The organism is Carnobacterium sp. FSL E2-0243 (assembly GCF_038003605.1).
Lineage (GTDB): Bacteria > Bacillota > Bacilli > Lactobacillales > Carnobacteriaceae > Carnobacterium > Carnobacterium maltaromaticum.
In genome coordinates this window covers 980,414-1,211,099 of the sequence record NZ_JBBOPM010000001.1, presented here as the reverse complement: position 1 = coordinate 1,211,099, position 230,686 = coordinate 980,414, and the positions used below count along the sequence as shown (strand labels likewise).

The window sequence follows — 230,686 nt, the reverse complement described above, 5'->3', positions numbered from 1 at the left end:
TAGTAGTAGAATCATGTCCATTTAGCCAAACTTCCTTCACATCAAAATAATCCATAACTAAATCACCATGACCAATATGATCTGAGTCATTGTGGGTAAAAATCAGCAAATCAATTTTCCCACCTACCCCAATATAGGTATTTAGATACTCAATAATGCGTTTATTTTTATCATCGTAACGACCTGTATCAATTAAAATCGTCGTTCCATCTTCACTTTGAATCAATGTTGCATCCCCTTGACCAACATCTAAAAAACGAAAAGTTAAATTTTCTGTTTGTTCCGGAGTTATTTTAGCATCTGTTTTTGTTTTTTTCTGAGTATTAGAATTAAATACACTGTCAATCTGCTCTGAGATATCTTTGGTTAAATCCGTTAGTAAGTTTTCATTTTGACCAACCATTTTACCAATAAAAAAACAAAATAACATGACACTAAAAATAACTAAATATCTTTGATTTAGTTGCTTTTGTTTTGTGCGTTTCTTTCTCTTCTTTTGTGCCACATCATCACTCCTTAATAAAAAGTTTGGTGAGCCGATTAGGCCTGGCAGAAAAATAGGAAATTCCAGGAAAAGTGGCTCTTTACTTTTTAGGGAATTTATCTTTTTTCCGAAGGACTGGCTCACAAGAACTAGCCGAATAAAAAGTTTGGTGAGCCGATTAGGCCTGGCAGAAAAATAGGAAATTCCAGGAAAAGTGGCTCTTTACTTTTTGGTGAATTTATCTTTTTTCTGAAGGACTGGCTCACAAAAACTAGCCGAATAAATGTTTAAAATTTATCTAGCCAACACATAAAAAAGACCAAGGCGACTAAGCCTCAGCCCCTCTACTTATACTCTAGTTTCAATCAGTTTGTACCAATAAAATAAGACATAAAGAGTGCCGCAATATTAAAATAAATTAAAACACTCGTTAAATCACTCAATGTTGTTATAAATGGTCCGCTGGCTACAGCCGGATCGAAGCCTAAGCGATCCATCAAAATTGGAATCAAACTGCCGGCTAAATTTGCTACAGTAATTGCACATAGCATCGCCATTCCAATTACAAAACCTAAGATAAAGTTGTGTTTCCATATCCCTACCACAAAAAAGATTGTTACTCCTGTAACCAATCCTGTAACTAAACCAGTCATAATTTCACTTAAAATCATTTTACCAAAGTTCGTTTGCCCATCTTCTTTAGTTGCTAATTTACGAACAGCAACGGCTAAAGATTGAGTCCCTGCATTTCCTGCAGTTCCTGTAATTAATGAAATAAAAACGGCTAAAATACTTGCATCACTAACCATCACTTCATAGCGACTAATTAGAGAAGCTGTACTCATACCTAAAAATAATAGCGTAATTAACCAAGGCAAACGTTTTGAAGCAGCGATAAAAGGATTTTCAGTTGTTTCATCAACATCAACCCCGGCTAAACCTGAATAATCACTTGTTGCCTCATCATCAATAACATCAATAATATCATCAACGGTAATAATTCCCAATAAATGATCCCCATCGTCAACAACGGGCACAGCTAAAAAGTCATAATCCCGAATCGTTTTTGCAACGTCATTTTGATCATCATCTACTGTAACAAAAACAGGTCGTTCACTCATTAAGTCGGAAATTAAGGCATCATCTTCATTAATAATCAAATCACGTAAAGAAATAACGCCAACCAATGTATCATCTGTATCGACAACATATACATAATAAATTGTCTCTGCTTCGGGTGCCTTGCTCTTTAAAATAGCCATGGCTGAACGAACCGTCTGATTCGCTACAATTGAAACGAATTCAGTCGTCATAATCGCCCCAGCAGTTTCATCTTTATAATGCAGAAGTTCTTTAATTTCATTGGCACTTTCTTCATCCATTAAAGCCAAATACTCTTTTATTTGTTGTTTTTCTAGCTGTTTTAAAATATCAACAGCATTATCGGCGTACATCGCGCCTAACATATCAGCTGCATATTGAAGATCCATCTCTTCTAAATAGATTTCAACAGATTCTTCATCTTCTTCAATAATCTCAAACATGTCACCCATCTCATTTGGAGACAAGAAATGGTACATTTTTTGACGCTCTTCTTTTGTTAAACCTAGATAAAATTGTCCCTGTTCATAGGTATGGGTTGCTAGAAATTCTTCTCGAAATTCAGTTATATTTCCTTGATTCAAGAGTTCTTTTAGTAACTCCATTTGTTTTTCGATTTCTAATTGCGCTTCATTCAATTGATTATCCCCTTTCCCTCACGGCTAGCTATACTAGTTCTTTTTCAGCATCTAACCACTGACGTATATCTGTTGGATAAGGAGCCTTAATATGCATATTTTCTTGAGTAAAAGGATGCACAAATTCTAGTTCTTGGCAATGTAAAGCTTGACGCTTAATCCACTGATTATGACTACCTCCATACAAATCATCTCCTATTAAAGGATGACCTAAATGTGCAAAATGAACCCTAATTTGGTGCGTTCGCCCAGTATGCAAACGAATATCCACTAAAGTTGCTAATGGAAATCTATTTTTTATCCAGAATTCTGTTAACGCATATTTTCCTTCTGGTTTGACCATACGAGTAATAATAGAATCTGGAGTACGACCGATTGGGAGCTCGATTTTTTGATGTTCTGAACCTGAAATAGAGCCAGTAACTAAAGCTACGTAGCGTTTCGTTAGTTTATTTTCTCGTAAAAGGACATCCATAAGTGCATGAGCAAAACCATGCTTAGCAAAAAGCATCAACCCAGTCGTGTCACGGTCTAATCGAGTGACAATATGCACTACTTGATCCGCATAATTTTGACGACAATAATATCCTTTTACACGATTAGCCATTGTTTGTTCAGGATACAATTGAGACGGAATAGATACAACACCAGCGGGTTTATTAACAATTAAAAGATGCTGATCTTCGTAAACAATTTCAATTGGATTTTCCACAGGAACTGTTGTCTCGTAGCCTTTTTCATCTGGAACAGTAATCGTCACCTGATCACCAAAAGCTAAATAGTGAATAGCATTCTGAATTTGACCATTTACCTCAATTTTTCCACCTTGAAATTTAACTTTTGCCAATAAGCCTCGCGAAACGCCTTTTGTTCTTAAAAATTGTTTGACTTGATGTGACTCTGTTTCTTGATAAATCCAACTAAACTCCATGATTTTTCTTCGCTCCAATAAATGCATCTTCCACACGACTCCAAAAATGCGTATGACGATAACGCGCAAAATGGATCCGTTCTTTGGCAATGCGGTAATTAATTTCAATGATATTTTTTTCTGCTGAGGTTAACTGATCAATAGTTAAAATAAAGCCTTCTTCAGTAGCTGGTTTTAATTTAATCCACTCATCTCGAGCGACAATCAAAGGTGAACTTAACGTTCGAAAAACACGGTTATTAATTGAGGCGATTTCAGTCAACTGAATCGCCTCAAGTCGAGGATGAATGACAGCCCCACCTACCGATTTATTATACGCTGTTGAACCTGTTGGAGTTGAAACACAAATCCCATCTCCTCGAAACCGTTCAAACAACTCATCTTTAATGTAGACATCACAAACCATAGTTCCACCAACCCGCTTTAAGGTAGATTCGTTTAATGCGACAAACCGTGCTTTTTCAGGTTGGTTTTGGTAGCAAACCTCAACATCTAATAAAGGATAACTAACACTTTCACCTTCATCAGTGACCAAACTGGCAACTAACTCTTCCAACTCATAATCGCGCCAATCTGTATAAAAACCTAAATGTCCTGTATGAACGCCAACAAATCGGACTTCGTCTAACAAGTGGGCGTAGCGATGAAAAGCAGACAAGAGCGTACCATCGCCTCCAATTGTAATTACAACATTTGGTTTTTTTTCATCAATAACTAACTGATTTTTTTGACAAAGCTTGCGCAACTCCTCAGCTAAAGTAACTGATTTTTTATTATTATTGTAAATAATTGCTATTTTCACAGTCACTCTCTCCTTTGTGAATAAAAATTTCATTGCGTTCACTTAGATTTACTCTGTTAATTTTTTCTTAGCTTGAGGATTTTTTATTTTTAGGATCTTGGTAGCCTTTATTATGAGAAAAAAGTTGTTGAGCTTCTTGAATTTCTACTCTGATTTTTGACATTTCTTCATCCAACTGAAAAGCAGCTTCAGCAGCTCGTTGTAATCTAATATTAATATCTTCAGGAAACTCTCCTTGATACTTATAATTTAATGAGTGTTCAATCGTTGCCCAAAAATTCATTGATAACGTTCTAATTTGAATTTCCATGAGAATTTTTTTCTCACCATGAATCAATTGAACAGGGTATTCTAAAACAATATGATACGAACGGTATCCACTTTCCTTATTGTTTGTAATGTAATCACGTTCTTCGACAATTCTAAAATCGTGCCTACTTCTCAACAAAGCTACAACAGCATGAATATCATCTACAAATTGACACATAATTCTTAATCCAGCAATATCTTGCATATCTTGCTCAACTCGATTAATCGGAATCGAGCGCAATTGAGCTTTAGCTAGAATACTATCTTTAGGTTTTACACGACCGGTCACAAATTCAATAGGACTGTGTTGACTTTCTTGCCTAAATTGCTTACGGATGCCTTTAAGTTTAATTTTTAGTTCATCTACAGCTTGTGTATATGGTGCAAAAAAATCATCCCAATTTTCAATCATTATGCATACCTTCTTTATTTATCTTTTGAAAATCATTACTCACTCATACATTGAATAAGCATACAGAACTATTTTAACATACGTAGCCAAGAAAATGCAGATAGAAATCCGATTATTCGAGAAAATTATGGTAAGATGAGAAGAACAAGAAAGTGAGGGTCTATTATAATGAGTGAAGAAATTGAAATTGAATTTAAAAATCTTTTAACTGAAAAAGAGTATCAAACACTTTTATACTCTTTTAACGCCACTGAAAATGAATTATTTACGCAAATAAACAGTTATTTTGATACTCCTGATTGGGATTTAAAAAAATTACATGCTGGCTTGCGAATCCGTCTATTGCCTGATTCTGCTGAGTTGACATTAAAAACCCCTTTTGAAAATCACTTACTAGAAACAACTGATTCTCTATCTTTAATGGAAGCAGAAAAATTGATTTCTGATGGAAAAATCAAAGCAGACGGTGCTGTGGGAGCTAAATTAAAATCGTTAAACATTTCCCCAGAGCGACTTCGCTTATTAGGCACATTAAAAACGACTCGCTTTGAAAGACAAACATCTCAAGGTCTTTTCGTGCTAGATAAAAGTTATTATGGCAATGAAGTTGATTATGAATTAGAATTTGAGGTTCCTGATTATTCAATTGGAAAAATTCATTTTGACAATTTTCTAGAAAAACATCAGATCCCTCTTCGTCCCGCTAAGAACAAAATAGCACGAATGATTGACGCCACTTTCAAGAAATAAAGCTCCATTTATCTCAATAAAAATAGAATTGTGGCAAATTTGTTACAAGTAATAATTAGCGTTTATCAATGTCAAGGCTTTTTAATACTTTTTTTTCTCTTTTTTTGATAAAGTAAGAGTGTCAAAAGAATTAACCATTAAATTTAACTTACTTTTTACAAAAAATATATAACTAAGGTGAAGATAACTATGTTGGCAAAACCAAATGATACTACTCATTCAAACTCAAATTTTAAAAGAATTATTGAAATTTACCTTTTTGTTAACCCAATTGGCTCTAAATGTTACACTTCAGAGAAAGAAGTCCTTTCTTTTGTTGAGGGACTTGAACAAAAGGTTCATTTTCGCTTTATTCCATTTCATAATTTTCAAACTGTAACTAAGTATATGCAATTTCACAACCTTCCAGAAAAAAATCTCGCTTTTCGGAATCAAATTTGCACGTCCACTTACCAGGCTTCATTGGCATATAAAGCTGCTTTGATGCAAGGGAAGAAAAAAGGTCGAGCTTATTTAATGCAATTGCAGTCTGAACTAATCGAAGATAATTCACTTTTTTCAGAAAAATTGTTAATTCAAGTTGCTGAAAAAGTAAACTTAGATGTTGAAATGTTTATTGAGGACAAAAATTCTGATTTTGCTAAGGCTTCTTATGAAGAAGATCAACGAATTGCTCGTGAAATGCAAATTGAGAGTAATCCTTCTATGGTTGTTTTTGATAACCAAAACGATGATTACGGCTTATTAGTTGAAGACTGTATCTCTGTTGATTTACTAAAAAAATTATGTAATCCTAAATCATCTTTAAAAGAAAACCATAAAAAAATGTTTATTCAAACAGAACATACTCCTTTGCAAAAAAAAAATCTACGTGTACTTTAAAATAAAATCGACTGAAGACAATTGTCTTCAGTCGATTTTATTTTAGTACAAAGTTACTACTCAAAAAGATATCTTTTTTATACTTTCAACTCTGCAATCAAAGCTTCAAATTCATTTAAACGTGCCTCAAAAACATGCATGGCATCGGTAATATAAGCCTTTTCGGTCATATCAACACCGGCTTTTTTCATGACTTCAATTGGGAAATTACTACTTCCTGATTTTAAATAGTCTAAATAATGCTCTAAGGCATGTTCTTCACCAGCTAAAATTTTAGCCGCTAATGCTGATGCTGCCGAAAATCCAGTTGCATATTGATAAACATAGTAATTGTAGTAAAAATGCGGAATTCTAGTCCATTCAATCGCGATTTCAGGATCTTCAACTACGTCAGGTCCGTAGTAACGAGCATTTAATTTCCCGTAATAATCAGACATAAATTCTGTTGTTAAAGGAATTCCTGCTGCAGCTTTTTCATGAATAAAATGTTCAAATTCGGCAAATTGTGTTTGACGGAAAATGGTTCCTTTAAAACCATCTAAATAATGATTTAATACATAGGCTCTAATTTTAGGATCCGTTTGTGTTTCAAGTAAATATTCAGTCAATAGGTTTTCATTCGTCGTTGATGCAATTTCAGCTAAGAAGATTGAATAATCTCCGTAAACGTACGGTTGATTTTTCCGTGTATAATAACTATGAACACTATGTCCCATCTCGTGAACTAGGGTAAACAATTGATTTAGCGTATCATTCCAGTTCATTAAAATATAAGGATTTGTTTCATAAGCACCTGATGAATATGCACCACTGCGTTTCCCACTATTTTCAACTACATCGACCCATCGATTTTCAAATGCCTCTTCAACAATACTTAAATATTCTTCGCCTAAAGGTGCCAAGGCTTTTAATGTTTCTGCTTTAGCTTCTTCATAAGTGTAACTAACTGTTGCTTCACCAGTTATAGGCGTATACAAATCATACATGTGCAACTCTTCAACATCTAGCAGTTCTTTCCGTAATGCTACATAACGATGTAACAATGGTAAGTTTTCTGTCACTACCTCTAATAATGTATCATAAACAGCTTCTGGGATATGGTTTGCAGCTAGAGCTTTAGCTCTTGCTGATGAATAGTGATGTACATCTGCGTTATAGTTATGATATTTTACATGAGCTGATAATGTGCTTGCAAACGTATTTTTTAATCCCTCATAAGTTTTATACAAATTTTTAAAAGCAGCCTCACGCACTTCACGATTAGTACTTTCCATTAATTGTCCATATACACCGTGGGTTAATTGAATATCATTTCCTTCTTCATCCTTAATAACAGGAAATTGAATATCTGCATTATTTAAGACGCTAAAAGTTCGACTTGATGCTCCAAAAATTTCTCCTGCACCAGCCAAGAGTGCTTCTTCATTTGCTGAAAGAATATGAGCTCTTGAACTTGTCATTTGATCAATAAAGTGACGATAGATGTCGAGTTTTTTATTTTCTTCGAAAAATTTAGCAAGCGTTTCTTCTGGAATTTCTAAAACTTCTGGTTCAAACCAAGAAATTGCCTCACTAGATTTTGTTGCTAAATTATTCGCACGATCATACATTGCTTGATACTCTGAATTTGTCGTATCTTGATCATTTTTTAAATGCGCGTAGACATAGATGGTTTCAAGTTGATTGGAAATATCTAACAAATAATCGATTCCTTTTAATAAATCTTCTGAACTTTGACCGATTTTACCTTTAACCGAATCAACTTTTGTTAATTTTTCTTCCAACTCTTGATAGCTTTGATTAAATTCAGCATCTGATTTAAAAATAACTTCTAAATCCCAAGTTAGCTCTTCAGGTACTTCTGCTCTCGTAGGTAATTTTTTTGTTTCTGCCATTTTTAATCCTCCTTAAATTTTCATCACTTTCTAATCTTAACATAGATTGATTAAAAAAAAAGAAATTTTGTTTTTAATTAAGATAAAATAAAAAAACTGCAAATAATTAGTTAAAGAATGCTTTAATGTTTGCTATATTTCTCAATTTTGATACTCCTTAAAAGCCGTCATTTTTTCATTTTCATTTTTATAAAAATAAGGCTTTTTTAAAATAAGCCATTGCTGATTTCCTACTTTTTCAATTAATCCAAACGTCTTCAATGTAGATAGATAAGCCTTACATATAGATATAATCGTTTCAGTTGAAATTTGAGCCAGTTGATGAAGTTCAATTTTTTGTTCGTTTATTAGTTTAAGAAGAAAATCTTTATACTGTGATTCTAAAAAAACAGCCCCTTCACCTTTAAGAGCTAGCCATTCAATAATTAAGTACCGCCAATAGTATGAACTGGTTTTTATTCCACTATTTTTATAAAATGGAAAATAAATCTCTTTCGGAATAGTCACAAGGGATTCGCCTTGTTCATATAAATAATGTTGAAATTTTTTCATCTCAGTTGTGCCATAAAATCGGTTCTGATTTAGATGAAAATGACAATAAAGTAAATGTTGTGCTCCTTTTTCATTTGTATTTAATTGTTGCCCTTTTTTTAAATTGTTTAAAATTCCTATTAGTTTACTGACGGAATTTTTAGGTTTAAGCAAACTAAAATAGATAATTTGATAGCTTAATTTTTTAGCTGGTTCTTCTTCCATAATATGAACCAAACAGAGGAGTTCTTTTTTTAGCACATCTAAATAATACAATTGAAAGCCTAAATCTTGGCGATAATTAAAAAAAGCACGCTGACTCGCTGTAAAACTTTTTTTAGGAAAAAAAGCGTTTCCTAGAATCCAGTATACAGTATAGCCTGCATTATTATATCCTTTTGTTCTTTCTTTCAAACGCTTGATAGATAAAGGACTACATTGAAATTCAATCGCACAAGGTTGATCTGATGACAACCAAATAACCAAATCTGGACGTTGTTTTAAAGAAGGAATGTACGCTTCCAATTGACAAGGAATTCCTTGCTGAATAAACCAGTTATATAACACTCTTTTACCAATTAAGTGTTCTTCTGTTTCTCCTTCTGAAAAAACTTGACACTTTTCACTTTGTAAATGAGCAAAATGTGGAAGTTTTATTTCTCCTTTTTTTAAACAAACGCTTCCCTTACAAACTGGACAAAGATAATGTACTTTATTTTCTTTTCCTTCTTCATGTGCTAAAACATGTTTATTTTGATTGTTTAAAGCAATTAGCATAAAAAAAACTCCTCTCTTAGCACTTATTAGTATTCGTAAAAAGCGCTTTTTTTTGCTGAAAAACTGATTTATTTGATAAAAAACTGAAATAATCTACTAAGTAGTTTATTTCAGTCTTTATTCCGATTCTCAGTATGTATTTAAAAATGGTGCTAAACTAGAAAAACTAGCTTAACACCATTCTTATTTTAAAGATTTCTATACTATTTAAAGTAATGTCTTGTTAATTCTAATGCACTTTTTTCCATGATTAATTTACCATATTCCCCTAATACATCTGCCGTGATTTGGGTTTCTTCTGTAAATTCCAAAGCAATAGCAATCTCATCTTCAACACTTGTTTCTGTCATCTCTTCTACAAAAAATACAAGTTGTAAAAAGTATGATCCCTGATATGAATAAAGATTCGAAACAGCATTGTCAAGATACATCATATTAGCCAGTGAAATCATATCTTCAAATTGATTTAATTTTAAAATCACTTCCGAAGTCAATAACTCTGGGTCTTGTAAATAAGAATCAATTTCATCTAGCTCGTTTGAACTATTCAAAATTTGCTTTTTAACAAATTCGGTAAAATCTTCTGGGGTTGAATTTTCAGGTAGCTCAGATAAGTCAAATTGCTCATTTAAACCGCCGCCTTTACTTATGAACAATTCTAAGCCATTGCCATTAGGTAATACCTGAAAAGTAATTGCATCAGATTCATGGAATTGTTCGTCCACATCAACTTCCTCTAATATACTATAAAAAAAGCTTTCTATTTGCTTATGGTTTCCCAGTAAATCTAGAAAAGTTATGCCACGTTCTTCCAAATCAGCATTTTCAATTAACACACGAATTGTGTTCTCATTAATATGCTCCATTTCCATGATCCTACACCTCATTTCTTCTTCCAACCTACAATTAGTTAGAATCTATATACCACTATTTTAAAGCAAATAAGCAAAAAGTAAAGCTAAATGCTACAATTCATTCAAAAGTTCAGCTATTAACAATCTTATCATTAAAAATAGATTAAATTTACCATTCATTTTTTCCGAGGAGTTGGCTAATAAATAAAAAAACTCTTTTTGACCATTTTAGCCAAAAAGAGTATCTACATTATTTTTTAGGTTAGTAACTAACTAATAGTTGTGCTTGTTGTAACTCTAACGCACGAACTTCTCTTGGTAAGAAACGGCGAATTTCATCTTCGTTATATCCTACTTGCAATCTTTTTTCATCTAGCATAATTGGTCTGCGTAATAAACCAGGATTTTTTTGAACTAGATCAAATAAATCTTGTAATGGCATATCTTCTAAGTCAACTTCGAGTTCTTGGAATACTTTTGAACGGGTTGAAATGATTTCTTCTGTGCCATCTTCTGTCATACGCAAAATCGCTTTGATTTCAGGAATGTTTAAAGGTTCTGAGAAAATGTTACGCTCTTTGTAAGGGATGTTATGCTCCTCTAACCATGCACGTGCTTTTCTACAAGAAGTACAACTTGGTGAAGTATATAATGTGACCATATTTTATTCGCTCCTTTGTCTCGGTTTGTTTCCGAGAGTATATTTTTGCTAATGTGTATTGCTTGTCTACATCTACCATTATAAATCATCTAATAATAAATATCTACCCTTTTCGACATATTTCTGTCACTTTTTCGACATTTCTTGTTAAAACATTTATAAATCAAGCCTTTTGTTCACAATTTTTTTCAAAAAAAGACTTTATTTGATGGTTTTCGTCTTATTTTATGAATAACTGTAATTATTATCATTTGACATTCACTCTATTTTAAAAATAAAAGTCGTCATTCAAAAAAACTAATTAAAAGTAAGTAACTCTTTTATTTAGTTTAGCACTTTTCAAGAAATTATGCTAGAACAATTTTATTTTTATATCAAAAAAAACGATTGAAAAATGTAATTTCCAATCGTTTTACTAGTTTAATAAATTTTAGTACACATAAATATATTTACTTGGCTCAATCCTATTAATTTTTAAAGGAATGAATAGGTGCGGGAATTCTCCCACCACGTTCAATAAATGCGGCTGAAGATTTAGCATTAACTGGCATAACAGGTGCTCTCCCCAATAAACCACCAAATTCTACTAAATCACCAACTTTTGTACCAAAAGCAGGTATCACCCTAACTGCAGTTGTTTTGTTATTAATCACACCAATTGCTGCTTCATCAGCAATCATGGCAGCTAGCGTTGTGGCTGGAGTATCACCTGGAACGGCAATCATATCTAAACCAACAGAACAAATTGCTGTCATTGCTTCTAACTTTTCTAAATTCAGTACGCCTGCTTGGACTGCTGCAATCATACCCGCGTCTTCAGAGACTGGAATAAATGCACCCGATAAACCACCCACATGCTCACAAGCCATGACACCACCTTTTTTAACGGCATCATTTAATAAAGCTAGTGCTGCTGTCGTTCCGTGTGTTCCGACCATTTCCAAACCCATCTCTTCTAAAATATAAGCAACGGAATCTCCAATAGCTGGAGTGGGAGCTAAGGACAAATCAACAATTCCAAATGGAATCCCTAAACGTTCAGATGCCACTCGCCCAACCAATTGACCCATTCGTGTAATTTTGAAAGCTGTTTTTTTAACTGTTTCTGCTACAACATCTAAGGGCTGACCTTTAACTTTTTCAATTGCTCGTTTAACAACCCCTGGACCACTAATCCCAACATTAATTACACAGTCAGCTTCTCCAACTCCATGAAATGCGCCAGCCATAAAAGGATTGTCTTCAACAGCATTGGCAAAAATAACTAATTTAGCGCAACCTAAACCACTAGTTTCAGCCGTCAATTCAGCTGTTTTCTTAACTACTTCGCCCATGTCACGAACAGCATCCATATTAATTCCAGCCCTAGTTGAGCCTACATTAACAGATGCACAAACACTTTCTGTATTGGCTAGCGCTTCTGGGATTGACTGTATCAGAATTTGATCGCCCTTTGTATATCCTTTTTGAACCAATGCAGAGAAACCACCAATAAAATTCACTCCGACAGCTTTTGCCGCTGCATCAAGGGTTTTAGCAAAAGCGACATAATCTTTATCAGCAGAGGCTCCAGCAACAATTGCAATCGGTGTAACTGAAATACGCTTATTAATGATTGGAATACCATATTCAGATTCGATCTGCTCTCCAACTTTAACTAAATCCTTAGCCATAGTTGTAATTTTCGTATAAATTTTTTCCCTAGCTACTTCACCATCTGAGTCTGCACAATCCAACAAGGAAATTCCCATTGTAATCGTCCGGATATCTAAATTTTCTTCATCAATCATGCGAATTGTTTCGCTAATTTGTTCACTTTTCATTCGCTGTTCCACCTCCTTTTAATTTTATAAACTGTGCATTGTTGAAAATAGTTCTTCACGTTGAATGCTAATTTTTACTTTTAATTTATCGCCTGTTGCTTTTAGAGTTTCTTTAACTTGATCAAATTCAGTGGTTGTTTCACTAAGATCACACATCATCATCATAGTAAAATTTCCTTCCATAATGGTTTGTGAAACATCCAAAATATTAATAGTCAATGCTGCTAGTTCCTTGCTCACTCCGGCAATAATCCCAACATTATCTTTTCCAATTACTGTTAATACTGCTTTCATATTCTTCTATTCCTCCTAGAATTAGTTGTTTTTATTTTTTCTAGTATAGCACATTACCTTAGAATTTAATTAAGGTTTTATGAAAAAAAACTAATTTTTTCGTTAATAGCATGTTTTTTATTTTACTAAACATCCTTTGTCTTAGAATAAAAAAACCTTCAGAAGTTAATCTGAAGGTTGACTAGTCCGATTATTTAGGTAATCAATTAAAACTTCGCGTGGGAGATAGCCTGTAATTTTTTCGATAGGTTCTCCATTTTTAAATAAAACCATTGTTGGAATACTCATAATTTGGTAGGCTTCGGCTATTTGTTTATTTTGATTGACATTAAGTTTAGCCATTTTAATTTGATCGTCAGAAAAAAGTGGCGCAACACTTGTCAAAACAGCCGACAAACGTTGACAACCACTACACCATTCTCCCCAAAAATCAACTAATGTTAGACCATTTGAGATTTCTGTCTGAAAATTATCTTGAGTTAGATTAGTGATCATGATGGCACTCCTCACCAGGGTTGCGCTTTAGTGAAAAAGTTGTCGGTACATAATCAAGACCGCCTTTTATAAACGGATGACAACGTAATATACGTGATGTTCCCATAATTGTCCCTTTAATAATGCCATGCTTTTCGATTGCTGTCAGTGCATAAGTCGAACAAGTTGGATAATACCGGCATCTAGGAGGCAACATCGGTGAAATAAACTTTTGATAGAAGCGAATTGGTGCAAGCCATATTTTTTTTAACATTTCAATTGTCTCCTTTAAATAAAAAGTTTGTTGAGCCGATTAGCTCTGGCAGAAAAATAGGAAAATTTGATGTGGCGTTTTTTGCCACCTCGAAATTTCATCTTTTTTCCGAAGGGTTGGCTCATAAGAACTAGCCTTGATAAAAAGTTTGTTGAGCCGGTTAGGCCTGGCAGAAAAATAAGGAAATTTCATGTGGCGCTTTTTGCTATTTTACCATTTATCTTTTTCTCGAAGAACTAGCTTTTCAATACCTTAGTTTTTAAAATTAAATCCACCGTTTTCTCTCTCTTTCTATTATACGCTTTAACTATTAAATTTCTATTTAATTTTGAACTTAGCTTTAATTTAGGATACTTACGAGCTTTTGTGAAAATAGGCTTATTTTAATCATCCTCATCACCTAATTCCATAATCGAACTTTCACGATAATTGACAAAACGTCGTAATTGAATCGCTAAATTCACAGATATATCCCCGTTCTCATATAATTTTTGAATATCGCCACGTTCAGCATTTAAAGCTTTTAATCGTAATTCTTGTAGTTGTTCCTCGTACTCTGCTTGATAGTCTTCTCCAAAACGCTTGATTCGTTCGATTTTATTTCGATATTCAACTATCAGGTGATAAGCAATGGTTTTATCTATCGGAATTTCTTTTTGTTGATTTTGCTTCATATGAGCAGACAATGTTCGAATAGCCAACTTAGCTGTTTCTCTTTCTAAATTTAGCTTTTCTTGATGTTCTTGTCTATAAACTTCTCTTTTATTTATTGGCAAATTCTCTTTAATTAATTGACGATAAACTCTTTTTCCAACGACTACCAATCGATTAAAGCGTGCCACCCATAAATTTCTCAACCCGCGTTTCCGACGATTAAGTTGTTGAATATACAGATGTCCAGTTTTAGTTGAAACAGATTGATTAATAATCATTTTTTCTGTTTGCATTATTTCTGCATTGATTCCAATAATACGAATGTCTGCTTCATCCTTTAAGAATTGAACAATCGTTTCTTTACTATTATATTCCATTTGCATCCGTCTAATCAAATGGTCGTACTCGTGTAATAAATCATAGGCAGCCATCCGATTTTGGGGCTGACTTTCTTGTTCAATAATACTGATTGCTGTATTCATAATACGAATACGTGCTTTGGCTTCCTCAAAATCTGTGACTTCATCACCATCCGTTATCGGCTCCAAAAAATCAACAAAATCATCACCTGATGTTTCAAATCGCCGTTTCGATTTAGTTAACAAAGGCAAAGAAATAGTTGCTGCAACTAGCGTAAATACAATCACACCTGAAGCTATAAAGAGAATAGAGGATCTTCCTGGAAAAGCAAAACCAGTATTTAAAAGATAAGGAATTGAGAGTATACCTGCCATTGTCACAGCACCACGTACTCCAGTTAACCCTGACATTAGTGCGATTTTAAAACTTGGTACTGTTTCTCGTTTAAATTTACCAAAGGAATAATCAAACCACATATAGCTATAGGTCCATAATACTCGGATAATTAAAATAATGAACCATAGTAAAATAACATAACCAAACAGTTGATAGTTATTTCCATTGATTGAATTTTCCAATGCTGTTCCCATTGCAAAAGGGAGTTCAATTCCCAAGATTAAAAACATAATTCCATTTAATAAATAAATAATCACATCCCAGGTTCTTTCAGTAACAATTTGAACCTCAGCCATTCGGCTTTCATTTGCTTTGCGATGATTATTCGCAACAACACCAGCAGCTACAACAGCTATTACTCCAGATGCATGTAACCACTCTTCAACAATAATAAAAATTAAGAAGGGAATCAAAATTTGAATTAGGGTATGGAGAATAACATCTTTAATCCCTTGAATACTTAGCCATTCTTTTAAACCAATAATCAGCCAAGCTAATAGAATTCCCATAAGCAACCCCATTATTGCCATATAAAAAAAATCAGAAATCGCAGCTGTCAAAGAAAAATAACCTGTGACAGTTGCTGCAATTGCATACTTAAATGCAATTAATCCGCTAGCATCATTTACTAAACTTTCCCCCCTTACCAGACGTAAGACACCTACTGGTAGCTTTACTTGTTGGGCAATCCCATTTACCGCTACAGGATCTGTCGGAGATAGAATAGCCGCTAATGCAAAGGCTGCAGCCAGTGGAATTTTTCCATTCATCACCCAGTACATCGTAAATCCACCGATAACCGTCGTGAGAAAAACCAGTAAAATAGAATTTGCTAAAATAGGAATTCGTAACTTCCATAAATCTTTTTTTGGATAATGACGCCCATCGTTATATAACAACGGAGCCACAAATAAAAGCATGAACCACTCAGTATCTAGTTCAATTTTGACATTAAAAACCAATGCAACAAGCAAGCCCAAACCAACTTGAAGCAACGCTGTTGGAATGGCAATTAAGTAATGGCTCAATATATTTGAGGCAATTACTAAAGCAATCAAAATAAGTGTTCCTTCGAGTACTGGAAACATTTGCCTCACTACCTTTCACTAGCGCTCTTCTAACAAATAATAAAGCTTAAAACTAGTATACGAATTTTTCCTTTATTCAACAACTAATAGAACTTACCAATGCCTAATTTTACTCAATTTAACTATACTAAATGCAACTTATTTTTTATACTTGACCCTAAAGCATACTTTAATGTTAAACTTATGTTATTCGATACTGAATCGGCTCAATAAACTTTTTATCAAGGCTAGTTTTTTTGGGCCAACTCTTCGAGAAAAAGATAAATGGGAAAAATAACAAAAAGCGTCATCTCTCCCATTTCCTATTTTCTTGCCAGAGCTAATCGGCTCAACAAACTTTTTATGGGGGTGCATTATAATGGGAAAAAGGATTAAGGCAACTGCAACTGAGGTTGGAATCAGTCAAGAGGCTCTTCGCTACTATGAGAAGAAAGGTATCATCAAACCTGAACGTTTAGCAAACGGATACCGTTCTTATACTCCTGAACAAATAACTGAATTAAAATATGTTTCTGTGATGAAATATGCTCACTTTTCATTAACTGAAATTGCAACTATGACAAGTTTATTTTCCAAACCTCCTACACCTGAATGTAATCAAACATCTAAAAAAATACTCAGCGAAAAAATAGAATATCTTGAAGATACTATTAAACACTACCAAGAAATCGTCCAGCTTTTATCTAGTTTGCCTAGTAGTGATGATTCTGCTTCTTACTTACAAAAGAAACCTGAAATAGATCAATTTATTGAAACTATTTTCGAACAAATTAAACAAACTGAAGGAATTGACTTTTAATGAAAACACTTGAAAAAAAAGATTTTTGGCAACTAACTGATATGCCTGTTCTCTTTCCGATAAACTGTTTTTTAATTGCTGAAAACCAAGAATTAACTTTAATTGATACAGGGCTTAATCGCAGCGCAAAAGGGATTCTTAACACTATTAATAACATAGGCTTGCCTCTAACAAAAATCATTCTAACTCACGCTCATATAGATCATGTTGGAAGTCTTACTAAAATCAACGCAGCTTTTCCCGATGCAGAAATTTTAATTGGAAAACAAGAATGGTCTATTTTACAAGAGCAACTAAATCCATCTAACTCTCATACCTATTCAAACTATCCTTACTTAACACCTTTAGCTGTGGAACCAACTGGATTTTTAGAAGATGGTGATAGGATTAACAGTCTATTAATTATTGAAACTCCTGGTCATACATTGGGATCTATTTCAATTTTTGATCAGCGTCATGGATATTTAGTTGTCGGAGATTTACTTCAAACTCGAGGTGGTCCTGCAATTGCTGGGGATATTCGTCCACTATTCCCTTTTCCAGGAAAAGCTACTTGGGAACCAAAAATAGCTATTCAATCAACTGAAAAAATACTAACTTTTCAACCAAGTCTAATCGCTTGCGGGCATGGTGACTGGCTTACTGATCCAAATCAAAAGTTGTCTTCTTTAGTGACTCGAGCTAAAAAAAAGCTTAATTAATTTACTTCTAAAAAAATGTATCTAGTTGCTCATGTGAAGCTAGATATTTTTTTATATTCAATCTAATTTCGATAACTAGGTTGAAGAATGTATAAAATCATGTTAAACTATTTTCATAACTAATAAAGCAGGTGAAAATTAAATTGAATACGATGGAAAAAGAATTAGAATTATGGGGTCAGGGACTTGAGAAATTCCAACTACCACGATGGAATCTCCTACCGGATATTGATTTATATATGGATCAAGTTCTAACCATGATTGAAAAATATCTATCACCCTTAATGATTCACGAAGATCAAAAAATTATTACAGCAGCGATGATTAATAACTATGTAAAACTAGGTTTAATTCCTGCACCTGTAAAAAAAAGATATACGCGAAAACATATTGCTTTTTTAATTGCAATTTCTATTTTAAAACAAGTTTTTACTATCCAAGAAATCAAGGATGGTATCTTATTTCAAGCTTCTGTTGTAGGTATTAATGAAGCTTTCAATCTATTTTGTGATGAACAAGAGAAATCATTATATGTGGTTGCAGCCCAAGTGACGGGTACAAAAAGCATCCCAATTTTAGAGGAGCAAATACCAATTGATTTTCTAGCAGTAAAACTAGCTACTCTTTCTTTTGCAACAAAATTAATTACAGAAAAAACAATTGCATTAGGTAAAGAAAAAATTTCAACTAAAAAAGAGGCGGAGGAATAATTAATGACAACAGATAAAATAGCATTACTTGTTGATTCTTGTACAGATGTTCCAGATGATATGATTGAAAAATATGGAATGTTTGTGATTCCCTTAAAAATTATTTATAAAGATCGGGTTTATACAGATAAGGTTGATATTAATGCTGAAAAAGTTTATGCGCACTTAGACACAGAAATTCCAACAACTTCTTTACCTGATGGGCAAGAAATTACAACTATTTTTGATAAAATAAAAAATGAAGGCTACACAAAAGTTGTTGTAGTCACCATTTCAAGTGGTTTAAGTGGAACAAATAACCTTGTACGTTTGATTGCTGAAGACTATTCAGGTTTAGATGTTTTTGTTGTAGATACTAAAAACATTGGAATTGGCAGTGGGATGCAAGGTATTCAAGCAGGACAATTAATTGCTTCTGGGGCAGATTGGAACACCATTAAAACAACTTTAACTGCGAATGTTGCTAAATCTAAGGTCTTCTTTTGTGTAGATACTCTTTTATATCTGCAAAAAGGTGGACGAATTGGATTAGTTTCTTCTATTTTAGGTAGCGCCCTTAATCTACGTCCGATTATTTCTTGTAATGAAGATGGCGTTTATTATACAGTTGCTAAAGTTCGTGGCCGCAAAAAAAATCTTGAAAAAGCTGTTGAACTAGCAACTAAATTTATCGGTTCTCACCAACGATTCAATTTAGCTATTGTTGATGGTGCCGCAAAAGAAGAAGCAAAAGAAATCACAGCGAAATTAAAACAATTATTCCCACAAGCTGAAGCAATTTTTGAAGGACCAGTTGGACCCGCTTTAGGCGTTCATACTGGACCTGGCTTGATTGGCATCGGAATTCAATTACTTGACTAAATAAAAATCTCGATAAAAGCAACTTTCTGCTTTTATCGAGATTTTTTATTATTAAGCCCCACAACATTTTTTATATTTCTTACCACTACCACATGGACAAGGTTGATTACGCCCAATTTTAGTAGATAGAACGGGTTGTTGTTTCACAGGAGGTGCAGGCCTTCTATTTGTCATTCTTCTAACAGGTGCTTTAGCAGTCGGAGCTTCTGGTTGACTTGTTTTGATGACAGCTTCCATCTCTGCTTTCTTAGCTGGTGACCAATTAACTGGATTGGCAGCACGCTCAATCATTTCTGGTGCGACCTTTTTCACTCTTTTTAACAAGGTTGGCGCATTTTTTATTTTATTGGTCATTTCCAAAAATGTGAAATATGCTTCTAAAACTTGTTCAATTTGTTTAAAATCATCTGCCGCTAAAATAAATTCAGCTGGGAAATAATCAACTAAGACCTCTTCCAATGAACCAGCAGTCCATTTTTTAGCATCTCTCGAAAATTCTGTATACTGAACTTTTGCAAATGTATAAATGATACTACCACTGATTTCTTTCGTTGCATCTAGTAATTGAGCATACTCTTTTGTTTGCTCAAATTCTGTTTGCCAATCTAGTATCGGTTGCATAACTTTTTCTAATTTTTCTTTTGAAACCTCACTCATTTTAATACCCCTTTTAATAATAGGTAATTTTAACGAACTAAAACTACACCAAATTTTCCACAGATACTTATCATAACATATAAATTTATGCATTTTAAGTTTTTCTTGTAGATATAATGAAATCCTTATCTAGCATGTTTAACTGACTATCGTTTTTCTTAAATTTAAGTGGGTAGTAAATAGACTTGTAATCATACAAAATGGTATAATACCTATAACCATAAAATGCTAGTATTGGATAGGCTTGAAAAAAGAGTTCAATCGAGCTGGTAAAGAGGTAAAGGAGTGCTTGAAATGAATATCGGTTTATTTACCGACACGTATTTGCCACAAGTTAGTGGTGTAGCAACATCAATTAAAACCTTAAAAGATGAATTAGAACAGCAAGGACACAATGTCACTATTTTCACTACAACAGATCCCAACGCAGATAAAAATGAAGAAAATATTATTCGCTTAGCTAGCATTCCTTTCTTTTCATTTAAAGATCGTAGAATTGCAATTAGCGGCTCTCATAGCGCTGTAAAAAAAGCAAAAGAATTAAATTTAGACTTAATTCATACTCAAACAGAATTTAGCTTAGGGTTAACAGGTAAACAAGTTGCTAACCATTTAAAAATCCCTTGTATTCATACCTACCATACAATGTATGAAGATTACTTACATTATATTGCTAAAGGCAAAATTGTTAAGCCTTACCATGTAAAAATTTTAGCTAGATATTTTTGTAATCAAACGAATGGTTTAATTGCTCCTAGTGAGCGTGTTTTAAAACAATTGCGTGATTACGATGTCGTTCGACCAATCGAAATTATTCCAACAGGTGTCGTACTAGAGGATTTCAACTTGACTACAAAAGTTAATATTAGGCAAGAATTAGGGATTTCGACCGATACACCTGTTTTACTTTCGTTAAGTAGACTTTCGCAAGAAAAAAATATTACAGCCCTTTTACTAGCTATGCCTGAACTACTTCAAGCCAAGCCAAATTTACAACTAGTGATTGTTGGAAAAGGACCACAATGCTCTGAATTGAAAGCCTTAGCTACTCGTTTAGACATTACAGATCATGTCATTTTTGTTGGTGAAAAAAAACGCCAAGAAGTTCCTGCTTATTATGCTATGGCTGACTTATTCGTTAGTGCATCTGAATCTGAATCGCAAGGACTAACCTATATTGAATCTTTAGCTTGTGGAACAAATATTATTGCCAAACAAAATGAGTATACAGAAAGTTTAATCGGCAATGGGGATTTCGGAAAATTATTTGTTCAGGATGAAGATTTAGCTAGTACCATTTTAGCTGAACTTGATAAACCCAAAGATTTAGCAGATTTAGAAAAAAAACGGACTCAACTGCTTTACGATATTTCTTCTGAAGCTTTTGGAAAACATGTATTTGAATTTTATCAAACAGTTATAGCAGAATATCAATACAAAGCACCTCGTGGGTTAAAAATTGTAAAATTTTATAGATAATTAAATTGAATTTGCCCTTATTTTCTTTGCTACTCAATGAGTAGTGAAGTTCTTTTTATAGTTGAAGACACTCGCTCTTCAAAAAAGTATAGTATATAGATAATAAAGTGAGGGATAATTTATGTCAGTCATGCGTCTAAACCAATTGTATTTATTTACTTCTGGTTTACTTTTACTCTTAGTAGGTTCGATCATCATCGCAGAAAATGTGAGTCTTTTCTTACCTTTTAAATTTTTCATAGTGGGGATTCTACTATTTGATGGTCTATCACATGTTACGCAATTTATTCAGAAAAAAAAATCGGGAAAAGAAACTTTATTAAATACTAGTTTTGATTTGATACTAGCTGCTATTTTCTTCTTTTCAGACATCCCGTTTTATTTATTGGCTGTTGCTTTCGGAGGCTATATTGCACTAAAAGGAGCAGCCCTTTTAGTCAATTATCAAACATACAGAGACAACCAATTACCTAATCGTTTAAATCTGCTTTTAGGTGGTTTGAGTCAAGTAATTATTGGTATTCTTTTGTTTTTCTCGCCACGGTTGACTCTTAATCAGATATTAATTATTATTGGCCTTTATTTTATTTTTTATGGTATTTCTAATTTATTCTTTACGATTCAAGCCTTCATATCACCCGAAACAAAGAATCGCTTAAAACGAAAAATTCGTTTTACCTTACCCGTTTTTATTGAAGCTTTTATTCCCAGAGCTGTTTTAAAAGAAACAAATGCCCTTTTAAAACCAGAATCAATTGCCTCAAAAACAAATGAAATGACTTCCTCTAAGAAAGAAGCAACTGTAGTCCCTGATTTAGAAATTTTTATTCATGTAACTGAAAAAAGTTTTGGATCAATCGGTCATATGGATTTATGTTTTGAAGGTGAAATTATTTCTTACGGAAATTATGATGAGGATTCTTATCGTCTCTTTGACACGCGAGGCGAAGGTGTTTTAATCTCGACGAACAAAGAAAGTTACATTCCATTTTGTATCGAACATAATAAAAAAACGCTTTTCGGTTTCGGAATCCAGCTAAATGAGCAGCAGCGTGCTGGCATTCGCCAAGAAATAAAAAAACTGAAAGAAGACTGCTATTCTTGGAAATCTCATTTAGAATTAGCGGAAAAAGAAAATCCTAACAGTATTGTCGAAAACGAATATCTTGATTATGCAAGCTGTCTCTACAAAGCAACACATTGCCAGCTGTATAAATTTAAAAAAGGCCCTTTTAAACATTATTTTGTTTTAACAACAAATTGCGTTTTGCTTGCTGATACAATTCTAGGACCATCAGGCATTGATTTATTAACTATAAATGGTATTTTAACACCAGGAACTTACCTCGATTTTTTAAATCATGAATTTAAACGCAAAAATAGCAATGTGATCACTTATCAAGTCTATAATTAAATCAAAAAACACCTTCACAGCTATCTAGACTGTGAAGGTGTTTTTTAAGTTAGTTGATACAAATCGCTAGGAATATCAGCTAATAATGGAGAAATTGCGCCATAACTTGTCACAATTAAACGATGCATTGCTCGTGAACAAATCGTATATAATAGCGTTCTTTCAGACTCTAATTGATAGTTATTCGCAGAAGCATCTAAGACAATAACAGTATCAAATTCCAATCCTTTAGCTAGATACGAAGGTAAGATAATCAAACCATCTGCTAATTTTTGATTTTCTTTACTAATTAAAGTCAAATCAAAATAATCTTTTAAAGCTGCATATGCCTCTTCACACTCTTTTTTTGTCTTGCCGATAATTGCTGTTAAAGTCGAGACTTCATTTGTTTTTTTCAAAACCTGAGTAATTTCAGCTATTATCTCTTTATAAGAGGATCGTACAACAATTTGTGGCAATTCTCCTTTTCGATCAAAAGCTTCTATCATTTGAGAGTCCAATAAAATTCCTTTGGTGAAATTTGTAATATCAGCTGTTGAACGGTAGGTTTTAGTTAAATCAATTTGGCTAATTTTATCTTCGTCAAACAAAGGTTTAATACTATCTAATAGCGTTTTTTCTTTTTGTTTATTCTTAAAGATTGCTTGGTTTAAATCCCCCAACATTGTGAAGCGACTATTAGGAAATAAGGATTTCAGATAACGAATTTGTTGTGCTGAGTAATCTTGAATTTCATCAATAAAAACAAACTTAATCGTGCGCATCGTTTCCTTGCCTACAATCAAATCTTGTAAATACAAATAAGGAACCGTATCTTCCATCATTATTTGTTTTCGATTAAGTTGTTTAATAACAAAGGCTTCCTCAGCTTGCCATTCTGCTAAGCTTACACCATAATTTTCAATCTTAATTAATTTAGGAACCACTTTTAAGAAATTTGCGTACTGTGCTTTATAGTGGAAATAGCTTTTTTTATTTAAAGCTTTACGAACTTTTTTAAATTGTTTCGTAACAACTTTATTCGCTAAAAACTCTTTTTCTTCTTTAAAACTAGTAAATTTTTGATTATTCATTAAAGCTTTATACTCTTCTTCGCTTAATAATTCTAAATAGTCTTCAACCCAATCTTTTTTGCTCTCTTTTTTTATAATTGGTTTCAAACGCTTTAAAAGTTCTTCCGTTGTATAAGTAAAGCGTTGTGCCAATGTATAATGCTCAGGGAAAGAATAAAAGATAGTACTAATTTCTTTTTTTGAAAATAATACTTCTTGTTTAAGCTTCACTTCTTTAAAAATCATACCGCCTTTAGAGACATATTCAGCATACCGATCCAAAGCCTTGAAAAAAATTGGCTCTTCTTTTAAATTCATAATAGCTTGACGTTTTTGGTTCTTTTTGTTTTCAAATTGCTCAAATAAACTTTCTACTTTCAAACCAGAAATACGTGATTGAGCAAAATCTAAAAATGTAGTTTGAATCATATTTTTTTCACCCAACTCTGGCAATACGTTGGAAATGTAATGATTAAATAATTTATTAGGTGAAAAAATCAACATTTGATTAGAATCTAACCCATTTCTAAAATGGTACAATAGATAAGCAATTCGTTGTAAAATAGCAGAAGTTTTACCACTTCCAGCTGCTCCTTGAACAAATAACAATTGGCTAGTTGTATCACGGATAATTTTATTTTGTTCTTGCTGGATAGTAGAAACAATACTTTTCATTTGTGTATTTGATTGATTCCCTAAAATATCTTGCAACATTTCATCGCCAATCGTTTCACTTGTGTCAAACATGGCTTCAATTTCTGCAGCTTTGATTAAAAATTGACGTTTTAAAGAAACATCAACCGTTTGAACCCCATCAGGCGTTAAATAATTCACAGCGCCTAGTGCACCATCATAATAGGCACTTGAAATTGGAGCACGCCAATCATACACCAAAAATTGATCATCATCACTCATAAACGAAGCAATCCCAATATAAATCTCTTCAATTGGTTCTTCACCTTCACGAATATCAATTCTTGCAAAATAAGGTGCATCTTTCAATTTACTAATAGCTTTTAGTTGTTTTTCAACATGTTTATAGTTTAATTCTCGTTCCTGCAATAGTAATTCTTGTTGGCGAATACTGACTTCTGTTTCAATTACATCATCTGGTTCGCTAACATTAACTGTCACATCTTTCCAAAAATTCGAACGAATTGCTTGAGCTTCTTCCCGAACATTTTCCACAGAGCTAGTCAAAATGGCCTCACGTTTAACCATTTGAGCGACTGTCCAGTCTACTCTCTCTTGTTCATAGTTAAACTCATCGGTATTCTTTTCCATTCAAAAACCCCCATGTTTTTAATAGTTGACAACTCACATAAAATTAGCTATAATTAAAGTATAGAGTATGTATATACTTATTATAACTATAATTTAAAATAAATATCAACTTCCCCATTGTATCACTTTATGGGAGTTTTTACTAGCCTTTCATCTACTTTTAACCTTTAGGTTGAGTGAGATGGATTTTTTTTTGCGTTAAAAATAGAGAAGATTCATAATCGAAACTTCTCTATTTTAATTGACTTAGATCTCCATAACTAATTGTACCTAGATTCTTATCTCAAAAATCAGCAAGTTTAATGATTGACTTTCTGACTTGTTCACTCTTCTAGATATATTCCTTTTCCAAAATCATTTATGCAACTGACTGATTTAACATTTATAAAACGAGTTTGAATAATCTGTTTTAATTTTTCATGACTTAATTCACTTGGTAAAATTAATGTTTTATGAATTTCAACTTCTTCTTTTATATTTAAAGAAACTTTTCTTTCTGCTATAAATCGAACATCATAGATCATTTTCTGCTCTAATTGTGCTTTATTACTGCTTTGCATTTCTATCCTCCTCTTTATCTAAAAAAGACTAAGAAATTCTTAGCCTTTCACATACTTATTTTTTATTTTTTTCTGAACGTTTAGTAGATATTTCTCCAGCTATTGGACGTTTTTTATTGGGTCTATTCGTTGGTGCTTTTTTTCGTTTTCTTTTTTGGGCTTGGCGTTTACGTCGTTCGGCTTCAGCTTTTTTCTTTTTCTTGCGATAGAATATAATACATAAAATCACAACTACTAACAAAACACCAATTACAATTCCGCCAACAATCCAGTACATGCTATAATCTTTTTCCAAATCTGCTGCTTTAGCATTTAATTTTTGAGCCGTTTCACGATCCACTGTGAAGTCTTTATTCCATGACCATTCTTTATCTGGATTTTCAGCTTTTGCCACAACTGACATCGTATAGTCTCCTGCTTGGTATGCTTTATTATCCATACTAACACCAAAATCAAATGTTGAATTTGGTGCCATCCTTAAACCTTGTTTTGTTGCCTCATATAATACTTCTTTGCTCCCTTTTTTTGTTACTTTTGCCACTACTTCTAGGCCGTCAATAATTCCAGGTTCCGTATTGGATAAATTGGCCTTAACAGTATTAACACCCATAACTTGACTAGGAAAAGCTTTGTTCATTTTCATCTCTGGTACAATAACAGTTTCATTTTCAACTAGAACAACACCAAAATTATAACGAATAATATTTTTAATTTGCATGCCACCTTCAGATTCTTTTTTTGTGTCATCAGCTTGATTCAATCGAATATTGATTCCGCCAATAATCAAACCATCAAATTCCTCTGCAGGCATTTTAACTTTTATCATGACTGATTTATCACTCTTCGGATCAATAGTAACATTTTTTTCAGTTGAAGCTAATTTTGAAAATGGATACTTTAAACTAGCATCAAACTTTTTTTGACCATCAGGATAATCAATAATTCCATTGTCATTTGTTATTCCCGCTGCTAAGCTAACTTCAACTTTTTGTACTGTATCTGAGGTATTACTCAATACTACTTCTAAATCTTGTTCTTGATTAGGTGTCATTTTCAAATAAAAATAAGACGCCTCTTTATTAAACTGATTTTCTGGTAGTACAACTCTAGCAGAAACAGGTACAGAATCATTATCCGCAGCCTCTACCTTTAGTAAGGAATAACTACTTATAAAACTCGTAATTAAACAGATTATAAAATAAAATTTTGCTCTTTTCATCTTGCATTCGCTCCTTCAGATAAGTAACTATTCTATTTAATGTATTAAGAAAAATCAGATTTTTCTACTAAGATCTGCATTAAACCTCTTTTATGCAAACTAAGTATATTCTTCTAACCTAAACACTCAAAAATTCGGGCAATCCAAATCGCCCGAATTTATTTATCAAGTGACTAGATTTATGTTGTAAGTAACTAATTAAATGACATCTGCTAGCGTCCAAATTAAGTTAGCTTCATACGTTTCACCGTCAACTTTTATATCACTAGCTGGAACATGTAAACTAATTCCAGTATTTTCTTGGTCTGCTGTATAGGTTGCATCTTTTGTATAACTTGCATTAAAAACAGAAGATGTAATAGTTGAATTTGTATTTTGATTGGCTTTTACATTTAAAATATCAATTCCTGATGTTCCATCTGTATTAATCTTAACTGCAGTTGTTCCAAAACCAGCTACTCGATCTAATGTTGTGTTTGGAGTTAATTCATCATAGACATTATTTGTAATTTTTTCTTGGTTTAATGTAATGTGCGTATTTGTTAATTTAGGACTATCCGTTTTAACTGTTGGGCTGAAAATAGTTCCGACAACACTCAATTTCCATTTTGCTGTCATACTTCCACGAGCATCTGCGACTTGAACAAAGTTCGGAATGTAATTAGCTACACCGTCTTTTTTATATCCTTCAACAATAGCGTTGTACTCTTTACTTGCTGTTGAAATTTTTTGATTTCCAAAATGAATATTCGGCACATGATTAATTCTTAATGAACCAGTAGTATGTCCGCCTTCATCTGGCTCAATAACTTCAGATGGTGTACCTGGTCTAATAATTTCACCAATAGTATTAGGGTCCTTATCTTCTTCAAAAATCACATCAGATTTGGTTGGAACTGATGCTGCAGATGCTAAATTTGTCCCTCCTACTAGTGATAAAACAATACTTGCTAATCCAACTAAGGCAACTTTATTTTTGGTCATTTTATTTCCTCCTCTTAGATCAAAAGCTCGTTGAGCCATTTAACTCCGTCAAGAAAATAGAAAAATTGATAGGATATTTTTTGCCATCTTGAATTTTTTTCTCAAGGAGTTGGCTCAAAAGAGCAAACCTGATAGAATATGAACGAGGCTTGATTATTGCCCATAGACTCGTTCATTTCTTACTTATTTTCACTAAACTACATTAACTACACTTTGATTTTGATACTTAGTTTCCGCCACCTTGGAATTTAACTTTCCCATAATTTGCAATTTGGAAATCGCTAACTGCTGAAGCACTTGTTGATTGAACTTCACCATTTGTATTTTTAGTAATACTTGTATTAAACAATCTTAAGTCACCAAATGCAGTTTCTGGAGCACGACTATAATCCCCGCCAGTTTTTGTCCAAGTTAGAACTTCACTTAAGTTGACCCCTTTAATTTCAGTTTTTGAGCTATTAAACAATGGTGCATTGGCTAATTTGTTTGTTACTTCAAAATTAGTAGCTGCATTTAAATTAAAATCTACATAGTTATAGACACTCTCAATAACGCCGTGCTTAGCATTACCCGTTACAATTAATTCAGCACCTTCATCTAAATTGATATTTGTACCGTATTGTTGTATTTTCATAGTCGCATAGCTTCCGCCGCCACGTCCATTAAAGTTAAGTGATGAACCACCAGAGATGTTCAATGAAGGTTCTTCAGGGAAATCAGCTCGTGGAATAAATTGGAAAGCCACACCTGCTGCATCTACATTAAATGCAACTCCATTCCCAACATTTACTTGGTATACCTTGTCGTAGAATACTGGGTAGTAATAATTTTTGTCATCATTAGGTGAGATTTTCACATTAATGGTTGCATTGTCTTCAATTGTAACTTTACCTGTTGCTTTTCCTTTAATTAAAGCTCCGTTAAAGTAAAAGGCAGAAAATTGACCTTTACTAGCAGATGTTCCATTATAAACAGTGCCTTTTTTGAAAACTAAATCATGAACCCAAGCATTTTCAGCGCCTGTATCAATTTTATTTGTTCCTTCAAAAACCAATGTTCCTTCTGATAGGTGTACAAAACGAGCGCCTGTATAGGTAACTCCTTTTGCATTTACATCCCAACCATAACTTGAAGGTCCATTACCTGATCCACCAGTAAAGAAACGCCCACTACCAGCATCCCCTGTAATTGTTGCATTTTGAACAGCAAAAACATTTGTGCCTTTCGTGTTTTGTTTGCCGTAGATTGAATAGATATTTGAATCAATTACAACACCGGTATCAGCACTACCATCGATAACAACATCTCTATTAGGAATATTTGTAATATTTCCTGTAAATTTGATACTTTTCGTTACTTTAATAGCCGTAACTTTTACATCTAATAATGCAGCTTTAAATTCAGCAATTGTGCTAACGTTTGTATAATTTACTGGTGCAGCAAATGTAACGGCAGCACTCATTGGTTCAGGAGCAACTGGTGCGGTAGCATCAACTGTAGCTGGTGCTTCCTCCTTGGCAATAATGACTCCATCTGCTTGATTTGTCTCCGTAGCAATAACAGTTGATACTCCTGTTGCTAACGATAAAGCGATTGTACATAACCCAACTAATGCAAATTTGTTTTTTTTCATTTTTTCCCATCCTTTAATTTAGTTTTATTTTTTTATTTCATTGTTCCTATATAGCGCTAGATATTGTCCAGACTAAATCTGCTTGATAAACTTTTCCGACGTTAACAGAATCTGACTGTGGTTTTACCAAAGTAATTCCTGAGTTTTTCCCGATTGGAGCATCTGTTTCATTTGCTGGATCTTGTGGAGCAACATAATTTGTGCTCTCTGTATAAGCTGAATTAAAGACAATTGAAGATTTTGACCCGTTTGTTGATTTTCCAGCTTTTGTTTTTAAAATTTCTACACTATTAGTACCATCCGTTGGAATCTCAATGGCTGATCCAGAAAAACCTGTAATCCGATCTGAAGTAGATGCTGGGACTACATAATCAAAAACATTATTGGTTAGTTTTTGTTCTTTTAGTACAATTTTTGTATTATCAAGTTTATCCGTTGCACTAGCTGTAAGCACTGTTGATGAAACTGTGACTGCCCATTCTGCTTCAATACCTCGTTCGTCTGTTACTTGTAAAAAATTAGGAATATATTGAGTTTCAGTAACGGCTCCACTAGTGTACGTGTAACTCTCATTATTCGCTTGGAAGGTTTGATTCCCAGCACGATAAATGACTTTACCAAAATTAATGTGGGGTGCATGCTCAATTCTCAACGTCCCTGTAGTATGTCCACCCTCTGTTTCAATTTCTGTGTCCTCTGTATCTGGCTTGACTACAGGACCGGTTGGATTCGTTGGTGCTTTAAATTCTACTTTTCCTTTTGTTGGTACACTTTCATTAACGGCAGCATTAGCTGTTGCGGCTAAGCCAGACAGTCCAACAGTTGAAACTAATGCGATAACTGCTACTTTAGTTAATTTCATTTTATTTTCTCCTTTTATTTTAATAGACTTTAAATTGAATCACTTAAAGTCCAAGTCAAATCACTTTCATAGGCTTTATCAACAACAATATTATCCCCATTTGCTTTATCTAAAATAATTCCAGCATTTTTTTCTCCAACAACATAGGATGAAGCGTCTGTATAGTCAGAATTAAAGACTACCGAAGTTTTCGAACCATTTGTTGATTTTCCTGCTTTTGTTTGCATAACTAAAACAGAATCCGTTCCATTTGTTGGAATAGTTAATTCTGTTCCAGTAAATCCAGATACAAGTGTTTCTGCACTAACTACAGGAGTTGCATAGTCTGTCACCGTATTAAAGAATTTTTGTTGCTTCACTACGATTTTAGTATTCACTAATTCTGGAACCGTTGCAGGTCCGCCACCAGCGACTTTTTCTTTAAAGGTTGTTCCTGAAACAGTAACTTTCCAAGTACCTGTGTCATCACCACGCTCATCAGTTACTTGAACAAACTGAGGAATTGCTTGATCTCCAGCTACACCGTCCTTTGTATAGTTCTCAAGAATTGCTTGATGTTTTGTATTCCCAGTTTTAAAAGTAACTGTACCAAATTTAATATCTGGAACATGTTGCAATCTCAAAGGACCGGTTGTATTGCCTCCGCCTTCTGGAACAATAATATTTTCTGGTTTGTCTTCTGTATCTGGCTTAACTACTTCACCAACTTCATTTTCTCCAACTTTTTCAAATTGGACAGATCCCTTAGTATCAGCTGTTTTATCTAAAGCTGATGCTGCTGGTACAAAAGTAACTAAAATTAACCCACTTAATAATGCTGTTGCTAAAATTTGTTTTTTCATTTTTCAAAATCCTCCTAATAAATTATATGCTATCTGAAATAGTCCAGTTTAAATCTGTTACATAAGGTGTAGCCGTATTATCTTTAATAACTTGGCCAGCTGGAATGGTTAATTGGACAGCAGGATTGCGTCCCTCTTTAGTTGCATCAACAGTTCCTTCAGTACCTGTACCATCCTTACCTTTACCTGAAGTTTTTTCTGTAGAACTTCCCATTGGCATTGTCCAAATCCCATATCCTTGTCCTACTGCTGCACTTAATAAATCATGTGCTTGATTATCACTAATCACAATTGGAGTTGCTGAAACTGTTGGAAATACTGTAGAATCTTTAATCTCACTACCAGAATTCACACTAAAATTTTTCAATGTTATTTTAGTATTTTCTATTTTGTCTGTTCCAGAAGTAAAGGTTCCATTCGTTTTAACAGAAACTTTGAAGCCTTTATTTCCACCGCGCGCATCTGTAACTTGCAAATAGTTAGGAACATCCGATTCTTCTGTTTCACCAAATTTTACTCCTCTTGCAAATAATGCATAATAATTTTGTTTCGTTGCTACAATTTTATTATTTGTGCCAAAATGAAAGAATGGAGTCACATCTAAGCGTAGCGCACCAGTTGTTGGCGTTGGCGGATCAACTGGGACAAAAGGTTCTAACGGATCAGGTTTTTCTGGATCTAAAGGATCGGTTGTTCCTGATTCATCTTTCTCAAAGCCAACATCCCCTTGAGTAGTCACCGATTTATCAACCGCAAAAGCTGGTAGTGCTGATGAAAACAGTGTTAATGCACTCACTGCTGAGATTAATCCGATTTTTCGTACTTGTTTTAATTTCATTTTTCTTCCTCCTAGTATAAAATCTGGTTTATTTTAACTGTTCAATCTAATTGCTTGGATTGAATCATTCAGTTACTAAATTGAATCGCTTAGGGTCCAAGTTAAGCTAGTTGTATAATGACCTTTTTCTTTAACGGAATCTTTTGGAACAGTTAAAGAAATGCTTCTTTCACCTTCAGTATCGTCTTGTCCGAAATTAACACTCCAGCTCCCCATACCGGTTCCATTTTCAGCAGCCATGACTAACACATTTTGATTATCATTTAATAGGACTGCATCCTTTGTAAATCCAGTCGGTGTTGCAGTAATTTCATCCAAAGAGACGATAGAAGTATTGTTAAACGCTAATTTTGCACCATTTAATTCTGCTCCATCCGCATTTTTTAACTGTCCATTTTGTTTAACAGTTAATCGCCAACCAGTATTCAATCCCCTATTATCTGTTAATTCCACAAAATTAGGTCGTTTAAAACGTTGTTTTGAAGAATCAGCGTACTTGATGGTATCCAAAGACGCGTAAAAAATAGTTTCTGAATCTGCTAAATCATAAGAACCAAATTGTATATCAGAAACATAATTTAAGCTTAATGGTCCTGCAGTAGGTGGTTTAAATGGTTCTAGAGGTTTATCTGGATTAAGCGGGTCTACCGGAGGAGTAATATCTGTATTTTTCCGGAAACCTACATCACCTTCAGTTTTCATCTGACCACCATCAACCGCTTCAACTTGTCTTGGAGACAGTAAGAGGAGTAACAGTAATCCAAAAAGACTAAATTTTGTTGCATTTAAATTTTTGATATTCATTTTCCGACTTTTTATTAAACGATATAAAGCTATAACGACCATTAAAAGACCAAATAAAAACCACTGATAATAGCTTTTACTTTCACCAGTTTGTGGTAAATAATTGTCCCCTGTAGAAGTGTCACTATTTGGTACTTCTACATCTATTTTGTCTCCACCTGTATCTGGTAATTTTATTTTAGTACCTTCACCTGTAAACTCTATTCCAACTGTAGATTCCATCTCACTTGCCATTGCTTGCTTTCCAGCTGAGCCACTCAAGAACCCTACCAGTGCTAACAACCCCAGAAATAGAACACCTTTTGAAAGAAGAGAGTTAAATTTAATTGACATTATTTTAATTCCTCCTTTTATTAAGGTCCTACACTTAAAGTCCAAGTAATTTCACCACTATAGCTACCTGATACATTCATACCTGCACGTTGCTTTAAAAATAAACCTTTTCCTTCATTATTTTTCCAAACAATTTGTTGACTCGTTAACGAACTAGCGTTTTTTATGATTGGTTGGGCAGCACCTTTGCTTAAAGGCAAGGAATTACCTGCTTGATCCACAAAAAATAGATTGCCATTTAATAGTCGATCACCATTTTTAAATTCTTTTGATACTTCTGCATTAATCGACCATGGCGCATTTGCAATTCCACGACTATCCGTAATGTTCACTACAAAATCGGCTTTTGGATCATGAATAACAGTTCCAGTACTGATTAAATCATTGGTTTTAAAATCAACTTGATCTGTAGCTGAGAAATCAAGGATTCCCTCCGTTACATCTAATGAAATTAATTGATTTGGCAAATCTACTGCTTCATTACGTGAATTTAATCCACTCATGTGTACAAGTGTTTCCAACGGTGATTTCATCACTGCTTCAACCATGACATTAGCGGTATAATTAAAACGAATTCGGCTATCCATTTCAGTAAATTGATATTGAGGATCAGTTGTTTCAAAAATAATTTGATTCCCTATTTTTTCAAACTTTGTTAATCCGCCATTCGTCAACTCAACATCTGGTTTCCCAGGACGAACAATTGTCACACTAGTTGACAACACAATAGAGTCCAAACCTTCTGGTAGATCTACAACGATTTTTTGATTTTTCCAAACAGTATATGCATTTTTCAACGAGCTTTGAATCGTAAATCGAACTGCATTACCAGGTTTAACATTTTTATTTTCTTCCCAATCTCCACCTGTTATTTTCTTTTCTACTTTAGGTTCAAAAGTAATCATTGGATCGCTATAGTCAAGCACAGCCAAATTAGCCGAACTAGAGCTAGTTACAGGATCTTGATTGCTATCTTCCCCTGTTGCCTCCGTTGTTGATGTGTAACTTTGGCCAAGTGCTGCATCTAGAACTTTTGTATCGAATTTTAAATACATCGCTTCTGTTGCTGTAACTGAGTTTGTTAACTTCGCAGTAATTTTCCGTCCGTCAATTGTAATAGTTGCAGGGATTTCACTTGTTCCATCACTTAACTTGACACTAGAAACAGTAGGAAGTTCAACACCTTCTGGCACTGTTATTGAAATAATAGCTTTATTCCAAATTGAGCCTTCAACTGCCTTCGTAATTTTTCCTTGGAAAGTTAGTTCATCTTGAATATGCGCTGTTTGATTTGTTGAAAAATCTAAACTTTGTGTGTTATTTTTGATCATTTCCTGAATTTGAACATCAGGAATTGGATCCCCATTTTCAATTAAAATTTTCACTTTTATTTTAGCTTCTACGCCTTGGGCTGTTTCAATCACAACCCAAACATCAGCCTCGCCTTTTTTAGAAGTATCAGGCGTATTATAAAAACCCGTAATTTTAATTGGTTCGTCATTCGGTGAACCAGTATCTGTTCTTAAAGTTCCTGGAACAATAAAATCAACTGGATCTAGCTTGTCCCAATCTGCTCCAATCGCAACTTTTTTCCCATCTAATGGATCAGCATCTGGTATTCCGCGATAAAGCATATACGAAATTGCTTTATCTTTAGTAGGATCAGTTTCAACTTCTGCCGTTTGGGTAACCGTTCCTAATAAAACATTCCCGGTATTAAACGTATTTTTTGCTGTTAAAGGAACTTGAATATAACTTGTATCTAAATCATATTGTTTTTCTCGATGTCCAACTTTATTCTTATATTCATTAAGATCAAATTTTTCATTCGGTAGAGCCTCAACTAAAATCCGATACATTTTATTGTTAAATGCATCATCTAATGGATTCACAGCTTTTAAAATCAGTTTATTCTTATTACTTCCATCATAACTAGCCGTAAATTGATCCGTAATTTCAGTATTATCCAAAACATTCTGAACCTTAACTGTACTTAAATCAAAATCATATTCGACTGGAAGTTCAGAACTGATCTGAAAGTCAGTTGAATAATAGGCACTCTTTTGAGCTGGAATATTTTGTAAGATTTGATACTTCATTCTCATTGGATTATCTGTTGTTCTTTCACCAATCACTTCTGGCTTAGATGGATAAATCCGCGCTAAAGGCGTTTGATTATACATTAATATCATTCCATTAGCAGTAGAAGTCTCACTCGTATTTCCTTGTGCAGTCATACCAATTGGATAATCTGCAATATTGTCAAACAACGTTGTTAAATAGGTATCTTCCGTCGCAACACTACCTGCATCACCAAAAAACCGATCAAAACCAGCTTGAATTGGTTCTGTTTTATAGGTAACTGTCGACGGTTTTGCTGCTGCATCCGACGCAAAAATAGAGGACATGTGCTTAGCATCATTTCGAATATCGGTTTGTTTGAATTTATTTTGTCGTTGAAAATTCCACATTCCCGAGATATCATTTAACTTAGTTCCTGTTTGATTGTCATAAAATTCATAATGGTAACTATAATAATCATCATTACTAGAGTTTTTTAGTGTTCCAACTGCCATGAAATAATCACCATATTTAGTTGAACTATAAGATTCCGGATAATTTATACCTCGATCTTCGTAAGTGACCGTTGCCACACCAAACTCAGCTGACTCCGACAGGCCATTTTCATTTGGGTTTTGATTGTTAAAATTCTTCCTTCGAACCCGCACTTCATCCACGACAACTCTTACATCAATCCAATTCCCTTTATAAATACCTACTTTTGTAGCAAGTATATATCTTGGAGCTGTTGGGTTCGTTAATTTTGAGCTATCTTCAAAAACATACCCTCTTAAAGAGCCTTTATACTTATTGTCTGTGTTATCATAAATTCCTTCACCCACAGCTGTATAAGTTGTGCCTTCAGAGAGTTGCATGACAAAAGAATTTTTCCCAGGTATCACATAAGGAGCCGTTGATGTTGATTCTGTTTTTGGGATGACCTTAATTCCTGGATATTGATGAATATCTGTATATCCAGTTGCTATAAAGGGCGTAATTTGATTCAGTAATAAATCATTATCCAGTAAAGACTCTGATTCATCTGTTCCCTGTTTAGCAAAATCAATTTGATTCTCGATCACAGCTAAATCAATTACATTTGATTGCTCACCAGATAATTCAGCATTTAATTGATAATTACCAACCTTATTCCCTATAATAGAAAGTTGGATGTTCACTTCATCTTTTGTCTCTATAAGCGAAACTTCAATTTGCTGTTTTTCAGCATTCCATGCAATCGATTTCACCCCTTTTTCGTCATTTAACTCTTTCGTCTTAGACTCTGAAAAAGTGATGCCCTCTGGTAACTTAACCGAAAGAATATTATCCGTTTTACTTTCATCTCTAAATTCCCGTTTAATCGTCAAAACAGCAGCGGTTCCCAAAGTCAGTTCTTTTTTGTCAGCTACCAATTTTACTCCTGAATCTGCCTCCACCCGACCACCAGAGCTACTAATGAATTGATTGACAGCACCAATACCCAGACCTATGGATAAAAAAATCGCAATAGTCAACACTAGTATTCTCTTTTTATAACGTATCATTATACCTCCTCCTTAATGTAGCTCCACACCTACTTATTATAAAAAGTGACTCCTTCTTCTATAATGAATAAGTTGTTTAGCGAGAATAAAATAAATAGACCGATTCTGCCTTCTCATAAAACAACTACCCACTGGTTAAAGAAAGCTCACAAACCCTATTCTAGACTATAGACACTCATTTTTTTTTTTTTTAAATTCATATTTTTCATAAAATAACTAAAACAGTTAAAATTATACTTTTTAATTTTAGATTACTAGTACTCTTTTATTTAATTCCTAAAAGGCGTATTCAAATAAAATGAAATGAAATCTTAAATAAAAAAACCAACCATTAAATGGCTGGAAAATGAGTATACTTTACTAGTTTCTTATGCATCTTATCAAATGATATTTTTTTGATGACCTTGTTTACTTCAGCTAAATCATTTTCATCAGGCTCTTCGCCCCAAATAATCATAGGCGTATTTAATTGGCTGATTCCTGCATAAAGGCGATCAGAAACAATTAAATCAACATTGTTGTAATCCTCAGAAAATTCTAGATGTTCCTCATTTGATCGATTGATTAAGTTTTGTAAATACGCTAATTTTTTGTTCCCGTAGACTGAAATTAAGTGAACTTTAATGCTATTTTTTTGACTATCAATGTTAATGAATTTACGTGCAATCATTTTATATCTAGGTAATAAACGTTCTTTATTTATAAAAATTTTCTTGTATTTTTTATTTTCAATTAGTTTTTGGTAGAAAAAATCCATTAGTGAGTCATAAAAATCATTGGTTTCATCTTTTATGTGACTAACCTCTAAATAGTCATTAAAAAAAACCGAAATATTCCCTTTAAAAAAGGCTATCTCCGCATGTAAATGAATCAAATTAGCATAAATTGCTCCGTATTCAGCAGCAGATAAAGATACCTCAAAAAAATCACTGCAAACTTTTAACCAATGATTGGTTGCTCCAAAAATTTCACCATTACGATTTTGTGAAAAAATTAACGTTTCACTAATCTGAGGATCATCCATTTCAAAATAATCATTCGAATACATAACAACATATAAAAATTGAATTTCGTTTAGTAAATCTGATTCACTTATAGTAGGAAATAACTGCTTAAACTCTTCTAATAAAGCATTTTTAAAATAAGTAAATGCACTATTGTCATCAATAATTGAATTGTATAGACCCACCTGTTCAATAGTATGCCCGAGGTTAATTCGAGTCGTTATAACGCCTAACCAAAATGCAATTGATTCTTGCTCTGAAATATATAAAGTAGTTGTTTTTCGTAATCCTTCAATTCGTTTTATTATTTCACAAAACTGGTTCTTATCAATTTTTTGAAAAGGCCACTCCATACCCCAATGTGTACTCCAATAGAAATGATAAAAGAAGTAACGAATCTGTTTTTCTTCTCCTTCAAAAGAAGCCATATTATTCGCTTTAAATTCAATTGAATAGTGTTCTAATAATGGTTTAATTTCATTTAATCGGCCATATAATGTACTGTAACTAATATAATTCGCACTAGAAAAAGTAGCAATATCAATAAATTCTTCATTAAAAATTGCATCACATGCTTTGAATATAAAGGACTCCTTTAAATAATACAGATTGATTGTTTCCAAAGAAAAACTGGCTTTTTTTTTGAGAGATAATGTTCGATCATTATTCGTGACTAGGGTAATACTATTTTGCCAAGGTGCTAACTCAATCTTTAATGATTGAACCATTTTAGTAATTGTTTTACTATTATGACCTAATTTTTGTTCTAATTCTTTAATTGAAAACCCACGCTTTTCAGAATCAAGCAAAGACAACAAATACATCTTTCTTAAAGAAATTCTTTCTAAAAATACATTCAAATGGTATCAACCCTTCCTTTCTATAGTAAACCATTTAGCAGTTAAGTTATGCTCTTAACTCCATTTATTTATTCCAGGCCTACAAATAGTATACCTAATACCAATCTCATTTCTTTTTAAATATTTTCTGTTTTTTGAACAAAAAATTAAAAGGATTATTTCAATAGAAAATATTTTCTAAAAAAAATAAATAACATTAAAATATTACGAAAAATGTATTTCTACTTTATTTTGAAACTATCGTTAGACATTACAATAACAACTATTTTCAAATTTCTTAATTTTATAAAAAAGAAATAGTTTATTTTAGCTTTAATTAGGTTATTAAGCAATCATATGAGATAACTTTTAAAAAAAATGGTAAAAATAACAGCTTCAAAAAATTTAAAAAAAGGGACTATGCTAAGAATTTTTTGAAAATGAATACTTTTCATCCATTCAGAGCTATAAACTAAACTTTAATAATTAGAAACAATACTAAACTAACAACAAAAAAAATGGTATACTTATAAGGCTCAAGCTATACTCTTGTATAGCCAAAGTTTCTTAGTTTTTTATTCGGCTAAGAGCCTGCTGAAGGAGATGTTGTATGAGTAAAAAAAATAGATATTTTTTAGGTATTGTTTTAGCTATTGGTGTGGGTATCTTTATTTGGGAATTTCGCAAATTATCTTTTACCGAAGTTTGGAGAGAGCTTCAACAGCTAAATTGGGGTTGGATTTTAGTTGCTTTTCTCTCAATGTTAGTATATTGGGGATTCAAAGCGAAAATAATACAAAGTTTACTGCGTAGACGTTATAAAAGTTATAAATTTAGCAATGCCTATCGTGTATCCTTAATTGAAGATTTTTTCAACGCAATTACACCATTTTCTACTGGTGGACAACCAGCACAATTAGTAGCATTAAATAAAACTGGTGTCGATATTGGTGTTGGAAGCTCTGTATTATTGATGAAATTTGTAGTTTATCAAGGTATGATTGTTGTTGTTTTTGGTATTTGTGTTCTATTTGGCTATCAAGCATTAAGTAGTCAAATTAGTCAGCTAGCTGGGTTAATTATATTTGGCTTATTAATTCATATAGTCGTAATAATTGTTCTGCTATTGATTACATTTAAAGCAAACTGGCTAAAATCAATTATTCATTGGATTTTAAAAGGCCTAAAAAGATTTAAAGATCAAGAAACAATTGCCCGTTGGGAAGAAGGATTAGTTGAAAAAATAGATGCTTTTTATGAAGAAAGTGTTTATATTCGTAATGAGAAAAAACTTCTACTTGAAATCAGTCTACTAACTCTAATTCAATTATTTTTCTATTTTATTGTCCCTTACTTTATATTACTCAGTTTAGGTGTCAGTCATATTAGTATTCTAACAATTATTAGTTTACATGCCTTTATTGTTCTGATTGTCTCTATGTTTCCAATTCCTGGGGGTGCCGGGGGTGCTGAGTATAGTTTTACTTTACTTTTTGGTGGTTTCATTGCAAATCAGGAAAAACTAGTGATTGCTCTGATCTTATGGCGTATTTTCACTTATTATCTAGGTATTTTCTTAGGTGCATTTGCTTTGAAATTTAAAAAAAGTGAACCTTTAGAAAAAGATTAAAAAAAGCGATTTGGTTAAATTAACCAAATCGCTTTTTTTTTGACTTTTTAAGTCATGTGAGTTCCTTTATCTACATAAATAATTTCTCCAACAATTCCTCGAGACATATCACTCATTAGGAATGCTGCTGTATTTCCAACTTCTTCAGTTGTAACTTGCTTACCTGAAGGTGTTCTGGCTGCTTGCTCATCTAACAAAGCGTTGAAGCCTTTAATACCTGAAGCTGCTAGTGTTTTAATTGCTCCTGATGAAATAGCATTCACACGGATGTCTTGTTTTGCTAAATCTAAAGCCAAGTAACGGACAGCTGCTTCTAATGAAGCTTTTGCCAAGCCCATAATATTATAATTGGCGATTGCGCGCTCAGAACCAATATAAGTCATTGTAATAATGCTTCCACCTGGATTCATGATTTTACTTGCGTAACGAGAAACTAATAATAAAGAATAAGAGCTAATATCGTGAGCAATTGCAAAACCTTCTCTAGTAGAATCAAAAACATTTCCACCAAGTTCTTCTTTACGAGCAAATGCAATTGAATGGACCAAACCATCTATCGTACCATATGTTTTATGAATTTGATTGAAAGCCTCTTCAACTTGTTCATCAGTAGCTACATCACATTCAACGAGGTTTGCTTCTGTTCCCACTAGTTTCTCAAGCTGTTTTTTCACACGATCATTTTGGTACGTATAAATAACAGTCGCTCCACAATCATTCATTGCTTTAGCACAACCCCAAGCGATACTCGCTTTATTTACAACACCCATAATGACAATTTTTTTATCTTTTAACAATGTATTCAAAACTATTCACATCCTTTTTATTTATAGCCATTATAACACATAAATTTAACTTCTTGCTAAAAAAAATGATTACTTTGTGAATTTATCATTGTAGATAAACGTTGTATACAAAGAAACACAACACCCTTTCTATTATTTTTTCACTATCTATCCCTAACTATTTCTCATTTTATTTTCAGGTTATACTAAAAAACTACTTAAGCTTTTGCTTAAGTAGTTTGTGATTTATTTTAAAGAGTTTTGCAATAGATTGGATAGTTCACTATATTGTTTTAATTTTTGATAATTTTTTTCTGGTAGCTTTACCTTTGTTCTGCGAAAATTTATTTTAACTAGCCTTAGCTCCTCATAACGCTTCTTATAAATAAAATCTTCAATCACTTCAATATGATCCAATACCTCTTCACTATAATCCTTTTGAGGATGTTGACTCTTGTAACGCATCCAATAAAAATCAATTAACTTTACCCTGTTTTTTAATTCTTCAAACTGACGATACTCCAATGTTCTGTAATCTTTTTGCATTTTCTTCCCCCTATATAAAAAGTTCGTTGAGCCGGTTTAACTCCATCAAAAGCTCGTTGAGTTCGCTCAGGCTCGACTGAAGAATAGGGAAATTTGATGTGACGTTTTTTGTCACCTCGAAATTTCATCTTTCTTCCGAGAGGCTAACTCATAGAAGCTGGCCTTGGCAAGAAAATAGGAAAAATTGATAGGACGCTTTTGTCCTCTCGAATTTTTATTTTTTTCTCGAGGAGGTGGCTCATAAGAACTAAGCTAAATAGAAAAATTTAAAAATAGTTAAAATAGTTGCTTTTATTAACAATTAAATCGAACCTAAACATAGATAGATAAATACTCCTCTTCGACTAAATTAATCTTTAAATAGTTCATTTAATAGCCAAAAACATTTAACTAAAAACGTTATTTTTTAAACTAAAAAACTTTTTATAAATTCTTCACAAGTAAGTATAACACAAAAAACTAACTAAAAACATGGTTTTAAATATTTAACAAAATAAAAAAAGGAAAACAAAATCTTCTCACTCGTTTTCCCTTCGTTATTTAATTAAGCATTTTTCGTTTTTTTACTAATACCCTGAATCAACAAAATAACCAAAGCTAATGGTAATAAAAACTTAAATCCTACAATTAAAGCCAAGCCCAAAAACTTAATAGCAATCCCCAATACTACAAAAAAACCAATTATAGATAAAATTGTCATTACAACCGAACGTGTCTCTCTCATCTCAATCTCTCCTCGTATAATTATCTGATAAAGCTAGTTTACCATTCAAGGATACCAACGTCATGGGGCTTTAGCCCTAAGGCTATTTCGGACTATCTGCTGAATTTAAGCTACCTTTTAGATAGATTTTCATTAATAAATATTGGTACACTACCCCTTATACCCAGCAAACTTTCCCTGAGAAGATTAGATTAAAAAACTCAGCTCTCTAATTTAGTCATATCCGTATTATTTTTGCGAACTAGTTTTAATCTAAATAGTATGAAATACAAATAAATCCATATTATATAGTATCTTTTATGAGAAAATCAGCCTAAAAAAAACACCACTAAGACTAAAAAGTCCTCGTGGTGTTTTTTTATAATTATACTAAAAACCTATTATTCTTGGATATGTTCCAATGTTTTTAAGAAAATATCTTTAACGTGATCATCGGATAGAGAATAAAAAATGTTTTTTCCTTCTCTTTTCGATTTAACTACATTAGCTGTTTTTAAAGTTTTTAATTGATGAGATACAGCCGATTGTGACATATTTAAAGCCACTGCTAAATCATTGACACACATCTCATTTTCCTCTAAAATCCAAATAATTTTAATCCGAGTTCCATCTCCTAAAACTTTGATAAAATCAGATAATTTTGCAACGATATCTGCTTCTGGTAACTTATTCATAACACGCTGAACAATTTCAGGTTGAACGATCTTATTGCTTTCTTCCATGCTTGATCTCCCCTGTCTTTTAATAATTGATTTAGTTTAACAAGCTAAAAAGCTCTTCCTATTTATTATAAAGGAATTCTACCTTAGGTCAATAACTATCCCATAAATTTATCTGACTAGAACAGCTAATAAAGAGCAAATAAATGTATTTTATAGTATACTGTTCTTAAGTTATTTAATCTGAAAAGGTGGTTTTCAAATGAATCCAAGTCAAGATAAAATCGAATCAATCGATGCCTATATTTCACAATTTCCGCTAGACATTCAATTAATCTTAAAAAAACTTAGAAAAGTCATAAAAGAAGCTGCTCCAGAAAGTAGTGAAAAAATAAGTTATCAAATGCCTACCTTTGTCTTAAATGGCAACTTAGTTCATTTTGCTGCTCAGAAAAAACATATTGGCTTTTATCCTACACCAAGTGCGATTATAGCCTTTGAGGAAGCTTTAAAAGACTATAAAACGTCAAAAGGTGCCATTCAATTTCCATTTGATAAACCCATCCCCTATGAGCTTGTTCGTGAAATCGTTCTTTTTCGTGTTGCTGAAAATAAATTAAAATAGATAGTATAAGGGCAATTCCTATAATCAGATGGAATTGCCTTTATATTTAGGTGAAATAAATTAATTAGCTTAAGCAATCTAAACGATCTCCTCTTGTAGTAATTCAACTAAGCGCTGATAATCCCAGATTCTTTCGGTTGGATTCGCTTTAGCAGCATAATCTGAAGCATAGACTGCGTGAGTTGCTACATGAACAGTTGCAGCCGCGTGACCTGCTGATCTTGCCGCATAACAACAATTATCCTCTACTGCATCTCGCGCAGCTGCATGTGCTGCAAAAGCTGCTGCTCTAGCTTCACTTACCGTACATTTACCTTTAATCCAATTTCGATTTGCTCGAATAGCCTCGCTAGGCCGACTATCCTCTTGATAATTCTCATTAAAAATAGGCAAAACTCTCTCTGCACATTCTGCTGCCCAAATAGCTAATAATTGATGATCTGCATTTTTTGCAAGCTTGTGAATTTCTTGCTTGATAGCACGATCGTTTTTTTGCTCCATTTGCTCTCCCCCATAACTATTCAAAGATCAACTCACTATCAGTATACCAATACGAAGTCGTTTCATCCATACTGGGGGATTTCCCATCAAAGAATAGCATGATTTTATTATAAAAATATCTCTTGAAAAGGTGGGATTTCTGACCTAAAACAGGTATAATGAACTTGTGTAATTAAATAATAAAACGCTGATACAAGAGAGGAGCAAGAAAATGACGAAAAAAAGTATTTTTAGAGATGACTTTCTATGGGGTGGTGCAACCGCTGCCAACCAATTTGAAGGCGCTTATTTAGAAGATGGTAAAGGTTTAACCATTGCCGATGTTTCGCCAGGTGGAAAAGAACGTAGAGCTTTACTAGCTTCTGAAGATTATCCCTTAGAAATCGATGAAACTAAATACAGCTACCCGAATCACTTAGGAATTGATTTTTATCATCGCTACAAAGAAGATATTGCTCTATTTGCTGAAATGGGTTTTAAAACTTTTCGCATGTCAATTTCTTGGGCACGTATTTTCCCAAATGGCGACGACGCGACGCCAAATGAAGCGGGTTTAGCTTATTATGAAAACGTAATTGATGAGTGTCTCAAATACAATATTGAGCCAACCATTACTATTTCACATTATGAAACACCTTTAAACTTAGTAAAAGCTTATGGCGGTTGGAAAAACCGTGAACTGATTACTTTATTTGAAAAATATGCACGAACTATCTTAGAACGTTTCCACAGCAAAGTAAAATATTGGATGACATTTAACGAAATTAATACTGGTGTAATGGGCTCTTTCTTTACTTTAGCCATGCGCAATGAATCCTTACAAAATAATTTCCAAGCTTTGCATAATCAATTTGTGGCTAGCGCTAAAGCTGTAAAAATTGCTCACGAACTCAATCCTGATCTTCAAGTTGGCTGTATGAGCATTTATGCAACTATGTATAGCATTGATTCAAACCCAGATACTGTGATGTCAACCGTTGAAAAAAATCGCATGTTTAACTATTTCTGTAATGATGTTCAAGTTCGTGGCACCTATCCAAGTTATGCGCTAAAATTCTTCGAACAAAACAATATCACGCTAGATATCGCAGAAGGTGATTTAGAAGTGATTAAAAATCATACCGTAGATTATCTTTCATTTAGTTACTATATGTCTGCTACAAACTCTATCGAACCACAAGATGCTACTACCGAAGGAAATTTCTTTGGTGGAGTCAAAAATCCATTCTTAGAAGCTAGTGAATGGGGCTGGGAAATTGATCCAGTCGGTTTGCGGATTGCATTATGTGACTTATACGGTCGCTATGGAGTTCCACTTTATATTTCTGAAAATGGCTTAGGAGCTGTCGATCAACCAGATGCAGATTTTTATGTTGCTGACGACTATCGAATTGCTTATTTACAAAAACATATCTCAGAAATGGAAAAAGCTGTTGAACTTGATGGAGTTGATTTATTTGCTTACACACCATGGGGCTGTATTGATTTAGTTAGTGCTTCTACTGGTGAAATGGCAAAACGTTACGGTTTTATTTATGTCGATTTAGATGATAATGGTCAAGGAACTTTAAACCGTTACAAGAAAAAATCTTTTGACTGGTACAAACAAGTCATTGCTTCAAATGGCATGGATTTAAGTTCAAATAACTAGTAAGAATGATGCGCTAAAAGCCTGATTTTCCGCTTTTAGCGCATTTTAATTTGATAAAAGAAAGGAAAGAAAATGACTGAATTAGATACTATCCAAAAACTAGCACACCCGATAACAAAAGATTCCTTAGTTACTGATTTCAAGAACTTAGGTATAAAAAAAGGAGATATTCTAACTGTTCATTCCTCTCTAAGTTCAATAGGCTGGGTTTCAGGTGGAGCTATTGCTGTAATTTTAGCTCTATTTGAGGTTCTTGGTGAAAATGGCACCTTGATTATGCCCGCTCATTCTGGCGATTTATCTGACCCTTCAGGATGGGGCAATCCACCAGTACCAGAAAGTTGGTGGCAAACGATTCGTGATACTATGCCTGGTTATCATCCCAAATATACACCAACACGGAGTATGGGAGCTATTGCTGAAGCATTTCGTTCTTTTCCTGAGGTTTATCGTAGTAGCCATCCACAAGTTTCTTTTAGCGGATGGGGACAATATGCGGCGGATATATTAGCGAATCACTCTTTAAACTATGGATTAGGTGAGTGCTCTCCTTTAGGGAAAATTTATCAATTTTCTGATGCAAAAATCTTACTTCTAGGCGTAAATTATGAAAATAATACTTCGTTTCATTTAGCTGAATATCGTCAATCAGATGTAAAACCGATTAAATATGGTGCTCCTATTCTTGAAAATGACAAAACAATTTGGACCGAATATACTGATATTGAATTATTTACTGACAATTTTCTAACAATTGGTACAGATTTTGAAGCAGAAAACAAGTGCATTAACGGAACGGTCGGCAATAGCAAAGTAAAATTATTCAATCAAAAAAAAGCCGTTGATTTTGCTGAATCATGGCTAAAAAATCATTCTCAAAAATAATAAAAAACAGCTTATCTTAGCTGTTTTTTTACTTTAAGATTTCATAGGATTTTTTATACTTTTGTTGCTTAGCAAAATAACTACTAGCCTGTTTTTTTACCTTTTGAATAAAACTATCATCATTAGATAGATGAATTACTTTCAGTAATTGGGTAATTTGTTCAACATATGCTTTCTCATTGCCAGCATGTATAGCACACAAAGCCGAACCAAATTGGATAAAGTAATCCATTTCTTGTGGCCTTGCTTCTAGCCCATTTAAAGTCGCCAACAACAATTCAGCTTTTTCTAGCTCACCTTTTTCTGAAAATAAAACAAATAACTCAGCTATTGGTAAATATTCATTCTTTAAAATAGGACGATTGGATTGAAGTTTTGCAATTAAACTAAAATAAAATGCATCTAAATAGGTTTCTTTTTCAGACTCAGCTTTCATTTCCTGCAAAGTGCAGACTAAACGATAATGAATAATTAAACGAAATTCAGCTTCCATTTCTGGGTAGTCCTCTAAACTAATTAAAGCCGCTTCTAGACTTGTTACCGCATGGTCATAAAACTGAATAAAATAATAAACAAAACCTTTAAAATAGAGTAATTGAATCTTATTACCTTGCTGATTAAGTGGAAGTTTTTTAGTTTTATCTAATGCAGAATCAATTAATTTTAAAGCACTCTCATATTGACTTAAACAAATATAATTCAACGCAATATAACCTTCGACCATTACATTCACCTTTGCATCTGAATGTTCTAAAGCTAAGTATTTTTGATAGCTATTTATTGACTCTAAATAGCTGGTTGCTAAATTTAAGCGCAAGCCTTCATAGAAATAATAGTACCGTTGTAACTCAATAGGTAAAAAACTCTTATCAATCAATTTGGCAAAAGAATGAATAAACAACTCACGAATTTCTTGGGCTTCGTTAAATTGCCAAGACTTTAGTTGATAAATACAGACTAATAAGTAATAACTTATTTCAGCTATGGGGCTTTCCATTTGAATAGAATAGTTATGCTCTATCTCATCTAATTTTTGCTTAGCTTCTAGCATTTGATTGCGCACCAAACAATTAAAAAGATCAATAAAAAGTGTTTCCAAGTCTGAATTTCCAACCTCTTCAAAAACTAGCTGTTGATGAGAAACATTTAAACGATCCGCTAAAAATAATAATGTCTCAAGGCTAGGAATCTTCTTACACGTTTCAATATTGGATAAATAAGAAATCGAAATAATCCCAGTTGCCAATTTTTTAGTTGATAGCTTTTTTTGCTTGCGTAAATTAGCAATCCGCACACCTAAAAGCTGAGTCATACTTTCACCTCTTTTATTCTGGATAATGTAACAGTATTATTATATCATATTCGTTATCCAAAGATAAAAGACTAATTTTTCATTTCATCAATCAATAATCTGAAGTCATCGTCAAATGTAATTCAACAGGTTGATCTGAATTATTTTGATAAACATGTGGGAGATTAGCTGCAAAGCGTATCGTATCAGATTTTTTTAATAAATAAGTGGTTCCCCCGACGATTAAAGTTAATTCACCTTCTAACACCGTAATCACTTCTTTCGAGCCATTTGGATGCGATTCTGGTGTATACATGCTTGTTGGAGCTAACCTTGCTCTAAATGTCTCACTTTTATTTAAGTTAGTCACTAATGGAGCAAGTGCCCACTGATTATCATCTGAAAAAATAGTGAAATTTTCATCTCCTCGTAAAAGAACAACCTCTTCACTTTCTAAAAGTTCCATCAATGTCACACCAAGTCCATTGGCAATTTTCCATAAGACCCCAATGGTTGGATTCGTTTTTCCTTGTTCTATTTTATTAATCGTTAATTTACTCACACCTGTTTGATCTGCCAAACCCTCTAAGCTAAGTTTATTGGCTTTTCTTAAACGCTTAAGATTCCCCGCTAAAGATAGAACCATTTGGTCATTTTCATTTAATTGGTTTGTCATCAAAACACCTCTTTAAATATATTATACTATACTTTTCAGATTAAATCACATATTATAATTGACTTATTTCATTTTATAAAGTAAGATGACAAAGTTGAAAAATTTTTTATGAAAAGAGGAACTATTTATGCGTGCAATTTTAGTTGGAATCTTAGCTTCGTTCTTTTTTTCTGCTACTTTTATCATTAATCGTGTGATGAGTACAGGAGGAACTAGTTGGGCTTGGACAGCTTCATTACGCTTTTTATTTGCAATTCCGTTTCTACTACTACTGGTTATTGGTCGTAAAGGTCTAAAAGAACTACTAGCTGAAATGCAAAAGAACATTGGAACTTGGCTACTTTGGGGTACCTGTGGTGGCGTTGGTTTTTATTCCCTATTGAGTTTTGCTTCAGCATATAGCCCTTCTTGGTTAACATCTGGAACTTGGCAAATTACGATTTTAGCTGGAGCCTTACTATCACCATTATTTTATGTATCGATTCATACAAACGGCAGTACAAAAAAAATCAGACAAAAAATTCCTTTTAAAAGCTTAGGATTCTCATTAATTATTCTCCTAGGCGTCATTTTAATGCAAGTTAAAGAGGCCAATCAATTAACTTTTTCAGACTTTTTATTTGGATTTATTCCTGTCGTTGTCGCCGCTTTTTTATACCCATTAGGCAATCGTAAAATGATGGAAGTTTGTCAGGGAAAACTTGATACTTTTCAAAGAACATTAGGAATGGCTTTAAGCAGTATTCCTGTAGCATTGCTTTTAGCGTTATTCGGCTACCAACAAACTGGACTTCCAACAGCTCCACAATTTTTACAGATTTTATTATTAGCTATTTTCTCAGGAGTAATCGCAACAATATTATTTTTTGTCGCCACAGATTTGGCTAAAAGTAATATGGCCCTTTTAGCTGCTGTTGAATCCACACAAGCTGGAGCAATGATTTTCACTATATTAGGGGAGGTTATCATTTTAAATGGCCCCTTTCCACAAGGACTATCCTTGATTGGAATGATTTTAGTTATTTTAGGTATGTTGATCACCAGTATCGCAAATCGAAGATAGTTTTTAAAAGTAATAAAGCACAGGCTACTACTTTATCGTATGTAGGCTTGGCTTTATTTTTTGAGTCTATAGGAGTTTAAATTAAAAATTTACGCTTTAATTCCTATCTTAGGAATACTAGTTTTATAGTACTTAGATTAAAACCGCTACCCTTCAAAAGCTACCTCTATCATACCTTAAAACAGGAAAATCTATCGGTCTCCCCGCTATTTCACCCTATCTATTACCAACAGACAAATTAAAACAACACAAAAAAACCTCTTTGTGACATTACATAGAATGTTCAAAAAGGAGAAATCTTTGACCTATTTAATTTTCAGATTAACCTTTACGCTTCCAACACACATCACAAACGGTTCCTTTGCGTGGATCTGTTACAGGTTCGCCACATTCAACACATCGCTTAGTACCTCTAGCAATAACTGTGTTTTCTTTCAAATTCTTGGCATCTTTTTTTCTTTGTTTATTTGAACTCATCCCTACAACTCCATTTCATTTCTAATCATAACAAATCATCCTCTCCATTAATAGTAAAATAGCTACATTTTATTAAAACCCTCCTATTTTTATGCAACAAAAAAAGCTGTAAAATAACTTTCACAGCTTCGATTGCTCCATTTTTATTTTATTTTAGTGAACCATGGTTGGGCTGTTTCTTTTAGAACTGTCATTAGTTCCTGACTGTTTTTCTTACCTTCAGTTTTCAACCATTCTCTAGCCGCCTCTTCCCCCATTTTTGCATAAGGGGCTACACCATTTTTCCAAGTAGCTCGTCCACATAATACGCCATTAAAATTTGATCCTGCATGCTTTGCAAATACTAATGTTTCTTGAAATAATTCCGCACTAACTCCGGCACTTAAAAAGATAAAAGGTAAATGTGTTGCTGCACTTTGTTCTCTAAAATAAGCAGCGGCTTCTTCCTGTGTATAAACAGGCGCTTCATCTTGCGCTCCATAACCTTCAACAAAACTCATATTAACTGGAACTTCCATCTTCAAAACATCCACACAGTAATTTTCTTTAGAAAACTCTTTCATCATTTCAATGACTTTGTGGGGCTTAATCTTTGCATATTCAGCACTGGTAACATCTGAATTATCAGCATCATATGAGACTAACTCTAAGAAGAAAGGTATATCTTCAGCTAAACATTCAGCTCCAACTCTTTCCATGAAAACATGTTTTAACTGGTTAATTTTCGGGTCCTCATCTACATCATAGTACAATAGAAATTTAATTGCATCGGCGCCATTTTCTTTTAAACGCTTTACAGACCACTCTGGCAATAAATCAGGTAAGCGGCCAACTTCATTTGCATCGTAACCTGTTTTTTCATAAGCTAATAATAATCCAGCATCGCTATCTCGCACTTTAGCAGCAGGTAAACCGTATTCTGGATCTAATAAAATGGCTGTAGCATAAGGCGTTAGTTCCTCTGAAACTAGCTCTTTAAATTGAATAATCCCTGCATCACCTAATTCTTTTGGGCTATCCTTTTCAATCATTTTCTTTAATGAACCACGTTGATCAATAGCTAAAGCTCCAATGATTCCATTTGAATCTGATAATCGTTCCAAGGCTTCACGCTTGTTTTTAGATAGTACTTTCATTTAAATAAACTCCTTTACATTTGTTTAATAGTTTTCAACTTTTATTTTTTTATAATAATCATCAAAATAAGCTAAATCAATCCAGCCTGTTTTATTTTCTAGTGTATTCAGTATTCCTGCTGTCATTGCTGTTTTTAAGGTATCTTCTACCGATTTATTTTCAGCCAGAGCAACTGCCAATCCAGCAACTGTTGCATCACCTGAACCAACTGGATTGACAACGTCAATTTTAGGAATCTTTACTTGATAAAATTGTTCCTTATATTTTACGAAGGCCCCATCTTTCCCCAATGAAACAACAATCCAATCAATTCCTTGATAGCGCTCCTGTTGTAAAATCGCTTTTAGCTGAGTGTAATCCTTCTCAGAAAATAGCTGGCCTTCTAGTTGGCTCAATTCAGTTAAATTAGGTTTAATCAACAACGGTTTTGCCTGATTTTGCAGCACAGTTTCTAAAGTAGAACCAGAACAATCCATCACAATTGGGACACCTTTTTTATTTGCAATATCTAGCATCTGTTGATAAAAACTAGCAGATAAGCCCTTTGGTAAACTCCCTGAAATCGTAACAAGCTTCACTTTTTCTAATAACTCAGTGAATTTGTTCAAAAAAACTTCACCTTCTGCCTCCGTTAAGGTAGGACCTGCTTCTAAAATCTCAGTTTGTTGACCTGCATGTAACAAAGCAATGCAATTTCGCGACTCTTTTTCAATCTTCAAAAAATCATGTTGAATCTTACTTTTAGTTAACTCTTGTGTAATAAAGGTTCCAAGCGTTCCACCAATTATTCCTGTTGCTAAGACATTTCCTTGCAATAATTTGATCACTCGCGCAACATTTAATCCTTTTCCACCAGCGGTTTTACTTATTTCATCACAACGATTGACATCATTTAATTGAAAATCACTTAGCTGATAAGAAATATCAACTGAAGGATTCATTGTTACTGCTAAAATCATTTATGCTCTTCCTTTCAAATCATCGCTCTGATAGCGCAACTCCCCCGCTAAATAAGTCGCTTCTAATTCTAATGTTTTTGATAATACAATAAAATCAGCAGGAGCGTCAGGCACTATTTTCCCACATTTATCCGCGATACCAACACTTTCAGCAGGAATAGCACTAGCCATTCGAATCGCCTCTAGCGGTGTTGCAATTTCCCAGTCTACAACATTTTTTATGGCATCTTTCAACTGGAGCACACTGCCAGCTAAACTACCATTTTTTAAACGAGCTGCACCTTGCTTAACTTCTACTGGAAATTCTCCTAGCGTATAAGAACCATCAGGCATGCTACCCGCTCGCATACAATCAGTGATTAAGACCACTTCTTCTCGACTTCGAACATCCATTAAGATTTTCGCAGCCACCGGATGAACATGTTGTCCATCACAAATTAATTCATTAAATACACCTTTTAGTGTTAGCGCTGCTCCAACCATTCCTGGCTCTCGATGGTTTAACGGGCTCATCCCATTATAGGTGTGCACAAAAATTGACGCCCCGTGGTCAACTGCATTTTTAGCCTCTTCGTAACTGGCATCACTATGCGCTAATGCTACTTTAATCCCTTTACTAGTCGCATATTGAATAAATTCAGCACTACCTTTTCGTTCAGGAGCAAGTGCAATTTTCTTGATTAGCCCACCTGATAATTTTTGCCATTTTTCTAATTTTTCAATTAAAGGATCTGAAAAATAAGCTGTATTTTGAGCACCTTTATGTTTTTCTGTAAAAAAGGGACCTTCCAAAAAAATCCCTTGAATTCTAGCACCAGCAACTTCCCTGTGGTGTTTTCCAATTGTTTCTACGACTTTATCCAATCGCTCTGTTGAATCAGTTAATGTCGTTGGTAAAAATGAAGTCACCCCACAAGCAAGGAGCCCCGTTGAAATAGCCTTAATTCCAGCAAAATCATTATCCATAACATCATGCCCAAGTAAGCCATGAATATGTGTATCCACTAATCCAGGAGCAATCCAACTTGTTGCATAATCAAGTAACTGATATTCCCCTTTAGGCAACTCTTTAGAAAATTCACCAAATTTACTTTCATTTATCTTTAGATAACCCGATCCAGTCATGCCACTGGCTAAAAAGAATTTTTCTGCATAAATTACTTTATCCATTTGTCTCATCCCTTAATTTTCACTAATTAATTCTTAAAATAAACCAATAAAACTACCTAAAACACCAACAATTACAGTAATGCCGATTAATAATAAAGGCGATTTGCCTTTTTTTAACATCCAATAACAAAAGAATGTATAAAGTAAAGGCAATAATTTTGGCATAATTTGATCAATGACACCTTCTTGTAAATTAACTTTGATTTCGCCCGCGTGAATCGTTAAGCCTAAATTAAAATTAATATAGGTTGCAACCAATGCACCAATGACCGTTAACCCAACGATTGATGCAGCTCTCGAAATCTTTTTAGTCCCCTCTTTTAAAGAAGCAATCGCTTTTGTTCCAGTGTTATAACCGTAGTGCATTAAGAAAAACAGTAAGCCAAAATGAACCACATTAAAAACGACTAAAAATAAAATAGGTCCAACGGGATTTCCATCACTTGATAAAGCCGCCCCAATTCCAGCGGTAATCGGCAATAAAGTGAGCCAGAATAAAGCATCTCCAATTCCACCTAAGGGACCCATCATCGCGACCTTAATCCCACGAATCGTATCACGTTTTTCTTTATTTTCTTCCATCGCTAAAATAATGCCTTGAATAAAGGTAACTAAAAAAGGATGGGTATTAAAAAATTGCATATGATCGAGCAACGAAGAGGATAAATCTTCTTCATTTTTATGAATTTTCTTTAACCCAGGAATCAGACTGTAGGTCCAGCCCCCACCTTGCATCCGCTCATAGTTAAACGAAGCTTGCAACAATAGCGAACGCCAAACCATTTTATTTAAATCTTTTTTGGTAATCACCTTAGTGACAGTTGGGTCTTTGTAGTCATTACTAATTAAATCAACCTTTTCGATGCTTTCATTAGATGCCATTGCTATAGTCCTCCTCTTCATCATTCAATACCTTAATTTTGTGGTTGCCACTTTCTCCATCTGATTTATTGCCGATAAAATAATCATAGGCTGCAAACGAAATCCCGATAATCGCAATAGCTAAAATTGGAAGTTTACCATATGCTGCAGCTACGAAGCCGATTGCAAAAAATGGAGCATATGTCCATTTGAACATGATTTTCAGTAGCATAGCAAATCCGACAGCCGGCATGATTCCTCCGGCAACACCTAAACCACCAATGAGCCATGTTGGTAAAAGTTCCACAATTTTTCCAGCTTGATCTGCACCAAAGTAAATAGGTAAAAAAGAAATAATGAAGTAGAAAACAAAGAGAATAAGTGGTCCCATATAGGTTAGACGATCAATAGACTTCGTGTCTGCCTTAGCTGCATAGTCATCCATTTTATGCATGACTGGAGAATATGCTGTGAACAATAATGTCACACAACCTTGTGCTGCAACTGCAAATGGTACAGCAATTCCAACAGCAACCTTAGGATCTTGTTTCGTTAAAATAGCAAAAGCGGTTCCAATTATTCCACCAATAACAACATTTGGCGGTTGAGCACCAGCAAGGGGAACCATACCAGCCCAAACCAATTCCAGTGTAGCACCAGCCATTAAACCTGTTTTAAAATCACCTAGAATAAGTCCAACAACCGCTCCAGTTACTAAAGGTCTATGAATATGTGTCAATCCATTAAATAAATCAATTCCAGCAATTCCTGCCCAAATACCAATTAACAATGCCTGTGTTAGCATTTTTTTTCCTCCTCGGATAAAAAGTTTGTTGAGCCGTTTAGCTCTGACAAAAAGATAGAAGAATACGCACAAAGTATCTTTTTACTTTGGGGGAATTTTTTCTTCTTTTCGAAGAGTTGGCTCATAAGAACTGGCCTAAATAAAAAGTTTATTGAGCCGTTTAGGCCTGGCAGAAAAATAGGGAAATTTGATGTGGCGCTTCTTGCCACTTCGAAATTTCGTCTTTTTTCCGAAGGACTGGCTCATAAGAACTAGCCTAATAAAAAGTTTGTTGAGCCGGTTAGGCCTGGCAGAAAAATAGGGAAATTTGATGTGGCGCTTCTTGCCACCTCGAAATTTCATCTTTTTTCCGAAGGACTGGCTCATAAGAACTAGCCTCAATAAAAAGTTTGTTGAGCCCGTTAGCTCTGACAAGAAAATAGAAAAAATTGATAGGACGTTTTTTTGTCCTCTCGAATTTTTATCTTTTTCTCGAAGAGTTGGCTCATAAGAACTGGCCTCAATAAAAAGTTTAAAATGTCGCTTCTTTCAGTAAATTCATTAAATCTTGACCTCTCTCACTAGGGATTCCTTTAACTTCCATTTTGACACCTAACTGATTTAATTTTCTAAATGTTTCTACATCATTTTTATCAACTGAAACCGTCGAAGACAATTGTTGTTTCCCTTCTGAAAAATGTAGATTTCCAATATTTAAGAACTCAATCGGAACCCCGCCTTCAACTAAAGTCAATGCATCTTCTGGTGTTTTAACTACAAGTAAAATTTTTTGATGCGGCGCAGCTTTACCAATAATTCGAATTGTTTTTTCTAGGGTAAAGAAACGAATCTGAACCGTTTCTGGTAAAACCATATCCATTAAATTTTGCTGAACCGAATCTGTAGCTACTTCATCATTTGCTACTACAACTAAATTTGCACCTAACGTGTTGGTCCATGTCATCCCAACTTGCCCATGAACAAGTCGATTATCAATTCTAGTTAATAAAATATTTGGTTTAGTCATTTTTTCTCCTCCTTAACTTTATATAGTTAATCTACTTGATAAGGATAAATCTCTACACCTTTGACCACACGATTAACGGTTCCAGTTGGTGAAGGTGTATCTGGTTGATTGCCAACTTTAATTGCAGATAGAACAGCAATTGTTTGAGCAAAAATAATATAGGGCAAGACTAGATAAGCATCTGGTATATCCTTGCCATTTCCTAAAAAAGTAAAATTATTCCCACCAAAATTGGTTTCTCCAGCAACAGACAAACCACTAACATAACAAGCAATTTGATCTTGCTTTAATTCATTTAAAATATCGAGATCATATTGTCTTGTATAAGGGTCATTTGAGGTGAAAACAAAAACTAGTGTTTGCTCATTAACAAATGATTTTGGACCATGGCGAAATCCCAATGATGAATCAAATACCGTAGCAATCTGGCCAGCTGTCAATTCAAGAATCTTCAATTGCGCTTCACGAGTCATACCTGCTAAGCTTCCTGACCCTAAATAAATGACCCGATTAAAATCTAAATCAATTATTTTTTGAATTTCAGTAGAACGTTGTAAGACATCTTCTCCCATGACTTTAAGCTGTTCAATCCATTTAGCTTTTTGGGAAAATGAAGTTAAATCGAAAACCAGTAAAGCTGTTAAAGTCATACATGAGTAGCTACCCGTCATAGCAAAGCCTTTATCATTCGCTTTTTCAGGCATCAATAAAAGTAAATTTTTTGCATCTCCTTCTGCCTGATTGGCTAATTTCCCATCAAAAGCACATGTAATCGTTACTTGATAAAAATCTTTTACTAGCTGTTTCCCTAATGATACTGCGGCAAGACTTTCTGGACTATTGCCACTTCTAGCAAAGGAAACTAATAATGTTGGTATTTCATTAGCAAAAAAAGACTCTGGGTTAGACACTAAATCTGTTGTTGGAATACTCATTAAATCCCATTTTTTTCCATTTAACTGCCCTTTTAAATAAGGCAAGACAGTATCTCCTACATAAGCTGATGTTCCTGCTCCAGTAAAAATAACACGTATTTGTTGAAACTGATTACTTAAATCAGTTAGAAAACGATTGATTTCATTCTCTTTACTTCGATAATTTTCAAAAGCTTCTTGCCATAGTTCAGGTTGTTGCTTAATTTCATTGGCTGTAATCACAGCACCTAATTGTGTTAGTTCCTCAGTTGTCAGTTCATACATTTGGCTCAGCTCCTTTTCATCATTAAATGCCAAAACTATCTTCTCTTATCGGTTCAGTTTCTTTAATTTTAAATGTTTTCAATCCTTCAGCACCAGATTTTAATGCCTGAGAGACAAATTCTGTTAAACTGAGGTCTCGCTTAAAAGAACTTTCAAGCAATAATGGCAAATTTGTTCCAGACACAATTTTAACGCTTTCATTTTCAGTTGATAATAAAACAGCTTGATTAAAAGGGGTTCCACCAGGTATATCTGTAAAAATCACAACACCATTACCGTTTTCTGTTTTAGCAATTTGAACTAAAAGCTGTTCTTTTAACTCTTCGGAACTCATTCCAGCACTAAAATCAACGGTTGCAAAATCCTCTTGTTCACCAGCAATTAGTTTAATGGCGGAATACATACCAGACGCAAAATTACCATGCCCACATAAGATCATTCCAATCATTCCATTCGCTCCTTTCTAGTCATTTATTTAACAAGAAAAACAACTGGTTACTACTGGTAACTACCAGTTAACTAAAATATACTGTTCTTAGATTAAAAAGTCAAGTAAAATTTATAAATAATCACTTATAAGCTCAAAAATAAAAAGTTTGCTTACTCCTACTAGGCTAGAAGTAAACAAACTTTTTATTTTTCATTGTTGAATATGACGAACTTTGTATACAAATTGATCGCTGCGAGCCGTACTTAACGTAAATTCAATCACAATATTAGCTTTATTGTAACTTGTTCTTTTTAGCCTTAAACACGCTCCATCATCTTCACTTTCTAATAAGAGTGCCTCTTTATCCGTTAATAAACTAGCCGAAAATTCTTCATCTGCGACCTTAACCAATTCATTGTAATCTTCTTTAAAAATCTCATACAAGGGTTTCTTAGCAATTCGACTTTCTTCTAATCCTTGAAACTCTTTGACTGGAATATAACTCGTTTCAACCATCATTGGAATACCATCTGCTAACCGTAAACGTTTCAATCGATAGACTTCCGTTCCTAAATCAACGCCCATTTTATCGCTGATATACTGATTGCTTAATACAATTTTAAAAAAAAGGACTTTTGTTTGAGGCGCTTTTCCACTTTCGCGCATTTGGTCAGTGAAGCTATAGTTATCCATTAAATTTTGCTTTCCTTGACTTAACGCCGCTACAAAGGTTCCCTTGCCATGACGTTTATAAATATAGCCCATATTTTCTAATTCAGATAAAGCTAATCTTACTGTCGTACGGCTAACATCATATTTTTGGCAAATTTCTCTTTCGGACATCATTTTTTCATTCGTTTTTAGCTTTGTATTAATTTCATTGACTAAAATATCGACCAATTGATCGTATAGTGGTACTGAACTATTTTTATTTATCATGACTATCGCTCCTATAGTTTAATCGTGTAGCTCCTAAAACTGGTAACTACCACTTTTAGTTAATATAAACTTTCTAATGGAACAAGTCAAGAGATAGATAAAAATGACACTAGATTAATTAAATAAATGCAACAACTTAACTGTCTGTTTCACACTTTTTTCTAGATTTTCAGAAGCATTCTTTAACGCATTTTCTAAAGTAGAAACAGATTGAACAATTGGAATAATTTCAGAAATACCGGCTTGATAAGCTTCAGTCATATCCCCCTTAATCGATCCAACAAAGGCAATCACAGGGATATTGTTCTTTTTTGCTAATTTAGCAATTGCTACCGGAACTTTGCCATATAAACTTTGTTGATCAATCTGGCCTTCGCCAGTAATCACCAAATCAGCTATCTTAATTTTAGCTGCTAACTCATTTTCAGCAGCGATTAAAGTAAAGCCTGGGATTACTTTAGCGTTCAGAAAGTGACGTAGTGCAAAGCCCATACCACCTGCCGCACCATCCCCTAAACTAGAGATAGAATTACCTGTGGCTATTTTAAGAAAATTGGCCATTGCTTGATCATAACTTGCTAATTCAGAAGACCTTAATCCTTTTTGTTCCCCAAAAATAGCAACCGCACCTTCAGAACCAGTTAGGGGATTGCTGACATCTGAAGCCACAGTAATCTCAATCGTTTTCAAACGTTGGTCCATTTTATTCCTATCAATTCGTTTAATTTTTGCTAAATCATTACCTATACCTGCTAATTCTAGCCCATTTTCATCAAAAAATTCGACACCCAAAGCTTTTAAAATTCCAATCCCACCATCAATAGTTCCACTTCCACCTAAACCAATCACAATTGATTTTGCCCCTTTATCCATTGCTGACAAAATCAACTGACCTGTTCCAAAACTACTTGTTTGACTAGGATGATTGTGTTTTCTATTTTGGATAAGTCCAAGTCCAGAACTAGCAGCAACTTCAATAACAGCTTCCTTTTTCCCCGGATACCAGCCATAAAAACTTTTGCAGATTTCACCCAGAGGGTCTAGCGTTTCCACTTCAATCCATTCGCCCTCTTGATTGGTTAAATAGGCTTCAACGGTCCCTTCACCGCCATCTGCAATTGCTACTTGCTCAACTTCATAACCAGCTGCTTTAAATACAGTTGCCACAATCTGATTTGCTTCACTACTTGTTAAAGAACCTTTCATTGAATCAATCGCAATCACTACTTTCAATTGAGTTTCCACCCTTCAACTTGATTCACTTGCTCCTCTAAGTGTACTAAAGTTCTAGAACTTTATCTATTAAGACATTCTGAAACAAGTAACGAGGAAAAATGAATTTCAACCTATAAAAAAATCTAGCCAATAAAGGACTATCAATCCTTTTTGACTAGATTTTTTGTTTGATATTTATTTCAGTGAATGAACAAACTCAGCAGATTTAATACCTGCTTGACGTCCAAAAATGATAATTTCAGCGACTGAATTACCGCCAATTCGATTCTCGCCGTGCAATCCACCAGTTAATTCACCAGCTGCATAAAGACCTTTAATCGATGTACCTTCTTTGGTTAGTACCTCTGTTTCAGGATTTACTTTAATGCCTCCCATTGTATAATGAATACCTGGAGCAATTTTAATTGCGTAATAAGGACCTTTTGATAAATCATGTTCCATCCCCGTTGTGCGATTAAAAGCAGTATCTGATTTAGCAGCTACATCTTCATTCCACTTAGCCACAGTCGCTTCTAACGCTGTATCCGGTACGTTAATTTCTTTTGCTAACTCAGCTAATGTTTGACCTTCAACAACAAAGCCTAATTTTTCATATTGTTCAATAGCTTTCGCTCTTTCTTTGACTCCTGAATCAAAAATTAAATAAGCAAATTTATCTGGTGTTTGATTAACTGCACTTGAAACAGCGTCACGTGTGTCTAGTTCATTAACAAAACGTTCGCCAGTTGAAGAAACTAAAATTGCGCCTTCACCACGAACAACCTCACCAATTAAATAAGATTTTTCTTGTTGAACTGTTGGGTGAATTTGAATTTCTTTCATATCAACTGTATATCCACCAAGTTTTTCTATCATTTTAATGCCATCACCTGTACTACCAATCTGATTGGTTGTCACATAGTCTTTAAGTTCTGGATTGGTTTCAGAAATCATTTCCATATTTGCACCAAATCCACCAGTTGTCACTACAACCGCATCTGCCTTGATTGTTTTATCTTCCTTATGATCAAATTGTACTTTCACACCATTTACTTGATCATCTTTCTCCGTAATTTCTTTCACATCTGCATTTACAAAGACTGGAATATCTTTTTCTTGAACATTTTTTATTAAACCATTAACCAAATATTGTCCAACAGCTGAACCATCTTCTGGTCGATGTGTCCGTTTTTCTTTCATCCCACCAGTAATCGTAAGATTGTTTAAACGAATCCCCATAGAGTCTAACCAATCAATGGCATCCGCTGAATGATCTACGAAAAAGCGCAACATTTCTGGGTCATTCGTTCCATGACCACCTGCTAAAGTCTCTTCATAAAATAAGTCATTACTATCAGAAATGCCTTCTTCTTTTTGAAATTTAGTCTCAGATGCATTCATTCCAGAAGAAGATTTTAGTGTATTTCCACCAACGACAGCCATTTTTTCAAAAATAACTGGATTCAAACCTTTTTCTTTTGCTTCAAGTGCTGCTGACATTCCAGCACCACCAGAACCAACGATCACGATATCATAAGAATCTTTTAATTCTGCTAATGGTGTATAACTACTACCTTCTGATGCACCTGTTGTGACTTCAGAAGATTCATTTTTACTTGACTCTTTTTTTGCATTTTCTTCTTTAGCATTTTCTTTTGTGCCACAACCAACAATAATTAATGCCAATGCCATCATTAAAAATAAAACTTTCAACCCTTTTTTTCTCATAACTACCTCCATTTATTTATGCTCTTCATTTCGTTCAACAAACTATCTCCATACCTTTGTTAAACAATGAGCAATACACTGTAATAATAACAGAAACGCGTATTGTCTGCAATAAAAAAATAGAACTTAAGAATTGCTTCTTAAGTTCTATTTTTGAATATCTTATTTTGAGGGTAATAATAAACGTAAACCATTCAAGATAACAATTAAAGTACTTCCTTCATGAGCAATGACTCCGATTGTGATATCCATTTTCCCTAGAACATTCAATGTAACAAGGATAGCCACAATCAACATTGAGAAAATAATATTTTGCCAAACAACCCGATCAAGACGTTTAGAAACTTTATGTGCATAACTAAACTTAGTTAAATCATTTTGCATTAAGACCGCATCTGCCACATCAATGGCAATATCAGTTCCATCTCCCATAGCCACACCTATATCTGCTGTTACAAGGGCAGGAGCATCATTAACTCCATCACCTAGCATTGCCACTGTACCATAACGAGCTTGTTGATCTTTAATTACTTGAGCTTTATTTTCTGGTAAGACATTACCAATGACCTCATCAATTCCTAATTGGCGACCAACTGCTTGGCCTGTCACTTCTGAATCTCCAGTAATCATCGTTGTATGAATATTTTGTGATTTCAAATAACTAATCACTTCAATTGCATTTGCATTGGGAACATCCATCATCGCAATCAAGCCTATAACTTGATTATCTTTAGCAAAATAAACGACCGTTTTGCCATCTATGGAGTATTGTTCATTATGATTTTCAATTTTTGAACTAACATTTTTGAAAACAGTTGGTTTTCCAATTTGGTAAACAGCACCATTATACTGAGCCACAAGACCTTTTCCAATTTCATTTTCAACTTCAAGCTCTATGCTTTCTTTTGCCTCGAATTTTCCTAAAATTGCATTAGCTAAAGGATGATTAGCTGTTTTTTCCATTGCAACAATTAAATCAATATAGTTTTGTTCAGTCGTAGCTTCATCGATTTCATCAAAATAAAAATCAGTTACAGAAGGTTTCCCTTTAGTTAATGTTCCTGTTTTATCAAATGCTACAGCCTTAATTCCTGCTAAGTTAGCCAGATAAGATCCTCCTTTGAATAAGACCCCACGTTTAGCTAAGTTAGAAATACCAGATAATGTTGCTGGTACAGCACTTGCTGCCAAAGCACAAGGAGATGCAGATATTAAGAATACCATTCCTCTATAAAAGCTTTCATTCCAAGTCCAACTAAAAATACTTGGTCCTAAAAGAATAAAAATTGGGACAATAATTAAAACGGCAGTGACATAGTAAGGTTCAATTTTTTGAATTTTAGTTGCTGTTTTAGATAGATTTGATTGGGATTGATTGACCAATTGTAAAATTTTAGCAAACAATGTATCACTGCTATCTTTGGTCACTTCCATTGTAAAAGTACCATTTCCATTAATTGTACTACCAAAAACTTCATCACCGACTGTCTTTTCTCTAGGAATACTTTCTCCATTAATAGACGATTCATCAATTGATGTCACGCCTGATAAAATCACACCATCAGTCGCAATTTGATCTCCATTTAAAACTTGTAATTTATCTCCAATTTTTAGAACCGAAACATCAACAACTTTAACGCTACCGTCTGCTTCAATTAAACGGGCTTCAGTCGGATTCATTTTAAGCAAATTAGTTATTTCTCTTTTACTACGTCCTTCTGCATATTCTTCCATAAAATGAGCAGCTGCAAAAATAATAATTAAAAGTGCACCTTCTTCATAATTGCCAATAATAGTAGCTCCAATTGCTGCTACTGTCATTAATATATGCACATTAGGTGAAAATTTTCTTTTTCTTTTTGTGGCTTCAATTGTATCTGTAATACCTTCTAACATAATATGGTAGCCCGATAATAGCATGGCACTAATAAAAAGAATAGTTTGTAACAAACTACTATCGGTTAAAAATAATGCAACTATAAAAGCTGTTAATCCAGCAAAAAATAAAACGACTGCTGATTTACTATCTCCATGACTATGATTATGTCCTCCACCATTTTCATGCTCGTGTTCATGATTGTGTACCTTTTCTTTGCTCGCTTCCATATTCTCTCATCCTCTCGTTCGTGCTCATTTTTTATTTAATATAGTAAAGTTAGAATTTTAGTGGAACAAACAATCGGGCTTTCTTCGATTGTATATATGAGTGCTTGTTCATCTGATAAACCTATTATACATGAACGAACACTCATGTGTCAACACTATTATTTTATTTAAAAAAAGACTTTATTTACACAACAAAATCACTAAAAAAATAGGCTAAATACTCACTATCGGAGCATTTAACCTATTTTAATTAGCCTTAATTAGACGAGTAAATAAACATGATCGAAGGTAATTTGAACTTGATAATCACCAATTTTACGAGTTACAGCTAGTTGAATTTTTTGAGTTAATTCTTGATCATCCAATCCAAAGCCTTTTGGAATCACGATATCAAAATGCATAATCCCAGCTTCATTTTTTTCTTTTTCAATTTGCAAATCATGCATTTTCAAAGTATCATCAATACCATTAATAATTTCTTTCAAAAGCAAATGAATTCGATTTTGTTCCTGATCATGAATACTAACTGGATCAACGTGGCAAACTAATTCAATTCCAAGTTCTTTTTTAAATTCTCGTTCAATTAAATCTGTTTTTTCATGCGCTTTTCTTAAATTCCAAGTATCATCAATTTCGATATGAACTGAAGCAAAGGTTTTATTAGGACCATAATTATGAATCAATAAATCATGATAGCCAATAATATTATCGACTGCAGATAAACGTTCTTTTATTTGATTGATCTCTTCTTCAGCAGGTCGCATTCCCATTAATTCATTAACAAAGCCCATAATCATTTTGTACCCACTATAAATAATATAGATAGCAATAGCTAAACCAACGTACCCATCAATTTTTAAACCCGTTAAGCCTTCAACCATTGCTGAAACTAAAACAGTTACCGTTGTAAATACATCATTTAAACTATCCTTAGCTGAAGCAACTAAAGCATCTGAATCAATCTTCTTTGCTACTTTTTGATAAAAAAGCCCTTGCCAAATTTTTATTCCAATTGAAACTAATAAAATAATTAAAACTAACCAAGTAACCGTCACACTTTGTGGATTTCGAATGCGCTCAATAGATGTTATTAAAAACTGAAAACCAACAAATGTAATCAGTATTGATACCAACATTCCACTAATATATTCAAAACGCTCATGACCATAAGGGTGTTCCGCGTCGGCTGGTTTCCCAGAAATATAAAAGCCAACTAATGTTAAGATTGATGAAATTGTATCGGATAAATTATTGATGGCATCTGCCATAATAGACACACTACCAGAAAGTAAACCAATTACAAATTTAGCTAAAAATAGGACTAAATTAGATAAAAGACCAATTCTTCCAGCAAATGCACCTAACTTAGATCGCAAAGCTTCCTTTGATCCTGTATGTTTTCGTTCAAAACGATTGATTAAATAAGTAATCATACCAGCAACTCCTCCTTAGCTAAACAAAAAGTGTATTTATCCATCCTAATTTATTTAGATAGAAAAGTCTAGCAAAAATCAGCATTATTACTAAGTTATCATTTTTTAGAAAGCTCTACAAATCAAGCTATAGTTCCCATATCCTATTTTTAGGAGTCCCTTTATTTTGTTTAAGCGTCTCCTATTACTTCCATAAAAAATCTATATTCATCTGTTAATCTTTTTGATAATTCTTTAGCAATTCTACAGGTGTGATTCCAATATTCTTCTTAATTTCTTTAATTAAATGCGGTTGATCATAGTAGCCTAAACAATCAATATCCGCTGGTTTTCTATTCGAACCGCCTATATCTAATAAAATTTCCAAAGACCGCTGAAACCGAATGACACTTAAAATCATCTTTGGCGTTAATCCATAATGTTTTAAAAATAAACGTTGGGTCTGCCGCGTGCTCTTAGCCATATTAACTGCCAACTCATTCACAGTTATGACACTATCCGCTTCAAATAGTTCATCAAATAATTGGATAAAGTCCCCAGGTTTTTGTTCCCCACTTAGTTCCTCTATCAGTTTTTTTAAAACTGATTTTCCAGCTGTTGGATCTAATTGAAAAAAATCATCATAATTCACTGTTGGATCAACTATTGATAATGGTAAAAAATTATCCATGGCTTCAGTTGCTGGAATTCCCGTTAATTGATAAAAAGCACCAGGCTTAAGCCGTGCTCCAATAAAATTAGCCGGATTGATAATCTCATAATGAAAATCTGTTTGACTCATACCGGAAAAACCTATTTGTTGTGTTTGATAATCTACAATTAAATCAATACAACCATCTGGGATTATGATATTATTTGCAACTTCTTTTGAATCAGAAATCGATTTTGTTTCCCAAAAACAAATAACAAAGTCTTCAAATTCTGGGATTATTTCTTCTTCAAATGAAACATGTTCTTTAAAAATCGGACTTAATATATAAGGAATTTGAATTGGATAATACATTCTTCACACCACTCTTTTTAGTTAACTGCACTTATTTCTATAGATAAGCATATCATATTTATCTTATTTTGTAAGGATTAAACAAGACGTGCTACGATAAAATAAGTATTCTTTATGTATGCTATAATACCTATAGTAAATTATTTAATGTGGGAGGACTTAACCATTGGAGCATTTTAAAAATAATAGGAGCATTATAGATTATCTCAATTCTTTTGAATCAAGCACCCTAAATTGTCAACAATTAACGTTAACTCAAGATGAGTACATTATTACAAGATACGAAAAATCGGAGTATCTTTATTTATTAACAAATGGTCTCGCTTCTGTCGAAATTCTCGAAGATAGCAATAACTATATTTCAGCCTTTATTTTTGAAAATGATTTTTTTGGTTTGGACAGTTTTTCTAGTTTTCCAACTAAAAATCATGCTATCAAGGTAATCAGTTCCAGTGCAGAAATAGTCAAAATAAAAAAAGACTTCTTGCTCAATGCTCTCAATCAAAAACCTGAACTCTATAAATTGTTATTAACTAATTTTGCTGATATTTTTCAACGGCATTATTATTTTTTCAACTTTTTAAGCTTACCACCGGTTGAACGAGTGAAAACTACTCTTCTCTATTTAAGTGATTTTATTAGTGAACCGACTGAGGCTAGTCATCTGGAAATCCCCAAAGAAATCACGCAACAAATAGTAGCTCGATTTTGTCGCACCTCTCAATCAAGAGTTTCAATTTGCTTAAGAAAATTACATGAAAAAGGTTTTCTACTAACAAAAACAGCACCTTTTATTATTAACTAATAGATAAAACAAGAGAGGTATAAGCACTCTCTTGTTCATTTTAAACCTAAAGTACTTACTCGTTAATAAAATCTAATATCTTATTAGTAAACTCATCTACATTATCTAAGTTTCTTGATGCTGCTGAAAATGCCTCAACATCATCCGGTTGGTGGACCCATTCGCCAGATTCAGCTGTTAAGAAAACTCCCACGCGCTTATCCTCTTTATATTTAGTGATAATCGGCAAAACATTTTCAGGTGGCTCACTAGACTGAATTGTCGTAAAAATCACGACCTTATCCCATTCACTAAGTTCATCCGTAATCTCTTCAATTGGTTGAATTTCAAGATAGACATCCTTTTTCTTTATATCATTCGTAATTTTCTTCATCACTTCATTTTTAAATGTACGATCCTGCGTAAAAACGACTACTTTGGGAACTTCTTTATTTGCTAATTTTTCATTAATAATTGAGGTTTCAACTGTACCTTGAATACGAGATAACCGGTAATAAGCTAGACCTCCTCCCGCTATAACTAAGGCCCCTAGCAAAACAATTAAAATAATTCGTGTACTCTTTTTCTTTAACATTTTATTCCTCCTAATTTCAATAGATTCTTAAACTTACTTATATTTAATAATAATCGAGACTTTACTCGCCAGACTAACCTCATCCTCTATTGTTAAGCTTATTATTTTTTTGTAAATACAACCAAATGATTCCAGAACAGATACTCACATTAAACAAGAATGAAGATAAATAAAAATGAATATCAGTAAAAAATGGTAGGGAATCAATGGATGAAAAACATCTTCGACTGAAGCCGTTACCAATAAAAACAAAAAATAATGCGCTACTATAATAACAAATAGTTAGGACCTGATTGGTGGAATTACTATTTTTTATAAACTGTTTCAATAAAATAAAATAGCTAACAAAAGCAATACAATAGCATGCCAATAAAGGAAAAAAGAGGAAGATGCGAACTAGATCAATCACCATATTATGATAGATAATCATAAATACTCCCTCAAGTATGACTAAAATCACAATTTCAGCATAACTAACAAGAAATCTAACTAACATCTTTTGACTCTCCTCTGCTTTAAAAAAGGAGGCTGGTGTTCTAGTTTCATCTGAAGTATCCATTCTATTTAACGACCATAAAATAACGATAGAACAAATACTAACAACGAGTATCGGTAAACGTGAGCCATTATTGAAAGTGAACCAACTATCATCATACAAATAGAGTAGAACACCCCTTAAAAGATTAATTAGTATGACCGCTAACACTGACTTGAAAAAGATTTCTTTCGTTTGAGTAAAATAAAATTTACTTAAAGACTTCATTGCGTCACCTCCATGTACAATTGTTTAAGTGATTGATTGTTCACTTCTCTTATCTCCTCTAAATTGTAACTAGCAATTTTATACTGATTCGTAAAAATTAAAACATCAGACATTAACATATCCATATTTTCTAAAATATTTGTTGTAAAAAGAATCATATTTTTTTCAGATACACTGTCTTGAATCATTTGTTTAATCTCGTTTCTAGATGAATAATCTAAATGAGAAAATGGTTCGTCAAATAAAAAGATATGAACCGTTCTCCCAAGTGTTAGAGCAATTTCAAATTTTTGACGCATTCCATTAGAAAGCTGAGTCACTTTTTCAGTTAATGAAATCCCAAAATCTGCTACTAATTGTTTAGTTTTTTCGATATCAAAATCTTTAAATAATAATTGAAATTCGTTTAAGACTGTTTCAAGTGTTTTCTGTTTATAATAATAATCGGATAAATTGACAAATGAAACATCTGCTTTGGTTAGCCAATTTCCCTCCCAAAGAATCTCCCCCTTTTGAATAGGTTCCATTTGAGCTAAACTACGAAGCAGCGTTGATTTACCGATACCATTTCTTCCCAAAATCCCAATAACACTCCCTTTGTCTACTGTAAAATTACTATCAAATAGAATAGGCTTATTTAGTCCATAATTTTTTGTTACAGAACGGATTGATAATGTCACTTAGGTTGCACCTCTTTCTTTTTGCTTTATTTGCTTACCATTGTCGTCCTATTATTTTTTCGATAACTATTTTCTTTTCCATATTTAACTGTTTCATTTCATCACAAAATAGTCTTAAACTTTCTTCCAGTCGACTTTCTCTTAAAGTCTTAATAATTTGTTGATCCGTAGTTACTTGTTTACCGATACCGCGCATAGTGATCAAAATTTTTCTTTGTTCTAAATTAGCATATGCTTTTTGTACAGTTCCAGGATTTACTTGCAACTCTTTCGCTAACTCTCTAACAGAAGGAACTTTTTTTTCCGTCGACCAATGATTGGTTAAAATTTGTTCTTCTACATAACTGATAATTTGTAAATAGATTGGCAAATTTTCATTAAATTCCATACTTACTCCTTTCTCGGATAGTATACTGTTATTTTAAGAGCTACTCTTAACTTACCCTAACCTGTGAATTAACACTCGCAACTAATTCACTAATTTTTCCAGTAAATAGACAATTACCTGGTATCAAACTGATACAATCAATTGGTCTAATTAATTCTGCTGGTTTTGGCAAAATAACTGCCTGACTTTTTTCTAAAATTTCAGCTACAAATTGAGAACAAAAATAATACTTTTCTCGTTGATAAAGAATTGAAAGCTTGCAGCAGACTAAACCAATAATGTTATAGCGATACTGCTTTTTCTCAATAACCATTTGTTGTACTTCTCTTCTCGCTTGCATAAAGACAGATTCTGAAACTTTTAACTCATATAAAGTACAAGGAGTATCTTTATGATAATTAAAAAAACAATTTGTTAAATTTTCTTGAATAAGCCCTGCAGGTAAAGCAAAGTATGGATTTTTACGGCCAAAACTAAAACATTCTGATAATTCTTCATCAAAGGCAAGTGAGACATGGGTATAATCATCTGAGGTAACTAACTGAATCAACTTTGATATATAGGTGTTGGAACGTGTTAATAAGATATAGATTGTTTTCATCCAATCCTCCTTTCTCTACTGTATCGCATATCCGATACTGAAGTGATGTCTTTAGTATAGTTAAAAATTTTTTTCCATGTTATACCCCTGGTATAACTGTTAAATTAAACGAAAAAAAACATCCAAATTGAATTTGGATGTTTTTTTCGTCTAAAAATGAACGATTGTGTTAATTAAGTTTTTTTATGAATGAAAAGGCTGCTCCAGTTACAAATAATAAGCCTAGTAACATAGCAAACACTGTTTCTTCTTCTCCAGTTTTTGGAAAAGATTCAGTTTTAGCTTGAGGAGCAACGGGTTTGCTCGGTAGTTCTGGACGACTTGGTTCCTCGGGAACAACCGGAATAACTGGATTCTCAGGTAGCTCAGTTAAGGTATTTGTAATTGTTGTGTTATCGATACTTTTTTTGTATTTAGCAACTTCAACTTCGTCTAACGTATACGTATAAGCTACGCCATTTGTATCGGACTTAGGCAAATTAGTGAAATTAAAAGTCCATTTACCTTGATCATCAGCTTTTACTTCTTGCTTCTCAAAAATTTGACCATTTTGAAGAAGAATCACTGTAATACTTTCAGGTCGAGTGTTGTATTTATTATTAAAATCATCCCACATTTTTATTCCGCTAATTTCAGTTTTTTCTTTTTCATTTGTAGCGGTAATTGTCGCAACGAATAAGCTATTTGACTCTTTAAAATCTGCTGGAGTTACAAGAATCGGTGTTGGATCTAAAGTATAACCAACCGGAGCTTTTGTTTCGATTAATTGATAACTGTCTTGAAGTAACCCCTTAATTTGTCCTTCACCATTTACGGTTGCAATAGTTCCAACTTTTCGATTAGTAGAAACTCTAATAACGTCGAATTCAGCTCCATTTAACAAAGTTGCATTCTCTTTATCTTGTTTAATTAAGTGAATTTGATAGGTATTTCCTGCTGCACTTCCACCCTCATCTGAATAAACAAAATTCTTCTCACTGGTAGTCGTTTCAATTTCATTAGCAGTTATTACCGCTTTATTGTCAAAACTCTCTCCTTGAGCCGGAATATGCCCAATAATACCATCATAAGTAATCAGATATGGGCGATTAATATTACCAAGTCCGATAGAAAAACCTTTATTTCCATTACTCATTGTAATTTTATTACTAAATGCATCAGTCACATCGCGTAAACTATTTGGTACCATATTCCAATCTTCATCAACATTATTCCAAGTGTAATCAATCTCTTGAATTTTGATTGAATCCTGATTAATCAAGATATCTTGTTGCCCTAATAAATCACTAACAACAACATCTGTTAAATCTTTTGAAGAGACATTAACTCGTAAGCTGTAGTTGATTACTTGGGAATCTCCATTTGGATCAAATACACCTGATTTGTACAGAACCTCATCCTGATCACCAGTCCCTTTTTCATACTCTATTTCTTTGATAATTGTTTGACCATCAATATCAAATTCTAAAGGGATTTTCCCTGTTTCTGTGATGGTATAAGAATCAACCTGAACACTGAACCATAATTTACCGCTAATATTAGAATTTTTTTCAGCATAATCTGTATAGATTAACTTCACAGTCTTATCATCTTGATTTGCATAAGCTGTTGCCACTACATTTCCAGCATCATCCTTAACTTCAAATGTACTATCATTTTGTAATTCTAATTCTTTAGGTAATGAAATAGTTGTCGTATCTCCTGCACTAATTTTATTATTAGGAAGAGTAAAGTCAATTGTAACTAAAATATCTGTCCATTGATCAATAGTTCCTAAATTACTACCATCATTTCTTGTCATATTAATATTCGTAACAATATCTGAAATAACTTGCTTATTCTCCATTGTTTTTGTGTTATCAGCACTAACAAACTGGAAACTTCCCAAAATAGAAAAAATCAAAACAACTAGCATTGAAATACTATAAAACTTTTTTATTTTATTCATCTTTACACCTCTATTTTATTATATATTCTTTTATATTATATACACTAAAAATATTGATGTAAACACAAAACGTGAGTTACTTATTTTTAATAATAGGAAATAGATAGAAACATGTGCAGTTTTTTTACGCCTTTCCTTTTTGCTAATAAAAAAACCACATGAAATAGTTCATTTTAGTGTCTAGGCATTTGATTTTTATCGAAATAACTATAAAATTGCGATTTATCTGAAAAATCAGCTCTATATAAACCATTTAAACCAGCTCTTTGAGCAAATACACCTAATTCACTTAATAAATTCTCTTCTACAGGTGATAATTTTATACGTCCTTTAAGTCCTACACTATAAATGTAATTTACTAAACGATTAACAAGTGCTTCTGGATTTTCTGTAGTATCAATTTTAATATATACTTGTAATAACACATCTGTAATATCTAATAAACTCGAAGCAGAGCCTGAGCGTTTAATTAAATTATTATACAGTTCATGAATATTTTCTTTGACCTTATCTACTTTATCCATAACTATTCCTCACTTTCAGTACTTAACCTCGACTAGCAAATAAATCATCTGCCCAATGATACGGTACATCAGTCCGCTTTAAATTTTCCATATTATTATTTTTAATACTACTATAATAACATATATCTATAAATAAATTATAATGATTAAATAGTTATTTTCTGCTGGTATATGATCAAGAAATTCAATATTAATTGAACATGGTAGACATTCATGATGCGAATGAAAACTATCAAAAAAAATCATAGAGTTTTATTTTTTAACATTTACCTGATAGATTTAATAGTTTAGCTCTTTGAACTAAACTATTAAATCACATCGTTATATCTTAATTGGTTAACTTGTTCAGTCATACTAATTGTTCCGTCTAAGATGTAATCAGCATTTGAAGAAACTATCTTCTCATGTTCTAAAAATATAGGACGTGCATAGTTAAGATACGTCTTTGACCAATTTATAATCTCTTCCTTGTCTCTATCCGAATAGTCTCTAATAACCTGTCGAGCAAAAGACACATCTAATGGTGTTTTCACATAGATAACTGTATCAATATAGGGTTTTAAACTATCATGTTCATATCCAAATGGGAAATCGATAAAAATAAATTCAAAAACACGTTTCTTAGTAGCTAAAAAAAAATCATCCATTAACTGAGTAATATCATACTGATTAACGGCTGTCTTAAAATCTTCTAAAAGTAACTCCATAGGGGGCGCAGATGGCAATGCATCAATGCTATAGTCATCAAATGAAAGAACACAGGAATTATCTACGTTTTCAACTAATTCTTTAACAAGTGATGTCTTCCCACCAGCTGTGATACCACTAACAACTATAACTTTTGAATTATACATAATTACCTCCAACAAGTATTTCTAACTTCTCTAATAGGTTGGTTTTAGTATATCATATATAGTAACTAACCCATAAACGCTCAATGCTCCAATCAACATCAGAGATTGATCACCAAGGATCCTCGAACACGATTTTAGGCACTCTCATGTAGCTATGCTGATTGATTTAAGCAATGGTAGAGAAAGATACGATACTATTAAAGAACGTTTAGGACACTCTAGTATAACGACTACAATAGAAACGTACTCTCACCTATATCCTAACAAACAAAAAACTGTAAGTGACCCTTTAGATGACCTAGTCTAATCTATGTATTTCTAAAATGGAGACTTTTTGGAGACTTTTATTTTCGAAAACGCAAAAAAAAGTACCAACGAATCGTTAGAAACGTTGATACTACTAGTATACCGGCGGCCGGGGTCGAACCGGCACGCCCTTGCGGGCACAGGATTTTGAGTCCAGCGCGTCTGCCAATTCCGCCACGCCGGCAAGAAAGTAACTTATATTAAACTTTATAAAGATAAAGGCGGTAACCGGATTTGAACCGGTGATGAAGGTTTTGCAGACCTCTGCCTTACCACTTGGCTATACCGCCATTATATAAAATTTAATTTTAAAGTAAAAAATAAGCATTTCTGCATCTTTTACTAACTGGGCTAGCTGGATTCGAACCAACGCATAACAGAGTCAAAGTCTGTTGCCTTACCGCTTGGCGATAGCCCAATAATAATACAAAAGGCGACTGATGGGAATCGAACCCACGCATGGCGGAACCACAATCCGCTGTGTTAACCACTTCACCACAATCGCCATGAATTCATTTAATAATAAAAATAGAAAAGGCGACTGATGGGAATCGAACCCACGCGTGGCGGAACCACAATCCGCTGTGTTAACCACTTCACCACAATCGCCATCATATTAAATTTCATTATAAATGACAGGGGTAGCAGGAATTGAACCCACACTAATGGTTTTGGAGACCACTGTTCTACCTTTAAACTATACCCCTAAAGATTTAATTAACTATAAAAAAAAATGGTGGAGGGGGGCAGATTCGAACTGCCGAACCCGAAGGAGCGGATTTACAGTCCGCCGCGTTTAGCCACTTCGCTACCCCTCCAAAAATGGTGGCGCAGGACAGAATCGAACTGCCGACACATGGAGCTTCAATCCATTGCTCTACCAACTGAGCTACTGAGCCATTTTTATAGGTAATCTATTTAATTTTTAAAAATATGGCGGTCTGGACGGGACTCGAACCCGCGACCTCCTGCGTGACAGGCAGGCATTCTAACCAGCTGAACTACCAGACCAAAAAATTAATTTGTGTTACGTCACATTTAATTTACCCTCAAATCAATAACTTAAAGATAAACTAATGGGGGTTAACGGGCTCGAACCGCTGACCCTCTGCTTGTAAGGCAGATGCTCTCCCAACTGAGCTAAACCCCCAGATACTGCTTAAATGACCCGTACGGGAATCGAACCCGTGATACCGCCGTGAAAGGGCGGTGTCTTAACCGCTTGACCAACGGGCCTAAATAAAATTTCAGATACGGAGAGTAAGGGATTCGAACCCTTGAGACAGTTTTCACCGCCTACACGATTTCCAATCGTGCTCCTTCGGCCAGCTCGGACAACTCTCCAGATTCTAAATAAATCTCAAACAATCATTATCTTTTTCCATAGACAATCTTTCTATGTAACTCCGCAAGTAGGACTCGAACCTACGACATCATGATTAACAGTCATGCGCTACTACCAACTGAGCTATTGCGGAATAATATTGAATCTTGCGTGGCAACGTCCTACCCTCACAGGGGGAAACCCCCAACTACTCTCGGCGCTGAAAAGCTTAACTGCTGTGTTCGGCATGGGAACAGGTGTATCCTTTTCGCTATCGCCACCACACAATTTTTTTACAACTTGCGGCGCTACTCTGCGTCTGTTTCCTTTACTCCACTCCTCATGCACACTAGTGCATTCCGGGGTTCGCTCAGTTACATCCTTGATTAGCTTGCAATTTGTTAAAAAATGCTTGTTTAGGTTGATGGTTACATCGACACTAAACTGCGATTCAATTATTTAGTTGTAGAGAGTTTGATCTCTCAAAACTGGAACTGTTTAAAAAGTAATTGTTTTGGAAACGTTCTTCACCGTTTATTTCTTGGTTAAGTCCTCGACCGATTAGTATTGGTCCGCTCCATACATCGCTGTACTTCCACTTCCAACCTATCTACCTGATCATCTCTCAGGGGTCTTACTCACTTACGTGATGGGAAATCTCATCTCGAGGGGGGCTTCACGCTTAGATGCTTTCAGCGTTTATCCCTTCCACACATAGCTACCCAGCGATGCTCTTGGCAGAACAACTGGTACACCAGCGGTGTGTCCATCCCGGTCCTCTCGTACTAAGGACAGCTCCTCTCAAATTTCCTGCGCCCGCGACGGATAGGGACCGAACTGTCTCACGACGTTCTGAACCCAGCTCGCGTACCGCTTTAATGGGCGAACAGCCCAACCCTTGGGACCGACTACAGCCCCAGGATGCGATGAGCCGACATCGAGGTGCCAAACCTCCCCGTCGATGTGGACTCTTGGGGGAGATAAGCCTGTTATCCCCAGGGTAGCTTTTATCCGTTGAGCGATGGCCCTTCCATGCGGAACCACCGGATCACTAAGCCCGACTTTCGTCCCTGCTCGACTTGTAGGTCTCGCAGTCAAGCTCCCTTCTGCCTTTACACTCTACGAATGATTTCCAACCATTCTGAGGGAACCTTTGGGCGCCTCCGTTACTCTTTAGGAGGCGACCGCCCCAGTCAAACTGCCCGTCTGACACTGTCTCCAGCCACGATTAGTGGCTAGGGTTAGAGTGGTCATACAGCAAGGGTAGTATCCCACCAATGCCTCCATCAAGACTGGCGTCCTGACTTCTATGGCTCCTACCTATCCTGTACAAGCTGTACAAACACTCAATATCAAACTGCAGTAAAGCTCCATGGGGTCTTTCCGTCCTGTCGCGGGTAACCTGCATCTTCACAGGTACTATAATTTCACCGAGTCTCTCGTTGAGACAGTGCCCAAATCGTTACGCCTTTCGTGCGGGTCGGAACTTACCCGACAAGGAATTTCGCTACCTTAGGACCGTTATAGTTACGGCCGCCGTTTACTGGGGCTTCAATTCTTAGCTTCGCCGAAGCTAACCAATCCTCTTAACCTTCCAGCACCGGGCAGGCGTCAGCCCCTATACGTCATCTTTCGATTTTGCAGAGACCTGTGTTTTTGATAAACAGTCGCTTGGGCCTATTCACTGCGGCTGATCTTTCGATCAGCACCCCTTCTCCCGAAGTTACGGGGTCATTTTGCCGAGTTCCTTAACGAGAGTTCTCTCGCACACCTTAGGATACTCTCCTCGACTACCTGTGTCGGTTTGCGGTACGGGCAATTTCTTTCTAACTAGAAGCTTTTCTTGGCAGTGTGACATCAGAAACTTCGGTACTGTAATTTCCCTCCCCATCACAACTTGTCCGTACAGAAGCAAGCATTTAACTCACCTCAAGACTCATTGCTTAGACGCACATATCCAACAGTGCGCATTTCTTAGCCTCCTGCGTCCCTCCATTGTTCAAACAAAAGAAACTGGTACAGGAATATCAACCTGTTGTCCATCGCCTACGCCTATCGGCCTCGGCTTAGGTCCCGACTAACCCTGGGAGGACGAGCCTTCCCCAGGAAACCTTAGTCATACGGTGGACGGGATTCTCACCCGTCTTTCGCTACTCATACCGGCATTCTCACTTCTAAGCGCTCCACTAGTCCTCACGGTCTAGCTTCGACGCCCTTAGAACGCTCTCCTACCATAGAACCCTAAGGTTCTATCCACAGCTTCGGTGTACTATTTAGCCCCGGTAAATTTTCGGCGCAGGGTCACTCGACTAGTGAGCTATTACGCACTCTTTAAATGATGGCTGCTTCTGAGCCAACATCCTAGTTGTCTAAGCAACCCCACATCCTTTTCCACTTAATAGTAACTTTGGGACCTTAGCTGGTGGTCTGGGCTGTTTCCCTTTCGACTACGGATCTTATCACTCGCAGTCTGACTCCCGGATATAAATCAATGGCATTCGGAGTTTATCTGAATTCGGTAACCCTAGAAGGGCCCCTAGTCCAAACAGTGGCTCTACCTCCATGATTCTTAATTCCGAGGCTAGCCCTAAAGCTATTTCGGAGAGAACCAGCTATCTCCAAGTTCGATTGGAATTTCTCCGCTACCCACACCTCATCCCCGCATTTTTCAACATACGTGGGTTCGGTCCTCCAGTGCGTATTACCGCACCTTCAACCTGGACATGGGTAGGTCACTTGGTTTCGGGTCTACGACCACATACTCATTCGCCCTATTCAGACTCGCTTTCGCTACGGCTCCGTCTTATCAACTTAACCTCGCATGTAATCGTAACTCGCCGGTTCATTCTACAAAAGGCACGCTATCACCCATTAACGGGCTCTAACTATTTGTAAGCACACGGTTTCAGGAGCTCTTTCACTCCCCTTCCGGGGTTCTTTTCACCTTTCCCTCACGGTACTGGTTCACTATCGGTCACTAAGGAGTATTTAGCCTTGCGGGATGGTCCCCGCGGATTCCGACGGAATTTCTCGTGTTCCGCCGTACTCAGGATACACAACAGAGTGAACTTTGTTTCGATTACGGGGCTTTTACCCTCTTCGGCGGACCTTTCCAGATCGCTTCTTCTACAAAACTCATTTATGACTCTTAATGTCGTGTCCTACAACCCCAAAGAGCAAGCTCTTTGGTTTGGGCTCTTCCCGTTTCGCTCGCCGCTACTCAGGGAATCGAATTTTCTTTCTCTTCCTGCAGGTACTTAGATGTTTCAGTTCTCTGCGTCTACCTCTACTAGCCTATGTATTCAGCTAGCAGTAACATTCTATAAAAAATGCTGGGTTCCCCCATTCGGAAATCTTTGGATCAAAGCTTACTTACAGCTCCCCAAAGCATATCGGAGTTAGTCCCGTCCTTCATCGGCTCTTAGTGCCAAGGCATCCACCGTGCGCCCTTATTAACTTAACCTAATTTATCTGTATTGCTTCCTACTTCTTCGTCCATTTCGTGTTCTGCGATGCTCACGTACGCTAGTACGCTCTGCTTCTCAAACCCTTCATGTCCTCGAATTAGAAACCACTACAACTAAATTTTTATCGATGGTATTCCCGAAGGAATCTCATGATGTTAGTCAATGATTTTATTCATTATCTTACGATAAGAACTAATTAAAAAACTCATTTAAAACGCGGTGTTTTCTCGGTTTCTTACTTTAATTACTTTTTAAACAGTATCCAGTTTTCAAAGAACAAAATGTGATTGACCTCTAATGAATAGAGATGAATCGTTTTGAGAGTTAGACCTCTCAAAACTGAACAAAGTAAAAACGAATGTGTGGGATTTCCGTAATATTCCTTAGAAAGGAGGTGATCCAGCCGCACCTTCCGATACGGCTACCTTGTTACGACTTCACCCCAATTATCTATCCCACCTTAGACGGCTGGCTCCTAAAAGGTTACCTCACCGGCTTCGGGTGTTACAAACTCTCGTGGTGTGACGGGCGGTGTGTACAAGACCCGGGAACGTATTCACCGCGGCGTTCTGATCCGCGATTACTAGCGATTCCGGCTTCATGTAGGCGAGTTGCAGCCTACAATCCGAACTGAGAATGGCTTTAAGAGATTAGCTTGGCCTCGCGACCTTGCGACTCGTTGTACCATCCATTGTAGCACGTGTGTAGCCCAGGTCATAAGGGGCATGATGATTTGACGTCATCCCCACCTTCCTCCGGTTTGTCACCGGCAGTCTCACTAGAGTGCCCAACTGAATGCTGGCAACTAGTAATAAGGGTTGCGCTCGTTGCGGGACTTAACCCAACATCTCACGACACGAGCTGACGACAACCATGCACCACCTGTCACTTTGTCCCCGAAGGGAAAGCTCTATCTCTAGAGTGGTCAAAGGATGTCAAGACCTGGTAAGGTTCTTCGCGTTGCTTCGAATTAAACCACATGCTCCACCGCTTGTGCGGGTCCCCGTCAATTCCTTTGAGTTTCAGCCTTGCGGCCGTACTCCCCAGGCGGAGTGCTTAATGCGTTAGCTGCAGCACTGAAGGGCGGAAACCCTCCAACACTTAGCACTCATCGTTTACGGCGTGGACTACCAGGGTATCTAATCCTGTTTGCTCCCCACGCTTTCGAGCCTCAGCGTCAGTTACAGACCAGAGAGTCGCCTTCGCCACTGGTGTTCCTCCACATATCTACGCATTTCACCGCTACACGTGGAATTCCACTCTCCTCTTCTGCACTCAAGTTCTCCAGTTTCCAATGACCCTCCCCGGTTGAGCCGGGGGCTTTCACATCAGACTTAAAGAACCGCCTGCGCTCGCTTTACGCCCAATAAATCCGGACAACGCTTGCCACCTACGTATTACCGCGGCTGCTGGCACGTAGTTAGCCGTGGCTTTCTGGTTAAATACCGTCAGGGGATGAGCAGTTACTCTCATCCTTGTTCTTCTTTAACAACAGAGTTTTACGATCCGAAAACCTTCTTCACTCACGCGGCGTTGCTCCGTCAGACTTTCGTCCATTGCGGAAGATTCCCTACTGCTGCCTCCCGTAGGAGTCTGGGCCGTGTCTCAGTCCCAGTGTGGCCGATCACCCTCTCAGGTCGGCTACGTATCATTGCCTTGGTGAGCCATTACCTCACCAACTAGCTAATACGCCGCGGGTCCATCCATTAGTGGTAGCCGAAGCCACCTTTCCTTCAAGAATCATGCGATTCCTGAAACTATGCGGTATTAGCATCCGTTTCCGAATGTTATCCCCCTCTAATGGGCAGGTTACCCACGTGTTACTCACCCGTCCGCCACTCACTTGGTTAAAGAGCAAGCTCTTCAACTTCGTGCGTTCGACTTGCATGTATTAGGCACGCCGCCAGCGTTCGTCCTGAGCCAGGATCAAACTCTCATATAAAATGATGCTTGAAGCTCATTAGTTTTTGCTAGCGAATAATTATTCACTTTCTTGCTTGTTTGACTCAACCTTGTTGAGTCATCCTACACATTTGGTTCGTCTTACTTTGTTCAGTTTTCAAAGGTCTAAGTTGTTTCGTTTGTCGTTTTGACAACTTCTAAATATTACCATCTCGACAGTTTATTGTCAACATTTTTTTAAAAGTTTTTTGAATATTTTTTTCAGTAATGAATATTTATTCAAATGCCAGTTTACAGCTCGTTCTCCTGCCGACTTAAAACATCTTATCATGTTTCAAAAGGCTTTGTCAACTGCTTTTTTAAATAATTTTTATTTTGTTTTGAGCGGTTGTTTTAACTAACTGTCTTAGCGACATCAACTACTATACCAAGATATTCAAGCACGGTCAACTAAAACATACAGAATTTATGCAAAAAAATAAAAAAGCGAACAATCTATAAATAATTAGATTTAAAAGTCGTATATATATTCAGCCAGCCCTTTATATAATCAAGAATCGTTATCTGCTTAACTAGTAGTGTTCGTAAAATTAATAATGTAGAAAACAGCATCTCTACATACATAAAGATAAACTAACCGTATTTATTACTTTTAAATACGGTTAATTCAATTTATTTTTCTAAACGATAGACAACTGTTTCATATGCTCTTAAATGTAAATTAGCTAAATCAACTGAACTATCAGAGTAATTTGATAAAATTATTTCTTTGACTTTATGTGACTCATGACTAAAATCAGCTTCTTCTTCATAAAAATTAGCTACAATTAACCAAGTTTCATTCTCATAGCTTCTTTCATACACAAATAGTTGAGTATCATTTGGAACAAGCTCTTGATAGGTTCCCCAAACCACTAAAGGATTGTTTTTACGTAACTGAATTAAACGTTGATAATGATAGAATAGCGATTCTGAATCAGCTAACTCATTTTCAACATTAATTTCTGAATATCGTGGACTTAACTCTAACCACGGAGTACCTGTTGTAAAGCCTCCATGCTCATGATTACTCCATTGCATTGGGCGACGTGCATTATCGCGCCCTTTTTTATTAATAGAAGCTAAAATATCCGCTTTATCGTATCCAGCAGCTAATCGTTCTCGGTACATATTTAAACTCTCGATATCATCCAACTCTTCTATAGAAGAAACAGGAGTATTGACCATCCCTATTTCCTCTCCTTGATAGATGTAAGGAGTACCCTTCATTAAGTGTAAAATAGTCGCTAACATCTTACCACTCTTTACTCTATACTTAGAACTATCATTGCCCCATCTTGAAATAATTCTTGGTAAATCATGATTATTCCAAAATAAGCTATTCCAACCTTCATCTCCCAGTGCTGTTTGCCATTTAGAAAGGATTGCTTTTAATTGAATAAAATCTAAAGGTTGTAAATCCCATTTACTTTTACCTGGCAGTTCATCTAAACTGATATGCTCAAATTGGAAGACCATTGAAAGCTCTTCTCTGTCTGGGTTAGAGTATAGCTTCGCAATTTCCGGTGTTGCTCCCCATGTTTCGCCAACAGTTAAAACATCATACTTACCAAAAGTTTCCTTATGCATCTTCTTTAAATACTCATGAAGTTTAGGACCGTTTCCAGTGATACCTTTATCTGGGATTTTCCCAATTAAATCAATTACATCCATTCTAAAGCCGCCGATTCCTTTTGCTAACCAGAAATTCATTAACTTCCATACTTCTTCTTGTACTGCAGGATTTTCCCAATTTAAATCTGGTTGTCTCTTACTAAATAAATGGAAGTAGTATTGATTTGTTTCTTTATCAAACTCCCACGCCGAACCACTAAAAATAGACTGTAGATCATTAGGCGGACCTCCATTGACTGGATCGCGCCAAATATAATAATCACGATAAGGGTTCGTTTTACTCTTTTTAGCTTCTTTAAACCAAGGATGTTCATCAGACGTATGATTCACAACTAAATCCATAATTATCTGAATACCACGTTGCTTAGCTTCTCTAATCAATTCATCCATATCTGCCATCGTTCCAAATTCTGGTAGAATAGCTTCGTAATCACTAATATCATAGCCATTATCATCATTAGGCGATTTATACACCGGGCTTAACCAAATCACATCAATACCTAATTTTTCAAGATACTCTAATCTACTAGTAATACCTGCAATATCACCTATCCCATCACCATTGCTATCTTGAAAACTTCTTGGATAAATTTGATAAACGACCGAGCTTTGCCACCATTTTTCCACTTTAATCACCTATTTCTTTATGATTTTATTTGTTTTTGAATCATTTCTAAATTCAATTCAGCTGTCTTCGCTACGTAAATATCGGCAAACCTCATTGCTTCTGGACTTCCGACACCAACAGAAAACATACCAGCAGCATTAATCGACTCGATTCCCGCTTCTGCATCTTCAATCCCTACGCACTCGGAAATAGTTAAGCCTAATTGTTTCGCACCTTTAGTAAATATCTCTGGATCTGGCTTCCCTTTTTTAAGACTTTCAGGATCGACCACGGTATCAAATAAATTAGCAATGCCTAAGCGTTCTAAAATAAAAGGACCATTTTTGCTTGCTGAAGCTAGACCTAACTTTAAATTAGCCGCTTTTATTTCTGCTAAAAATTCTGCCATGCCTGGTAATAAATCTGCTGGGGTAATAGATTGAATTAACTTTTGATACTCCTTGTTTTTTTCATCAGCTAATTCGTTTTTTTCTGCTTCAGAGTAAGTTTGACTTTTTCCACCATAGTTCAGAATTTTTTCTAATGAATCTGTCCGACTAATACCTTTTAGTTGTTCATTAAATTTACGATCAATTGAAATCCCTAATTTATTAGCTAATTCACGCCAAGCTAAGTAATGATACTCTGCAGTATCTGTAATGACACCATCTAAATCAAATATAAAACCTTTTATCATTTTAATCCACCTCTTTAGTTAATAAGAATCTAAGATAGGGCTGGAACTTAATTCCAGCCCACCTTAAATTAAATCGCTTGTTGAACTTGGTCTGTAACACGAACGTTTTCACCGCATAAAGTTAAATCAAGTGCTTCGCCTTCAACTAAGATAACTGATGCCGTAGTCTTTGTTACAATTATTTTTAATAAACGTCCACGGTAGCTAATTTTAAATTCATAGCCATCCCAGCCTTTTGGACAGAAAGGTTTAAACTGCAATTGATTCTCATAAGTTCGCATTCCAGCAAAGCCTTGGACAATCGCTAACCAACTTCCACTCATTGAGGTAATATGCAGCCCATCCTCAGTATCGTTGTTGTAGTTATCTAAATCTAACCGTGCTGTCCGAGCATATAATTCAACTGCTTTATCTTCTAATCCAACTTCTGCTGCTAAAATAGCATGAATACAAGCAGATAATGACGATTCGTGAACAGTCATTGGCTCATAAAATTCGAAATTTTTCTTTTTCTCTTCTATAGTATATTCATTATTTAGGAAATAGAGACCTTGCAGAACGTCTGCTTGCTTAATAAAGCATGAGCGTAAAATTTTGTCCCATGACCAATGTTGATTTAAAGGACGTTCTGTTGCTGCTAACGTTTCAACTGCTCTTAAATCTTTGTCCAAGAATGTATCGTGCTGTACAAAAATTCCTAGTTCTTGATTTTTTGGATAATACATCTTAGCAATGATATCTTGCCATTGATCTTTTTCAGTTTCTGTAATTTGTAAATCAACTAATTTTTCTTTGCTAACTTTTTTTAATGACTCTAAAGTATAACGTAGTACCCAAGTTGCCATCGTATTTGTATACCAGTTGTTATTCACATTATTTTCATATTCATTTGGACCAGTTACACCGTGTAGCATGTATGCTTCATTTCGTTTAGAATAATGCACACGATCTGCCCAAAATCTTGAGATTTCAGTTAAAACATCGATTCCATCAGAAAGTAGATAAGCTTCGTCGCCTGTGTAATTGGTATAATTATAAATAGCATAGGCAATTGCTGCATTACGGTGTATTTCTTCAAAAGTAATTTCCCACTCATTATGACACTCTACACCAGTAAACGTTACCATTGGATAAAGTGCACCTTTTAATCCTTGTTGTCTAGCATTATGCAGTGCCCCTGGTAATTGGTCATGACGGTATTTTAATAGCTGTTGCGATACTTCTGGTTCTGTAACAGATAAATACATTGGAACAATATACGCCTCTGTATCCCAGTAAGTTGCACCACCATATTTTTCACCAGTAAAACCTTTTGGTCCAACATTTAAGCGAGCATCTTCTCCATAGTAAGTCGAAAACAATTGGAAAATATTAAAACGAATGCCTTGTTGTGATTCAGGGTCACCGGCAATCACTACATCAGCTTTATGCCAACGTTTGCCCCAAACGATTTTATGTTCACGTTCCAATTTGCTGATTCCAGCATCTTCAGCTATACGTAATAGCTCTTCTGCCTTAGCAACTTGCTGATTTGGTTCGATATCACGACTTGTCACAACGGCAATTAACTTGGTTAACTTAGCTTTTTCTCCAGCTTTAAGTTGGTAGTCAAACTGCTCTTGAACTAGCATTTCTTGATCTGTAGTGTGACCCTTCTTCTCATCTGACGCTCTATTTTTCATCATTGTTGTGACAGTAAACTGCGGGATTTCAAAATCATTAGGAATAGTCTTCGTTGTTAAATAGCTATATTCTCCTAGCCCACGATCCATTTCCAACCAAAATTTCTCATCATAATTACTATCTTCATTGGTCACATTTCCATCTAATTTAGCATTAAATTGAATTGAGGCTTCCCCTTTTAAAACTTCTGCAGCAACTTCAACGATGCAAAGTTCTTTTTGGGCAACACTTACGAAGCGCTTAAAGCTAAATTTAATTTCTATTTCTCCAGAGACCCATGTATAGTGGCGATATAAAATTCCTGTTTGTAAATCTAACTCTAAATGAAAATCCTTAATTTCATCAACAAAGGTATCGACTTTATGTTGATTAACGAAAATATCAACCCCGATAAAATTAGTTGCATTAATGACTTTTCCAAAATAATCTGGATAACCATTTTTCCACCAACCAACACGCGTTTTATCTGGATACCAAACACCTGCTAAATACGTTCCCACATGTGAATCACCAGAGTATCCTTCTTCAAAATTACCGCGCATCCCCATATAACCATTGCCAATTGCGGTTAAGCTTTCTTGCAGACGCTTATGTTCCTTATCTAACTTAGTTGTCGCTACTTTCCAAGAATCAATATCAAATAATCGCTGAATCATTTTATTTCCTCATTTCTTTTACGTTTATTTTTAATCGGTGTATCACTAAAATGAGTGACCGCAAAAACTGCAGTTAGCATAATCACTAACCCTAAAGACTGAAAGCCAATCATAATCGTCATATCAAAATGAACTAAACCAATTAAAACAGCTAATAAAGTCCCTATTCCACTAGCATTTAGAATTAAATTAAAAGATTCTTTATATGTTCGAATTGATGATAAAGTACTTCTTTTTGTCATCCAAATAAAGAAAGCTGCAATAAACATGACTAAAACATTACTAAAACTAATGATTATTCCGGTCATTAGCATCATGGTAAAAGAAACAAAAGCTTTATTCTGCTTAAACCATTGCTCTTTAATTTGTTCTTTTAACGCACTCTTTGTCTGACTATTTTTTAAACTGAAATTTTCTGTATAACGTACCTCAAATTGATAACCAGACTCATCTTTTAAAAGTAAATGATCCTTTTCAAAACTAATTAAATTTTTTTCTGATTTTTTTACACTTTTCGGAATTTCAACACCTACAACCCCAGTATCTTCTACGATAGTAAAAGGTTCTCCTGAAATCAGTTTTCCGTTTTCAAATTCAACCGCCTGTAGCTTAGTCGCAAATTCATCTGTAACTAAGCGCAGCGTATGTGGCATAATTTCTTGTAATTGAAAGTTAGTACTCTGACTAAAATATAAGGAAACAGGGAACATCAACAAGGCATTTAAAAAGATAAAAATCACTATATTTTGTATCCAGCTTAAATTTTTACGTCCCTTAAATACTCGTTTTGGTGTTGCAATACTGTTGAAATAGTTTAAAGGAAAAGGCATTTTTTTCATTAGGCTCACATCATTTCATTGCATATTTTAATTTTAAATGGTCACAAACTATCCTTTTGTTCCACCTGCCAACAAACCTGATACAAAATTCTTTTGAAGCATAAAGAATAGAATAGAAATTGGTAAGGCAATTAAAACAGCTCCTGCTGCAAACAACGAAACTTTTTGATTTTGTGAATCATTAATAAAGGTTTGCAAACCGACTGCAACCGTTAAATTTTCTGGTGAGCGCAGTAAGAATTTGGCTAGCATATAATCTCCAAATGGACCCATAAAAGCCCAAAGTGCTTGAACAGCAATCATTGGTCGAACTAGTGGTAAGACAATTTGAGCAAAAATTCGGAAATGACCTGCTCCATCTAATTTAGCTGATTCATCCAAATCAATCGGAACTGTATCAAAGTAACCTTTCATAAGCCAAGTATTCATTGGAATTCCGCCACCAATATAAATTAAGGTTAAGAACCAATATTGATCTAAAGCACCTAATAATAATGCCATAACATAGAACGCTGTTAAAGCTGCCATTGTAGGAACCATTTGAATAATTAAAAAGAAAAGTAAGCTATTTTTACGTCCAACAAAGCGATATCGACTATACGTGTAGCCTGCTAATGTAATCACAGTTACTTGAACAATCATAGTTGATATAGCAATGATTAATGTGTTTTTGTACCAACTGCCGTAGAGAGTTTCATTAAATAGACGACTAAAATTAAGGAGCGTCCATTTGCTATTAAAATCTAAGTTAAATGCTGCGATATTACCAGATTTAAATGCAGAGCTAATTGTAATTAAAATTGGGTAGATGATAATAATCGATAGCACAATCATGAATAAATACGTTAAAAAACGAGAAATTAGACGGCTATTTTTTTGTGATTTCGCTAAATTTTTCATTTTACAACTCCTCCATGTTAAATGCATTTGTTTTCTTGAAGATAATCAAGGAAACAGTAATGATGACTGTTGATATGATCAAGGTTACAGCTGCCGCCATTGAATATTGTGGCGATGTCCCTGTCGTTAGTTTAAAAATCCAAGAAATTAAGATATCTGTCGATCCTGCTCCACCACCCACACTTCCGGGGCCACCTGCATTGAACAAGTAAATCATCGAGAAGTTGTTAAAGTTTCCAGTGTATTGAGTGACAAAAATTGGAGCAGCTACAAATAAAATCATCGGCATTGTAATTTGTGTAAATCGTTGAATCGCATTTGCTCCATCAATTTTAGCTGCTTCATATAATTCACCTGGAATTGACTGAAGAATCCCAGTAGTCATAACATAGATATAAGGGAAGCCTAACCAACCTTGAATCATAATGATGGCAACTTTTGTCCAAAAAGGATCTGTTTTCCAAGCAACTGCACCAATTTCTACAAATGGTAGATGATTCAGCATCGGAATAACTTGAGAATTAATCGCTCCGATACTATCATTAAACATATTTGAGAAACTCATAATTGTAATAAATGCAGGTACTGCCCATGGCAATAAGAAAATTACTCCAAAAAATCTTTTTCCTTTAATGAAATCTTGATTGGCTATAACCGCCGTAAATACTCCAAGAACAATCGCTAACGTGGATGCACAAAGTGTCCAAATCAATGTCCAACTAAAAACAGAGACAAACGTATCGCGATACGCACTTAAGAAAAAGATACTAAAAAAGTTTTTAAATCCAACCCAATCAATTAAACTTGCTGGTGGAATATGATAAAAATCATAGTTTGTGAAGGCCATGAATACCGTCACTAATACTGGGAAAATAATCGTAAATATCATAGCAATGTAGGCTGGAAAAGTTAACAAATAAGGAAATCCATTATCTAACATATTTGCGATGATTTCTTTTGCTGTTTGGTTTACTTTACCGCCAGAACGCCAAATTTTTGCAACACGTTTGGCATCATTGATGTTAATCACATAAAAGAAAATAAATAGAATTGTAATGATTAATTGTAATGTTCCTTCAATCATTAGAAAGAGTGAATGATCTTCCATAGGTGTAGAACCTAACGTGATTAATCCGTTAAAAGCACTAAAACCAAATAAAATCATCTCAACTACAAAAATGATGGCTAAACCTAGAAATATGAAACCTTTAAATTTTTGCCCGTTATAAAATTGTCCTAAACCAGGAATAATGGATAGAAGCATGGCTTTTTTTACATTTTGATTCTCTCTTTTTTCTGAGTCCATGATGTGTAACTCCCTTTTATTAAAATAATCAAACAAGTATCTTCTTTGATTTAATTAAAAGACTTCCTTTTAATTTTTAAGTATGGATATAGATAGTTGGTATGTCATTTTTTAATGAATATGGCAGAGATCTGTCAAAGCCCCTCTGCCTGAATGGTTTATTTTTTATCTAGTCTAAATGGCTCTAAAGGCTTGCTTCTCGTAAACTTCAGTAAATCCCTTCAATCAAAAACCACGATTTCCTCGATTTCCTTCCAGTTTAACCGAAACAGATCAGCCTTTATCGCACTTTGTTTTAATCCGGCTCTAAAGACTTGCTTCTCGTAAACTTCAGTAAATCCCTTCAATCGAAACCACGATTGCCTCGATTTCCTTCCAGTTTAACCGAAGCAGATCAGCCTTTATCGCACTTTGTTATTTTTGATATTTTTGTTCTATATTTTCTTTAATTTGTTTAACTGCAGCATCGGCTGTTTCTTGTGGTGTTTTCTTGCCTGAAGCCGCATCAAACATTAGATTTTCTGCACCAGACCAAATTTCTGCCATTTCTGGAATGTTTGGCATTGGTTGAGCATTTGCATATTGTGCAATAACCGCATTAGTTAATTCATCATTTTTACCTTTAGCAACTTCACGAGCTGCTTGATTTGCTGGGATTTCATTTGTTGCTTCGTAGAATTTAACTTGGTTATCTTTGTTAGTGACATAATCTAACCATTTTTGTGCTACTTCTTTATTCTTAGAATAGTTACTTACTACCCAAGCTTTACCGCCACCAAATGGTTGATAAGGTTCGCCATTATCTAATGTTGGAATTTCAGCGACACCAAAGTTTACTCCAGCTTCTTTATATGCTTGTGCTTGCCATGGCCCATCGATAATCGCCGCTGTTTTGTTTGTAGTAAATTGATTCGTTACAAAATCGCCAGCTCCAGTAGTATCTTGCATCCCTTTTGGCCATACATCTTGGAACCATTTTGTTGCGTAGGTAATACCTTCAACAGCCCCTTTATTATTTAAACCAACTTGAGAAGGATCAGTTCCATCTTTACCGAATACATAACCACCATATCCTGCTAATAACCCATAAGAATAATAGAAATCAGTCCATTTTGCTAAGAAACCTGTATTTTTTCCAGCTTCTGCTGCAAATTCAAAACGTGGATCTTTTGCTAATGCTTCCGCATCTTTAAATGTTTTTGGTGCTTCTGTAATTAAATCTTTGTTGTAATATAAAACTAATGTCTCAATAACTGCAGGTTCACCAAAAATTTTTCCATCTATTTTTACTTGTGCCTTATCTGTTTCATCATAATCAGAATCATTCCCTAATTTAACTTCTGCTAAATGACCTTGTTGTCCTAAGGGTCCAATTCGATCATATGCCGACATCATCACATCTGGCGCTTTACCAGCTGGTCCGTCTAGAGATAGAGCTTCTAGTTGATCAAACATATCTTTTTCTACAACTTTGATTTTGACATCGTTTTCTTTTTCAAAATCAGCCTTAATATCATTTACATAATCAACATAGCCTTCTGCTACTGAAATCGTTAAAGATTTATTGTCTTCCTTTGCAGCATCTTTTTTTGAATCACTGCCTCCGCCACATGCTGCTAAACTTAAGATAACACCAGCAGATAAAAAGCCTAAACCAATTTTCTTCAAATTTCTTTTATTCATTTGAAAATCCTCCTCAACTTTTTTGAATACGTTTTCGTTTACATTCATTATTATGCAGTCTAAATAGTCTTTTCGCAAACGTTTTCTTCTTGTTACCGCTAACAAGTTACATCAGAGTATCAAATACGTATGAAATCAAAGTTTTCTACTCGCTACGCAGGATATTCCCTCACTCTAGCTTAACTATCTCTGTTACGTATCACAAAAAAATAACACTACTTAATAGATATACAATCAACATTTAAGGACCACAGTCCATCTTTGATGGATGTGTATCATGTTTCTAAGTTACTAAAGCAACAAGAACCTCAACAAACCAACGTTTAAGGATCACAGTCCATCTTTGATGGATGTGTATCATGGTTCTAAGTTGCTAAAGCAACAAGAACCTCAACAAACCAACGTTTAAGGATCACAGTCCATCTTTGATGGATGTGTATCATGGTTCTAAGTTGCTAAAGCAACAAGAACCATGATAAAAAGGAAGCTAGAATTTTTATATTCTAGCTTCCTAAAGTACCTTATATTTTACTACTTAAAATGATAAAACCGTTCGGTTCAATAGTTATACTTGTTGGGTTATTTGTTGTTAAATTAGACAACAATACTTCTTCAGTTTCTATTTTATCAATCGTTGTTTCTTGACTACCTTGATTAAAATAGCATGTTAAGACTTCATTTTGTCCAACTCTTTTAAAACCAACACATTTTTCTTGGTCTGCTACTAAGCTCCATTCCAAACTACCGTAACTCAGAACTTCTTGCTTCTCTTTTCTTAAAGAAATTAGCTTTTTAGTGAAATCAAACATTGTTAAATCTTGTTTTTCCTGATCCCAAATCATACATTTTCGGCAATCTGGGTCATTATCACCGGTCATTCCTATTTCTGTACCATAATAAATACAAGGTGAACCATGTTGCAAGAAAGTAAAGGCCAATGTTGCTTTAGCCAACTCTTTATCATCTCCACAAATAGTTAAAAGGCGTGCAGTATCATGTGAGTCCAACATATTAAATTGAACTTCGTTGGTTTGTTGACGATAAAGCATCAGTTGTTCATTTAAACCAGCAACCATTTTACTTACATCTATCTTTTTCTTAACAAAGAAATCTTCAATTGTTTCAGTGTAAGCATAATTCATTACGGCATGAAACTCATCACCTTGTAACCAGCTTTGTGAAGAGTGCCAAATTTCGCCTAAAATATAAAAATCTTTTTTCAAATCTGTTGTAGCCTTAAAAAATTCCTTCCAAAAATGATGATCAACTTCATTGGCTACATCTAAACGCCATGCATCAATATCAAACTCGCGAATCCAATAAGTGGCGATATCAAGTAAATATTTTTGAACTTCTGGATTGGCTGTATTTAATTTAGGCATATGTGGAGTGAAAGCAAATGTATCATACGAAACGGTACGCTCCCCTTCAAAATTGCCATTTTTACCGATATCAACTGGGAAACTATGCACATGGAACCAGTCTACATATTTTGATTTTTCTTGATTTTTGACGACATCTTGCCATAAAGGTGAAATATCTCCCGTATGATTAAACACAGCATCTAACATAATTCGAATGCCTCTTTTATGAGCTTCATCGACTAATTTTTTGAAGGTTTCTTTATCTCCAAAATCTGGATCAATTTCATAATAGTCAATCGTGTCATATTTATGATTAGAAGACGCTTTAAAAATTGGGCAAAAATAAATGCCGTTAATCCCCAAATCAACTAAATAATCCAGGTGATCAATCACACCTTGTAAATCACCGCCAAAAAAATCTTCACGTCCTGGATGTTCTTTACTTCCCCATGGTAAAGCATTTTCGGGAGTAATAGCAGGGTTTCCATTTGCAAACCGTTCAGGAAAAATTTGGTACCAGACAGTCTCTTTAACCCAATCTGGTGATTTAAAACGGTCAATTTCTTGGAAATAAGGCATTCTGAAAAAATAGCCGGGGGTTGCTAAAGTTTCGGCTGTATATGGAAAAATGCCACGATCCCCATAAAAGACCTCTGTCCCATCTTTTCCAACAACATGAAATGCATATTGTAAACGACGATAAGGTGCAGTTGTTTCTATTAACCAATAGTCATGAACATCTGTACTAGCAAGGAGCTTCATTGGTTCTTCATTTTTATACCACTCGTCTACATCAAATAAATAGGGATCTCCACCAATCAATCCAACTTGGCTGACCTCATCTTTTTTTGTTCTCAAACGTATATGAAAATTATCCGCCTCATATAAGTATGCATACTCGCTATCTGGTCTGTGTAAAATTGCTGCTGTTTCCATCATTTTATTTCCTCACTTTTTCATTTTAGTTTGAATAACGACACAGCTATAAGGAGCTAATGTTACTTGCTTCTTGGTTAGTTCATGGTCGCCTGCTGATAGTAAAATTTTTCCATTAAATAGTGTTTCTTCTAAGCAAGTTAATTGGACAGGCTCGTTGGTCATATTCGTTAAAACTACCGCTTCCTCGTTATCCCAGTTTCGAACATAACAAAATGTTTCATCACCAGTCTCTAACAAACTAAAACTGCCTTTAGTGAACAGTTCTCTTTTTTTAAGTAGTAACAAGCGGCGATAATAATGTAAGATACTTCCTTCATCAGCTTCTTCTGCCTCAACTGTATAGTTTTCTTCTTGATTTACACTGCTCCATGGCTTCACTGTTGAAAAACCTGAATAGGGTTCTTTAGTCCATTGCATTCCGCCACGACTGGCATCTTTACTACTTGCATTTAATAACTCCAATGCTTCTATTTCTGTATAACCTAGCGCTAAAGCTTGATGATAAAAAGCTTCTGCTCCTGGGTCTTCATAGTCTTTGATCGATTGAATGATTCGATTTTTCATACCTATTTCTTCACCATTTAACAAGAAAGGCAAACCTTTTTGTAAATACATTAAAGTTGCTAGCATCTTGCTACTTGTCTCTCGATACAAACCGTCATCACCAAATCGAGATACGACTCGTGGCATATCATGGTTATTCCAATACAAAGTTGGTCCACCTACAGATGCCATTTCTTTTTGCCACTCTGCCATAACCTGCTTAAATTGCTGTCTATCTAAAGTTCCTGGTTGCATTCCCAAAGGTAATCGACTATCTTTCAATTCCTCACGCTCTGGAAAATAACGAAATGTAATCACAGCATCACATTGATTTTTAGTGGGATCTGTATACTCCACTGCTTGTTTAACTTCTGCTGAGGCAGCTTCGCCAACAATAAATACATCGGGCTTCACTTCACGTAATGCTTGAATAAATTTAGCTAAATACTCTTGAACCTTAGGTAAATTAGCATAATATTCTTCCGCAATCACATACTTCTCATTGGTCGGATTTGGAAGTGCAGGATAGCCTTTTTCTTTTGCCATATGAATAAAAGCATCTAATCTAAAACCGTCGATTCCTTCATTTAACCAAAATTTTGCAATATCTAATAAAGCAACATGAACTTCGGGGTTTTCCCAATTTAAATCTGGCATCTCTTTCGCGAATAAATGAAAATAGTACTGTTGACTGTGGAGATCTTTTTCCCATGTTGAACCACCAAAAAATGAAGCCCAATTATTAGGGGGTTCTGCTCCATTTTTTTTACCATCTGCCCATAAATAATAATCACGATACAAGTTATCTGGACCTTTTAATGCCTCTTGAAACCATGGATGCTGATCTGAAGTATGATTCAAAACAAAATCAAAAATTATTTTCAATTCACGCTGATGTGCTTCATAAATTAATTCCTGTACATCCTTAAGTGTTCCAAAAATTGGATCAATCCCATAATAATTCGAAATATCGTAACCGTTATCAATTTGAGGCGATATAAAAATTGGATTCAGCCAAATTGTATTGACTCCTAGTGATTTGATATAATCAAGTCGTTGAATAATCCCTTTTATATCTCCAATTCCATCATTATTCGTGTCTTGGAAACTTCGTGGATAAATTTGATATACAATGGCGGATTGCCACCAATTGGTACGAGACATATTCTCACCTCAATCTATAGTTTCTATTACTTTCTAACTAAGCTTAAACAATAATTACTTTTCTGACAACAGGAATCGCTCTGTTAACGGTAACAGAAATTTCAAAATTTCTGTTATTAAACCAAATCTATCTTGATCAATCAGTTCTTATAAACCCTAGCTTAGAAAAAAGATAAAATCCCTACAAAGTGAAAAGAAACTTTGTAGGGATTTTTCTTCTTTTTCGCCATATTCAACTATCTCAACAAACTTTTTAATTAAAGGAAAGTGTTATTATGAGTCTTTTCGCTCAACTGTTGACTCTCGAATAATTAATTCAGGTTCAAATAGCAGATTACCTTGTGGGGCACCACTTTGATCAATTTTATTTAAGAGCATTCTCGCACAAGCAACACCCATTTCAATCACTTGCTGTTTGACCGTCGTTAAAGGCGGAGAAGCTATTTGATCTAAGAAAACTCCATCAAAACCAATAATCCCATACTCTTTAGGAATTTGTCCCCCAAGTTTAAGTATGCTACGTTCAATTCCAATTGCTAATCGATCTGAGCTACAGATAAAGACCGTATTTGTTGGAAAATCAGACCAATTTTCAAGAATAAATTGAGCTGAATATCTTGAACGATTTGAAAAACGTTTGATTTCTGGGACTCGGCCAACTTGCTGCATCGTATTGATATAACCAGCCTCTCTTGAATATTCAAAGGGTTCTTTTACATCAATTCCAATGTAGATAATCGATTCATAACCTTGTGCAATTGCGTGTTCAGTTGCTTTTTTTGTGCCACTTTTATTGTCTGTATCGACAAAGTCATGACCATGGTGATTCTCACCAAAAAGGACAACCGGCTTAGTTGCCCGTTCAATCCAGGCATAGTCACTTTCACGCATACCAGTGATAATATAACCATCGCAAGCTCCAATATCAAAGTTATTTTTTGTTACAAGTTGCAATGTATAATGATGTTTATCCAATTCCTTAGCAATACCAGTTAGTAAATTCATATAGTAAGGTTCCGTTGTATCCATTTCTTCTAAAATGAAAAATTTGATAATTTGAGTACGATTATTTGCTAGTGCTTTTGCAGCAACATTTGGGCGATAATCTAGCTCTTTCATTGCTTTAAAAACAAGTTCTTTCAACTCATCAGTCACTTGCTCCGGATGATTGATAACTCGAGATACTGTCATCTTAGAAACATTCGCTTTTTTTGCCACATCATTTAATGTTGCCATTTCTATTCCCACCTTATTCGTTCCACTAATACTAACATTATAGCAAATGTTTTCCATTTGTCTCTATAAAACTAAAAAAGAGATTGGGAATAATTTTCCCCAATCTCTTTTTTTAAGTTAATCGAAGCACTTCTATTACGATAAAATGGTTAGATGGCTTCAGTTTTTTCTTTAGTTTCAGCTTGACGCTTTGCCAAACAATCTGGACATGTTCCATACATTTCCATCCGGTGATGTGAAACTTCAAATCCGGTTAAATTAGAAGCAACAACTTCAACATCATCTAATCCTGGATAGTAAATATCAACAATTTTCCCACACTCTTCACAAATTGCATGGTAATGTTGCGTTGATGTAAAATCAAAACGGCTAGAAGAATCTCCATAAACCATTTCTTGAACAAAACCAATTTTAGTAAATAAACGCAAATTATTATATACTGTGGCAACGCTCATATTAGGAAATCGTTCTGCTAAGGCACGATAAATTTCATCAGCTGTTGGATGACTTTCAGATTCAATTAAATACTCTAAAATAGCATATCGCTGTGGTGTAATGCGAATATTCGATGCTTTTAATTTTTCAATTGAATGGGCGACCATCGAATTTTTCATCTCTTTTTCCTCCTTATGTGAATAAAAACACTAGTTAGTTTCATTAATTTAAAGTTCTTTTTTTCTAATAACGCAGTTCTTATTTTTAAAGTTCTAAAATTATATGCTTCGCCTGAATTAAAAGGAAGCTGACGAACTTTTTAAAGTTACATATTAATTATCTATAAGTACTATCATACCGCTATTTCATTGATTTTGCAATATTTTCTCTTTTTTTTTCAACTTATTTAGAAGTTTATTTGCACTTCTTTTCCAGCCAACGTACAATAGAGAATGAATAAATAATATCTATAGGAGGTTTTTTAATGTTAGACCATACTGAATCCAATCGCCTCGCTGAACAGGCAAAAAAAGTTATCGTAGGCGGTGTAAATAGTCCAAGTCGTTCTTTCAAAGGCGTTGGTGGTGGCAATCCTGTTACTATGGTTAAAGGAGACGGTTGTTACTTATATGATGTCGATGGAAATAAATATATTGATTATCTTGCTGCATTCGGTCCTATTATTACTGGTTTTAATCATCCACATATTGTCAAAACAATCAAAAAAGCTGCGGATACTGGTGTGTTGTTTGGAACACCAACAGAGCATGAAATTACATTTGCAAAGATGTTAACAGATGCTATTCCCTCAATGGATAAAGTTCGTTTTACAAATTCTGGGACTGAAGCAGTCATGTCTACTATCCGTATTGCAAGAGCCTTCACAAATCGTGAGCTAGTTGTTAAATTTTCAGGAGCTTATCATGGACATTTTGATTTAGTTTTAGTTGAAGCCGGTAGTGGTCCTTCAACTCTTGGCGCTAGTGACTCTGCAGGTGTAACCAACGGAACTGCTCAAGAAGTTATCACTGTTCCTTTCAATCAAATTGAACCGTATAAAGCTGTTATGGAAAAATGGGGGCATAAAGTAGCTGCTGTTTTAGTTGAACCAATTATTGGTAATTTTGGAATGGTTGCCCCTGTCCCTGGATTTTTAGAGGCCGTTAATGAGATTACCCATGAACATGGCGCCCTAGTGATTTATGATGAGGTTATTACAAATTTTAGATTCCATTATGGTGCAGCCCAAGATATGCTAGGAGTTATTCCTGATTTAACAGCATTTGGTAAATCAATTGGAGGCGGACTCCCAATTGGTGCATACGGTGGACCTAAACATATTATGGATACTGTTGCCCCACTTGGACCAGCTTATCAAGCTGGAACGATGTCTGGTAATCCACTTTCAATGCAAGCTGGAATTGCTTGTTTAGAAGTTCTCCAAGAACCTGGCATCTATGAACGAATGGCTGGATTCGCTGAACAACTTCGTGATGCCTTACTTTCAGCAGGAAAGAAAAATAATATTCCCACAGTCGTCAATCAAATTGGTGGATCCCTGACTGTCTACTTTTCAGAGCGTCCAATTTTCAACTATGATGATGCTAAAAATACAGATTCGATTCGTTTTGGGAAATTTTTCAAACTAATGTTAGATGAGGGTATCAACTTAGCACCAAGTAAATTTGAAGCTTGGTTCTTAACAATTATGCATACACAGGCAGATATTGATGCAACTATTGAAGCGATAAATCGCGTTTTTGCAAAATTAGATTAATATTTTTAGAGGGTAGGAACTTAGTTCCTACCCTCTTTTTATTTCCAATTTACTAGATACATACCAACTTTTTTCACACCTTGCTTAATTTGGTTCTAAAAGTTTACTTAGTACATAACAACTTTTTTCACGCCTTGCTGATTTTAATGTTTTCTTTACATAAAAAACTTTGCTAAATAAGCTTCAATAGCTTACTATATATAGTAAGAAGAACGAAAATGGAGTTGAATGATTACTATGAAATTAGGTGCCCGAACCTTAAAAACAGGGCTAGCTGTCGCTATCGCTCTCTATGTCTCAAAATGGGTGGGAATTCCCTCTGTAACTTTTGCAGCTATTTCTGCTATTTTCGCAATGCAGCCCTCCGTTAAACGATCGCTTAATACATTACGCGATCAAACAATTGGGAATATTCTCGGAGCAGGTGTTGCTATAATCACCGTTTTAACACTAGGAAAACAATATGTACTAATTGGATTCGCTGCAATTATATTGATTGCCATTCTTCACCAACTTGAGTTAGATCAAGTAATTGGACTAGCCACCGTAACTTTAATTGTAGTTATGACAACAACTGGTGATGATTTTATGCTTTATGCAATCCTTCGTTTTTCTTCAACAATGGTCGGGATCCTAACAGCTTTCGTTATTAACAGTGTCTTTTTTCCACCAAAATATGAAGAAAAACTCTATCATGTCGTCGATTTTGCTACAAGCGAAATTTTAAAATGGATTCGAGCTAGCGTTCGTAATAATACTGAGTATCCATTTCTAAAAAAAGACTTGCAATGGGTTCGTAACCAAATGATGAAAATGGATTTTTATTACTCTTTATTTAAAGAAGAAGGTAGCTATTCTAAAAAGAAAAGATTTCAAAATTTGAGAAAAATTGTCGTCTATCGACAAATGATCTCAACTACTAAAGCTTCATATAATTTATTAAAAACGATGCACAAAAATGAAAATTCTTTTTCTAACTTCCCTAAAGAACTTCGTGTGCTTATTCGCGAAAGATTAGAAACACTTTTAAGTGCTCATGAACAAATATTATTAAAGTTTAACGGTCGCGTACCTCCTAATAGTGTTAACTTTATTGCCAACAATCGTTCCTTACGAAAAGAGTTTATGGATTCCTTTTTTGAAGCTGCAAATACAGATGAAAATTTTAAAGATGGATATTTACAAAGTAACTCTGTTATTCATATTCTTTCAAGTATTTTAAACTACGAAGAATATCTCGAGCATCTAAACACCTTAGTAACTAGCTACAAAGGTAATAATTGGAATCCAACTACAGATATTTCCAATATCGAAAATGTTGAACATTAATAAAAAAACTTCTTCCTCAATACTTTAATAAGTGATGAGGAAGAAGTTTTTTTATTAATCAATCCCACTAGTTGTATCTCTTGGACTAGCCAATTGATTTAAAAATAGAGTTGTTGCTATCGTAACACCTTGTGCATTCAGCTGAATTCCATCAGCTTCTAAAGTACTAGCTAACAACTGATTTGTCGTTTCTAATTCAGATAAATATAGGCTGTGTAAATCAAGCAATGGGACTTCATTTTCAGTTAACACTGTGACAGCATCTGTTACATAGCTAGTATAATCTAATGTTCTCGAATTAAATTTATTCATTAAACTACTGCTTGGAACTGGAGTAACTGCTACGATAAGACTATCAGGAAGCTGTTCTTTTAAAGCCAGATAACTTGCTAAAATAGCTTGGCTAGATGCATCCAAAGAAATATCAACCGCTTGATTCCCAAATACTGGAATAAAAAAGAAAACAACATCGGGTTTCAAATCAACTAATTTTTCGCTTGTGTTTTCATTCGTTAGGCGTAACGAATCATAACCTGGGAAATAATAACGATTCATTTCTAGGTTAGCTAGTCCAGTTTTTTCAATGGTTGCTGTTTTGATATTCTTAGTCCATTGTTCTGATTCAACATTATCACCATAAAAAGCAAGAGTTGCTTTGCTATTTTTAGCATTAATTAATACTAAATAATCATTAATAGAAAGATTAGCACGATTACTTTGAAATTCGGTTGTTTTTGCCTCTAAGTCGTTTTTTTCATTCATTGTACGCTTTTCTTCTTGTCCTTGAACAAGACTTTCTTGGGCTTCCCCTTGTCGTAATAATTCATTTTTTTTCGTTATTAAATAATTTTTCCCTAAAAATATAATTGCTCCTGTTAAAATCAAACCAATAAAAAGTAAAATCAAACTTTTTTTATTCAATTCTCCGACTCCTTTTAATAAAAAATTTATCAGGCCAAGTACATCATAATTTTTTCAACTAATTTCATAAGTAGCTTACCTATACAGATTTAAAAAGAATACCTTCTTACACTCAAAAAGGTATTCTTAATGATGAGAATAGCACTCTTCATCCTTTTTAAAACCCACATTATTTACGAGACAATTGTTGATAGCGTTCATACCAAAGTTTAACGTATTCTTCAGAGAATGGGCCTTTTTCTTCATTAATCCATTCGACTAAAATCTTTACATTTTCCTTTAAAATATGATCAATATCATTAGGATATTGCCACTTTTTTCGATGGGCTTCGTATTCATCTACATCCAATAAGCGTTTTTCACCGTCAGGGAAAACTTTGATATCTAAATCATAATCAATATATTTCAACGCCTCTTCATCCATTGTATAAGGTGAAGCTAAATTGCAATAATAAGAAACGCCATTTTCGCGAATCATTGCAATAATGTTGAACCAATAGTGTTTATGAAAATAAACAATCGCTGGTTCTCTCGTTAGCCAACGTCTGCCGTCTGCCTCCGTAACAAGTGTATGATCATTACAACCAATAACTGATTGCTCACTTGTTTTTAAAACCATTGTATCTCGCCATGTTCGATGTAAACTACCGTCATGTTTATAGCTTTGGATGGTGATGTATTCTCCTTCTTTTGGAATACGCATCCCATACCCAACTTTCTTTTTCTCTGTAAGCTAAGAGAATTAGTTATCTACACGAATTTAAAAAATCCGATCTCATGAATTATTATATCATAAAATGATTTCATTATCTAAATTATTCATTTGATTTGAACAGCATTTATCAATCCTTTATTCTAACCGTGAAAATTCTTTCTCTTTTTTGATTTCATTTAGTTTATTACGTAAATTCATCCAATCGCTATCGCTAGGAACTGATTCCCAAATTAACGTACTTTCTTGGCTTAAACAAAAAGGTGTATTAAAGGTATCTGATATCACCAAATCAGTTTCTGCAGTAACCGTTTCAGTAAAAATCAAATTGTATTGAGACATTTTTTGTAGCTCTTTTTTTAGTAAAAATTCTAGTAAGGTACTATTAGCTGAATAGAGATAAATGATAATCGGTTCTGTATAATTTTTAACATCTACAGAAAGATATAAAATTAATAGGTAGCTAGGAAATAATAGTTCCTTATCATGATAGACTTTGGCGATTGCTTTATGTCGAATAAAATCTTGATACGCTTTATTTAGCATCTTATAAACAGACGGGTAGATCCGATCAAAGCGGTGGAGTTTTAACTTTTCGGAAAAAGGCGATAGTACATTATCAAATAAAAAAACTGATAAGTGAACACTAAAAAGATTTGCTAACAAAATTGCTTGTGCTTCCTTATCCAAAGCTTGTGATAGATACTTATCCAAACTCTCAATAAATTGTTGAGAAGCAACTTTATAGATTTGGTCATTTGCTTTAATCTTGTTTAACAAACCCTCCATTGTTGGATTATACACGAGATAATGTGTGTTTATAATTTCTATAGAATAACAAAAATTTAACTCATCCAAGCTTTTTGTTCTTGATAATTTTGGGTTTATTTGATTAAAAAAAGCTTGGCTTTCGGTTATTTTCTCGAGATAATTTACATTAAAATCTCCAATATTTTTAATTTGCGGAATGACTCCAACTGAATATCCACTTGCAATTCTTGTTAAAATTATGCCAAACCAAAGATCTATTTTATTTTGATTTACTAATGTATGATCAGCTTTTATAGCATTTGAATGAATGACTTTTTTAAATGAAGCTATAAACTCTTTGCTGAATTCAAAAGACCAATTAATATTGGAATGTGTTTCCCAAAAAAAAGAAAAATAGAAGTAGCGAATCATTTTTTCTTCCCCTACAATTTGTAAAGTCGTTGACTGTTGCAACTCTATATTAAAATTCTTTAGGATATTTTTGACTCCATTTATTTTACGATACGTCGACGCTTGGCTTAAAAAGAAATCTTTTGCATAATCAGATATACTTTTAGTTGTGTTAAAAAAACAATCTAAAATAACTTGATATTCAAAAGATTTTTTAACGTACTCATGAATCAAACAATCCACTGAAAAATTGACGTCAAAATCTGCCTCTATTCTTTTCGAAACTATTCTAATTCTCGCTGTATTAATCTCAAAACTTTTTAAGTCCTCTATTAAAGATTCTATCGTTGTCATTAAGGTCTGATTTGAACAATCTAATTCTTTAGAAATTTCAGCAATGGAACGATTAGGATATTCATTTTTAAGTAGTTTAATTAATTTAATTTTTCTAGTTTGTAGTTTATCCAAAAAATAGTTCATTTTTACACTTCTACTCCTATCTTAACTAGAAATTAAGTACGAACTTTTATCTAGCCTATGTATCTATTATATACTACCTGTAACTAAAAAAAAGAGAAACAGTTTCGTTTCTCTTTTTTTTAACCAATTATTTAATTAGGTATTAGAAATTATCTAGTTAATTGAGGATGAATTTAGCTCTATCTCAATGACAAAGTTCTATTTTAGTTCTTAAGAGTTTTTTTGGTGGCTCTTTGCATTTTTTACTGCAGCTTTTTTTGAATTTGTTGCATATTCTTTATTTTTTTCTACCACGCTCTTAATTAATTGTTCGACTAATGTTGACATAGGTCATTCTCCTCTTCTATATGTTTTTAAGGGGATGAGGCTTATTTATTCCAGCTCTCATTTTAATTCATCATAAGTTTTAATTTGTTGAAATTCTGTCACAAATCAAAAATCTTACTTTTGTTGAATTATAGCATTTTTTTTTAACTATATGTACTATTTTGTTTATCGCTAATGCTTAAAACATCAAATAACTAGGCATAAATACCAATGTTATCAGTATTTACAGCGTTTTTTTACAAGTAATTATCTCTAATTTGTATTTTTTTCAAAAAAATTGATAAAAAGCAAGAGTATTCTTACTTGACTATTAAGAATAATAAAAAAAAGCTTGTAAATATAACATTTACAGGCTTTTTTTCTTCTACTCTATTTCTCAAATTTAGTCAAGTAGCTTTTCCACATTTTTTGTTGAGGACCAGGAAAAGTATAGTTTTCAAAGTCACTAGGATGGACCCAAAGGCAGTTTTCTGGAGCTTCCGTAAGCATTTCACTGGACATTTTTCCATAGTAGGAAGTGATAAACCATTTTAAATGACTAAACAAATGAACAACTTCTCCAAAGGGTTTTTTTAACCAAATTGGTTCTATTTGATAACGTTGTCTACTCTCCACTGAAAGGTTGTTGAGTACTTGTGTTTCGATTGTTTCGGGTAATTTATCATTTAATTTGCCTATTTTCAGACCTGTTCCAACTGTCAATAACTCTTCTGGCAATAATGGAAAAGTCCACATATTAGCTAGTAATCCTTCTGCTGGTCGTTTCTCAATCAGAAACTCACCTCGTTCATTTTGAATTAATAGTCCTGCATAATAAACTGGTTTAGCTTTTTTCTTTTTGCTTTTCACTGGGTACTGAGTCATTGTCCCAGCTTCGAATGCCTGACAGAACTCATTGATAGGACATAAATTACATGTTGGTGTAGTTGGAGTACAAGTACTTGAACCTAAATCCATCATCGCTTGATTAAAATCCCCTGGTTTGTATGGGTCAATAATTTGATTCATGATTGCTTCAAAAGTCTTTCGTGATGCTGGCTTTGCAATGTCTTCACTAATCTCAAATAAGCGACTAACAACGCGCATAACATTACCATCCACTGCTGGAACTGGCAACTGAAAAGCCATACTCGAAATTGCTCCAGTCGTATACGGACCAATTCCTTTTAAGGTTGCAATATCTTCTGGTTTGGTAGGCATTTCTCCTGAAAAATCATTCATAATTTGGATTGCTGCTTTTTGCAAATTTCTGACTCTTGAATAGTATCCTAAGCCTTCCCAAGCCTTTAATAATGTATCTTCTTCTGCAGCAGCAAGATCGGCGATAGTTGGAAATAATTTCATGAAATTTAAATAGTATGGAATTACTGTATCCACTCGTGTTTGCTGTAGCATAATTTCAGAAACCCAAATACGGTAAGGATCATTATTTTCTCGCCAAGGGAGAGTGCGTTTTTCTAAATCATACCAACTTAAAAAATGGCTTCTAAAATCAGTGATTTTTTTTTCTGACCACATGGTTATTTCTGTTTTTTGAGTATCTACTCTTAACTTCTCTTCAGTCATTCGTCCTCTTCTTCCATTTCTTTTTCCGTTACAAACTGGCTAATTAAATCACCTGGAAAACCTTTTTGAAATAAACTTGTTTTTACTTTCTGCTTTTTCTTACTTAAATCTAGACGACTATGTTTACGCCATAATTTATCTCCTTGATCCTTTAAAGCTGCATACTCATCTTCATCGTCTTTTTGAGTATCTATATTTTGTAAAACTTCTTGAATAATATCACTAGAAAAACCTTTTTGCATTAAGTTTTGTTGAATTTTATTTTTAGTTTCTCTAGAAGAACTACGGGCAGTTCGTTTAACTACTTTTTCAGCCAAAGCTAATCCATTTTCTAACATTTGTTCAAATGGATACTGCTCTAACGCTTGGTTAATAGTTTCATCGCCTATTCCGCGTTTTTTTAATTCTTGTGTAATAACTCTTGGCCCTTTACCACCAAGATTAGCTCCTGTTCTAGTATAACTTTCCGCATAGGTACTGTCATTAATATAATTTTGCATTTTCAATTTATCCACTACCGCTTGTGCTGTGGCAAAAGTTATTTCATGTTTAATCAAATCGTCCCGAACTTCTTTTTCAGAGCGTAAACCATAGTTTAGATAATTTAAAGCACGATTATAAGCTTTATGAAAACCATCTTGTTCTTCAAGCTCTGCTCTAAATTCTGGCGAAATCTCCATACCTTTGTGCAGAATATATTTCACTAAAATTGCTTCATCTACAGGAAAAGCGTACTCGCCATTTAAATAAATATTGTAACGTTCCTTTGCTTTTTTTTGGACTTCAATCTTAGTAATAAGAGGAAACGTATTCTCTTTTTTTTGGGTTAGTTGCTCTAGCTTATTTTTTTCAGCCATATTGTCCTCCTTTTAAATGGTTTAATCATTACTCTATAATACTAGTCAAGATTCAATCATCGACTAGTTAGCATTTACATGTTCGGTTTTTGTTCCTCTATTCACTTTACCCCACAATTCTAAAATTTTCTAGCCCTTAAGGTAAATTTTTATTTATCTTTCCTTCTTGAATTTAATGACGAATGATTTCTTATAATATACTACTATATAAATACTCAAATTAATCAAAGGTTACAAAAGTAAACAGTTAGAATTAAGTCTAATTCAGACGTCATCCATTTTTTGTGCTATAATAGTGCTTGACTAAAATGAACAGATTGGAAGGTATTTATGAACCCACAACATACAATAGAAATAGGGCAACGTTTCCCATTAACAATTAAACGTCTTGGGATTAATGGCGAAGGTATCGGCTACTACAAACGGACGATTGTTTTTGTAAAAGGCGCTTTACCAGAAGAAGAAGTTGTTGCTGAAGTTACAGAGGTTATGCCTAAGTATGCAACAGCGACAATTAAAAAAATTCGTAAAAAATCAGTTAGTCGTGTCGTACCACCTTGTGATGTTTATGAAGCCTGTGGTGGCTGTCAATTACAACATTTAGCTTATGATAAACAACTAGATTTTAAACGTGATATGGTTCTCCAATCCTTAGAAAAATTTAAACCTGCTGGCTATGAAAAATTTGATTTACGTCCTACTATCGGAATGGATGATCCTTGGCGTTACCGCAACAAGGCTCAATTTCAAGTCCGAATGACAGAGGAAAATCAAATTATTGCTGGATTATATGGTGAAGGTACGCATAAGTTAGTTGATATTAATAATTGTATCGTCCAACGACCTGAAACGACTAAGGTTATTCAAGTAGTAAAAGGACTTTTAGCTGAACTTGAAATCCCAATTTATAATGAAATTAAACATAGCGGGATTGTGAAAACGATTGTTTGTCGTGTCGGTATTCAAACGGGTGAAGTTCAACTGGTCTTAGTAACGAACAGTAAAAAATTGCCTAAGAAAAGACAATTCCTTGAACAAATCAAAATCCTTTTACCAGAAGTAGTTTCAATTATGCAAAATGTCAATCAAGAAAAGACTTCTCTTGTTATGGGAGAAGAAACAATACATTTAGCTGGAAAAAATAGTATTACTGAAAAACTTGATGATTTTGCTTTTGATTTATCTGCTCGGGCTTTCTTTCAATTGAATCCTGAACAAACTGCTGTATTATATGACGAAGCTCGTAAAGCCCTTAAATTAGCACCTAACGAGACTTTAGTTGATGCTTATTGTGGAGTTGGAACAATTGGGCTTAGCTTAGCTAAAGAAGCTAAGGAAGTTCGTGGGATGGATATTATCCCTGAAGCGATTGAAGATGCAACTAAAAATGCTAAAAAATTAGGCTTGGATCATGTTCGTTATGAAGTTGGTAAAGCTGAATCTCTACTTCCTTTATGGATGAAGCGCGGATTTAAACCTGATGCTTTAGTAGTTGATCCGCCTCGAACTGGATTGGATCGTGAATTGATTAAAGCTATCAATAAAACAAAACCGAAAAAAATGGTTTATATTTCATGTAATCCTTCAACCTTGGCTCGTGATTTAGTCGATTTAAGTAAAGTCTATACAATTGATTATCTACAATCAATTGATATGTTTCCACAAACAGCACGTTGTGAAGTTGTTGTTAGATTGACGGCAAAATAACCAAAAAAGCTTTAATTGCAACTCTTTTGAGTCGTAATTAAAGCTTTTTTAATTCTAACAAATACTAGATCGATTCTTCAACTATTTTTTCTTTATATTTTCCAAGTTTGAATATTTTGGCGACACTTAATACAATAATTTTCACGACAGCATAAGTTGGCAGGGCTAGTATCATACCGACTAAACCAGCTAAGTTTCCAGCTACTAATAGAATTAGAATAATCGTTAAAGGATGCATATTTAGTGATTTCCCCATAATCAATGGATAAACCAAGTATGATTCACCTAATTGAATAACGATGATACTCAAGGCTAAAATTAAGGCTGATTGGGGTGAATTGGCAAAAGCAATAATAAAAGCTGGCGCTACTCCAATCCAGGGACCAATATAAGGAATAATATCCATCATACCAGCAATACATGCTAGTAAAAAGGCATAAGGAATCCCTAATAATTTAAAGGTAATGTAAGCACCTGTTCCCACATATAAACAAACCAGTGCTTGCCCACTGATGTAAGACGACAACGTTTTATTGACTGTCTGTATCAATTCTTCTGCATTTTTTTGTTGTTTTTCTGGGATAAACCATCGAATGGCACTTGGTAATTGTTCTCCATCTTTAAACATGTAAAAAAGAATCACAGGTACTGTTACCATTAAGACAATCGAGCGCGATAAAACTGAAATCACACTACCAATACTAGTTGTAAATCCATTTACGATTCCATTAATAACTCTACCAGTAGAAATATTTAGTTCGTTCCAATATCGTTGAATATCTACATTAGATAGCTCTGGTCTATTTAGTAATTCAGTAACAGCTACTTGTTGTTCCCGCATAAAACGGGGCATGCTACTCGCTAGTTGTGTTACTTCACTGAGTAAGTTAGGGATGATTATCCCAATAAAAAATACAAATCCCAAAGCAATCAGAATGAACACAATTAAAATAGCTCGACTTCTTTTTTTAGTGAATTTTTCAAGTAACCCTACAACTGGGTTCATGACATAGTAAAGAAATCCTGCAATAATGATTGGAGCAAATAAAGTTGAGATAAAAATTCCAACTGGCTTAAATAAAAAACTAATTTTTGTGCAAACCAAAATTAGCGTTGCTGCCGCTAGTAAATGGATGATGATCGATAAAATTTTTGACTTTTTTAATTCTCGCATCTGGCTTCCTACCTTCTTTAATTAGCTTAAAAATAATTTGATTCCTTTGAAAATATTCCAAATAACCAAACCAAAGTCAATTATTATAATGGTAAAAAAGAGAATAATTGTTAAGGTTCCTAATGTAGCTTGGCTGTTGGTTAATAATCCTGTTGTGATTAAAATAAATAGAGCTCCAACAGTCAGTATCGTTGGTAAGATGTGAAGCCATAGCGCAGACTTAGCATGTTGCTTAACATCTGTAATAGGACTAACTAGCCAAACAATTAATGGAAATAAAATTGGAGCAAATAAGATACTGATATAATTTAAGCCGTTAATTAGATTGTTATTATTTTTTGTATTCATTTTCATTCTCCTTTAAAAAAGACTGAGGATAATCCTCAGTCTTTTTTTGTATTAGTTTAGTTGAAACATGTCATACTTTATTGAATAAAACCAGCTAGGATACTTGTGACAAATACGGAAGTAATCGTTACTGTTGAAAAGCCTGCAATAATCATTTTCGGTAAAATTTGGCCTTCAATAACTTTGATTTCTTCCTCATTTTCACCAACACTTTTAGCTGCTTCTTGACTTAAAATCATAGTTCCCGGGAATCCATATAATGAAGTTAAACCAACTGCAATTGACATTGACATACTGTAACCCAATAGCTTACCTGCAATCATAGCAAAAATGACACTACCTGACACACCAACTAGAAATGATAAGCTTAAGGGAACAATTAGGTCAAATAAATCTTGGGGAGAGATAGTTGCTAATGGGCCAAAGATAATAATTAAAATACCTAACATCATTAATCCATAAGCATCAATACCAGTTAAAATATTTGCTTTAAAGACACCTGTAGCGCGTAAAATAACCCCGAATAATAAAGCAATTATGAACGTGTTTACGATACCACCTGTTAAACCACTTAAATAGGTCGCAATTAAAACAACGACACCTACAACAAATAATGTTCCTGCTGTTGTTTGGAATGCTTCTGGAAGTTTCGTTTTTGGCTCTTTACCAGCCTTATCAACTTTGACTTCTTCTGCTACTTTAAGCGTTCCAGCACGGTATTCCTTTTGAATATTCTTGGCTTCTTTGCGCAGAATTAGTGTGGTTAACGGAAAACCAATGATTCCTTGAAATGCTGAAATCAAAACTGGTAATACGGCAACAGAGACTAAACCTAAAGCTAAAGCCGCTTCTTGTACTAGGATAATTGAAATCGTTCCGCCACTTACTGCTCCAATGGCTGCAATTGCGTAGTTTCGACTCTCAAATAATGGCCCAAAGACTAGCAATGCCACAGCAATTCCGATAATTGCAGATACTCCAATGATAACTGTCTTCCATTGCTGTTTTAACTCTGCAATACTGATCATTGTTCCAATATGGACAATAATAAATCCTACGACCGTTGTCCCTAATGTTAATAAAGACGAACTTGTTAATAAATCTTCTGGAAAAATACTTGTTTTAAAGCCAATTAAGAAAATTAATGATGCAATTAATAATGACGAAAGCAATGATTTTGTTTTCTTAGAGACAAAATCACTTACGGTCCAAACCAACATGATAATTGTAAATGCTAATACGGCATTCATATAAATCCCTCCAAATACTCATTTTTTATTGCAACTCACCTAAACTACAGGTTGATAACTAAAACCTAAACCATGAACCTCTGACACATTATATGCAATAATAAAGGAGGTTTTATCAATTTCATCAATCACTTTCAAAATTGATTGATATTCTTGATTCGTCAAAATAATCATTAGCATATTTTTTTCATTACCAGTATATCCGCCAGAAACTGAAAATACCGTAATACCTCGATTTAAATTTTCTAATAAGGCTACTTTAATCGCATCGATATGATTTTCACTCATAATCATCACTGCTCGACGACGCTTCATTCCTGTTTCAATATAATTCATCACAATTGATGTCAACACTAGCGACAGAATCGCAAAAAAGAAGGCCTCAGTACCAAAAACAAAAATATTAAAAATCACAATAACAGCATCAGTTAAAAGTAATCCTAGTGATGTGCTAATTCCAAAGTATTTTTGAAAAATAAGCGGCGGGATTGTTGTTCCACCACTAGATGCTCCAATTTTGTATAAGATTGCAACTCCAACCGCAAAAATAGCACTTCCGAAAATAACCGCTAAAAATGGATCTTCAACAACCTTAATCTCAGGTACTACTGCTAATGAAATCGGAAGTAGCATACTCCCAATTACCGTCTTAATAAAGACTGGTCTTCCTAAAAAGAAAAACGTTAATATGAGCATTAATAAATTTAATACTAAAACGGTTGTTGCTCGATTGATTCCAAAAGCTTGCTCAACTAAAACACCAATCCCACTGACACCACCTGCTGCAATATGATGTGGAGCCAAAAACATATTGATGCTAATTCCGATTAACGCTAAAGATAAAGTAACTAATGGAATTTGCTTAATAACACTTTTCATACAAATGACCTCTTTCTTTGACTAGCCTTAGTAGCTTATTTTTGTCCCATATCTTTCACTAATTGATAGGCTAGTTCTACGGCTTTTTTAAGTTCAATAATTGGAATCATTTCATGAACAGTATGAATTTTTTCATAACCGATTGACAGATTCGCTGTTTCTTTGCCTTTAGCATTAAACACGTTGGCATCACTACCACCACCACTAATGTCATAATTAGGCGTCCGATTGATTTTAGTGATTGCTTCAGCTGCTAATTTAACCGTTTTTGATTCTTTAGTAACCTGCATTCCCGAATTGTGTAACGATAATCACTCGAAAAACCGCTATAACGATTGATATATAGCGGTTTTTTTGTAGACTTATAACTCGTTATATAATATAATGTATAACGAGGAGTGTTGATATGGCAGTTATTTTTCAGACAAACAAGAAAACGGGCATTACTTATGCCTATCAGAATGAACCCTACTGGGATAAGGAAAAGCAACAATCACGCGCTAAGAGGACACTGATTGGAAAAGTCGATCCGGTTACAGGTGAAATCGTCCCAACACGTTCGTACAAAAAGAAACCGGCCCCGACTTCATCGGAAGTTAAGCCAGGGCCGATTCCAATGACACAAGTCCGAAGAATCTTCTATGGGGCAGGTTATCTGCTCGATCAAATTGGCAAGCAGACAGGCGTATACGCGGACCTTAAGGCCATCTTCCCGGAGCATTATAAGCAAATTCTGTCGATCGCCTATTACTTGATTCTCGAAGAGAATAACGCCTTGAGTCGTTTTTCCCATTGGCAAAAACTGCATCATCACCCGTATTGCCAGGATATTCCTTCACAACGAAGCAGCGACCTATTCCAAGCAATCGATGAGGAAGGCCGGATGGCCTTCTTTCAGAAACAAGGCAACCGCCGGATGGAAAAGGAGTATTGGGCATTTGACACTACGTCGATATCGAGTTACTCAGAGGTCTTATCGCAAGTGAAGAAGGGACGAAACAAGGAACACGACCGCTTGCCACAAATCAACTTGGCACTCTTGTTTGGGGCGCAATCCGGACTGCCCTTTTATTACCGCAAGCTCTCCGGAAATATCACCGATGTTAAAACGGTTCGGCAACTCATGAAGGAATTTGATGTAATGGGCTACAAAAAGGTCAACGTGATATTTGATCGAGGTTTTTACAGCAAGGATAATATCAACGCCTTGTATAAACACCACCAGAAATTCGTGATAGGAGTGCAACTCAAACTCAAATATGTCAAGGGTGTGTTGGAAGCGGAACGTGAGAACTTGAAACTTTGGTCAAACTTCGAAACACAGTTCACCACCTACGGTGTATGTCGCACAATAAACTGGGAATACGAACAGGAACGTCCGTATAAAGGTGATGTGATAAAATTGGAAAAGCGCGCGTATCTGCATCTGTTCTACAATCCTGAAAAAGCGATTAAAGATCAGGTAGACATGAACGACTATCTGACAGCCCTTCACCAAGATCTGAAGGAAAATACACTAAAAGATTATCGTATGAAAGATTATGATAAGTACTTCGAAGTTACTGAGACACCTAAACGAGGGAAGAAAATCACGCCTAAAGAAGAGGCGATGCGCAATGCGGTTAGAAATTATGGTTACTTCGCCTTGCTTTCTAATGAGGTCAATGATCCGTTTGAAGCGTTGTCTCTTTATCGCAGCAAGGATGTTGTTGAAAAAGCCTTCGGCAATTTAAAAGAGCGCCTCAACTTCAGAAGAATGCAAGTTTCATCCGAATTGTCCCTGAATGGGAAGCTTTTTGTGGAATTCATCGCCTTAATCTACTTATCCTACGTGAAAAAGAAGATGCAGGATGCCGAGCTATTTAACCAATGGACCCTTCAAGGTGTACTGGACGAACTGGACATGATTGAATTATTTGAGGCCCCCGGGCACGGTCGCGTGTTGGGAGAGGTTACGACGAAGCAGAAGGAATTATACGAGGCGTTAGGCGTTGCCCTTCCCTCGTTATAAATTCCGGGAATTCAGGTTAGTAAAACGATATCCTACTGATTTAATATCTGTAACAACTGTAGCCGTACCGCCTAATTCTTTAGCCGTTTCAATAAACAGATCAGTCATATGTTTAACCTGTGCCTCACAGGCTTCATGAGAAATCGAGCGTGCTTCAGCAAAAACTTTGACTTCATCAGCAACGATATTACTTGCCGTTCCACCATTAATCGTTCCAATATTCGCTGTTGTATCTGCATCAAGGCGTCCTAATTTCATTTTAGCAATTGCTTTTGCTGCAATTTCAATAGCCGAAACGCCTTTTTCAGGTTCTAAACCTGCATGTGCCGTAATCCCTTTAATAGTTACTTCAATTCCATAAAGAGTCGGACTACCTACCGTAATGCTCCCAACTGGTCCCCCATTATCTAGCACAAAACCATAATCAGCTTCTAGTACTCCTACATCAAAAGCACTTGCACCAACTAAACCAATTTCTTCACCTGGTGAAAGAACAAATTCTACTGTTCCATGAGGTTCGTTATTTTCTTTTAACTGTTCAATTAATTCGATCATGATTGCAATCCCAGCTTTATCATCAGCTGCTAGAATAGTTGTTCCATCAGAATAAACTGCACCTTCTTTAATAATAGGTTTAATTCCTACGCCTGGCGTTACTGTATCAACATGACAAGAGAAAAACAACGCATCAGCTGCTGTATTTCCTGCCAAACGACAAACTAAATTATTAGCACCTAGCCCCGTTTGCGCTATCGTATCATCTTCATATACATCTAAACCTAATTTTTCAAATTTCGTTTTTAAATACGCTTGAAACTTTCCTTCATTTTTTGACTCTGAATCAATTTTGACTAATTCAATAAATGTTGCGACAACTCTTTCTACTGCCATACTAAAAACCTCCCTATTCACTCTTAATGATTTCTACGTAAAAAGCTAGAAATAAAAATACACGTTACGCCTTGGAAAATAAAGAATCCGCCTAAAACAACCGCTAAGGCAACTGAAACGAAAATTGAATTAAATAAAGATACAATTCCAACAATCAGACCTAACACTCCTACGATCAAAATAATAAACCAATTGCTGACACTTTTAACCGAAAAAGCTAATAAAATACGGAAAATTGCTGAAGCTAAAATCCAAATTGCAAATAATAAAATCAAGAAATTTTTACCTACTTGACCATTAAATAGAACAAGCAATCCAAAAATCGTTGAAAGAAGTCCATCAAACAAATACCAAACTGATATACTCCACGTTTTACGCTCACTTACATATGAAATAATTTCACTTATTCCATTTAACAATAAAACAATTCCCATTAATACCACTACTATAGATAAGGTTGTTCTTGGGTTAAAAATTAACCACAATCCAAAACTTACCATTATAATACCCACTGCTAAGAAAAAATAATTGACTATCTTACTCATTATCTAACCTACCTAACTTAAAAATAATTTTATTGCTTTCACAATGTTTACAATAAAAATAACAACATCAAATATGGCAATCAAAATCAAGACAACCAAACCAACACCTCTAAAAATATCATCACTGCTAGAAATAACCCCAAACAAAATCATTGCAAGAACACCTACGATGGTAATAATAAAAGGAGCAATATGAAGTCCTAGCGCTGTACTAGCATTTTTTGAAACCTCTTTGTCTGTGCTGATAAACAAGACAATTAATGGAAAGAAAATGGGAGCAAATAAGATACTTAAATAGCACAGACCTCCAACTAATTTATTAGAATTCATTTCATCCACCTTCCTTTACTGACTGTTGATTTGTTATATTTCTGAAAAATCCCGTTATTTAATATAATTTTAATCACTATTTAATAAATTAGCAAGTTTGAATGCTAGTTTGACTAGTTTTTTTTTTTCATAAAAACAGAAAAAAATTAACCTATCTTTGTTCTATCATCTAAATCATTTAAGATTGGAACTCATAGTACTACTACTTCATTTAGGAAACAACTCGTTATCTATTTTTACTTCGTTGTTTTCTTACCTCTTTCAGCAGCAACAAAAAATTAATGACTTACGGTAATTAAAATAGTTTCCATAATTCTAAGTTTCTCCTCTAAAATTTATGTTATACTAATCATTGCAAATAAGAGAAGACTGAACTCTTTGATAGGAGTGTGAACGGATTGAAAGGAGCAGATAATGCTGTGATTGTTTTAGCTGGAATGATTGGTGCTGGAAAAAGTACCTATACTAAACTTATTTCAGATGCGTTAGGCAGTGAGGCTTTTTATGAAAGTGTCGATGATAATCGTATCTTAGAAAAATTTTATGAGGACCCTAAACGTTGGGCCTTTTCATTACAAATTTATTTCTTAAATACACGTTTTAGAAGTATTAAAGATGCTTTACAACATCAAAATAATGTTTTGGATCGCTCTATTTATGAAGATGCCCTTTTCACAAAAATTAATTTTGAAGAAGGCAATATGAGTGATGCTGAAATGGATACCTATTTAGATTTATTAGATAACATGATGGAAGAATTAGCTAGTATGCCTAAAAAGTCACCTGATTTACTCATTTATCTTCGTGGTTCATTGGATACTGTTTTAAGTCGTATCAAAAAGCGCGGTCGAAGCTTTGAACAAATTGACGGAAATCAAGATTTATTAAATTACTATACCCATCTCCACAGTCGTTATGATGGCTGGTTTGAAGAGTATGATCAAAGTCCTACACTAGTAATTGACATTGATAATCATGATTTAGAAAACCCGGCTGATGCTGAAAAAGTAATCGCCTTGATTAATGAAACGCTAAAGAACGTACGATAGAACTAATTCATTTGAGTAAGCATAAAAAAATGACCTTCGAGACATTATTCGAGTCTCAAGGTCATTTTTTATTTGTTTATTTCACTTGAAAAGATGCTGGTTTTTCAGTACTTAAACCAAATTCATAAGCAATTGCATCTAAAATTCGTTTTGAAGCTAGTCCATCACCGTATGGATTACTTGCTTCAGCCATTTTTTGATGAGCACTAGGGTCTTCTAATAACTCAGTCATAGCCTCTAAGACAGCATCTGTCTCTGTACCAACTAAACGTAAGGTTCCAGCAGCAACACCTTCTGGGCGCTCTGTTGTGTCCCTTAAAACTAATACTGGAACACCTAACGATGGTGCTTCTTCTTGAACACCACCAGAATCACTCATAATCATATAGCTTCTAGAAGCTAAGTTATGAAAATCAATTACATCTAAAGGCGCAATTAAATGAATTCGTGGATGATTGCCTAAAATTCGGTCTGCTGCTTCTTGAACAACCGGGTTCAAATGAACAGGATAAACAACTTCTACATCTTCATGCTTATCAACAACTTGTCTAATTGCATGGAAAACTCTTTCCATCGGTACACCTTGATTTTCTCTACGGTGCATAGTCATTAAAACCAGACGATTTCCTGAAGCAATTTTCGTTAATACTTCATGTTGATATTCTTCTTTGACCGTTTCCTGTAATGCGTCAATAGCCGTATTTCCAGTGATAAATATTTTATCCGCTGGATGATTTTCTTGCAACAAATTCGCTTCACTTTCAATAGTCGGAGCAAAATACATATCTGCTAAAACATCTGTAACTTGACGGTTCATTTCTTCTGGAAATGGTGAATATTTATTCCAAGTCCGCAATCCTGCTTCAACATGTCCAACTTTAATTTGATTATAAAAAGCTGAAATTCCAGCTGCAAAAGTTGTTGTTGTATCTCCATGAACTAAAACAATATCAGGTTTTGCTTCTTTCATGACTGACTCCAACCCAATTAATACATTTGCTGTAATATCTGCTAATGTTTGACGGTCTTTCATCACATCTAAATCATAATCAGGTTTAATTTGAAAGATATCTAAAACTTGATCTAGCATTTGACGGTGTTGCGCCGTAACTGTCACAATCGATTCAAAGCGTTCTGGTTGGCGTTCCAACTCTAAGACTAGCGGAGCCATTTTAATCGCTTCTGGTCTTGTTCCAAATATAGTCATGACTTTTATTTTTTTCATTATAACCCATCCGTTTCTTAGTTAATAGTTAAGCTTATCAAATTCATTATACCATAACACAAGAGATTATTTATTCAAAAAAACAACCTAAAAATTAGGTTGTCATAATCGTTCATTTAATTAGCTAAATAATGAATTAGTAGAGCAATAATAACTATCCAGCAAGGAATAGCTAATAAAAAAGCATTTCTAATTCCACGATAAAACTCCATAGCCTTCACCTCAGTAAAGTTATCTTACAGAAAAATTATCTCGTAAGGATGAAGATTTATTTAAAATTCCAATAAATTTAGGAGCAATCCTTTAGCTTAATTCTTTTGCTAATGCAATTAAATAAGCACGCAAATCTTCCTTGACTTCTGGATGAGTTAAACCATATTCAATACTCGTTGTTAAAAAACCATACTTGTCACCAACATCATGACGAACACCTTTAAATTCATGAGCAAAAACACGTTGCGTTTTATTTAATGTATCAATCGCATCGGTTAATTGAATTTCATTCCCCGCACCAGGTTCTTGATTTTCCAAAATTGTAAAAATTTCTGGAGTTAATAAATAGCGACCAATAATAGCTAAATCACTAGGTGCATCTTCTACTTTAGGCTTTTCAACAAATTTACGCACATTGTAAAGACCCTTTTCAATTTCAATTTCAGGATCAATAATTCCGTATTTGTAGGTTTCTTCATAAGGTACTTTCATTGTCGCAATGACCGAAGCATGTGTTTTTTCATACTTGTCCATTAATTGCTTTGTTAAAGGAATTTTATCTTCCATCAAATCATCACCTAGCATAACCACAAAAGGCTCATTTCCAACAAAAGCTTTAGCTTGAAGAACAGCATCCCCTAAACCTTTTGGATACGATTGGCGCACAAAATGTAAATTTAATCCAGTTGTTTCTTCAACTAATTCTAAAAGTTCAAATTTTTCTTTAGCTCTTAAATTAGCTTCCAATTCTGGATTTGAATCAAAATGATCTTCAATCGGTCGTTTACCTTTACCCGTAATAATTAAAATATCTTCAATTCCAGCAGCCTTTGCTTCTTCAACAATAAACTGAATCGTTGGTTTATCCACAATTGGTAACATTTCTTTGGCCATAGCTTTAGTTGCTGGTAAGAAACGTGTACCCAAACCTGCAGCTGGAATAATTGCTTTTTTCACTTTTTTCATGGTTATGCTCCTTCTAATAAAAGGAACACTAGTGCATAGCAAAATTCACTACCTAAGTGTTCCTTTTGTATTTATTTTAATTCCAAATTATTACGTAAAATACCTGAAACTCGTGCTAACTCATCTGGAGCAATGATCTGGTAAGAAATATCATTAATCATTTCGCCAGTTCCTTGCATTTGTACTTGCTCGATATTACCGGCTGCCGCCTTATATTTCGCTTGAATGTCGTACATATTATCGAAAGTTAAGTTTGTTTTCATGTTATTTTGTAATGCATTTAAAATATCCTTGTAATTTGTTAATGTAGAGAATGTGGCAGCTTTTTTAACTACAGCTTCAATAACTTGACGTTGACGTCCTTGGCGACCATAATCACCAGTTGGATCATCATATCTATTTCTAGAAAATGCTAGTGCTTTTTCTCCATCTAAGTGAACTGGACCTTTAGTGAACTCAAAACCATTTTGTTTAAATTCAAGCGGACTATTTACATCGACCCCGCCAACAGCATCAACTAAGTCCTTAACTCCTTGCATGTTGACTTCTATATAATAATCAATGGGTATATTCAATAAGTTTTGAACTGTATTAACAGCCATCGAAGTTCCACCAAAAGCATATGCATGGTTAATTTTATCTGTAGTGCCCTGTCCAATAATTTCAGTATAAGTATCACGAGGTATACTTACTATTTTAGATTCATTAGTGTTTGGATTAACCGTAACAACCATAATAGAGTCTGAGCGACCTTGCTCTGTTCTACCTAAATCACCAGTATCCACTCCTAATAGTAATACTGAAAATGGATCTTCGCCTTTATCCACACTAACAGGTTCTTTACGAACCTCATCCTTATCAACTTTCTCATAAATATTATCGGTCGTATTAGTAACATCTCGATAGACTTTAAAAGCATATACACCTAATCCACCAATTACAAGTAAAAATAAACATAATAACATTATTAATATTTTTTTTGTTTTAGACATCCAATTATCTCCTTGTGTTAAATCTAATTTTTATACTTAATGATATAATAAATCTAGTCATTTTACTATATAAATTTCCTTAAAGATTACCTACTAACATTATCTAGACAAAGTAGATTTTATAAATATTAAAACTTCTCGCAAACGATTCTTATTAAAATACAAGTAAATAACATATGAACAAAAATAAACTAGTATACCAATGTTTGAATTAAATAAAACTCCTGAAATTACAAATATAGCTGTTAAAATCGTATCTGTTACTATATCTGCTTTTAATTTAATCCCTAAAATACGAGACATGTATAACTCTGAAATAATACATCTAAACATAAGTAAAAATAAAATTGAAACCACAGTTAAAACTAAATTTTTTAATGTATATGCAAAGATACCAGTTAATAATAAACTTAAAATAAATGTCAAAATATTTACTTGCATAAGCCTTTTTTCTTTTCTCATCGTTTTGAAATAAGTATTCAATAATAATGCCATCTTACCTTCATACAGACAGATTGGAAATAACAATACCAAGAACGGGAGACTTTCAATATATTGTGGTAGCCACAACGATAATACATACATTAATGGGTAATAAGAAATTAAAATTCCTAATAATGACACGGTAAGTATAAGTCTAAGTACCATATATATTTGTGGTAACTTTTCATTGCTTGTCCTTCTTAAAAGAGGAAACATGATTAAACCTACGGCATTTATAAATATCATCATCATATTTGAAATACTTAACATCAATGATACTCTACCAAAAGTAGCTACATTCCAATTATATTCAATTCCAAATCTAACGGTTCCAACAATTAAAGTACTTGCTACATATGCGAATGCAATTTTAATACCACTTTTTATATTTTCAAAAGTTTCATTAAATGTAAAATAAAAACTATTCACTCTTCTAAATACAATGTCTTTACATTTATAGCTGACATACACTAAAGAAATAAATTTTGCTAAAATATCAGCAAGTATCATTATTTTATAATTTCTTATACCTCCAAGCAAAAAAATAACTATTAAAAATAAATAGACAACCTTTTCACTCAATGTCACAATTGCATACTCTTTGATTCTATTAGTTGCCTGTAAAATAAATAGTAACATCCCTCTTGGTATTGAGAAAAAAGAGCAAACAACCATCATCCTCATAACAAATAATTTATCAATGTTCAAATGAAGGAATTCTGATACAATAAAAAAAGATACCATTATTAACGTTTCAAACATAACTAACATCCAAAACTGTGAAAAAAATAATTTTTTATCTAAATTAGAGTATTCCTCTCCTCCATAGCGTAAATAAATACCATCATTCCAACCAAAATGAAGAAGTGCCGTATAAGAAGTATATAACATATATAACTGCCAATAACCATATTCATTAACGCCTAATATTTTTGGTAAAATAATAACCATTAAAGTAGAAATTAGTAATACTATAAAATTAGATAGAAAAGAATAAGAAAAATTGCTTAAAAATTCCTTAACTTTAATACTCATGTAATGTTCCTTTCAAGCAAAATTTTTTTTATTCCCTTATAGAAAACTAAACCTTGATTTTCCCATGAATACTCATCAATTTCATTACTATAAATTTGAGTTATTTGCCTATTCTTTTTTTCTAAAATCAATTTGTTTAACTGTTCTAATATTTCATCAACAGTATTTTCAGAAATCGTAACATTTTTATATTTTTTTAATATCTCTTCAGTTGGATCTGAAACAGCAGAGTCCATATTTTTAATATAAAAAATTCTTTTTCCAGTAGCCATATAGTTAAATACTTTTCCCGAAATTTGCATTGGTGAACTATTTCCAAACAATACTAAAATATCGTATTTTTTTGATTCGTTTATAAATTCAGTAAACGGAACAAACTCATTAATCGTTACGCGATCCTCTATACTTAATTTTGAACTAACTTCAGATAACTCTGAAATATTATCTACTCTAAAGTTGCAGGCTATTTTTTCATTTTTATCTACTTTGCTCACTGCTTTTAAAAAAGGAATAGGATTTCTATGAATAGGATTTAATGCCCCTCCGTAATTTAAAGATAAAGTCGAATTTTTACTTTCAGGTTCCTTTTTTTCATTATTTTGATAGCTATCATCCTTATAATAACCCATCATTGCGACTTGTACCTTATCAGAATTCAACTTATATTTATCTATATATAGTTGCTTTGTTGCTTCAGTAGCAACAAAGCTTAAAATAGAATGATTCAATATTTTTTTTTCTAGCTTATACTCTAATTTAAATCTTATTTTACCTCTTTTTACAGAAATTTCATATGCCCATGGATCTCCATAATCCATTATTAAATCAATATTATATTTTTTTGATAATTTATAACCGATTAAGTGAGATGTATTTGGCATAGAACAACTTAGAATAGCATCAGGTTTAATTTTGTTTACTAAAGAATTTTTTTTCTCAAAATCAATAACACTCCAATACCAATCAACCATTGTATCGGGAATAAGAAGTGATTTTTTTATTTTATTCAATTTTTTTAATATTTCAACTTTTATACTATAATTATTAGTAGCTATTTCTGTGCTAATTTCTTCATTCTTATTTCTAACTTTTCTGTGAAGAAAACCTTCTGGTACGTAATACACTTTTATATTTTTATCAATTAATTTTTTGCTTTTAGCATCTATATTAGGATAACCTTCTGAGGGTTTACAAGCTAACACATGAAGTTCTACTCCATTTTTAGAAAGCGCATTAGCAAAATTTAACATTCTTTGCATGTGCGAACCACCAATTGGCGGAAAGGCTGGCGTTATCATTAAAATTTTCATCCATAATCCCATCTTTCTACATTAAATTAAAATAAAAGTTGATAACCTTATATTTTTCTTTTTGCATATACACTAAACAAAAATAAAATAAATACGGATATCCAAAAATCAATTTGCAAAACAACATATTCTCTTATGCTAAATAGTAATAAGTTTGACATTATTGCTAATCCTATTAATTTAAAATCATTTCTATATTTAAAATAACTAAAATAAAGTGAACTAGAAAAATATCCTAAAAAACTATAAAATAAAATAATCCAACCCAAGCCACCTTCAGCATATATATATATTTGAGCAATTGATGTATTGAATAACTGAGGAACACTAACAAAATCTAAACTTAAAAAAGAACTATCATAGTGTACAAAATTAATACTTTCAAAAAACTGATATACAAAACGTAAACTAGATCCAAAAACTGCTGAATCAACAATGTCAGTAGTTAAATAGATATCGAAAGATTTAAAATTTGCAATGTAATAAGTTAGTATTGTCATCAATGAATTAGAAATTTTCAGACCAAAAATATTTCCTTGATATAAAAGTTCTTTATTTAATAATTTTTGAGTTGATGCAAAATAAAATAAAATTATTCCACTCACAAAAAATAGTGTAATTATTTTTTGTGTTTGACTGCTTTTTTTAATCTTTTCAGATATTCTTCCTTGATTATAATAGATGTATACAAGAATATTCAAAACCAATATATATATTAAAACATTTCTTTTAACAGAAACATTCATAAAAATTTCTAAAAAATACATTATATATATGCTTTTGTTCTTTGGTTTAAATTTTAATATATAGACAAGTAAAAACAAAGAATTAATCATACTAATTTTCATTAAATAAGCTGGGATTGAAGAAAAAATGATAGAATTTTCAGAAATAGCTAAATTTAACAAATTGGGGTTTTTTAAAATACTTACTAAACCTATTGAATTTTGAAGGGTCATTAAAAAAGATATAAAGCCCAAAATACTTAACCAAAATAATATTTTAAAAAACTTTATATGCTCTAATCTAATCCCTATTCCTAAGGTTTTGTCCTCTAAATTGCTTTGATTATTTTTTCTTTTAAATAAAATTGCAGCTATCAGCATCCCATAAATAAAAGATATGAATGAACTGACTAGTATTAAAATCGTTGTACTTGATAGATTGTGATCAATAAAATCAACTGAATAATAAAGCATCATCGCGAAAAAAAAATTACCTAGAAATAAATTCATTGGATTTATATAACTTTTAAAAATCGATTTAGAAATTATTATAGTACCTATTAAACATATTAAACTAATAAATATCAATATTAAACCTCATTTCTGCTTAACAATTCTTTCCAAGAAAGTAAATTGGTTTCAAAAGAAAATTTTTGTTTCCATCTACTATATGCAGCATCACTATATGTTTCCCAAATTAAAGGACTTTCAATAATTTTAAGAATAGCATCAATCCAATGTATGCTTGTTAAATTATCATCAACAATATAGCCACAGTTTAAATCAATCACTTCATTATTGTATCCTACTCCTGAACCCACAACAGGTAGTCCCGTTGAAATATATTGAACTAACTTAAAACCTCCTTTTCCTAATGAGTAATTATTTTGTATCAAAGGCATGATTCCTATATGTGCAGCATATATTTCTTTTTTACTGACTTCTCTATCCCATTCGATATTTCTAATTTCCAAAAAATTGGTTTTTTTTATTAATTTAGCATTGCATACAATTGTCAATATAGTTCTTTTTTTATACTGTTCTTGTACCAATTCTGCTACTTTTTCAAGCTCATTAATTATTATATCAAAATTTTTCAAATTTGAACTAGTGCCAACCCATACTATTCTAACTTCTTTTTTTAATGCAGATTTACGTGATTTTTTCAACTCTGTACTATTAAATCCCTGTAAGTCTCCATCAGTTGTTGGCATTAATATAACTTTATCTTTATATTTATCATCAATAAAACCTTTCAAAAAATCGTTAGTGACAATAATTTTATTGCTATATTTCATTAATATTTTTGCTTGTTTTTTTGAAATTTCTTTATTCAAAAAAATATTATCATCATAGTCCCAATAGACAGTCGTAGTTTCAACTAATTTCTTTATTAAAAAGTTTAAAAAAGCAGGAGTATGTTTAGGACAAAATGACTTAGAGACAATAACATAATCCGGTTTCCAAATTAAATCTTTACATAAAGAAAAAGAAGTACGTACTACAAGAATTATATAATAAAATACCCCTACTAAAATTCTTCGAAAAAAATTCAAACTTTGACTATTAAGTTGCTTTTTATATATTTTACTGGGAGAATTTTCCCTTATTTTAATATCCCCATCAAAAAAAACTGAATATTGTATTATTCTATAATAGCTTGATGGAGTTATTTTTTTATTTCTTACATAAATAGATATTTTTTTTTTCATTTTAACCTCATAGTATTAATTTTTATTTTAAATTACTCTTGTACCAATCAGTTACTAATCGAATGCCTGCATAAAAATCATAGCTGGGATTGTAACCTAGCATTGTTTGTGCTTTTGATATATCTGCATTAGAATGTTTTACATCTCCAACTCTTTCAGGACCAAAAATTGGACTAACATCTTTATTTAACAATCCCTTTAATTCTTCAAATAATTCTATTAAACTAACTTGTCCGCCATACGCAATATTAAAAGCTTCTCCTTGCACATCACTAGAAGAAATCATCGCTTTTAAATTAGCTTCAATTACATTTTCAATATAAGTAAAATCTCTAGATTGGCTACCATCTCCATTAAAAATAGGCGCTTCATCATTTAACAAAGCCTTAACAAATTTAGGAATAACAGCAGCATAATAACCATATGGATCTTGCCTTCTTCCGAATACATTAAAATATCTCAAACCAATAGTTTCAAGACCATATAAATTTGAATACAGGCGACCATATTCTTCAGCAACTTTTTTAGTCAAAGCATAAGGAGATAAAACATTGCCTTCTATTCCCTCTTTTTTTGGTAAATTAGGCTCATCACCATAAACCGAAGATGATGATGCATAAACAAATTTTTTTACATTATTTTGTCTAGCAGCTTCCATCATATTTAAAGTGCCTTTTATATTTATTTCTTCATATTTTAAAGGCATTTCTATACTTCTAGGTACACTTCCCCACGCAGCTTGATTTGAAACGTAATCAACATCTTTACAAGCTGTATTGCATGTATTAAAATCTACAATGGTACCTTCAATAAATTCAAAATTTTCATTTTCAAAAAAGGGTTGGATATTTTCCAATTTCCCTGTAGATAAATCATCTAGACATCTAACGCTATAACCCATTCTCAAAAGTGCTTCACACAAATTAGATCCAATAAATCCTGCTCCACCAGTTATTAAGAATAATGAATTCTCTGGAAATTTAACATCTTTATAGCCCATAACTAAAACCTCCAATAATTGAAATTATTTTCTTTCATATCTGCCTTGTTCAAAATTCCTTTAAGATCCAAAATCACTTTTTCTTTGCCAGCGTTATAAAAAGAATTCCAATTTTCTAGAGAGTATGAACAAAATTCTTCATGGTTAACTGCAATTATTATCGCATCTAACTCTTTCATTTCCTCATAGTTATTTAACTTTAAATCGTATTCATGTAATGCCTCTGTCTTATCGGCTACTGGATCAAAAACTAAAGGCTCCACACCATATTCTTTAAGCTCAGTTACAATATCTATTACTCTTGTATTCCTTGTATCAGGGCAGTTTTCTTTAAATGTAAAACCAAAAATACCTACTCTAGCCTGCTTAACTAATTTATCAGTTTTAATTAATTGCTTAATTGTATTTTCAACTACATATTTCCCCATGCCATCATTAATTCTCCGACCTGCTAAAATTATTTGAGAATGGTATCCTGATTCTTCAGCCTTATAGGTTAAATAATATGGATCAACACCGATACAATGTCCACCGACTAGACCAGGTTGAAAGTTCAAAAAGTTCCATTTTGTTCCGGCTGCTTTCAAAACAGCTTGTGTATCAATTTCTAATTTATTAAAAATAATAGATAATTCGTTCATAAAAGCAATATTGATATCTCTTTGAGAATTTTCAATTACTTTAGCAGCTTCAGCAACTTTGATACTTTCCGCTCTATAAACTCCTACATCGACAACCAATTCATAAACTTTAGCAATTATATCTAAAGATTCTTGATCCATTCCTGCAACTACTTTAATAATGGTTTCTAATCTATGAATTTTATCACCTGGATTTATTCTTTCTGGCGAGTATCCAACTTTAAAATCAATACCACATTTCAAGCCAGAAAATTTTTCAAGAATAGGAATGCAGATGTCCTCAGTTACACCTGGATAAACTGTAGATTCATATACGACTATCGAACCTTTCTTCAAGTTTCTTCCAAGTAATTCGCTAGCTGAAGTTATCGGACCTAAATCTGGCGTTTTGTCCTCTTTTATAGGGGTAGGAACAGCAACAATATGAAATCTCGCTTTTTTCAAGTCTTCTTGGTTTGAAGTGAAGTACACTTTAGTTTTACGAATAACTTCATTTCCAACTTCCTTAGTTGGGTCAATCCCTAATTTATAAGTATTAATTTTTTCTTCACTTAAATCAAATCCAATTACGTCAACTTTTTTAGCAAAAGAAACTGCTATTGGCATACCTACGTATCCTAATCCAATTAATGAAATTTTTTCTTTTTTCATAATAATATCCTCTATTTTAATCATTACAATCTCCTCCAATAAGGTTATCTATGACTACTTTATATTTACTAACAATAATAGTACGATCAAATTCGTTTTCAATTTTTTTACGAGATTTTTGTCCCATACACTTTCTTTCGTCCTTATTTAATGAAATAAATTGATTGATTTTCTTAACTAGATCTTCCTTATCCCCAACTTTGAAAGTATAACCATTACTATTTTCATCAATAATTTCTTTGCAACCACTTATGTTAGATGCAATCAATGGTCTAGCAGATGCTCCAGATTCTAGCAATACATTAGACATTCCTTCATGATAGCTAGGTAACACGACACAGTCGCTATTATTAATGTATTTTTGAATATCTTTATCGAATCCATGGTATATAATTATCTCTTCTTCAACGTATTTACGTAATACTTTTTCATATTCTAATTCTTCCATGCTACCGATAATGTGAAATTTGCAATATTTATATTCTTCTTTAATTTTTTTAGCAGCATATAAATACTCTTCGATACCTTTTTCTTTCATTATTCTACCAATGAAAATAAAATCAAGGCTTTCTTTTTCTTGATCAATAGCAATTGGTAAAAATTGATGTATATTAACACCAGATCCAGGAATTAAAAGTTTTTTCTTCCCTCTAATTTTATTTCCCTCAAAAATATCCATATTTTCTTGGTTTTGAAAGAAAACAAATTCAGCTTTTTTCAAGCTAAATCGGTATAAAAAAGAGATTACTTTTTTTATTAAATTTTCCGCCTGAAACACACTGCCAATTCCTGTTATATTTGCGATATATTTTTTCTTTTTGAGCCTAGCAATTAAGCCGCCATATATATTAGGCTTAATTGTATAACTTAAAATGACATCTGGATCTATTTCTTTCACAATTTTTTCATACAATATAAGTAGTTTTAAATCTTTAATAAGATTCATTCCACGTCTATCTATTGGCGTTTCATAGTATATACAACCCATATCAATCAAATCTTGAATTCTTTCTCCTTGAGGAAGTGAAATATATACACTATATCCACTCTCTATTAACTTTTTTATAATTTCTTTACGGAAATTGTACAATCCTATGTCATTGTTGGCTAAAATTAATACTTTTTTCATCAAAAAACTCCTATTTTTTGTTGAGTGCTATTTTTTTTATAGCTTCAATAACTCGGGTTTGTTCTGCATTTGTCATGTTAGATCCAGATGGTAAACAAAGCCCATTTGCAAACAACAATCCTGCCGTTGATTCTAATGAATTTTTGTCTTTATAGAATTTATTATCTTTAAACAAAGGTTGCATGTGAAGTGGTTTCCACAATGCTCTAGTTTCAATATTTGCTTCATTCATTTTATCCATAATCTCATAAGGACTTAATTGGATAATTTTTTGATCAATAGTTAAAGTCGTCAACCAACGATTTGATTTTGTTCCACTTAATTCTGGCATAAATTGTACACCTTCAATACCTGCTAACTCTTGATAGTACGTATCAAATATTTCTCTCCTACGTGCCACACGCTCATCCAATACTTGTAATTGTGCAATTCCAACACCTGCTAAGATATTGCTCATGCGATAATTATAACCAACCACCGAATGTTGATAATGAGGGGCTTCATCACGTGCTTGGGTAGCTAAAAATCTAGATCTAGAAATAATTTCTTCATCATCAGAAATTAAAACACCACCCCCTGAAGTTGTAATGATTTTATTCCCATTAAAAGAATAAATACCAATTTTTCCAAGGGTACCGCTTTTTTTGCCTTTATACTCTGCTCCTAATGATTCCGCAGCATCTTCAATAATTGGAACATTGTAGCTATTGGCAATTTCCAAAAGTTCATCCATCTGCGCACTTTGGCCATATAAGTTTACAACAATAATAGCTTTGGGTAATTTCCCCATTTTTTTTGCATCTGAAAGTGCTCGTTCTAAAGCAAATGGAGACATATTCCATGTTTCAACTTCGGAGTCAATAAAGGTTATGACAGCGCCTAAATATAAAGCTGGATTGGCACTTGCGACAAAAGTAAAGGTTGAACAGAACACCGAATCCCCTTGTTTAACTCCTAAAATATCTAGAGCTAAATGAATAGCACCAGTTCCAGAACTTGTCACTGATGCTCCTTTAACGCCAGCATAAGCTGCTATATCTAACTCAAATTGGTTAACATTAGGTCCTAAAGGCGCAATCCAATTCTCTTTAAATGCGTTATTTATATAATTTTGTTCATTACCTGACATATGTGGTGATGATAAAAGAATTCTTTTGTTTTCAGCTACCATTTATAATTCCTCCTTAGTTTCCTAATTCTTTAGCTGGATTTCCAACCATAACTTGGTTTTTATGCACATTTTTCGTAACTACAGCACCTGCACCAATCACGGCACCTTCACCTATATGGATTCCTGGTAGTATCGTTGCATTAGCTCCAATATGAACCAAATTATCTATTTTTACTCCGCCAGTTAAAACCGCTCCTGGAGAAATGTGACAAAAATCACCGATTTTACAATCATGTTCAACTATCGCTCCTGAATTGATTATAGAATGCATACCTATTCGTACATTAGGATTAATAATCACTTTCGGCATCACAACTGAACCAGTTCCAACAATTGTATCATGAGCTATCATACTAGATGGGTCAATCAATGTTGCATAGTTAATCTCAGAAAATCGTTCATATATCTTTTTTCTTATTTGATTATTTCCAATCGCAATGATTGACTCTTCAAACTGATTTTTATTATTTTTAATTTCGCTTAAGGGCGAATATATAATCTTATTTTCTTCAAATTGATTTTCAATCGTATCGTCAGCAAGAATTGCTAATCGCTTGTTTGAACTTCTATCAATCATCATTCTGATAACTTTACTATGTCCACCATTTCCAATAACTAAAATAGTTCCCATACTATTCACAATCCTTTGATCCAGTAAATTTAGCAACAGTTACATGATTTTCGCTCGCTATATCTGCGCGTTTTGCTAGTTTGTAGAATGTTAAAAAGGTAATTTTAATATCCAACCACAGACTAGAATTTTCCGCATAGTAAACATCTAATCTAAACTTTTGTTCCCAAGTAATCGCATTTCTACCATTTACCTGTGCCCAACCTGTGATTCCAGGTTTAACTTCATGACGCTTTTTTTGTATTTGTGAATACAATGGTAAATACTCAACCAATAAGGGACGTGGACCAATAAAGCTCATATCACCTTTCAACACATTAAAAAGTTGAGGTAATTCATCCAAACTTAATTTACGAAGATACTTGCCAAACTTACCTAGCCTAATTTCATCAGAAAATAATTTATTGTTACTATCTCTTTTTTCATTCATAGATCTAAATTTATAAATTGTAAATATTTCTCCATTTAAACCCGGTCTCTGTTGTTTAAATATAATTGGCCTCCCTAAGAATATAGCGACAAAAAAGGCAGTTAAAATAATAACTGGACTAAGTATGATTATCAATAGTAAGGAACAACTAAAGTCAATTAATCTTTTAAAAAAACTTTTGTACATACTTGTTCCTCCTTTATTTTGCATTCGTAAAGTTTAAAATATCTTTTCTAATTTTACTCTCATCGCTTCTACTAAGTTCTGCAATAAATTGCTCTACTTCTTTAATGCTAGTCGATGACACTTTACCAACAAATATTTTATCGTAGACCTTCTCATTTGTTTTCTCACCATCAACTAACAACTCTTCATATAATTTTTCACCAGGTCGGATACCTGTTTCAATAATCGCAATTTCTTTTTCAGTATACCCACTTAATTTTACAACTTTTTTGGCTAAGTCAACTATTTTAACGGGTTCCCCCATATCTAGAATGAAGGTTTCTCCACCTTTAGCCAAAGCACCCGCTTGAATAACTAATCGACTAGCTTCTGGAATCGTCATAAAATAGCGTGTCATTCTAAAATCAGTAACTGTAATCGGCCCACCATTTTCAATTTGTTCTTTAAACAAAGGAACCACACTACCACGGCTACCTAGTACATTTCCAAATCTAACAGCAGCAAATTTAGTTTTACCAGGTTCATTTAGGCCTGTTACAATCATTTCTGCAATCCGTTTTGTCGCTCCCATCACATTAGGTGGATTTACTGCTTTGTCTGTTGAAATCATGACAAAACTTCCAACATCTGAAGCTTTTGCCGCTTCTGCCATATTTTTTGTGCCATAAATATTGTTTTTAACAGCCTCTTTTGGATTACACTCCATCATCGGTACATGCTTATGAGCGGCCGCATGGTATACCCGATCCGGTCTATATTCTTTCATGATTTCAAAAATTCGTTCACGATCTTGAATATCTGCAATAACCGGAATAATCTCCGTATCACTTCCAAAAATCTGCCCTAATTCTTTGTGGATCAAATAAATTGAGTTTTCACCATGTCCCAATAAAATTAATTTGCTGGGATGAAATTTCATAATTTGACGGCAAATTTCAGATCCAATTGATCCACCTGCTCCACTAACTAAAACTGTTTTTCCGTGTAGTTTTTTAGAAATTTGTTGCATATCCAACTTAACTTCTTCGCGACCTAGTAAGTCTACTACATCAATTTTTCTGAAACGACTAACTGACAATTTACCATTTAAAACATCTTCAACTGAAGGCATTAAATTGAATTTAACGCCAGATTGATTACAGATATCTAAAATATATTCATATTCAATTGCTTTTAAAGAAGGAATAGCAATTGTAATTTGGGCAATATCATACTCATGAACCAGTTCCGGTATATCTTCAATCAGACCGATAACAGGTATTTCATATAAATAAGTATTTTGTTTTGTTTGGTCACTATCTACTATCCCAATAATCTTAAGTTCATTATCATTTTTCCTTGAACTTTTAATAAAGACACTGCCACCTTCTCCAGCTCCAACAACCAATGTTCTTATTTTGTTTACTTTTTGCTCACCATCTAAGTGTTTATTTCTCATCTCAATCAAAATGCGCCATACAATTCGGCTACCGGCAATTATGAACAAAGAAAATACATACATAAGTACTAGAAATCTCCAACTTATATTATTAATCGCTAACAAAGATACTAAACTAGCAGAAAAGAAAGCCAAGCTAACACAAATAAAAACATTTAAAATTTCTTTTAGGCTAGTATAACGATTTATCTTTGAAAACAATTTAAAATATGTCGCTAAACCCATATAACTAAACAGACAGATTCCAACAACACCAATATAAAAACTATTAGAAGGATCAATATATGGGTTTAAAAAAATATATGCTGCAATACTTGATAAGATTATCGCTAAACTATCAAGACTGATTAAAATGATTTTTTTGACATTTCTCGTCAAGATCATTTTGATACTCCTCCTTTTAAAACAAGCCAAAAATTTTATGTTCTTTTACATTTTTTGGTGCATTTACATTAATTATTTCACCATTAATTAAATCTTTTGTTATTTGCTTAAAACTTTCAGCTTTTCTATTTCCAAAATCTTGCCCCAACTTGTCATAAGCTGCTTTCATTAAAAAGCTTCTAGAAGTCGTATTATGTGCATCTGACGCAATAAAGTGAACAAGATTTGCCTCCAACATTTGTTTGCTCACTTTTTGAATTTTTTTACCAAATTTACCTAAATAACTCCCAGCTGTTAACTGTGCTAAAGCCCCTCTTTCAATAAATGGTTTTAATGCATTAGGGTTATCCATAAATACTTGGTTGCGCTCTGGGTGAACAATGATTGGAATAATACCTTTTTTACTTAGTTCGAAAAATAAATTTTCTGAATAAGCTGGAACAGACATTGTTGGAAACTCAATTAATAAATACTGGTCTTCCTCATCAATAAACTGAATCTTTCCGTCAGCTATTTCTTCCATTAAATCGCCGTTGATTCGTACTTCTTGCCCTGGAAATAAGCTGATTGGAATTTCTCGTAAATCAAATTCGTTTTGCAACTCTATCAATTTTTGATTGATTTCGTTTTTTTCATTGATGAAAACACCATTTTTATGATGAGGTGTCACTAAAATATGTGTAATTCCTTCAGCTACTGCCATATGAGCCATAGCTAAGGAATCTTCTAATGATTGAGCCCCATCATCAATACCTGGTAGGATATGACAATGTAAATCAATCATTAGTTTTCACCTTCAATTCCATAATACTTGTAAGCTTTATCTTTTCTTTTTTCTAATCCATTAAAAATTGTTCCAACTACATTAGCGTTGACTATATCAAGTAATTGTTTAGCTTTCAAAACTGCTTCTTTAGTAGCAATCCCATTACGAATAACAAAAACTGTTCCATCTGTTTTTGATGCCATTATTTGCGCATCTGTTACAGATACAATTGGTGGCATATCAAAAATAACTAAATCAAAAGTTTCTTCTAGAATTTCAATTACACGATTCATCTTTTTTGAATCTAATAATTCTGAAGGATTAGGAGGAATTGGGCCACTAGTTAAAATAAATAAATTTTCAGTATTGGTTTCATGAACAACATCACCAAGTACGACTTCTTTTTCTGTTAACAGTGTTGTTAACCCTTCATGATTTGATAACTTAAAGGTTTTATTAACAGATGGTTTTCGCATATCTGCATCCACCAACAAAACTCTCTTGCCTTGTGTCGCAAAGACAACCGCTAAATTAGCTGACGTTGTTGATTTCCCTTCGCCTGGTCCTGACGAAGTGAAAATTAATGATTTTAAATCTCGGTCAATCATTGAAAATTGAATATTCGTTCTAATAGTTCTGAATTGTTCAGCAACAACAGAATTAGGTTTTGTTACAGTGACTAAACTAGCACCATTTTTTTGACTTTCAATCAATTGTTCTTTATTTGTTTTAAATTTAAACATTCTAGTCAATCTCCTTTATACGCGGCTTCGTGCTGCTCGTCTAGTATTTACTCCAGCAGGTAAAATTGCTGTCAATTCTTCTTCATCCATTTCAGAAACCGCTCCTAAATTAGTCCATCCTAGCGTATCATTAATGAATTTTTCATCTCGAACCGTTTTGTCTAAAAATTCAAGGACAAAAGCCACACCAACACCTAGTAATAATCCAATAATTAAGCCTATCAGCATATTAATGGTTGAGTTAGGGGATATCTGTGAAGAATTAGGAACAGCTTTAGAAATCGGTGTTACATTTTTCACACTCATAATATCGCCGATTTTATTTTGGAAAACCGTAGCTACAGCATTTGCAATATCTGCAGCTACATACGGATCTGCATCCGTAACTTGAACTGTAAATACTTGTGAATTTTGTTGTGTAATCACTTCAATCTGACTTTTCAATTGATCTGTAGTCAAATTGGTTTTCAACTCTTTTCTTACTTCGTCCAAAATAACCGGACCTTTGATAATATCTTTATACGTATTAATCATTTGAACATCTGTTTGCAAGTCTGCCAATTGATTGGTTGATTGCCCTTCTTCATTCGCTCGATTAACTAATAATTGTGTTGTGGCACTATATTTTGGCGTAATCAAGAAAAAAGTTACTACTGCAGCTAAGGCTATTCCTGCTAAACCTAAACCAATGATCAAAGCTAAACGCTTTCTTATAACCTCAAATAACTCTGTTAAACTAATCGATTCTTCCATTTTTTCCTCCTACTAATAAACTATTCATTTTAAGTTTCTTTTTTTATATTTAGTTACAAACTAGACCTTAATAATTATAGCATAGTCTCCCCACTCTGAGGGCTAAATAGGCCCAAATAAAATGATAATTCTAAATATATATGTATACTAAATTAATAGAAAAACAAATTATTAAAATATTTATAATTTATTTTAGTTAATAACAACGGTTAAAATTCTTAAACCTTATCACATTATCTCTTTTTCCATTGAATTTTCCATTCTTTTTTTTTCTTATATAACAGTAAAAAAAGAAACTTATTACCTACACCTGCTTCATTAGAATAAAAAAACGCGAAACAAGACAGTCCTTTTATTTCCGATTCATCAGAAGTTCATTAAATTTTTGTTTCGCATATGACTTAAACTCTCTTTACAATCAAAAAGCTATAGATGGCACTCTACAAAAAAGTAACATCTATAGCTTTTTATTTTATTTCTTATTTGTTAACTTATCTTTACCTTTATTAATCTGACGTTCGAAGTAATCACCGATTCGACTACTATTATTTTCTATCTTTCCATGTCTAAATTCATCGATCGAAGCATTAATAACTGCGCCTAAAGTTAAAACAATTCCAGAACCATTTAACCAAAGCATTAGAACAATAAAAATCCCTACACTTCCGTAGCTTAAGGTTCTACCTGAAAAGTAGCGTACATATATGGCGAATGCTTGTGATAACAATACCCAACCTATTGTAGCAAATATAGCACCTGGCAAAACAAATTTAACCTTTACTTGCGCATTAGGAACCATGTAATAAACTAAGGTAAATACAAATAATAAGACAAACAGCGTAACTGGCCATTTGACACTTTGAAAAATAGCTACTAATTCTTCTGGCAACTGTAAAAGTGGAGTTAAATAATTCAAAACCACTTGTCCAAAACTGAACACTAAAACTAATGCTACAATGCCTAAAACTAAAATTAAAGTAAATGCCAATGAAGCTAATCGAATTACAAACATGTTCTTTCTTGGTTCAACTCCATAGGCTTTGTTCATACTTACCTGCATCGCATTCATACCTTTACTAGCAGCCCAAAAAGCGGCAACAATACCAAAAGATAACATTCCACTACTACTAGAAGTCAACAAACGATGAATGGTTTCAACGATTTCTTGGTAAATGGCTTCAGGAATAATAGTAGAAAAATAAGGTAAAATCGTATTGATATCTAGATTCAGCAATGGCAGTAAATTTCCGATAATGATTACAATTGGGAAGAAAGATAATAATAAATAGTAGGCAATAACTACTGAAGAGTTGGTTACTTCAGCTTCTTGATACTTTCGCTGAATAGTTTCAAAAAATCGTAACCATTCCTTTTTATTAAAATACTTATTCATTTTTTTTGAGCTAGTCATTTATTACTCCTCGTACTCTTAAGACATCTTAAAAAAACTTGTTATGCCTTTCAATTCTAAGCTAAAAGATAGAAAAAAGAAAGTATTTACTTAAATAAAAAGCTCGTTGAGCTGAGTAGCTCTGATAAGAAAATAGGAAAAATTAATGTGATGCTTTTTGTCACCTTGAATTTTTTTCTTTTTCTCAAGGAGTTGGCTCATAAGAGCTAGCCTAAATAAAAAGCTCGTTAAGCTGGAGAACTGGATAAAAAAAGAGGGTACAACTAATTTCAGTTGTACCCTCTTTAAACTGATTTTATTGATCGCCTTGTGAGGTTAAAATACGAGGGCCGTCTTTAGTAATAGCTAAAGTATGTTCAAATTGGCAACTAATTCCGCCATCTTTTGTGCGTGCGGTCCAACCATTGTCATCCATTTTAGATTTCCAAGTTCCTGTGTTGACCATAGGTTCGATTGTTATAACCATACCTTCTTTTAAACGTAACCCTTTTCCTGCTTCACCATAATGAGGTACAGATGGACTTTCGTGGATTGTTGGGCCAATACCATGACCAATAAATTCACGAACTACGCCTAAGTTTTCGCCTTCCACATAGGTTTGAATTGCATGTCCGATATCACCAATCCGGTTACCTACTTGAGCTTGCTCAATCCCTAAATATAATGACTTCTTCGTTACTTCCATTAAATGGTCTAGCTCTGGCGTTGATTTTCCAACGACATAACTCCAGCAAGAATCTGATAATGCTCCTTTTAAATCGACACACATGTCAACTTTAATTAAATCACCATCTTTTAGGACTTCTTTTCTAGGAAAACCATGACAAATTTCATCATTGATACTAACACAAGTTGCATATTTATAGCCTTCAAAGCCTTTTTGTGCAGCAATTGCTCCATGATCTGTTATAAATTTATCTACAAATTCTTCAATATCCCAACTTGTAATACCAGGTTTAATAAAATCACGTAAAGCAATATGCACATTAGCCAGTAAAGCACCTGATTCCGCCATTGCTTCAATTTCACGTGGAGATTTTAATGTTATCATACAATTCCTCTTTTCTTTTAAACTACATGTAGCTTAAGCTTTCATCTTCTCTATTATAACGCATTTTTCTGTTTTGTGAACCAATCTTGTTTAAAGAATTTTAAAAACCCTAATAAAAACTGAATTTATCAACTATTTAGTCAGATTTAAGAATAATTTATTTCTATTTAAAGAGACTTTGAAAGCAAAAAAAACTATTTGTGATTTTAATTGCATTTGTAACGCTATATTTGTTATAATTTGAAGGATGTAATAGTTGAATTGAACTATGGAGGGATGATTGAAATGCCAAGTGCTAAAATTGTTTATGCAAGTATGACGGGAAATACAGAAGAAATTGCCGATGTGGTCGCAGAAGCGCTTGAAAATTTAAACATTGATGTTGAAACTGTTGAGTGCACTAATGCTGAACCTGATGACTTTGAAAATGTTGACTTATGTATTGTTGCTACATATACATACGGCGACGGTGATTTACCAGATGAAATTGTCGATTTTTATGAAGATTTAGCTGATGTTGATTTAACTGGTAAAATTTTTGGGACTTGTGGATCTGGCGATACATTTTATGACGATTTTTGTAAATCAGTTGATGACTTTACTGAACGATTTATTGAGACTGGAGCGACTAAAGGTGCTGAAAGTGTCAAAATTGACCTCGCTGCTGAAGAAGAGGATATCCAAAAATTAGAAGCATTTGCTAAAGAATTAGTTAGCAAACTATAAAAAAAAGAGTTAAAAATCAAATTGAATTGATTTTTAACTCTTTTTTGTATTTCAACCGGTATTTCAAGCCTTAAATGATGTATTATCCAGCCGTATAAAGCTAACTGCATAAAATAAAATAAGCTGTAACATAGTAAAACCTAAAATAAATAGATACATATTTGGCTCAAATGCATCAACAATCGCTCTGATTGATTCGATTGGGTCTGTAATTAAATAGACCGTATGAAGCCTTGAAAAACGCCCTAAATAAATACCAAAACTAGAAATCCCACAAATAAATAGGTAAAAAAGATGAACATAATAGTTCTTTTTAAAGTTAAACCGAATTGCCAATGCATCTCCAAAAGCTTTCAAACTATGGTAACCCACTATCAAAAAGCCAATCACTCCAGCTAACAGTAAATAAAAGTCTTTCCAAATATTCGGTGCACTTAGCAAAGCATAACTATCAGGAATATAAGGTCGTAACCAACTTAGATGAACTAAGTCTGTTAATAAATAGGGCAGATTTGGGAAAAAAACAAGCCAAACAGCACTGATAATAAAAAAAAGACTAGTAGATTTAAGTTTTTTATTCGTCAACCAAAAAGATAATTCAATAGGTATGTAAGCTAATAATCCGTTCAACAACATTAGCTGATACCGATAAGATATAAAGTAAATCGCAAACATATAGGCAATAAAGAATAGCCTAATTAAATTCTGCTGGTATCTAATTTTCATTTTATCACCTCATTGGTAGCATATCATAATCAGGAATTTTTTTGTATAGCTACTCTTCTTTCTTAACTAAAAATAAAACAAACGAATAGTGACTCATCATTTATTTAAAACTATTTCTACCAAGAGTATATCTTATATATTTAATCAGAAAAAAAGTGAGTCAACTAATGGTATTAGCTGACTCACTTTTTTATTTTTTGCTTAAGCGTCGTAACGAGCGCCTAAAATCATGTCTGACAATGATTCACGTAAACTTGTTTCAACTTGTTCAGAATCCATTGGCAATAAGCCTGAAGATAACAATGAAGCAATTCCTTGTGCAACAATCCAAACTTTTGTAAATACTTGGAATTTATCTGCATCTGAAAGATTTTTTGTTTCTTCTTTTTCATTCATTAACTTCATGGCAAAGTCTAATGAAATTTTATGCATTTTTTCAATGCCTAAATGATTTTCAATGTATAAAGCTCGGAATAAAACTTTTTCAGTATCAGCAAAATAAATATAATTTAAACAGGCATCTAAAAGTGGATCTCCTGTATGTTCATGAGAATAAATTTCAGTTTTTAAGTAACCTTTAATTTTCTCGAATAATTCATTTTTTAAATCATCCATATTTTTAAATTCTAAATAAATTGGTTGAGTTGAACATTTCATTTTTTTAGCGATATTACGAGCCGTAAATCCACCAAAACCTTCTGTTCTAACAACATCATATGCTGCGTTTAAAATTTGTTGTTTTGTAATTGTTTTCTTTCTAGCCATTAGGCTACACCTCGTTTCATTATTTTAGAAAAACTTACTTTTTATTATCTCACTAGTGCCGAGCACTATTTTGATCCTTTAATTGCTTCAATGATACCAGATTTAGCACGTTTAATGTATTTTTCATTAGCAGCATCATCATTATTTACTTGTCCCACAGTCGTTAATGAAGCTAAACCATGAATAACAATCCATAAATCACAGAATAACGTTTTGATTTCTTCATTAGTTAATTGTTCCGTTATATCTTCAACTAATGATTCTAACAAAAATTGATATGACTCAGTTTTCGTTAAATCGACAATTAATAAATTCGCATTAAATAATATTTCGAATAATTTTTTCTCGTTTTTAGAAAAATCAATGTAATTTAATGACACGTCTGTAAATAGATTTCCAGTCACTTTTCTTTCCATCAATTTATCTGACATTTGGCGCTGAATTTTATCTAAGAGGACCGACTTTAATTCATCCATATTCTCAAATTCAAGATAAATCGGCTGCGTTGAGCATCCAATTTCCTTCGCTACATTTCGAGCAGTAATCAACGATAAACCGTCTCTTTTTGCTATTGAATAAGCTGCATCTAATATTTGGTTCTTCATGATTACTTTTTTCCTAGTCACCGAGTTTCCTCCATTCCATATAAAAATAAACGTTATTGTTATTTTAACATCATTGTAGCATAAAAAAAAGAACTTTTTTAGTGTTAAGGCCGTTTATTTTAAAATTATTAACAATTTGTTACAGTTATTTTATCAAAATGCCCTTAAATACTCTTCTTTCATTAAATTGATCTGTTATTTTTTGTTATTTTTTCTAAAAAAATTGTTTCTTAAAACAGGCTATGCTATCATTATCTAGTCAATCAATTTAGTTATTGATACAAAAATACTTTATCAAGAACTGGGGGATTTTTTTATGGTACTACCAAATTTTCAAGAAAATTTACAAAAATATGCTGATTTAATCGTTAGCACGGGGGTAAACGTTGATAAAGGACAAACTGTTGTTTTACAAATTGACGTTGAACAAGCACCTCTTGCACGTCTTATTACTCGAGCTGCTTATAAAAAAGGGGCTACTGAGGTTATTGTAAAATGGACAGATGATGAAATCAATCGCGAGGTCTTCCTAGGCACACCTGAAGAACGCCTAACAGATATTCCACAATATAAGATTGATGAATCTTTAGACCAGCTAGAAAAGAACGCTAGCCGTATTAGCGTCCGTTCTGCTGACCCTGATGCACTGTCAGGTGTTGATTCAACTAAAGTTGCTGCTTATCAAAGTGCTGCTGGAAAAGCCCTTAAAGCTATGCGTATTGCTACTCAATCAAATAAAGTTAGTTGGACAGTTGTTGCTGCTTCAGGTGAGAAATGGGCAGCAAAAGTTTTCCCTAATTTAGCGACTAGTGAAGAGCAAGTTGATGCACTTTGGGACCAAATCTTTAAAACAACTAGAATTTATACTCCAGACCCTGTTGCGGCTTGGAATGCTCATGATCAATTACTTGAATCAAAAGCTGATGAATTAAATAAAGAACAATTTGATGCGCTACACTACACTGCACCAGGTACTGATTTCACAATTGGATTACCTAAAGGTCATCGCTGGGAAGGTGCTGGGAGCTTTAATGCTCGCGGTGAAAAATTCATGGCAAATATGCCTACAGAGGAAGTTTTTACTGCTCCAGATGCAAATCGAGCGGATGGTGTAATTAAAAGTACAAAACCACTTAGTTATGCAGGTACAACTATTTTAGATATGATTTTTACTTTCAAAGATGGTCAAGTAGTTGATGTAACTGCAAAAGAAGGGGAAGATGTTCTTAAGCATCTAATCGCAACAGATAACGGTTCTAAGCGCTTAGGTGAAGTTGCATTAGTTCCAGATCCTTCCCCAATTTCACAATCAGGAATTGTTTTCTATAATACTCTTTTTGATGAAAATGCCTCTAATCATTTAGCTTTAGGCTCTGCCTATGCCTTTAGTTTAGAAGGTGGAACGGAAATGACAGAAGAAGAGCTAATTGCTGCTGGTTTGAACCGTAGTGATGTCCATGTTGATTTCATGGTTGGATCAAATGAAATGGATGTTGATGGAATTCGTTTAGATGGTACCCGTGTTCCTATTTTCCGTAAAGGCAATTGGGCATAAAATAAAGTAGTTCATTACAAGCTAAAATGATTTTTATTTTAGCTTGTTTTTTTATGCTTTTATTTACCTAATAAAATTAATGAGCTACTCGACTAAAGCCTCTATTCATACAAATCCAAATTAAATAGATTATATAGAGTAATAATCGAGTTTATGTTATAATTACATTGTAAAACTAAAATAATTTGGAGGTAGAAAATGAAAAATTGGAAAGTTATATTATGGTTGGTATTATTTTTTCCATTAGGAGCCTACTTTATGTGGAGATATAGTAGTTGGAACATCCATCTTAAATATGGAATTAGTATTTTTCTAGGACTTCTTACAGCTCTGTTTACTTTTACTGATGGACTTTTTATTCTATTTTGGTATAGTAGCTTTGGTTCCTTATTATATTTTATTGCCACTTTTAAAAGTAGTCCAAAAAAACAGAAAATTAGTTTTTTAACTGCTAGTGTTTTATTGTTTGGTTCTAGTCTAGCTTTGAGCCCCACAACTGAATCAGTAGAGTCTGATCAAAGCCAAATCCAGGTAGTAAAAAAAGATACTAGCGCGAGTGATATCAAAAAACAAAAAGAAAAAAAAGCAAGCGAAGAAAAGTTAGCAGCTGAAAATAAAATTCAAGCTGAAAAAGAGTTGCAAGCCGAAAAATTAAAAGAAGCAACAGATGCTTTAATTCTTGCAGAAGCTACACCTACCCGCGAAAATTATAATAAAGCGAATACTTTAGTTGTTGCTTTAACAACTAAGGATTCAACTATTGTTTCTCGATTAGATACAGTTAAACAAACCGTTGAAGCTAAAGAGAAGATTGTAGCTGAGGCTAAGGAAAAAGCTGAAACTGAGCGAATTGCCGCTGAAGAAGCGCGGATAGCGGAAGAACAAAGAGTTCAAGAAGCCCAAAGAGTTGCTGAAGAACAACGACTTGCAAATGAACGAGCTGTTGCTGAAGAAAATAGAGTTGCTCAAGCTGCAGCTGCTGCCCCGCAACAAGATAACACTGGCCAACGTGTTTTAGTTACGCCAACTGGATCTAAATACCATATTCGTAAATGCGGCAATGGAACATATACAGACGCAAGCTTAGAAGATGCTCTCAGTCGAGGTTTGGAACCTTGTTCTAAATGTTTTTAAAGAACTATTCGTAGCCAAGTAGTCTATCTGAATAGGAGGTTCGGAGTAGAAACTACTCTGAACCTCCTATTTTCATTGCTAAAATAGAGTTTAAACAAAATCTATTAACAAATTTATCTTATCATATTTTCCGTTACGTTCCTGACTGGAATTGAACCAGCGACACCCCGTTTAGGAAACGAGTGCTCTATCCCCTGAGCTACAGGAACTTCAAAAGCTCACAAGCTATATTTTCTCATGAAAGCTCACAATTGTCTAGTCAGTATCTGCTTTTTTTCAATTTCACTATTTCTAATTTAATAAAAAATTAAACACCTCTTTCAAACAAAAAAACAAAGATTAGTTAAAACCAACCTTTGTTTTTATTTAGAATTCTACTTATAATTGCTCAATTGAAAGTAGCATCTTTTTCATATTCTTTTTACGGAAATAACTTAATAATGTCCCTACTACTCGATCATTCATAGTTTGGAATGCTCCATTTGACTCCATTTTTTCCGTATAAGTTACGCGACAGTGTGTTTCATCAATAGCATCAATTACATATTTGGCATCAAATTCATTTCGACTTGTAATTGTTTTAAATGCATATACTTGATTCTCTAAAATTTCAGTAATAATAATCTTTCCTGAGGATTTTGGAGCGAATTGTTTGCTATAAGAGAAACCAGAAAGTTGATCTTTACTCATTGATTTTTCAGTATGTTGACGAATATCATATAAAACAGATTCCATCACTCGTCCATAAAAATACTCAGCGGATACATTTAATTCTTTAATCAGTTCCATCTATTTTTTCCCCTCCGTCTTTTCATTTCCTTGTGACTTTCCTTTTCTGAAAATAAAAAATCCTGTGCCTATTAAAAATAGACCCGTAATTAGAATGAAATAGTTTATTTTCATTTCAGCTCCAAAAGCACTAGACATGATTGTCAACATTCCGATACTCATTACAAACAATCCATTTTTTTGCATTTAACTCATCCTTCCTCTACTGTTACTTGAAAGTACAAGACTCCGCCATATGGAGTTCCTTTAATGATTTCTTTGGCTTTTTTAGCCGCGGCTTCTTGATCATCTGTTGCTGACTTAAAGTACAATTTAATTCCTTTTTTCTCAACAAATTCGTAGCTTATTCCCTCTTCATTAAAGCTTGTTAAGGTTTCAATAATTTTATCTTGTTGAACTGGTGCATTAAATACGATCATTTTTCTTTCCTTCTTTCCTAATTATTTATTTAACAATTTTGTAATAGATAACTTTTCTAAGTAAAGTAAAAATAGTCATAAATTCCACAAATTAGAATCCGCTTTCAAATCAATTCTTGTATAAAAGGAAGATTCATTCTTCCCCTTTATACAAGCTTAAATTTAGGCTACTGGAATTCCAGCCATTTTTTTATATAAATCAACCATTTCTTTTGCTAAGTCACGGAAAGTGATAGCGTTCATTAAGTGATCTTGACTGTGAACTGTTAGCAATGTTACTGCAACATGATCCCCTTGAGCTTCTTGTGTTAACATACCTGTTTGAGAATGGTGTGCTTCCACTAACGCTTTATCTGAATCAATTAATTTTTGATCTGCTAATTCAAAGTCACCTTTTTTAGCTGCTTGGATAGCTTCCATTGCGTCACTTTTAGCATTTCCTCCATTAATAATTAATCCCATAATTGTTTCTAAATTTTCTTGATCTCCCACAATATTACACCCTTTCGTTATTTAATTTATTATTATTTCATCAATGATAATGCTTGATCTAATACTTTTTCACCATTCATCATGCCATAATCTTGCATGTTAATAATATCTAAAGGTACTCCTTTAGCTGCTACTTTTGGTTCAAATTGAGCTTTCATAAAACGAACTTGTGGTCCTAATAACATCACATCTATATTTTTTGATTCTAAGTGTGTATCAGCTTCTGAAGCAGAGACTGCAAAAATTTCTGCGTCTAATCCGCGTGCTTCTGCTGCTTTTTCCATTTTAGTTACTAATAGGCTGGTACTCATACCTGCTGAACATACTAACATAATTGTTTTTTCTGCCATTTTAATTCACTCCAATTTCATTATTTAATCTCTACACCTTATTATAATGCAAGTACCGTGCCAACTTTTAAAAAACTCAAAGCTTGTCAGAAAGCTATTTATAGCGCTTTTTCACTACACACTTTTAGTTTCGTACAGTTACACACTAATGTAACCTAATCTGTGGTATAGGTTTACTTAATAAATGATTCATTGCTTTTTTTTATTGATATAACAAAAAGAACTTATCACCTAATTACTAGCAGTTGATAAATTCTTTAACACTTTTTAATTGGCGCTTTTCATTAATTCTTCAGCCCAGATTAGCACGCTCTCTCCATCCATTAAACCATAATCCTTCATGGTAATAACTTCAACTGGAATTCCTCGTGGTTCCAATATCGGACCAAATTGTCGCTTCATAAAACGAACTTGTGGTCCTAATAACATGACATTAATTGGTCGTTTTTCTAAAAAATCCGCCACATCTGAACCTGAAATAGCAAAAACATCAATATCAAGCCCTCTAGCTTCAATTGCTCGTTCCATGTTCAATACTAATAAGCTTGTGCTCATACCCGCTGAACACACCAATACGATTGTTTTTTTCGCCAAAACTAGCTACATCTCCTTTAGGAAAAGTAAAGGGGAGTTATGCTTTCGCACAAACTCCCACTACTTTATTAATTATTTCATCATAGAAAGAGCTTGATCCAGAACTTTATCACCGTTCATCATACCATAATCTTGCATATTTATAATATCTAATGGAATTCCTTTTGCTGCTACTTTTGGCTCAAATTGAGCTTTCATAAAACGAACTTGTGGTCCGAGTAACATTACATCAATATTCTTTGATTCTAAATTTGAATCAGCTTCTGAAGCTGATACTGCAAAAATTTCTGCATCTATACCTCTAGCTTCTGCTGCTTTTTCCATTTTTGTCACTAATAAACTTGTGCTCATACCTGCTGAACATACTAACATAATTGTTTTTTCTGCCATTTTATTTCACTCCGTCCTAATTTTTTAATTCATTTAAGTTGAGCAAAATTTCTCAACCCCGTATCTCTAATTTAAAATAATTTCTAAGCTATTATTCATCTAACAATTCTATTTTACCATACAACACCTTGAAAGGGCTACCATTATTATCTAAAAATTAAGGAGGCTGAGAACCTAATTCTCAGCCTCCTACTAAATTAAATTGCTTGTTCTTTTTTTAATTCTTGAATTTCAGCAATTTTAACAAATGGTGCGTAGATAACAATAGCAATTATTAAGTTTACTGCTGCTAATACTCCACCTGCAATGCTGTTTGTAGCAATAAATCCGCCAATAATTGGTGGTGTTACCCATGGTGGCATTGCAATTGCTGCTGGAACAAGTCCAGTACTTGTTGCAAAATAAGCAACTGTTACTAAAATCATTGGTGTTAAAACAAATGGTACAAACATAATTGGATTTAAAACAATTGGTAAACCAAACATCATTGGTTCGTTAATGTTGAAAATTCCAGGAGCTGCACTTAAATTTGTTACAACCATGTGCGCTTTATTACGACGACCAAACAAGTAGATAGCAATAATTAATCCTAAAGTAGCACCAGTACCACCTAAGTTAACAAAAGAATCAAAGAATGGTTTGTTCACAATATAAGGTGCTGCATCTCCAGCAGCAATTGCTTCTTGGTTAGCAGTGATTGCTGGTAAATTGATTGATTGCATTAAAGGCTCAATCATATTTGCTCCGTGTAAACCGAAGAACCATAGGAATGGTGTAATAAATGCTAATAGTAAAGCTGATGGCCAAGTACTAGCTAGACCCATAAATGGTTTTTGAACTAATTCATAGAATGAAGCGATAATATCAGTCACGCCAAATCCAGCAAAAATTGCTGCGATTAAACCGTAAATACTGATTGTAATCATTGCAGGGAATAATGCCGCAAATGATTTTGCTACAGCCGGTGGAACACCATCTGGCATTTTAACGATTAATTTTGGATTGCCAACTAATAGATTAAAGATTTCTGCTGAAGTGATACCAACGATTAAAGCAATAAACAAACCGTTTGATGACATTCCTGTTGCTCCGCCTAAGGCAAAGAATGATGCGACAGAAACAACTCCACCAGCTACGCCATCTTTACCGTAGCCTTTTAATAAGTTATGTGCGATTAAAAATGCAATAAGCACAGATAAAATTGCAAAAGTTCCGTTCCAAACACTTCCACCGAAGCCTTTCCAAGCCTCTCCTCCGAAAATTGAATTCATCAATTCTTGGAATCCAGGAATTGGTAAGTTGTTTAATAATACTGCTAATGATCCTAAAATCATTAAAGGCATTGTCACCATAAATGCATCACGAATTGCGACTAAATGGCGTTGAGCTCCAATTTTTGAAGCTGTTGGAATAAAGTGCTTTTCCATAAAATTAATAAAACCGTCCATTTTAACTTCCTCCTTCATTTAACAAGTAATCGTCTAACTCATTACTAAAAACGTGTTATCTCATTATTTACTTGTACACTAAGTATATATGCAAATAGCGTGCCAAAAACAAAAGAGTAGAAAACCCTTTAAAATAAAGCATTTTCTACTCTTTTATTTATTTACACACTACATTCTTTTTTTACACACATATGAAATCGTCTACAAAGTTTGTTTTTTTATTTATTGATTGTTAATTGAACTTGATTGTCAATAAACATTTGAACAATATAAGCTACCTCATCTTCAACCATAACTACCCTATACTGCTTTTCCAATGTCATTAGCGCTGCTTTGACTAAATCAACCTCTAAACGATATTTTTTTACATAATTTTCTAAATTTGGAAATTCTCGGATCATTGAACCTACTTTAAGACGTTCAACTAAAAAGGCTAAATGGATGATAATCCCAGTATCTACCCCTGGCTCCACAATAATATGCATATCTGTTTGTAATTGATGAACGATTTTTTGTGATTGCATGACTAACTTATGAACAGAACCAACATTACGAATCGTTCCTTCTAACGATTGAATCATTTGTTCGATTGGAATATCTTCATCCACAATGCGTTTCAAAATATTCAGTTTTTCATTATCAAAAATATCATATGCTGAAAAATAAGGAATGTTTTGATAATCAAATTCAACAGTCCCAACAATAGCTTTAATTTCAAATTCTTCCATTAACTCATCAATATGTTGTTTGAAAGCCTCACGGTGTAAAAATTGCAGTTGAATAATTTTCGTTCGGCTTTGATCTATAACCGGACTAATTCTTTCATTTAAATGTTTAGCTACACCTTCACCAGTGAAACAAGTCACTAACACAGCTTTCTTTTGAGGTTTTTCTGTTTTTAAACTGGACTTAACCATATTTTCAAAAGTCAGTTGACAACTTTGATAGATATCCTCTAACGTCCGACCAACAGAAGCCATTCTAACAGCTTCTAAAACAATAGGAGTACTTACCATCGAAAGTGATTTTGTACGAATGCCTAATTCTTCAGAAATCATATTTCCAAAAGAAGTTAGAGATCCCATGTCGCTAAGAACTAACAAACCATTTTTAAATGTTTCTGGATTTTCCGTAATTGTTTTTTTGACTTTCTCATACATTTTTTGGACTTCCATTGTTAAGGGCATATCTATCGCACCACCAACATTTGTATCTAATAAATCTTGAACTGTCTCGAGCATACTTGTTGCTGTTGATTTACCATGCATTAAAACCATAATCGAAACCAATTCAGCTTTAGGTACAACTGTATCACTGATATCCAACGTTAAAAACATCGTAATAAATCCAATCTCATCAAAAGGCACTTCAATTTGGTATTCCTCTTCAATCATTCCAGATAAATCGATGGCTACTTGAAATTCTTTAGAATATTTTTTTCGGACATTATTTAAGTCAGGGTGAACAATTTGACGATTTTCTTTGATGCGCTCAAGAGAGCTTTGTAAATGTAAGGCAAATGCAAAACGTGCTTTTGGATTGTACTTACGATCTAGTCGTTCTTCCGCCACATCATACAAGCGATCTGTCAAATTTCTAAGCTGACTAGGAATCAAATCTTGATGAGCATCACTCATTGATAACTTTTCAACATAATCACGGAAATATTTCGTCATATCCGTTGCCATTAATTCTTCTAAATCAATGTCTTGAATACCACCTTCAGCCATGATTTCCCCGACTTTTTCTTCAATAACATTATAAACACTCATATCAGCTGATAGATCATTTTCTGATTGTCCTTTTTGGTCAACTGGGATATACGTAAAGTCATTAACCTTATTATCAATTAAACGCTCCATTTTTTCTGGTGCTTCTTTAACCCGTAACAATCCTTTTTGAACTTGCAAAGGTAAATCTTTTTGCGAAATTTTTAAATATTCTTCTTGATGTGTTCGATAATGTAGAAAGGCTTTCGCACAAACCAATTTTAAATCGCGCTGAACTTGGCCAATATTTCCGTCGGCATGGTAGAGCATAAAAGCTAACAACACGTCTCTTTCAACAACAATTTTTTGCCCTAAACGATTGGATTCTTTTTGCAAAAAAGTCGCAACTAACTCATACCGTTCATCGAGGCTCCGCTGATCTAAAGGTGGGAGCGTAATCATCATTGGGATGCGGCGATTAAAAGTTGATAATAAAGTATCTGAACTCTCTGTTGTTGCACCAATAATTTGGACACTAGCTTCATAAACTTGGCTACTTTCTCCCAATGGACGGTAAGTTCCTTTGTCAATAAAAGTAAACAGCATTTCTTGACCTTCTGGCGGTAAGCGATGAATTTCATCTAAGAATAAAATCCCGCCGTCTGCTTTACTCATTAGACCTACTCGATCTTCTGAAGCCCCTGTATAGGAACCCTTTTTAATACCAAAAATATGTCCAAATAATAATTGCGGGTTTTGAGCATAATCTGCACAGTTAAAGGAAATAAAAGGTGCATCTTTCGGTAAGGTCTGGGCCTCTATCGCAAATTGATACATGCATTCAGCAAATAACGATTTACCTGTTCCAGTTTTTCCAAAGATAATCGTGTGCAAGCCTCGAGGTGGATATAGAATTGCAGCTTTAGCTTGCTGAATCATCACTTTCAAAGATTCGTTACTTCCGATTAAATGTGAAAAAGACTCTTCTGGTTCCTCTTCTTGACTTATTATAGGACTAGATTCTAATCGTTGATACAAAACCGGACGTCCGTTAATCTTTTCAATTTTCTTTTCTTTATATAATTCATTTAAGTATCGACTTACATTAGCTCGGTCTAAATCTAATCCCGCCGCAATTTCAACCGCTGTCATTTTTTCAGAACGACTTTCTAAAAATGAAAATACCGTTGCTTTTCGATTCGTCACAATAAAAATCCCCCTGTTCAATCAAAATACTAGACTACAAAAAATAGTCCACTGAGCTTAAGTATTATCTATCCACTCAGTGAGCTAAAGCAAGTAAAACGACTTACTTTTATTGTTTAAATTCTATTTATCGATTTTCTTCTTGCGTGCACCTTTATTTTTTTGATCTTTCTTTTTATGCTTTTTCTTCACTACAGCAGCCGGTTTAGTACTTGGTTTTAATTGCTCTGTATTTTTTTCTTTCGCTTTAGCCTTACTTTTTTCAGTTGTCTTAGTCGTTACTTCATCCGTAATCGTTTCAGGACGTTCATTCATTAATTCACCACCAAATAAATACAAGCGCGTTAATTCTAATTCTAAAGGAGCAATTACTTTTTTGAAGTCACGTAAATCACGTTCATTCACCAGTGTTAAGACGGTCCCTGCTTGCCCCATTCTAGCTGTTCTACCAGAACGATGCACATAGCTTTCTTTTGCTACAGGTAAATCATACTGAATTACGTAAGGCAAACCTTGTATATCTAATCCACGAGATGCCACATCTGTCGTTAATAATAACTTAACCTTACCATTTCTAAATTGTTGTAAAGCATGCTGACGTTCTGTTTTATATTTTTCACCATGTAAAACAGCAACAGAAACTCCTTCAAAACTTAATTTTTCAGCTACAGTTACTAAATTGGCAACATTATTGATAAAAACTAATGCTCGAAAATCTGAGATTTGAGTCAGACGTTTTAGCATTTCTGTTCTCTTACGATTTGGCGTCTCAATATAAGCATGCAGTACTTTACCAGCTGAGGTATCTTCTGCAGTTACGTCTAACCAAAGTGGTTCTACATTAAACCATTTTGGTAAATCTTGCATTAATTCATTGCTTGTTGCTGAAAAGAAAGCTAACTGTGGTTTATTGGGAATTTTAGCGACAACTTTACGAACAGTTGCTAATTGATCTTGCTGCAATAGCTGATCGGCTTCATCTAAAATTACAGTTGCTACTTGATGCAATTTTAATTTTTTCATTTCTGAAATTTCTAAAATTCTACCTGCAGTACCTACAACAATTTCAGGCTTTTGTTTTAATTTTTCCAATTGACGCTTAATACTTGCTCCACCAATTAAAGGTTGAACGGTAATACCTACCTCTTTTGCCCATTCTTTTACAACTGCAGCAACTTGAACTGCTAGCTCTTGTGAAGGCGTGATAATAACTGTTTGAAGTCCACCTTTAACAACTGTTTTCGCCAAAATAGGTAACGTATAGGCAACCGTTTTCCCTGTCCCAGTAGGCGAAATCCCAACGACATCCGCTCCCTCTTTCATTGGTTCATAGGCTTTTTCTTGAATCACGGAAGGTTCTTGGTACCCTAATTTTTCCCAGTAGGCTTGTAACTCTTTTGCTTCTAATTTCATTATCTAATTTCCTCATTTCTCTAATGTTCATCACATTCAATCCTATTATACTTTAAAATAATGGAATTGTATTGATTCAATGTCAAATTTAGCTGATTTTCATGAAATTGCTAATTCACTTAAGGCTTTCACCCTTTAGTGAATTAGTACAAAGCGGCTGCTAAGACGACTTTGATCCTTTGTTTTTACTCTTTAGCGAATTGGTACAAAGCGAACATAGTGAGACTTTGCTTCCTTTCTCTCTACGGTTTGCATGCCATGGCTCTACGGCGCTCTGCGTCTAGAGCCGAAATACTTTTAGGATTATGCCACTGAGGTTAAGGGGTTCGCCCTTTAGCGAATTGGTACAAAGCGAACATAGTGAGACTTTGCTTCCTTTCTCTCTACGGTTTGCATGCCATGGCTCTACGGCGCTTTGCGCCTAGAGCCGAAATACTTTTAGGATTATGCCACTGAGGTTAAGGGATTCGCCCTTTAGCGAATTGGTACAAAGCGAACATAGTGAGACTTTGCTTCCTTTCTCTCTACGGTTTGCATGCCATGGCTCTACGGCGCTTTGCGCCTAGAGCCATGGCAAAAAGGGAATATATCTAACGAAACATTAGATACACCCCTTTATCAATAATTTATATATTCACTATTCTTACCTATTTTTCTGTGTCAGCCTCAAACACAATTCCTGCATCGTCTCTCAATGCTTTTAAAACTTGATTGACTTCACGACTTAATTTTAACCAACTTGCATACTTTTCTTTATTTTCTTCTGTATCAGGTGCATTAATAACATCTGCAAAAGCTTTAGCTTCATCTACCATTGGATTTTCTTTTGGTGCAGCTGCTAATTGCATCGTTTGATCATTTTTCCAATCTACTACCTCAATTGATGAAATTGCATTCACGCCATCCATTACGATAGTTTTATCTAAACTATATATTTCTGAAGGTAAATACGATTGAACAATTTTACCAGTAATCAAGGTTACATTGAAAGTTGGATAGCGTAAGATAATTGTCCCCATACCATCTACACCTGTAGCTATTTTTTGTGGGAAATAATGACAACTTTCTGGCATGCCAAACCAACCAACAGCCGCATAAACGCTGTAAACACCTAAATCAGATAATGCTCCACCTGAAAAACGTAGTGAGAAAATATTAGGCTCGTCCCCAGCTAAAACTTGATCATATCGTGAAGAATATTTCATATAGGTAAAGGTTGCTCCCGCAATAGTTTCTAATTTGCTAATTTCATCTTTCACAATTGCAAAATTCTCTTCATGAATGTGTCTTGCTGCTTCTAACATAAGAACATTGTTTCTCTCAGCAACTTCAACAGCTAATTCCCATTCACTAGGGTTAGAAAATACAGGTTTCTCTATAATAACATGTTTTTTAGCTTCCATTAATGTAACAGCTTGCTGAAAATGTAAGCTGTTTGGTGAAGCAATATAAACAACATCAATTTCAGGATGTTGTGCGAATTTTTCTAAATCGTTTTCAAAAATAGTTGCTTGATAAGGTGCACCAAATTTTTCAGCTTGTTCTAATTTACGTGAATAGACACCGACTAACTGATACTCTCCTGTTGCAATCGCAGCATCGACAAATTGATTTGTAATCCAGTTTGTTCCTATAATTCCTAAATTTAACATTGGACAACTCTCCCTTAAGTGATTTCCTATTCTAGCTTAAATGGAATCTCTTCCTTTATTGTAATCTGACTTGGGGTCACATGACAAGTATAAACTACTATTGCTACGCCTTTTTCTTGTGCCTTTTTAATTGCAACAGCTAATTCAGGCTGCATATTTCGATTAATCGTTCCATAATTTGCCTGGCTCATTTGAACGATAAAACAGACTGCTCCTTGGTAACCATTTTCTATAGCTAAACTCAGCTCATTTACATGCTTTAAGCCACGTAACGTAGGTGCATCTGGAAATGATACAATACCACTATCTTCTAAGGTCATTCCCTTAACTTCAACAAATATCTTCTCATTTAAATCAGTTTCAAAATAAATGTCAAATTTAGAATGCAAATAAGTTACTTCACGCTTTAGCTGAATAATCTTGCCTTTAACTTGTGGTAATTTAATTTGTCCAGCTAGTAATCCCTCAACTGCAATTGTATTCGGTACTTGGCTATCAATATTAATTAATAAAGGTCCTTTTCTAACAGCAATTAAATCATAATCCGTTTTTCTTGTTTTTGAAGGAACATAATTTAAATAGACTGTAACACCTGGAATTAATAATTCTTTACAACGTCCTGTATTTTTAACATGGACTACTTTCTGCTCCCCATCAACTTCACATAGAGCAATAAAACGGTTGGGCCTTTCAATAAAAATTGCTGGTATGATAGCTGCATACTCTGCCATTTTGCTTGTCCTCACTTTTTAAATACTTCTTTCCTATCATACCAAATTTAAATAAACTGTCAAACAACAAAAAAAGTAGTGCTGACTTTTGTCAACAGCTACTCTCATTACTGATTTGATTCAATTTCAAGTAACGCTTTTTTAGGAATTGAAGATTTACTTGTTTCTTCCCATGATAAAACGCCTTTTTTATGATTATATTTCACCTTTAAATACGCACCTTCACGCAATGGACGCCCGATACTTCCAGTGAAATCAATCATCGTTATCTTTCCTTTTTCATCAATTGCTTTCAGTTTATAACGATAATCAAGGACAGTATTCCCTTTATTGTCTTTTGTTTTAAGTTCCTCTATAGGAGCATTAACTTTTGTATATAGATCTTGACCTGTATAATTTTTAAAATAATAACTACCACCAATTACAAGTAATACGAGCACTACTATACTAATTATTTTTTTCATGTAAAATCCCTCATTTCTGATTCTAAGTATATCTAAAATCAGAAAATTAGTCCTACGATTCTTCTTACAAACTAAGAATCTAATCTTACAAAATAGTTAGTTCAAGGTCACGACAACCAATTCAGGTCGATTATTGATTCTAAATGGAAAGCTAGAGTTTCCTATTCCACGACTAACAACCATTCGTTTACTTTTCATTTCTGGATGATAATAAACTCCACTTGTATATTTCGGGAAACGTCCCTGTCCTGGTGCGAATAAACCACCAATGAACGGCACTCGAACTTGACCACCATGTGCATGACCCGTAAACGTAATATCTGGCGCTTTCGTCTTATCAAGGTAATATTGTTCAAAAAACTCTGGATGATGAGCTAGCAATAGTTTAGGCTGTTCTTGCATACCTTCATTTAATTGAATTCCATTTAGTAACGGAACCGATAAGGTCTTAAAATTTTCTTTTTCAGATAACCCCATAACAACAAGACCTGCATTTTCAATTTGAAGCCATTCTGCTTCATCAATTAATACACGAACGCCCGCAGCAGTTAATATATTTTCCCATTCTTGAAGATGCCCACTGTTCAAATCATGGTTTCCAGTTACTGCAAAAGTTGGTGCGATTTCAACTAATTCTTTTGCAAACTGTGCCAATTCAATTTTAGGTAGCTCTCCTCGAACGTCAACTAAATCACCTGTTAAAACAACCAAACTTGGTTTTTCATCCCTTGTTAAATTAATAATTTTTTCCAAAGAAACATTATTCCTTGGAATATGCAGATCAGAAATATGAACAATTTTTTTATTTTTTAATGACGTAGCTAAATATGGAATTGTTAACTGAAATCGTGTCAATCCAACCCAATGGTTTTGATTATATAAATAGATAGCTAATACTGCTAAAATTAACACAATTAAAATGATAGAATAAGTCCACAAAATCTGATTCCTCCTTGTAATAAAAAGCTCGTTTAGCCGGGTAGCTCCGATAAGAAAATAGGAAAAATTGATATGGCGCTTTTTGCCATCTCGAATTTTTATCTTTTTCTCGAGGAGTTGGTTCATAAGAGCTAGCCTTATAAAAAAAGATTGTTGAGGCGAGTAGCTCACTAAAAAGTTTATTGAGTTTGCTCAAGATCGAATGAAGAATCGGGAATTTATCTTTTTCCGAGGCGCTAGCAACTAACTATAATTAAATTTACTTTTGCCCCAATGCCTTAAACTCTGCTTCACTACCTCGATAAACAACTAAATCTAAACTGTTTTGTTTAATTGCTTTGTTGCCTAAAGTTCCATCTTCAGTATACTCCCAAAAACTCCATTTTATAGGTTCTTTTATGTCTGGAGAACTTGTAGTATCCACTAACCAAATCAATGTTTCAGGAAATTTCCCGTTAATATAACGTTCATAAATATCTCGATTTGTACATAAAACTAGTTGTTGTTGTGTTAACTCACTGACAGTTGAAATAAACGCCTTCAATTCAGTTTCCACATTTGTTTTATCAGGAGGATTTTGTTGTTTATTTCCATAAAATTCAATAATTATAGCTGGAGGTAAATCACTATTTGTAGGCTGGTATACTTGTAAAAAATTTTCTGCTTGGGTAGCTCCAGGGCTATCAAAACTAAAATAATGACTGGCCCCATGACGTAAATTTGTTCCTTTAATGCGATCCCAATTAACCATGAATTGGTCATCTTGGTAGCTACTTCCTTCAGTTGCTTGAATATAACCAAAAGATAACTTTGACTCTTCAATAGATTGCCAATCTAAATGGCCTTCGTCTGCTGAAACTTGCACACCTTTGATTGGAAAATCTTTTATCTCTTGTTGCGGAAAAAAAGAAAGTCCCCAAACCTTACTAATGATTAAATAAAGGAATACAATAAATACTAGCCCTACTCCAATCATTGCAATTATTTTAGTTGGATTTTTTCTAGGGTCTTTATTTAAGTAATAAATTTGTACAACCTCCTTAGTCACTCTTATATAAATTATGCACAAAACAAAAAAATGCAAACAGTTGTTTCTATTTTAGCATAAAAATTCAAAATAAGTATTAAGAAATTTTTTAATTTAAGAAAGAAGTAGGTAAAATTCATTTTAAAAACTTCCTTGTCTAAATTCATTATATGGAAAAATTAGTACTAGTTTCGATTATTTTAAATTTTTCTCTTCGGGTCGATTCATACTGTTTTTTTTATAAGATGAATTGTGTTAAGGATCACAGTCCATCTTCGATGGATGTGTATCATGGTTCTAAGTTGCTAAAGCAACGAGAACCATGACAAAGCAACAAGAACCATGATAAAAAGAGTTAAAATGAATGACTATCCATCTTAACTCCAGATATTTTTATTTTTTAACTAGTAATGTCACACTCTCCACATGGCTTGTTTGAGGGAATAAATCAACTGGTTGAACTTTCTCAACTTTATACCCACCATCAGCTAGTAAAGCTAAATCTCTTGCCAATGTTGCTGGATTACAACTTACATAAATTATTTTATTAGGTTTCATTGTAAGTGCTGCTTCGATAAAGCTACCTTCCAACCCTTTACGAGGAGGATCCACAACTAACAAATCAACTGCTAATTCTTTCTCAGCCCACTCAACCATTACCTCTTCAGCTAAACCAGCTTCAAAAGTTACATTTTCAATGCCATTTAGTTTTGCGTTGTTTTTAGCATTCTCAACAGCTGCTTCAACTACTTCAATACCATAAACTTCTTTCGCTTCTTTAGCTAATGAAAGAGAAATTGTTCCAATTCCACAATACGCATCAATAACTGTTTCTTTTCCAGTTAGCTCAGCATATTCTAACACTGTTTGATATAATTTTTCTGTTTGAGTTGGATTTACTTGGTAAAAAGCAGATGCTGAAATTTGGAAAGTATTGCCTAATAGCGTATCAGTAAAATAATCTTGACCCCATAAAACAATATTTTCAGGTCCTAATATTTTATTTGTACGACTTGGATTTACATTTTGAATGATACTAACCACTTCTGGTAATGCCTCTGTAATAGCAGGTAAAATTTTACTTGTTGGAAATAGTTTATTTGTTCTAGTAACTAAAACAATCATGATTTCGCCTGTATGATAACCACGGCGCACAACAATATGGCGTAAATTCCCAGTATTTGCTGCTTCGTTATAAGGTTTCACATTAAATTCGCGCATAATATCGCGTACAATCACAACAGCTTGATCAATTTTTGGATCTTGAATGACAAAATCTTCCATTGCAATTAAGTCATGACTATTTTTACGGAAAAAGCCAGTTGTTAGTTTATCATTTTGTTTACGAACTGGGATTTGAGCTTTATTACGATAACCCCAAGGTTCTGCCATTCCGATTGTTTCAAAAACAGGAACTTCTGGCATTTTAGCAATTCGTTCCATAACATTTCGTAATTGTTGGCGTTTAAAAACTAATTGAGAGGCATAAGTCATATGTTGTAGAGGCGTAATTCCCACTCTAGTATAATTTTCATCTTTAATTTCTACTCGACTTTGGCTTGAAGTCAAACGTTTCATCATTTTTCCGTAACCAAAAGATTTACCTGTTTTATGGATTTTAATTTCCATTTGTTCCCCAGGTAAAGCATTTTCGATAAAAATTGGGTAACCTTCTATTTTAGCAACCCCCATACCTTCATGAGTTAAATCCTCAACCTTAACTGTATGTTTTTCATTTTTTTTAACGGGTATAATTCTTTCTTCTTTCATTAAAAAGCTCCTTTCGCTTGACAATGTCTATTCAACAGTAATAAGCAGTGTTTTATGTCCTACAATTTTCAAGGTTCTAACTTTATTTAAATAGGATGTATGTTTTTATTTTAAGGACAATCACAAAATTGAATCACAAGTAACAAAAGACTAAGTTCCGCTAATCCTCGTCACTTTTCCATTCAAAAAGTTTGCTGTCCTTTTAGAGTATCTCACAAAAGGACAGCAAACTCAAAATAATTTGTCGTTTAATTCGTAATTTCTACTTTTTATCAGGTTTTGAAATAACTCCATCCCCGTCAATATCTTCATTCGTTAAGTGTTCCATTTCTTTAATGAAGGCTTCTTCAGCGGCTTCTATCTCTTCTTCACCAATAACAGCATCATCAGGAATAGCATCTAAATCACCAAACATTTCAATATGTTGATGTAAATTTGTAAAAGTCATCGGTGCATCTCCACCATATTCACCATCTAAATTAATCATCATTCTTGATCCATCCATTGGCTCAGCTTTTACTTTACTCGATTTTACATAGAGAAGTTTTGGATGATCAATATGTTTTCCACCATTTAACATTAAAGCCACAAGATGTAGAATTTCCACAACATTAGAAGTTTTAATGATCATTAGCGAAAATAAACCGTCATCTAAATGGGCGTCTGGTGCAATTTGCTCAAAACCGCCAACTGAATTTGTTAATCCTAATAAGAACATCGAAGCTTTTCCTTCATAGACACCTTCATCATATTCAATCCGCATTGGAATCGGTTTGACTCTAGGCAGCATTTCAGCCCCTTTGACTAAATAAGCTAAATAGCCAAAAATCGATTTTAATTGAGATGGAACATCATAGGTTAATTCAGTTAAATTCCCACCGCCAGCAATATTTATAAAATAAGTTTCATTGGCTTTACCGATATCCATTTTAATGGTTTGGCGCTTCTGAATAACTTTTGCTGCAGCAACAACATCATTGCGCGGAACATGAAGTGCTCTTGCATAATCATTAGTTGTTCCAGCAGGAATAATGGCCATTTTCGGACGATTTTCTAAATGTGCAATGCCGTTAACAACTTCATTAATCGTTCCATCCCCACCAGCTGCTACTATTAATTCAAAACCATCTAAAGCAGCTCGTTCGGCTTCTTTCTTGGCTGAATTTGGTTCTGCAGTTGTAGCGAATGCGCTGGTTTCATAACCCTCTGCTTCAAGAATCTCTAAAATGTCGACTAAACTTTTTTTAAGAACTTCTCTTCCTGAAGTTGGATTATATATGACTCTTGCTCTCATAAATATCCTCCTTTGGAAATATCTATTTCCAATTAATTACCGTTTTGCCAATTCTTGGTTCAATAATTGATTTACTACACCAGGATTTGCTTGTCCTTTAGTAGCTTTCATAATTTGACCAACTAAGAAACCGACTGCGCGATCTTTTCCGTTTTTGAAATCTTCAATCGATTGTGCATTATTATCTAAAACCTCATTAATCATTGGCAATAGTTGCGCTGGGTCAGATAATTGAACTAAACCTTTAGCTTCAACCACTTTCTTCGCATCTCCACCGTTTAAAATTAATTCACGGAAAACTTTTTTCGCAATTTTAGAACTAATCGTCCCATCTTCAATTAAGGTAATCATACCAGCTAAGTTTTCAGGAGTTAATTTTGTTTCAGCTAATTCAAGTTTTTCACTGTTTAAATAAGCAGATACTTCACCCATTAACCAGTTTGATGCTTGTTTTGCATCAGCTTTTTTGTTTAGCATTTCTTCAAAGAAATCAGACATTTCTTTTGTTTGCGTCAGAACCATCGCATCATACTCTGGTAAACCTAGCTCATTTACATAACGTAAACGACGAGCTTTAGGCATCTCTGGAATGCTTTGACGAACCCGTTCCACCCATGCATCATCAATTTCTAAATTGGGAATGTCAGGTTCTGGGAAATAACGATAATCACTTGAACCTTCTTTAACACGCATTAAAATAGTTTCGCCGGTTACTTCATCATAACGACGTGTTTCTTGTTGAATTACACCACCGGATAATAATACTTTTGCTTGACGAATTTCTTCATGAGCTAACCCACGACGAACAAAGTTAAATGAGTTTAAGTTTTTAAGCTCCGCTTTTGTCCCAAATTCTTCTTGACCAATTGGACGTAAAGAAATATTGGCATCACAACGCATTGAGCCTTCTTCCATTTTCACATCACTAACACCTGTAAATTGAATAATTTGTTTAACTGCTTCTAAATAAGCATAAGCCTCTTCTGGTGAACGCATATCTGCTTCTGAAACAATTTCAATTAATGGCGTACCTTGACGATTTAAATCAACATAAGAATACCCATCTGAACCATGGTTATTTTTACCAGCATCCTCTTCCAAGTGTACACGTTCAATTCTGATTTTCTTCGTTACACCCTCAACTTCAATTTCAATCCAACCATCATGTCCAATTGGTTGATCAAATTGTGAGATTTGGTATGCTTTGGGATTATCTGGATAAAAGTAATTTTTACGGTCAAATTTAGTATGTTGTGAAATTGTACAATTCAAAGCTAAGGCTGCACGCATTCCAAAATCAATTGCTCTTTGGTTAACAACTGGTAATACACCAGGGTAACCCCAGTCAACAACGTTCGTATTTGTATTCGGTTCTGCACCAAAATGAGCTGGAGCAGACGAGAACATTTTAGAGTCGGTTTTTAATTCTACATGGACTTCAAGTCCGATTACTGTTTCAAAATTCATCTAGCTTTCTCCTCCTACAAGTTTGGTTTTTTTTGATGAAAATCAGTTGCTTGCTCGAAAGCATAAGCCGCTTTATAGATTGTTTCCTCGTCGAAATGTTTTCCAATTAATTGTAACCCGATTGGCATGCCATTTTCTGCAAAACCACATGGAATTGAAATCGCAGGAACCCCCGCTAAGTTAACAGGAACCGTTAAAATATCGTTCATGTACATAGTCAATGGATCATCCATATTTTCACCTAGATTAAAGGCCGTTGTTGGAGTAGTTGGTCCTAAAATTAAATCATAGTCCGCAAAAACATTTGCAAAATCTTGCTTAATTAATGTACGAACTTGACCCGCTTTTTTGAAATAGGCATCATAATAACCTGAGCTTAATGAGAATGTTCCTAACATGATACGACGTTTTACTTCCATACCAAAACCTTCTGAACGACTCATAACATATAGCTCTTCTAACGATTCAGCTTCTGGAGAACGATAACCATAACGAACACCGTCAAAGCGTTGCAAATTAGATGACGCTTCACTTGAGGCGATAATATAGTAAACGGCAATCCCATATTTTGAATGAGGTAAACTAACTTCTTCAACTGTTGCACCTAATTCTTTATAAGTGTCAATCGCAGCTAAAACAGATTTTTTAATCTCTTCATCAATACCCTCTTGTAAGTATTCTTTTGGTACACCAATCTTCATACCTTTAATATCTCCAGTTAGGTTAGCTGTAAAATCTGGAACACTTGTACCAGAACTCATTGAATCATTTGCATCATAGCCACTAATTGCGTTTAAAACATAGGCATTATCTTTAACTGTACGTGTAAATGGTCCGATTTGATCTAAACTTGAAGCAAAAGCAATTAAACCAAAGCGTGACACGCGGCCATAAGTTGGCTTCATCCCAACAACACCTGTAAAAGCCGCTGGTTGACGAATACTTCCACCAGTATCACTACCTAAACTAATTAAAAGTTGTCCAGCTGCTACTGCAGCTGCAGAGCCACCTGATGAACCTCCTGGAACTTTAGTTAAATCCCACGGGTTTTTTGTTTGTTTAAAGTACGAGGTTTCTGTGCTTCCGCCCATAGCAAATTCATCCATGTTTAATTTACCAACAGGAATTAAGTCCGCTTCGTAAACTTTATTCATGACTGTTGCATCATAAATTGGCATAAAATCTTCTAGCATTTTGCTGGCTGCTGTTGTGCGTAAATCTTTCGTCACAATATTATCTTTAATACCAATTGGTAAACCAGCTAGAACATTTGATTCAGTAATGCCTTTAGCATCCATATTTTTAGCTAACTGTAAGGCTACCTCTTCATTTAATGTAATAAATGATCCGACTTTATCTTCTGTTTCATGAATACGTGAAAAAGTTTCTCTCATGATATCTTCTGCAGTAATTTCTTTTGATACAAGTAAATTGTGTAACTCAATTAGTTCTTTATCTAATAAACTCATGCTCCAGCCTCCCCATTATCCATGATTGCAGGCACTTCAATTAGGCCGTCTTTTTCAGCTTTAACGTTTTTAAATAATTCTGAGCGCTCTGTTCCAGGTACAGCAACATCTTTGCGCATTGCATTTACGATTTCTAAACCATGAGTAGTTACAGGAACTCCTGTTGTATCAACTTGTTCTAATTGTTCAACCATTCCAATAATTTCATCCATTTGTTCTGTAAAATGTGCAATCTCACTATCTTTAAAAGCTAGTTTAGATAGCTTTGCAACGTGCTTCACTTCAGTTTCATTAATTGCCACTATATCTCAACCCTCTTTCTTTTGATTTTTCAATCATAAAAACTCAACTCCTATTTTAGCATAAACCTGATGTACTAACTATCTAAATCTTAAGTTTTTAGTGCTATTTCAACGAAAACAACTTACTTTTGAAAATAAGTTCCTTTTCTTTATTTCTTTTATCTGATTAAATACAAGAAAATGCCGAGAAAGTTCTCAGCATTTTCTTCTTTATTAATCAAAAACATGATACTTAAATTCATTACTATTAGGTTCTCTGCTTAGGAAAGCTTCCATTCCTTGCATTGAGTTAATGGAAATTTCAATTGGGATTCCTGATGGAAGTAAATTGGTTTTATCCGCTACAAATTGTGTGAATGCAATGATTTCAGAGGCTCCATAAAATTGAGTCGTAATATTGACCGTCATCTTTGTAAGCACATCATCTTTATAGTATGCTTCTGCCGTTACTCCACTTAAATTTGGGAAAAATTCTTGAACGGAAGATTTAAAATCAGCAAATTTTGATTTTTCTTCATTTGAATCGTCCTCATTATTTGGAAAAATGACTTTCTTTTCATTGATTGCCGTCCAATCCCCAACAGTAGTTGATCCATCTTTACTAACTGCCGAAGCAAAATAAACGCCACCAGCTAGTGTATCTCTTGGTGATTGTTCAAATAAAGAAATCATAATAGGAACATTTCCCATACCTTCCATTTTTCTCATTCGAGCAATAATTTCATTTGCCATCGCCTTACCTTGGGCTTCTAAGTCAGCACGTGAAATTTCAGTTTGAAACTCTGCACCATATAATACTTTTTGGTAATAATCAACACTATTCATAGCTAGTCCAATACTCACACCAGCTAGTTTAAAATCGTCGCCCTCTTTCACCATGTAATTTTGCTCTAAAATTTGAGCTAAATAACGTGGTGCTCTTGTATCTGGTTCAACTTGACCATTGTCAGCTGGATTTAAACCATTCGGTCCGTTATTTGAATTTGGATCTTCTTCAGCTGCCTGTCTAGCAATCCAACTTTTAATCGTTCCGCTATCAAGCATTTGACCTTCTCTAAAATAATAACTATCCGTTGGAAATGGTTCTTGAGATAGACTAATTAATCCTGTTTCAAAAGCTTTCATATTGTACCCAGAATTCAAACTTAGACTGATACCTCGTGACTTACTTGTTTGATACTCTTTATCATTTTTCATGACTGTGCGATAATAATCAGTCGATAATTGTGTTTTTGTAGTCTTCTCAGTACCTTTTGAACTTTCTGATTTACTAGCTTCATTTGGAGTTGCACCATTGCCACAAGCAGCTAATGCTACCACACACATTGCTAACAAGACCATTAATTTTTTATTCATGTAGATTCTTCCTCTCCTTCCAACTGTTCTAATAGCTGATCTTCATTCCAAACAGCTACTTCTAATTTTTCCGCTTTAGTTAATTTACTTCCTGCTTCAGCACCTGCAACAACTAAATCAGTCTTCTTCGAAACACTCCCTGTTACTTTTCCACCTAAGTTTTCGATTCGTTCCTTAGCTTCTTCACGAGTAAAGTGGGTTAGTTTCCCTGTCAAAACAATTGTTTTCCCATTAAAATAGGAATCACTTTCAGCTAATTCAGCTCTTTTCTTACCCAAGTACGTTAAATTAACTTGGCATTGCTCTAGTTCGGCTAATAACTCTGCCACTTCTGGCAATTCGAAGTAGGTCACGACACTATCAGCAATAATCTCGCCAATACCATCTACTTCAATAATATCTTCTTTAGTCGCTTGACTCAGCCCCGCCATCGATTCAAACCGTTCAGATAAAAGCTTGGCAGCTTTAGCACCAACATGACGAATTCCTAAACCAAATAGCAAACGTTCCATTGAATTCTGCCTACTATTATCAATCGCTGTTAAAATATTATTAGCAGACTTCTCTTTAATTTTTTCTAATGTCAACAATTGCTCAAAGGTTAATTGATACAAATCAGCGACATCATGAACAAGCTCTTTTTCATACATTTGAACAATAACTCGATTACCTAAACCATCAATATTCATTGCATTTCGTGAAACAAAATGGGATAACCCTTCTGTAATTTGAGCTGGACATTTCGGATTTATGCAACGCAATGCGACTTCTTCTTCTAAATGAACCAGTTCACTTTGACAAGCCGGACAATGGGTGGGCATTAAATAAGGCTGACTATTAGGTTCGCGTTTATCCGTTATAACTCTTGTCACCTCAGGGATTATATCCCCAGCCTTATGAATCACAACGGTATCTAACAAACGTATATCACGTTCTTTAATTAAATCAACATTGTGCAAACTTGCTCGTTGCACTGTCGTTCCAGCTAAATGAACCGGGTCCATAATCGCTGTTGGTGTCACCACCCCAGTCCGCCCGACTGTCCATTCAATTTCACGAACCACTGTAATGGCTTCTTCTGCTGGAAATTTATAGGCAATTGCCCAACGTGGGGCTTTAACTGTAAAACCTAAGGCTGCTTGTGTAGCAAAGTTATTGACTTTAATTACAATTCCATCAATCTCATAAGGTAAATCAACACGCTTCTCATGATAGTTTTCAACATACTCCCATACCTCGTCAATTGAATTACATAAATGACGCTCATGATTGGTTCGTATCCCCAATTGATCTAATTCATTTAAGGCTTCATCTTGACCTGTAGCTGTAATTTCACCAAAGTCTGCAATAGTATACAAAAAGGTATTTAAATTACGCTTAGCCGCTAATTTAGGATCTAATTGACGCAAGCCACCAGCAGCAGCATTCCGCGGATTCGCAAAAACATCTTCACCATTTTCTTCACGCTCTTTATTTAAAGCTATAAATGAAGACTTAGGCATATAACATTCACCACGAACTTCAATTGAGTACGGTTTTTGTAAACGCAATGGCACTGATTTTACGGTGCGAATATTTTGAGTAATATCCTCACCAATCGTCCCGTCTCCTCTTGTTGCTGCCTGGACAAGCTGTCCATTTTCATATTTTAAGGATATTGCTAAACCATCAATCTTTAACTCACAAATATATTGAATGTCTTCATCTGGTAAAAGTCGCTTAATGCGTTCATCAAAACTAATTAAATCTTCGCGATCAAACGCATTTCCTAAACTTAGCATCGGAATTTCATGAACAACCTTTGTAAAACCTGGTAATACCTGACCCCCAACTCTTTGAGTCGGAGAATCACTTGTAATTAAATCAGGATACTCTGTTTCTAATTGAACCAATTCATGGTAAAGCACATCGTAGTCATGATCAGATATTGATGGATTGTCTTTAACGTAGTACTGATAGCTATATTGATCTAATTCCCCACGTAATTCTACAGCTCTTTTGTTGGCTTCCTCAAAGGATATCGGTTCACTCATTTTCAAATCCCTCTTTCTTACTGGTTAATTTTCAAGCTTTTTCTATTGGTGCAAAGGCTGCTAACAACCTTTTAATGCCTTGCTCTTTAAAGGCCACATCTAATTCTAAATTATCTGCATCGCCAGAAACTTTCACGACCGTTCCGACACCCCATTTTTTGTGCATTGCTTTATCGCCAACTGTCCATGGTAGTTTTTCTGCACCACTTTCTACTTTATTTTGAGAAACAGGTGACTTATAGGTAGAAGCTGTCGCACGTTGCGTTTGATTGCGATTTAGTAAACTGCTGCCTCCCATCGAACTGCCACTACGTCCAAATGGCAAATTCCCTGACATTTGATTGCCAGACTCTAATGCTTCTTCGCTAATTTCTGCAATAAAGCGCGATGCAGCATTTGCTTGCGTTCGACCATACAACATCCGTGAATAAGCATTCGTAATATAAAGTTTTTGCTCAGCTCGAGTAATTCCAACATAAGCTAATCGACGTTCCTCTTCTAGTTCATTCTCCTCCATTAGCGCTCTGGAAAGTGGGAATACGCCCTCTTCCACACCAATTAGGAAAACGATTGGAAACTCTAATCCTTTGGCTGCATGAAGTGTCATTAAAGTAACTTCACTCGTTTGTTCTTCCTCTAAATTATCCAAATCAGAAACTAAAGCTAAATCCGTCAAGAATGTTAGTAAACTCTTATCTTCGCTACTGTCTTTTTCAAATTGTTGCGTTACAGAAAGGAATTCTTGAATATTTTCAATTCGCGATTCAGATTCTAATGTTTTCTCTATTTCTAACGCTTTTAAATATCCACTACGTTTTAAAACTTCTTGAACGAGTTCTGTTACAGGCAAGTACTCTTGCATTTTATGAAAATCTTTTAACATAAAGGCAAATCCTTCTAATTCTCCAGCTGCCTTACCCGTAATTGGCGTAATGGTTACATTAAGAGCTGTTTCCAATAATGACCAACCATACTGGTTAGCTGCTGTTCTTAACTTATCAACTGTACCAGGACCAATCCCACGTTTTGGAACATTAACAATTCGTTCAAAACTCATATTATCTTCTGGGTTGGCAATTAAGCGTAAATAAGCCAAAATATCGCGTATTTCTTTACGATCGTAGAACTTATGACCACCAACCATTTTATATGGAATATTTGATTTCAACAGATTTTCTTCCATTACCCGTGATTGAGCATTTGTTCGGTATAGAACGGCAAAATCGCCATAATTTAATTTACGTGTTCGCATTTCTTCCTGCATTTTAGAAACAATGTAGCGAGCTTCATCATGCTCAGATTGGCCACGATAATAAGTGATTTTTTCACCGTCTGCATTGTCTGTCCATAAATTCTTATCACGACGATTTGAATTGTTCCCAATAACATCATTGGCTGCTTTTAAAATCATTTTAGTCGAGCGGTAGTTCTGCTCCAACAAAACAACTTTTGCATCTGGATAATCTTTTTCAAAGTTTAAAATATTTTCCATGTTCGCACCACGCCAACCATAGATACTTTGGTCCGCATCCCCAACGACACATAGATTTTTAAATCGTTTAGCCAAAGTGTTTACTAATGTGTACTGCGCATGGTTCGTATCTTGATACTCATCAACATGAATATAATGAAATTTATTTTGATAAAAATCTAGTGTCTCAGGACTATCTTTAAATAAACGTGCTGTCAACATAATCAAATCATCAAAATCTACTGCTTGATTACGACGCAATTCTTTTTGATAGTCATCGTAACAATCAGCCACAATTTTTTCAAAAATACTTGATGCATATTCGCGGTACTCTTCCGCCGTTTGCAATTCATTTTTAGCATTACTTATTTGACTTAATATTGATCTTGGGTCATATTTTTTAGGGTCAATATTTCGCTCTTTTAAAATGCGTTTCATTAAAGTTTGTTGCTCACTTGGATCGCTGATTGTAAAAGCACGATTGTAGCCAATTTTATCAATATCGCGACGTAAAATACGCACACACATTGAGTGGAAAGTCGATACCCAAACATCATTTCCCCCACGTACATTTAAGCGATTTACCCGTTCTTTCATTTCTTTAGCCGCTTTATTTGTAAAGGTAATAGCTAAAATATTCCATGGATTCACTTGTTTTTCTTCAATTAAATAGGCAATACGATGCGTTAATACTCGTGTCTTCCCACTTCCAGCACCAGCCATAATTAAAAGAGGTCCTTCTGTTGCGATAACGGCCTCTTTTTGTCTTGGATTCATTCCACTTATTAAATCATCTCTTGATACCAACTTCTAACATCCTCTCAGTTTCATCCTCTATTACCGAATACTAGTTCTTTTATTTGTATGTGTAGTAGCATCGAAAAAATGTATCTACCTCACGAACTTTTGCAAAAAAAGGAACTCCTTATAAAAAATCGTCAAGGACTTTCTATGCACAACTAGTTCAATTATAATCATTACACTATTATAGCAAAAAAAAGCAAAAACTTCTTTAAAAAAAGAATAAGAGTCGTTGAAACTTTAATCAATAATTAAGAATTCTGATTTTTATGAAAAATCCATAAAAAAATAAGGCTGAAACAATCTGTCTCAGCCATCATTTATTATCCGCAATAGAATAAATAATATGTAAACAACTTGAAAAATTGCTTATCAAGTTGATTTATCCAAAGGTTCTCTAAAAGAAAAGTAGTATTATTTTAATTTATTCTTCTGTCACTGCACTTAGCATCAACTGATTAATCATGATCCTCACTTGTTTCCTAGCAAGCCCATACTCTTTTTTTCGTAGTAAGTCTAACGTCTTTGAGTAATGTTGTAATTTTTTTGCTAACGTTCGTTTCATCAAGGTTTCAATCTCATGATTTTTTTGTAAATGTAAATTGCGTAATGTATCAATGACTAGTGCCGTTTTAAATTGATTTCGGCCGTAACCTAAAAAGTCTTTTAGGAGATCACGCTCTTTACCTTGATAAACCTCTGGATCATTTAGCTCAACAAGCTGAAATAATTCATTTAAACTTGCGTCTAATTTAGAAAAATCAAGCTGAATTTCTTTTAATTCAATAAAATGGATTTGTTGAACAAAAAGTAGTTCTAAAAACTCAAGGCGTTCCAAATAGCCTCTTACATCAATTTTCTGTTCTAGTATTTTAGCTCCTTTATGAGCTTCTATCATTAAATAGCCTTCCGATTCTAACTTAAAAAATGCTTTTCTAACCGGTGTTCTACTAATACCTAATAACTTTGCTGTTTTTACTTCAGTTAAATGGGCTTGCGGTGGCCACTCTTTTGTAATTATTTTTTCTTTAATTGTTAAATAAGCCACCGTTTCTAAATTATTCCCACGTTCCATAAATCTGCTCACCTACTTTTCCAGCTTAAAATGGGTGCATGTTTATTGCCTTACTGCCAATATCCATTCGATAAAAAGTTTGATCAGTCTCTGCTTGTTCTAGATTTGAATAAACCTTTTCTCGCGCTTCTTCTAATGTATTTCCGCTAGCTGAGACTAAGTAAATTCGTCCGCCATCCGAAACTAGGTGTCCACCTTTTTCCTTTACCCCAGCTGTATAAACTTTAACATCTTTAAACTGAGTAAAATCTGGTAAAGGAATATCCGTTGTGTAACTAGTTGGATAACCATCTGCAGCAACGACAACACCGATTTCAAAACCAGTTGTTTTCCAACTTATTTTTGGTTCACGCCCTTCTAATAGATCATCTATAATAAGCGCAAAATCGCTAGTTAAACGATTTAAAACAACTTGAGTTTCTGGATCGCCAAAACGAGCATTAAACTCAATCGCTTTTGGCCCAGATTCTGTTGCAATAATTCCAGCATATAAAATGCCAGTAAAAGGTCGTCCTTCTTTAAGAAGCCCAATTGCTGCTGGTTTTAAAATTGTTTCTATCGCTTCATTTACAATAGACTCTGAAATCTGTGGTACTGGAGTATAGGCACCCATGCCGCCAGTGTTTGGTCCTTCGTCACCTTCATAAGCACGCTTATGATCTTGAGAAATAACCATTGGGTATACCTTATCATTTTTTACAAAAGCTAACAATGAAAATTCCTCACCTGACAAATATTCTTCAATTACTACTTTTTGAGAATTTGTACCAAAACGTTGCTCTATTAGCATATCTTTTAAGGCTAGCGTTGCTTCATTTAAATCTTCTGCAACAACCACACCTTTCCCAGCTGCCAACCCATCGGCTTTAATAACAATCGGGGTACCATGTTTAGTTACATAAGCTAAAGCCTGCTCATATTCTGTAAAAGTTTCATAGTAAGCTGTTGGAATAGCATAAGTCATCATAATTTCTTTAGCAAAATTCTTTGAGCCCTCAATTAAAGCTGCATTTTTACGCGGACCAAATATTTTTAAACCCGCTGCTTCAAAATCATCTACAATACCATTTAAAAGTGGAACTTCCGGTCCAACAAAAGTCCATGTTATTTGTTTTTCTTTAGCAAATTCAATTAAACCATCATGATTATCTTCCTTAATATCAACCAATTGAATCCCATCAATTGTCATACCGGCATTCCCTTTTGCACAATAAACATTTTCTACCAATGGACTCTCACTAATTTTTTTACAAATCACATGTTCTCTACCACCACTGCCAATTACTAAAATATCCATTTATTTAACGCACTCCTTTGTAACTAAAAATTTTAACTACATTTATTCAAAATAGAAAAAGACTGGGGAATCATTCCTCAGTCCTTTAATTTATGAATCTTTATTTCTTTTTTACAGAACAGCTTTTTCCACACCTTTTTAATGTCTAAAATGTCTAGTTTTGGTAAAAATCATTGTCATGCCAGATTCATTGGCTGCATCAATAGACTCTTGATCCTTGATGCTTCCTCCTGGTTGGATAATCGCTTTGATTCCTTGGCTTGCTGCATACTCCACACTGTCACTCATTGGGAAAAAGGCATCGCTAGCAAGAACGGCTCCATCTAATTGACCAGCAGCTTGTTCTAAAGCAATTTTTACAGAACCAACACGATTCATTTGTCCAGCACCAATCCCTAATGTATGTTGGTCATTAGCAATTACAATTCCATTACTTTTGACGTGTTTCATAACTTTCCAAGCAAATTCCATCGCTTTTAATTCTTCTTTTGTTGGTTGGCGTTCAGTGACAACTTGCCATTTTGGCGTTTCTGTTGGACTCAATAAATCTTGATCTTGAATTAATAAGCCGCCTAAAACACTTGTCATTTCTTTGCCTTTAACTGCTGCTTGATCGAAATCTAAGGTCATTAAACGTAAATTTTTCTTTTTAGTTAATAAAGCAAGTGCTTCTTCAGAAAAACTTGGTGCCAGAATAATTTCTAAGAAAATACCATGTAACTTTTCTGCAGTTACTAAATCAACTTCTCGATTTAATACAATAATTCCACCAAATATTGAAACTGAATCGGCTTCGTAAGCGCGCTGGAACGCTTCAAAAATAGTTGCGCCTATCCCAACACCACAAGGATTCATATGCTTCACTGCAACTGCAACTGGCTCAGAAAATTCTCTCGCTATGCGAATAGCCGCATCTGCATCTTTGATATTATTATAAGAAAGTTCTTTACCATGAATTTGTTTAGCATTCGTAATTGAAAAATCAACAGTTAATGGTTCTTTATAAAAACTAGCTTCTTGGTGACTATTTTCACCATAACGCAAACCTTGTTGGCGATCATAGGTTAATGTAACTTTTTCTGGCTCTGTTTCTCCAACTAAATTCGTTAAAAATCCAGCTATTAACGCGTCATAGCTAGCAGTATGTCTAAAGACTTTCGCCGCTAATTTTTCTCGCGTTTTTAAGGTGGTTCCACCCTCCTTTTGAATTTCCTCAATAACAACAGGATAATCTAAAGGGTCTACAACAACCGTTACTGCTGCATAGTTTTTTGCTGCACTACGTAACATACTTGGTCCGCCAATATCAATATTTTCAATCGCTTCTGCCGTTGTAACATCAGCTTTCATAATTGTTTCTTTAAATGGATAAAGATTGACACATACATAATCAATGGGTTGGATATTGTGTTCTTTCATCGCTTCTAAATGGCTAGCTAAATCTCTTCGTCCTAATAACCCACCGTGAATTAAAGGATGCAAAGTCTTCACTCGGCCGTCTAACATTTCGGGGAAACCAGTAATCTCTTCGATACCTTTTGTGTGAATACCAGCCTCTTCTAAAACTTTTTTAGTACCACCTGTTGAAATAATCTCAATATCATTCTCAATCAAGGCTTTCGCAAATTCTACAATCCCATTTTTATCTGAAACACTAATTAGTGCTCTTTTCATGTCACAACGCTCCCATTTCATTTAAATTAGTTTTTACTCATTTCCAACTCTTCAATAAACTGCTGAATGACAATTGGATACAAACGATGCTCAACTTGATGAATTTTTCTCTCCAAAGATTCCAATGTTTCTCCTACTTCTAACGAAACAGCTTCTTGAGCTATAATCGGCCCTGTATCCACTCCATCATCTACTAAATGAATGGTTACACCGGTTTGACTTACTTGGGCTTCAAATGCATCACGAATCCCATGAAGTCCGGGGAAATCAGGCAATAATGCTGGATGGATATTCAGGATTTTCTGCTGATAAGCCATTAACAAAGTGGTACCAATTAAACGCATATAACCTGCTAAAACAATTAACTCAATTTGATTTTCTTGTAAAAGAGCCAAAATAGCTTCTTCGTATTCGGTTTTACTAGTAAAATCAGCTGGACTAAATGAATAACTGGGTATGCCTAATTGGCGACTTCGTTCTATAACAAATGCTTGCTTTCTATCACAAAATAAAAGGACCAGTTCTGCTTCATTATTTTCTGCTGAAATCTGATTCGCAATCGCTTCAAAATTACTGCCATTGCCTGACGCAAAGACTGCTATTTTCATTCCTACACCTCAGCTTTAAAAATGATAGACTCTTCTTGTTTTTCCGTAACCTTCCCAATCACAGATGCTCCTTCTCCAGCTTCATGAAATAAAGCCAACGCTTCATCTACATTTTCTGACGAAACAGCTACAACCATTCCAATTCCCATATTAAATATTTCATACATTTCAGTAGTTGGAACTTGCCCATATTTTTCTAAAGCTTTAAATATTGGCAACACTTCCCAAGTACCTAACTGGATTTCAGCAGCTAAATGCTCTGGCAACATCCGCGGAATATTCTCGACAAATCCGCCACCAGTAATATGCGAAATGCCATGGACTAAATCAGCTTGAAGTGCTTTTAACAAGGGTTTTACATAAATTTTAGTTGGAGTTAAAAGCTCTGAACCTAAGGATTTACCAGAAATTTCAGCGAGCTGACTGTCATAAGTGAAGTTGTTTTGTTGGAAGAATATTTTTCGAACTAATGAGTATCCATTGGAATGAATACCACTTGAAGCCAATCCAATCAAACAATCTCCTGCTTGAATATCATTTGAATTTAATAAATTCTTTTTCTCCACGACCCCTACCGCAAAACCAGCTAAATCATAGTCATCTTCCTCATACATTCCTGGCATCTCAGCTGTTTCTCCACCAATTAAAGCGGCTCCTGCTTCAATACATCCCTCAGCGACACCAGCGACAACTTGCTCCAATCTAGCTGGCTTATTTTTTCCTGTTGCAATATAATCTAAAAAATAAAGTGGTTCTGCTCCTTGCGCGATAATATCGTTGACGCACATTGCCACACAATCGATTCCAATCGTCTGATGTTGATCCATAGCAATAGCAATCATCAATTTTGTTCCGACACCATCTGTTCCAGAAACCAAAACTGGTTCTTTTACACCTGTAATAGATAAATCAAAGCAACCTCCAAAACCACCCAGAGCACCCATTACACCCAGACGTTCTGTTCGTTTCACGTGCTTTTTAATTCGTTCAACAGTTTCATATCCTGCTGCTACATCTACACCTGCTTTTGCATATGCATTTGTCATTTTTAGGAATCCCTCCACCTGTTCTTTTAGATTTTAGTTATTGCTGGTTCCTCTTCTAAAGAAGCTAAATATTCAGCTTCATAATCATATAAAGACGTTGGAAAATCACCATTGAAATACGCCATACATAATCCAGTATAGGGAGCATCATAATTTAAACCAATCGAGTCAATTAGTCCATCCTGGCTCAAATAGGCTAAACTATCTGCCCCAATCAGTGTTTCAATTTCAGAAACCGAATGATTGGCTGCAATCAACTCTTGTCTTGTTTGAATATCAATCCCATAGAAACACGGATAACGCAGCGGTGGCGAAGCAATTCTTACATGAACTTCAGCAGCACCAGCTTCTTTTAATAATTTTACAATTCGGCGACTCGTTGTCCCACGAACAATTGAGTCATCCACCATCACAACTTTTTTGCCTGCAACAACACCACGAACTGCGGAAAGCTTCATTCTGACACCTTGCTCTCTCAATTCTTGCGTCGGTTGAATAAACGTACGAGCAATATATTGATTTTTAACTAAGCCCATTTCATAAGGAATACCACTCATTTCTGCATAACCACTGGCTGCTGACAAAGATGAATTTGGCACGCCAATCACAATATCCGCCTCAATTGGCGCTTCCTCAGCTAGGCGACGTCCCATATTTTTACGAGCTGTATGAACATTTACCCCAGCAATATCTGAATCCGGTCTCGCAAAATAAATATATTCCATCGAACAAATCGACATAGTCGTTTCATCTGTATATGTTTCAATTCGATACCCCGAGTCATCAATAATGACAATTTCACCAGGCATTACCTGACGAACAAACTTCGCTCCAACTACATCAATTGCACAGGTTTCACTGGCTAAAATATAGGCTCCATTTTGCATTTGGCCAATCGATAACGGTCTAAAACCATTGGGATCTAAAGCTCCAATTAGTGCTTCTGGTGTTAAAATTAAATAGGCAAATCCGCCTTTTACAGTGTTTAAACTTTCTTTCAACTTATCTAAAAAAGTGGCTTCTTTACTTCGTCTAATCAAATGCATTAACACTTCTGTATCTGAATTAGAATGAAAAATAGCTCCTTCACGTTCCAATTCAAAACGTAAACTTTTAGCATTAATTAAATTGCCATTATGCGCTAAAGCCATCTCTTCATCATAAAATTTAAAGAGAAAGGGTTGAATATTATTGATTCCATCGCTTCCGGCTGTTCCATAACGAACATGTCCAATCGCAGCATGCCCTTCTAGACGTTGCAAATCAGCCTCATCCTTAAAAACCTCTGCAATTAATCCAACATTTCGATGGCCTTTTAATTTTCCAGCTTGATTGGCAACGATGCCGGCTCCTTCTTGTCCCCGATGTTGCAAACTATGAAGACCAAAATAACTCAATCTAGCTGCATCGTGATGTCCCCAAACACCAAAAACGCCACATTCTTCATTTAAACTTCTGACTTCAGTAAGCACGGAATCGCATCCTCCCATAATTCTCTTAGTTGCTTCGTTTCTAATTGTAAATTTCCATCTTTCGCAGTCAAATTAAACTTTCCGTCATTTGTTACTTTTCCAATTTCTGTTGCAGCATCATCAAAAAGTTGTTTAAATGCAGATGTTTTTTCAGTTTTGACTGAAATTACATAACGAGATTGTGTCTCGCTAAATAACCAGTTTAATGGCATATCAACTGCCACTTCGATACCTAAGTCATTTCCAAAAGCGGATTCTGCTAAAGCTACAGCCAAACCACCTTCAGCTAAATCATGAGCACTAGTAACTAAACCAGCTTTGATTGCTGCTAAAACTTTATCTTGATGCGCCTTTTCAACTACTAAATCAAAATCCATTAATTTACCTTCTATGCGACCTAGCTCCATTTTTTGTAATTCAGAACCATTAAAATCAGCTTTTGTTGTTCCCACTACAAAAATATGATCCCCTGCTTGCTTAAATTCTTGTGTTGTAACATGTGCTAAATCTTCAATTAAACCAACCATACCAATCATCGGAGTAGGGTAAATGGCTTGGCCATTAAATTCATTGTACAAAGAAACATTACCGGAGATAACCGGAGTATCCAGGACTTCACAGGCTTTTGCAATACCATCAGCTGAGGTCCATAGTTCCCAAAAAATTTCTGGCTTATCTGGATTCCCATAATTCAAACAATCCGTTATCGCTAATGGTTTACCACCACTACAAACAATATTTCGAGCTGCTTCCGCAACTGCAATTTGTCCGCCTTTTTCAGGATTTAAATAGAGGTACCGTGCATTACAATCTGTCGTTAAAGCTAAAGCTTTTTTAGTTCCTCTAATGCGCACTACAGCGGCATCACTACCTGGTCCAACAACAGTATTCGTACGCACCATTGAATCATACTTTTCAAAAATAGAACGTTTAGAAGCAATTGTCGGTTGTTGTAAAAGTTTTTTTAATGTCTCAGCTGGATTAGTAGCCTTTGGTTGATACTCTTCTAAAGCACTAAATGCTTGGATTCTTGCCGGCTCCTCATACTTTTTATAATAGGTTGGTGCATCTTCTGCCAAAGCATCAACAGGTAAATCAGCAACTAAATCCCCTTCATGATATAAACGATACATGCCATCATCTGTTACATGTCCAATAGTTACTGCCTCAAGTTCATAGCGTTGAAAAAGTTCCTCGACTCTTTTTTCAGAACCTTTTTTCACACAAATCAACATGCGCTCTTGCGATTCCGAAAGCATCATTTCATAAGGAGTCATTTCTGTTTCCCGTTGTGGAACATCATCTAAATTCAGAACTAAACCACTTCCAGCTTTAGAAGCCATTTCTGAACTTGAAGAAACTAAACCAGCTGCTCCCATATCTTGGATACCGACTAATATATCTTGATAATCATAAATTAATTCTAAACAAGCTTCTAGTAAGAGTTTTTCCATAAATGGATCGCCAACTTGTACAGCTGAACGTTGTGCTTCTTCCTCATCGTTAAATTCCTCAGAAGCAAATGTTGCGCCATGAATTCCATCACGCCCTGTTTTTGCTCCCACATACATAATGGAATTCCCAGTTCCTTTAGCTTGACCTTTTTGAATATCTTTATGATCAATTAAACCTACACACATAGCGTTTACTAATGGATTTCCAGCGTAACAAGAATCAAAAGCAATTTCTCCACCAACTGTCGGAATCCCAATACAATTCCCATAACCCGCAATCCCAGCAACAACTTCTTCGACTAAATACTTGGTTCTTTCATTGTCTAATTCACCAAAACGAAGCGAATCCAAAATCGCAATCGGTCGAGCTCCCATACTGAAAATGTCACGAATAATGCCTCCAACTCCAGTTGCTGCCCCTTCATAAGGTTCAACTGCGGAAGGATGGTTATGGCTCTCTGCTTTAAAAACAACTGCTTGCCCGTCACCGATATCAACAATACCAGCACCTTCTCCTGGACCTTGTAGCACTTGTGGACCACTTGTCGGGAATTTTCTTAACACAGGCTTCGAATTTTTATAAGAACAATGCTCACTCCACATAACTGAAAACAAGCCGGTTTCTGTATAATTAGGCAAACGTTTTAAAATATCAACGGAGATCAGTTGATATTCCTCATCGGTTAGACCCCATTCAAGATAAATGCGCTCATTTTTAATTTCTTCTGGGGTTGGTTCATGTACCATTATCATGTATTTGTCACCTTTCCGTAATTTGCTACAATTGATTTAAAAAAACGTAATCCATCATTAGAACCCAATAGTTCCTCAACCGCTCGTTCAGGATGTGGCATCATTCCTAAAACATTTCCAGCCTGATTAGTAATTCCAGCAATATTTGCTAAACTACCATTTGGATTTTCTGATTCGTAAGTAAAAATAATTTGATTGTTCGCTTTTAGCCCTTCTAGTGTCTCCGCATCACAATAATAATTCCCTTCTCCATGAGCAATTGGAATTTGGATAACTTCGTCTTTTGCATATTCCGATGTAAAATTGGTTTTATTCGTCACAACTTTCAACCCAACTGTTTTGCAGACAAAATGTAACGATTCATTGCGTCGTAACGCACCCGGTAATAAGCCTGCCTCTAACAAAATTTGAAATCCATTACACGTTCCAAAGACAGGTTTCCCTTCATTTGCAAAACGGATAACTTCACTCATAATCGCTGAAAATCGAGCAATTGCACCACAGCGTAAATAGTCGCCATAAGAAAATCCACCTGGTAATAGCACACCATCAAAACCAGCTAAGCTTGTTTCATAATGCTGAACATATTCTGCTTTTTCACCAAGAATATCTGTCACAGCAGACAGCATATCCATGTCACAATTTGATCCTGGAAAAACAATGACAGCAAACTTCATTTAGCTGACCTCCTGAATTTCATAATGATAACTTTCCATCACAACATTGGCTAACAATTTATCACAAATTTCTTCAATCGTTGTTTCAATTTTAGTTTCGGATTTAGCCACTTTAATTTCAAAATATTTTCCAATTCGAATATCTTCAATTTCACTATACCCAAGTCTGTGAACTGCCCCTTTAACAGCCTCACCTTGTGGATCTAAAACAGATTGCTTATACATTACGTAAACTTTAACCAAATACATGATTCCTAAACCCCTCTATTTTTTATTTTTTAACCGTTGTAAAACTTCCTCATAAACGGGAACCAAATCCCCTAAATCTCGACGATAAATATCCTTATCTAAATGTTCATTTGTTTCCTTGTCCCATAACCGACAGGTATCTGGTGAAATCTCATCTGCTAACAAAATTGTTCCGTCATCTCGTTGACCAAACTCAAGCTTAAAATCAACTAAACGAATCCCAATTTCTTGAAATAAATCAAGTAATTCAAGATTAATCTGATGTGCTTTTTCTTTAATCACAACTAACTGGTCTTTTTTAGCCAAACCTAAAACAGCTACATGGTCGTCATTAATCAACGGATCATCTAGCTTATCTTCTTTAAAATAAATTTCCAAAATTGGGAAAGCTAGTGGAGTACCTTCAACAATACCTAAACGCTTAGAAAAACTTCCTGCTGCTACATTTCGAATCACAATTTCTAAAGGAAACATGGTCACGCGCTCAATCAACTGATCTGTTGCTGAAAGTTGCTGAATGAAATGACTCTCAATGCCCTTTTTCTTCAACTTTTCAAAAATGATACTTGTAATTTGATTATTTAGTTGACCTTTCCCACTAATCTGATCTTTTTTAGCCCCATTTAGTGCAGTCGCTTGATTTAAATAACTAACCCAAATCTGTTTCTCATGATCCGTTTCAAATAACATTTTTGCTTTTCCTTCGTATATAAGAGCTTTTTTCTCCAACTGACTAATCCCTCTCTTTCTCACACTATAAAAAATGAACATTAAAAACCAAAAAACGTTAATTGTTCACTTTTAACATATTCTTATTTTAACAATCTAATAAGTAAGTGTCAACAGTTTTAACGAATTATAAAAACTTTAAAAGTTTAATCGTTCGTGTTTTTTTGATTTGGAATTTCTAAACATTCGGCATTTTTTTTGATATTCCCGTTATTGTCTAGTACAATAGTAAAGTAAGATTCGAAAGGAGTTTTTATTTATGTCAAAAAAAATGTTACACACTTGTGTCCGTGTCCAAAATCTAGAAAAATCAATGGACTTCTATACTAAAGCTTTAAACTTAAAAGAAGTGCGTCGTAAAGATTTTCCGGATTATCAATTTACTTTAGTCTACCTAGCCTTTGAAGAAGGCGGTTATGAATTAGAATTAACATACAATTATGATCAAGCTGAACCTTATGAAATTGGAAATGGTTATGGTCATATCGCTATTGGGGTGGATGATTTAAAAGCAACTCACGCTGCTCATAAATCTGCTAACTATGAAGTAACTGATTTAAAAGGCCTTCCTGGATCAGAGCCAAGTTATTACTTTATCCAAGATCCTGATGGATATAAAATTGAAGTCATTCAAAACTAAACAAAAAAAGTCTGCTGAATCCTTATATTTTAGGATTCAACAGACTTTTTTCTGTTATTTTTCGATTTCAGTTATCACTCCGGCACCAACTGTTCTACCACCTTCACGAATGGAGAATTTTGTTCCAACTTCAACAGCAATCGGTGCAATCAATTCAACATCAATGGTGACATTATCGCCGGGCATGACCATTTCAGTACCACTTGGCAAGTCGATAACCCCTGTCACATCAGTGGTTCTAAAATAAAATTGTGGACGATAATTAGTAAAGAAAGGAGTATGACGTCCACCTTCTTCTTTAGAAAGAATATAGACTTCACCTTTGAATTTTGTATGAGGCGTAATACTACCTGGTTTCGCAATAACTTGCCCACGTTCAATATCCTCACGACCAATTCCACGTAATAGAATTCCAACGTTATCACCAGCTTCACCAACATCCAAAATTTTTCTAAACATTTCGATACCCGTTACCACTGTTTTTTTCGTTTCAGGGAACAAACCAACTAATTCAACTTCATCGCCAACCTTCACAACACCTCGATCAATTCTACCACTAGCTACAGTTCCACGACCAGTAATCGTAAAGACATCTTCAATTGGCATTAAGAAAGGTTTATCCATTTCTCTTTTAGGAGTTGGAATATAGCTATCAACCGTATCCATCAACTCTAAAATAGCTGCCTCAGCTTTTTCGTCTCCTTCAAGTGCTTTCAAAGCAGAACCTCTAATTACCGGGATGTCATCTCCTGGATAATTATATTCAGAAAGTAACTCACGAATTTCCATTTCAACTAAATCAAGCAATTCTTCATCGTCAACTAAATCGACTTTATTCATAAAGACAATCAAATCATTTACCCCTACTTGGCGGGAAAGTAAGATGTGCTCACGTGTTTGTGGCATAGGACCATCTGTTGCGGAAACAACTAAAATTGCTCCATCCATTTGCGCTGCACCTGTAATCATATTCTTCACATAATCCGCATGACCAGGAGCATCAATATGCGCATAATGACGTTTTTCAGTTTCATATTCTACATGAGACGTGTTAATTGTAATTCCTCTTTCACGCTCTTCAGGGGCTGCATCAATGCTCGCATAATCTTGGGGATTTGCAAGACCTTTCTTAGCTAAAACAGAAGTAATTGCTGCGGTTAACGTTGTTTTCCCGTGGTCAACGTGCCCAATTGTTCCAATATTAACGTGTTCTTTTGTTCTTTCATAATGTTGTTTTGACATAACTTACAAACCTCCTTGATTGATTTGGTTAGCAATTGCTAGCCCATTTACGAGTTTGACCATTACTGACCAACCTCTTATCTATAGTTATACACCCTTTTAAAGAAAAAAGCAAGAACTTTCGCTTATTTTTTGTAAGTAGTTTTATTTACTTGTATTTTTAACACTAAAAGGATATAAAAATCCTGAGACCATCTTATTAAGTAAGATAGTCCCAGGATTTTAAATGGGTCTAATTGGAAAACGTAAAGTTGTCTTTTGTTTATCTGGAATTACCTTTCGAGGATCAGAAAGATAAATTTCTTTATGCCATTTACCAATCTTTTCTAGATTATTCTCCTCACAATAGGCTTCCATCTCAGCAAAAGTTATAGACTCAGTATCATAACTCCCTACATGTAACATTTGCAAGACTTGCCCTTCTTCAATTTGCTGAAATTGAACTTGTTCTGCTAGTTCTACACCAATTTTTTTAGCAACTTCTTCGTTCAAACTAGCCACTAATTCTTTAGATACAAAATCGGGTTGGCGAATCATTAATTGATAAATCAGTGTATCCTTATCTACTGCTTCCCCTGGCTTAGGTTTTTCCTCTGACGTCCAAAAACCTTCTAATGGAAAAACAGTGTACTCAAAGTACCCCTCAGGTATAATTCCTTTTTTAGGTAACATTCTAATTGCATAAGAATAAGCATATAACGCTCCAACTACCTCTTGAAATTCAACTGAATTAGGATTACCTTTTCCTTCAATTGTCAAATAGTTAAAACTGGGTAAAGTTATTTGTGTTGGAACAGCTTTTGGGATATAAATGAACTTATCTTTTTTCCGCCACTCGTATTTCATTTTTCACACCTCTTCTTTTTTATTTAATGGATAACAAACTTCCGTTACCCAGTTAACAGGATTAGCGTCTTGCCCTGGCGAAACGTGGTAAATATTAAACATTGGACCTTTTAACTTTTCACCTGTAATTTCAAACCATTTAGCTACCGCTTCATTAACTGCTGGTAGTTGATCATAGCTTCCATTCATCATCACAGACGCCACCTTGATGGAGGGTGATTTTTTAATTTCAAATACGTTTGTTTTAAGCGGATCTGTTTCTGAAATCGCCATTTGAATTTCTACATCAACATCCTCATCTTTATATTCCTCATCACGGAAAATAGCTAAACTATAACTTGGATTTTCTGGTTTGAGTTGATACTCATTTAAAGCTTTTCCAACAATTTTCCATAATTGACCTTCTTCATGATAACTAGTTAATATCCGTCGCACACTGATGACCTGTCGAGCTGGTATAAGCTTCACACTAACATGGTAGTCCATTTCCAACTCATCTTCTTTCACGAGCTTTAAAGAGCTTTTTAATAAATTCTGCTGCTGGTTTAGCTCATCTAGTTCTACCTGTAATTCCTTTTCACGAGTTTTTAAATAATTTTCAACTTGTCTTGGATCTTGTTCAATTGCTACGAGCTCTTTAATAATTGCTAGACTAAAACCCATTTCTTTTAACTTTTTTATTTTATTGATTTGACTAAGCTGTGCAGCCGTATAATAACGATAACCCGTAGCTTCATCAATTATCGCTGGAGTTAAAAGTTTTATTTTGTCATAATAGCGTAGCATTCGAATACTAGTTGTTGCTAGTCTTGAAAAATCTCCAATTTTAAACATCAAATTTCCTCCATTAAAAATAATTTACCTGATTTTTAACTTAATTATAGTATAAAGCCTCTCACAGTGATAGAGTCCACAACTTATTTCTCTTTATTTAGTTTTTTACTCCTAAAGTAAAGAATAAAAAAACCTACCTCAATTTTTCAATCAAGGTAGGTTTTTTAAATTTTAAACTAAGTCAACTTAGTCTGAAAATCGAAAATTATTTATTTTTTAAGTTGTAGAAAGAACCTAAACCACGGTAAACAGCTAAGTCACCTAATTGGTCTTCAATTCTTAATAATTGGTTGTATTTAGCAATACGGTCAGTACGGCTTAATGAACCAGTTTTGATTTGTCCAGCATTTGTAGCTACAGAGATATCAGCAATTGTTGCATCTTCTGTTTCACCAGAACGGTGAGAAACTACTGCAGTGTAGCCAGCTTCTTTAGCCATTTCGATTGCTTCAAATGTTTCAGTTAAAGTACCGATTTGGTTAACTTTGATAAGGATTGAGTTACCAATTCCTTTTTCAATACCTTCAGAAAGTTTAGCAGTGTTTGTAACGAATAGATCGTCACCAACTAATTGAACTTTATCGCCAAGAGCTTCTGTTAATAGTTTCCAACCATCCCAATCATTTTCATCCATACCATCTTCGATAGTAATGATGAATGGGTACTTGTTAACTAATTCTTCTAAGAATGCTACTTGTTCAGCGCTAGTGCGAACTGCTCCGCCTTCGCCTTCGAATTTAGCATAGTTGTAAACACCATTTTCGTAGAATTCTGAAGCAGCACAGTCAAAACCAAGACGAACATCGTCACCGATTTTGTAGCCAGCTTTTTCTACTGCTTGAACGATTGTATCAACAGCATCTTCAGTTCCTTCAAAGCGAGGTGCGAAACCACCTTCATCACCAACTGAAGTTTCTAAACCACGGTCGTGTAAGATTGATTTTAATGCATGGAATACTTCTGCACCCATACGTAAAGCTTCTTTAAATGATGGAGCACCAACTGGTACGATCATGAACTCTTGGAATGCGATTGGAGCATCTGAGTGAGATCCGCCATTGATAATGTTCATCATTGGAGTTGGTAAAACTTTAGTATTAAATCCACCTAAATATTGGTATAAAGGTACATCTAAATAGTCAGCTGCTGCACGAGCTACGGCAATTGAAACACCTAGAATCGCGTTTGCGCCTAATTTACCTTTGTTAGGAGTACCATCTAATTCGATCATAGTTTTATCGATCGCCATTTGGTCACGAACATCGAAACCTAAGATAGCTTCAGAGATAATGTTATTTACATTATCAACTGCTTTAAGAACTCCTTTACCAAGGTAACGAGATTTGTCTCCGTCACGTAATTCAACAGCTTCGTGTTCACCAGTTGAAGCTCCAGATGGAACCATTCCGCGGCCAAATGCTCCGCTTTCTGTGTAAACTTCTACCTCGATTGTTGGGTTTCCACGTGAGTCTAAAACTTCGCGTGCTAAAATATCTGTAATAAATGGCATTTAATTTCTCTCCTTTGAGTTTAGAAAATTTTTATTACTAAGGAACAAGGTCCCTTAGCTTCATTTTAGTCAATTTTACTGCTAGATGCAATGAATTTCGTCAAATCCAAGGCATTCTTACCTATTATTTTTGAATTAAGCTTTCACCAGTCATTTCAACTGGTTTTTCAACACCTAATAAGTCTAACATTGTTGGTGCTACATCCGCTAGACGGCCGCCTTCGCGTAAGCTAACACCTTTTTTAGTAACGATCACAGGAACCGGTACAGTCGTATGAGCTGTATGAGGATTTCCTTCTGGGGTCGTCATTGTTTCAGAATTTCCGTGATCGGCAAAAATAATTGCATAACCGCCTTTAGCAATTAATGCATCTACTACACGACCAAGATTTTCATCCACAGCTTCAATCGCCTTGATTGTTGGTTCAACCATTCCAGAATGACCAACCATATCAGGATTTGCAAAATTTAAAATAATCGCATCATGTTTGTCTGCTTCAATATCAGCTACCAAAGCATCCGTAACTTCATAAGCACTCATTTCAGGCTTTAAGTCATACGTTTCTACTTTTGGTGAGTTAATTAGAATACGGCTTTCACCTGGGAATTCTTCATTACGTCCACCATTCATAAAGAACGTTACATGAGGATATTTTTCTGTTTCAGCAATACGTAATTGTTTTAATCCTTCATTTGAAAGAACTTCACCAATCACATTTTTCATTTCAATTGGTGCAAATGCAACTTCTGCAACAACACTTGGATTGTAAAGTGTCATTGTCACAAATTTAACATTTTCAGCACGTGCTCCACGGTCAAAATGTTCCCATTCAGTATCCGTAAACGCATTTGACAATTGAATGGCACGATCTGGACGGAAATTAAAGAAAATAATCGCATCATTATCTTTAACTGTTGCAACAGGTTTTCCATCTTTTTCGATTACAGTTGGAAGAACAAATTCATCCATTTTTCCATCAGCATAGCTAGATTCAACTGCAGCTTTAGCTGAGTCAAATTTTGCGCCAGTTCCGTGTGCAATGGCATTATATGCTTTTTCAACACGTTCCCAACGTTTGTCGCGATCCATTGCATAAAAACGACCAGAAACCGTTGCAATTTCACCAAAGTGAAGATCTGCTAACGCTTTTTCTAATGCTTCAACGTATTTATGTCCTGAATCAGGTGCTACATCACGACCATCTAAGAAAGCATGAATATAAACGTTTTTAACACCTTTCGCTTTTGCTGTTTCAACTAAAGCAATTAAATGATTGATGTGGCTATGAACCCCACCATCAGATAAAAGACCAAATAAGTGTAAATCAGAGTTATTTTCTTTTGTATGGGTAAAAGCATTATTAAGAGCTTCATTTTCTTGAAATTCTTTTTCTTCAATCGCTTTGTCAATACGCGTTAAACTTTGATAAACAATTCGTCCTGCTCCAATATTTGTGTGTCCAACTTCTGAGTTTCCCATTTGACCAACAGGAAGACCCACGTCAAGACCAGCAGCTTTCAATTGACCATGTGGATATGTTTCCCAATAACGATCAAAGTTTGGCTTATTGGCTAAAGCAACAGCGTTTCCTACAGTTTCATTACGCAATCCAAATCCATCAAGGATAATGATTGCAACAGGTGATTTACTCATTTATTTGACAGCCTCCAATAATGCTAAGAAAGAATCAACTTCAAGACTAGCGCCACCTACAAGAGCTCCATCAATATCAGATTGAGCCATGTATTCAGCGATATTTTCTGGTTTCACAGAACCGCCGTATTGAATACGAACTGCTTCAGCTACTTCCTTAGAATAAAGTTTTTCAACCGTTTGACGAACAACTCCACAAGTATCATTTGCATCTGCAGAAGTTGATGATTTGCCTGTTCCGATTGCCCAAATTGGTTCGTAAGCAATAACTGAAACTGCTACTTGTTCAGCAGTTAAGCCTTTAAGAGCTCCTTCAATTTGACCACTTACCCATGCATTTGTTTCGCCAGCTTCACGTTGTTCTAACGTTTCGCCACAACAAATAATTGGTGTCATACCGTTTTTGAAAATAGCATGTGCTTTTTTGTTAATATCTTCGTCTGTTTCGTGGAAATACTCACGACGTTCAGAATGACCAATAATAACGTAATCCACACCTAAATCATTTAAAGCAGCTGGGCTTGTTTCACCAGTGAAAGCACCTGATTCTTCAAAGTAACAGTTTTGTGCTGAAATTTTTAAGTCAGTACCTTTCGCTGCTTGAACTAATTCTTGTAAAAATAAAGTTGGAGATCCAATAACTGAATCTACAGCTGAGTTAGCTGGAATTTTTGTTTTAACTGCTTCAGCAAAAGCTAATGCTTCAGCTGCTGTTTTATTCATTTTCCAGTTTCCTGCAATAATTGGTTTACGCATCTATTAAAACTCCTTCTCTTACTCGTTTTATTTTTCAGAAATGGCTGCAACACCTGGTAACACTTTACCTTCTAGATATTCTAGAGAAGCTCCGCCACCAGTTGAAATATGAGTGAATTTATCAGCAAAACCTAATTGCATCGCTGCAGCTGCTGAATCTCCTCCACCAATAATTGTTGTAGCACCTTCTAAGTTAGCTATTGCTTCACAAACACCAATTGTTCCATTGGCAAAGTTGCTCATTTCAAATACACCCATTGGACCATTCCAAATAACTGTTTTAGCACCTTGTAACTCTTTAGTGAATAATTCAACTGTTTTAGGACCTACATCAAGACCCATCATATCAGCTGGAACATCATCATGAGTTTCAGTTGGTACATCATTACTAAATTCTTTTGCGCAAACTGAGTCAACTGGTAAAATTAATTTGCCATTTGCTTGATCTAACAAACTTTTAGCTAAATCAATTTTATCCGTTTCAACTAATGATTTCCCAATTTCACGACCTTGTGCTGCATAGAATGTATAAGTCATTCCACCACCAACAAGAACTTTATCTGCAACTTTTAACAAGTTTTCGATAACGCCGATTTTATCTGATACTTTAGCGCCACCTAAGATAGCAACTAATGGACGTTCTGGAGCATCAACGACACCACCAATGAACTTAATTTCTTTTTCCATTAAGAAACCAGCAGCAGATTCAAGGTTAGAAGCAATTCCAACGTTTGAAGCATGCGCACGGTGAGCAGTTCCAAATGCATCATTTACAAATACATCACCTAAGCTAGCCCAGTATTTACCTAGTTCTGGATCATTTTTACTTTCTTTTTTACCATCGATATCTTCAAAACGTGTATTTTCAAACATCACCACTTCGCCATCTTTCATTGCAGCGATAGCAGCTTCTAGTTCAGCTCCACGAGTTTCAGGTACAAAAGTAACTGGTTTACCAAGTAATTCGCTCAAACGTTCAGCAACTGGACGAAGCGTTTTATCCGCCTTATCTTCTTCAGTTTTAACTTTACCTAAATGAGAAAATACAATTACTTTACCATTTTGTTCTAAAATGTATTCAATAGTTGGCAATGCTGCGACAATACGGTTGTCATTAGTAATCACGCCATCTTTCATTGGTACATTAAAATCAGCACGTACTAAAACTTTTTTATCTTTTAAATCTAAATCTGTTACAACTTTTTTAGCCATGTGTATACCTCCTGTATAGTAAAAAGTTAAAAATCGCTTTAACAATTTCTAAAGCATAAAGAAAAAGCGGGAAGCGCGATGGCTCCCCGCTTTTCACAAATCTCATGAAATTAAGCTGTTAAAATTAAGCTTATTTACCTAATTTTGCAAAATACTCTAAAGTACGAACTAATTGTGCAGTGTATGACATTTCATTGTCATACCAAGCAACAGTTTTAACCAATTGGTTATCGCCAACTGACATTACTTTAGTTTGTGTTTCGTCGAATAGAGAACCGTAAGTCATTCCGATAATATCAGAAGAAACGATTGGATCTGCAGTATAACCGTAAGATTCGTTAGCTGCTGCTTTCATTGCTGCATTAACTTCGTCTACTGTTACTTTTTTGTCCAAGATAGTTACCAATTCTGTTAAAGAACCAGTTGCTACAGGAACACGTTGAGCAGCTCCATCTAATTTACCATTTAATTCAGGGATTACTAAACCAATTGCTTTAGCAGCTCCAGTTGTATTAGGAACGATGTTTTCAGCTGCAGCACGAGCACGACGGAAATCTCCACCAGGGTGAGGACCATCAAGAGTCATTTGGTCTCCTGTATAAGCATGGATAGTTGTCATTAATCCTTCAGCGATACCAAATTCTTTGTTTAATACGTCAGCCATAGGAGCTAAACAGTTAGTCGTACATGAAGCACCAGAGATAACTGTTTCTTCACCTGTTAAGATATCATGGTTAGTATTGTAAACGATTGTTGGAACGTCATTTCCACCTGGAGCAGAAATTACAACACGTTTAGCGCCACCTTTAAGATGTTTTTCAGCGCCTTCTTTAGAAGTGAAAAAACCAGTACATTCTAATACGATTTCAACACCTAAGTCGCCCCATGGTAATTCCTCTGGGTTACGGTTAGCTAATACTTTAACTTCTTTACCATTAACATTGAAAAAACCATCATGAACTTCCACATCACCATTGAAACGGCCTTGTGTAGTATCATATTTTAATAAATGAGCCAACATTTTTGAATCTGTTAAATCATTGATTGCTACTACTTCAATACCTTCTACTTCTTGAATGCGACGGAATGCAAGACGACCAATACGTCCAAAACCATTAATACCTACTTTTACTGTCATAACTAGATTTCCTCCTTTAGGAATTCTTAAATATATTTATTTTAAAGGGTTACCCCTTTTAAAATCTGATTAGCAGCACCTTCATCGGTAATTAACCAAGTCTGATTCGGTGCGTTTTTCATATAAGCTTCAATTGCTTTCGCTTTTGATTTCCCTCCAGCTATTGCCAGGACACAAGGAACACGGGCTAAATCTTTTAACTGTAAACCAATTCGTGGAATTTTATAAACCACTTTACCAGTTTCATTAAAGAAATACCCAAAAGCTTCACCAACTGCGGCTTCTTTTTCAATTAGAGCTAGGACATCTGAACTCATGCCACGACGCTCTGCCATCAATCTCGCATCTCCAATACTATGGAGCACGCAATTCGCTTTGTCGACCATTTTCAGTGTATTATACACTGCCGGCTCTTGTAAAAGAGGTTTATACGTTTCTTCGCTCACCTGTTCAGGCACGTAAAGCACACGATTTTCTCCACCGGTTTTTTTTGCCATCTGTGCACTTACCGAATTAGCTTGAATACTAACAGCTTCGCCAAGTCCACCTCTAGCTGGTACAAATACAAGATGACGTTTATTCGATAGAATCGTTGTCATATGATCTGCAACTTCGGCCATTGTCGTCCCACCCATTACCGCAATAATATTATCGCCTTCTGGTAATAAGTAGTTTAAAGACTCCATTGTTGCTCGACCCAATTCATCCATCACTTTTTGTTGCTCATCACTGTCACCACTTGCAATGATACAATGTTCGATTTGAAAGTAAGTTGCTAACTGATTTTCTTTTTCGCGCATTCCCAAAAGCTGACCCATGACTTTATCTAATTCATGGTAAAGGACCTCACCAGAAGCTGATAGCTCCATGCCGACTTTTGAACTTGTAATAATATTTCTTTTTTTTAGAAAATCTGTTTCCGTGCGCAAAACACGCTCAGTCACATCCATTTTACTAGCAAGAACCCGTCTTCCAACTGGACCCAGCAAATAAATATTCCGCAAAATTTGGTACCGCTCTCGCAAAGTATCCATGATATCAGGTGCTACTTTTTCAATAATAGATAATACATCCTGCATATGATTGCCTCTTCCTTCGTTGGTCACACAACGACCATGTAAGTCGTTTAGCGACCCTAAGTGACTAAAAAAAGAAGAGATTCTATTAAAACAACAACATCTATCTGATTCTTCAATCTACTTGTTATTATTTCTACACAGTAATTATCCACTGCTCTCATCTCTTACCAATTCATTTTAACAGTTTTCCCCTTATCTTTCAACTAAAATGTTTATAAATATTTACTTAAGATTGTTCTTTATATTTTGTGACTAGCATGTGTCATCCTTCACTTAAAAAAATGACTCAAATTAAGATTAAGGTGTGAAACAGCTGTTTCGTTTCATGAAACAACCTTTTTCTTTTAAAATAAAATAAAAAGAGTAGGTCTCGAAACGACCCACTCTTTCAACTTTATAACTCTAATCAAATCGTTTTCTCTTAGATGATGACGGAATCGCCAATATATCTCGGTACTTTGCAATCGTGCGACGTGATACATCGATTCCATCTGCTTTCATTAATTCAACAATTTTTTGATCAGATAAAGGCTTTCCTTTATCCTCTTCTTCAATAATTACAAGCAGTTTCTTTCTAACGCTATCTCCAGAAATATCTTCTTCAGTCTCTGTCCCATCATTTTGGTTACCTAATGAATTCGTAAAGAAACTTTTCAGTTCAAAAATTCCAAAACTAGTTTCCAAGTATTTGCCATTAACAGAACGACTAACCGTCGATTCATGAATGCCTAATTTTTCTGAAATTTCTTTTAGAGTTAGGGATTTGATTGGATGCTCTGGATTAATAAAAAATTCTTTTTGACGTTCAACAATTGCTGTTCCTACCTTAACAATCGTTTCACCACGTTGCATAATACTCCTTTTAATCCATTCATACTCATTATATTTCTCTTTCATAAAATGCGTAACATCTTTATCCTTAAACTGAGACATCTCTTGATAATACTCTTTCTGGAAGTTTACAACTGGTAGACCCGTTTTTGTTGACAAGACTTTAATACTTTCATTCTCAATTCTCACAACTAAGTCAGGTCGAATGTACTGTTCTCTTGTGCCATCATAAACTGCTCCAGGGCGAGGAGTTAACGTCTGAACATAATCTGATATTTCTTGAATCTCAGCTAAGCTAACATCAAAATTTTTTGTAATTTCTTTCCATTTGCGATTAGCAAAATTTTCAAACTCTTCTTCCATAATAACGTAAGCCATATTCGGAGCACGGTCGTCTCTTTCGATTTGGAGCATTAAACACTCTTGTAGATTTCTCGCACCTACACCTGGTGGGTCCAATTGTTGTAACAACGTTAGAGCATCAAGCATCTGGATTTCTTCTGCCCCAACTGACTTGGCAACTTCAACTAAATCAATTTTCAGATAGCCGTTATCATCAATATTTTCGGTTAAAAGTAGCACGAGCTCGCGTAAATATGTATCACGCATAGTTAAATGAATTTGTTCTAGTAGGAATTCAAATAGGGATGTGCTGGTATCTGGAACTTGATTTAAATAATTCTGTTCATCTTGACCAGAGCTATTTTGATAGTTTGTTTTTTGAATTGGATAAAGTGCAGCTTCCTCAGCAAAATCTCTTTCAACAGTTACTTCTATCAACGGATTTTCTAAAGCTTTCTGTTCTAAAAAACTAATCAACTCATCTGCATTATATTGTAGCATTTGGATAGATTGTTGCAGTTGTTGGGTCATAGCCATTTTCTGAACTTGTTTTTGTTGCTGGCTGAATTTTTGTTCAAAATTCACAGGAATTCCTCCTTCTTAACCTAAGCTTCCTCATCTACTGCTATCATACCATAATTTTAAAATAAATTGGGAGACAGCTTGAATTATTGAGAGCTATTTTTAAACTGCTTTAGCACTTAGCGAATATTTAAGCTATTTAATCACAATAAAAATACGTACGTTTTATATAAAAATCAAAGAAGACCTCCTCATTCTCAATCTGATTAAGAATGAGAATGAGGAACTCACCTATTTCTTATTGTTTCACTATTACTATTTAATACTATAGTGCTTGATTTTAAACTTATACATTCTAATTTTAGAACAATTCTGACCCCAAATTACGCGTCAACTATTTTCATAGCATATCCTGTTCCTCTTTGAACCTCAAGATATTTTTCTACAATCTCCTCCGTTTTAAATCGAGCAATTAAAACTCCTTTAGGATCTCCAACATTATGGAAATTGTTAATATTTTTCATCCAAGTAGGAAAGCGTTGATTAATTTCAGCATATCTAGCGTTCACTTCTTGCACTGTAAATGGTTGAACCACTAAACTATACTGTGCTGCATTAGTTGGAACTTGTTGTAAAAAGCTGCCTGATGCATAGCTAGGAAAGGCTTTTCTGAACTCTATTAATTTTTCTAGAGCTTCTTTTGTATTAAAAGGACTGATGACAACCGCTTTTTTAGCTAAATCATTTGTATAGTCAATTCGTCCTGCATCACCATACGGACTCGGAACAATACTCATACTAAACCCATAACGTTTAAATAAATCCAGATATTTTTCGCCTACCTCTTTTCCAGAAAATGGTGCTACTAGCAAACCTTTATATCCCGTGAATTCAACTAATTCTGCAACTTTCATAGCCCAGTGTGGAAACTTGCCTTGAATTTCCATTTTCTTTCCGTTTACTTCCAAATAACTAAAGGGCTGAATAACAATTGCATATCTTCCACCACCCACATCTTGTAAACAACTACTATAACTTGGAAAAGCTTGACGAAATTCTTTCAATCGATCCAATACTTCATTTTCTTTAAAGTAAGTGATTTGAACACCAAAATTTCTTTTTGGATCAAGAGGTTTAGTAACTTCCTCATTTAAAAATAGAGCTGGATCTTTATAAGGTCCCCACAATCCTGTTTGAATACTGAAATGTAAGTGTGGACCAGTACTATCTCCAGTGCTTCCAATTGTTCCAATTTGTTGACCTTGCACAACTTTATCTCCAACATTTTTCATACGCTGAGACATGTGAGCATACCCTGTTAAGTGTCCATCGTTATGTTTAATTACGATGTATTCTCCAAATCCCCCAGATTGACTGGTTGGCATAGATCCAACTACCTCTCCATCTTTTGAAGCATAGATAGGTGCTCCTGAATTCCCCGCAAAATCAATACCGTTATGCATCGTACCCCAACGAGGACCATACCCCGACGAGATTGGTGTTCCTTTAACCACTGGCCAAGCATAATTAACTACCATAAATAATAACCTTCTTTCATATTTTGTATTTTTAAGATTTCATGCTTAAACTATATTGACGATACTTAATTAACAAATAGTACAATTCTTATTCATTTGTAATTCATCTAACTTTTAAAGTTATTTAACAACCATATTCTTTATTTTGCTCACTGTAGTTTCTAATGCCATGCGTCCATGACAAACATATGCCTTCATTACCAATCCTCACCTATTAATTAAGTGATAAGTACATTTTACCAACTGTCCCAAACAACAAGCTTCTCATTTATTAACAAATTCTTTACATCTTTAATATTGCCAATTTCCTAAGGCATATCGAATAATGTAAACATATACGTTTATTTTCTATTAATTTATTATTAACTCAAATAAAAAACCGTTTAAACCTTATATATAAAAGGTTTAAACGGTTTCTTACAGTCTTATATTTATGTCTCCTGAGGACGTGCTTCCTCCGTAGAAAAACCCTTATATAGCATGCTTTTACTCTAGTTACGTTTGAACAATGCAAAAACAGTGCAAAGTCATGAGTCTATGCAAAAGAAACTGTCACAAACTGTTCGCTTTACATACCGAACATAAGTTCGTATAATATAACCATATCTTGGCGGATGGAGGAATTTATATGTTGAATAGATTCAATGAGCGTTATGTAGACAGAGGTACTATTAAATGGATGGGCATGTTTTTAAGCGAACATACTGCATCCATGTCTGAAGATAAAAAGAAACGCTCTACTATAGTAGAGAAAAAAGAACAAATGAGTGAGGATGATATTTATTCTACACTAGACGATGCTGTAAAAACTAATTCAATGGTACTTATTCAAATAGAAGAAATTAACGCTAACGGCAATTACTCAGAAGATATTTTAGGATGGATTGAAGGTTATGAAGGTAATAATCTTTATGTATCAGGCAATAGAATAGAGCTAGACTCAATTCGCAATATCCAACTATTCAAGCAGAGTAAATGGAGCGAAAAAAAGTGAATCGAATTTTTATATCTGGTGAAATTCATGGAGAAATTGAAACTCTTCATAGCAATAAAGGTAAAGTTGCTAAGTTTACAATACAATCGGATCAACAACAATTCACTGTACTGTTTTATGGAAAACAAATCGAGCAGTTTTTAGATAGAATGTACGAAGGCCACACATGCTGTTTTCAAGGGAAATTAAACTCAAAAGGTCAGATAGTCGCTAACGTTTATCAACACTTATACTACTTTGCTTATCAGAATGAGATGTGGGGCACGTAGTGGACGATATAGAAGCTTATCAGAATGATGCAATAGATTTAATTGAGCTACAGTCAAGGTTGTGGGGATTAAGTCATTATACAATTGAGGATATCATAGGTCTTGATTTATGGCTATTCTACGCAACTATAACCGAGGAAGAAGAATACTTTGAGGAGGAATTCAAATGAACTTTATAATTATTAGCGGCACTGTAACATCCGAGGTTAAAGTCATCAACACAAACAGCGGAACGCCCTTCTGTCGCTTCACAATAGAGTCAGATGGACGTAAGTTCAACTGTCTTGTTGCAGGCAACAAAGCATACGACTTCTTATATGAAGTTGAGAGCGAAACACAACTAACTATTGATGCTAGAATTAATGATAAGATGCAACTAGTCGTTAATAGTTATACTGTTGATTTTAAGCCGAGTAACTTCGGAAAACTATTTAATTACCAAGGCAGACAATTGCCTCACAAAAAAATATATAGTTTTTAAAATTTATAAGCTCCCTTCTGCATATTATATATGATAGTAGAAAGGAGCTTTTTTATGTATGCTATTTTTATAGATATATGCGAGAATGTTGTAACGCTGAATACTTGTATGATTGAGGTTGTTTATGTGTCCCCTACTAGTAAAATCGCTGAATCGTGGTATGAAAAATTAGTTGAGAATAATTGAAAATAAACCTAGATAAAGCTTGACACTATTTACTATGCATAGTATAATTAATATATAGTCAAGGAGGTGATAAAGAGATTGAAGCCAAGAAAGAAAAAGAAACTCACCACATTAGAAAAAGTATTGTTAGTTACAGCAATAACTAACCTACTCACGGCACTAGCCAATCTAATTAGTAAGTTTCAAAACTAAGAGTTAGGGGTGAAAATCCCCTAACTTAATATTCTTTCTTCTATTATATCACCGCTAATAAAAAAAAGAAAGGAAGTGAATTTTATGACAGATAAAAATGAAAAGTTATTAAAAATTCTCATTGGGCTTAACATTGTTACTATCATTCTCAGCGTAGCTACATTAATAATTAAGTGAGGTGTAAAATTATGTCAGAAATTAATAATCAAACTGAAGCTAACAAACGTTGGCAACAAGAAAATAAAGAAAGAGCTAAGTATCTTAGCAATCGATCTAGAGCTCGCTCTTTTATAAAAAATCAGGCTAATCTCGAAGACTTAGATGAGTTGCAAAATTTAATATCTGAATCAAAGGATCGTTTGCGTAAAGGACTAGAATTAGAATCGGAGAGTGCTAATCTAATTAATCAGATAAAACGACCTATTATTAACCATAAATCTTCGCCACAGTTCGTTGCTGGTTACTTTAAACAAAGCTCAACATTTGATAGAGAGTCACCTACAACGCTATCTAAAATTGATGGGACTTACTACACTATATCCGAAGTAGATAGTTTGCTCAAGGTTATATCAAGCAACTCAGAAAATGAGTACAACTTAACGTTTTCTATTATAAAAAACGTTGGTGAACCTATGTATTACTTTAGCGATTTGTCTGGACCTATTAATAACGATGAGCAGTAGTTACCCTTTGCAAATATCGAAAAGTAGCTTCTCAAACCAATTAGGAATGAGAAGCTTCTTTTTTTAGAATTCTTTTGGAATACTCAAAACATCTTTTAGACGTTTATCCCATCGTGCAGCATTTGTCCATTCAAAAAATGGAATATCTGTTCCATTATTCGCTTTATAAATCAATTTTATTACCGTCATTTCATCTGGAAAAGACAAAGCACGTACTGATGTGCCATCAAAATAAAATACTGCCCCTTTACCATCAATTCGATATAAACATTTCATCTCAATCTCTCCTTTTTGTTGTGTTGTTCCTCCGTCTACTGGAGGTAAATTACCACTTAAAAACAATTCTGATTCAGCCTTACGTCTCCGAACAAGCCCAGGTAAAACTTCACCTCCAGCATTAACGTAAGCCATCATTTCGTTCGCAGCTGATTGCCAATTTCTATTATTAATAAATACCAATAAATTTGATCCTTGTAGAATATAAGGACCTAAATTAAAATGGAAGCTTACTAATGCATCAAATTGGTTTTGATTCAGTTGAACAGTAACAAAATTAAAGATACCTACAGCATGCGTCTTAATGTCTTCATCAAGAAACGCGTTAGCTTGTTGTTCAGTAATTTGCATTCCTGGATATACACCTTTAGTATGTCCATATCCGATAGTCCATACACCAACAGAATCTTGATACGCAGTTAGTCTCATACCTTCGAATTCTTTAATCAAATTTCTTCCATTTTGAGAAATTTTCATATTTTCGTTTGCCATATCCACACCTCCGCTCATTTTAAAACTCATTCCATGCGTCCATGGTAGACATATGCCTTTTGATAATTAACACTCACTAAGTAAGTGTTAACACCATTTTAACAACTAGGTTTGACAAAAAACTTATCGAATCCCTCCAAATTTATTACATGTTTCATTTATATATACGTTAAAATATAAAAAAAAAAGCTTCTCAAACCGATTAGGAATGAGAAGCTTTTTATTCAGATTTATTTCTTAGTAATTCCATAACATTAACTGTGGGTAATATTACAGCCTGATTAGAATCTAAAGCAGTAATAATTGAAGATATACTTCTTACGTAAGGCAAAATAATTGCTCCACCATTTACAATAAGACTCCTTTTTAATTCAGATATGTCTTCAGAATATTCTCTATTTAAATCGAAAAATCCAGTCACTGAAACTTCTAATATTATTTGATGAGTTTTAATTTTAGAAATTACTTCTACCATACCTTTAGTTTCTTCTTCATCAACAGAACATTCAAAATCCGGTTCAAATGAAGGTTCAAAATTTTCATCAAGATGTTCTTCATTTTGTAAGTAATTAATTGAATTAATTTGATATCCTTTAAAAGTTATTGGGGTATTCATAATGGTATCCTTTCATTTTCTTAAGCAACCAATGCTAAATCTACATCTTCAAGTTTATTAAATTTGAATTCAATACCCTGTAAGAACTCTGAAGTATTTAACGTTTTATTCGAATCTTCTTTCATTATTTCGTTTTCATTAAACGTAATTTTATCGTCTTCATCTTCTGGAGCCTCTACCATAGCTAATATTTCATCTATATCTAACATTATTTCAGAATAAAATATGTTTTCTTCGTTAAATTCTATATTAGATGTAATTGGCTCGATAACAGTCTCTAAAAACGTATTTAAATTACTCATATTAATCTCTCCCTTATTATAAAAAAATACAAACAGATATCTTTTATTACACTCGAATCTTTAATACAGATATATGTTTCTAAATAAATTACATTTGTAGGGGTTCTATTATCTTTATTTTTAGTGAAAGTGCCTTTTATTATTGAATACTTATTAATATTTTCAAAATTTTCCTGTTTCATTAATTCTATAAAAAAACCTAAAGCATGAGGGTCACTATAAAAATCTTCTCGTAAAATTCTCGTTCCAAGAAAAATAATAAAGTGATTGTAATTTATTTGGTTTTGGTCTAATTTAGCCTCTTCTTCACGTTTTTTAAATCTAGGAGCTAACTTTTTATATATAAAACGATGTAGTAAATCTTTACCTGGTTTTGAAGACATATTTAATATTTTTTTCTTATGGGTATTAAAATCAATATTTAATGAAATAACATCACAATCTTTAAGTGGAATAGGGTTCCTATATCTGGTCTTCCAAGAATGTGCTAAATTATAATCAGTACCTTCAAAAGCGTATATACCTTCACCTAGCCACATTGCATGTTCTCCAACTAAGTCTTTTGGTAAACGGCAATTTTTCTTAGTAGTAAGCTGATCTCCCATATTTTTCAATTCATTTAAATAAGCATCGAAATCAAATGTACTAGGATTTATCTTTCCAGCCGCCAAAATACTATCCCTGCCATTTTTACTAGTTCCGTGTACTAAAATCATAGTTAGGTGTCCTTTTTCCTTTGTTTATCTATTCTTTAACACAATCTACCATAAAACTGTTAAAGTTTTGCAACCTTAATGCATTAGAATATATCTTACTATAAATATATACCGTATTTTATACAAAGTCAAGGATAACTAAACTACTAAACTTGCGGTTCATAGCGGTTCATTGCATACCTATAATTGTACACTATTGTAAAAATGTGCTTACTTGCGGTTCATAGCGGTCCACTGAGTAACTTCTCAAAATAGTCAAAATTGCATAAGAATACACATTTTAAATAATTATACCATTTCCATTCATTTTTGTTATATTGTTATTTTAGCAAGTTAACTGAGTATATAGCTTTCTCTTTATCTACAAATTCATTCTAAATTCTATCCATATGTAAAACCCACTAATTAAAGTGGGCTATTTTTATTTAATTTGATGCTCCGGAATCTTGAAGTCTTCAGCAAGCGATTTTCTAATGACTGCAGCATCCGTCCCTGTAGGGATATTATTTAGCTCGATAGTCTGATGAAAATTACCATTGATATCATTACCTAAATAGATTCCAGCATATTTCTTTTGAAACTGAGGGATCCAGTTACGTTGAGTATCGTCTGCTAATCCAATCACATGGATAGTAGTAGAGTTCACCTTTTTAACTTGTGCTGCTGGAATTTTATAATCTGTAATCAAAGAGTTGTAAATCGTGTCAATATGACCTTGAGGAATGCTATTAAGCTCAATTCCACCTTTAGCGAATCCATGAATCTTATTAGCTAAATAGATACCAGCATATTTTTGTTGGAATTGCGGTACATTAAGACGTTGCATATCAGCAGTTAAACCAACAACCTTAACCTGAGTACCTGATGGCACTTGCGGTGCTGGACTTGGAGTTGGCGCTGTACCTCCGTTATATCCAAAACTTCCAACAATCGCATTACATGCTGCATCAATTTTATTCAATACTTGATTTAGATCATTAGCATTTGAGATAAAACCTAATTCAATCAGCAACATATGACCCTTCGTATTCTTAATAACAAACAATCCGTCTCCTGCTTTTGCTCCACGATTTGGAATTCCATAAACATTAGCTAGCTTAGCAGAAATTTCTGCAGCCTTAGCCATTCCAGCTGAATCTGAACTATAAGCAAATACCTCAACTCCTGTTGCTGCTGGCGTAGCTGCATTTAAGTGAATCGATAGATTCCAGTCATCGTTACCAGATACTGCGTTTACTTTCGCTACAATTTTGTTCAAATTATCATTAACGCTAGTTGCCGTATCGTCTGTTGCATTCACTGCTCCAGTTAGCTGAATAATTTTGCTGTTATACAAACGTGCTACTTCCGCCTCTTTACGTCCGTTACCTACTGCACCTGGATCGATACCGCCGTGTCCTGCATGTGCTGTTTTAATTGTCATTATTTATCTTCCTTCCCTGTTAAAATAGATTTTATTGCATCGTATCCACCACTTGCAAACCCACCAGCAATTACGCCATCAATGGCACCTACAATTGGTTCTCCATATGTTAACCCTAATATTCCACCTAATACTCCGCCTAAAAGCATTGAAGCGATTGGCAAGTATTTAGTTGGAACTACCTCTGTCGATTTTAAACCCCAAACTCCTAGGGCTGTGACTACTGCTACTACTACAATTAAGCTTTGTGTGCTCTGTTCAATTAATTCAATCATCTTTTCCTCTCCTTCTATCTATTAAATAATGTTTTTATTTTCTCGCCGTGTTCCACTAATCGTTCAGCATGCTTATCTAGTCGCTCGTCATGAGCTGCTAGTTCTGCATGCAAACTTGCCCGGTCACTTTTACTTGCTTCTAAGTCACGACTTAACAAATCTAAGTTGTGATTCAACTTGTTCAAAGTATCAGTAATCTTACTAAAAGTAGTAATCACAGGTTTGATTAAAAATACTATTAATGTGAGAATGGCTGTGATTGCTCCTGCCCATCCAGCTATTGTTTCTAGAGTCAAATTTATTTCCCTCCCTCTGTGACAAATTTAAATAAGCTACTTTAAAAAGCAGCTTATTGTTTATCGTTTATTTGTTCTTCCAATTCAATTACTTTATGTTTTAAATCTGAGACAGATTTTTTTATACTTTCTATTTCCGATGTTCCCTCTTCGTCTGGATCAACTTCAACTGGTTTCATTTCCTCTTCAGTAGCTGTCTCAATCCATTTATTTTGCTTAAAATCAAACTTAGGTTTCCAACATGGCTGAATAGGGAAAATATCGGTGTATGGTTTTTTCACCTCAAAATCATCACCAACAATAAGTTGTTCGTAACCATAAGGCTTTAACGCTTTAAAAATTGATTTCATCTAAACAACCTACTTTCCTAAAAACTTGGATAAACTGTAACACTTGAATAAGAAGCTGTGGGGTTATCCCCTGACCACATTAACAGGCTACCGTTTGCCATTATCCTTAAAATACCTTTTCCTGTTAACGAGTTATTTCCAACTACAACACTGAAATCTTTATAAAACCTAAACTCTGCTGGTAATGTTGCAATAGTATTCGCTCCACCACTTCCAAATTTCGGAGTATTGACCCAAAAATCAATAGTAACTATTCCAAACTTTTTACGAACTAATACTTGTGCATTCGCACCGTTTTGAATTGGCAATGTCACCCATCCGCTATCGTATAAATCTGCAGCTGTTAAACTAACCGTCTTACCTCCGTTTTGAAGTATAAGGGAACCTGAACTAACTTCATATCCACTTATAGGATTTCCCGAACTATCATAAATTGTATTTGATATAGTTAAAGGATTAACTTCCATCAGACCGGTTTGAGTTGTTCCTTTTACAGCATAGCTTGTAGTATACTTACCACCTTCAATTACAGTAACACCTTCTAAATTTGCACCGTTAAAATTTGCATCAAAAGCGTTAACAAACGAAGAACCATTGATTACACTACTTCTAATTTCAACTGAATTTAAATAAAGTATATTCAATGTTGATTGATCTATCTGCTGAGGAATCCATTTTCCGTTGTCATTCACATACATCGCAATAACAATTTCTGGATCACTTATATCCGTTTGCCACCACATGTCTCCAGTTTTTCCATTCGGCGCATCGGGTCGTTGATAAATAGTAGTCGTTTTATTAACTAAAGCTGCTAAATCATTTAATCGTTCTTCGTCATACATTGCAGACCAAGTGTAATCAGCTGGTACATTGGAAGCATCAGGCGTTTCTTTGTTAAGCGCAAGCCCTAGATACATCTTTCCTTTAGGATTATCTGACATGTTGCCACCTGAAACGTTATCAGCGTATTTTTTCCATGTGTACAATGAGTTGCCATCATCACCTGGCAGCCCTTGTTTTCCGTCTTCCCCTTGAATCAATGTCCACAAATTAGCATAGTCCGCTGGATTGTCAGATGGTACAGAATTGTTAATAACATGTTTTATTGCCATATATTTTTTTCCTAATGGCATCGAGCTGATTCCGTTCCCTTGATCGTCATCTGCATATCTCACCCACGGAAAAAATGTATCTCCACGAGGAATGCTGTTGATTCTATCTGCTAACTCTTGCAATCTTTCACTTATCCCACTACTTTGTAAAATAAACTCACCCAAAACGGCAACAGAACTTTTAGCCGAATACGAATGCTCTAATTTTAAAATACGTGAATTAAGATAAAGTTTTCCAGCTTCATCTACAATGTTGACCCTATCTCCTACTCGAACGTTTTCTGGAAGAATAGCTATATCAACTTCGTAATTTCGTTCTACTTCACACATTTTTTTCAAGTAGTTAATACCTTGTAAGCAAAGTGTGCGTTGATCTGTAGAAGTATAATCCGTTCTGTAACCAAAAATATGCCCCTTATCCGGACTCTCCGTATTTGTTAAATATCGACTCCATAAACGAATAGATTCTCTATCACGAATAACTCCATCAGCACCGACATAAAAGCGCCCATCATCATAAGAGAAACCTTTAAGTGTGACTGGTTGGTCCTCACCTTCAAGCGTTCCTCCACTAACAAATAAGGCAGTAATCAAGTTCTCAATACTCTCAGTTGTAACAATGTTGTTAATCTCATGATTTAAACGCAAATTGATATTTAAATCATTCCCTCGTTTCTTGTAAATATTGATATTTTTCTCTACGAGTTGCATTCCGTTTATCACAAATGAGTAACTGATTTCTGAATTATCAAACTGAGTTGCAACAGATAACAATCGCTTAGTAGCTGTCATCTCGCCTTCCCATTCGAGGTTACGTTCTAAATGCCGAATCTCATTTATACCAATTTTAAAGCCACTATCATATGCGAATTGCTCGATATAATGACTTGCAGGATAAGCCTTACTGGCTTTATAAGGACCTACAACCTCGTTTAATAAATCTAGACCTGCATCTTCTGAATAAAAGTACAATTCTTTATTGCTTCTATCTAATTCAGTCCGAGTAATGGTGTACCATTTACTTTCCTTGTGATCATTTTGAAATAAAATGAAATTTCCGACTTCAACGATATCAGTTGTGACTAGATTCTTTTCTGGATTGTACATAATCGTTCCCTCGAACATTGAAACGCCTGTATCAATTTCTTCTGTCTCTTTATCGTTATAAAGTTTTAACGCATTAGGAAGGCTTGTAGACGCCATTCCCAACACGTTGAATTTTCTATCAGTAAAATACATTTCCATTTACAAGTATGCCTCCCTTATCGTTAAGGTCACATCGGGAGCTGTTGCCCAACTTGAAGGGTATATATAAATTTTGTGCTTCCCAGGCGGAATTGCGAATCTATCCCATTCGTTTCCTAATGCACCAAGTACAGTTGATTGCGCTCCGTTTACTGCAATTGCAGCACTCGACGTATCTATACTTAAAATATCACCATCTCCAAATGTGTTTTTTAAATCATTCCATTTATCCACGTTTAGCCAAGTGAATTTCGTATCAGTCAAATGAATTCCAGTCCAAGATTCGTTCTGGAACCGGTGAATCCATGTTGTTAATGAAGTGATTGGTACATCGTTCATGTCCTGTACAAACCATGACTGGATTTCTACGCTAGAACCTGTTACAACTTCGTTGCTAATTGATTTAATGTCAACAATCTTAAATTCGATTTGTCCGGCATATTTGTTAATTTCGACTTGGAAGAATCCAGAAGAGAATCGACTTCTATCTAACGCTTTATCAATATATCTTTTCCCTTGAATCCAAATCTCATAACGAATCTCTGCATTAGATGTCGAACTGTCTCTCATCACAAAAGATAGAGGAATGTCGTCTCCGCTCTGTAAGTTGAGTTCTATTCGACCTACAGTCCGATTAATCGCATCAAAAGTAAAACGGTTCTTATACGTAAAATTAGCCGTATTAGAACCGTTTGAGTTTTTCGGAATATCTCTGTGTAGAGTAGGACCTGCCCAAACAGGCTCAAGGTTTCCAGAGTAACTCGGTCTAACTGCATCAGCATCTGTTGTAAAGTCCCACTCACCTTTAACAATGTTTTGTTGACCATTTGCTACATACGTTGTATATCTTATTTTACCTGTGTTTTTTGACCAATTTGCTGGCATTGAAGTCCCATTCCAACGTTCATCAATCACCATTTCTTGTTTTTGATATGGCACTCCGTCTATCTCATCAGGATTACCAATTTGAATAATCGCGCCTTCTTCAGTAAATAGCCCTACAACTCCGTTATCACCATTCATTTCAACGTTCAATAGAGGAAACACTGGATAGGTTCCTGTATTTTCAACATCGATATAATTTGAAGGAGGCACTTTAACAGTCAATTCAATACGAGCGTAATCAATTGAAACGGAACTAGATACTGTAGCGTTGCTTGCATCTGTATATATCACTGAATGAATGTATCCGTCTGAGTTAATGAATCCCATTGAATCTGAACCATTTGGATAGGATAACTCTGATATTTCAGCGTTCTTATGACTAGCCAAACTAGTCCATCCAGTTCCCTGATAGAAAGTTTTCATCGCGACATAATTCCCCACTGGCGCACTACCTTTACAAAAGAAAAATGTTCTCCAATTAGTTATTTTATTCTTAGCAATTTCTACTTTTTCAGCTGTTGTAGCAGCATTTTTAAAAATTGATGGGAAATTTTCTTCTAAAATCCAAAGCACGTCAAAAGATATAAGTCCGGCTGCAATTCCTCCATTTGAGTATGTGAAAATGGCTGTTGCGCCATCTAATTTCTTTACAGCGTCATAATGCGTTTGTGCGTTTTCTGCCCATGATCCTGACGATGGCAATGGTACTGTTGTAGAGCTATTGCGTTTAAATAAATTTGCATTTTCTACAATACTTCCTGCTACTTTAGGCGGTGTATTAAAATCACTCACAATCACCTTAGTTGTTTCCGGTTCATTTTTGAATGTTTTTTCTTCAGCAGCATAAGCAACCCCGTCAGGAATCACCCAATTGATTTCACCATTTCCGAGAAAATTATTTTCGGTTAAATCAGTTACCCCTTCTGGAACTGCAAGATAATATTTATCTGGTTCGTCACTGAATATCAGCTTCTTAGGCTCGCTAACATTTAATATACTAGCAAGTGCCCTTCTTTTTTCTATCAGATTATGCTTAATTGTAAAAGGCATCGGAAAAGAGTTTTCCTCTAACCGATGCCCTCTGTATTTTGCTCCATTTGAATTGCCAACTTGCAGTAAATCATTTTGCCTTCCTGTTCCTATCCCTCTTGAAAAACCACCGCTTACTTTTAAATACTCGGTTAACTCGTAACCGTCAAAATAAACTCTTAGCTTCAAAGCTTATCACCTCTAACCCTAAGTTTTCTGTTAGTTATTTTTGTTGTTTCAATTTCAATATCTGGCGCTAAAAGCCTTGCAGCTTCTTTACTATTTATATTTACTGGCACTTCCACAGTAACAAACGATTTCGCGTTACTATTTTCTGTTAATGCTGTTACTAAAGTACTTAGCATTGAATTAGTTCTAACCTGAAAATCTTCAAAAGATTTTTCTAAAGACTTATACTCATTTCTTTGACTCATTTGATTAAAGTCTTTAAACGGAATCAGCATATCAGAAGCACTTCTAAACATAGAGTCTGTCAAACCTACGCCATTTTTATAATGCGGAACTAAATTTTTAGTTCTTCCTGCTGGAATAACTTTAGAACCTCTAGGCAAATTGAGCAATACATCTCGTCCCTCTGGAATGTATGAACGTCCATTAGGTTCAATGATTAACTCTTTAAAGTTTGCTCCTTTTTGGTCATTGACTACAGCCGCTCCACCTTTATGAAAATTGGTTCCTTTTTCTAAGCCTATCTTTTCACCGATATATTCAAAGAACGTTTTTACAGTTAATTTTTTCTCTTCCGGTTTCTTCAGCGTAGTATCCCATGCATTGTTCAACCCAGAAATATCTGCACCAACTGCTGCTGCATTTGATTCACCTTTGAAATACTTATCATTTGGATTGTATTGGTTATATCCAGTAATTAAATTAGTCGACTCATTTGTTGCGCCTTTTACGTTTGAATTATCACCTTTAAGAATTTTAGTCGCCGGATTAGTTGCATCCAAATCTAAAAGAGCACCTTTAGCATCTTGCGTAGGGCCCATAATTCCAGCATTATTGGCCTGTAGATACTTCAATAATGGATTAGTAGCGTCATATTCATTGAGCTTAGTTTTTGACTCTTCAATTTTTTGATTTGCTTCTTCCGTATTGATAATTGGCGATTTAGTTCCAATTTCTTCAGCATTATAAAGCTGCACATTCCCTTTAAGGTTATTGATAACCTCGCTTGCTTCGTCTTTCAACTCCGCAGTTTTCTTTTCAATATGCGTTTCATTTATTCCTTGTATAGCTAAATTAAAATTATTAAGCTTGCGATTCGCTTCTGTATCTTCAATTTCAGGCTTTTTAGGTTCTAGACCAAGCCCGTTGAATTCATTCATTAAATCGCTTGTTGTTCTTAATTTTGAGTCTGCGCTTGAACTATCAATAAGCAACTGCTTTGTAGGTTCATCTAATTTTTCCCATACGCCATAACGTTGAATAATATCAAACAGTTCATCTTCACCTTTTGCCTCAACAATTGCAGTTTGTACCTTAGGGCTTAATTGATCCCAAACTCCAATATCTTCAATTGCTTTTATAATTGGCAATGATGCTTTATCTTTAACTAATAACTCCTTGGTTTCAACTGGTAATTCATTCCATAACCCTAAACGCAACATCGTTTCAGCTAGTTCTTTTTCGCCCTCAGATTGAATAATTGCTTTTTTCTGTTCAAAGCTCAATTCAGCCCATTTTCCCGAAGTTTCAAGAAATTCTAACGTGGTTTCTTTTGCATTAGAATCTAAGAAGAGTTTCTTCTCGCTCCAATCCAATTTATCCCATAAATCGGCATCAGCTAAAACACTAGCAATTTCTTCTTTCGAATTGCTCGCAATCAACATGTCTTTAACAGACTGATCTTCTATCTTGTCCCATTCGTCTTTTGCATCAAGTATTTCTGGGACAATACCTTTAATATTCGATTTCACAAGAGCTTTCTTCTCTTTAAAAGTTAGCTTTTCCCATGAACCATTAGCAATTAATGCTTTAGCCATCTCTTCTTTTGAATTCGTTGATAGTTTAGCATTTTTAATAATGAATTTAAGATTTTTCCAGCCTTCTTCGGAATTACTTGCTTCAGTAATGACATCTCTAAGATTTGTTTTTACTTCACCAGTCTTTTCATCAAATACTAGAGCATTCCATGTTTGATTCGCTTCAATTGTCTTTTGGCTCATGTCAGTAGTTGATTCAATAATTGTTTTATTTGATTTAACAACATCATCTGTTGATTTTTCTAATAATGCTTTAGCCTCTTTTTGTGTCATTTGACCATGTTGCATTACTTTTTTCTTAATATCAATTTCACTTTTCCCTGATTTTCTAGCAACTTCAATGTAGTTATCCATCAATTTACTAGATATTTCTTTATGAGCGGTGTCTAACTTTTCTTTTTCAAGGTTATATTGTTTTTCAGTTAACAGGTTTGAATTTTTAGCTTCCTTAAGAACGTCTAATTGTTTTTCATACCCTTCACGTTCTTTATAAATACTATCTTCCGAAATTTTATACTGCTCTTGTATTTGCTTAAGACTCATATTGTTTAGGTCAGCATTAACAGCAGAAAGTACAGCTTTTTTATCGTTACCAGAAATCTTTAAAATTTCTAACTCTTGATTAATCATAAGTTTACGATTAGCTAACACAAGCTGATTTTCATCAGCAGTTAATTTAGTTCCTTCTTTTGCGTGCTTATCATAAATCCGATTTATCTGAGCGCCAGCTTCATCTGCTACTTTAACCATTTCGTCAATATTTTTATTCACATTTTCGGCGTTTTTCTTAGCGTTCTCTTGAGCGCCTTCTGGCAACTGATCAATCACTTTATCAATGCTTTTTTTAGATTGTTTTGCTGATTCTTCAATCTGCCCAAGCATTTCTTGTGTAGAATTTTTTACTTTTTTATTACTTCCTTCAACGCCCGAAGCGAATTCGTCCATAGCTGTTTGACTATCTCTAGACATTGATTGAAATTTAGTTAAGGTAGTATCAGCTTCCTTACCTACATCAGAACCCCATCTTTTAACCCTGCTTGAAGATTCATAGGCATCCTTACCCCAAACAGTCCATGCAATCGCACCTGCTCCTAACGCAAGTGATACGCCAGCTATAGCTAAACCAACTGGTGATATAAGTGCTGGTAGTAAACCTGTGCTGGCTCCTAACGCTCCTACTTGAGCAGTACCTGCCGCCGCGGCTGTACTTGTAGCTCCTAACGCTCCTGTTAAGGCAGTTGTAGCTCCTTGTGCGGCTAAAGTCCCTGTTCTCCATCTGCCTATAGTTACTAATCCTCGTCCGAAACTACTAGTTAATCCAAGCACACCTTTTGTCAGACCTGCAACGCCCATTAATGCTGGACCACCAAATACCGCAATGCCTCCAACAGCTAAAACAAATTTCTTAGTTGCTGGACTAGCTTCAGTAAAGCTCTTTACCATATTTTTTATTGATTCAATTAGTGGTTCGGAAGCTTCTAAAGCATCTGCTAAAGCAGGTAACAGTTGCGCTCCAAATTCAATCGCAAGATCCGTAATTTTATTCTTAGCTAATTGGATTTTACTAGCCATTGTTTCGTAGCGTGTTTCAGCTTCATCAGTTAACGCTGTATTTTCTCCCCAAGCTTTATTCGAGGTTTCAATAGCACCAGCAAACAACTCACTTGCTCCACCAGCACGTAACATTGCATCGCGTAAACGAACTTCCGAAATCCCCATATTATCAAGCATTTCAATTGCAGTTGTGCCTTTTTCGCTAGCATTACCTAATCCTTCGATAAATGCCCCTAAAGCCCCTACTGCATCTTCTTGGAAAGCTTTCGCAAAGTCATCGCCAGTCATTCCAGCAACATAACCAAAATCTTCTAAAGAGGCTTTCGCATCCCCAGCATTTTTGTATAGCTCTGCTAAACCTTTGTTACCTAACCCCATTGAGTTAGACATATTAGTAAGCTCTTTGCCACCATTGGCTACTGCTGCAGAAACGCTTTCCCATGCTATACCATTGCGCTCTGCAACTTCTTGTAATCCTTTAAATGCATCTTGACCTTTTGCAGAGGCTAATTGCATTTGTACGATTATCTTAGAAATTGCTGAACCACCCATTTCTGCTTCAATCCCGACAGAACTTAACGCGGCACTTAAACCTAAAATATCCGCTTCACTCATTCCAACTTGATTGCCAGCACCAGCAAGTCTCATAGCCATAGCTGTGATATCTGCTTCAGTAGTCGCAAAGTTATTACCTAACTCAACAATTGAACTCCCTAGCCTGCTAAAGTCCCCTTGGTCCATTTTTGTGATATTGGCAAACTTAGCCAACATCGATGCCCCTTCTTCTCCAGATAGGTTTGTAGCTACTCCTAAATCTGCAATAGTCCGAGTGAACGATTCAATATTTTCTGTTTTAATACCTAGTTGACCAGCTACAGCGGCTAATTCGGCTAAATCAGCAGCGCTTGTAGGTACTTCTAAAGCCATTTGACGAATTCCATCTGATAACTTATCTAGTTCTGCAGTTGTGCCATCAACCGTTTTAGTAACACTTGCAAACGCACTCTCATAATCAATAGCTGCCTTTGCTCCAACTAAAGCAACAGCCCCTAAAGCAGCACCTGCAACGGACCATTTTTTTCCTACTGCCATCGCTGTATCGGCTGATTTCATTCCTTGCTCACTAAACGATTGCAAACTAGTTCCAGCACGATAAAAAGAATCGTTTCCTAATGCTATTTCTCTACTAAGGCTTTCATACTCTCCTTCAAGTCTAGAAATTTCAGATGTAGTTTCATTAAATCTGATAGCGGCATTCTGAGCAGCCGCACTTCCTCTTCCTTGAGTTTCAACAGCCGCTTCATATCTTGCGTTATATTCCTCTAAAGCCTGCCTTTGAATTCCAATTTGAGTCGTCAAACCTTCAAGTTTAGCAGCACTAGCTGTAGATGAACTTCCAAACCCAACTATTCCTTGTCCGGCTAATCTCGTTTCGCTTTGTGCTAATTTCAACTCTCGCTTCATGGCTTGAATATTCTTTTGAAAATCGACTGTATTTAAAGCAACTTTTGCGCTTAACGTACCTAAACTATTTCCTGCCATTTATTTGTCACCCCATCTCCTGGTAAAAAGTTAAAATGCTAATTGGTCTGCATATTCTAGAACTGGCTCTTTTTTATCTTCTTCAAGCCAGTCTCCTGTTTCTAAATCTAAAGTCATGAAAAAGTCCTCACCATCGATACGATCAGGACTCCATTTATATTTTTCCATTAAGTATTTATAGAAGCGCTTAATGAACAATGAAGGGTCTACTCCATTTTCATCATGAACTACTTCCCCTCAGTGTCTTTCTCCACTTCTCTTCGCCCGTCATTTAATTGAATGTTTTGTAGGATAGCTTGAAATAATCTGAAGAAATCAATTGAATCTAACATTTCAAATCCATCATTAAACTCTTCTTTGGTACATCCAAAATACTCAACAATAAAATCAACTGCTTCTTCTAAATCACTTTGCGGATATCCGTCAGCTAGGAAGGTCTCTCCAAAACTACTTAAATACTCTACGCTCTTTCTAAAAATATTAAAGGTGATTTTTTTACTTTTAAAAACCTTAGCTTTCCCATTCAATTTAAGTTTTAATTCCATTGTTTTTTCCTCCTAATTTAATAAAAAAAGGCTAGTCAAAAGACTAACCTTAATTAATTATTAATGATGTTCCGATTACTGCGTCCCCTATTCCAAGGGGATCATTAGGGTGTAACTGGTGCTGCAGGTTCTACTACTTCATCAAACCACGTATCAGTAACTGCTTTTACTGCAGGTTTAGATCCATCATCATCTAATTTGTAGTTAAATAATCCGTCATAATCACGAGAAATAGATTTCCCTGTAAGAGTAGGTGTTTGGAAGTTTACTGATTCACCTTTAGTTTGGTAATCTTCTGCAAACGCTGAGAATCTAACTTTGTATAAAATGCGATATTGGTAACCACCACCAACGCCTTTAGAACGAGCAACTCGAAATCCTACAGCATGATAAGGCGCTTCATCATCATTAGTGACTGAAACACCGCCTAATGAATCAATTTTTCTTCCTAATAATTTCGATTCGCTATCAGGCAATAAATCATTTGTATTCATTGAAATGTCATATCCAATTGTTGAACTTTCGAATTCATCTTGTCCGTCATCTGCATATAAGTTACCTTCTGCATTTTGAGGTGTTAGTGTTACTTGGATTGCTTTAGCAATACGGAATCCTTCTCCGTAGGTAGGTAATACGCCATCTTCTTCTTTTGTAATTGGGAAAGCAAATAAATCTTTTACTCCGATTTTAGCCATTATAATTTCCTTCTTTCATTTAGTTTTATTTGTAAAGCGAATGTTCTATTTCTTGTGAATACAAAAGAACCCGGTTGCTTATATTGTTATCTGTATCAAATAACAAAGGAATTTTCGTTCCTCTTATAAACCCGAGTTCTTTCATTTTTTCATCTATTAAATTTTGTACTGTTCCGTGACTTCCATCTTTTGAAAACAGACTAATTTGAAAAGTTAACAAACTAGTTTGTTCTTCATCGTCTGCATACATTTCTGGATCGTTTTCAATTTCATAAACTGCAATAGCTGGATAAAATGCTCCTGGCAATTTATTTGCAGATATGTTAGGCACAGCGCCCACTTTTGCCACCCATCTTACTACTTCTGGGATTGCGACTATAGACTGAACGATATCTTTAGTCATTTCAATAATCATGTGCCTAACACCTTCCTCAGTTCACTAACTTGTATTTTTAACACTTCATTCTTAGTTGAACGTATCGATTTCTGAACATTTGGTTGCGGGGCTTGATATACAGTTCCGAATTCTACAAATTTCATGCGCCAGTTCGTTTTTTTATACCCTACATCGACATGCTTTTCATCAGTTGCCCCACCTTTAACATTCGTAATCACAACATCATCTTTCGCATGACCTTCACCGTATTTATGTCTAGCATTCGTTGAAACAGGTGTACCTCTAGTGATTGAGTCCTTTAAAGGTTCTGCAGATAGCTTCAACGCTTTATTGACGCCAGTATTCATTTTTTTGTCAGTTAAATCTAGAGCAGTCATCATTTGTTGAATATCAAGACTCATTCCGTCCGCCATCTGCAGTCGCCTCCCCTGATATAACTGTTTCTATGTTCAAACCATCGGCATCGCCAACCATTTTCACATTAAACATTTGACCATCTACTTCAAACTGCATATTTTCTGTAATTACATTAGTAAAGCGGGTGGTTAATCTTACAAATTTACTAGCTGTATCTGCAGCACTTTCTATTGATTCTTGATTAGCTCGCACTAAATCTTTTTTATTGCACCATCTTTTTTTATACGGCTCCATTTTAGGAATAAGATTACCACCAGAATCATATTCCCACTCCGTTTCAGAAGCTTTGTAAAATTGGATATATCGATTGTAACGAGCTACTTTAGTCCGTTTTCCCATCAGGATCACTACTTTCTGGCATATTATACTTCATTGTATTGATAAGCCCTTGGAGCGATATAGGAAACATTTTAATATCTTTAAAATCTGTATATCCACCGCGATTTTCCATCATAGTTCCTACCATTTCAGATATAACTAGGGGCAAAATATCACTTTTTTCATCATAAGCACCTGCCCCTTTTATTAAAGCAATCGCTCCATCAAACTTTCGCTGTACTGTAGGCTCCTCTTCCTCGTCCCACTTAAATTCGAGCATTAAATCATCTACAGTTATCATAAAGTTTCACACTCCTTTACTTAGCGATACCTGAAGCTTTAAGAACAGAAATAATTGAGTTAACTGCTGTAATAACTGCAGGTAAGTCTGCACCTGCTGCCACATCAGTTAAAGTTGTGCTCCCTGTAAGCTTTGTTAACTTCGTAAAATCTGCCTTGGCCAACAACCCATCTTTGCTAGCTGTTGCTAATGTTGGGTTCACGTCCCCACCAGCATCTATCAAGTCTGCGAAATCTGCTTGAGTTGGTTTAGCCCCTGTTACAAATACTGTTTTTAATTCTTCTTTTGTTTTTGCCATTTATTCCCATCTCCTATTCAATAATTAATGTAGTTCCTAAAACTGCGTCCCCTATCCCAAGGGGATCATTAGGGTGTAGTTGTTAAGTCAATTTCTCCGTTAACCACGGCATCTTCATCCCACTTTTGGACATCAAATCGATCAATCACACGCACATCCGTTGTATTTCGTGTAAAAGATTTCCCACCAGTGTTCGTTGCTGTTACTTCATATACACCACGATCAAATAAAATAACTGCTTCTTTAAGATCACCTAGAAAAATAGGAGCTTTTTTTGTTACTGTTGGTAAAAATTTATTTCCTAGAGTAACTACTGGATATGCACCAAATAATAATCTCTTAGTTGCATTTGTTGGATCCGGTTGTAAAATATAGTTTCCTTTTTCATCTTTAAGTTTATCTAGAAAATTAAAACCATCCTGATTGGTAACTACACTAGATGTCGTAACAATAGCTGGATCGAGCTGAACATTGAATACATCTTTTAATGAATCTACACCACTAACAGCAGCTTTATTTTTCAATGTTTTTAGTAACGCTAAAATAACAGCATTACGAGTAATAATAGATTTTTTTGCAATCCATTTATAAATATACGTTAATAAATTTGCATCATTATCTTGCAATAGTGTATTTGGAATTGGCAAAATACCAGCATAATCTTTGATGGTATATGTCATATTTGTAAACTTAGGATTTTCAACTTCTTCGATTTCATCCCACTCTTCAATGTTCGCAAACGGTGTAATATCCGCTAATTTTTCTAAAACACGAGAACCAGATTTAGTCGATACGCTTTCAACTGTTATTAAGTTTTCTAAAGCTAAGAATTGACGGCGGAATTCATTGATTTTAGTTTGAACATCCACGGGAATAATAAGCCCGCCATCTTCATCAACAGCCGATTGGAATTTTCGAATTGATTTTACACGATCAAAAATTTCTTCGTCATGTGAGTTAATTGCTTTTTTACCACGAATTGCCTTCAAGAATACCTTTGTGTATCGAGCTTCAACTTCTTCGTCAGTAAGTTCTCTAACTGAACGCTTATCGCTTTTCGTTTTATCGGGTTTAATTTCCTCATCATCTACGATTTCTGGATTGTCAAATCCGCTTGCTTCCATGACTAAGTCTAATTTCTCTCGAGCTTCTTTCAATTCATCTTTAAGTGCTCGCAGCTCATCAGAAGTAATTCCGTCTGTAACCCCCTTATCAAAAGCTTTCTTTTTATCTGCCACTAGTTGGCGTAATTCTCTTTCATTCATGTACTTTTCCTCTTTTCAATTGAATTTTTGGGTAAAAAAATAGCTACATTATGCATAAGCTTCCGCTTCTAACATAAGTAACTCAATTTCTTTATTTTGTTTTCTCAACTCTAACTTATCTACTAACTCTTTACTTCTAGCGCCAACAACTGCTTCTGTATCTGGGTAAGCAGGAGTTGTAACAACTGAAACGTCATATAATTTATCAATGTTCTTAATTGTCCGTTCATAAATTCCTGATTCTAAATTCTCTCGCCATTCCTCAGAGTCTTGTTCTCTCGAAACAGTAAAAGCGAAAGAGCATTGATTAATCACTCCCTGTCTTATGTTTTCCATTAAATCACGGGAATAACTAGTATCAGTAGGTTTAACTTTGAATCTTAATCCAATATTATCGACATCTAATTCTAAATTAATTCCAGAACGACCTAATATTTGACTTTCATTATGATTAAATAAAGCTGTAACATTACTCATATCAGTCTTTTCTAACGATTTACTAGCTAATTTTTCTCGAAACCATCCAAGATCATCGCTCCACTTATCAAATTTCAAAGCATAACCTTCAATTATTTCATTTGATTCTCCATCACTTCTTAATTCAATCTGAGTTGTTACCTGTCGAATCTCCTTCGCTCCTGTCATTATTTTCATTTTCATCACCTCCTCCTAATGTTTCAGCCATTTTATTAACTCCTGCTTTCGCATTTTGATAACGTACTAAATTATCTGCCTGAGTCCAGTTAAGAGTAATAAACGGAACTTTACTCCAATCCTCATCATAAGGCGAATTTTCATTTTCAGAGCGTATATCATCCAATGTTTTAGCACCAGTTTCAGCTTGTATTTTATGAACTTCAGCTCGTGTCTTTGAATCACCTCGTAATTCAGAATCTAAATTAAACTTAATATAATATTCTTCATCTTGCTCTTTTTGAGTGAATATTTTTGTATTAAATTCTACTTCTATTCTGGTAATCCAAGGTTGCAATGCATTTTTTACATATTCCAAGGCTTGATGCTCGATATTAGAGTATGTCGCTCTTCCCATTTCATTAATTTTGTGCAATGGGACTTTATAAATAGCAGCGATTTTTTGAGAATTAAATCTTTGGGATTCAATAAACTGCATATCTAATTGAGATATCCCCATTTGTTGGTACTCAAGTCCACTGTCAATTACTGCAATCGCATCTGATCCGTTTACACGTTTCCATTCTTCCTTCACAGCCTCTTTAGCTTCTTTTTGCAACATTCCCGGAACCTTTAAAATACCATTAGGAGTTCCGCCTTGTTCCAACATATTAGAGTTATATTCATTAGCAAGCTCATTCGCTTGAACTCTGTCAGAAATAACCCTAATTGGCGAACGGCCATGAATACCATCACGAGTAAAACCTTTAATATGGATTATTTCCCATGGCGCAAATGTTTTATTCTCATTATCAACATTTACTTGATACAATAAATTACCTTGAATATCCTTTACAGCGTTTGTTGAATTAGGTAAAGGTCTTAACTCTTCTACATCACCATTTTTGTCAAACTTCATTAAAGAGTAATGGTTCCCATCAAATAAAACATCAACCATCATCAATTTTATATAATCGCTTATATTCATATATGAATTAGGTCTACCGCTTAATAACTTAGAAACTACATGATCTTTTTTTGAAACCCTAACAATTTTGTCATCTTTTTTTTGATAAACTTTAATTGGCAATTTTGCTACATCATCACTCAGAACATTTACACAGGTGTATATATCGTCAAAAATATCTGCATTATCCACTCGAACTGATTTACGATTATTTCCACTGAACAAATCAACCAGCCAATTAAAACCATTACCTTCTGGATGAATGGGGTTCGGAGCATCTGTTTGGCTTCTTTTTTCTTGTTTGGATCCAAACAGCTTATCTACAATCATTTATCATTACCTCCTACCTTGTTAATTTTCCATGTAGCGAGGACTGTGCATACTCCCAACACAAATAAGCCTACATCCACATCGAATCGGAATATTGGCAAAAATATAAGCACTATACCTATTAAAAATAGGAAATCAGTTAGTTTGAACCCCATTTACTCAACCTCTCCTTTCTTCGAGAAGCCGTAGCGCCTTTACAAATTTTAATTACTTCAACTATTTCAGTCAGATTGCATTTTTGAAGAACGTTAGTGGTCAATTCAAATTCATCTATCTCTAAGCCGTCCGTGCTATACATTGTTTTAATTGATTCTCCAAAAACTATCCAATTTTCTGATTTCAAAATTTTCCTCTTTTTGTTATAGCTACATTCGATACCTCTTTCTCTGAATAAAAGAATATATTTTTCTATATTTTCTTCCGTATTCATTAAAGTAGTTCCTACTATTAACGTTTGCCTATAGGTTCCACTATTTTTCGAATGTTTCGGAAGTTTCGAATCATTTTTCATTTACTCACCTTCCCAATTAAATTCAACAGCTTCTTCTACATCCAATGAGTCCATAATTTGCTTTTCTATTTTAGATTTAGAAAGATAAATATTACGTTGAACAGTTCTCTCTCCATTTGTAAGCAATTCTTCCTCATAATCATACTTAGCAGTATCCTCTTCTTGCTTTTGTACATAATTAAAAGGACCGTAAACAACTATAACTTTACACCCAAACGCTTCCGCATATTCTTCTTTCATCGCTTTAGCAATTTCTCCATTCACGCCTTGCATGTTAGCTATAACTAGTAAATTTTTTGATTCAATAAAATGGTTTTCCATATTTACCCTCCTTTTAAAAACTGAAATCATCGCTCATTATGCGTTCGTTTAAATCAATTCTAAAATCATCATACATCGCACGAGCAAAAGCATTTATTACCGCTGCTATTGGATCAATACGCCCATTAGAATTTGATTTCTCTTTTGATATTTTAATGTTTTCCTGGTCATCTGTTTTTACAACCGAGTTATTTATGGCTGTCTTTAATAACTCATCCCCCAAGTGATAGACATCCCCTTGATAAACAACTTCTCTAAATCGCTTAGTAGGCGTACTTAATTGTGATGTTGCTTGTGGAATTTCAACCATTGTTTGTTCTTCCCCTAATACCTGAGCATAATCCCCTGCGTTCCATTTATCAAAACCATGCTCTCTAACCTCATGTTTCTTTCCAAAATCAGAAGCATATTTTTTAACAAAACGATAGTCCACAACATCACCTTCAGTAACATCAAGCAATCCTCTATCTCTAAATAAATCGTATCTAACTTTATCTTTTGCCATCCGTTCTTTGAACCAAGCCTCTGGTGTGAATGAATGCTGCATAACAAAATATTTCCCATTCTTAACAGCAACCGTTCCAACACTTGTTAAATCCGTTGTCATTGATAAATCAGTACCAAGATAAATGTGCCATTCAGATAAATCTAGATTTCCATCTACATCTAAAATGCCTATTTCTTGAGCTTTTTCAATTGAAATTTCACAATCATTCCACTTAGAAATCTTCATATATCCTTTAGGTTTGTGGTCCACCCAAATATTAAAAACTTTTGTTAGTAACGAGCGCATCTTTTCATCCATTTCAAGTGCTATTGTTAATGCTGATCTTATCGAATCTATACCTGCTTCATAAGTAGCAAGGATAGGGTTAGACTTTATCCAGTTGCTTTCGTCTTTGATATCGTCGCCTTCATCTAATTTACAAATCAATCCAAAATATTCGTCATTATCAACTTCTAACTCAGGGTCTAATATTTTTCGTACATAATCAAATTCTGCTACGCAAGGGCTATTTAAGTTAAACCCAGCTGTAGTTATGATTATTAATAACGGCTCTTTACGAGCGCTCATACCAGAGTCTATGACATCATATATTTCGCTTGTTTCATGAGCATGATATTCATCAATAATCCCAACTGAGGGGTTTTTACCATCCCCTGTTTTTCTAGCTTCTTTTGATAAGGGAATAATTACAGATTTATTTTTCAGAACTTTAATGGTTCCGTAGGTTTCTTTCCATTTACCGTCTAGCAGTTCACTATGGCTAATTCCATCCCTAACAGCTTCATAAACTTCACTTGATTGATCTCTCGTCCAACCCGCAATATACATCCTTTGCTTTTCATCACCAATAAACGCGATAAAGGAGCCCAATATTGCTTCGAATTGAGATTTAGCATTTTTACGTCCTAATTGAACATATGCTTTTCTTACTAATCTAGCTCCATTTTTATACTTAATAAAACATAAAATAGCAGCCCCTTGAAACAATTGAAAATCAGTTAGTTCTACTGGACATCCAGCTAACACGCCCTCGACATGTTGAAATTCATACGCCCACCAATAAAAATCTTCCAGTATCTCACCATCAAAATAATAGTAATTATCACTTTCTTTCGATTTCTGATACATTCTCTTAAATCTTGCAACAGCCCATTTATGCTCGATACATGCATTAATTGTTCCGTTGGTTATATCTTCACAGTAACTAAGGACTCTTTCTTCAAATTCATTCATATTCTATTAGCAAACCTTTTTTCCCCTTCTGTTTTCGGAGGTTCTTCTTTCTTCTCAGGAACAACAAGCTTACATCTGCTGCTAATAGTGAGTCCTAAATCTGTAGCTGCCGCTCTAGCTTGTTTAAACATTCGTTCTTGAGTTTTAGATATTTTGTCAAACGCTTCTAAATCATCCAAAGCATCTTCTCTTACCATTTTTTTACTCAAACGTTGATAAGTATCTTCAGACACTAAATACCTAGCTAGCGCCTCATTATCTAAATTACTCATAATTCCAATTTTAATTAGTTCCTCAGATATTTCTTTAAACCTTTTTTTTAGTCTTGCCGGCAAATAATCAGGAGGTTCAACTTTATCGTTTGGAGCAACTAATTCTTCTTCTTTGCGTTTTTTTATTTCTTCTTTTGTCAGGTGTTTTTTTCCTTTATGTTCTACTAAACTAATCGGTTGTTTGTTTCTCCCAGCCATATTGTTTCGCCTCCTTTTTCGCCTTTTTGTTTTTTTATGCATAAAAATAGCCAACCTATTGCTATGACAGCAATTACGATTGACTACCCTTCTTATTTCTCGTTTTTAAGAACGCTGTTAAATCAACGTTTCTACCCTTCAAAAAAACTTTCAAAAAGGGAATTTTGTCTGAAGAAGAGGGCACGTTCTTTTGTGTAAAAATTTCTGAAACATTTTGGATAGGGAGGGTGGTTATTTATTCATACTCCCCAGCTTCCTCTATCATGCTTAGCAGTCTTCCTGTTATGGTGGCTTACGGTCATTGCTTGCCAATTATCTTCATCCCAAAAGAGTTTCTTATTCCCTTTATGAGCTGTCTTATGATCCACAACAGTTGCTAATAGTTTCTTACCACTCTTCTTACAATCAACACACTCACAAAACGGATGACGAAGTAAGAAGTTAGCTCGTCTCTTTCTCCACTCTGCATTGTATAAGCTTGCGTGCTTCTCTGGTCTATAGTTGCTATGTGCTTCACAGTACAACTTATCTGTTAGCTTCCCGCATGTCGGAAAGGCACAAGGTTTAAGTGGCATCTTAGGCATTGCTATCACCTGTCATGAATGGTTGTAGTACAGCATGGATGTAATCCTCTTTCTTATACGGTCCCGACTCTAAAGCAATCACGTCAAACTCTCGGTGTAATTTGCACAACGCTTCGATTGTTGGTGTTAAAGTTCCTGATGCATTTATATCTTCTAATAGCTTTTGTATAACTGAGCCAAACATTCTTAACTCAATTGCTTTCTTAACCATAGCCTCCTGGTCCTCTACTAGCCCCCATGAGGCCTGCAGGACATCTAGGTACTCATTAACTACCGCATCTGCTTTCTTCTGCTTCTTCTTATGATCTTGCAGTATAGGTTTCTTAATCTCAGTCATGCTGTATCACCACCCTTTCTTATTGAGCTTTAACATATTCCCGAAGGCTTCACGTCTATCTAATGTCCCATTCCTTTTACTACCTGTCTTACGTTCATCAACTGAGGTCAGCTCTCTAAAGGTTTCTGTCCTTTCATTAGCTATACTCATACCTTGCATTAGACGGTTCATTGCAGCCGCTGCTTCTTCCGCGGCTACGCCCGCTCGCTCAACTAAATATCTTTGCCATTCATAAACCACAATTGATTCCGATTCACTAGCCTCTGTCATAACTACCACCTCCTAATTTTATGTATAAAAAAAGACACTCAAATGAGTGCCCGTTAAACTCTTATTCCAATGAAACTACAGCAAACAATATTATCTTTTATTTTGTTTCATCATCATTTTTGCACGTTCAGTAATAAAAAAAGGCGCACTTTCAATTTCATTTGAATATTTTTCTTTTACTGTTTCTGTTAATTGATTAACAACTTTTGGAAAATCATCACTAGCTAAATCCTCTATATCTTTTCTTTCCATTTCTTTTAATTGCAAGTAGATGAATGCAACTGCTTCGTCATTGTAATCTTGAATTAACGACGTTACATCTCTACTTTTCAGCAATTCATTTTCAAGATGACTAAAAAACCATTTATAACCATTATCAAAAATCTCATGGTTACTATTTTTTGTATTGATTAAATCTGACACTGTTTTTTTCATTAACTCACTCCGTTCTATTTGATACCTAATGATAACACAAAATAAATGCGTTACAAACGAAATAATAAAGTGATATAATTAAATAATCAGCGAGTGGTCCGCTGAAATAATTTAAAAGGAGTTTACAACATGAGAGAAGTAAGACCAGAAATGATTGACACAATGATAATCATGGCCGAAGCAAGCAATCAAAAACTTATTCTACAAACAGGAGGAGCAACTATCGCAGGGACACCTTTGTCAACTCCAGAAGACTTTGAAAATATGAAGATGGTAAAACTAACGCTTGATTCATATGATAAACTTTTGGATAGTTTAGAAATTGAAGATAGAAATGATGACAAAAGATATCCTAGACAACTAGTTTGGCTAAAAGATGTCACGATATTGAATTCCACTCCAGTTAAAATGCCTTTTATGTGTGTTTTTGTTAGTGAAATATCTTCTGTATCATTCGGAAGTATTTAAAAATTTAATTAGAAATTCTATCTTCTCTTTATATTGTAATTACAAAAAAACTCCAAAGTCATGACGACTAAGGAGTTTTTTAATATGCTATCAGTAAGGATTTGAACCCATTCCTCCTGATATCTTTTTATCCAAGCAGACAGCCTAATTTTTCTTGCCACGGATGGATTGTATAGTTATGTTACTGCCTGCTGAATTGTTTTTCAGTGAGTGGTACATTTGAAAGATTAAGTAACTTTTCTTTCAAAGAACGAATTGTTTGTTTACTGCTTCAAATGTAGCCTTCACTAGTTAGTGGTGTTTGGGGGTCAAAAATCTATTAATTGTAATTGATATCCCTTATCGTGCATTTTTTCTATTTTTTTCTTAGCTCTTTTCAGATAAGTTTTAAGAGTGTCCTTCTGAATACCTAGATAATCGGCAGCTTCTGAATGACTTAACCCTTTCCCGACTACCGCAACAAACACAGCTCGTTCACTTGCTGGTAATTTAGCTAATGCAGCATCTAATTCATTTAATTGATCGTTTGAAATAGGTTCTAGCCTTTGTTGTTCTTCATATACCATTAATGACAGATGTTCTATATCTCCCCACAAGCTTGTTCTCTGATATCTGGACCTATTAGATATTGTTCTCCTTGTTCCTGGCTCTCTAGCAGTCTCTAACCATTCAATTGCGTGTTCCATATCTGAAATCATGCCGCCTAAAAGTCTCAAATCGTCTGAATGCTCGTCATTTATTTTAATAAGCTCACGTTCTAGCTTTAAATCCTTCAGACCTTCCTTGTATTCAATTACTAATCTATCGGCATCTTTCCACATATCCATTCCTCCATACAAAAAAGGACACCTCAACCAACGCAACTTTGCGCTCGTTAAGATGTCCTTCGATTTTTTCGACCAGACTTATAATTTAATTGTTTTTTTGACTTCTGCTGTGTTTGGTTTTGAATTGGTAAATCCTATTACGACTTGCCCGAAACCGCCGTCAGGGACAATGTAGGTAGTCTTGCCGTCCTTTACAATGTATACTCCATCTTTTTCCATTTACATTCTCCTTTACTGTTTATCTCGTTCCTTCAGATACTCTGTTAATTCCTTTATAGAGTTGCTAACTCCTTTAATTGAGCTTGTTAGCCACCACCCATAAAATAAAGCTAGGGTAGCTATGATTTCCGATTCGTTCATTGTATCACTCCTTCGCAATCACGGATTTCTGGCATTTTACCAAACTTGATTTCGCTTTTTTCTTTACTATCTTTAACCTTTTTCTTTATCTTTTCCAATCCGTATGAATCAATAAGCATTTCTACTTTTTTTGCGAACTTTCTAATGAATGCATAGGTCTGTTCTTTTGTAGTGGTTTCTAACAATTCTAGTAGCGTTAATTTGTATTCATACAGTTTTGCGCCACTGCTTAACTCTGATATGACCAAAACTGGCGAATTGAGATTTTTAAATACAAAAGAAAAATCAATACCTTTAATAGTGACTTTTACTCCTACTGCTGGTTTCCACCCATCTTCATAAGATAATTGTGCAATTATTTCTTTATCACGTAACTTAATTTCTGTCATTATTCTTCACCCTCCCAAATTTCCAAATCATATTCTAGCAATTCCTTATCTGTTAGTTCTCTCTCATAAGCCACAAAGGAAAAGTCTTTCGCAGCTACCCACCCAGCTGGTATTGCTGAGTAGGGTTTTCGTTGTCGATACCAGTAGCGCATATTTATCTACTCCTCTCAAAATGGAAGGTCGTTGCTATCTATGTCGATTGGTTGTCCGCTTGAAGCAAATGGATCAGTACCTGGTAAGCTATCTTGCTGATACTGCTGTTTATTAGCTTGGTTGTTTGCCGGTCTGTTCGTTTGTTGCGGTTGCTGACGTTCCTCGTTTGCTGCCTTCGACTCTAATAAAGAAAAACTGTCAACGACTACTTCCGTAACATAAACACGCTGGCCTTGTTGATTGTCATAGCTTCTTGTCTGCAATCTGCCTTCTACTCCAATTAACGAGCCTTTTCGAGTGAAGCTAGCTAATGACTCGGCTTGTTTTCTCCATACTACGCAGTTGATGAAATCTGCTTCTCGTTCTCCGCTTTGGTTCGTAAACTGTCTATTTACTGCTAGCGTGAATGAAGCTACTGCTGTTCCGCTAGATGTATATTTTAAATCTGCATCTTTTGTTAATCTTCCAACTAATACCACTCTGTTAATCATTCTTTTTCCCCCTTATTTCATTATCAATTTTGGCTAATTTAGACAATAAGGAATTCGCTTGCCGTTCAGTAAACCAATATTCACCGTATCCACCTTTAAATTTAATCGCATCAATTCCTTCACTTACTAAAATCCACATTAATAAATATTCGTCATTTGTAAATTCAAACTTATCTTTCGGGCTTTCTACTTGATGTTCTAACAACATTTCTAGGTCTTCTAGTTCTGCAGTAATATAAGCAATCCTAATATCTCTAGCTTGCTCAATTATCGGAAATCTAGTCCCTCTTTCTGCCTCTAATTGTGCTAATTCTTCTTTACGCTCATTAATCAATTTCTGTAATTTACTCATTCCCTCACACCTTCCTGATATCTTTAAACGAAACTACTTTCCTTTGATGCCCCTCAACTTCAACCAACACACTATTCGTGTAAAATACAATGACTTCACCATAAAACTTATTTAGCCCTTGTTCGCAATAGACAATCTCGCCTATTTCATATAATGAATTCTTGTAATTTCTCTTTACTATTTCGTTGTCCACTCCAAAATTGTAAGGCTTATAATTCAATCCCATTACTGGTTTTTCGGTAATCATTAGCTACCTCCTTAAAATAAACTTTCTTGCTTAATACCACCGCCATAATTTCCACTTAGTAATACTTTGAATATTGCTTCTAACACTTGCACAACTATTGAATTCCCTGCTTGATGATACAGTGTTCCGTTTAGCTTCCCTTGCATACCAGGATGTTCTTTATTAGCTCGATCAAAATCTTCATCGGTAAATCCCATTAAGCGCCAACACTCACGCTCTGTTAGTATCCGATACTTGTCATCAGCTATTTTTATCACTCCTGCGTTAGGACACCTTATCTGCTTTGTTGTAATAGTTAAGGAATGTGTCGTAATCACATCAAGCATTCTATTGAAATTTGGATCAACTTCATTGCCTGGTAATTTCTTTAGCATACTTGGCTGAGTCAGAATATATTTGTCATCAAACGATGTTTCAAGAAAATCTGTTATAATCGGCGCTGTAGTTTTTTCTAACTTTGAGTAATCAAAAACATTTCCGTTTAAACAACTAATTGCAAAAAGTCTTTTTCGATGTTGAGGTATTCCAAAATCCAAAGAGTTTAAAATCTCATAGTTTGTTGTATAGCCTAGTTTGTCGAGATCGTTAATATAGCGATTAAACGCAGGCAAATGCTTTTTATTTAAAACGTTTGGAACATTCTCCCAAATCACAACTGAAGGCTTCCACACACCTAAATTCTGTATTATTTGAATAGTTTCAAACATCAGACTACTTCTAGTCCCATCTTCAACGTTTCCACCGTATTGTTTACCGCCAATCGAATAATCTTGGCAAGGTGAACCATGTATCAGCCAATCAGGCTTTAAATTATATCCTCGAACATCTTGCGCAGCATATCGGTTATCAAACATTGCATTGTAACTACGGACTGCTTTTTCGTTCCATTCAACGTAATCTATGCTTTTATGCTCGATTTTCAAATTGATTAAGGCTTTTTTAGGAGCACCAATCCCGCCAAAAAGTTCTAATATTTTGATCACTTACTCCACCTCTATCTCTACTCTAGGATTCTCCTTTAGCTCTACTAATCCTCTCGCTACAATATTTTCTAAATACCTTAATTGCTGTTTAGCGTAGTTAACTTCTCGATAGTCTAAAAGTCTTTTTTCAACATCCTGAAGAACGCTAGTCGGAAATTCATACGTTGAAACTAGCGTGTCAATTTCAGCTATGACTTGATCTAAATTCACATCTATTTTCATGCTAAATCAACTCCTTGCAGATAATCTAAAATGTATCCTCGCTCATTCACTTGATGACCTGCAAAGTCGGTAATCGGAATGCTCTTTCTATTGCGTTCTAAGGCTTTTAATTTCAATTCCGAGTATTCATCTATTGAAAGTAGAAAACATCTGTTAACCGTCACAAATTTAACGATAAGGAACGCTTTACCACCAGACTGCTGAAAATCTTTTAAGAATTTAACCTGGTGATCTTTAATCATCGGACCATTTTGAGCCATAAGTGGTAACGATTTTTTTTGAGTTGATTTCGCTTCAATCGCTACAGGTAAACTTTTGTACACTCCTATGAAGTCGCAACCAGTCTTTCCTGAAGGAACAGACATCATTCTTCCGTTCATTCGGATAGTTTTCATGTCGTTAGGAATCTTTTCGATTGCTCCCCAACCTTTTCTTCTGTAAAAGTCGTTAGCAGTGATAATTTGTTGTTCAAAATATTGCCATGGTTTCATTTACTCACCTACAATCTTTTTATAAGCTTCTTCTTGCTCTTCTACTGTTAGATAGATTTCTGTAACAACAAGCCCAGCTATAATATCTTCCACAGCTCCGTGATGATCCTCTACTTGATAAATCTCACAACTAGTGCCTTTGTCTATTAGCAAATCCCCAATTTTCAGCTCGTCTAACTTTCTATTGTGTTTATGATACATTTCAGCACGTTTGAATAGATTGACTTCCTCGTCTGTTGCAAGTTTAGAGTCTGTAACAACGAATGAATTCCCTGTTAATTCTGTACTCATAATAGAGAAGTGATCAGAACTCGCTATATATGATTTCGCTCTTAATTTATCTTCTGTAGAAGTCACTATAAAGATTTCTTTGTTATTACCGCTCGAGCCGATTGTATAATATTCACCAACCAAGAATTTCGGTTCTGCTTCCTTTTCTGTTTCCTTCGTATTTTCCGCCTTCTCAACCAATTTCTCATACTCTTCTCTATCAACAAGCACATGGCTCTCTTGTAACTCTTTGAATACTTCTTCTAGTTTATTTGTCATTTTTATTAGCTCCTTTTTTCTTAAAACTGTCTTTAATCGGACGTTGAGTCATTGTTAACCAGTCTCCAATTTTCAAAGTGTAGCCATGCCACATTGAGATAACTAATAGAATTGCGATTATGATGCTTACAAATTTGTCTATTGAATTTAAAATCGTTTCGACATTCATTTACCTTCCGCCTTTCCCATACTTTCAAGTTGTGCTCTCAAATAGTCTCTACTGCTGTTATCATTCGGCACGTTGCAATTCAGACAAGGCTGACACTGCGTTATACCGTTAATTTGCACCCATAAAACTTTATCGTTGTTGCATTGCTCGCACATTTTGCAACCTCCTACCCGCTAATTCGTTTGTCTTTAATTCCTGTAAACTTGATTATATTTCCACCGATATTGCGGTAAATTCTGCTTGTAACTCGCTTATCGTATAGTGTTTCCATTTCATGCCTGCTTAAATTTGTTGTAATGATCGTCACTTTGTCTTGCCTACGTTCTAAAGTCCGTTTAAGGACCTTAACTGTGAAGTCCGTTGCATAAACTTGGTTGTTATCTGTTCGTTTCAAACGGCCCGATTCTGATCCAACATCATCCAGAACTAAATAATCAACTGAACCCATCAAATCAATCATGTTCATTTCTGTATACTTGCTTCTAGGATTGTTGAAACTGTCCCTAATCAGCGACAGTACCTCTTCGAAAGAGATAAACAAGCAAGAGACAGGCTTTTCCATAGTGCTGTTTAGAACGTTTAATATTGCCATTGCGAGGTGGCTCTTACCTGCTCCAGGTTCTCCCGAAAAGAGACTATTAAAGAGTTCACCTTGTAAATATCGTTGTCCTAACTCAACGGCCTTATCTCTAACCGCCTCTTCTTCTGAGCCATTCTTGTATAAATAATTCTTAAAAGTAGCTTTAGCAATCGTTTCATCGTATAAAATTGAATCCTTGGCCAATACCTCAGTAGTCACTCTTAACTGGTGCGCCTTATAAGCTTCTTTGCTTAACTTTTCAGACTCAGCATTGATTGCTTCTTTTTTACATGACTGACAAAACGGAGTGAACTCTTTAAAACTAACAAGTCGTTCATTATGAATTGAGCAGCAATCATCGCTCTGCTTAACTTGATTAAGAAGGCCCTTCATATCTTCAAAACTAGAAATCAGCTCCGTCATTGTAGACCTCCTTCTTCTCGACAAGCGGAACTTGATTTAGATACTGATCAAACTTGGTCCCAAACAATGTGCTTGGTTGCAAGTATTTAGCGCTAAACAAGTCTCTAGGGTTCTCTGCATCATGGACCTTGTTGTCAATTACCTGTTTAAAGTCCTCAAGCTTCTGCCCTTCGTTCCATCTAGCTCGGATTAAAGTTTTATGTTTATCAGTTGTTTTGAACTTTTTACCAGCTTTTAGATTTAGATAGTCAATAATTTCTGAGAAAGGAATTTTCTGCTCGACTATATCTCTTTCTTTATCTATATCTATATCTAATTCTTTATCTATATCTGTTGCGTTAGATAACGTTAGACTAACGTTAGAATTTTTTTGCTTGTCATAATGCCGTTTAGCTCTCAATCTGTTCTGTTCTCTAATCTTTTCTAGACCTTCTACATTCTGATGTTTTTCCCAATTTGTGACTGCAATTAAGCCGTCTGTTGTTAAATCAATCATGTTGAAATTTGCTAATGTTGTTAGAGCAAGCCTTACAGTATTAACGTTTTTACCAAATAAGGTTGCCAACATTTCTTCTGAGTAAGGCATGTTTCTTTGAATATAAATCAGCCCATCATCATTTGTTTTTCCAGCTAAAACTAACAAACGAATCCATATAACTAGAATTGCATCTGATTCTGGAACTGATTGAATTAATCGAATCTTTTCATCATCAAACATTGTTGTTTTTAATTTAATCCAGGATATTTCTGCCATACTTATCCTCCTATTTTGAATTCCGCAATGTTTTAAACGTTACTTTCAGTTTGCTTTTTAGTAATTTGGTCTTGCATAAATTTAATCACCGCACTAGCTTGCAAGCTAGTTGCATTATTTAAAGAGCTGATACTATTTCGTTTCAAAGCAATATCACTAACTTTAGTAACGTCTGCTTTGGTTAATGTTGCATACTCATTGAATAATTTTTTTATCATCCCAATTTGTTTTTGAGTAATTGGTTTAGCTGTTTCCCCATTGTTATTTATATTGTTGTTTCCATTGGTTTTATCACCATTATTCGTAGTATTACTTGCACTATTCCCGTCATCATCAATATCGCTTGAAATTCCAAAAGCGGCAGCTAACGAATATCTTTTTGCGTAAGTTAATGCAGAACCTTGAGCTTGCGGATCAACTTTAGTTGGAGTTACATAGAATGGTTCAAACGCTAGCCATTCGCCACTCTCATGGAAAATATGAGTTGCTACTCCAATTTTGTTATTGTCACTAACTGGCTCTTGATACCATGTAAGACCAGTATCAATAATCGCTGCATCTACTGACTTTATAACGCCTTCTAAAGTTACATATTTACTTTTAAAAAATGGATTATTAGCATCTTTTGCAGGTTGTTCAACTTTGCTTCTGAATAAACCCATTGCTTTTGCAAGAGCGCCTATTTCATTTGATTTTTCCATATTTACACCACCTTAAATACTACTGATTCGCCTTGTGGTACTACTTTTACGCAATCAATAACAATTCCATCATCATTTACTACTCGACCATCAGGCATTACTTGAACAGCCTTTTTGAATGCTATTTTATCAATTGTTTCCTTAACTTTTACGAAATCTAACATTTCGTGTTCTTTCAAAAACGGTACAATTCCTTGCTCGTCATATTCCCAAGCATCTGGTTTCTTACGTGTAGAAACATTTCCATATGGCGTACTCAATTTAAACTTAGGATCCTTTTGCTTTTCTTCTAAAAGATATGTTCCAAGTAAATGTTTAAAATAATCTTGACTCTCGCTTAAACCTTTTACTCGTGCAGTTTCCCATTCCTCAATTCGAGAATGTTCTGCTGCTGAAAGTTCTTTTACTTCTTTAATTTCAGATTCAATTTTAGATAGTTTTCTCATGGCCCATGTGGCAGTGCTTAAATCAGTAACCTTGTACCCTTCTTTTTGTTCAACTTCTTCTATTAATTCATTCATTTTTAATTTGCTCCATTCTGTGATATACTTTTGTTAGATGTTTTTTTCAAGTCGCTGATTTAGGTTGCCGCCTAGTCAGCTTTTTTGTATTTAACGCCGTTGATTTCGATTGTGTCGTCTGATCGAGAACTTTTATTGAAAAACTCATACTCTTCTTCTTTACTAAATAGACTGAAATATCTAATTCCTTCAAATTTAAACTCATATTTTGAATACGGGCCGTTAGCTTCTTGATACGTTGGAGTTTCTCCGCAAAATTCAGAATATTTAATTAAATCCTCAGATTTCACGTGCATTTCACGCCTAATACCTAAACAAGTTTTATCAAGTTCATCTAAAATACGTTGATAGGTCTTAATCCGGTTAAAGAATACCTTTCCTTCTTTACTCATACCTTTGCGACTTATCTTTTTTTCGATTCGTTTATTCATTTAAATCTCTCCTTTTTTGTAGCTCCAACCCAAACCATCGGTTTTAGCTTGCTTTGCTATTTCGTCAATAGTTAAATTTCCATATTCTAGGCTTAGATAAGCTAGGATATTTTGTAGTTGTTGAGGTGTGAGAATATTCAATTAAACCTCTCCGTTCTTTGATAAATTTTCAGCTAAATTTACAACTCGACCAAACGGTTGATCTATAAGAGTAACTTTATTTTGAAGTAGTGCTTTTATACTCATTTGCAACATTATATTTTGTTCTTCAGTTAAAGCGATTGGATAGTATTGATTGTCTCTTACAAATAAAACTGCGAATGATTCATTCATTTTCTGCCCTCCCATAAAAACTCAACTTGGTTATCAGATACATAGTTTGCTCGGTAGCCTTTCTGTTTCATATAAGCCACATCTTTCCGAACGTCCTTGTAGCAGTCGTAAGAATGCACGATAGGACGATTACGATAAACAATTGATAGTATCAGTAATACAAAAAGTACAAATGCTACCATACATATGAGTACAAACTGGTTAAACTCCATTTCTGTTTTCCTCCCTCAATTCATTAAGACTAACACCAAGAGCATCAGCAATTTTACAAGCTAGTTCAAAGCTCGGTTTTTTTATTCTGCCCTTTTTTAATTCTGTTATAGTTCCTCTCGAAACCTTCATTCTTTTAGCTAGCTCATACTGACTTATTTTTTGTTTTACCATGATCTCACTTATTACTTTCCACATACCTACAACACTCTCCCTTGTATAAGAACATACATTCTGCACAGTATGTTGTGCTAAACTCTAAAATAGTTTATAATAGAAAATGTATTAATTACTATCTCACTAATAGATTTAATGCTTAAATTTAAAACGAAATGAGGTGTTATAAATGGGTAAAAATTTTAAAATTACAGGACTTGATAAGCTTGAAAAAAATTTAAAAGA

At 34.5% G+C, this 230,686-nt stretch carries 226 protein-coding genes, 14 tRNA genes, 3 rRNA genes and 1 pseudogene (2 of these 244 cut by a window edge); 31 read left to right on the top strand and 213 right to left on the bottom strand.

The annotated features are described in order from the left end of the window. The 5 genes from MHI00_RS05680 to MHI00_RS05660 form a co-directional block, all read right to left on the bottom strand. Window positions 1-505, bottom strand: the 5' portion of a protein-coding gene (locus MHI00_RS05680; protein ID WP_056999618.1) for a ComEC/Rec2 family competence protein. It extends 497 nt beyond the left edge of the window; 505 of the gene's 1,002 nt are visible here — the first part of the coding sequence; the start codon lies at window positions 503-505; its stop codon lies off the left edge, out of view. A 344-nt stretch (window positions 506-849) separates the two neighbouring features. Continuing rightward, window positions 850-2,223 carry a magnesium transporter gene (gene mgtE / locus MHI00_RS05675; RefSeq protein WP_010050651.1) on the bottom strand — a complete coding sequence of 458 codons (1,374 nt, stop codon included), beginning with the start codon at window positions 2,221-2,223 and terminating at the stop codon, window positions 850-852. Between the two features lie 28 nt (window positions 2,224-2,251). Continuing rightward, a complete protein-coding gene (locus MHI00_RS05670; RefSeq protein WP_057000706.1) occupies window positions 2,252-3,154 on the bottom strand; it encodes an RluA family pseudouridine synthase in 903 nt (300 codons plus the stop codon). Further along, window positions 3,144-3,956, bottom strand: a complete 813-nt coding sequence (locus MHI00_RS05665) for an NAD kinase (RefSeq protein WP_015076977.1) — start codon at window positions 3,954-3,956, stop codon at window positions 3,144-3,146. Before MHI00_RS05665 ends, MHI00_RS05670 begins: the two co-directional genes overlap by 11 nt. A 67-nt stretch (window positions 3,957-4,023) precedes the next feature. Further along, window positions 4,024-4,677: a GTP pyrophosphokinase gene (locus MHI00_RS05660; RefSeq protein ID WP_010050647.1), complete on the bottom strand. Its 654-nt coding sequence runs from the start codon at window positions 4,675-4,677 to the stop codon at window positions 4,024-4,026. 168 nt (window positions 4,678-4,845) lie between these two features. On the opposite strand from MHI00_RS05660, the gene MHI00_RS05655 reads away from it, so the two are divergent. Together MHI00_RS05655 and MHI00_RS05650 are read left to right on the top strand one after the other, a co-directional pair. Further along, window positions 4,846-5,427: a CYTH domain-containing protein gene (locus MHI00_RS05655; protein ID WP_056999621.1), complete on the top strand. Its 582-nt coding sequence runs from the start codon at window positions 4,846-4,848 to the stop codon at window positions 5,425-5,427. A 189-nt stretch (window positions 5,428-5,616) separates the two neighbouring features. Next, window positions 5,617-6,309, top strand: coding sequence for a DsbA family protein (locus MHI00_RS05650; protein WP_341111869.1), 693 nt, complete (start codon window positions 5,617-5,619; stop codon window positions 6,307-6,309). 77 nt (window positions 6,310-6,386) lie between these two features. Here MHI00_RS05650 and pepF read toward each other — a convergent pair whose 3' ends face one another. The 9 genes from pepF to MHI00_RS05605 form a co-directional block, all read right to left on the bottom strand. After that, window positions 6,387-8,204, bottom strand: a complete 1,818-nt coding sequence (gene pepF / locus MHI00_RS05645) for an oligoendopeptidase F (RefSeq protein ID WP_318588801.1) — start codon at window positions 8,202-8,204, stop codon at window positions 6,387-6,389. 141 nt (window positions 8,205-8,345) lie between these two features. After that, on the bottom strand, window positions 8,346-9,512 hold the full coding sequence (locus tag MHI00_RS05640; RefSeq protein ID WP_341111865.1) for a competence protein CoiA: 1,167 nt from the start codon (window positions 9,510-9,512) through the stop codon (window positions 8,346-8,348). A gap of 203 nt (window positions 9,513-9,715) precedes the next feature. Beyond that, a complete protein-coding gene (locus MHI00_RS05635) occupies window positions 9,716-10,384 on the bottom strand; it encodes an adaptor protein MecA (protein WP_010050637.1) in 669 nt (222 codons plus the stop codon). 244 nt (window positions 10,385-10,628) lie between these two features. Next, a complete protein-coding gene (gene spxA / locus MHI00_RS05630) occupies window positions 10,629-11,027 on the bottom strand; it encodes a transcriptional regulator SpxA (RefSeq protein WP_010050634.1) in 399 nt (132 codons plus the stop codon). A gap of 467 nt (window positions 11,028-11,494) precedes the next feature. Then, on the bottom strand, window positions 11,495-12,850 hold the full coding sequence (locus MHI00_RS05625; RefSeq protein WP_010050631.1) for a PFL family protein: 1,356 nt from the start codon (window positions 12,848-12,850) through the stop codon (window positions 11,495-11,497). Between the two features lie 24 nt (window positions 12,851-12,874). Continuing rightward, window positions 12,875-13,144: an ACT domain-containing protein gene (locus tag MHI00_RS05620; RefSeq protein WP_010050629.1), complete on the bottom strand. Its 270-nt coding sequence runs from the start codon at window positions 13,142-13,144 to the stop codon at window positions 12,875-12,877. A 165-nt stretch (window positions 13,145-13,309) separates the two neighbouring features. Further along, entirely contained in the window at window positions 13,310-13,639 is a 330-nt protein-coding gene (locus MHI00_RS05615) for a thioredoxin family protein (RefSeq protein ID WP_201735285.1), read from the bottom strand. Next, complete coding sequence (yidD, locus tag MHI00_RS05610; RefSeq protein WP_341111847.1) at window positions 13,629-13,892, bottom strand: membrane protein insertion efficiency factor YidD; 264 nt, start codon at window positions 13,890-13,892, stop codon at window positions 13,629-13,631. The genes MHI00_RS05615 and yidD overlap by 11 nt, the downstream gene beginning before the upstream one ends. A gap of 383 nt (window positions 13,893-14,275) precedes the next feature. After that, window positions 14,276-16,390 (bottom strand): cation:proton antiporter, encoded by a 2,115-nt coding sequence (locus MHI00_RS05605; protein WP_010051848.1) that lies wholly within the window; start codon window positions 16,388-16,390, stop codon window positions 14,276-14,278. Between the two features lie 358 nt (window positions 16,391-16,748). On the opposite strand from MHI00_RS05605, the gene MHI00_RS05600 reads away from it, so the two are divergent. From MHI00_RS05600 to MHI00_RS05585, 4 genes are all read left to right on the top strand, one after another. Then, window positions 16,749-17,189, top strand: a complete 441-nt coding sequence (locus MHI00_RS05600; protein ID WP_317914685.1) for a MerR family transcriptional regulator — start codon at window positions 16,749-16,751, stop codon at window positions 17,187-17,189. Beyond that, window positions 17,189-17,890, top strand: a complete 702-nt coding sequence (locus MHI00_RS05595) for an MBL fold metallo-hydrolase (protein ID WP_341111837.1) — start codon at window positions 17,189-17,191, stop codon at window positions 17,888-17,890. The genes MHI00_RS05600 and MHI00_RS05595 overlap by 1 nt, the downstream gene beginning before the upstream one ends. Before the next feature lie 143 nt (window positions 17,891-18,033). After that, a complete protein-coding gene (locus tag MHI00_RS05590) occupies window positions 18,034-18,600 on the top strand; it encodes a DUF1836 domain-containing protein (RefSeq protein ID WP_010051845.1) in 567 nt (188 codons plus the stop codon). Between the two features lie 3 nt (window positions 18,601-18,603). Next, entirely contained in the window at window positions 18,604-19,461 is an 858-nt protein-coding gene (locus MHI00_RS05585) for a DegV family protein (RefSeq protein ID WP_010051844.1), read from the top strand. Window positions 19,462-19,512: 51 nt separating this feature from the next. Here MHI00_RS05585 and MHI00_RS05580 read toward each other — a convergent pair whose 3' ends face one another. Next, window positions 19,513-20,118 (bottom strand): SEC-C metal-binding domain-containing protein, encoded by a 606-nt coding sequence (locus MHI00_RS05580; RefSeq protein WP_010051843.1) that lies wholly within the window; start codon window positions 20,116-20,118, stop codon window positions 19,513-19,515. A 294-nt stretch (window positions 20,119-20,412) separates the two neighbouring features. On the opposite strand from MHI00_RS05580, the gene MHI00_RS05575 reads away from it, so the two are divergent. Together MHI00_RS05575 and MHI00_RS05570 are read left to right on the top strand one after the other, a co-directional pair. After that, window positions 20,413-21,597, top strand: a complete 1,185-nt coding sequence (locus MHI00_RS05575; protein ID WP_010051842.1) for a glycosyltransferase family 4 protein — start codon at window positions 20,413-20,415, stop codon at window positions 21,595-21,597. 121 nt (window positions 21,598-21,718) lie between these two features. Then, window positions 21,719-23,011, top strand: coding sequence for a DUF308 domain-containing protein (locus tag MHI00_RS05570; protein WP_016356545.1), 1,293 nt, complete (start codon window positions 21,719-21,721; stop codon window positions 23,009-23,011). A 44-nt stretch (window positions 23,012-23,055) separates the two neighbouring features. Here the strand turns inward: MHI00_RS05570 and helD are convergent, their stop codons facing one another. The 11 genes from helD to MHI00_RS05515 form a co-directional block, all read right to left on the bottom strand. Continuing rightward, on the bottom strand, window positions 23,056-25,347 hold the full coding sequence (gene helD, locus MHI00_RS05565; protein WP_341111824.1) for an RNA polymerase recycling motor HelD: 2,292 nt from the start codon (window positions 25,345-25,347) through the stop codon (window positions 23,056-23,058). Window positions 25,348-25,670: 323 nt separating this feature from the next. After that, window positions 25,671-25,907, bottom strand: coding sequence for a hypothetical protein (locus tag MHI00_RS05560; RefSeq protein ID WP_015076992.1), 237 nt, complete (start codon window positions 25,905-25,907; stop codon window positions 25,671-25,673). 55 nt (window positions 25,908-25,962) lie between these two features. Beyond that, window positions 25,963-27,126: a DUF916 and DUF3324 domain-containing protein gene (locus tag MHI00_RS05555; protein WP_341111820.1), complete on the bottom strand. Its 1,164-nt coding sequence runs from the start codon at window positions 27,124-27,126 to the stop codon at window positions 25,963-25,965. Between the two features lie 198 nt (window positions 27,127-27,324). Further along, window positions 27,325-28,110 carry a WxL domain-containing protein gene (locus MHI00_RS05550; protein WP_056998967.1) on the bottom strand — a complete coding sequence of 262 codons (786 nt, stop codon included), beginning with the start codon at window positions 28,108-28,110 and terminating at the stop codon, window positions 27,325-27,327. Between the two features lie 226 nt (window positions 28,111-28,336). Beyond that, window positions 28,337-29,743, bottom strand: a complete 1,407-nt coding sequence (locus MHI00_RS05545) for a pectate lyase-like adhesive domain-containing protein (protein WP_187958435.1) — start codon at window positions 29,741-29,743, stop codon at window positions 28,337-28,339. A gap of 46 nt (window positions 29,744-29,789) precedes the next feature. Further along, complete coding sequence (locus MHI00_RS05540) at window positions 29,790-30,605, bottom strand: WxL domain-containing protein (RefSeq protein ID WP_015076999.1); 816 nt, start codon at window positions 30,603-30,605, stop codon at window positions 29,790-29,792. 29 nt (window positions 30,606-30,634) lie between these two features. Further along, window positions 30,635-31,447, bottom strand: a complete 813-nt coding sequence (locus MHI00_RS05535; protein WP_015077000.1) for a WxL domain-containing protein — start codon at window positions 31,445-31,447, stop codon at window positions 30,635-30,637. Window positions 31,448-31,469: 22 nt separating this feature from the next. Continuing rightward, window positions 31,470-32,285, bottom strand: coding sequence for a WxL domain-containing protein (locus tag MHI00_RS05530; RefSeq protein ID WP_010051832.1), 816 nt, complete (start codon window positions 32,283-32,285; stop codon window positions 31,470-31,472). A gap of 75 nt (window positions 32,286-32,360) precedes the next feature. Beyond that, a complete protein-coding gene (locus tag MHI00_RS05525) occupies window positions 32,361-33,422 on the bottom strand; it encodes a WxL domain-containing protein (protein ID WP_010051831.1) in 1,062 nt (353 codons plus the stop codon). Window positions 33,423-33,442: 20 nt separating this feature from the next. Next, complete coding sequence (locus MHI00_RS05520; RefSeq protein ID WP_341111809.1) at window positions 33,443-37,027, bottom strand: hypothetical protein; 3,585 nt, start codon at window positions 37,025-37,027, stop codon at window positions 33,443-33,445. 331 nt (window positions 37,028-37,358) lie between these two features. Continuing rightward, on the bottom strand, window positions 37,359-38,891 hold the full coding sequence (locus MHI00_RS05515) for a helix-turn-helix domain-containing protein (RefSeq protein WP_010051829.1): 1,533 nt from the start codon (window positions 38,889-38,891) through the stop codon (window positions 37,359-37,361). A 589-nt stretch (window positions 38,892-39,480) separates the two neighbouring features. On the opposite strand from MHI00_RS05515, the gene MHI00_RS05510 reads away from it, so the two are divergent. Continuing rightward, entirely contained in the window at window positions 39,481-40,500 is a 1,020-nt protein-coding gene (locus tag MHI00_RS05510; protein WP_010051827.1) for a lysylphosphatidylglycerol synthase transmembrane domain-containing protein, read from the top strand. A gap of 47 nt (window positions 40,501-40,547) precedes the next feature. On the opposite strand, the gene fabI is transcribed toward MHI00_RS05510, so the two are convergent. From fabI to MHI00_RS05490, 4 genes are all read right to left on the bottom strand, one after another. Then, the gene (gene fabI / locus MHI00_RS05505; protein WP_010054727.1) at window positions 40,548-41,306 is read right to left on the bottom strand and encodes an enoyl-ACP reductase FabI; all 759 of its coding nucleotides are present in this window, start codon (window positions 41,304-41,306) and stop codon (window positions 40,548-40,550) included. A 225-nt stretch (window positions 41,307-41,531) separates the two neighbouring features. Further along, window positions 41,532-41,831 carry a hypothetical protein gene (locus MHI00_RS05500; protein ID WP_010054726.1) on the bottom strand — a complete coding sequence of 100 codons (300 nt, stop codon included), beginning with the start codon at window positions 41,829-41,831 and terminating at the stop codon, window positions 41,532-41,534. A gap of 544 nt (window positions 41,832-42,375) precedes the next feature. Further along, window positions 42,376-42,555 carry a hypothetical protein gene (locus MHI00_RS05495; RefSeq protein WP_029452091.1) on the bottom strand — a complete coding sequence of 60 codons (180 nt, stop codon included), beginning with the start codon at window positions 42,553-42,555 and terminating at the stop codon, window positions 42,376-42,378. Between the two features lie 380 nt (window positions 42,556-42,935). Next, window positions 42,936-43,277 (bottom strand): ArsR/SmtB family transcription factor, encoded by a 342-nt coding sequence (locus tag MHI00_RS05490; protein WP_010054725.1) that lies wholly within the window; start codon window positions 43,275-43,277, stop codon window positions 42,936-42,938. A 199-nt stretch (window positions 43,278-43,476) separates the two neighbouring features. On the opposite strand from MHI00_RS05490, the gene MHI00_RS05485 reads away from it, so the two are divergent. Continuing rightward, window positions 43,477-43,839 carry an iron chaperone gene (locus MHI00_RS05485; protein WP_010054722.1) on the top strand — a complete coding sequence of 121 codons (363 nt, stop codon included), beginning with the start codon at window positions 43,477-43,479 and terminating at the stop codon, window positions 43,837-43,839. 78 nt (window positions 43,840-43,917) lie between these two features. Here MHI00_RS05485 and MHI00_RS05480 read toward each other — a convergent pair whose 3' ends face one another. Then, window positions 43,918-44,340, bottom strand: coding sequence for a putative immunity protein (locus MHI00_RS05480; RefSeq protein ID WP_341111793.1), 423 nt, complete (start codon window positions 44,338-44,340; stop codon window positions 43,918-43,920). Between the two features lie 211 nt (window positions 44,341-44,551). Between MHI00_RS05480 and MHI00_RS05475 the strand changes: the two genes are divergently transcribed. Both MHI00_RS05475 and MHI00_RS05470 read left to right on the top strand, forming a co-directional pair. Beyond that, window positions 44,552-45,991 carry a glycoside hydrolase family 1 protein gene (locus tag MHI00_RS05475; protein WP_341111790.1) on the top strand — a complete coding sequence of 480 codons (1,440 nt, stop codon included), beginning with the start codon at window positions 44,552-44,554 and terminating at the stop codon, window positions 45,989-45,991. A gap of 72 nt (window positions 45,992-46,063) precedes the next feature. Then, window positions 46,064-46,876: an aminoglycoside N(3)-acetyltransferase gene (locus tag MHI00_RS05470; protein WP_341111787.1), complete on the top strand. Its 813-nt coding sequence runs from the start codon at window positions 46,064-46,066 to the stop codon at window positions 46,874-46,876. A gap of 28 nt (window positions 46,877-46,904) precedes the next feature. Here MHI00_RS05470 and MHI00_RS05465 read toward each other — a convergent pair whose 3' ends face one another. Both MHI00_RS05465 and MHI00_RS05460 read right to left on the bottom strand, forming a co-directional pair. Beyond that, window positions 46,905-48,188 (bottom strand): helix-turn-helix domain-containing protein, encoded by a 1,284-nt coding sequence (locus MHI00_RS05465; RefSeq protein ID WP_201735379.1) that lies wholly within the window; start codon window positions 48,186-48,188, stop codon window positions 46,905-46,907. Window positions 48,189-48,279: 91 nt separating this feature from the next. After that, window positions 48,280-48,843, bottom strand: a complete 564-nt coding sequence (locus MHI00_RS05460) for a helix-turn-helix domain-containing protein (protein ID WP_015077011.1) — start codon at window positions 48,841-48,843, stop codon at window positions 48,280-48,282. A 127-nt stretch (window positions 48,844-48,970) separates the two neighbouring features. Here MHI00_RS05460 and MHI00_RS05455 point away from each other — a divergent pair, with 127 nt between their 5' ends. Next, window positions 48,971-49,906, top strand: coding sequence for a DMT family transporter (locus MHI00_RS05455; RefSeq protein WP_135055942.1), 936 nt, complete (start codon window positions 48,971-48,973; stop codon window positions 49,904-49,906). Window positions 49,907-50,227: 321 nt separating this feature from the next. Here the strand turns inward: MHI00_RS05455 and MHI00_RS05450 are convergent, their stop codons facing one another. From MHI00_RS05450 to MHI00_RS05380, 15 genes are all read right to left on the bottom strand, one after another. Beyond that, window positions 50,228-50,383, bottom strand: coding sequence for a hypothetical protein (locus tag MHI00_RS05450; RefSeq protein WP_010054707.1), 156 nt, complete (start codon window positions 50,381-50,383; stop codon window positions 50,228-50,230). 143 nt (window positions 50,384-50,526) lie between these two features. Next, entirely contained in the window at window positions 50,527-51,519 is a 993-nt protein-coding gene (gene lacD, locus MHI00_RS05445; RefSeq protein ID WP_187958084.1) for a tagatose-bisphosphate aldolase, read from the bottom strand. Between the two features lie 24 nt (window positions 51,520-51,543). Beyond that, complete coding sequence (gene lacC, locus MHI00_RS05440; protein ID WP_341111772.1) at window positions 51,544-52,479, bottom strand: tagatose-6-phosphate kinase; 936 nt, start codon at window positions 52,477-52,479, stop codon at window positions 51,544-51,546. Further along, window positions 52,480-53,649 (bottom strand): N-acetylglucosamine-6-phosphate deacetylase, encoded by a 1,170-nt coding sequence (gene nagA / locus MHI00_RS05435; RefSeq protein WP_341111769.1) that lies wholly within the window; start codon window positions 53,647-53,649, stop codon window positions 52,480-52,482. It lies immediately after the preceding gene. A 33-nt stretch (window positions 53,650-53,682) separates the two neighbouring features. Then, complete coding sequence (locus MHI00_RS05430; RefSeq protein WP_035065791.1) at window positions 53,683-54,531, bottom strand: PTS system mannose/fructose/sorbose family transporter subunit IID; 849 nt, start codon at window positions 54,529-54,531, stop codon at window positions 53,683-53,685. After that, a complete protein-coding gene (gene agaW / locus MHI00_RS05425) occupies window positions 54,521-55,315 on the bottom strand; it encodes a PTS N-acetylgalactosamine transporter subunit IIC (protein WP_010054701.1) in 795 nt (264 codons plus the stop codon). Before agaW ends, MHI00_RS05430 begins: the two co-directional genes overlap by 11 nt. A 511-nt stretch (window positions 55,316-55,826) precedes the next feature. Further along, window positions 55,827-56,321 carry a PTS N-acetylgalactosamine transporter subunit IIB gene (gene agaV / locus MHI00_RS05420; RefSeq protein ID WP_015077018.1) on the bottom strand — a complete coding sequence of 165 codons (495 nt, stop codon included), beginning with the start codon at window positions 56,319-56,321 and terminating at the stop codon, window positions 55,827-55,829. A 26-nt stretch (window positions 56,322-56,347) separates the two neighbouring features. After that, window positions 56,348-57,520, bottom strand: coding sequence for a tagatose-6-phosphate ketose isomerase (gene agaS / locus MHI00_RS05415; RefSeq protein ID WP_341111764.1), 1,173 nt, complete (start codon window positions 57,518-57,520; stop codon window positions 56,348-56,350). A gap of 22 nt (window positions 57,521-57,542) precedes the next feature. Then, entirely contained in the window at window positions 57,543-57,968 is a 426-nt protein-coding gene (agaF, locus tag MHI00_RS05410) for a PTS galactosamine/N-acetylgalactosamine transporter subunit IIA (protein WP_015077020.1), read from the bottom strand. Between the two features lie 192 nt (window positions 57,969-58,160). Further along, window positions 58,161-58,889 (bottom strand): GntR family transcriptional regulator, encoded by a 729-nt coding sequence (locus MHI00_RS05405; protein ID WP_010054696.1) that lies wholly within the window; start codon window positions 58,887-58,889, stop codon window positions 58,161-58,163. Window positions 58,890-59,003: 114 nt separating this feature from the next. Then, entirely contained in the window at window positions 59,004-60,113 is a 1,110-nt protein-coding gene (locus tag MHI00_RS05400; RefSeq protein WP_231857810.1) for a glycerate kinase, read from the bottom strand. A gap of 186 nt (window positions 60,114-60,299) precedes the next feature. Next, window positions 60,300-61,832, bottom strand: a complete 1,533-nt coding sequence (locus MHI00_RS05395) for a flavocytochrome c (protein ID WP_010054693.1) — start codon at window positions 61,830-61,832, stop codon at window positions 60,300-60,302. Between the two features lie 162 nt (window positions 61,833-61,994). Continuing rightward, window positions 61,995-63,938: a heavy metal translocating P-type ATPase gene (locus MHI00_RS05390; RefSeq protein ID WP_341111760.1), complete on the bottom strand. Its 1,944-nt coding sequence runs from the start codon at window positions 63,936-63,938 to the stop codon at window positions 61,995-61,997. Window positions 63,939-64,198: 260 nt separating this feature from the next. After that, window positions 64,199-65,371, bottom strand: a complete 1,173-nt coding sequence (locus tag MHI00_RS05385) for a cation diffusion facilitator family transporter (protein WP_187958088.1) — start codon at window positions 65,369-65,371, stop codon at window positions 64,199-64,201. A 214-nt stretch (window positions 65,372-65,585) separates the two neighbouring features. After that, entirely contained in the window at window positions 65,586-66,374 is a 789-nt protein-coding gene (locus MHI00_RS05380; RefSeq protein ID WP_015077027.1) for a helix-turn-helix domain-containing protein, read from the bottom strand. A 166-nt stretch (window positions 66,375-66,540) separates the two neighbouring features. Between MHI00_RS05380 and MHI00_RS05375 the strand changes: the two genes are divergently transcribed. Beyond that, window positions 66,541-67,179, top strand: a complete 639-nt coding sequence (locus MHI00_RS05375) for a Crp/Fnr family transcriptional regulator (RefSeq protein WP_341111755.1) — start codon at window positions 66,541-66,543, stop codon at window positions 67,177-67,179. Window positions 67,180-67,234: 55 nt separating this feature from the next. Here MHI00_RS05375 and MHI00_RS05370 read toward each other — a convergent pair whose 3' ends face one another. The 8 genes from MHI00_RS05370 to MHI00_RS05335 form a co-directional block, all read right to left on the bottom strand. After that, window positions 67,235-67,753, bottom strand: coding sequence for a hypothetical protein (locus MHI00_RS05370; protein WP_341111752.1), 519 nt, complete (start codon window positions 67,751-67,753; stop codon window positions 67,235-67,237). Window positions 67,754-67,832: 79 nt separating this feature from the next. Then, on the bottom strand, window positions 67,833-68,516 hold the full coding sequence (locus MHI00_RS05365; protein WP_341111750.1) for a hypothetical protein: 684 nt from the start codon (window positions 68,514-68,516) through the stop codon (window positions 67,833-67,835). Further along, window positions 68,513-69,196 (bottom strand): ABC transporter ATP-binding protein, encoded by a 684-nt coding sequence (locus MHI00_RS05360; protein ID WP_341111747.1) that lies wholly within the window; start codon window positions 69,194-69,196, stop codon window positions 68,513-68,515. Before MHI00_RS05360 ends, MHI00_RS05365 begins: the two co-directional genes overlap by 4 nt. Window positions 69,197-69,230: 34 nt before the next feature. Further along, a complete protein-coding gene (locus tag MHI00_RS05355; protein WP_010054684.1) occupies window positions 69,231-69,584 on the bottom strand; it encodes a GntR family transcriptional regulator in 354 nt (117 codons plus the stop codon). Window positions 69,585-69,630: 46 nt separating this feature from the next. Then, window positions 69,631-70,185: a hypothetical protein gene (locus tag MHI00_RS05350; RefSeq protein ID WP_056998988.1), complete on the bottom strand. Its 555-nt coding sequence runs from the start codon at window positions 70,183-70,185 to the stop codon at window positions 69,631-69,633. Between the two features lie 169 nt (window positions 70,186-70,354). Continuing rightward, window positions 70,355-72,133, bottom strand: coding sequence for an Ig-like domain-containing protein (locus MHI00_RS05345; RefSeq protein ID WP_341111737.1), 1,779 nt, complete (start codon window positions 72,131-72,133; stop codon window positions 70,355-70,357). 173 nt (window positions 72,134-72,306) lie between these two features. Beyond that, window positions 72,307-72,657 carry a bacteriocin immunity protein gene (locus MHI00_RS05340; RefSeq protein ID WP_010054679.1) on the bottom strand — a complete coding sequence of 117 codons (351 nt, stop codon included), beginning with the start codon at window positions 72,655-72,657 and terminating at the stop codon, window positions 72,307-72,309. Between the two features lie 308 nt (window positions 72,658-72,965). Next, window positions 72,966-73,511 carry an adenylyl-sulfate kinase gene (locus tag MHI00_RS05335; protein ID WP_341111730.1) on the bottom strand — a complete coding sequence of 182 codons (546 nt, stop codon included), beginning with the start codon at window positions 73,509-73,511 and terminating at the stop codon, window positions 72,966-72,968. A gap of 115 nt (window positions 73,512-73,626) precedes the next feature. On the opposite strand from MHI00_RS05335, the pseudogene MHI00_RS05330 reads away from it, so the two are divergent. Beyond that, window positions 73,627-73,818: pseudogene (locus tag MHI00_RS05330) on the top strand (site-specific integrase); the annotation flags it as partial. A 99-nt stretch (window positions 73,819-73,917) separates the two neighbouring features. Here MHI00_RS05330 and MHI00_RS05325 read toward each other — a convergent pair. From MHI00_RS05325 to MHI00_RS05195, 27 genes are all read right to left on the bottom strand, one after another. Then, window positions 73,918-74,001 (bottom strand) — tRNA-Leu (locus MHI00_RS05325). 35 nt (window positions 74,002-74,036) lie between these two features. Further along, window positions 74,037-74,107: transfer RNA gene (locus MHI00_RS05320), tRNA-Cys, on the bottom strand. Between the two features lie 56 nt (window positions 74,108-74,163). Continuing rightward, a tRNA-Gln gene (locus MHI00_RS05315) sits at window positions 74,164-74,235 on the bottom strand. Window positions 74,236-74,249: 14 nt separating this feature from the next. After that, window positions 74,250-74,322: transfer RNA gene (locus MHI00_RS05310), tRNA-His, on the bottom strand. A 31-nt stretch (window positions 74,323-74,353) separates the two neighbouring features. Beyond that, window positions 74,354-74,426: transfer RNA gene (locus MHI00_RS05305), tRNA-His, on the bottom strand. A gap of 27 nt (window positions 74,427-74,453) precedes the next feature. Then, window positions 74,454-74,524, bottom strand: a tRNA-Trp gene (locus tag MHI00_RS05300). Between the two features lie 27 nt (window positions 74,525-74,551). After that, window positions 74,552-74,635: transfer RNA gene (locus tag MHI00_RS05295), tRNA-Tyr, on the bottom strand. Between the two features lie 5 nt (window positions 74,636-74,640). Next, a tRNA-Phe gene (locus tag MHI00_RS05290) sits at window positions 74,641-74,716 on the bottom strand. A gap of 35 nt (window positions 74,717-74,751) precedes the next feature. Further along, window positions 74,752-74,828: transfer RNA gene (locus MHI00_RS05285), tRNA-Asp, on the bottom strand. A gap of 66 nt (window positions 74,829-74,894) precedes the next feature. Beyond that, a tRNA-Val gene (locus tag MHI00_RS05280) sits at window positions 74,895-74,967 on the bottom strand. Window positions 74,968-74,981: 14 nt separating this feature from the next. Beyond that, window positions 74,982-75,053, bottom strand: a tRNA-Glu gene (locus tag MHI00_RS05275). Between the two features lie 18 nt (window positions 75,054-75,071). Then, window positions 75,072-75,161: transfer RNA gene (locus MHI00_RS05270), tRNA-Ser, on the bottom strand. Between the two features lie 60 nt (window positions 75,162-75,221). Then, a tRNA-Asn gene (locus MHI00_RS05265) sits at window positions 75,222-75,295 on the bottom strand. Window positions 75,296-75,310: 15 nt separating this feature from the next. Continuing rightward, window positions 75,311-75,426 (bottom strand): 5S ribosomal RNA (gene rrf / locus MHI00_RS05260). Window positions 75,427-75,682: 256 nt separating this feature from the next. Continuing rightward, window positions 75,683-78,604: ribosomal RNA gene (locus MHI00_RS05255) — 23S ribosomal RNA — on the bottom strand. A gap of 391 nt (window positions 78,605-78,995) precedes the next feature. Then, window positions 78,996-80,550: ribosomal RNA gene (locus tag MHI00_RS05250) — 16S ribosomal RNA — on the bottom strand. Together the 16S, 23S and 5S rRNA genes with 13 tRNA genes alongside form the textbook arrangement of a ribosomal RNA operon. 632 nt (window positions 80,551-81,182) lie before the next feature. Continuing rightward, window positions 81,183-82,811: a glycoside hydrolase family 13 protein gene (locus tag MHI00_RS05245; protein ID WP_317913426.1), complete on the bottom strand. Its 1,629-nt coding sequence runs from the start codon at window positions 82,809-82,811 to the stop codon at window positions 81,183-81,185. 17 nt (window positions 82,812-82,828) lie between these two features. Then, a complete protein-coding gene (gene pgmB / locus MHI00_RS05240) occupies window positions 82,829-83,488 on the bottom strand; it encodes a beta-phosphoglucomutase (RefSeq protein WP_010052151.1) in 660 nt (219 codons plus the stop codon). 68 nt (window positions 83,489-83,556) lie between these two features. After that, window positions 83,557-85,827 (bottom strand): glycoside hydrolase family 65 protein, encoded by a 2,271-nt coding sequence (locus MHI00_RS05235; protein WP_341111720.1) that lies wholly within the window; start codon window positions 85,825-85,827, stop codon window positions 83,557-83,559. Next, on the bottom strand, window positions 85,824-86,666 hold the full coding sequence (locus tag MHI00_RS05230; RefSeq protein ID WP_287431259.1) for a DUF1189 domain-containing protein: 843 nt from the start codon (window positions 86,664-86,666) through the stop codon (window positions 85,824-85,826). Before MHI00_RS05230 ends, MHI00_RS05235 begins: the two co-directional genes overlap by 4 nt. 48 nt (window positions 86,667-86,714) lie before the next feature. After that, the gene (locus MHI00_RS05225) at window positions 86,715-87,566 is read right to left on the bottom strand and encodes a sugar ABC transporter permease (protein ID WP_010052148.1); all 852 of its coding nucleotides are present in this window, start codon (window positions 87,564-87,566) and stop codon (window positions 86,715-86,717) included. A 1-nt stretch (window position 87,567) separates the two neighbouring features. Next, window positions 87,568-88,872 (bottom strand): sugar ABC transporter permease, encoded by a 1,305-nt coding sequence (locus MHI00_RS05220; protein ID WP_015077045.1) that lies wholly within the window; start codon window positions 88,870-88,872, stop codon window positions 87,568-87,570. A gap of 414 nt (window positions 88,873-89,286) precedes the next feature. Then, window positions 89,287-90,555 (bottom strand): extracellular solute-binding protein, encoded by a 1,269-nt coding sequence (locus tag MHI00_RS05215; RefSeq protein ID WP_010052144.1) that lies wholly within the window; start codon window positions 90,553-90,555, stop codon window positions 89,287-89,289. Between the two features lie 521 nt (window positions 90,556-91,076). Further along, window positions 91,077-92,855: a glycoside hydrolase family 13 protein gene (locus MHI00_RS05210; protein WP_016356555.1), complete on the bottom strand. Its 1,779-nt coding sequence runs from the start codon at window positions 92,853-92,855 to the stop codon at window positions 91,077-91,079. Window positions 92,856-92,867: 12 nt separating this feature from the next. Continuing rightward, the gene (locus MHI00_RS05205) at window positions 92,868-94,565 is read right to left on the bottom strand and encodes an alpha-glucosidase (RefSeq protein WP_057001820.1); all 1,698 of its coding nucleotides are present in this window, start codon (window positions 94,563-94,565) and stop codon (window positions 92,868-92,870) included. 273 nt (window positions 94,566-94,838) lie between these two features. Continuing rightward, a complete protein-coding gene (locus MHI00_RS05200; protein ID WP_341111711.1) occupies window positions 94,839-95,801 on the bottom strand; it encodes a LacI family DNA-binding transcriptional regulator in 963 nt (320 codons plus the stop codon). A gap of 149 nt (window positions 95,802-95,950) precedes the next feature. Then, entirely contained in the window at window positions 95,951-96,415 is a 465-nt protein-coding gene (locus MHI00_RS05195; protein WP_010050040.1) for a Fur family transcriptional regulator, read from the bottom strand. Window positions 96,416-96,720: 305 nt separating this feature from the next. Between MHI00_RS05195 and MHI00_RS05190 the strand changes: the two genes are divergently transcribed. Together MHI00_RS05190 and MHI00_RS05185 are read left to right on the top strand one after the other, a co-directional pair. Then, window positions 96,721-98,013: a glutamate-1-semialdehyde 2,1-aminomutase gene (locus MHI00_RS05190; RefSeq protein ID WP_341111706.1), complete on the top strand. Its 1,293-nt coding sequence runs from the start codon at window positions 96,721-96,723 to the stop codon at window positions 98,011-98,013. A 228-nt stretch (window positions 98,014-98,241) separates the two neighbouring features. Beyond that, window positions 98,242-99,342 carry an FUSC family protein gene (locus MHI00_RS05185; protein WP_229252058.1) on the top strand — a complete coding sequence of 367 codons (1,101 nt, stop codon included), beginning with the start codon at window positions 98,242-98,244 and terminating at the stop codon, window positions 99,340-99,342. Window positions 99,343-99,396: 54 nt separating this feature from the next. Here the strand turns inward: MHI00_RS05185 and MHI00_RS05180 are convergent, their stop codons facing one another. The 5 genes from MHI00_RS05180 to recX all read right to left on the bottom strand — a co-directional run bounded on the left by MHI00_RS05180 (window position 99,397) and on the right by recX (window position 105,366). Further along, window positions 99,397-100,263 carry an SGNH/GDSL hydrolase family protein gene (locus tag MHI00_RS05180; protein WP_341111701.1) on the bottom strand — a complete coding sequence of 289 codons (867 nt, stop codon included), beginning with the start codon at window positions 100,261-100,263 and terminating at the stop codon, window positions 99,397-99,399. Window positions 100,264-100,432: 169 nt separating this feature from the next. Then, window positions 100,433-100,966 carry a nucleoside tri-diphosphate phosphatase gene (gene ntdP / locus MHI00_RS05175; RefSeq protein WP_010051756.1) on the bottom strand — a complete coding sequence of 178 codons (534 nt, stop codon included), beginning with the start codon at window positions 100,964-100,966 and terminating at the stop codon, window positions 100,433-100,435. A gap of 147 nt (window positions 100,967-101,113) precedes the next feature. Continuing rightward, window positions 101,114-102,616, bottom strand: coding sequence for a helix-turn-helix domain-containing protein (locus tag MHI00_RS05170; protein ID WP_341111700.1), 1,503 nt, complete (start codon window positions 102,614-102,616; stop codon window positions 101,114-101,116). 696 nt (window positions 102,617-103,312) lie between these two features. Further along, entirely contained in the window at window positions 103,313-104,509 is a 1,197-nt protein-coding gene (gene mutY, locus MHI00_RS05165; protein WP_317914482.1) for an A/G-specific adenine glycosylase, read from the bottom strand. Beyond that, entirely contained in the window at window positions 104,506-105,366 is an 861-nt protein-coding gene (gene recX / locus MHI00_RS05160; protein WP_056999897.1) for a recombination regulator RecX, read from the bottom strand. The genes mutY and recX overlap by 4 nt, the downstream gene beginning before the upstream one ends. 330 nt (window positions 105,367-105,696) lie before the next feature. On the opposite strand from recX, the gene rlmD (MHI00_RS05155) reads away from it, so the two are divergent. After that, entirely contained in the window at window positions 105,697-107,073 is a 1,377-nt protein-coding gene (gene rlmD, locus MHI00_RS05155) for a 23S rRNA (uracil(1939)-C(5))-methyltransferase RlmD (RefSeq protein ID WP_035065730.1), read from the top strand. Window positions 107,074-107,137: 64 nt separating this feature from the next. Here the strand turns inward: rlmD (MHI00_RS05155) and MHI00_RS05150 are convergent, their stop codons facing one another. The 5 genes from MHI00_RS05150 to MHI00_RS05130 all read right to left on the bottom strand — a co-directional run bounded on the left by MHI00_RS05150 (window position 107,138) and on the right by MHI00_RS05130 (window position 111,014). Beyond that, window positions 107,138-108,247, bottom strand: coding sequence for an AI-2E family transporter (locus tag MHI00_RS05150; RefSeq protein WP_341111697.1), 1,110 nt, complete (start codon window positions 108,245-108,247; stop codon window positions 107,138-107,140). Window positions 108,248-108,268: 21 nt separating this feature from the next. Continuing rightward, window positions 108,269-108,595 (bottom strand): DUF4870 domain-containing protein, encoded by a 327-nt coding sequence (locus MHI00_RS05145; protein ID WP_341111696.1) that lies wholly within the window; start codon window positions 108,593-108,595, stop codon window positions 108,269-108,271. A gap of 77 nt (window positions 108,596-108,672) precedes the next feature. Beyond that, entirely contained in the window at window positions 108,673-109,845 is a 1,173-nt protein-coding gene (locus MHI00_RS05140) for a hypothetical protein (RefSeq protein WP_056999895.1), read from the bottom strand. A gap of 39 nt (window positions 109,846-109,884) precedes the next feature. Continuing rightward, window positions 109,885-110,724 (bottom strand): YitT family protein, encoded by an 840-nt coding sequence (locus MHI00_RS05135; protein ID WP_010051745.1) that lies wholly within the window; start codon window positions 110,722-110,724, stop codon window positions 109,885-109,887. Between the two features lie 35 nt (window positions 110,725-110,759). Next, complete coding sequence (locus tag MHI00_RS05130; RefSeq protein ID WP_341111693.1) at window positions 110,760-111,014, bottom strand: M20/M25/M40 family metallo-hydrolase; 255 nt, start codon at window positions 111,012-111,014, stop codon at window positions 110,760-110,762. Window positions 111,015-111,130: 116 nt separating this feature from the next. On the opposite strand from MHI00_RS05130, the gene MHI00_RS05125 reads away from it, so the two are divergent. Then, window positions 111,131-112,735, top strand: coding sequence for an IS1634 family transposase (locus tag MHI00_RS05125; RefSeq protein WP_034558278.1), 1,605 nt, complete (start codon window positions 111,131-111,133; stop codon window positions 112,733-112,735). On the opposite strand, the gene MHI00_RS05120 is transcribed toward MHI00_RS05125, so the two are convergent. Genes MHI00_RS05120 through MHI00_RS05110 form a run of 3 tightly spaced genes read right to left on the bottom strand, consistent with a single transcriptional unit; the run spans window position 112,730 to window position 114,501 of the window. Beyond that, a complete protein-coding gene (locus MHI00_RS05120) occupies window positions 112,730-113,626 on the bottom strand; it encodes a M20/M25/M40 family metallo-hydrolase (protein ID WP_341111691.1) in 897 nt (298 codons plus the stop codon). The two genes, MHI00_RS05125 and MHI00_RS05120, sit on opposite strands and share 6 nt — an antisense overlap. A 23-nt stretch (window positions 113,627-113,649) precedes the next feature. Then, the gene (locus tag MHI00_RS05115) at window positions 113,650-114,171 is read right to left on the bottom strand and encodes an HdeD family acid-resistance protein (protein WP_135056043.1); all 522 of its coding nucleotides are present in this window, start codon (window positions 114,169-114,171) and stop codon (window positions 113,650-113,652) included. A 12-nt stretch (window positions 114,172-114,183) separates the two neighbouring features. Next, complete coding sequence (locus MHI00_RS05110; RefSeq protein WP_056999892.1) at window positions 114,184-114,501, bottom strand: DUF4870 domain-containing protein; 318 nt, start codon at window positions 114,499-114,501, stop codon at window positions 114,184-114,186. Between the two features lie 398 nt (window positions 114,502-114,899). Between MHI00_RS05110 and MHI00_RS05105 the strand changes: the two genes are divergently transcribed. Next, window positions 114,900-115,550 carry a deoxynucleoside kinase gene (locus tag MHI00_RS05105; protein WP_010051737.1) on the top strand — a complete coding sequence of 217 codons (651 nt, stop codon included), beginning with the start codon at window positions 114,900-114,902 and terminating at the stop codon, window positions 115,548-115,550. Between the two features lie 76 nt (window positions 115,551-115,626). Here MHI00_RS05105 and wecB read toward each other — a convergent pair whose 3' ends face one another. The 19 genes from wecB to map all read right to left on the bottom strand — a co-directional run bounded on the left by wecB (window position 115,627) and on the right by map (window position 136,596). Beyond that, on the bottom strand, window positions 115,627-116,775 hold the full coding sequence (gene wecB, locus MHI00_RS05100) for a non-hydrolyzing UDP-N-acetylglucosamine 2-epimerase (protein WP_015077064.1): 1,149 nt from the start codon (window positions 116,773-116,775) through the stop codon (window positions 115,627-115,629). 303 nt (window positions 116,776-117,078) lie between these two features. Continuing rightward, entirely contained in the window at window positions 117,079-117,954 is an 876-nt protein-coding gene (gene galU, locus MHI00_RS05095; protein WP_101702121.1) for a UTP--glucose-1-phosphate uridylyltransferase GalU, read from the bottom strand. Between the two features lie 71 nt (window positions 117,955-118,025). Further along, complete coding sequence (locus MHI00_RS05090) at window positions 118,026-118,946, bottom strand: LCP family glycopolymer transferase (RefSeq protein WP_201731196.1); 921 nt, start codon at window positions 118,944-118,946, stop codon at window positions 118,026-118,028. Window positions 118,947-119,045: 99 nt separating this feature from the next. After that, window positions 119,046-120,464 carry a lipopolysaccharide biosynthesis protein gene (locus MHI00_RS05085; protein ID WP_157455727.1) on the bottom strand — a complete coding sequence of 473 codons (1,419 nt, stop codon included), beginning with the start codon at window positions 120,462-120,464 and terminating at the stop codon, window positions 119,046-119,048. Further along, window positions 120,461-121,774: a hypothetical protein gene (locus tag MHI00_RS05080; RefSeq protein ID WP_341111678.1), complete on the bottom strand. Its 1,314-nt coding sequence runs from the start codon at window positions 121,772-121,774 to the stop codon at window positions 120,461-120,463. Before MHI00_RS05080 ends, MHI00_RS05085 begins: the two co-directional genes overlap by 4 nt. 47 nt (window positions 121,775-121,821) lie before the next feature. Next, window positions 121,822-123,087 (bottom strand): O-antigen polymerase, encoded by a 1,266-nt coding sequence (locus tag MHI00_RS05075; RefSeq protein ID WP_341111677.1) that lies wholly within the window; start codon window positions 123,085-123,087, stop codon window positions 121,822-121,824. Between the two features lie 2 nt (window positions 123,088-123,089). Further along, the gene (locus MHI00_RS05070; protein ID WP_341111676.1) at window positions 123,090-124,211 is read right to left on the bottom strand and encodes a glycosyltransferase; all 1,122 of its coding nucleotides are present in this window, start codon (window positions 124,209-124,211) and stop codon (window positions 123,090-123,092) included. A 22-nt stretch (window positions 124,212-124,233) separates the two neighbouring features. After that, window positions 124,234-125,211: an SDR family oxidoreductase gene (locus tag MHI00_RS05065; protein ID WP_341111673.1), complete on the bottom strand. Its 978-nt coding sequence runs from the start codon at window positions 125,209-125,211 to the stop codon at window positions 124,234-124,236. Between the two features lie 2 nt (window positions 125,212-125,213). Beyond that, a complete protein-coding gene (locus MHI00_RS05060) occupies window positions 125,214-126,527 on the bottom strand; it encodes a nucleotide sugar dehydrogenase (RefSeq protein ID WP_341111671.1) in 1,314 nt (437 codons plus the stop codon). Then, window positions 126,520-127,632: a glycosyltransferase family 4 protein gene (locus tag MHI00_RS05055; protein ID WP_341111669.1), complete on the bottom strand. Its 1,113-nt coding sequence runs from the start codon at window positions 127,630-127,632 to the stop codon at window positions 126,520-126,522. The genes MHI00_RS05060 and MHI00_RS05055 overlap by 8 nt, the downstream gene beginning before the upstream one ends. 10 nt (window positions 127,633-127,642) lie before the next feature. Then, window positions 127,643-128,803 (bottom strand): DegT/DnrJ/EryC1/StrS family aminotransferase, encoded by a 1,161-nt coding sequence (locus MHI00_RS05050; protein ID WP_341111668.1) that lies wholly within the window; start codon window positions 128,801-128,803, stop codon window positions 127,643-127,645. Window positions 128,804-128,816: 13 nt separating this feature from the next. Beyond that, window positions 128,817-129,434: an acetyltransferase gene (locus MHI00_RS05045; RefSeq protein WP_341111667.1), complete on the bottom strand. Its 618-nt coding sequence runs from the start codon at window positions 129,432-129,434 to the stop codon at window positions 128,817-128,819. A 1-nt stretch (window position 129,435) separates the two neighbouring features. Continuing rightward, the gene (locus MHI00_RS05040) at window positions 129,436-130,050 is read right to left on the bottom strand and encodes a sugar transferase (protein ID WP_341111665.1); all 615 of its coding nucleotides are present in this window, start codon (window positions 130,048-130,050) and stop codon (window positions 129,436-129,438) included. Window positions 130,051-130,063: 13 nt separating this feature from the next. Then, window positions 130,064-131,872: a polysaccharide biosynthesis protein gene (locus MHI00_RS05035; protein ID WP_229252068.1), complete on the bottom strand. Its 1,809-nt coding sequence runs from the start codon at window positions 131,870-131,872 to the stop codon at window positions 130,064-130,066. Window positions 131,873-131,888: 16 nt separating this feature from the next. After that, the gene (locus MHI00_RS05030) at window positions 131,889-132,656 is read right to left on the bottom strand and encodes a tyrosine-protein phosphatase (RefSeq protein ID WP_341111660.1); all 768 of its coding nucleotides are present in this window, start codon (window positions 132,654-132,656) and stop codon (window positions 131,889-131,891) included. Beyond that, the gene (locus MHI00_RS05025) at window positions 132,656-133,381 is read right to left on the bottom strand and encodes a CpsD/CapB family tyrosine-protein kinase (RefSeq protein WP_057001604.1); all 726 of its coding nucleotides are present in this window, start codon (window positions 133,379-133,381) and stop codon (window positions 132,656-132,658) included. The genes MHI00_RS05030 and MHI00_RS05025 overlap by 1 nt, the downstream gene beginning before the upstream one ends. Window positions 133,382-133,396: 15 nt before the next feature. Next, a complete protein-coding gene (locus tag MHI00_RS05020; protein WP_010051703.1) occupies window positions 133,397-134,134 on the bottom strand; it encodes a YveK family protein in 738 nt (245 codons plus the stop codon). 472 nt (window positions 134,135-134,606) lie between these two features. After that, complete coding sequence (locus MHI00_RS05015) at window positions 134,607-135,545, bottom strand: YihY/virulence factor BrkB family protein (RefSeq protein WP_010051702.1); 939 nt, start codon at window positions 135,543-135,545, stop codon at window positions 134,607-134,609. 295 nt (window positions 135,546-135,840) lie between these two features. Continuing rightward, complete coding sequence (map, locus tag MHI00_RS05010) at window positions 135,841-136,596, bottom strand: type I methionyl aminopeptidase (protein ID WP_341111652.1); 756 nt, start codon at window positions 136,594-136,596, stop codon at window positions 135,841-135,843. Between the two features lie 285 nt (window positions 136,597-136,881). On the opposite strand from map, the gene MHI00_RS05005 reads away from it, so the two are divergent. Further along, entirely contained in the window at window positions 136,882-137,322 is a 441-nt protein-coding gene (locus tag MHI00_RS05005; RefSeq protein WP_015077081.1) for a flavodoxin, read from the top strand. A gap of 63 nt (window positions 137,323-137,385) precedes the next feature. Here MHI00_RS05005 and MHI00_RS05000 read toward each other — a convergent pair whose 3' ends face one another. From MHI00_RS05000 to MHI00_RS04990, 3 genes are all read right to left on the bottom strand, one after another. After that, window positions 137,386-138,048 (bottom strand): DUF1361 domain-containing protein, encoded by a 663-nt coding sequence (locus tag MHI00_RS05000; protein ID WP_187959283.1) that lies wholly within the window; start codon window positions 138,046-138,048, stop codon window positions 137,386-137,388. A gap of 201 nt (window positions 138,049-138,249) precedes the next feature. Continuing rightward, complete coding sequence (locus MHI00_RS04995; protein WP_010051695.1) at window positions 138,250-138,813, bottom strand: TetR/AcrR family transcriptional regulator; 564 nt, start codon at window positions 138,811-138,813, stop codon at window positions 138,250-138,252. 65 nt (window positions 138,814-138,878) lie between these two features. Then, window positions 138,879-139,439 (bottom strand): TetR/AcrR family transcriptional regulator, encoded by a 561-nt coding sequence (locus MHI00_RS04990; RefSeq protein ID WP_015077084.1) that lies wholly within the window; start codon window positions 139,437-139,439, stop codon window positions 138,879-138,881. A gap of 295 nt (window positions 139,440-139,734) precedes the next feature. Between MHI00_RS04990 and MHI00_RS04985 the strand changes: the two genes are divergently transcribed. Next, window positions 139,735-140,973: an aminopeptidase gene (locus MHI00_RS04985; RefSeq protein WP_341111645.1), complete on the top strand. Its 1,239-nt coding sequence runs from the start codon at window positions 139,735-139,737 to the stop codon at window positions 140,971-140,973. Between the two features lie 198 nt (window positions 140,974-141,171). Further along, the gene (locus MHI00_RS04980; RefSeq protein ID WP_341111642.1) at window positions 141,172-142,107 is read left to right on the top strand and encodes a serine protease; all 936 of its coding nucleotides are present in this window, start codon (window positions 141,172-141,174) and stop codon (window positions 142,105-142,107) included. A gap of 136 nt (window positions 142,108-142,243) precedes the next feature. Here MHI00_RS04980 and MHI00_RS04975 read toward each other — a convergent pair. The 34 genes from MHI00_RS04975 to purC all read right to left on the bottom strand — a co-directional run bounded on the left by MHI00_RS04975 (window position 142,244) and on the right by purC (window position 178,727). Further along, window positions 142,244-142,316 (bottom strand) — tRNA-Arg (locus tag MHI00_RS04975). Between the two features lie 169 nt (window positions 142,317-142,485). After that, window positions 142,486-142,896: a DUF3284 domain-containing protein gene (locus MHI00_RS04970; protein ID WP_015077087.1), complete on the bottom strand. Its 411-nt coding sequence runs from the start codon at window positions 142,894-142,896 to the stop codon at window positions 142,486-142,488. Continuing rightward, window positions 142,897-143,082, bottom strand: a complete 186-nt coding sequence (locus MHI00_RS04965) for a DUF6609 family protein (RefSeq protein WP_010051685.1) — start codon at window positions 143,080-143,082, stop codon at window positions 142,897-142,899. A 5-nt stretch (window positions 143,083-143,087) separates the two neighbouring features. After that, window positions 143,088-143,315, bottom strand: a complete 228-nt coding sequence (locus MHI00_RS04960) for a hypothetical protein (protein WP_010051683.1) — start codon at window positions 143,313-143,315, stop codon at window positions 143,088-143,090. 162 nt (window positions 143,316-143,477) lie between these two features. Further along, window positions 143,478-143,807 (bottom strand): PTS lactose/cellobiose transporter subunit IIA, encoded by a 330-nt coding sequence (locus MHI00_RS04955; RefSeq protein ID WP_010051682.1) that lies wholly within the window; start codon window positions 143,805-143,807, stop codon window positions 143,478-143,480. Between the two features lie 32 nt (window positions 143,808-143,839). Next, entirely contained in the window at window positions 143,840-144,157 is a 318-nt protein-coding gene (locus MHI00_RS04950) for a PTS sugar transporter subunit IIB (protein ID WP_010051681.1), read from the bottom strand. 267 nt (window positions 144,158-144,424) lie between these two features. Continuing rightward, window positions 144,425-144,751 carry a PTS sugar transporter subunit IIB gene (locus tag MHI00_RS04945; RefSeq protein WP_056999268.1) on the bottom strand — a complete coding sequence of 109 codons (327 nt, stop codon included), beginning with the start codon at window positions 144,749-144,751 and terminating at the stop codon, window positions 144,425-144,427. Window positions 144,752-144,823: 72 nt separating this feature from the next. After that, window positions 144,824-145,141, bottom strand: a complete 318-nt coding sequence (locus tag MHI00_RS04940) for a PTS sugar transporter subunit IIB (protein ID WP_010051677.1) — start codon at window positions 145,139-145,141, stop codon at window positions 144,824-144,826. A gap of 197 nt (window positions 145,142-145,338) precedes the next feature. Continuing rightward, window positions 145,339-146,589, bottom strand: coding sequence for a PTS sugar transporter subunit IIC (locus tag MHI00_RS04935; protein WP_056999269.1), 1,251 nt, complete (start codon window positions 146,587-146,589; stop codon window positions 145,339-145,341). A 218-nt stretch (window positions 146,590-146,807) separates the two neighbouring features. Continuing rightward, window positions 146,808-149,504: a sigma 54-interacting transcriptional regulator gene (locus tag MHI00_RS04930; RefSeq protein ID WP_056999270.1), complete on the bottom strand. Its 2,697-nt coding sequence runs from the start codon at window positions 149,502-149,504 to the stop codon at window positions 146,808-146,810. Between the two features lie 123 nt (window positions 149,505-149,627). Then, a complete protein-coding gene (locus MHI00_RS04925; RefSeq protein ID WP_016356566.1) occupies window positions 149,628-150,917 on the bottom strand; it encodes a DEAD/DEAH box helicase in 1,290 nt (429 codons plus the stop codon). A 647-nt stretch (window positions 150,918-151,564) separates the two neighbouring features. Further along, window positions 151,565-152,569, bottom strand: coding sequence for a Gfo/Idh/MocA family protein (locus MHI00_RS04920; RefSeq protein WP_057001615.1), 1,005 nt, complete (start codon window positions 152,567-152,569; stop codon window positions 151,565-151,567). Between the two features lie 26 nt (window positions 152,570-152,595). Then, window positions 152,596-153,300, bottom strand: coding sequence for a DNA/RNA nuclease SfsA (gene sfsA, locus MHI00_RS04915; protein ID WP_056999272.1), 705 nt, complete (start codon window positions 153,298-153,300; stop codon window positions 152,596-152,598). Window positions 153,301-153,407: 107 nt separating this feature from the next. After that, window positions 153,408-153,764 (bottom strand): YxeA family protein, encoded by a 357-nt coding sequence (locus MHI00_RS04910; protein WP_015077095.1) that lies wholly within the window; start codon window positions 153,762-153,764, stop codon window positions 153,408-153,410. Between the two features lie 96 nt (window positions 153,765-153,860). After that, the gene (locus MHI00_RS04905; RefSeq protein ID WP_057001616.1) at window positions 153,861-154,703 is read right to left on the bottom strand and encodes a metallophosphoesterase; all 843 of its coding nucleotides are present in this window, start codon (window positions 154,701-154,703) and stop codon (window positions 153,861-153,863) included. 259 nt (window positions 154,704-154,962) lie between these two features. Beyond that, window positions 154,963-155,751, bottom strand: a complete 789-nt coding sequence (locus MHI00_RS04900; protein WP_341111617.1) for a glycoside hydrolase family 25 protein — start codon at window positions 155,749-155,751, stop codon at window positions 154,963-154,965. A 372-nt stretch (window positions 155,752-156,123) separates the two neighbouring features. After that, window positions 156,124-157,500: a 23S rRNA (uracil(1939)-C(5))-methyltransferase RlmD gene (rlmD, locus tag MHI00_RS04895; RefSeq protein ID WP_010051665.1), complete on the bottom strand. Its 1,377-nt coding sequence runs from the start codon at window positions 157,498-157,500 to the stop codon at window positions 156,124-156,126. 262 nt (window positions 157,501-157,762) lie between these two features. Further along, window positions 157,763-158,794, bottom strand: coding sequence for a diacylglycerol kinase (locus tag MHI00_RS04890; protein ID WP_015077161.1), 1,032 nt, complete (start codon window positions 158,792-158,794; stop codon window positions 157,763-157,765). 36 nt (window positions 158,795-158,830) lie between these two features. Then, the gene (gatB, locus tag MHI00_RS04885; protein WP_010051659.1) at window positions 158,831-160,261 is read right to left on the bottom strand and encodes an Asp-tRNA(Asn)/Glu-tRNA(Gln) amidotransferase subunit GatB; all 1,431 of its coding nucleotides are present in this window, start codon (window positions 160,259-160,261) and stop codon (window positions 158,831-158,833) included. A gap of 14 nt (window positions 160,262-160,275) precedes the next feature. Continuing rightward, on the bottom strand, window positions 160,276-161,730 hold the full coding sequence (gene gatA / locus MHI00_RS04880) for an Asp-tRNA(Asn)/Glu-tRNA(Gln) amidotransferase subunit GatA (RefSeq protein WP_010051658.1): 1,455 nt from the start codon (window positions 161,728-161,730) through the stop codon (window positions 160,276-160,278). Beyond that, window positions 161,727-162,032: an Asp-tRNA(Asn)/Glu-tRNA(Gln) amidotransferase subunit GatC gene (gene gatC / locus MHI00_RS04875; protein ID WP_010051657.1), complete on the bottom strand. Its 306-nt coding sequence runs from the start codon at window positions 162,030-162,032 to the stop codon at window positions 161,727-161,729. The genes gatA and gatC overlap by 4 nt, the downstream gene beginning before the upstream one ends. Before the next feature lie 213 nt (window positions 162,033-162,245). Further along, window positions 162,246-163,388: a CamS family sex pheromone protein gene (locus tag MHI00_RS04870; RefSeq protein WP_010051656.1), complete on the bottom strand. Its 1,143-nt coding sequence runs from the start codon at window positions 163,386-163,388 to the stop codon at window positions 162,246-162,248. After that, on the bottom strand, window positions 163,385-165,421 hold the full coding sequence (gene ligA, locus MHI00_RS04865; protein WP_341111610.1) for an NAD-dependent DNA ligase LigA: 2,037 nt from the start codon (window positions 165,419-165,421) through the stop codon (window positions 163,385-163,387). Before ligA ends, MHI00_RS04870 begins: the two co-directional genes overlap by 4 nt. 31 nt (window positions 165,422-165,452) lie before the next feature. Next, window positions 165,453-167,699, bottom strand: a complete 2,247-nt coding sequence (gene pcrA / locus MHI00_RS04860; protein ID WP_010051652.1) for a DNA helicase PcrA — start codon at window positions 167,697-167,699, stop codon at window positions 165,453-165,455. A 418-nt stretch (window positions 167,700-168,117) separates the two neighbouring features. After that, complete coding sequence (locus MHI00_RS04855; RefSeq protein WP_010051650.1) at window positions 168,118-168,768, bottom strand: GntR family transcriptional regulator; 651 nt, start codon at window positions 168,766-168,768, stop codon at window positions 168,118-168,120. Window positions 168,769-168,793: 25 nt separating this feature from the next. Next, entirely contained in the window at window positions 168,794-170,065 is a 1,272-nt protein-coding gene (gene purD / locus MHI00_RS04850) for a phosphoribosylamine--glycine ligase (protein WP_015077168.1), read from the bottom strand. Between the two features lie 138 nt (window positions 170,066-170,203). Next, window positions 170,204-171,739, bottom strand: a complete 1,536-nt coding sequence (purH, locus tag MHI00_RS04845; RefSeq protein ID WP_087115432.1) for a bifunctional phosphoribosylaminoimidazolecarboxamide formyltransferase/IMP cyclohydrolase — start codon at window positions 171,737-171,739, stop codon at window positions 170,204-170,206. A 26-nt stretch (window positions 171,740-171,765) separates the two neighbouring features. Then, entirely contained in the window at window positions 171,766-172,347 is a 582-nt protein-coding gene (purN, locus tag MHI00_RS04840; protein ID WP_057001726.1) for a phosphoribosylglycinamide formyltransferase, read from the bottom strand. Between the two features lie 2 nt (window positions 172,348-172,349). Then, window positions 172,350-173,393, bottom strand: coding sequence for a phosphoribosylformylglycinamidine cyclo-ligase (gene purM, locus MHI00_RS04835; RefSeq protein ID WP_201731173.1), 1,044 nt, complete (start codon window positions 173,391-173,393; stop codon window positions 172,350-172,352). 26 nt (window positions 173,394-173,419) lie between these two features. Next, window positions 173,420-174,865, bottom strand: coding sequence for an amidophosphoribosyltransferase (gene purF, locus MHI00_RS04830; RefSeq protein ID WP_010051642.1), 1,446 nt, complete (start codon window positions 174,863-174,865; stop codon window positions 173,420-173,422). Further along, window positions 174,841-177,072, bottom strand: coding sequence for a phosphoribosylformylglycinamidine synthase subunit PurL (gene purL, locus MHI00_RS04825; protein ID WP_341111603.1), 2,232 nt, complete (start codon window positions 177,070-177,072; stop codon window positions 174,841-174,843). Before purL ends, purF begins: the two co-directional genes overlap by 25 nt. Then, a complete protein-coding gene (purQ, locus tag MHI00_RS04820) occupies window positions 177,069-177,749 on the bottom strand; it encodes a phosphoribosylformylglycinamidine synthase subunit PurQ (RefSeq protein ID WP_057001729.1) in 681 nt (226 codons plus the stop codon). The genes purL and purQ overlap by 4 nt, the downstream gene beginning before the upstream one ends. Next, a complete protein-coding gene (gene purS / locus MHI00_RS04815; RefSeq protein ID WP_010051638.1) occupies window positions 177,750-177,998 on the bottom strand; it encodes a phosphoribosylformylglycinamidine synthase subunit PurS in 249 nt (82 codons plus the stop codon). Between the two features lie 15 nt (window positions 177,999-178,013). Next, window positions 178,014-178,727, bottom strand: a complete 714-nt coding sequence (purC, locus tag MHI00_RS04810; RefSeq protein WP_341111599.1) for a phosphoribosylaminoimidazolesuccinocarboxamide synthase — start codon at window positions 178,725-178,727, stop codon at window positions 178,014-178,016. A gap of 259 nt (window positions 178,728-178,986) precedes the next feature. Between purC and gloA the strand changes: the two genes are divergently transcribed. Continuing rightward, on the top strand, window positions 178,987-179,367 hold the full coding sequence (gene gloA, locus MHI00_RS04805; protein ID WP_057001730.1) for a lactoylglutathione lyase: 381 nt from the start codon (window positions 178,987-178,989) through the stop codon (window positions 179,365-179,367). A 54-nt stretch (window positions 179,368-179,421) separates the two neighbouring features. On the opposite strand, the gene tuf is transcribed toward gloA, so the two are convergent. The 11 genes from tuf to MHI00_RS04750 form a co-directional block, all read right to left on the bottom strand. Further along, window positions 179,422-180,609, bottom strand: a complete 1,188-nt coding sequence (gene tuf / locus MHI00_RS04800) for an elongation factor Tu (RefSeq protein WP_010051635.1) — start codon at window positions 180,607-180,609, stop codon at window positions 179,422-179,424. Window positions 180,610-180,831: 222 nt separating this feature from the next. Beyond that, on the bottom strand, window positions 180,832-181,455 hold the full coding sequence (locus MHI00_RS04795; RefSeq protein WP_056999284.1) for a GyrI-like domain-containing protein: 624 nt from the start codon (window positions 181,453-181,455) through the stop codon (window positions 180,832-180,834). Window positions 181,456-181,458: 3 nt separating this feature from the next. Then, complete coding sequence (locus tag MHI00_RS04790) at window positions 181,459-182,289, bottom strand: MerR family transcriptional regulator (protein WP_317942716.1); 831 nt, start codon at window positions 182,287-182,289, stop codon at window positions 181,459-181,461. A 205-nt stretch (window positions 182,290-182,494) separates the two neighbouring features. Continuing rightward, entirely contained in the window at window positions 182,495-183,799 is a 1,305-nt protein-coding gene (eno, locus tag MHI00_RS04785; RefSeq protein ID WP_010051629.1) for a phosphopyruvate hydratase, read from the bottom strand. Between the two features lie 124 nt (window positions 183,800-183,923). Next, on the bottom strand, window positions 183,924-185,453 hold the full coding sequence (gene gpmI, locus MHI00_RS04780; protein ID WP_056999295.1) for a 2,3-bisphosphoglycerate-independent phosphoglycerate mutase: 1,530 nt from the start codon (window positions 185,451-185,453) through the stop codon (window positions 183,924-183,926). Continuing rightward, entirely contained in the window at window positions 185,454-186,209 is a 756-nt protein-coding gene (tpiA, locus tag MHI00_RS04775) for a triose-phosphate isomerase (RefSeq protein ID WP_010051625.1), read from the bottom strand. 27 nt (window positions 186,210-186,236) lie between these two features. Further along, a complete protein-coding gene (locus MHI00_RS04770; protein WP_010051623.1) occupies window positions 186,237-187,421 on the bottom strand; it encodes a phosphoglycerate kinase in 1,185 nt (394 codons plus the stop codon). Between the two features lie 130 nt (window positions 187,422-187,551). Continuing rightward, on the bottom strand, window positions 187,552-188,559 hold the full coding sequence (gap, locus tag MHI00_RS04765) for a type I glyceraldehyde-3-phosphate dehydrogenase (RefSeq protein WP_010051622.1): 1,008 nt from the start codon (window positions 188,557-188,559) through the stop codon (window positions 187,552-187,554). Window positions 188,560-188,600: 41 nt separating this feature from the next. Continuing rightward, on the bottom strand, window positions 188,601-189,638 hold the full coding sequence (locus MHI00_RS04760; RefSeq protein WP_010051621.1) for a sugar-binding transcriptional regulator: 1,038 nt from the start codon (window positions 189,636-189,638) through the stop codon (window positions 188,601-188,603). A 402-nt stretch (window positions 189,639-190,040) separates the two neighbouring features. Further along, window positions 190,041-191,396 carry an RNA polymerase factor sigma-54 gene (gene rpoN / locus MHI00_RS04755; protein ID WP_056999296.1) on the bottom strand — a complete coding sequence of 452 codons (1,356 nt, stop codon included), beginning with the start codon at window positions 191,394-191,396 and terminating at the stop codon, window positions 190,041-190,043. A 320-nt stretch (window positions 191,397-191,716) separates the two neighbouring features. Beyond that, window positions 191,717-192,871 carry a M23 family metallopeptidase gene (locus MHI00_RS04750; protein WP_317914453.1) on the bottom strand — a complete coding sequence of 385 codons (1,155 nt, stop codon included), beginning with the start codon at window positions 192,869-192,871 and terminating at the stop codon, window positions 191,717-191,719. Between the two features lie 628 nt (window positions 192,872-193,499). Between MHI00_RS04750 and MHI00_RS04745 the strand changes: the two genes are divergently transcribed. From MHI00_RS04745 to MHI00_RS04725, 5 genes are all read left to right on the top strand, one after another. Then, window positions 193,500-193,865 (top strand): hypothetical protein, encoded by a 366-nt coding sequence (locus MHI00_RS04745; protein WP_341111574.1) that lies wholly within the window; start codon window positions 193,500-193,502, stop codon window positions 193,863-193,865. Continuing rightward, the gene (locus MHI00_RS04740) at window positions 193,862-194,134 is read left to right on the top strand and encodes a hypothetical protein (RefSeq protein ID WP_341111572.1); all 273 of its coding nucleotides are present in this window, start codon (window positions 193,862-193,864) and stop codon (window positions 194,132-194,134) included. Before MHI00_RS04745 ends, MHI00_RS04740 begins: the two co-directional genes overlap by 4 nt. Further along, a complete protein-coding gene (locus tag MHI00_RS04735) occupies window positions 194,134-194,304 on the top strand; it encodes a hypothetical protein (RefSeq protein WP_341111570.1) in 171 nt (56 codons plus the stop codon). The genes MHI00_RS04740 and MHI00_RS04735 overlap by 1 nt, the downstream gene beginning before the upstream one ends. Beyond that, window positions 194,301-194,615: an ssDNA-binding protein gene (locus MHI00_RS04730; RefSeq protein WP_341111568.1), complete on the top strand. Its 315-nt coding sequence runs from the start codon at window positions 194,301-194,303 to the stop codon at window positions 194,613-194,615. Before MHI00_RS04735 ends, MHI00_RS04730 begins: the two co-directional genes overlap by 4 nt. 566 nt (window positions 194,616-195,181) lie before the next feature. Next, on the top strand, window positions 195,182-195,676 hold the full coding sequence (locus MHI00_RS04725; RefSeq protein WP_341111565.1) for a hypothetical protein: 495 nt from the start codon (window positions 195,182-195,184) through the stop codon (window positions 195,674-195,676). 63 nt (window positions 195,677-195,739) lie between these two features. Here MHI00_RS04725 and MHI00_RS04720 read toward each other — a convergent pair whose 3' ends face one another. The 29 genes from MHI00_RS04720 to MHI00_RS04580 all read right to left on the bottom strand — a co-directional run bounded on the left by MHI00_RS04720 (window position 195,740) and on the right by MHI00_RS04580 (window position 220,630). Further along, window positions 195,740-196,444, bottom strand: coding sequence for a lysozyme (locus tag MHI00_RS04720; RefSeq protein WP_157455234.1), 705 nt, complete (start codon window positions 196,442-196,444; stop codon window positions 195,740-195,742). A gap of 220 nt (window positions 196,445-196,664) precedes the next feature. After that, a complete protein-coding gene (locus tag MHI00_RS04715; protein WP_341111560.1) occupies window positions 196,665-197,060 on the bottom strand; it encodes a hypothetical protein in 396 nt (131 codons plus the stop codon). 20 nt (window positions 197,061-197,080) lie between these two features. Beyond that, window positions 197,081-197,362 (bottom strand): hypothetical protein, encoded by a 282-nt coding sequence (locus MHI00_RS04710; RefSeq protein WP_341111557.1) that lies wholly within the window; start codon window positions 197,360-197,362, stop codon window positions 197,081-197,083. Then, window positions 197,359-198,078 (bottom strand): hypothetical protein, encoded by a 720-nt coding sequence (locus MHI00_RS04705; RefSeq protein ID WP_341111555.1) that lies wholly within the window; start codon window positions 198,076-198,078, stop codon window positions 197,359-197,361. Before MHI00_RS04705 ends, MHI00_RS04710 begins: the two co-directional genes overlap by 4 nt. Window positions 198,079-198,499: 421 nt before the next feature. Beyond that, window positions 198,500-199,501, bottom strand: coding sequence for an N-acetylmuramoyl-L-alanine amidase (locus tag MHI00_RS04700; protein ID WP_341111554.1), 1,002 nt, complete (start codon window positions 199,499-199,501; stop codon window positions 198,500-198,502). After that, complete coding sequence (locus MHI00_RS04695) at window positions 199,501-199,776, bottom strand: holin (RefSeq protein WP_157456135.1); 276 nt, start codon at window positions 199,774-199,776, stop codon at window positions 199,501-199,503. Before MHI00_RS04695 ends, MHI00_RS04700 begins: the two co-directional genes overlap by 1 nt. Window positions 199,777-199,790: 14 nt before the next feature. Further along, a complete protein-coding gene (locus MHI00_RS04690; protein WP_157456136.1) occupies window positions 199,791-200,072 on the bottom strand; it encodes a hypothetical protein in 282 nt (93 codons plus the stop codon). 53 nt (window positions 200,073-200,125) lie between these two features. Further along, complete coding sequence (locus MHI00_RS04685) at window positions 200,126-200,422, bottom strand: hypothetical protein (protein WP_341111549.1); 297 nt, start codon at window positions 200,420-200,422, stop codon at window positions 200,126-200,128. 17 nt (window positions 200,423-200,439) lie between these two features. After that, entirely contained in the window at window positions 200,440-202,779 is a 2,340-nt protein-coding gene (locus MHI00_RS04680) for a phage tail spike protein (RefSeq protein WP_341111547.1), read from the bottom strand. Continuing rightward, window positions 202,780-204,882 (bottom strand): distal tail protein Dit, encoded by a 2,103-nt coding sequence (locus MHI00_RS04675; protein WP_341111543.1) that lies wholly within the window; start codon window positions 204,880-204,882, stop codon window positions 202,780-202,782. Continuing rightward, the gene (locus tag MHI00_RS04670) at window positions 204,879-209,795 is read right to left on the bottom strand and encodes a phage tail tape measure protein (RefSeq protein ID WP_341111541.1); all 4,917 of its coding nucleotides are present in this window, start codon (window positions 209,793-209,795) and stop codon (window positions 204,879-204,881) included. The genes MHI00_RS04675 and MHI00_RS04670 overlap by 4 nt, the downstream gene beginning before the upstream one ends. A 30-nt stretch (window positions 209,796-209,825) precedes the next feature. Then, window positions 209,826-209,993 (bottom strand): hypothetical protein, encoded by a 168-nt coding sequence (locus MHI00_RS04665; protein ID WP_341111539.1) that lies wholly within the window; start codon window positions 209,991-209,993, stop codon window positions 209,826-209,828. Window positions 209,994-210,022: 29 nt separating this feature from the next. Continuing rightward, window positions 210,023-210,340, bottom strand: coding sequence for a phage tail assembly chaperone G (gpG, locus tag MHI00_RS04660; protein WP_341111536.1), 318 nt, complete (start codon window positions 210,338-210,340; stop codon window positions 210,023-210,025). A gap of 104 nt (window positions 210,341-210,444) precedes the next feature. Next, window positions 210,445-211,035, bottom strand: coding sequence for a major tail protein (locus tag MHI00_RS04655; protein ID WP_341111532.1), 591 nt, complete (start codon window positions 211,033-211,035; stop codon window positions 210,445-210,447). Window positions 211,036-211,060: 25 nt separating this feature from the next. Beyond that, a complete protein-coding gene (locus MHI00_RS04650) occupies window positions 211,061-211,450 on the bottom strand; it encodes a hypothetical protein (protein ID WP_341111531.1) in 390 nt (129 codons plus the stop codon). Next, complete coding sequence (locus MHI00_RS04645) at window positions 211,447-211,845, bottom strand: HK97-gp10 family putative phage morphogenesis protein (RefSeq protein WP_341111529.1); 399 nt, start codon at window positions 211,843-211,845, stop codon at window positions 211,447-211,449. Before MHI00_RS04645 ends, MHI00_RS04650 begins: the two co-directional genes overlap by 4 nt. After that, on the bottom strand, window positions 211,823-212,188 hold the full coding sequence (locus tag MHI00_RS04640) for a phage head closure protein (RefSeq protein ID WP_341111527.1): 366 nt from the start codon (window positions 212,186-212,188) through the stop codon (window positions 211,823-211,825). The genes MHI00_RS04645 and MHI00_RS04640 overlap by 23 nt, the downstream gene beginning before the upstream one ends. Then, entirely contained in the window at window positions 212,172-212,468 is a 297-nt protein-coding gene (locus MHI00_RS04635; protein WP_341111522.1) for a hypothetical protein, read from the bottom strand. Before MHI00_RS04635 ends, MHI00_RS04640 begins: the two co-directional genes overlap by 17 nt. A gap of 16 nt (window positions 212,469-212,484) precedes the next feature. Then, entirely contained in the window at window positions 212,485-212,766 is a 282-nt protein-coding gene (locus MHI00_RS04630; RefSeq protein WP_087115514.1) for a hypothetical protein, read from the bottom strand. Between the two features lie 68 nt (window positions 212,767-212,834). Further along, complete coding sequence (locus tag MHI00_RS04625) at window positions 212,835-214,031, bottom strand: phage major capsid protein (protein ID WP_341111518.1); 1,197 nt, start codon at window positions 214,029-214,031, stop codon at window positions 212,835-212,837. A gap of 48 nt (window positions 214,032-214,079) precedes the next feature. Beyond that, window positions 214,080-214,685 carry an HK97 family phage prohead protease gene (locus MHI00_RS04620; RefSeq protein WP_341111516.1) on the bottom strand — a complete coding sequence of 202 codons (606 nt, stop codon included), beginning with the start codon at window positions 214,683-214,685 and terminating at the stop codon, window positions 214,080-214,082. Then, window positions 214,633-215,961: a phage portal protein gene (locus MHI00_RS04615; protein ID WP_341111515.1), complete on the bottom strand. Its 1,329-nt coding sequence runs from the start codon at window positions 215,959-215,961 to the stop codon at window positions 214,633-214,635. The genes MHI00_RS04620 and MHI00_RS04615 overlap by 53 nt, the downstream gene beginning before the upstream one ends. Before the next feature lie 139 nt (window positions 215,962-216,100). Further along, the gene (locus MHI00_RS04610; RefSeq protein ID WP_341111513.1) at window positions 216,101-216,472 is read right to left on the bottom strand and encodes a hypothetical protein; all 372 of its coding nucleotides are present in this window, start codon (window positions 216,470-216,472) and stop codon (window positions 216,101-216,103) included. After that, the gene (locus MHI00_RS04605) at window positions 216,473-216,793 is read right to left on the bottom strand and encodes a hypothetical protein (protein WP_341111511.1); all 321 of its coding nucleotides are present in this window, start codon (window positions 216,791-216,793) and stop codon (window positions 216,473-216,475) included. Between the two features lie 13 nt (window positions 216,794-216,806). Then, window positions 216,807-218,534: a terminase large subunit gene (locus MHI00_RS04600; protein ID WP_341111508.1), complete on the bottom strand. Its 1,728-nt coding sequence runs from the start codon at window positions 218,532-218,534 to the stop codon at window positions 216,807-216,809. Next, window positions 218,531-219,046, bottom strand: coding sequence for a phage terminase small subunit P27 family (locus MHI00_RS04595; RefSeq protein ID WP_341111506.1), 516 nt, complete (start codon window positions 219,044-219,046; stop codon window positions 218,531-218,533). The genes MHI00_RS04600 and MHI00_RS04595 overlap by 4 nt, the downstream gene beginning before the upstream one ends. A 534-nt stretch (window positions 219,047-219,580) precedes the next feature. Beyond that, entirely contained in the window at window positions 219,581-219,925 is a 345-nt protein-coding gene (locus tag MHI00_RS04590) for a hypothetical protein (protein WP_341111504.1), read from the bottom strand. A 6-nt stretch (window positions 219,926-219,931) separates the two neighbouring features. After that, on the bottom strand, window positions 219,932-220,195 hold the full coding sequence (locus MHI00_RS04585) for a hypothetical protein (RefSeq protein WP_341111502.1): 264 nt from the start codon (window positions 220,193-220,195) through the stop codon (window positions 219,932-219,934). 90 nt (window positions 220,196-220,285) lie between these two features. Next, entirely contained in the window at window positions 220,286-220,630 is a 345-nt protein-coding gene (locus MHI00_RS04580) for a hypothetical protein (RefSeq protein ID WP_341111500.1), read from the bottom strand. A 129-nt stretch (window positions 220,631-220,759) separates the two neighbouring features. On the opposite strand from MHI00_RS04580, the gene MHI00_RS04575 reads away from it, so the two are divergent. Further along, a complete protein-coding gene (locus MHI00_RS04575) occupies window positions 220,760-221,098 on the top strand; it encodes a hypothetical protein (protein WP_341111499.1) in 339 nt (112 codons plus the stop codon). Between the two features lie 308 nt (window positions 221,099-221,406). Here MHI00_RS04575 and MHI00_RS04570 read toward each other — a convergent pair whose 3' ends face one another. The 21 genes from MHI00_RS04570 to MHI00_RS04470 all read right to left on the bottom strand — a co-directional run bounded on the left by MHI00_RS04570 (window position 221,407) and on the right by MHI00_RS04470 (window position 230,482). Continuing rightward, the gene (locus MHI00_RS04570; protein ID WP_341111496.1) at window positions 221,407-221,919 is read right to left on the bottom strand and encodes a sigma-70 family RNA polymerase sigma factor; all 513 of its coding nucleotides are present in this window, start codon (window positions 221,917-221,919) and stop codon (window positions 221,407-221,409) included. A gap of 84 nt (window positions 221,920-222,003) precedes the next feature. Continuing rightward, window positions 222,004-222,144, bottom strand: coding sequence for a hypothetical protein (locus MHI00_RS04565; protein ID WP_341111493.1), 141 nt, complete (start codon window positions 222,142-222,144; stop codon window positions 222,004-222,006). A 12-nt stretch (window positions 222,145-222,156) separates the two neighbouring features. Next, window positions 222,157-222,285: a hypothetical protein gene (locus tag MHI00_RS04560; RefSeq protein WP_341111491.1), complete on the bottom strand. Its 129-nt coding sequence runs from the start codon at window positions 222,283-222,285 to the stop codon at window positions 222,157-222,159. Further along, window positions 222,282-222,674, bottom strand: coding sequence for a hypothetical protein (locus MHI00_RS04555; RefSeq protein ID WP_341111490.1), 393 nt, complete (start codon window positions 222,672-222,674; stop codon window positions 222,282-222,284). The genes MHI00_RS04560 and MHI00_RS04555 overlap by 4 nt, the downstream gene beginning before the upstream one ends. Next, entirely contained in the window at window positions 222,674-222,826 is a 153-nt protein-coding gene (locus MHI00_RS04550) for a hypothetical protein (protein WP_341111489.1), read from the bottom strand. Before MHI00_RS04550 ends, MHI00_RS04555 begins: the two co-directional genes overlap by 1 nt. 15 nt (window positions 222,827-222,841) lie before the next feature. After that, window positions 222,842-223,318: a single-stranded DNA-binding protein gene (ssb, locus tag MHI00_RS04545; protein WP_341111487.1), complete on the bottom strand. Its 477-nt coding sequence runs from the start codon at window positions 223,316-223,318 to the stop codon at window positions 222,842-222,844. Continuing rightward, entirely contained in the window at window positions 223,311-223,670 is a 360-nt protein-coding gene (locus MHI00_RS04540; RefSeq protein WP_341111484.1) for a hypothetical protein, read from the bottom strand. Before MHI00_RS04540 ends, ssb begins: the two co-directional genes overlap by 8 nt. Window positions 223,671-223,674: 4 nt before the next feature. Further along, window positions 223,675-223,917 (bottom strand): hypothetical protein, encoded by a 243-nt coding sequence (locus MHI00_RS04535; protein WP_010053680.1) that lies wholly within the window; start codon window positions 223,915-223,917, stop codon window positions 223,675-223,677. A gap of 11 nt (window positions 223,918-223,928) precedes the next feature. Then, window positions 223,929-224,900 (bottom strand): DNA cytosine methyltransferase, encoded by a 972-nt coding sequence (locus MHI00_RS04530; RefSeq protein ID WP_341111478.1) that lies wholly within the window; start codon window positions 224,898-224,900, stop codon window positions 223,929-223,931. After that, window positions 224,901-225,122, bottom strand: coding sequence for a DUF6877 family protein (locus MHI00_RS04525; protein ID WP_341111476.1), 222 nt, complete (start codon window positions 225,120-225,122; stop codon window positions 224,901-224,903). Next, window positions 225,119-225,613, bottom strand: coding sequence for a Holliday junction resolvase RecU (locus MHI00_RS04520; RefSeq protein ID WP_341111474.1), 495 nt, complete (start codon window positions 225,611-225,613; stop codon window positions 225,119-225,121). Before MHI00_RS04520 ends, MHI00_RS04525 begins: the two co-directional genes overlap by 4 nt. Then, complete coding sequence (locus tag MHI00_RS04515) at window positions 225,614-226,162, bottom strand: hypothetical protein (protein ID WP_341111472.1); 549 nt, start codon at window positions 226,160-226,162, stop codon at window positions 225,614-225,616. After that, window positions 226,152-226,331, bottom strand: a complete 180-nt coding sequence (locus MHI00_RS04510) for a hypothetical protein (protein WP_341111470.1) — start codon at window positions 226,329-226,331, stop codon at window positions 226,152-226,154. Before MHI00_RS04510 ends, MHI00_RS04515 begins: the two co-directional genes overlap by 11 nt. 166 nt (window positions 226,332-226,497) lie before the next feature. Further along, window positions 226,498-227,334 carry an ATP-binding protein gene (locus tag MHI00_RS04505; RefSeq protein ID WP_341111468.1) on the bottom strand — a complete coding sequence of 279 codons (837 nt, stop codon included), beginning with the start codon at window positions 227,332-227,334 and terminating at the stop codon, window positions 226,498-226,500. Beyond that, window positions 227,315-228,088 (bottom strand): phage replisome organizer N-terminal domain-containing protein, encoded by a 774-nt coding sequence (locus MHI00_RS04500; protein WP_341111467.1) that lies wholly within the window; start codon window positions 228,086-228,088, stop codon window positions 227,315-227,317. Before MHI00_RS04500 ends, MHI00_RS04505 begins: the two co-directional genes overlap by 20 nt. Before the next feature lie 32 nt (window positions 228,089-228,120). Continuing rightward, the gene (locus MHI00_RS04495; protein WP_341111466.1) at window positions 228,121-228,789 is read right to left on the bottom strand and encodes an ERF family protein; all 669 of its coding nucleotides are present in this window, start codon (window positions 228,787-228,789) and stop codon (window positions 228,121-228,123) included. Between the two features lie 2 nt (window positions 228,790-228,791). Then, window positions 228,792-229,310 carry a host-nuclease inhibitor Gam family protein gene (locus MHI00_RS04490; protein ID WP_341111465.1) on the bottom strand — a complete coding sequence of 173 codons (519 nt, stop codon included), beginning with the start codon at window positions 229,308-229,310 and terminating at the stop codon, window positions 228,792-228,794. Window positions 229,311-229,381: 71 nt separating this feature from the next. Continuing rightward, on the bottom strand, window positions 229,382-229,741 hold the full coding sequence (locus tag MHI00_RS04485) for a hypothetical protein (RefSeq protein WP_035065599.1): 360 nt from the start codon (window positions 229,739-229,741) through the stop codon (window positions 229,382-229,384). Then, entirely contained in the window at window positions 229,742-229,882 is a 141-nt protein-coding gene (locus MHI00_RS04480; RefSeq protein WP_015077143.1) for a hypothetical protein, read from the bottom strand. It abuts the gene before it with no gap. Next, a complete protein-coding gene (locus MHI00_RS04475) occupies window positions 229,883-230,074 on the bottom strand; it encodes a hypothetical protein (RefSeq protein WP_341111458.1) in 192 nt (63 codons plus the stop codon). It lies immediately after the preceding gene. Between the two features lie 201 nt (window positions 230,075-230,275). Further along, window positions 230,276-230,482, bottom strand: coding sequence for a helix-turn-helix transcriptional regulator (locus MHI00_RS04470; RefSeq protein ID WP_341111456.1), 207 nt, complete (start codon window positions 230,480-230,482; stop codon window positions 230,276-230,278). Window positions 230,483-230,630: 148 nt separating this feature from the next. Between MHI00_RS04470 and MHI00_RS04465 the strand changes: the two genes are divergently transcribed. Continuing rightward, window positions 230,631-230,686, top strand: partial view of a hypothetical protein gene (locus tag MHI00_RS04465; protein WP_318589083.1) — the start only. Its footprint extends 244 nt past the window's final position; 56 of the gene's 300 nt are visible here — the first part of the coding sequence; its start codon is at window positions 230,631-230,633; its stop codon lies off the right edge, out of view.

What these genes read in the sequence shown, in the direction of transcription:
- MHI00_RS05670 (WP_057000706.1), bottom strand. Translation starts at nt 3,154, where the DNA reads ATGGAGTTTAGTTGGATTTATCAAGAAACAGAGTCACATCAAGTCAAA.
- MHI00_RS05660 (WP_010050647.1), bottom strand. Translation starts at nt 4,677, where the DNA reads ATGATTGAAAATTGGGATGATTTTTTTGCACCATATACACAAGCTGTA.
- MHI00_RS05655 (WP_056999621.1), top strand. Translation starts at nt 4,846, where the DNA reads ATGAGTGAAGAAATTGAAATTGAATTTAAAAATCTTTTAACTGAAAAA.
- MHI00_RS05650 (WP_341111869.1), top strand. Translation starts at nt 5,617, where the DNA reads ATGTTGGCAAAACCAAATGATACTACTCATTCAAACTCAAATTTTAAA.
- pepF (WP_318588801.1), bottom strand. Translation starts at nt 8,204, where the DNA reads ATGGCAGAAACAAAAAAATTACCTACGAGAGCAGAAGTACCTGAAGAG.
- MHI00_RS05640 (WP_341111865.1), bottom strand. Translation starts at nt 9,512, where the DNA reads ATGCTAATTGCTTTAAACAATCAAAATAAACATGTTTTAGCACATGAA.
- MHI00_RS05635 (WP_010050637.1), bottom strand. Translation starts at nt 10,384, where the DNA reads ATGGAAATGGAGCATATTAATGAGAACACAATTCGTGTGTTAATTGAA.
- spxA (WP_010050634.1), bottom strand. Translation starts at nt 11,027, where the DNA reads ATGGTCACATTATATACTTCACCAAGTTGTACTTCTTGTAGAAAAGCA.
- MHI00_RS05625 (WP_010050631.1), bottom strand. Translation starts at nt 12,850, where the DNA reads ATGAAAAGTGAACAAATTAGCGAAACAATTCGCATGATTGATGAAGAA.
- MHI00_RS05620 (WP_010050629.1), bottom strand. Translation starts at nt 13,144, where the DNA reads ATGAAAGCAGTATTAACAGTAATTGGAAAAGATAATGTTGGGATTATT.
- MHI00_RS05615 (WP_201735285.1), bottom strand. Translation starts at nt 13,639, where the DNA reads ATGATCACTAATCTAACTCAAGATAATTTTCAGACAGAAATCTCAAAT.
- yidD (WP_341111847.1), bottom strand. Translation starts at nt 13,892, where the DNA reads ATGTTAAAAAAAATATGGCTTGCACCAATTCGCTTCTATCAAAAGTTT.
- MHI00_RS05605 (WP_010051848.1), bottom strand. Translation starts at nt 16,390, where the DNA reads ATGTTTCCAGTACTCGAAGGAACACTTATTTTGATTGCTTTAGTAATT.
- MHI00_RS05600 (WP_317914685.1), top strand. Translation starts at nt 16,749, where the DNA reads ATGGGAAAAAGGATTAAGGCAACTGCAACTGAGGTTGGAATCAGTCAA.
- MHI00_RS05595 (WP_341111837.1), top strand. Translation starts at nt 17,189, where the DNA reads ATGAAAACACTTGAAAAAAAAGATTTTTGGCAACTAACTGATATGCCT.
- MHI00_RS05585 (WP_010051844.1), top strand. Translation starts at nt 18,604, where the DNA reads ATGACAACAGATAAAATAGCATTACTTGTTGATTCTTGTACAGATGTT.
- MHI00_RS05580 (WP_010051843.1), bottom strand. Translation starts at nt 20,118, where the DNA reads ATGAGTGAGGTTTCAAAAGAAAAATTAGAAAAAGTTATGCAACCGATA.
- MHI00_RS05575 (WP_010051842.1), top strand. Translation starts at nt 20,413, where the DNA reads ATGAATATCGGTTTATTTACCGACACGTATTTGCCACAAGTTAGTGGT.
- MHI00_RS05570 (WP_016356545.1), top strand. Translation starts at nt 21,719, where the DNA reads ATGTCAGTCATGCGTCTAAACCAATTGTATTTATTTACTTCTGGTTTA.
- helD (WP_341111824.1), bottom strand. Translation starts at nt 25,347, where the DNA reads ATGGAAAAGAATACCGATGAGTTTAACTATGAACAAGAGAGAGTAGAC.
- MHI00_RS05560 (WP_015076992.1), bottom strand. Translation starts at nt 25,907, where the DNA reads ATGCAAAGCAGTAATAAAGCACAATTAGAGCAGAAAATGATCTATGAT.
- MHI00_RS05555 (WP_341111820.1), bottom strand. Translation starts at nt 27,126, where the DNA reads ATGAAAAGAGCAAAATTTTATTTTATAATCTGTTTAATTACGAGTTTT.
- MHI00_RS05550 (WP_056998967.1), bottom strand. Translation starts at nt 28,110, where the DNA reads ATGACCAAAAATAAAGTTGCCTTAGTTGGATTAGCAAGTATTGTTTTA.
- MHI00_RS05545 (WP_187958435.1), bottom strand. Translation starts at nt 29,743, where the DNA reads ATGAAAAAAAACAAATTTGCATTAGTTGGGTTATGTACAATCGCTTTA.
- MHI00_RS05540 (WP_015076999.1), bottom strand. Translation starts at nt 30,605, where the DNA reads ATGAAATTAACTAAAGTAGCAGTTATCGCATTAGTTTCAACTGTTGGA.
- MHI00_RS05535 (WP_015077000.1), bottom strand. Translation starts at nt 31,447, where the DNA reads ATGAAAAAACAAATTTTAGCAACAGCATTATTAAGTGGGTTAATTTTA.
- MHI00_RS05530 (WP_010051832.1), bottom strand. Translation starts at nt 32,285, where the DNA reads ATGAAATTAAAACAAGTACGAAAAATCGGATTAATCTCAGCAGTGAGT.
- MHI00_RS05525 (WP_010051831.1), bottom strand. Translation starts at nt 33,422, where the DNA reads ATGTCAATTAAATTTAACTCTCTTCTTTCAAAAGGTGTTCTATTTCTG.
- MHI00_RS05520 (WP_341111809.1), bottom strand. Translation starts at nt 37,027, where the DNA reads ATGATACGTTATAAAAAGAGAATACTAGTGTTGACTATTGCGATTTTT.
- MHI00_RS05510 (WP_010051827.1), top strand. Translation starts at nt 39,481, where the DNA reads ATGAGTAAAAAAAATAGATATTTTTTAGGTATTGTTTTAGCTATTGGT.
- MHI00_RS05500 (WP_010054726.1), bottom strand. Translation starts at nt 41,831, where the DNA reads ATGCAAAAAGATTACAGAACATTGGAGTATCGTCAGTTTGAAGAATTA.
- MHI00_RS05495 (WP_029452091.1), bottom strand. Translation starts at nt 42,555, where the DNA reads ATGAGAGAGACACGTTCGGTTGTAATGACAATTTTATCTATAATTGGT.
- MHI00_RS05490 (WP_010054725.1), bottom strand. Translation starts at nt 43,277, where the DNA reads ATGGAAGAAAGCAATAAGATCGTTCAACCTGAAATTGTTCAGCGTGTT.
- MHI00_RS05485 (WP_010054722.1), top strand. Translation starts at nt 43,477, where the DNA reads ATGAATCCAAGTCAAGATAAAATCGAATCAATCGATGCCTATATTTCA.
- MHI00_RS05480 (WP_341111793.1), bottom strand. Translation starts at nt 44,340, where the DNA reads ATGGAGCAAAAAAACGATCGTGCTATCAAGCAAGAAATTCACAAGCTT.
- MHI00_RS05475 (WP_341111790.1), top strand. Translation starts at nt 44,552, where the DNA reads ATGACGAAAAAAAGTATTTTTAGAGATGACTTTCTATGGGGTGGTGCA.
- MHI00_RS05470 (WP_341111787.1), top strand. Translation starts at nt 46,064, where the DNA reads ATGACTGAATTAGATACTATCCAAAAACTAGCACACCCGATAACAAAA.
- MHI00_RS05465 (WP_201735379.1), bottom strand. Translation starts at nt 48,188, where the DNA reads ATGACTCAGCTTTTAGGTGTGCGGATTGCTAATTTACGCAAGCAAAAA.
- MHI00_RS05460 (WP_015077011.1), bottom strand. Translation starts at nt 48,843, where the DNA reads ATGACAAACCAATTAAATGAAAATGACCAAATGGTTCTATCTTTAGCG.
- MHI00_RS05455 (WP_135055942.1), top strand. Translation starts at nt 48,971, where the DNA reads ATGCGTGCAATTTTAGTTGGAATCTTAGCTTCGTTCTTTTTTTCTGCT.
- MHI00_RS05450 (WP_010054707.1), bottom strand. Translation starts at nt 50,383, where the DNA reads ATGAGTTCAAATAAACAAAGAAAAAAAGATGCCAAGAATTTGAAAGAA.
- lacD (WP_187958084.1), bottom strand. Translation starts at nt 51,519, where the DNA reads ATGAAAGTACTATCTAAAAACAAGCGTGAAGCCTTGGAACGATTATCA.
- lacC (WP_341111772.1), bottom strand. Translation starts at nt 52,479, where the DNA reads ATGATTTTAGCAGTAACAATGAATCCTTCAGTTGATATTTCTTATCAG.
- nagA (WP_341111769.1), bottom strand. Translation starts at nt 53,649, where the DNA reads ATGGATAAAGTAATTTATGCAGAAAAATTCTTTTTAGCCAGTGGCATG.
- MHI00_RS05430 (WP_035065791.1), bottom strand. Translation starts at nt 54,531, where the DNA reads ATGGCATCTAATGAAAGCATCGAAAAGGTTGATTTAATTAGTAATGAC.
- agaW (WP_010054701.1), bottom strand. Translation starts at nt 55,315, where the DNA reads ATGCTAACACAGGCATTGTTAATTGGTATTTGGGCAGGAATTGCTGGA.
- agaV (WP_015077018.1), bottom strand. Translation starts at nt 56,321, where the DNA reads ATGACTAAACCAAATATTTTATTAACTAGAATTGATAATCGACTTGTT.
- agaS (WP_341111764.1), bottom strand. Translation starts at nt 57,520, where the DNA reads ATGTATGAACTGACAACTGAGGAACTAACACAATTAGGTGCTGTGATT.
- agaF (WP_015077020.1), bottom strand. Translation starts at nt 57,968, where the DNA reads ATGATTGGAATGATCTTATGTGGGCATGGTAATTTTGCGTCTGGTATG.
- MHI00_RS05405 (WP_010054696.1), bottom strand. Translation starts at nt 58,889, where the DNA reads ATGATAAATAAAAATAGTTCAGTACCACTATACGATCAATTGGTCGAT.
- MHI00_RS05395 (WP_010054693.1), bottom strand. Translation starts at nt 61,832, where the DNA reads ATGAGAAAAAAAGGGTTGAAAGTTTTATTTTTAATGATGGCATTGGCA.
- MHI00_RS05390 (WP_341111760.1), bottom strand. Translation starts at nt 63,938, where the DNA reads ATGGAAGCGAGCAAAGAAAAGGTACACAATCATGAACACGAGCATGAA.
- MHI00_RS05385 (WP_187958088.1), bottom strand. Translation starts at nt 65,371, where the DNA reads ATGATTACTTATTTAATCAATCGTTTTGAACGAAAACATACAGGATCA.
- MHI00_RS05380 (WP_015077027.1), bottom strand. Translation starts at nt 66,374, where the DNA reads ATGTATTATCCAATTCAAATTCCTTATATATTAAGTCCGATTTTTAAA.
- MHI00_RS05370 (WP_341111752.1), bottom strand. Translation starts at nt 67,753, where the DNA reads ATGTTAAAGAAAAAGAGTACACGAATTATTTTAATTGTTTTGCTAGGG.
- MHI00_RS05365 (WP_341111750.1), bottom strand. Translation starts at nt 68,516, where the DNA reads ATGAAGTCTTTAAGTAAATTTTATTTTACTCAAACGAAAGAAATCTTT.
- MHI00_RS05355 (WP_010054684.1), bottom strand. Translation starts at nt 69,584, where the DNA reads ATGGAATTTAATGAAAATTTGCCAATCTATTTACAAATTATCAGTTAT.
- MHI00_RS05350 (WP_056998988.1), bottom strand. Translation starts at nt 70,185, where the DNA reads ATGAAAACAATCTATATCTTATTAACACGTTCCAACACCTATATATCA.
- MHI00_RS05345 (WP_341111737.1), bottom strand. Translation starts at nt 72,133, where the DNA reads ATGAATAAAATAAAAAAGTTTTATAGTATTTCAATGCTAGTTGTTTTG.
- MHI00_RS05340 (WP_010054679.1), bottom strand. Translation starts at nt 72,657, where the DNA reads ATGGATAAAGTAGATAAGGTCAAAGAAAATATTCATGAACTGTATAAT.
- MHI00_RS05335 (WP_341111730.1), bottom strand. Translation starts at nt 73,511, where the DNA reads ATGTATAATTCAAAAGTTATAGTTGTTAGTGGTATCACAGCTGGTGGG.
- pgmB (WP_010052151.1), bottom strand. Translation starts at nt 83,488, where the DNA reads ATGATAAAAGGTTTTATATTTGATTTAGATGGTGTCATTACAGATACT.
- MHI00_RS05235 (WP_341111720.1), bottom strand. Translation starts at nt 85,827, where the DNA reads ATGATTCAGCGATTATTTGATATTGATTCTTGGAAAGTAGCGACAACT.
- MHI00_RS05230 (WP_287431259.1), bottom strand. Translation starts at nt 86,666, where the DNA reads ATGAAAAAAATGCCTTTTCCTTTAAACTATTTCAACAGTATTGCAACA.
- MHI00_RS05225 (WP_010052148.1), bottom strand. Translation starts at nt 87,566, where the DNA reads ATGAAAAATTTAGCGAAATCACAAAAAAATAGCCGTCTAATTTCTCGT.
- MHI00_RS05220 (WP_015077045.1), bottom strand. Translation starts at nt 88,872, where the DNA reads ATGGACTCAGAAAAAAGAGAGAATCAAAATGTAAAAAAAGCCATGCTT.
- MHI00_RS05215 (WP_010052144.1), bottom strand. Translation starts at nt 90,555, where the DNA reads ATGAATAAAAGAAATTTGAAGAAAATTGGTTTAGGCTTTTTATCTGCT.
- MHI00_RS05210 (WP_016356555.1), bottom strand. Translation starts at nt 92,855, where the DNA reads ATGGAAACAGCAGCAATTTTACACAGACCAGATAGCGAGTATGCATAC.
- MHI00_RS05205 (WP_057001820.1), bottom strand. Translation starts at nt 94,565, where the DNA reads ATGTCTCGTACCAATTGGTGGCAATCCGCCATTGTATATCAAATTTAT.
- MHI00_RS05200 (WP_341111711.1), bottom strand. Translation starts at nt 95,801, where the DNA reads ATGGCAACATTAAATGATGTGGCAAAAAAAGCGAATGTTTCTAAGATG.
- MHI00_RS05195 (WP_010050040.1), bottom strand. Translation starts at nt 96,415, where the DNA reads ATGAAAAATTCGATGGTCGCCCATTCAATTGAAAAATTAAAAGCATCG.
- MHI00_RS05190 (WP_341111706.1), top strand. Translation starts at nt 96,721, where the DNA reads ATGTTAGACCATACTGAATCCAATCGCCTCGCTGAACAGGCAAAAAAA.
- MHI00_RS05185 (WP_229252058.1), top strand. Translation starts at nt 98,242, where the DNA reads ATGATTACTATGAAATTAGGTGCCCGAACCTTAAAAACAGGGCTAGCT.
- ntdP (WP_010051756.1), bottom strand. Translation starts at nt 100,966, where the DNA reads ATGCGTATTCCAAAAGAAGGAGAATACATCACCATCCAAAGCTATAAA.
- MHI00_RS05170 (WP_341111700.1), bottom strand. Translation starts at nt 102,616, where the DNA reads ATGAACTATTTTTTGGATAAACTACAAACTAGAAAAATTAAATTAATT.
- mutY (WP_317914482.1), bottom strand. Translation starts at nt 104,509, where the DNA reads ATGACTGAAGAGAAGTTAAGAGTAGATACTCAAAAAACAGAAATAACC.
- recX (WP_056999897.1), bottom strand. Translation starts at nt 105,366, where the DNA reads ATGGCTGAAAAAAATAAGCTAGAGCAACTAACCCAAAAAAAAGAGAAT.
- rlmD (WP_035065730.1), top strand. Translation starts at nt 105,697, where the DNA reads ATGAACCCACAACATACAATAGAAATAGGGCAACGTTTCCCATTAACA.
- MHI00_RS05150 (WP_341111697.1), bottom strand. Translation starts at nt 108,247, where the DNA reads ATGCGAGAATTAAAAAAGTCAAAAATTTTATCGATCATCATCCATTTA.
- MHI00_RS05145 (WP_341111696.1), bottom strand. Translation starts at nt 108,595, where the DNA reads ATGAATACAAAAAATAATAACAATCTAATTAACGGCTTAAATTATATC.
- MHI00_RS05140 (WP_056999895.1), bottom strand. Translation starts at nt 109,845, where the DNA reads ATGAATGCCGTATTAGCATTTACAATTATCATGTTGGTTTGGACCGTA.
- MHI00_RS05135 (WP_010051745.1), bottom strand. Translation starts at nt 110,724, where the DNA reads ATGAAAAGTGTTATTAAGCAAATTCCATTAGTTACTTTATCTTTAGCG.
- MHI00_RS05130 (WP_341111693.1), bottom strand. Translation starts at nt 111,014, where the DNA reads ATGCAGGTTACTAAAGAATCAAAAACGGTTAAATTAGCAGCTGAAGCA.
- MHI00_RS05125 (WP_034558278.1), top strand. Translation starts at nt 111,131, where the DNA reads ATGGCAGTTATTTTTCAGACAAACAAGAAAACGGGCATTACTTATGCC.
- MHI00_RS05120 (WP_341111691.1), bottom strand. Translation starts at nt 113,626, where the DNA reads ATGGCAGTAGAAAGAGTTGTCGCAACATTTATTGAATTAGTCAAAATT.
- MHI00_RS05115 (WP_135056043.1), bottom strand. Translation starts at nt 114,171, where the DNA reads ATGAGTAAGATAGTCAATTATTTTTTCTTAGCAGTGGGTATTATAATG.
- MHI00_RS05110 (WP_056999892.1), bottom strand. Translation starts at nt 114,501, where the DNA reads ATGAATTCTAATAAATTAGTTGGAGGTCTGTGCTATTTAAGTATCTTA.
- wecB (WP_015077064.1), bottom strand. Translation starts at nt 116,775, where the DNA reads ATGAAAAAAATAAAAGTCATGACTATATTTGGAACAAGACCAGAAGCG.
- galU (WP_101702121.1), bottom strand. Translation starts at nt 117,954, where the DNA reads ATGAAAAAAGTGAAAAAAGCAATTATTCCAGCTGCAGGTTTGGGTACA.
- MHI00_RS05090 (WP_201731196.1), bottom strand. Translation starts at nt 118,946, where the DNA reads ATGTCTAAAACAAAAAAAATATTAATAATGTTATTATGTTTATTTTTA.
- MHI00_RS05085 (WP_157455727.1), bottom strand. Translation starts at nt 120,464, where the DNA reads ATGAGTATTAAAGTTAAGGAATTTTTAAGCAATTTTTCTTATTCTTTT.
- MHI00_RS05080 (WP_341111678.1), bottom strand. Translation starts at nt 121,774, where the DNA reads ATGAAAATTTTAATGATAACGCCAGCCTTTCCGCCAATTGGTGGTTCG.
- MHI00_RS05070 (WP_341111676.1), bottom strand. Translation starts at nt 124,211, where the DNA reads ATGAAAAAAAAAATATCTATTTATGTAAGAAATAAAAAAATAACTCCA.
- MHI00_RS05065 (WP_341111673.1), bottom strand. Translation starts at nt 125,211, where the DNA reads ATGGGCTATAAAGATGTTAAATTTCCAGAGAATTCATTATTCTTAATA.
- MHI00_RS05060 (WP_341111671.1), bottom strand. Translation starts at nt 126,527, where the DNA reads ATGATTAAAATAGAGGATATTATTATGAAAAAAGAAAAAATTTCATTA.
- MHI00_RS05055 (WP_341111669.1), bottom strand. Translation starts at nt 127,632, where the DNA reads ATGAAAAAAGTATTAATTTTAGCCAACAATGACATAGGATTGTACAAT.
- MHI00_RS05050 (WP_341111668.1), bottom strand. Translation starts at nt 128,803, where the DNA reads ATGGTAGCTGAAAACAAAAGAATTCTTTTATCATCACCACATATGTCA.
- MHI00_RS05045 (WP_341111667.1), bottom strand. Translation starts at nt 129,434, where the DNA reads ATGGGAACTATTTTAGTTATTGGAAATGGTGGACATAGTAAAGTTATC.
- MHI00_RS05040 (WP_341111665.1), bottom strand. Translation starts at nt 130,050, where the DNA reads ATGTACAAAAGTTTTTTTAAAAGATTAATTGACTTTAGTTGTTCCTTA.
- MHI00_RS05035 (WP_229252068.1), bottom strand. Translation starts at nt 131,872, where the DNA reads ATGATCTTGACGAGAAATGTCAAAAAAATCATTTTAATCAGTCTTGAT.
- MHI00_RS05030 (WP_341111660.1), bottom strand. Translation starts at nt 132,656, where the DNA reads ATGATTGATTTACATTGTCATATCCTACCAGGTATTGATGATGGGGCT.
- MHI00_RS05025 (WP_057001604.1), bottom strand. Translation starts at nt 133,381, where the DNA reads ATGTTTAAATTTAAAACAAATAAAGAACAATTGATTGAAAGTCAAAAA.
- MHI00_RS05020 (WP_010051703.1), bottom strand. Translation starts at nt 134,134, where the DNA reads ATGGAAGAATCGATTAGTTTAACAGAGTTATTTGAGGTTATAAGAAAG.
- MHI00_RS05015 (WP_010051702.1), bottom strand. Translation starts at nt 135,545, where the DNA reads ATGACTAGCTCAAAAAAAATGAATAAGTATTTTAATAAAAAGGAATGG.
- map (WP_341111652.1), bottom strand. Translation starts at nt 136,596, where the DNA reads ATGATAACATTAAAATCTCCACGTGAAATTGAAGCAATGGCGGAATCA.
- MHI00_RS05005 (WP_015077081.1), top strand. Translation starts at nt 136,882, where the DNA reads ATGCCAAGTGCTAAAATTGTTTATGCAAGTATGACGGGAAATACAGAA.
- MHI00_RS05000 (WP_187959283.1), bottom strand. Translation starts at nt 138,048, where the DNA reads ATGAAAATTAGATACCAGCAGAATTTAATTAGGCTATTCTTTATTGCC.
- MHI00_RS04995 (WP_010051695.1), bottom strand. Translation starts at nt 138,813, where the DNA reads ATGGCTAGAAAGAAAACAATTACAAAACAACAAATTTTAAACGCAGCA.
- MHI00_RS04985 (WP_341111645.1), top strand. Translation starts at nt 139,735, where the DNA reads ATGGTACTACCAAATTTTCAAGAAAATTTACAAAAATATGCTGATTTA.
- MHI00_RS04980 (WP_341111642.1), top strand. Translation starts at nt 141,172, where the DNA reads ATGAAAAATTGGAAAGTTATATTATGGTTGGTATTATTTTTTCCATTA.
- MHI00_RS04970 (WP_015077087.1), bottom strand. Translation starts at nt 142,896, where the DNA reads ATGGAACTGATTAAAGAATTAAATGTATCCGCTGAGTATTTTTATGGA.
- MHI00_RS04965 (WP_010051685.1), bottom strand. Translation starts at nt 143,082, where the DNA reads ATGCAAAAAAATGGATTGTTTGTAATGAGTATCGGAATGTTGACAATC.
- MHI00_RS04960 (WP_010051683.1), bottom strand. Translation starts at nt 143,315, where the DNA reads ATGATCGTATTTAATGCACCAGTTCAACAAGATAAAATTATTGAAACC.
- MHI00_RS04950 (WP_010051681.1), bottom strand. Translation starts at nt 144,157, where the DNA reads ATGGCAGAAAAAACAATTATGTTAGTATGTTCAGCAGGTATGAGTACC.
- MHI00_RS04940 (WP_010051677.1), bottom strand. Translation starts at nt 145,141, where the DNA reads ATGGCAGAAAAAACAATTATGTTAGTATGTTCAGCAGGTATGAGCACA.
- MHI00_RS04935 (WP_056999269.1), bottom strand. Translation starts at nt 146,589, where the DNA reads ATGGACGGTTTTATTAATTTTATGGAAAAGCACTTTATTCCAACAGCT.
- MHI00_RS04925 (WP_016356566.1), bottom strand. Translation starts at nt 150,917, where the DNA reads ATGAAATTAGAAGCAAAAGAGTTACAAGCCTACTGGGAAAAATTAGGG.
- MHI00_RS04920 (WP_057001615.1), bottom strand. Translation starts at nt 152,569, where the DNA reads ATGTTAAATTTAGGAATTATAGGAACAAACTGGATTACAAATCAATTT.
- sfsA (WP_056999272.1), bottom strand. Translation starts at nt 153,300, where the DNA reads ATGGCAGAGTATGCAGCTATCATACCAGCAATTTTTATTGAAAGGCCC.
- MHI00_RS04910 (WP_015077095.1), bottom strand. Translation starts at nt 153,764, where the DNA reads ATGAAAAAAATAATTAGTATAGTAGTGCTCGTATTACTTGTAATTGGT.
- rlmD (WP_010051665.1), bottom strand. Translation starts at nt 157,500, where the DNA reads ATGAAAGAAGAAAGAATTATACCCGTTAAAAAAAATGAAAAACATACA.
- MHI00_RS04890 (WP_015077161.1), bottom strand. Translation starts at nt 158,794, where the DNA reads ATGAGAGCAAGAGTCATATATAATCCAACTTCAGGAAGAGAAGTTCTT.
- gatB (WP_010051659.1), bottom strand. Translation starts at nt 160,261, where the DNA reads ATGAATTTTGAAACAGTAATCGGACTTGAAGTCCATGTAGAATTAAAA.
- gatA (WP_010051658.1), bottom strand. Translation starts at nt 161,730, where the DNA reads ATGAGTTTATTAGATAAAGAACTAATTGAGTTACACAATTTACTTGTA.
- MHI00_RS04870 (WP_010051656.1), bottom strand. Translation starts at nt 163,388, where the DNA reads ATGAATAAAAAATTAATGGTCTTGTTAGCAATGTGTGTGGTAGCATTA.
- ligA (WP_341111610.1), bottom strand. Translation starts at nt 165,421, where the DNA reads ATGAGTGAACCGATATCCTTTGAGGAAGCCAACAAAAGAGCTGTAGAA.
- MHI00_RS04855 (WP_010051650.1), bottom strand. Translation starts at nt 168,768, where the DNA reads ATGGAACGTGGGAATAATTTAGAAACGGTGGCTTATTTAACAATTAAA.
- purD (WP_015077168.1), bottom strand. Translation starts at nt 170,065, where the DNA reads ATGGATATTTTAGTAATTGGCAGTGGTGGTAGAGAACATGTGATTTGT.
- purH (WP_087115432.1), bottom strand. Translation starts at nt 171,739, where the DNA reads ATGAAAAGAGCACTAATTAGTGTTTCAGATAAAAATGGGATTGTAGAA.
- purN (WP_057001726.1), bottom strand. Translation starts at nt 172,347, where the DNA reads ATGAAAATAGCAGTCTTTGCGTCAGGCAATGGCAGTAATTTTGAAGCG.
- purM (WP_201731173.1), bottom strand. Translation starts at nt 173,393, where the DNA reads ATGACAAATGCATATGCAAAAGCAGGTGTAGATGTAGCAGCAGGATAT.
- purL (WP_341111603.1), bottom strand. Translation starts at nt 177,072, where the DNA reads ATGATAATGGTACATGAACCAACCCCAGAAGAAATTAAAAATGAGCGC.
- purQ (WP_057001729.1), bottom strand. Translation starts at nt 177,749, where the DNA reads ATGAAGTTTGCTGTCATTGTTTTTCCAGGATCAAATTGTGACATGGAT.
- purS (WP_010051638.1), bottom strand. Translation starts at nt 177,998, where the DNA reads ATGTATTTGGTTAAAGTTTACGTAATGTATAAGCAATCTGTTTTAGAT.
- gloA (WP_057001730.1), top strand. Translation starts at nt 178,987, where the DNA reads ATGTCAAAAAAAATGTTACACACTTGTGTCCGTGTCCAAAATCTAGAA.
- tuf (WP_010051635.1), bottom strand. Translation starts at nt 180,609, where the DNA reads ATGTCAAAACAACATTATGAAAGAACAAAAGAACACGTTAATATTGGA.
- MHI00_RS04795 (WP_056999284.1), bottom strand. Translation starts at nt 181,455, where the DNA reads ATGAAATACGAGTGGCGGAAAAAAGATAAGTTCATTTATATCCCAAAA.
- MHI00_RS04790 (WP_317942716.1), bottom strand. Translation starts at nt 182,289, where the DNA reads ATGTTTAAAATTGGAGATTTTTCAAGACTAGCAACAACTAGTATTCGA.
- eno (WP_010051629.1), bottom strand. Translation starts at nt 183,799, where the DNA reads ATGCCATTTATTACAGATATTTTAGCACGCGAAGTTTTAGACTCACGT.
- gpmI (WP_056999295.1), bottom strand. Translation starts at nt 185,453, where the DNA reads ATGAGTAAATCACCTGTTGCAATCATTATCCTTGATGGATTTGGATTG.
- tpiA (WP_010051625.1), bottom strand. Translation starts at nt 186,209, where the DNA reads ATGCGTAAACCAATTATTGCAGGAAACTGGAAAATGAATAAAACAGCA.
- MHI00_RS04770 (WP_010051623.1), bottom strand. Translation starts at nt 187,421, where the DNA reads ATGGCTAAAAAAGTTGTAACAGATTTAGATTTAAAAGATAAAAAAGTT.
- gap (WP_010051622.1), bottom strand. Translation starts at nt 188,559, where the DNA reads ATGACAGTAAAAGTAGGTATTAATGGTTTTGGACGTATTGGTCGTCTT.
- MHI00_RS04760 (WP_010051621.1), bottom strand. Translation starts at nt 189,638, where the DNA reads ATGCAGGATGTATTATCTATTATTGAAAAAGTAGCACCTGATATCATG.
- MHI00_RS04750 (WP_317914453.1), bottom strand. Translation starts at nt 192,871, where the DNA reads ATGGTAGTTAATTATGCTTGGCCAGTGGTTAAAGGAACACCAATCTCG.
- MHI00_RS04745 (WP_341111574.1), top strand. Translation starts at nt 193,500, where the DNA reads ATGTTGAATAGATTCAATGAGCGTTATGTAGACAGAGGTACTATTAAA.
- MHI00_RS04730 (WP_341111568.1), top strand. Translation starts at nt 194,301, where the DNA reads ATGAACTTTATAATTATTAGCGGCACTGTAACATCCGAGGTTAAAGTC.
- MHI00_RS04725 (WP_341111565.1), top strand. Translation starts at nt 195,182, where the DNA reads ATGTCAGAAATTAATAATCAAACTGAAGCTAACAAACGTTGGCAACAA.
- MHI00_RS04720 (WP_157455234.1), bottom strand. Translation starts at nt 196,444, where the DNA reads ATGGCAAACGAAAATATGAAAATTTCTCAAAATGGAAGAAATTTGATT.
- MHI00_RS04715 (WP_341111560.1), bottom strand. Translation starts at nt 197,060, where the DNA reads ATGAATACCCCAATAACTTTTAAAGGATATCAAATTAATTCAATTAAT.
- MHI00_RS04710 (WP_341111557.1), bottom strand. Translation starts at nt 197,362, where the DNA reads ATGAGTAATTTAAATACGTTTTTAGAGACTGTTATCGAGCCAATTACA.
- MHI00_RS04705 (WP_341111555.1), bottom strand. Translation starts at nt 198,078, where the DNA reads ATGATTTTAGTACACGGAACTAGTAAAAATGGCAGGGATAGTATTTTG.
- MHI00_RS04700 (WP_341111554.1), bottom strand. Translation starts at nt 199,501, where the DNA reads ATGACAATTAAAACAGCACATGCAGGACACGGCGGTATCGATCCAGGT.
- MHI00_RS04695 (WP_157456135.1), bottom strand. Translation starts at nt 199,776, where the DNA reads ATGATTGAATTAATTGAACAGAGCACACAAAGCTTAATTGTAGTAGTA.
- MHI00_RS04685 (WP_341111549.1), bottom strand. Translation starts at nt 200,422, where the DNA reads ATGAAATCAATTTTTAAAGCGTTAAAGCCTTATGGTTACGAACAACTT.
- MHI00_RS04680 (WP_341111547.1), bottom strand. Translation starts at nt 202,779, where the DNA reads ATGGAAATGTATTTTACTGATAGAAAATTCAACGTGTTGGGAATGGCG.
- MHI00_RS04670 (WP_341111541.1), bottom strand. Translation starts at nt 209,795, where the DNA reads ATGGCAGGAAATAGTTTAGGTACGTTAAGCGCAAAAGTTGCTTTAAAT.
- gpG (WP_341111536.1), bottom strand. Translation starts at nt 210,340, where the DNA reads ATGGAATTAAAACTTAAATTGAATGGGAAAGCTAAGGTTTTTAAAAGT.
- MHI00_RS04655 (WP_341111532.1), bottom strand. Translation starts at nt 211,035, where the DNA reads ATGGCTAAAATCGGAGTAAAAGATTTATTTGCTTTCCCAATTACAAAA.
- MHI00_RS04650 (WP_341111531.1), bottom strand. Translation starts at nt 211,450, where the DNA reads ATGATTATTGAAATGACTAAAGATATCGTTCAGTCTATAGTCGCAATC.
- MHI00_RS04645 (WP_341111529.1), bottom strand. Translation starts at nt 211,845, where the DNA reads ATGGCGGACGGAATGAGTCTTGATATTCAACAAATGATGACTGCTCTA.
- MHI00_RS04640 (WP_341111527.1), bottom strand. Translation starts at nt 212,188, where the DNA reads ATGGGAAAACGGACTAAAGTAGCTCGTTACAATCGATATATCCAATTT.
- MHI00_RS04635 (WP_341111522.1), bottom strand. Translation starts at nt 212,468, where the DNA reads ATGATAACTGTAGATGATTTAATGCTCGAATTTAAGTGGGACGAGGAA.
- MHI00_RS04630 (WP_087115514.1), bottom strand. Translation starts at nt 212,766, where the DNA reads ATGGCAAAAACAAAAGAAGAATTAAAAACAGTATTTGTAACAGGGGCT.
- MHI00_RS04625 (WP_341111518.1), bottom strand. Translation starts at nt 214,031, where the DNA reads ATGAATGAAAGAGAATTACGCCAACTAGTGGCAGATAAAAAGAAAGCT.
- MHI00_RS04620 (WP_341111516.1), bottom strand. Translation starts at nt 214,685, where the DNA reads ATGAAAATAATGACAGGAGCGAAGGAGATTCGACAGGTAACAACTCAG.
- MHI00_RS04615 (WP_341111515.1), bottom strand. Translation starts at nt 215,961, where the DNA reads ATGATTGTAGATAAGCTGTTTGGATCCAAACAAGAAAAAAGAAGCCAA.
- MHI00_RS04610 (WP_341111513.1), bottom strand. Translation starts at nt 216,472, where the DNA reads ATGAAAAATGATTCGAAACTTCCGAAACATTCGAAAAATAGTGGAACC.
- MHI00_RS04605 (WP_341111511.1), bottom strand. Translation starts at nt 216,793, where the DNA reads ATGGAAAACCATTTTATTGAATCAAAAAATTTACTAGTTATAGCTAAC.
- MHI00_RS04600 (WP_341111508.1), bottom strand. Translation starts at nt 218,534, where the DNA reads ATGAATGAATTTGAAGAAAGAGTCCTTAGTTACTGTGAAGATATAACC.
- MHI00_RS04595 (WP_341111506.1), bottom strand. Translation starts at nt 219,046, where the DNA reads ATGCATAAAAAAACAAAAAGGCGAAAAAGGAGGCGAAACAATATGGCT.
- MHI00_RS04590 (WP_341111504.1), bottom strand. Translation starts at nt 219,925, where the DNA reads ATGACTGAGATTAAGAAACCTATACTGCAAGATCATAAGAAGAAGCAG.
- MHI00_RS04585 (WP_341111502.1), bottom strand. Translation starts at nt 220,195, where the DNA reads ATGACAGAGGCTAGTGAATCGGAATCAATTGTGGTTTATGAATGGCAA.
- MHI00_RS04580 (WP_341111500.1), bottom strand. Translation starts at nt 220,630, where the DNA reads ATGAAAAAAACAGTGTCAGATTTAATCAATACAAAAAATAGTAACCAT.
- MHI00_RS04575 (WP_341111499.1), top strand. Translation starts at nt 220,760, where the DNA reads ATGAGAGAAGTAAGACCAGAAATGATTGACACAATGATAATCATGGCC.
- MHI00_RS04570 (WP_341111496.1), bottom strand. Translation starts at nt 221,919, where the DNA reads ATGTGGAAAGATGCCGATAGATTAGTAATTGAATACAAGGAAGGTCTG.
- MHI00_RS04565 (WP_341111493.1), bottom strand. Translation starts at nt 222,144, where the DNA reads ATGGAAAAAGATGGAGTATACATTGTAAAGGACGGCAAGACTACCTAC.
- MHI00_RS04560 (WP_341111491.1), bottom strand. Translation starts at nt 222,285, where the DNA reads ATGAACGAATCGGAAATCATAGCTACCCTAGCTTTATTTTATGGGTGG.
- MHI00_RS04555 (WP_341111490.1), bottom strand. Translation starts at nt 222,674, where the DNA reads ATGACAGAAATTAAGTTACGTGATAAAGAAATAATTGCACAATTATCT.
- MHI00_RS04550 (WP_341111489.1), bottom strand. Translation starts at nt 222,826, where the DNA reads ATGCGCTACTGGTATCGACAACGAAAACCCTACTCAGCAATACCAGCT.
- ssb (WP_341111487.1), bottom strand. Translation starts at nt 223,318, where the DNA reads ATGATTAACAGAGTGGTATTAGTTGGAAGATTAACAAAAGATGCAGAT.
- MHI00_RS04540 (WP_341111484.1), bottom strand. Translation starts at nt 223,670, where the DNA reads ATGAGTAAATTACAGAAATTGATTAATGAGCGTAAAGAAGAATTAGCA.
- MHI00_RS04535 (WP_010053680.1), bottom strand. Translation starts at nt 223,917, where the DNA reads ATGATTACCGAAAAACCAGTAATGGGATTGAATTATAAGCCTTACAAT.
- MHI00_RS04525 (WP_341111476.1), bottom strand. Translation starts at nt 225,122, where the DNA reads ATGAAAATAGATGTGAATTTAGATCAAGTCATAGCTGAAATTGACACG.
- MHI00_RS04520 (WP_341111474.1), bottom strand. Translation starts at nt 225,613, where the DNA reads ATGAAACCATGGCAATATTTTGAACAACAAATTATCACTGCTAACGAC.
- MHI00_RS04515 (WP_341111472.1), bottom strand. Translation starts at nt 226,162, where the DNA reads ATGACAAATAAACTAGAAGAAGTATTCAAAGAGTTACAAGAGAGCCAT.
- MHI00_RS04510 (WP_341111470.1), bottom strand. Translation starts at nt 226,331, where the DNA reads ATGAATGTCGAAACGATTTTAAATTCAATAGACAAATTTGTAAGCATC.
- MHI00_RS04505 (WP_341111468.1), bottom strand. Translation starts at nt 227,334, where the DNA reads ATGACGGAGCTGATTTCTAGTTTTGAAGATATGAAGGGCCTTCTTAAT.
- MHI00_RS04500 (WP_341111467.1), bottom strand. Translation starts at nt 228,088, where the DNA reads ATGGCAGAAATATCCTGGATTAAATTAAAAACAACAATGTTTGATGAT.
- MHI00_RS04495 (WP_341111466.1), bottom strand. Translation starts at nt 228,789, where the DNA reads ATGGAAAAATCAAATGAAATAGGCGCTCTTGCAAAAGCAATGGGTTTA.
- MHI00_RS04490 (WP_341111465.1), bottom strand. Translation starts at nt 229,310, where the DNA reads ATGAATGAATTAATAGAAGAAGTTGAACAAAAAGAAGGGTACAAGGTT.
- MHI00_RS04485 (WP_035065599.1), bottom strand. Translation starts at nt 229,741, where the DNA reads ATGAATAAACGAATCGAAAAAAAGATAAGTCGCAAAGGTATGAGTAAA.
- MHI00_RS04475 (WP_341111458.1), bottom strand. Translation starts at nt 230,074, where the DNA reads ATGAATGAATCATTCGCAGTTTTATTTGTAAGAGACAATCAATACTAT.
- MHI00_RS04470 (WP_341111456.1), bottom strand. Translation starts at nt 230,482, where the DNA reads ATGTGGAAAGTAATAAGTGAGATCATGGTAAAACAAAAAATAAGTCAG.